Here is a 176,841-nt window from a genome sequence, read left to right as displayed (position 1 = left end):
CGCCGCTGCCCCGCCAGCCGCCGCACCGACCGCCGCCGCGCTCGCCGCTGTCGCGGCCGCCCCACCCGTCGCCGCCGCGCCGCGCCCGCCCGCCCAGGCGATCGACGGCCGCCGCGTCGCCCTCGTGATCGGCAATGGCGACTACACCCACGGCACGCCGCTGCGGAACCCGGCCAACGATGCGCGGCGCATGGCGGAGGTGCTGGAAGGCGCTGGCTTCGAGGTGGTGCTCGGCCTCGACCTCGACCGCCGCGGCATGGAGACGAAGATCCGCGAATTCGGCAACCGCCTCGAGGGCGGCCGCATCGGACTGTTCTTCTATGCCGGCCACGCCATGCAGGTCGCGGGCGAGAACTACCTGCTGCCGATCGACGCGATGCTGGAGCGCGAGCGCGACCTCGCCTTCGAGACGGTCTCGCTCGGCCAGGTGCTGCGCGCCATGGAGAGTTCGGCGGCGACGAACCTCGTCTTCCTGGACGCCTGCCGGGACAATCCGCTGACGCGCAGCTTCCAGCGCTCGCTCGGCACGCGTTCGGCCGCGGTGGGGCAGGGGCTGGCGCAGGTGCAGAGCGGGCTCGGCACCCTCGTCGCCTATGCGACGCAGCCGGGCAATGTCGCGCTGGACGGGCGGGATGCGAACAGCCCCTTCACCTCGGCCCTGGCGCAGCACCTGGCGACGCCCGGCGTCGACATCGCGATCGCCATGCGCCGCGTGCGGGAATCGGTCGTCGCGGCAACGGGCGGGCGGCAGGTGCCCTGGGATCATTCGTCGCTGACGGGGGATGTGGTGCTGGTGGGCGCGCCGGCCGCGGCGCCCGCGCCGGTCGCCTCCGCCGCGCCGGCGGCCGAACCCGCGGGTGGCGTCGTGCGCGGCGGCGCGGACCGGGAGGTGGTGTTCTGGCAATCCGCCCTCGCCGGCGGCCGACCGGCCGATTTCGAGGCTTATCTCCAGGCCTATCCGGACGGGACCTTCGCGCCGCTGGCGCGCAGCCGCCTCGGCCGCTGAACCGGTTCGTGGCTCACGATCGGTTGCCTGCGGTAACGTTCAGCGCATAACCTCTCCGTGATTCCTTCACGGAACGGGACTGTCGCCCAGAAGGGGGACCTGCCCATGCTGCGACGCACCACGCTGCTGCTTCCCGCTCTCCTGCTCGCGCCGGGGACCGCGCGCGCCTCCGTCTGGCTGGTGACGGAACGCGAGGCCGCGCTCGGCACCGCCGAGGACGCGCAGGGCACCCGCGCCGTCACGCGCGGGCCGGGCATCCGCTACGTCGCCCCGCGCCTGAACGCCGTTCCGGCCGGCCAGCCCTTCTGGCTGCGCATCGAGTTCAGCGGCCGCGGCGGCGCGGCGGTGAACCCGGCATCGGTGCGCGTGACGTTGCTGCGCGGCGGGCGGATCGACATCACCTCGCGCCTGCAGGGCTACATCACCGCGAGCGGCATCGACATCCCCGAGGCGCTGGCGCCCGCCGGCAAGCACGCCCTGCGGATCGAAGTGGCGGACGATCAGGGCCGGCAATCCGCCGCGGTGCTGGACGTCGATGTCCGCTGACGGCGGCATCCCCCCGCCGGACCTGTCCTGCCCGTTCTGCGCGGAGCCGATCCGCGCCGGCGCGGTGGTCTGCCGCCATTGCCGGCGCGACATCTCCATCCCGCTGCCGCTCATGCTCGCGCAGCGCGAGCAGAAGGCGGAGATCGAGCGACTGCGCGAGCAGGTGACCGAGCTGAGTGCGGCGCTCGCCCTGGTCGGCACGGCGGCGGCGCCCGCCGAGGCGCCGGCCGCGGCCGCGCGGCGCCGGGAGATGCCGTCCTGGCTCGCGCCGCTGTTCGGCTGGTGCCTCGCCCTCGCCCTGGTCGTCGGCGCGCACTGGCTGCTCGTGATCCGCACCGACGCCGCGGTCATCGTGCTGCGCGCCGCCTGCATCCTGCTGCCCTTCGCCGTCGCGGCGGGAACGCCGGGGCTCTGGCGCGTGCCGTCGGCGCCGCTCGCGGTGGCGGGGCTCGCGCTCGGCCTGGTGGCGGTCGGGCTGATGTCCTGGGTCGTGTCGGTGCATGACGACACGCCAATCGTGCCGACGACGCGGCGCGACCTGTTCGAGGCGCTGGAATTCGCCCTCAGCATCGGCCTGAGCTTCTTCGCCGGCGGCCTGGCGGCGAAGGCGCTGCGGCGGGAGCCGGAGGATCGCTCCCTCGCCGTCGCGCGCGCCTTGCGGGGCACGAGTGTCGAGCAAGTCGCCGCGCGGAGCACCGCGCTCAAGACGCTGACCGAGAACGCGACGCTGCTCGCGGCCTCGGCCGGGGCGCTCGCCACCGGCTTCCGGCGGCTGCTGGAATGACAAAGGGCGCGCCCTGACGGCGCGCCCCTCGCAGGCTCGATGCGCGAGACCCGGAGGCGAGGCCTCCGGGCGCCGCGGTCAGATCTCCTCGTCGCCGCCCCAGTCGCCGCCGCCATCGTCATAGGCGGCGGCGTCCTGCTGCTGGCCCCAGCCGCCCTGGTCGGCGGCGGCCTTCTCGCCACCCCAGCCCTCGGCCGCGGCCGGGTCGGTGAAGCTGGAGGGCGTGGCATCCGCCGCCGGCGTGGCGGCCTGCGCCGCGCCGCCAGAGCCGAGCGCACCCATCAGCATGTTGCCGAGCAGCATGCCGCCGGCGACGCCAGCCGCGGCCGCCGCGGCGGTGCCGAGGAAGCCCATGCCGCCACGGCCCTGCTGGCCCTGCAGCGCCTGCGGGTTGTAGCCGGCGGGGTACTGCGGCTGCGGGCGGGGCGGCATCGGCGGGGGCATCGGACCGGCCTGGCGGCCGCCGAACAGCCCGCCGAACATCCCGCCGCCGCCGGCGCGCGCCGCCGTGGCCTGGCCTTCGCGCCGCGCGTTCTCGACTTCCCATTCCAGCTGCTGGATGCGGTTCTGCGCTTCCACCAGCGCCGCTTCCTGCACGAAGGCGGTCTGGGTGATGCGATAGCGCGCCTCAGGGTGGCGGGTGAAAAGCTCCTGGATCAGGCGGTCCGCCTCCGGGTCCACCGGCGGCAGGTTGGGCCGCTGCGGGGCCGGGGCCGCGCCCCAGGGGCCGGTCGGCGCCTGCGCCACCGGCGTCGCGCCGCTGATCCGCTCAACGAAGGCGGTGATGATCCGCCGTTCCTCGTCCGTCATCCCTCAATCCTCTCCCGACATTGCGCGGGGGCGGATTCGCGCCCGCCCCACCGTCCGGCCGCGAATTGGCCCGGCGGCGGGGCGGTTTCAAGGCGGGCCGGTGTGACATTGCGTGACATGAAATGAATCACTGGGGATCAACCGTTGCGGTGGCAGATTTCGACCGCCCGAGCCATGCGAGGAGGATCCATGAGCGGCACGACATCCACGACCGGCGCCAATTTCGCGCCGCCGCCACAGGCCAACGGCATCACGGACCTGATCAACAACAGTTCGAACATGGGGCGGGAGGTGACGCAGACCATCGCCTCCACCACGCTCGAGCAAGGCCTTCGCGTCGCCGGCCGTGCCGGCGCTGGTACCGTTGCGGGCGCGCTGGTGCAGCCCGCCGTCTGGGTGCTGAGCGGCCGGCCGCCGCAGCCGGGCGATGTCGCGCTCTGGGGCGGAGGCGTCGTCGCCGGGATCGTCGCGGGCACGTTCGGCGCGGTCGCCTCGGCCGTGACGGGCGTGATCAAGGCGGCGGTCGAGGACCATGAGGACGGCATCATCGAGGCCGCCAAGGCGCGCGAGCCCGCGCGCTACCGGCCCTTCATCACCTCCGTCCGCAACTACGGCGCCTCCGGCCGCGGGATCGTCGCCATGACGATCGCCAATCATGGCGGCGTGACATGGCGCGTCGGCCCGGCGACCTGGGTCTACATCACCGACGCCATGGGCCGGCTGGTGTGCGACTACCGCCCGGTCTTCGCGCACGAGATCTACGGCCCGATCCTGCCGCTCCGCATCGTCGGCACGCGCGGCGGCGCGGTGCAGTACCAGTGGACAACCCGGCCGGGGAACATCCACGGCTGAGCGGGTTTACCCCGCGGCGTCGATGCGCGGCGGCAGCGACAGCCGCCGCCACTCGATCGCGGGGCAGCGATCCATCACCACCGCGATCCCGGCCGCGCGGGCGCGGGCCGCCGCCGCTTCGTCCACCACGCCAAGCTGCATCCAGACCGATCGCGCGCCGAGGCGGATCGCCTCCTCCACCACCGCGCCGGCCTCCGCGCTGCGGCGGAAGATGTCCACCATGTCGAGCGGTGCGGCATCCGCCAGCGTCGCGACGGACGGCACGCCATGCACGGGGCGCCCCGCCAATGCCGGGTTCACCGGCACGGCCGCGTAGCCGCGGTCGAGCAGGAAGCGGAACACGCCATCGCTCGGCCGGTCCGCCCGGTCGGAGGCGCCGACGACCGCGACCCGGCGCGTGGCGAGCAGCAGGGCGCGGATCGCGGCGTCGTCCATCGCGGTCAGAACTCCTCCAGCAGCCGCCCGCAGCCTTCCACCTTGTCCATGATCCCGTTGGCGCGCAGCGCGTGCCAGTAGGTGGCGGTGTTGATGGCGATGACCGGCTTGCCGAGCCACATCTCCGCCATCGCCGCCAGCTTCACCATCGACAGGTTCGTCCCCACCTGCACGATCGCGTCCACGTCGTCGCCGTCGATCTGCTTGATCGCGGCCACGCACTGCGCCGGCGTGACCTGCGCGATGCCTGTCCAGGAGCGGCATTGCAGTGCGATGTCGCGCACCACGCTGAAGCCCATGTCGCCGAAATAGCGCGCCACCTCGATGTTCATCGCCGGCCAGTAGGGCGAGAGGATCGCGAGCCGCTTCACCCCGCCGTAGGAATTCAGCGCCGCCGTGCACGAATGGCTGCCGACGGAGATGTCGAGGCCCGACACCTCCTTCACCTGCCCGATGAAGCGGTCGGCACCCTTCGCGCCGTCGAAGAAGGTGACCGCCGACATGCCCATCACCAGGTAGTCGGGATTGCACGTCATGACGGACTTCACCGCGTCCATCGTGTTCGCGCCGATCAGCTCCGCGCCCTTGCGGAAGGTCTCGTTGGAGACCGCGTCGGCGTTCGGCGTGAAGATGCGCGAATAGTGGTTCGTCACGCCCGCCGGGCGCATCATGTCGAAATCCGGCTGCACGACGGTGTTGGTCGAAGGGCCCATCACCCCGAAGAGCTTCCGCCAGCCCAGAATGTCCTTGCCCATCGCAGCCTCCGTCGCATCAGGTGCGCGGCAGCCTGCCACAGGCGCGGCGCCGCGCCAGCCCCGGCCGCTTGCCGGCACGGCGCGTGCAAGCAACATTGCCCGCAAGCAGAACCGACCGCTTTTCGCCGGAGACCTCGCCATGACCAGCATCCGCCGCCGCGTCCTCCTCGCCGCGCCCGCGCTGGCGCTGCCCGCGTCGGCGCGCGCGCAGGCGCCCTGGCCGGATCGGCCGATCCGCTGGATCAACCCCGGCCCCGCGGGCGGCGCGGGCGACGTGCTGTCCCGCCTGGTGGGCGACAGGCTCGGCGCGCGGCTCGGCCAGACCGTGGTGGTGGAAAACCGGCCAGGCGCCGGCACCAATATCGGCATGACCGCGGTCGCGCGCAGCGCGCCGGATGGCTACACGGTCGGGCTGGCCTCCATCGCCTCCCACGCCGCCAACAAATGGCTGCACGCGAACATGCCCTTCGACCCGGAGAAGGATTTCGCCGCGGTCGGCATGATCGCGCTGGTGCCCAACATCGTCGTCGTGCCGCCGCAGATCCCGCCGCGCGACCTGCAGGGCTTCATCGCCTGGGCCAAGGGGCTTGGACGGCCGCTCAACTTCGGCTCGGTCGGCATCGGTTCCTCCCAGCATCTTGCCGCGGCGCAGTTCGGCCAGATCACGGGCATCGAGATCATCCACGCGCCCTACAACCAGGCCGGGCAGATGAACACGGACCTGATCGAGGGGCGGCTCGACGTGCTGTTCCAATCCATCTCGGCCGTCAGCGGCATGGCGCAGGCCGGGCGGATGCGCCCGATCGCGGTGAGCGGGCCTGAGCGCGTGCCCGCCTTCCCCGACCTGCCGACGATGCGCGAACAGGGCGTGGACGTGACCACCACGGGCTGGTTCGGCCTCGCCGCGCCGGCGGGTGTGCCGGAGCCGATCCTCGCGCGGCTGGACGAGGCGCTGGCGGCCTGCATGGAAGAAGCTGACCTGCGCCAGCGCATCGTCGCCGGCGGATCCGTGCCGCGCATGATGCGCCGCGCGGAATTCGCGCGCTTCATGGCCGAGCAGAGCGAGCGCATGGGGGCGATCATCCGCGCGACAGGGGCGCGGGCAGGGTAGCGAAGGGCCGGGGAGGGGAATCCTCCCCGCGCTGTCGGCGGCGCGCTGCCGGCGCGGCGGTCAGGCGGCCGTGGCGAAGGCGGCGCGAAGGGCGAGGCCGACCGGGACCATGCCGGGGATGACCTCCCGCGTGAACAGGCCCAGCGTCGCGAGGAAGCCGGGCAGCTCGGTGGGTGCGTCAGGCGCTGGGCCGAGGGCGGCGATCAGGCCGGGCGCCTCGGCCTCGGCCGCCGCGACCGCGGCATCCCGCGCCCGTGCCAGCGCGCCATCGGCGAACAGCGGCGCGAGCGTTTCGGGCAGCGCCGTGAGCACCTCCGGCCAATGCGCGAGGTGCAGGTACAGGCTCGGCATCACCGCAGGGTCGGAAAGGCCGTGGCGTGCGGCGAGCGCGCGCGCTGCGGCCGCCAGCACGGGCGGCAACCCGCCGAGCCGCGGCAGCGGCGGCGGTGCGGGGAGCATCGCGCCAACCGACGCGGCCGCGCCCTGTGCGCCCGGCGCGACGCCCTCCGCGCGGCGGCGGATCGCCGTCAGCACCGCGAGGTTCGTCAGGTTGCCGCGGTTGTAGGTCGCGACCAGCGCGGCGAGGTCCGCCGGCACCGCGGCGCGCGGCATGCCGGGGATCGGCACGCGCCGCGCGATCCTGTCCCGCGCGCCGGCCGCGGCGCCGGTCTCGAGGCACGGCCCCGCCTGCGCCCAGAGCCAGTCCAGCACGCCGGGCAGCGTGGCCGCATGCCGCCAGATCAGGTTCACCTGCGCCACGCCGACACCGGCGCGCAGGCCCGCATAGATGGCGGCGTCGCCGGGTGTGGCCTCCGCCTCGCGGATCTCGGCCAGGCTCACCGCGGCGCGGTCCAGGCGGCCTCGAGCTCCGCTCGGGTCATCAGGTCCGCGTATTTCTGGCCCATGTCGAAGAGGTTCGCCTCATGCGGCGCGATGGCGCGGTCGCCGACGCAATCCGTCACGCAGATGGTGCGGAAGTTGTTCTGCATCGAATCCACCACCGTCGCGCGCACGCAGCCCGAGGTGGTGCAGCCCGCGACCAGCACCGTGTCCACCCGGCGGAAGGCGAGCCAGCCGGCGAGGTTGGTGTCGAAGAAGGCCGATGCGCCCTGCTTGCGGACGACCAGCTCACCCGGCAGCGGCGTCAGTTCCTGCACGATCTGCGACAGCGGGCTGGCCTCCGTCAGCTTGCGCAGGCTCGGCGCCTTCAGCGTGAAGACGCCGGCATCCGACCCGTCATCGGCGTAGACGACGCGGGTATGCGCCACCGGCCAGCGCTGCCGGCGCGCGAAGTCGAGAAGCCGCACCGTCTGTTCGATGGCGGGGGCGATGTTGCCGCCGCCGAAATGCTCGGGGTCGGAAAAGCCGACCACGAAATCCACGATCACCAGCGCCGGCGCCTGGCCGAAGCCGGCGCGGTTGCCCATGCCCTGGCGGTGGTAGATGTCGGCTTCGGGATGTCCGCTCATGGTGCATGTCCCTCAAACGGCGGGCGCGGCCCATCCGGGCCGCTTGCCTTCGCGCCATGGGCTGTTGCGTCGGGAGGCGTGGTCGGGCTGGGCGCGGTCGCGCGTTGCGCTCGCGGCGCGAGGCTGAGGCTTGCGCCGAGGATTCGGCTTCGGGTCACGCCACCTGCTCCAGGTCGCGCAGCGACTGGATCATCGAGGTGCGCAGCAGGAAGGCCCGGTGCTTGCCCGGATCGGCGGCGGTGGCGCGCAGCTCGTCGTGATAGGCGCGCCGCACCTCTGGGTCGCGCTGGTTCAGGATCTGGCGGTTGCGCATCGTCGTCGCCTGCACCGTCTCGAGCGCGACCTTCCGTCGCTGGCGCGAATAGCGTTCCATCAGCGCGGGGTCGCCGCCGCGCCAGACCTCGGCGAGCTTGCCCGCCAGGTTGAAGGCGTCGTGCACGCCGCCATTCATGCCCATGCCGCCGAGCGGGTTGTTGATGTGCGCGGCATCGCCGGCGATGAAGCAGCGGCCTTTCGCGTAGGTGTCGGCGACGCGCTCATGCACGCGATAGGCGGTGCGGTGGCGCAGCTCGTAGCCGGACGGGTTCGGCACCACGGCCTGCAGCCGTTCCTCGATCCGCGCCGGGTCCATCATGCGCGCCTCGCTCTCCCCCGGATCGGTCGGGAACAGCACGCGCCAGAGCGAGGCCGTGCGCAGCAGCACGAACCATTCCTCGGGGTCGGAGATGTAGGCGATGTTCGACAGGTCCGCGATCGCCTCGTGGAAGGGGAAGGTGGTCGAGAGCGTGAGGAAGATCTCGGGTATGGTGATGCCGTCGAAGCCGATGCCGAGCGCCTTGCGCACGGCGGACGACGCGCCGTCCGCGCCCACGAGGTAGCGCCCGCGCAGCCTCTCCCGCGTCCCGTCCGGGCGTTCCACCGTCAGCGTCACGCCGTCGGCATCCTGCGCCACGTCCACCGCCTTCGCGTCGTACAGGAAGGTGACGTCCGGGTTGCTGCCCAGCCGGTCGCGCAGCATGCGCGTCAGCCGCCACTGCTCGCATTGCAGCCGGTAGGGGTGCTTGGTGTCGTCCTTCAGCATGCCGAGGTCGAAGGTCGCGATCACGCCCTGGTGGCGGTCGCGGAACTGCCAGGTGGGGCAGACCAGGCCCTGCGCGATCATCGCCTCCACCACGCCGAAGCGTTCCAGCATGTCGAGCGTCGGCGGATGGAAGGTGGAAGCCCGCAGGTCGTCAGGCAGGTCACGCGCCTGCTCGACGATGGTCACTGGAATGCCTTCCTCCGCCAGCGCGGCGGCGGCGACCAGGCCCGCCGGGCCCGCGCCGGCGATCAGGACACGGTTGTCTGTCATGGCCCCATTGCAGCGCGCGCGGCGGGCCGCGGCAAGGCCGCTTGATGCGGGGCCGGGCGGCGGCATCTATGGGGCATGCACATCCCCTTCCTCGACCGTTCGCCGCGCGTGGCCCTGGTCCGGCTTTCGGGACTGATCGCCGCCCGGCCCGACCCGCTGTCCGGCGGGCTGAACGATGCCGGCATCGGCCCGCTGCTCGACCGCGCCTTCGCGCTCGGCCGGCTTTCGGCGGTCATGCTCGTGGTGAACTCGCCGGGCGGCTCGCCGGTGCAATCCTCCCTGATCGCCCGGCGCATCCGGCGGCTGGCGGAGGAGAAGAAGGTGCCGACCATCGCGGTGGTCGAGGATGCCGCGGCCTCCGGCGGCTACTGGATCGCCGCGGCGGCGGACGAGATCGTGGCGGACCCGGCCTCCATCCTGGGGTCCATCGGGGTGATCAGCGCCGGCTTCGGCTTCGACCAGGCGATCGCGCGGCTCGGCATCGCGCGGCGGCTTCGCACGGCGGGGTCGGAAAAATCCTTCCTCGACCCCTTCGCGCCGGAGCGTGCGGAGGATGTGGCGCGGCTCGAGGAACTGCTCGCCACGCTGCACGAGGAGTTCAAGGCCTGGATCCGTGCCCGGCGCGGGGCGAAGCTGAAGGCGCCGGAGGAATCGTTGTTCACCGGCCGCTTCTGGACGGGGCGGGAAGCGGTGGGTCTGGGCCTTGCGGACGCGCTCGGCGATGCGGAGGGCGAGGCGCGGCGCCGCTTCGGGGAGAAGGTCCGCATCATCCGCCTCGGCCAGCGACGCCGCCCCTTCCCCTGGCGCCTGATCCCCGGCGCGCGGGAGGGCGTGGAGGCGCTGGCGCACGTCGCCGAGGAACGCGCGGCCTGGGCGCGGCTCGGGCTCTAGCCCTCCGCCGCCTTGGCCGGAACGCGGGAGAAGAACCACGCCGTGACGGCGGGCGGCAGCGCACCCGCGAAGCGCGCCATGGCGTAGGTGGGCCAGGGATAGGCCACGCGGACCCGCCCGCGCGCGATGCCCGACAGCGTCCGCCGCGCCGCTTCCTCCGCATCCATCAGGAAGGGCATCGGGAACGCGTTGCGCGCCGTCATCGGCGTCCGGACGTATCCGGGGCAGATGGCGTGCAGGCGGATGCCGCGCCGCCGCTCGCTCGCGTCGAGCGCTTCCGCCCAGCGCTGCACCGCCGCCTTGCTGGCGCAATAGGCCGGCGCGCCGGGGGCTGCGACGAAGGCGGCGAGCGAGGCGATCACCGCGACCCGCCCGCGCACCCCGTCCGCGCCCGGCGCCTGGCGCGCCATGGCCTCGATCGCCGGCAGGGCGGTGTTCAGCACGCCGGTCAGGTTGGTCTCGAAGATCCGCGCCGCCTGCGCCGCCGGTTCCGTATCCCCGCCCGTGCCGGCCGAGATGCCGGCATTGGCGATGACCAGGTCGAGCCGCCCTGCTTGCGCGATCCAGCGCGCCATCGCCGGCGCGTCCCGCACATCCACCGCTGCCGGGCGCACATCGGCGCCCTTCGCGCGGCAGGCCGCCGCCGCTTCCTCCAGCCGCGTCGCGTCGCGGCCGGAAAGATGCAGCACCGCGCCCGGCCGCGCGCAGGCCTCGGCCAGGGCGCGGCCCAGGCCGGAGGAGGCGCCGGTGATCAGCACATGGTCCCAGGCGGCTTGCATCCCGACCCTCCGCGGGGGAGAAGCGCGCATGTCCGCCGCCCCCCTCTCCTCCATGACCGGCTTCGCCCGAGAGGGCGGCACGCTGGCCGACGGTTCCTCCTTCGTCTGGGAAGTGCGCAGCGTCAACGGCCGCGGCCTCGACGTGCGCCTGCGCCTGCCCAACGGCTTCGACGCGTTGGAGACGCCGCTGAAGGAAGCCGCCGCGCGGCTGCTCAAGCGCGGCAATGTCAGCGCGACGCTGACCCTGAAGCGGGAGGATCGGAGCGCGGCGCGCCTGACGCCGGACCCGGAGGCGCTGGAACAGGCGCTGCGCATCGCGCTCGACCTCGCCGCGCGGATCCCCGGCGCGCCGGCCCCGCGCGCCGAGGCGCTGCTGACGCTGCCCGGCGTGCTGCGCGCCGAGGCGCGCGAACCGGACGAGGCGGAGGAAGAAGGCAAGCGCGCCGCCATCGCCGCCGCCTTCGCCCGCGCGCTGGACGGTCTCGTCGAATCCCGCCGTGCGGAGGGGTCGAAGCTCGCCGAGATTCTCGGCGTATTGCTGGATGAGGTCGTGGCGCTGCGCGACCTCGCCGCCAAGGAAGCGTCCGACCAGCCGGCGCTGCACCTGGCCCGGCTGCGCGAAAGCCTCGCCGCGCTGCTGGAAGGCGAGCGCCGCGTGCCGGAGGAACGGCTCGCGCAGGAGGTCGCGATGCTCGCGACCAAGTCCGACGTGCGGGAGGAGCTCGACCGCCTGTCCGCCCATATCGCCGAGGCGCGGCGGCTGCTGGCGAGCGGGGAGGCGATCGGCCGCAAGCTCGATTTCCTGACGCAGGAATTCGTCCGCGAGGCGAACACGCTGTGCAGCAAATCCTCCTCGATCCCGCTGACGCGCATCGGGCTCGAGATGAAGGCGGCGATCGAGCGGCTGAAGGAGCAGTCGGCGAATGTCGAATGAGGGCATCGCGCGGCGCGGGCTCTGCCTCGTGCTCGCGGCGGCGCCGGGGGCGGGCAAGACCTCCGTCTCCCGCGCGCTGCTGGAGACGGAGCCCGACCTGTCGCTCTCCGTCAGCGCCACCACGCGCCCGCCGCGCCCGGGGGAGCAGGAGGGCGTCCATTACTTCTTCAGGACGCCCGAGCAGTTCGACGCGATGGCGGCGCAGGGCGAGTTCCTGGAGCACGCCCGCTTCCTCGGCCGCGCCTACGGCACGCCGCGCGCGCCGGTGGAAGCGGCCCTCGGCGCGGGGCGCGACGTGTTGTTCGACATCGAATGGCAGGGCCATCGCCAGATGAAGGCGGCGATGGCCGAGGACGTGGTCGGCGTCTTCCTCCTCCCGCCCTCCCTGCCGGACCTGGAAAAGCGGCTGCGCGGCCGTGGCCAGGACAGCGAGGTCGAGATCGCCCGCCGCATGGCCGCGGCGCGGGAGGAGATCACCCACTGGGACGAGTTCGACCATGTGGTGGTGAACCGCGACTTCGCCGCGACGGTCGCGCAGGTGCGCGCCATCCTGCATGCGGCGCGGACGGAACGGCGCCGCCAGCCCGGCATGGCCGGCTTCATCGCCGGGCTGCTCGCCGGCTGAGCGCGTGGGCGTCATCCTCGGCATCGTCGCGCCGGTCTTCGTCATCGTCGCCATGGGCTGGGCGGCGGCGGCGTGGAAATGGATGGACCAGGCCGGCTTCCGCGCGCTGATCGCCTTCACCTTCTCGATCGCCTCGCCCGCGCTGCTGTTCGCAGGCGGCACCTCCGGCAGCACGCGGGGCGGGCTCGCGGCGATCCTGTTCTTCGTCGCGGCCCTGATCGTCTATGGCTTCGTGCTCTGGCTCGGCACGCGGCGGCTGCGGCTGCCGCTCGCGGATTCCGGTCTGCTCGCGCTGAACTGCACCTTCGGCAACACGGTGATGATGGGCATCCCGCTCGTCGCCGCGGCCTATGGCCAGGCCGGCCTTGCCGTGCTGCTTGCGCTGATCGCGCTGCATTCCATGGTGCTGCTTTCCCTCGGCACCATCGTCGCGGAGATCGGGCTGAATGCGCACGCACCTGTCGGACGCATCCTGCGCGCGACGGTCGCGGGCGTGGTGCGCAACCCGATCGTGATGGCGGTGCTCGCGGCGCTGGTCTGGAGCAGCCTGGCGCTGCCGGTCCCGGATGCGATGCGGCGCGTGCTGGAATTGCTCGGCGCGGCGAGCCCGCCGCTGGCGCTGTTCTGCCTCGGCGGGTCGCTCGCGACGTTCCGGCTCGGCGGCGCGATGGCGGAGGTCGCCTGGGCGGTGGTGCTCAAGCTGGCCGCCATGCCGCTGCTGGTCTGGGGGTTGTGCGCACTGTTCGGCCTGGGGCCGCTGGAGACCGCGGTCGCGGTCACGACCGCGGCGCTGCCGACCGGTGCGAACGCCTTCATGCTCGCCCGTCGCTACGAGGTCGGCGCGGAGCGGTCAGGTGCTACGGTGCTCGTCTCGACGGTGATCTCGGTGGTGACGCTGGCGGGCGTGCTGGCCTGGTTCAGGCCCTAGCGCTTCCGCCGCGGGCCAGGACCGCGCGCGCCAGCGCGTCGAATTCCGCGACGCTCAGAGTTTCCGCCCGCCGCGCGCCGTCGATGCCCGCGGCGGCCAGCAGCCCCTCGGCATCGCCGAGCGACTTCAGCGCTCCGCGCAGCATCTTGCGCCGCTGGCCGAAAGCGGCCGCCGTGGTGCGTTCCATCGCCGCGAACAGGGCCGGGCCGGGGTCCTCCGCATGCGGCGTGAAGCCGACCACGGCCGACCACACCTTGGGCGGCGGGCTGAAGGCGCCGGGCGGCAGGCGCAGCAGCATGGTGCAGCGGCAGCGCCATTGGGCGAGGACGGACAGCCGCCCATAGGCCTCGGTATCCGGCGCGGCGCAGATGCGCTCGGCGACTTCCTGCTGGAACATCAGCGCCATGCCTTCCAGCGCCGCGGCGCCGCGCAGCCAGCCGACCAGCAGCGGGGAGGCGACGTTGTAGGGCAGGTTGGCGACGATCCGGCGCGGCGCGGGCAGCAGCGCGGCCGGGTCCGCCTTCAGCGCATCGCCCTCGATGACGCGAAGCCGGCCGGGATGCGCGGCCGCGAGCTCGGCCAGCGCCGCGACCGCGCGGCGGTCGAGTTCGAGCGCCACCACCTCCGCCGCCGGTGTCGCGAGCAGCGCGCGGGTCAGCCCCCCCGGGCCCGGGCCCACTTCCAGCACATGCCGCCCGGACAGGTCGCCGGCGAGTGCCGCGATGCGCGCGCAGACGGCGGGGTCGAGCAGGAAATGCTGGCCAAGCGACTTGCGCGCATCGAGGCCGTGCCGCGCGACGGTCTCGCGCAGGCTCGGCAGGTCGGGCGTGGTCACCTCAGCCGCGGCGCGGCGGCGTCTGCCCGGCGGCCGGCGCCGGCGCATCGGTGCCGGTGCGGATCTCGATCTGCGCGCGCCGCTGCAGGTCGCGAAGCACCTGGCGGGAGATCAGCTCGACGCGCTCGCGCAGCAGCCGCTCGCGCGCCTGCTCGGGCGTGACCTCGGCCATGTTCCGGGTCTCCCGCGCGCAGACGGCCATGATCATCACGCCGTCCGGGGTGATGATGGGCTGGGACGGGCGGCCGATCGGCAGGTTGGTGAGCAGGTCGCGCAGTTCCGGCGGCGTGACGGTCTCGAGCCGGATCTGGCCCGGATCGGCCGGGCGGGGGCCGCCGCGCGCGGCCGCCTCCACCGCGTCGCAGCCGCGCCCGGTTTCGGAGATCTGCTGCGCGCGCTCCACCTGCCGGATCTGCTGCGCCGTGGGGGCGGCAGGGTTCAGCGCGCCCTCGAAGGGCAGGAAGGCCTGGCGCATGGTCAGCATCGTCGCCATGTCGCGGCCGGCGATGCGCTTCTGGCGCAGCGTCACGATGACGAAGCCGCCCGCGACGCGAATCGGGTTGGAGACCGCACCCTCGGGCATCTGGCGCACCACGGCGGCGACTTCAGGGTCGAGGCGGCCGGCCTCGACCCAGCCGAGGTCGCCGCCGAGCAGCGCCGTCTGCGCCTGGCTGAACTGCGTCGCGACCATCGGGAACGGCGCGCCCTGGCGCAGGCGGGAGATGATCTCGTCCGTGAAGCGCCGGACCTCCCCATCCTGACCGGGGTTGCTCACCGGCAGGAAGATCTCGGAGACGAGGAATTCCGGCTGGCCCTGGCGCGCGCGGGCGGCGGCGAGTACCTCGTTCACCTCGGCGTCGCCGATATTCGCCTGGGCGCCGAGCTGGGCGCGCAGCAGCCGGTTCCAGCCGACCTGCGCGCGGATCTGGTCATAGAGCACGCGGGGGTCGATGCCGGCGCGTTGCAGGTTGGCGCGCAGCCCGCCCGGCGGGAGGCCGTTGCGGTTTTCGATGTCGCCGACCGTGGTGGCGATGTCCTGGTCCGTGACGGGGATGCGCCGGCGCGCGACTTCCTGCGTGCGCAGCCTTTCATCGACCAGCAGGCGGAGGATCTGGTCATTGGCGCGGCCGCCGACGTCGCCCGACATGCCGGCCGACAGCGCGAGCAGGCGGCGGCGGCTTTCCACCTCAGCCAGCGTCACGACATCGCCGTTCACCACGGCGGCGACGCGGTTCACGCGGCCGGCCTGCGCGGCCGCGTCGGGCGCCAGGGGAAGGCCGCCGATCAGCAGCGCGGCGACGAGCGCCGGGAGGCGGCGGAAGGGGCGGGCGCGGCGCGGCGTCGTATCGGTCATGGCGGCCCTTTTCTAGGCTCTGGGCGCGGCCGGTGCCAGTCCGCCGTCAGATGGCGCGGAAGCCGACATCGCCCACGGTCTTGAGGCCGATCCGGAACAGCAGGATCGTGCTGGCGGGATACAGGTCGCTGGTCCCCGCGATCTCGGCGAAGCGCTTGAGGAAGCGCGCCTCGAACAGGAAGCATTCATCCTCGTAGGCGGCCGAGGCGCTGATGACGACCGGCCGTTCCTGTTCGAGATCGTAGCGCCCGAAGGCGGAGAAGCGCCAATTGCCGAATTGCTGCGTGACGCCGAGTGCGACCTCGTCGCGGTTGCGCACCGGCGTCAGGTAGGGGACGGCCGGCGTGTAGAGGTAGCCCGCGGTCAGCGTCGTGCGGGAGGACAGGCTCACCGAGGCGGAGAGGTCGAGGAAGCGCGGATCCCCGCCCTGCTGGTCGAAACGCCCGCGGCCCATGAATTCGAGCCATGGCGTGGGCGCGAGACGCGCCCGGCCGACCCAGTCCGACGCCCGGTTCTCGAGCCCGCTGCCGGCGTAGAAGGGCCCGCCGTCGCGCTGCATGCGGTAGGACGCGCCGGCGAGCCCCTCGAGCAGCCCGCCATTCGGGAAATGCCAGGCGCCGCGCAGCGCGTAGTCGATGCGCGTGCCGCCTTCCTGCCTGTCCCGTCCGTTGAAACGGTTGAGCGAGAAGAGATTCGCGTCGGTGAACTCGAAATCGATGCTGTCCTCGTTCGGGATGTCCGATTGCCGCCCGGTCACGGGGCCGGTCACCATCTGCACGCGTGGCTCGATGACCTGGTGGCCGTATGCGCCGGCGCGGCGGATGAAGGGCATGCGCCAGTCGAGCCCCGCCCGGACATTCGCCACCGTCGCCTGGCCGGCGTCGCGCCCCGTGGCGAAGTTCGGCGCGTCGTTGAGGTCGGTGTAGTTGTAGGCGACGAGGTCCGACTGGGCGCGCAGCGTCCACAGCCCGCCCATCCGGTCCGTCGCCGGCAGGGCGTAGCCCAGGCGGATAGCGGCGCGCTGCGTGTCCGTGCCGCGATCGCGGAAGGTCGCGAAGTTCCAGGTGTCGGCGGTGAAGGTGCCGCCGAGCGAATCGACCGGCGCGCGCCAGTCCCAGTAGATGTTCGGTCCGACGACGGGGATGAGGCTGTTGTCGTCGGTCGACCGCAGGCCCTGGAAGGCGCGCGCGTCGATCCGCGCGTAGCTGTCAGCCCCCCAGAAGCCTTCGGTGAAGACGTTGCTGTCGAGCAGCCGCCGCGCGCCATAGCGGTAGACGCGAAGATACTCCTCGGAGGAGGCGCGGTTGAGGCTGAAGCCCGCGCGCCAGGTGTCGTCGATGGCAAAGCGGCCGCGGGAGAAGATATGCCCGGCCCATCCCTCGGGCGTGCTGGAAGTGCCGTCGAGGTAGCCGACGGAGCCCTCGGCCTCGATCTCGCCGAAGTTGAAGCGGCGGCGGTATTCGAGGCCGATATTGGGCGCCGCGCTGGTCGCGAATTGCGGGCGCAGCACAAGTTCCTGGCTCTCGTCGATCGCCCAGTAGTAGGGCACCTCAATGAAGCCGCCGAGGAAGTCGGTGACCCCGAAGGTCGGGCTGAGGAAGCCCGACTGGCGCGGCACCGAGCCGGCAGGGTGCTGGAGGTACGGCGTCCAGAACATCGGCACGCCGCCGAATTCCACCACCGCGTCGCGGTAGCGCGCCTGGCGCGCCTCGTTGTCCAGCGTCGCGGTGCGCGCGCGCAGCTGCCAGATGGGCGGTGCGAGCGGGTCGCGCTCGCAAGGGTCGCAGGAGGAATAGACGACGCGCGAGAGGTCGAAGAAATTGCCGTCCGTGCGCCGCGCGCCGGCCGCGGCGACGCGACCGTTCTGCGCGAGCAGGCCGCGCAGCCCCTCGATCACGCCGTCGCGGAACTGGTTCTGCAGCACGACGCTGTCGGCGAAGACGACCTGGCCGTCCGCCTCGATCAGCTGGACGTTGCCGCGCGCGGTGGCAACGCCGGTGTTGCGGTCGTAGGTGAATTCGTCGGCGCGCAGCACGCGGTTGCCCTGCCAGGCCTCGACCCTGCCGCGCGCGACGACGAGGGCGCGATTCTGGTCGTACTCCACCTCCTCCGCCGTGAAGGTGACGGGGTCGTTCTCGCTTGGCGGGGCGGCGCCGGGCGGCTGGGCGGCGGGGGCGCCCTGGCCGGGCATGACGGGCGCGATCGCGGCCGGCGCGGCGATGGGCGGCTGCGCGGTGGCCTGGGCATGCGCGCCGCTCGCCCCGAACAGGAGGAGCAGGGGCAGCAGGCCGGCGGTGGCGGTCACGTGGCGCATGCCGGTCAGCCATCCTCCAGGTGGAGCAGAAGCGCGGTCGCGAGCAGGAAGCCCGAACCCGCCGGCGCCCAGGCGGCGAATATCACGGGAAGCGTCCCCGCCTCGCCGAATTCGCCCGTCACCTTGTCGATGACGAACAGGGCGAAGCCCGCGGCGACGCCGCCGGCGATCATCTGCCCGACGCCGCCGCGGCGCGACGATCGCATGGAAAAGCCGGCCGCGAGCAACGCCATCGCCGCGGCGAGCAGCGGCAGAGCGAGCAGCGAGTGGAAGTGCAGCCTGTGCCGTACAGCCGAGAAGCCCGCCGCCTCCAGCACCTGGATGAAGTCCGGCAGCGCCCAGAAGGACAGCGTGTCCGGGCTTGCGAAGGATTCCTGGATGCGGTCCGGTGTCAGGTCCGTTGGCAGTTCGAGTCGCCGCGTGGGCGCCGGCAGGCGGTCATTGCCGAAGGCCACCGCCTGCGCCACCACCCAGCGGCCGGGCTCGAGCACGGCGAAGGGCGCCTCGACGCGCTGCAGCGGGCGGTCCTCGGCCGAAAGGCGCCAGACCGTCACCTCGTCCAGGCGGAAGGCTTCCCCCTGCCGCAGGTCGCGCACCGCGACGGGCCGGCCCGACAGGATGGCGACGCCGCGCGGATCGAGCGCCGCATCCGCCTGGCGCAGCCAGAGCCGGCCGCCGGCCAGCGCCGTGATGCCGCCGGTGTTGCGCAGGTATTGCTGGTCGAGCCGCTCGGCCCGCGCGAACATCGCCGACGACAGCGGCGAGACCATCGTCGTCGCGATCCCGCCGAGCACCACCGCCACGACGACGGGCCCGGTCAGGAAGCCCCAGGCCGAGACACCCGCCGCGCGCGCGACCACCAGTTCGGACGACCGCGTCAGCCGCCAGAAGGCCGCGATGCCGCCGAGCAGGATGGCGAAGGGCAGGATCTGCATCGCGACGAAGGGCAGGCGGAGGGCCGCGATCTGCGTGACCAGCGCGAAGGTCGCATCCTGCCGCGTCGCTGCGCGGCGCAGCAATTCGATCAGGTCGAACAGCGCGACAAGGCCCGCGAGCGCGGCCAGCATCGCCATCGTCATGGTCGCGAAGCGGCGCGAGACATAGAGTGTGAGGGTGCGCGCGAAGGTCATGGCGCGGCCGGCATGGGCGGCGCCTGGCGCGGCCAGCCCGGCGCGCCGCCGATCCACCAGGCGGCGACGAAGCCCGGCAGCAGCGCCTGCACCCAGATCAGCGGGATCCACGCATTGTCGCGTGCGGCGAGGTTGCCGCCCGTCAGGCCGAAGGCGAGCAGCGCGACCACGATGCCGATGCCCACCGCGATGCGCAGCCCGCCGCCGTGGCGGCGGAACTCCCCGGTCAGCGCCACGGCGAGTCCCACCAGCGCGAAGGACAGCGTGGTCAGCGGCCCCGCCATTCGCTGGTGCGCCTCGGCGCGGTAGCGGCGGATCTCGCGGTCCCGCAGCCCCTCCGCGGGGTCGGGGCTCAGGAGCTCGGCGATGGAGCGTTCGCGCGAATCGCGCGATCGCGACTCCTCCCCCCGCGTCGCGCGGGCGAGGTCGACGCTGTTCTCGGTGAAGGAGAGCAGGTTGAGCCGCAGCGGCGGCGTCCCAGCCGGCGCGTTGGCGGGCGCCTGCTCGACCTGCTGCCGCACGCCGTTCAGCAGCGTCACACGCGGGCCGGATGCCGTCGTCGTGATGCGGCCCTGCTCGGCGAGGATCGTGACCGGCGCGCCATCCTCGCGCTGGTCATGCAACAGGATGCCGCGCAGCGTGCCGTCCGGGTCGCGGTAGCGCGCATAGACCGTCAGGTCGTTGCCGACCTGGGAGAAGACGCCTTCCTGCAGCAGGACGCCGACCAGCTGGTTGCGGATCTCGAACTGCCACTCGCGGAAGGCGGTGTGGCTGACGGGCACGAGCCAGACATTGAGCAACACGCAGATGCCGGTCGCGATCAGCGCCAGCAGCGCGGCGGGCCGCGCCAGCACCCATTGCGACAGCCCGGCGGCGCGCATCACCACCAGTTCGCGGTCGGATGCCAGCCGGACGTACAGGAACAGCACCACGATGAAGCTCGTGATCGGCAGGATGACCGCGAAGAAGGAGGGCAGCATCAGGCTCGTCAGCTTGATGAAGACGAGCAGCGAGAGGCCCCGGTCGAGCACCAGCTCGATGAAGCGGAGCGACTGCGTCAGCCATACGAGCGCCGCCAGCCCGACCGTGACGGCGAGCAGGGCGACGGCGAGCTGTCGGAAGATGTAACGGTCGATCCGGGTCATCACGGCGCCGGCAAACTAGAGGTTTGCGGCCGGGCCAGGAAGCCTTCGCCGTCCCGTTCCGTTGCGAAGGCGGATCAGGGCAGGACCTTGCCGGGGTTCATCAGGCCCGCGGGGTCGAGCGCGGCCTTGATGCGCCGCATCGCATCCAGCTCCGCGCCGCCGCGCCAGGCCTCCATCATGTCGGTCTTGAGCCGGCCGATTCCGTGCTCGGCGGAGAAGGAGCCGTCGAGGTCGCGCACCACCTCGTTCACCGTGTCCATGATGTCATGGCTGCGGGCGAGGAAGGCGTCCGGGTCCATGCCCACCGGCTGCTCGAGGTTCATGTGGATGTTGCCGTCGCCCATATGGCCGAAGGGCACGGGGCGGATCCCCGGGATCAGCGACTCGCAGGCCGCCGAGGCGCGCCGGATCAGTTCCGGCACCTTCGAGACCGGGACGGACACGTCGTTCTTGACCGAAGCGCCTTCCTTGCGCTGCGCCTCGGGGTGTTCCTCGCGGATGCGCCAGATGGCGGCGCGGCGCGCCTCGCTGCCGCCGATCACCGCGTCCATGACCTCGCCCGCCTCCATCGCCGCGCCGAGCACCTGTTCGGCCAGCCCCTGCAGGTCGGCATCCGCGCGGGTCGAGGCGAGGTCGACGAGGATGTAGTGGTCGGCGCGCTCGGCCAGCGGCAGGCTCACGCCGGGGATGTGCTTTAGCGCGAAGTCGACGCCGAGGCCCGACATGTACTCGAAGGCGCGGATCGCGGTCTCGTCCGCCTCGCGGAAGCGGCGGAAGACGGACAGCGCGGCATCCTCGTCGGCCACCGAGCAGAACAGCACCTCGTTCGCCCGCGGGCGGGCGAACAGGCGCAGCGTCGCCGCGGTGATGATGCCGAGCGTGCCTTCCGCGCCCACGAACAGATGCCGCAGCGCGTAGCCGGTATTGTCCTTGCGCAGGCGGCGCAGCCCGTTCCAGACCTGCCCGTCGGGCAGCACCACTTCCAGGCCGAGCATCAGTTCGCGGGCATTGCCGTAGCGCACCGTGGTGTTGCCGCCGGCGTTGGTCGACAGGATGCCGCCGATCATCGCCGTGCCTTCCCCGCCGAAGGACAGCGGGAAAAGGCAGTTGCACTCGGCCGCGGCATCCTGCGCGACCTTCACCACCACGCCCGCCTCCGCGGTCATGGTCATGTCGAGCGGGTCGACATCCCGGATGCGGTTCATGCGCGCGAGGGACAGGACGACGGAGCGGCCGTTGCCTTCCGGCGTGGCACCCCCGACCATCGACGTATTGCCGCCCTGGGGCACGATGGCGATGCCGGCCTCGCCGCAGATGCGCACGCAGTCGGCGACCTGCTGCGTGTTCGCCGGGCGCAGCACCGCGAGCGCGGCGCCGCGGTACAGCCCGCGCCAGTCGGACAGGGCGGGCGCGATGTCAGCCGGGTCGGTGAGCAGGCCGGCGGGGCCGAGCAGGGTGGCGAGGGCGGCGGGCAGGGCAGGGTTGGTCATGGCGGGCCGATGTGCCGCGCAAGCGGAGCCCCGGTCAATCTCACCCCTTGCCGGTCATGCGCGCGAACACCTGCCGGTCGCGGTTTTCCTGCATCAGCATGTTCAGGCTCGGGAAGTTGGCGAAGCCTAGGCCCTGTGGCGGGCCGCCTTCCGGGTCGGGCTCGATCCTGCCGTAGGGCTCGGAGGCGAGCTTCTCCCACTTCCCGGCGGGCTTCTTCGCCTCGATGGTGACGACCGTCGCCTTCAGCAACATGCGCACGATCGCCTCCTTCGGCGAGGACGGCTTGGTCAGCGAGGGGTTGCCCGCGATCATCGTCCAGCCATTCGCAAGCGCCCAGGCGGTCAGCGCGTCCTTGTCCATCATGGCCGTGTCCTTCGCATGTCCCAGCCTTCTGCGCGTGCGGCAGCGCGCGCGCAAGGCATTCAGCGCGTCTCGTCCGGGCCCGGCTTCAGCCCGTAGCGTTCCACCAGCGCCCAGACATGGCGCGGGATCATGTTGCGCATCATGCCCGGCTTCTGCCGGCGCAGGTGCAGCACCGTCTCGATCGCCTTCATCTCGAGCCGCGCGCGGGCGAATTCCAGCCCGCGCGGGCCGATCCGCGGCTGCAGCCAGGCGACGATCGGCCGCGCCCAGTTCGGCATGCGCCGCAGCGGCAGCCCGCCCGCGGCGCGTTCGGTGTTGGCCATGAACCCCTTCACCGCCGCGGTGCGCCGGCCGGCGTCGCGCGGGGTCTCCACCGCCACCTCCTCGCCGAGCAGGGAGAGAAGCGTCTCCCCCTTCGCGTTGCGCACGATCAGCCATTGCGCGCCGGTGCCGGCCATGTAGCCGACCGTGATGTCCGCCAGCGCGTTGGTGTAGTCGACGCAGGTGCGGCAGGTGAGCGGGAAGAAGTCGCCGGGCAGGTCCGACAGCGGGAGCATCAGGAAGGGGATCTCGCGCCTGCGGCCATCCTCGTGCCGGATCTCGACATGGTAGTCGGCGCGGAATTCCAGGTAGGTCACGGTCGCCGGCGTCGGGTCCACCAGCGCGAGGAACTTGTGGAAATTCTCCGTCGTTGTGTTGTCCGAACACGGCGTGCCGATGACGAAGACCTCCTCGAAGCCGAGGCGTTCTTCCAGCGCCCGCAGCGCATAGACCTGGCAGGGGATGCCGATGATGGCGATGCGCCTGTGCCCGGCCGCGGCGGCCGGTTCCAGAAGCGCCAGCAGCGGCGCGTAGCCCATGCGCATGCCGCGGCAGGCGGCCATGCCCTCGGGCTTCGTCACCAGCACGGGGACGGGCTTCCACCGATCCTCCGGATCCGGCGCCATGGTCAGCACGGCGGTCACCGCGCCGGACTCCAGCAGGCGTTCCGCGATGCGGGTGGTGATGCCGGTCCATTGCGCGCCCTCCGCCGGGGCGCGCAGCGCGGCGCGGACCATGCGGCGGAAGGGGCCGAAATGCGTCTCGTCCGGGCGGGCGGGGTCGCGGGCGCGGCCATGCACGCGCGCTTCCAGCGCCGCGTAATCGGGCTTTATGAACTGGCAGGCCGCCCCGCAGGCCTTCGCATCCGCCATGCGGGAGACGCCGCAATCGGTGCAGAGGCCCCGTGGCGCGGGTTCGCGCAGCGGCGGCGCCTCGACGCTCACAGGAAGGCCAGCCCGACCAGCGCGCCGGCGCCGAGCACCCAGAGCGGCGAGAAATCCGTCCGCCAGACGAAGACCGCGGAGGCGGCCGTGAGCAGGACCGGCAGCCACCCCGTCGACGTGCCCTGCGCAAGGATGAGGCCGGAGGCGGCGATCAGCCCGACCGCGATCGGCACCAGCCCGCGTTCCACCACCCGCAGCCAGAAGCGCCCCGACAGGCGCGTCCGCAGGCGCGAGAAGCCGAAGGCCATGACCGAGGTCGGCAGCGTCATCGCGAGCACCGCCGTCAGCATGCCGCCGATGCCGCCCACGTGCCAGCCGAACAGCCCGACGACCAGCACGTTCGGCCCCGGCGCCGCCTGGGCCAGGGCGAAGCGCCGCGCGAAATCGGCATCGCTCATCCAGCCATGCACCTCGACCACCAGGCGGTGCATCTCGGGCAGCACGGCGATGCCGCCGCCCACCGAGACGAGCGAGATCGCCCCGAAGCCCCAGACGAGCTGCCAGAAGACCGTCGCGGTCATTTCGCCGAGAGCGCCCGCCACGCGGCCAGGATGCCGAAGGGCGCGAGCCCCAGCACCACCCAGGGCAGCGGCACGCGCAGCACGCCCGCCGCCAGCAGCGCGCACAGCCCGACGGCCAGCAAGGTGGGCGGCGGCTTCAGCTTCTGCGTCATCTTCGCCGCCGTGCCGATCACCATGCCGGCGGCGGCGGCGGCAACGCCGGCCAGCACGGCCTTGACCACCGGCACCTCGCCATAGGCGTCGTAGAACATGGCAAGGCCGGCGAGCAGGACCAGCGGGCCGCCGAACATCGCCCCGGGGGCGGCGATGGCGCCCGCCGTGCCGTGGAAGCGGTCCCCCACCATGATGGCGGCGTTGAGCGCGTTCGGCCCGGGCAGCACCTGCCCAAGGCCGAGCGTCTCGGCATATTCCTGGTCGGTCAGCCAGCGCTTTTCCTCGACCAGCACGCGGCGTGCCCAGGCATTGATGCCGCCGAAGCCGATCAGCCCGATCTTGCCGTAGGTGAGGAAGAGGTCGGGCAGCGTCGGAACCGGGCGTGGCGCGGAGTCGGTCATTGCCGCCAGGGGACCGCGCCCCGGGGCCGCGATCAACCCCCGCGCGCCTTCCCTTCCGCGATCCGGTTGAATAACTGTCCTGTCGCCGCCGGGCGGAGACCCGGCCCAGAGGAAGGCCATCCGCCATGACCCCCCGCCGGACGATGCTCGCTGCCCTGCCTGCCCTCGCGGCCCTGCCGGCCGCGGCGCAGGAGGCACCCTTCCCGAACCGCCCGATCCGCATCCTGCTGGCCTTCGCCCCGGGCGGCGGCACGGACCTGATCGCGCGCACGCTGGCCACGCCGATGCAGGGCATCCTCGGCCAGCCGGTGGTGGTGGAGAACCGCCCGGGCGCCGGCGGCAACATCGCGACCGAGGCCGCGGCCTCCGCCCGGCCGGACGGCTACACGCTGCTGATGGGCAACCATGGCCCGATGAGCGTGAACGTCTCCTTGTTCCGCAACATGCGCATCGATCCGGAACGCGCGCTTGAGCCGATCGGCCTCGTCGCCGACGCGCCGCTCGTCGTCGTGGTCGGGCCGAAGTCGCGCGCCCAGACCCTGCAGGAGCTCCTTGCCGAGATCCGCGCCGGGGGCGGCCAGGTGACCTATGGCAGCGCTTCCAACGGCTCGGCCAGCCACCTGGCCGCGGCGCTGATGCTGCAGATGGCGGGGCTGCAGGCGGAACACGTGCCCTTCCGCGGCGCGGGGCCCGCGCTGACCGACGTGGTCGCGGGGCACCTGCACTTCATGATCACGACGCTGCCCTCGGTGGTCGGCCTCATCAGCGGCGGGCAGGTGCGGCCGATCGCCGTGACCGGCGAGAGCCGCATCGCCGTGCTGCCCAACGTGCCGACCGTCGCGGACACCATCCCCGGCTACAAGGCGACCGCCTGGTACGGGCTGCTCGCGCCGCGTGGCACGCCGGCCCCGATCCGGGCCCGGCTGTTCGAGGCGATGCGCCAGGCGCTGTCCGACCCCGAGGTGATCCGCCGCCTGCGCGACGAGGGCGCCGAGCCTTCCAACCTCGACGGCGAGGGCTTCGCCCGGCTGATCCGCTGGGAGCGGGAACGCTGGGCCGCGGTCATCCGCCAGGCGAACATGACCGTCGACTGACCGCGAGGGCCGGCGCTAGCCTTCGCCGGCCTGCCCGTTCAGACGCTGCATCGTGCCGGCCAGGGCTTCGATCCGCCGCGTGGTCTCGCCGACCAGGGTGTCGATTTCCTGCGCCGCGTCGCGCGCCCGGGCGGCGAGTCCCTTGACCTCCTGCGCCACCACCGAGAAGCCCCGCCCGGCCTCGCCCGCGCGTGCGGCCTCGATGGTCGCGTTCAGCGCCAGCAGGTTGGTCTGGCCGGCGATGCCCTGGATGGTCGCGCTGATCTGGCCGATCCGCCGCGAACTCTCGACCGCGTCCGCGACGGCGACTTCCGTTTCCTGCACGGCCTCCCGGCGTACCGAGACATCGACGCCGCACATCAGGATGCTCTCCGCGCTGCCGTCGAAGCGCCGCTGGCAGGAGAAGATCGCGTCGAGCCAGCGCCTGGCGCCGGTCCCGTCGGGGAAGGCGACCTCGCGGCGCACGGCCTCTCCCGCTGAGACGCGGCGGAGCGCATCCGCGGGCAGGATGTCGGACAGCGGCAGCGAGGCGCCGTCGATCGGCGCGCCCGCCATGGTCCATTCCGCGATCACGTTGGTGGCCGAGATCGTGCGGATCTTGCTGTCGAACTTCAGGGATGCCTGCTTGGTCTCGGTGACGTTCGCCTGGATCGAGATGTAGCGCTCGATGACGCCCGCGTCGTTGCGGACCGGGTTGATCGCGAGGCTTACCCAATAGGGCGAGCCGTCCTTGTGGTAGTTCAGGATCTCGACATAGCTCGGCACGCCGTCGCGAAGCGATTCCCGGATCCGCTCGACCGTCGCGGCCTCGGTCAGCGGGCCCTGCAGGAAGTCGCCCGGCTTGCGGCCGATCACCTCGGCCGCGGCGTAGCCGGTCATGCGCTCGAAGCCGCGGTTGACGTATTCGATGCGGCGCTGCGCGTCGGTGATGATGACGGAGTTGTCCGTCTCGTCGGCCACCAGCGAGAGCAGCTTGAACTGCTCGCGCTGCCGCACCTCCGCATCCACGTTGCGGATGAAGGCGGTGTAGACCTGGTTGCCGTTGGACAGGCGGATGCGGCTGAGCGAGAGGCTGCCCCAGACCGAGCTGCCGTCCTTGCGCGGCACCCGGACCTCGCGGGAGGTGCCGACGATCCTGTCCTGGCCGGTCTCGCGGTGGCGGTTGACGAAGCCGTCGTGGTGTCCCTGCATCGCCGCCGGGACCAGCATCTTGACGTTGTGGCCGATCACCTCGTCGCGCGCGTAGCCCCACAGGCGCTCGGCCGCGGCGTTGAAGAAGGTGACGTTGTTCCGCTCGTCGATGCAGACGACCGCGTCGAGCGCCTGCTCCAGCGTCTGGTTGATCGTCTCCTGCGCGTTCCGTTCGGCGGTCACGTCGCGCACGAAGGCGGTATAGCCGTGCTCGCCGCCCGGCAGCTCGACCTTCGAGAGGGAGAGCGAGACCCAGATGACCGCGCCGTCGCGCCTTTCGAGCTGGACGGCACGGGAGGTGCCGACGATCTTGTTCTCGCCGGTGCGGCGGTGATGGTCGACGAAGCCATCGTGCCGCGACTGCATCGCGCGCGGCACGAGCATCGAGACGTTCCTGCCGAGCACCTCGGCGCTCGACCAGCCCCAGAGCCGCTCGGCCGCGGGGTTCATGTAGACGACGTGGTTGCGGCCATCGATCGTGACGACGGCGTCCACGACCTGGTCGAGCAGGGCCCGGAGCTCCGGCGCGACGGCTGGGGTGCCTGGCGCCGGGGCGACCGATTGTTCATCGGAATGCCGGCGATCCTCGCGCTTCCAGAACATGCCGCTGCTCCACCCGTGGGTTCACTATTTCGTGAGTATGCGGGGTGGGCGTGAATCATTCGTATCGTCTGAAGGACGGGCCGTGCGGCCCGTCCCCCGGCGTCGTCTCAAACCTTCCGCACGTTCCACATCAGCGGCACCGGGCTCGGCAGGATGTCCTGCACGTTCCGGCGGAAGGCGGTCGGCTGCCACATCTGGCCGATCGTGACATAGGGCACGACCTCGAAGGCGCGCTTCTGCATCTCGACGGCGATGCGCGTCTGTTCCGCCGGCGTGGCAGCCGAGAGGAACTGGTCGCGCAGCGCCTCGAGCCCGGGATCCGTCGGCCAGCCCGCCCAGGCATTGGCGCCGTGCGTGCGCAGCGGCGCGTGCAGCGCCGGGTTGGCGAGGTCCGGCCCCACCCACCAGGTGTGGAAGATGGACCAGCCGCCCTGCGCCGGCGCGTTGCGGTTGGCGCGCCGCGCCAGCACGCTGCCCCAGTCTGTCGCCACCAGCTCCACATTCATGCCCAGCCGGCGCAGCAGGTCCTGCGTCACCAGCGACTGCGCGTGGTTGGCCGGGATGTCGGTCGGGCTGATGATCACCACGGGTTCGTTGGCGTAGCCGGCTTCGCGCAGCATCTGCCGCGCGCGGTCGAGGTTGCCGCCGATCGCCTCGATGCCGTCATTGCTCGCCAGCGGCGTGCCGCAGGAGAAGAAGGCCTTGCATTCGCGGAAGTAGCGCTCGTTGCCGACCACCGCCTGCAGGTAGTCGCGCTGGTTCACCGCCATCTGCACGGCGCGGCGGATCGCCGGGTTGTTGAACGGCGCGTGCAGGTGGTTGAAGCGCAGCATCAGGATCGAGCCGACCGGGTCGATCTGCTCGAGCCGCACGTCGCGGGCGCGCTGGAGCAGCGGCAGCAGGTCGAAGGCCGGCTGCTCGTACCAGTCGACCTCGCCTGTCTGCAGGGCGGCCGCGGCGGTGGCGGGGTCGGGGATGATGCGCCATTCGACGCGCTCGACATGCACGCGCTTGCCGCCCGCGGCCGAGGAGGCGGGCTCGTTGCGCGGCACGTAGCCGGCGAAGCGCTCATAAACCGCCTGGCTGCCCGGCACCCACTGGTCGCGCAGGAAGCGGAATGGGCCGGACCCGATCGCCTCGGGCACCGGCGTGTTGGGGTCGAGGCTCGCATGCCGCTCATGCATGATGAACGGCACCTGGGAGGACAGCTTCCCGATCGCGTCGACCAGCAGCGGGAAGGGGCGGGAGAGCCGGATGCGGAAGGTCCGGTCGTCCACCACGCTCATCTCGGCGACCGCGGCCATCAGGGTCTGGCCGAAGCTGTCGCGCGCACCCCAGCGGCGCAGGCTCGGGATCACGTCCTGGGCGCGGACGGGCTCGTTGTCGTGGAAGCGCAGGCCTTCGCGCAGCCGGAAGGTCCAGACCAGGTCCGTGCCGGACCCTTCCCAGGATTCGACCATCTGCGGGCGGATGCGGAATTCGGCATCCGTCGCGAACAGCGTGTCGTAGACCATGTAGCCATGGTTGCGGACGATGTAGCCGGTGGTGCCCACCGGGTCGATCGAGGCCAGGTTGGAATGGGGGACGAAGCGCAGCACGTTGCGCGCGGCCCCCTGGGCCAGGGCGGGGCTGGCGAGGCCGGCCGGGACGGCGGCGGTGGCCCCGGCGGCGAGGATGGAACGGCGTGTCGGCATGGGTCTCGGGCCTCCTGACCTGTTGTGATTGAGCATCAAATGAGGCCGCGCCGGCGGTCGTTGCAAGCGCCCGCCGCCGCCGGCCCTTGACCAGGGCGCCCCGGACCGCCTAGGCCCCGCGGCGCTTCCATGTTAAGCGCCGGGGCCCTCCCTTGGGGGCCGGGGCGCGAATCCGGCCGCATCGGGCGGATGGCAAAGGGAATCGGCCCGGGTACGGTCCCGGCAGAATGGAGAGAGTCACGCGATGAGCGAAACCGCCGAGAAGGTGAAGAAGATCGTCGTCGAGCACCTCGGCGTCGAGGAGGCGAAGGTCACGCCCGAAGCTTCCTTCATCGACGACCTGGGCGCCGACAGCCTCGACACGGTCGAACTCGTGATGGCCTTCGAGGAGGCCTTCGGCGTGGAGATCCCGGACGACGCGGCCGAGAAGATCACCACGGTGAAGGACGCGATCGAGTACATCGAGAAGCAGAAGGGCGAGTAACGCCCGCGTTGCTGGGGGAGGGGTAGAGCGCGTGTTCCAGAACGGTTTCTCGCCGCGACGCGTTGTCGTGACCGGCATGGGCATCGCCTGCCCGCTCGGCCTCGGTGTCGAGCATGTGTGGAAGCGGATGCTCGCGGGTGAATCCGGGATCCGCGCCATCCAGTCCTTCGACACGACGACCCTGCCCGCCAAGATCGCCGGCCAGATCCCGGTCGGCGTGAAGGCGGAAGGCGGCCTCGACATCAACGAATGGATCCCGATCAAGGACCAGAAGAAGATGGACCGCTTCATCCAGTTCGCGCTCGTCGCGGCGGAGGAAGCGGTGGCCGATTCCGGCTGGCGGCCGGAAGCGGAGGAGGCGCGCTGCCGCACCGGCGTGATGATCGGCTCGGGCATCGGCGGGCTCGAGACGATCCATGAGGCGGCGCAGCTCGCCGTGCAGGGCAAGTCGAAGCGTATCTCGCCCTTCTTCATCCCGTCGGCGCTGATCAACCTCGCCTCCGGCCAGGTCTCCATCAAGTACGGCTTCAAGGGGCCGAACCATTCCGTGGTGACGGCCTGCGCCACCGGCGTGCACGCGCTGGGCGACGCGGCGCGCCTGATCGCGCTGGGCGATGCCGATGTGATGGTCGCGGGCGGCGCGGAAGCGGCGGTCTGCGAACTCGGCGTCGCGGGCTTCTGCGCGGCGCGCGCGCTGTCCACCGGCTTCAACGACACGCCCACGGCGGCCTCCCGCCCCTGGGACGAGAACCGCGACGGCTTCGTGATGGGCGAGGGCGCGGGCGTCGTGGTGCTCGAGGAATACGAGCACGCCAAGGCGCGCGGCGCGAAGATCTACGCCGAGGTCATCGGCTACGGCATGTCGGGCGACGCCTACCACATCACCGCCCCGGCCGAGGGCCATGAAGGCGCCTTCCGCGCCATGAAGGCCGCGCTCGCCTCCGCCAACGTGACCCCGGCGGAGGTGCAGTACGTCAACGCGCACGGCACCTCGACGCCGCTCGGCGACGACCTGGAACTGGAAGCGGTGGAGCGGCTCTGGGGCGATGCAGCCAAGGGCCTCGCCATGTCGTCGACCAAGTCCGCGGTCGGCCACCTGCTGGGCGCGGCGGGCGCGGTGGAGGGAATCTTCTCCATCCTCGCGATCCGCGACAAGGTCGCCCCGCCGACGCTGAACCTGGAAAAGCCGTCGCGCGAAAGCGCGATCGACCGCGTCGCGATGCAGGCCCAGCCCCGGAAGATCGACGTCGCCCTGTCGAATTCCTTCGGCTTCGGCGGCACGAACGCCAGCATCGTCTTCCGCGCCGCCCCCTGACGCGCCGGGGCGCATGAGCGAGGCCGCGCCGCCGCCCGCGCCACGAAGGCGGCGGCGGCGCGGTGCTCTCGTTGCGCTCGCGGTCCTTCTGTCCCTCCTCGGTGCCGCCGCATGGGGCGCGCATGCCGCGTGGCGGGTCTTCACGGCGCCGGGTCCGCTCGCCGAAGCCGTGCAGATCGTCATCCCCCGCGGCGGGACCGAGCGCATCGCCGCGACGCTGCTCGAACGCGGCGTCATCCGGGACCCGCGCGCCTTCGCGGTCGCCGCCTGGCTGACCCGCGGCGACGGGCCGCTGCGCGCCGCTGAATTCGCCTTCCCCGCCGGCCTACCCTTGGCCGATGTGCTGCGCATCCTGCGCGAGGAGCGCCCGGTGCAGCGCCGCCTGACCATCCCCGAAGGCCTTACCGCCCACCAGATCCGCGCCCTGCTGGAACGCACCGAGGGGCTGACGGGGGAGATCCCCGCCTTCAGCGAGGGCGAGTTGCTGCCCGAGACCTACGCCTTCGAGTTCGGCGAGACGCGGGCCGCCATCATCCGCCGCGCCGATGCGGCGATGGAGCGCGCGCTCTCCGAGGCCTGGGCCGCGCGCGCGCCGGGCCTGCCGCTCGCCAGCCCGCGGGAGGCGCTGATCCTCGCCTCCATCGTCGAGCGCGAGACGGCGCGCGCCGAGGAACGCGGCAAGGTGGCCGGCGTCTTCGTCAACCGCCTCCGCCGCAACATGCCGCTGCAATCCGACCCGACCGTCGCCTATGCCGCGACCGGCGGCGCGCCGATGGACCGGCCGATCAGCCGCGCCGACCTCGACCGCGACCACCCCTTCAACACCTACCGCATCCGCGGCTTGCCGCCCGGGCCGATCGCGAGCCCGGGCCGCGCCGCGCTGACCGCCGCGACGCGGCCGGAGGCGACGGACTTCATCTTCTTCGTCGCCGACGGCAGCGGCGGGCACGCCTTCGCCCGTACGCTGGAAGAGCACAACCGCAACGTCGCCCGCTGGCGGGAGATCGAGCGCGGCGCTACGGCGCCGGCAGCACGGACTCCGTCCGCCCCATCAGGTAATAGGCCGTAAGCCCGATCCATTCGCGGAAGGCCCATTCGAACTGGCCGAGCCGTTCGGGGAAGGGCGCGTCGTACCAGGCCTGCCAGCTGTGTCCGGTGCGGTAGTTGACCGGCCAGGGGACGATCTCCCGCCAGCCCGCGGCGCGGAACACGCCCATCGAGCGCGGCATGTGCGAGGCCGAGGTGACCAGCAGCCAGACCTCCCCGGGCTTGGGCTGGATCAGCCGGTGCGTCAGCACGGCATTCTCATGCGTGTTGCGCGCGGCGTCCTCGTAGACCACGCGCTCGGGCGGGATGCCCATGGCGGTCCAGAGCTGGCGCGCGACATCGGCCTCGGTCGTGCCGCCATGGACGAAGGAGCCCTGGCCGCCGGTGAAGACCAGCCGCGCCTCCGGATGACGGCGCGCGAGGATCACGCCTTCCGTCATGCGTTCCGCCGCGCCGTTCAGGCTCGGGATGCCGCGCGCCTCGGTGATGTTCTGCTCGACCGCGCCGCCGAGCACGATGATGCCGTCCACGCGCGGGGGTGGCGGCGCGGGGCGGGCGAAGCGGTCCTCCAGCGGCAGCAGCATCCACTGGTTCACCGGCGTCGCCACGAGCATGGCGAAGAAGCCGAGGGAGAGCAGCACGAGCCACCGCCCGCCGCGCCGCCCGCGCCAGACCAGCGCGAGCCCCAGGAAGCCCAGGATCAGCGCGAAATGCCCCGGCCGGGCCGGGAACCAGAGGATCTTCGAGACCGCGAAGAGGATGTCGTTCATGGCGCGCGCGGCATAGCACGCCCGGCGCCGCGGCGCTGCTTGCGCGGTCGCAACGAAGCGGCATGATCGCCGGGTCGTTTCGGAACCGATGCATGGCCCAGGACACGCTGCTTGCCGACCTTGCCGCCCTCGGCCCCCCGCTCGGGCCGCGGCTGCAGAAGCTCTGCGATGCGGAGGACTGGACCGATCCGCGCTTCCTGATGGTGGTGCGCCGCGCGCTCGGTCGCCGCCCGCGCGTCCATCCGCGGCAATGGGAGATGGCGGCCGCCTTCCTCGCGCTGGCCGAAGCCGGCGTCCTGCGCCCGGATGCGCGCGGCATCGCCTTCGGCAGCGGGCGGGAACCCCTGACCTTCGCGGTCGCGTCCCGCGTCGCGCAGCTGACCGCGACCGACCTCTATGAGGCCGGCACGGCCTGGGACGTGGCGCGCACCAACGACCCGCTCGCCTTCGTGCTGGGATCGGCGCCGAAGGGCTTCGACGCGGCGCGGCTCGCCGTCCACCACATGGACATGCGGCAAGTCGGCTACCCGGATGCGTCCTTCGACTTCTGCTATTCGATCTCCGCCTTCGAGCATATCGGCGACGACCCGGACTTCGTGGCGCATCTGAAGGAGGTTCGGCGCGTCCTCAGGCCGGGGGGGCTCTATGCGCTGACGACGGAGGTGGTGCCCGGCGACACCTCCCGCCCGACGCGCGGCAACTACGCCTTCGCCGCGTCCCACCTGCTGCGGCTGTTCGAGGAAGCCGGGCTGCAGGCCGCGCCCGTCCTGCGCATGGCCTTGTCCGACTTCCACGAGAACAATCCCCGCCCGCTCGCCAGCGTGCTGCACGAGGACCCCGCCGATCCGCTCCTGCAGGGGCTGACGCTGCGCGAACTCGGCGGCACCGTCTCCGGGCCCGTGCTGTTCCTGCTGCGCGCGGCGGAAGGCACGCCAAGGCCGGTGACGGTGGACGGCCTGCCGCAGACGCGCCAGCGCGTGGAAGGCCAGCAGGCGCTGCTGCGGCGGATACGCTTCGGCGACTGGGTGCGCCTCAACCCCTTCGCGCAGCGCGCGGCGCGGGCGCGGCACGTGCTCGACCTCTGGGCGGACACGCCGGTGCCGGCCGGCGGCGAGCCGCTTCTCGCGACCGCCTTCGTGACGCCAGGGGAGGGGGTGCTGGAGGTCCAGCTTGTCCTCGTGCCCTCGCCCCGCCATGCGGGCGCGGCGACGGTCGCGGTGCAGGGCTTCCTGCGCGACCCGGCGGCCGAGGCGACGACGCGCATCGCCCATGCCGCGCAGGTCGAGATGAACGCCCCGCCCGGCGCGCCCGCGGTGCTGCGCTTCACGCTGGACGTCGCGCCGGGGGAGGCCTTCGCGCTCTTCGCCCATGCCACCGCGGGGGAGGCGCTGTTCGCGAGCGTGGACGTGCAGCTGCGTCGCCGCCCGCCGGGCCGCTGACGCGGCGGCGTCAGCCCGTCTCGCGCGCGATCGTCACCTCGCGGATCGCGAAGCTGCGGCGGCGGTGGTCGCCCGTCGCCGGCTCATGCTCGGCGAAGGTCGAGGAGCGCGGACCGATGAAGGAGACGGCCAGCGCGCCCCCGCGCGCGGCCATCAGCGCCGCGTCGATGCGGAAGGTCAGGCGGATGCCGGGCTCGGCGAGCTCGGCCTCGACCGGCAGGACCCGGCCGCCGGCGGTGACGCGGATCCGCGCCGCGTCGAAGCCCAGCGCCTCGACCACCTGGATCGAGATCCGCAGCGGCCCCGGGCTCGCCGAGGCGACGAGCAGGCGGGCGGCTTCGGCGCTCCACCAGTAGCGGGCCGAATCCTGCGGCGTGCCGACCCAGCCCTGCGGGTACCAGCCATCGAGGAAGGTGACGGCGGCATCGGCCTCGCGCACCAGCGTCCAGGGCATCGGGCCGGCGCCCTTGAGGCCGGCGAGCAGCGCGGCCGCGGCGCGCGCGACGTCCCGCTCGGCACGCCAGCGGTTCAGCCTTTCCTCCGCCTCCCGCCGCAGCACCAGGTCGGCGCCGAGGCGGGCGAGGAATTCGTCGCGCCGCAGCACGGCCTCGCAGGCCTCGACCTCGTCGCGGGAGGCCTTGCCCTCGTTCTGGCGGCCGACATCGAAGCAGGGCAGGCCGTAATGCTCGGACATGGCGGCGAGGCTTTCGCCCATCCGCTCCGTGACGCCGACGAAGTCGAAGCGGGACAGCGCGCTGACCGCGGCGGTGGGCGCTTCCTCGTCTCCCACCGGGCGCGGCTGGCCGAGCGCGATGTTGAGGTAGCGCGCCTGCGGATTGACCCCGTATTGCGGATAGGCGCGCAGGAAGTCGGCGATGCCGAGCGCCTTCGCCGGCGCGTGCATCGGCAGGTCCGGCATGTGCCTGAAATACAGGTAGTGCGAGGCGACGAGCCGCACCGGATGGCGGATGAAGGTGACGAGCCGCAGCCGCTCGAGCGGCAGCAGCCCGGCGAGGGAGACGCGCACATGCCCGTGCAGGAAGCTGGTGGTGTCGAGCCTTTCCCGCGCCGTCGCGAAATCCTCCCCCAGAAGGGTCAGCTGCGGCGGCGGGGGGAACACCTCCTGCACCGGCAGGAAGGCCAGCATGTGGGAGACGACGGTGTTACCGCCGGTCTTGGGGATGTGGATGAAGAAGATCGGGCGCCCCGGCGCCGCGCTGACGGACTCGCTCAGAAGGGGGACTCCCGCGCCACGAGGATGTTCTGCAGGCCGCCGGTGGTCTCGGCGAGCACGTTCCACTCGACCGGCGCGATGCCGCCATCCTCCCCGATCGTCCAGGCGGACAGGCCGAGGCCTTCGAGCAGCGCCACCACCTCCGGCGCCGGCATGCCGGACCCGCGCATCATCTGCGGGCCGAATTCCATCATGATCCTGACGCCGGGCGAGCGTTCGAGTAGCGCGCGCATGCCGCGCAGCGCCGGACCCTCATGGCCTTCCACGTCCATCTTCACGACGTCGACGCGGAATCCAGGGTCGGCGAGCAGCTCGTCGATCGGCATGAGCTCGCAATCGACCGCGCCCTTCGCCGACCCGGCCTCATCGTGCTGCGCCGCATTGCCGGTGAGCGACCCGCCGCCCGAATAGGCGTCGGTGAAGAACAGCCGCGCCACCCCGCGCCGGTCGGAGGCGGCGAGCCGGTGCACCTGTGTCCAGCCCGCGCAGCCATTGATGCGGATGGACAGGTCGACGAGATGCGCAAGCCGCGGGTTCGGCTCGAAGGCGTGCACCCGCCCGCCGGGGCCGGTCAGCCGCGCCGCGAGCATCGTGTAGACGCCGAGATTCGCGCCGAGGTCGAGCACCGTGTCGCCCGGCCGCACCAGCCTGCGGAACAGCGCCGTATAGGCCGGCTCCCACTGCCCGAGCGTGAGCAGGTGGATGCCGATGTCGAGGCTGCGCGTGTCGACCATCAGCCGCGTGCCGTCCTCGAGGAAGGTCACCGCGGTGTTGTCGCCGAGGTAGATCGTCTGGCTGTCCGTGACGCGGTTCATCCGCGGCGCGAAGTAGGAGATCGATTCCTCGAGCCGGATCGCCAGCCGGTCGAGCCGCTCCTCGATCGCGGCGAGCCGCCCGGCTATCCCGGGGGCCGCGTCCGCCTGCTGGTGATCGTCCATGCCTGCCGTGCCGAACATCGCGAAGGCGGAACGATAATCCGTCCCGGCCGCGCGGCCAACCCCGCGCGGGGGGCGTCAGGCCTCGGCGTAGGGGTTCTTGGTGCCGCGCAGCTGCAGGCGGATCGGCACGCCCGGCATGTCGAAGGCCTCGCGGAAGGCATTCACCAGGTAGCGGCGATAATCCTCCGGCAGGTCCTCGGCGCGCGTCCCGAAGATGGCGATGGTGGGCGGGCGCGCCTTCGGCATGGTGGCGTAGCGCAGCTTGATGCGCCGGCCCTCGACCGCCGGCGGCGGGTGGCGCGCCAGCGCGCCTTCGAACCAGCGGTTCAGCTCGCCCGTGCCGATGCGCCGGTTCCACAGCGCATGCGTCGCCCGCACCGCGGGCATCAGCTTGTCGACGCCGCGGCCGGTGCGGGCGGCGAGCGGCACCACGGCGATGCCCTTCAGCTGCGCGAGGGACGCCATCAGCACGTCGTCGAGCTTGCGCCGCGTCGCGGCCCGATCCTCGACCGCGTCCCATTTGTTGAAGGCGATGACGACGGCGCGCCCCTCGCGTTCGGCCAGCCGCGCGATGCGCAGGTCCTGCTCGTCCATGCCGAGCAGCGCGTCGACGACGAGGATGACGACCTCCGCCTCCTTCAGCGCGCCGAGCGTCGAGGCGACGGACATCTGCTCGAGCTTTTCCTCGATGCGCGCCTTCTTGCGCATCCCCGCCGTGTCCACGAGCCGGATGCGGCCCACGGCATCCTGCCACTGCACCGCGACGGAATCGCGCGTCAGCCCGGGTTCGGGGCCGGTGATCATCCGCTCCTCGCCGAGCAGCGCGTTGAGCAGCGTGGACTTGCCCGCATTCGGGCGGCCGACGATGGCAAGGCGGAGGGGACGGTCGGGATCGTCCTCGTCCCCCACGTCCTCCTCCTCGGGTGCCTCGCCGAGCGCCTCGGCCACCGCCTCGTGCAGCGAGCCGAGGCCCTCATTGTGCTCGGCGCTGACCGCGATCGGGTCGCCCAGGCCGAGCTCGTAGGCCTCCATCGCCGCCGCCGCGCCGCCGCGGCCTTCGGCCTTGTTCGCGATCAGCAGGACAGGCAGGTCGGCGCGGCGCAGCCAGGCGGCGAAGGCGCGGTCGGCCGGCGTCAGCCCCGCGCGCGCATCGACGACGAACAGCACGAGGTCCGCCGCGCGCAGCGCCGCCTCGGAACTCGCGCGCATCCGGCCGGCCACGGTGTCGGGCGGCGCTTCCTCGAGCCCCGCCGTATCCACCAGCAGCACGTCCCGCCCGCCGATGCGGCCCGGCACTTCCTTGCGGTCCCGGGTGACGCCCGGCGTGTCGTCGACGATCGCGATCTTCCGCTGCGCCAGGCGGTTGAACAGCGTGGACTTGCCGACATTCGGCCGGCCAAGGATCACGATTCGCGGGGTCATGGCGATGCGCGCGGCGCTAGCCGCCGGAGAGCGCGACGAGCGTCGCGTCCTCGGTCGCCGCCAGCAGCAGCCCGCCGGCCAGGGCCGGCTGCAGCAGCACGCCCGCCGGCATCGGCGTCCGTCCGGTGACGGCGCCGCTCGCCGGGTCGAGCGAGACAATCTCGTCGCGGCTCGTGCCGACCAGCAGTCGCCCGCCCGCCAGGACGGGGGAGGAGAGGCCGATGCGCTCGGCCGGCCGGCTGCCGCGCGGCGGCGGGCGCAGGGACGTCACCCAGCGCACCTGCCCGCTGTCGCGGCCGATCGCGGCCACCTGGCCCGCATCGTTGGTCACGAAGGCCCAGTCCCCGGCGATCCAGGCCGCCTCGGTCCCGCCGGTCTCCTGTTCCCAGAGACGGCGGCCGGAGCGCAGGTCGACGCAGATGGTCAGCCCGCCCATGCCGACGGCGATGACGCGCCCGCCGCCGATCGCGGGGTGCGCGCGCACGCTCGCGATGTCCGACAGCGCGCCGGTGCCCGCCGCGGCGAGGCTCTCGCTCCATTGCACGCGGCCGTCGGCCAGGCGGAGCGACAGCAACTCCCCGGAGGGGAAGCCCGCGACGACGGTGTCGTCCTCGACCGCCGGCGCGCCGAGGCCGAGCGGAATGGTCGTCACGGGAGTCGCCCGGTGCATCCAGGCGCGGGTGCCGTCTTCCGCCGAGAGGCAGACCAGGTGGCTCGCCACGGTCGGGACCAGCAGCCGCCCGCCGGCGACGGTCGGTGCGCCCCGCGCGGGCGCCGGCAGGTCGACGCGCCAGCGCACCTCGCCTGTCGCGGCATCGAGCGCCATCGCTTCCGACAGGCCGGTCGTGGCGAACAGCGTCTCGCCGGCCAGGGCGAGGCCCGCGCCCATCGCCCCGTCGCTGTCGCGCCGCCGGGCGGTGTCGCGCCGCCAGCGCCGGCTGCCGCTGCGCAGGTCGAAGGCCGAGACCTCCCCGAAGGCATCGGCGACGAAAACGAGTCCGTTGCCCGTGACCGGGCCGGCCGTCAGCCGGCGGCGATAGGCGCTGCCGCTGCCAAAGCCGCTCGACCAGGCGCGGCCGAGGCCGGGGCCGAAGGCGACATGCCCGCCGCTATGCGCCGCGTCGCCGCCGGCCATCGGCCACGCATCCCGCGGCGCCGGCGGCGGCAGCACCACCTGGGAGGTCGCGGCGGCGTTGTCCGCAGCGAGGCTCCGGTCGGGCATGTCCATCACGCTGCGCCGCTCGCCATCGAAGCGGACGCGGCGCTCGCCGAAGATGTCGTCCAGGGTCTCGCACCCGGCGAGAAGGCCGGCGGTGCCGAGCAGCGCGGCGCGGCGGGACAGGGCGCGCATCAGCCGGCGAGCCCCGCGGCGATCCGCTGGGCGCGGTCGCGGATGGCGCGCGGCGCCGTCACGTCCGCGGCCAGGGCCTCGAGCGCGCGGCGCGCCTCGTCGCGCTGGCCGGCGCGCAGCGCGACCAGGGCGGCGAGTTCGCGCGCCGAGGCACTCCAGGGTTCGTTCGGGCGGGCGAGCGGCGCAAGACGCGCGGCCAGCACCGCCGGGTCGCCGGCATCCAGCGCGCGCAGCGACCACATCAGCGAGGCGAGGTCGCGATAGAGCGGGTCCGTCGCCGCATCGTTCGCGACACGGTCATAGAGCGCGAGCGCCTGGTCGCGGCTGCCCGTCTCGGCGCGCAGCGCGGCGGCGCGCAGCAGGGCGATGGTGCGGTAGCCGGCGGGCGCCGTCGCGGCCATTTCCTCGAATCGGGCAGCGATGGCCGCCAGGTCCGCGCCCTCCTGCTCGGCGGCGCGATGGGCGGCGATGAAGGCGACCGCGGCGGCCTCGCGTTGCCGCGTCTCGTACCAGCGCCAGCCCTGCCAGCCCGCGACGCCCGCCACGACGAGCAGCAGCAGGCCAAGGATCGGCGTTCCGAAGCGCAGCCAGAACTGGCGGGCGCGTTCGGCGCGGAGATCCTCGTCGACCTCGTCGAAGATATCGGGCACGCGGGGCACCTCTGGTGGCGGGCCGACGGGCCCGGGGGCGGAAAGGGCGCGGACCATAGCCGCCCGTTGGCGGTGCGTTAAGCCCGTCCGGGGCTAGGATGCTCCCATGCGCGCGATCCATCTCCTTCTGGCCTTGGCCCTGCTGCCCGGCTGCCAGGCCATCGGTGCCCCCGGGGCGCCGCTCCTGGCCATCCCGGCGGCGGTGGAGGCCGTGTCGCTGCGCGCCTTCGGCCGCACCACGGGGGATTCCCTGGTCTCCCTCGTGACCGGGGAGGATTGCTCGATCGCCCGGATCGGCCGCGGGGAAGCCTATTGCGGCCGGGACGACGCCCCCGCGCCGCCGCCCATGTGCACGCGCAGCCTGGGTGCGGTGGATTGCTGGAACGTTCCACCCCCGGCCTATCCGGCCTATCGCGGCGTGGCGGACGGCCCGGCGACGCTGAACGAGGCGCAGGAGAACAACCGCATCGGCTGGGCCGGGCGAATCGGCCGCGCGGTGCAGGCCGCGGCCCAGCCGCCCGCGCCTGCCGTGCCCGCCGCGCCGGTGGTGGAACCCGCGCCCCCGGTCCAGGCCGCTTCGGCCGTCCAGGCGCAGCCGCTGCCCCAGCCGGCCGAACTGCCCGCGGTCGCGAACGATGCCGCGCGGCGTGCGCTTGCCGCGCCGACCTCAGCCGCCCGCGCGAACGACCGCGCCGTTCCGGACTTCGTCCGGCCCGCAGAGGGCAACGATTTCGGGCGCGACGTCCGCCGGCTTCTGGAGCCCTGACGGATCCTCCCCCGGCATCGCCGTGGCGCGCATCTGCGTCGCCACGATGCCCGGGTCGAAGAGGTTGGCGCGGATCGCGGTGCCCGCGACTTCCTGCGCCCAGGTCAGCACCAGGTGCTCCATCCCCGCCTTTGTCGCGCCATAGGCGCCCCAATAGGCCTTGGGCCGCGCGACGCGCCCCGTCGTCACGAACACCGCGCGGCCGGCAGGCGCGGCGCGCAGCGGCGGCTCGCAGGTGCGGATCAGCCGCCAGGTCGCGGTCAGGTTCACGCCGACCGTGTCCGCCCAGTCCTTCGGCGTGATGTGCGCGACGGGCGTGAGCGTGCCGAGCGCGCCGGCGTTGTGCACCAGGATGTCGAGCCGGCCGAAGCGCTCGACCACCGAGGGGCCGATCATGTCGATCTTGTCGGCCTGCTTCACCAGGTCGAGCGGCAGCAGGCTCGCGGGCTTGCCGCCGGCGGCGCGGATCGCGTCGTCGGTTTCCTCGAGCCCGCCCTGGGTGCGGGCGACGAGGACGCATTGCGCGCCGCGCCGCGCGAATTCCACGGCCACGGCCGCGCCGATGCCGCGCGAGGCGCCAGTGATGAGGGCGACGGTGCCGGTGAGGTCGGTCATGGGGGGTTCCGAAAAGAAAGGGCGGGGGAGGGGAACCTCCCCCGCTCCCCCTCCCTTCTTTGTCCGTTGGGGACTGATGCCCCTAGGTCGCAGAGAAGGTTGAGGGGGGCGCGGGGGGGAGAAGTTCGCTTCTCCCCCCGCCTACTGCCCTGCGGGCTGAAGCAGCGAAAGCTGCCGGTCCGAATTGTCCTGCCAGTCGGTCAGCGGGATCGCGTAGTCGCCGGTGAAGCAGGCGTCGCAGAATTCCGGCTTGGCCGGGTCCCGCGCCGGGCGGCCGAGCGCGCGATACAGGCCGTCGAGCGAGATGAAGGCCAGGCTGTCCACGCCGATGATGCGCGCCATCTCCGCCACGTCGTGCTGCGCGGCCATCAGTTGGGACCGCTCCGGCGTGTCGATGCCGTAGTAGCAGGAGTGCGTCGTGGGCGGGGAGGAGATGCGCATGTGCACCTCCTTCGCCCCGGCCTGGCGGACCATCTCGACGATCTTGCGGGAGGTGGTGCCGCGCACGATCGAATCATCGACCAGGATGACGCGCTTGCCTTCCAGGATCGGGCGGTTGGCCGAATGCTTCAGCTTCACCCCGAGGTGGCGGATCTGGTCCGTCGGCTCGATGAATGTGCGCCCGACATAGTGGTTGCGGATGATGCCGAGTTCGAAGGGGATGCCGGCTTCGGCCGCGTAGCCCATGGCGGCCGGCACGCCGGAATCGGGCACCGGCACCACCACATCGGCCGCGACGCCCGATTCGCGCGACAGTTCCGCGCCGATGCGCTTGCGCGTCTCGTAGACCGGCGTGCCCTCCATGACGGAGTCGGGACGGGCGAAGTAGATGTACTCGAAGATGCAGAAGCGGCCGGCATTGCGCCCGAAGGGCTTCACGCTGCGCACGCCTGAGTCGTCGATGATGACGACCTCGCCTGCCTCGATGTCGCGGACGAATTCCGCGCTGACGATATCCAGCGCGCAGGTCTCGGAGGCCAGCACGTGCCCCCCGTTGGCCAGCCGCCCGAGCACCAGCGGCCGCACGCCGAGCGGGTCCCGCGCGCCGATCAGCGCGCCGTTGTGCAGCGCCACCAGCGAATAGGCGCCCTGCACCTGCTTGAGCGCGTCGATCAGCCGGTCGAGCACGGTGGAATAGAGGCTGATGGCGATGAGGTGCACGAACACCTCGGAATCCGTCGTGCTCTGGAACAGGCAGCCGCGGCGGACCAGGGCGCGCTTGAGCGCGTAGGCATTCGTCAGGTTGCCGTTGTGCGCCACGGCGAAGCCGCCGAACTCGAAATCGGCATATAGCGGCTGCACGTTGCGCAGCGCCGTCTCGCCCGTCGTGGCGTAGCGGTTGTGGCCCACGGCGGCCGACCCGCGCAGGGAGGCGATGACCTTCGCCTCGCCGAAATTGTCGCCCACCAGGCCGAGGCCCTTATGCGCGTGGAACAGGCCCTTCTCGTCCAGCGTGACGATGCCCGCCGCCTCCTGCCCGCGATGCTGCAGCGCATGCAGGCCGAGCGCGGTCAGCGCCGCGGCATCGCCGCCGTTCCAGACGCCGAACACGCCGCATTCCTCATGCGGCTTGTCGTCGTCCCAGCCCATCGTGGCGTTCATGGCGGTCCTCAATTCGGGCTGCGCGCGGGGGGGCGCAGCAGGTCGTCGACGGTGGGCCCGGCGGCACCGGGGGGTTCGACGAGCCGGGGGCGATAGGGTTCCGGCACGTGGGCGATGGACCGCCGCGCCGCCTCGGCGATCAGCGGCAGGCTGCGCGCTTCCTTGACCGCGCCTGGCCATGCCTGGGTCTCGGGAGCGAACATCCCCGCGAGGATATAGGCAATCACCAGCAGCACCGCACCCCGTGCCGCACCGAAGACGAGGCCGAGCACGCGGTCGAGTCCGCCCAGCGCCGAATCCTGCACCCGGTCGGCGATCGCGTTGGTGACCAGCTTCAGGATCACGAGCAGCACGAGGAACACCGCGCCGGCGCCGACCGCGTCGGCCAGCATCGGCGGGTCCAGCCATTGGGAGGTGTAGGGCTGCAGATGGGGCCTCGCCAGGAAGGCCCCGCCTGCGGCGCCCGCCCAGGCGCCGAGGCTCAGCACTTCCCGCACCAGCCCGCGAAAGAAGGCGATGGCCGCCGAGATGACGACCACCGCCGCGAAGGCACCATCGACCCAGGTCATGGCCGCCCTGTAGCAGCGCCCCCCGCCGGCGTCACCCGCCCCCCCGGCGCGGCCGCACCGACTTTTCCGCAAAGCCCGCGACGAGGTCCGCGAGGTGCCCCGTCTCGGCCAGGGCGATGCCCTGCGGCGGGGCGGGGGCCTTGCCGCCGCGCGCCGGCCGGCGGGGCAGGGTGGCCGCCGTGAAGCCGAGCTTGGCCGCTTCCCGCAGCCTGGCCTCGGCCTGGGCAACCTGCCGGACCTCGCCCGACAGCCCGACCTCCCCGAAATAGACAGCGCCGGAATCGGTCGGCCGGTCCGTCGCGGCCGAGACGAGCGCCGCGGCGACGGCCAGGTCCGCGGCGGGTTCCGCGATGCGCAGCCCGCCGGCGATGTTGAGGTAGACGTCGTTCTGGCCGAGCGACATGCCGCAGCGCGCCTCCAGCACCGCGAGCAGCATCGACAGCCGCCCCGAATCCCACCCCACCACCTGCCGGCGCGGGGAGCCGCCGGAGGAAGGGGAGAGCAGCGCCTGCACCTCGACCAGCACGGGCCGCGTGCCCTCGATGCCCGCGAAGACCGCGCTGCCCGAGACATTGCCCCGCCGTTCCGCGAGGAACAGCGCGGAGGGGTTGGCCACCTCGACCAGCCCCGTTCCCGTCATCTCGAAGACGCCGATCTCGTCCGTCGCGCCGAAGCGGTTCTTCACCGCGCGCAGGATGCGGAACTGGTGGCCGCGGTCGCCTTCGAAATAGAGCGTCGCGTCGACCATGTGCTCCAGCACGCGGGGCCCGGCGAGCGTGCCTTCCTTCGTCACATGCCCGACCAGCACGATGGCGAAGCCGCGCGCCTTGGCCAGCCGGATCAGTTCCGCCGCGCAGGCGCGCACCTGCGCCACCGTGCCCGGCGCGGATTCGAGCGCATCCAGCCAGACGGTCTGGATCGAATCGATCACGACCAGCGCCGCGTCGCGTTCCTGTTCGAGGCTCGCGACGATGTCGCGCAGCGCGGTCGCGGCGGCCAGCGCCATCGGGCTCTCGGTCAGCCCCAGCCGCGCGGCGCGCAGGCGGACCTGCTCGACCGCTTCCTCCCCGCTCACATACAGCACGCGGCGCCCCGCGGCGGCGACGCGCGCGGCCGCCTGCAGCAGGATCGTGGACTTGCCGATGCCGGGGTCGCCGCCGACCAGCACGGCCGAGGCCGGCACCAGCCCGCCGCCGAGCACGCGGTCGAGTTCCGCGATGCCGGTCGGGATGCGCGCGGGGGGTGCGCTTTCCCCCTTGAGCCCCACGAATTCCACGCGCCGCCCGCCGGCCGCCTTGGCGGCGGGCCCCGGGCCGCGCGGGGCGGGGGCTTCCTCGGCCAGCGAATTCCATTCGCCGCAGGCCTCGCAGCGCCCCTGCCATTTCGGGTGGGCGGCGCCGCAGGCCTGGCAGACGAAGCGGGTCTTGTCCTTGGCCATCGCTCGATCAGGTCCCATCCGGCTGGCAGGTCGGCAAATGTCGGCGCTTCAGCATTCGTTCACCGGCATATGATCTCATTTCGCAATGAGATCACTCGTGAACCATCCGCTCGGCCTTGGCCGACGGACCCTGGCTGGCTTCGTTGCCATCACGCTGATGCCTGCGGCCGCGCGGGCAGCGGCGCCGGCCTGCGGCGGTTCCGGTTCCGGCCTCGGCATCCTGCGCATCCTGGCGGATGACCATGCCCGGGCCGGCGGCGCAAGCATCGATCTTCTGCCGAGCCTCGGCAGCGCGGGCGGGCTTGCGGCGCTGCGCGCGGGGCGGCTCGACCTCGCCATCGCCACCCAGCCGCCGCCAGCCACGATGCTGGCCGCGGGGTACCGGATGCGTCCGCTCGCCCGCACGCCGGTCGTCGTCGCCACCCATGCCGAGGCGGGCGTGCCGGCCCTGGCGGCGGAGGCGGCAGGCCGCCTTCTCGCCGGGAGCGACCGGGCCTGGCCCGGCGGCGCGGCCGTCCGGCCCATCCTGCGCGAACGGACGGAGCGGGAATGGGTCGCGCTGCGGGAAGGGCTTCCGCGGATCGCGCAGGTTCTCGGCGCGACCGGGCCGGGCGCCGGCCTCGTCGCGCTGAGCGCGCAGGAAAACCTCTCCGCCATCGCCGGGATCGCGGGCGCGATCGGCGTCACCACGCTCGGCCAGGTCGCGACGGACGCGGCGGCGGTGGCCGTCCCGTCGATCGACGGCGTCGCGCCGAGCCCGGATGCGCTCGCGGCCGGCGCCTGGCGACCGGCGCTCTCGCTGCACCTCGTCTGGCGGGATCCTGCCCCCGCCCCGATCGCCGCCTTCCTTGCCCATCTCGACGGCCCGTCGGCCGCCGGGCTGCTGGCACGCCATGCCTATATTCCCGTGGAGCCCACCGCGTGACGACCGACGCCAAGGACCATCGACGGCTGACGACCCGGCTGCACCGCAGCGTCGCGATCGCGGCGCGCACCATCGCGCTGCTGCTCGCGCTGCTGCCGCCGCTCGCCTTCCTCGGCGCCTCCGTCACGCGCATCCAGACCGAACTCGACGTCGAGCTCGAATACGTCTCCGCCGCGCTCGGCGCGCTCGCCGTGCGCAACCCGTCGCACTGGGCCTTCGAGGTCGAGCGCATCGCCGCCGTGATGCAGAAGGCCGAGCAGGACGACGAGGAGGAGGCACGGATCCTCCTCGACCGGCAGGGCGTGGTCATCCTGCGCAGCGGGGTCGAGCCCGGCTGGCCGACCGTCTCCGTCTCCGGCGACGTGCTCGCCTTCGGCGAACCGGTCGCGCGCCTGGTCATCGTCAAGTCGCTGCTCGAGCTGATCGAGGGCACGGCGCTGATCGGCCTTGTCAGCGGCCTGCTGTCGCTGCTCGGCTTCCTGGTCTTCCGGCGCCTGCCCGAGCGCCTGCTCGACGAGGCGATGCGGCAGGTGACGCATCTCGCGACGCATGATGCGCTGACCGGCCTCGCCAACCGGCCGGTGCTGATGGACCGGCTCGGCCTCGCGCTCGCCAATGCGCGGCGGGACGCGGACGATGCCGTCGCCCTGCTCTGCCTCGACCTCGACCGCTTTAAGGAGGTGAACGACACGCTCGGCCACGCGATGGGCGATGCGCTGCTCCGCGAGGTCGGCGCGCGGCTGCGTGCCGAGCTGCGCGACACCGACACGGTCGCGCGCCTGGGCGGCGACGAATTCGCCATCGTCCAGCCCGCGCCCAACCATCCCCACGCCGCGGAGGTGCTGGCGCAGCGCATCATCGATGCGCTCTCGCGGCCCTTCGACCTCGGGCCGCACCAGGTCGTGGTCGGCGTCACCGTGGGGATCGCGCTCGCGCGCGGGCGCAGCCATGCGGGGGCGGAGGCGCTGCTGGCCGATGCCGACACCGCGCTCTATTCCGCGAAGCGCGAGGGGCGCGGGATCTTCCGCTTCTTCGCCGAGGAGATGAACGTCGCGCTGCGCGAGCGCCGCGCGCTGGAAGCCGACCTGCGCAACGCGCTGAAGCGCGGGGAGTTCGCGCTGCACTACCAGCCGCAGGTCGCGCTCGACTCCGGCCGCTTGACGGGCGTCGAGGCGCTGCTGCGCTGGAACCAGCCGACGCGCGGCGCGGTGCGGCCGGACGCCTTCATCCCGCTGGCCGAGGAGATCGGCCTGCTGCCCGAGATCGGCGCCTGGGTGCTGCGCACCGCCTGCGCCGACGCGCTCCGCTGGGCGGATGTGAAGGTCGCGGTGAACGTCTCGGTGCACCAGATCCACGCCGGCGGCTTCGAGACGCTCGTCGCCCGGGCGCTGGCCGAGACCGGGCTCCCGGCCGAACGGCTCGAGATCGAGATCACCGAGGGCGTGCTGCTGACGCACACGGACGCGACGGTGCGCACGCTCGAGCAGATCCGCGCGCTCGGCGTCACGGTCGCGATGGACGATTTCGGCACGGGCTATTCCTCGCTCGGCTACCTCCAGCGCTTCCGCTTCGACAAGCTCAAGATCGACCGGTCCTTCGTCGCGAGCCTGCATGACGACCCGCGCGCCGCGGCGATCGTGGACGCGGTGCTCGGCATCACCCGCGCGCTCGGCGTCCGTGCCAATGCGGAAGGGGTGGAGACGCCGGAACAGGCCCGGATGCTGGCCGAGCGCGGCTGCGACGAGGCGCAGGGCTGGCTCTACGGCAGGCCCGTGCCGGCGAGCGCGATCGACACGCTTGTCGCGGAACGCCTGCCCGCCGTCGCGGCCGAATAGCGCGGTCAGCCCCGGCCGAGGAAGGCGAGCACGTCGCCCTCCGGGCGGACGCCTTCCACGTGCCTGCGGTGCCAGAGTGCCAGGAACAGCAGGTGCCAGGCGGCGAAGCCTTCGCGCTTGCCGGCGGCGGCGCGGAACAGGGGCAGGATGCGGTCGGGCTTCGCCACCTCCGCGACGCCCGGCTGCGCGGCGACCAGCGGCGCGAGCCGCTCGGCCTCCTGCGCGATCCAGGTGCCGACCGGCACGGTGAAGCCCTGCTTCCTGCGGAACGGCTCGCTCGCCGGGAAATGCCGCGCGAGCCATTGCCGCAGCAAGTACTTCCCCTGCCCGTCGCGCACCTTCAGCGCATCGGGCAGGCGGAAGGCGGCGGCCGCGATGCCGCGGTCGAGGAAGGGCGTGCGACCCTCGACGCCATGCGCCATCAGGCAGCGGTCGAGCTTGGTCAGCAGGTCGTTGGGCAGCCAGTCCGCGACGTCGAGCGCCTGCGCCGCCTGCAGCCGCGTCCGCCCCGGCGTGGCGGCGGCCGCGGCCGCCGCCTCGATCCCGTCTCGCCAGCCGCGCGGAGGCTGGCGCAGCACGTCCAGCCGGTCGAAGGCGCCATGCGCGCGCATGGCCTTGCCGCCCAGCCACCAGGGCTTCATGGCCGAGCGGTAGCGGCCATAGCCGCCGAAGATCTCGTCGCCGCCCTCGCCGGACAGCACGACCTTCACCTCCTCCCGCGCCCGCCGGGCGAGGAACCAGGTGGGGATGATGGCGTAGTCGGCCGCCGGGTCGTCCATGGCGGCGACGATCTCGGGCAGATGGCGCCAGGCCATCTCCCGCGTCACGTCGATGGTGACGTGGCGCGCGCCGGCTGCGGCGGCGGCGCGCGCGGCGGCCTCCCGCTCATCGGCCGCGCCTGGGATGTCGAAGCCGGCGGTGAAGGCGAGCACGCGGCGTTCGTTCAGCCGCGCCATCATCGCCAGCACGGCGGCGGAATCCGTCCCGCCCGAGAGGAACATGCCGTAGGGGACGTCGCTGCGCTGGTGGAGGTCGACGCTCTCGGCCAGCGCGGCGTCGAGGCGCGCGAGCGCCGCATCCTCCCCGATCTCCTCCGGCCCGCCTTCGGGCAGGGCCGCGCGGCGGCGGCGCTCGACGATCGCGCCGTCGGCGATCATCACCGTCTCGCCCGGGAGCAGGCGGGTGATGCCCTCGAAGATCGTCTCGGCGCCGGTGGTGAACTGGATCTGCAGCAGTTCCGCGAGCGACTGGCGCCGGATGCGTGGCGCGACGATCCCCGCCGCGATCAGCGCCGCGGGCTCCGAGGCGAAGGCGATGCCCGCCGCGGTTTCGGCAAGATAGAGCGGCTTGATGCCGAAGGGGTCGCGCGCTAGCACCACCTGCCGCGTCGCGCGGTCGTGGATGGCGATGGCGTACATGCCGCGCAGCGTCTCCGCGAAGCCGCCGCCGTCGCGGCGGAACAGGTGCAGCGGCGGCTCGCAATCCGACCCGGTCGCGCAGATGAGCGCGTTCTCCGTGCGCAATTCGCGGTAGTTGTAGACCTCCCCATTGCCGACGAGGGCCGCCGGCCCGGCAAACAGCGGTTGGTCGCCGGTCGTGAGGTCGATGATGGCGAGCCGCGTATGGGCGAGCGTGACATTGCCCGCGACATGGTGCCCATGCCCGTCCGGGCCGCGATGGGCGAGGGCGGCCGTCAGCGCCTCCAGCACCTTGGGCTCCGGCGCCATGCCCGGCTTGAGCGCGAGGCCCGCGATCCCGCACATCGCGTCAGGCCGCCCGCGCGGCGGGGGCGACGGCGGCGAGGAAGCCCCGCCAGCGCGCGACCACCGCGGCTTCCGCGAAATCCCGCGCGAAGGCCTCGCGGCCGGCCTGCGCGATTCGCGCGGCGCGCTGCGGGTCGGCCAGCAGCGCGCCCACGGCCTGGGCCAGGGCCGCGGCGTCCTCCGGCGGCACGAGCAGTCCGGTCTCGCCATCCTCGATCAGCTCGGACGGACCCTGCGCCGCGGCCGCGACGACCGGCCGCCCGGCGGACCAGGCTTCCAGCACGATGTTGCCGAGGGGCTCGTGGCGGGAGGAGCAGAGGAAGATGTCGCAGCCCGCCAGCAGAGCGCCCACGTCGCGCCGCCAGCCGAGGAAGGCAACGCGGTCGGCCACGCCCAGTTCGCGCGCGAGGGATTCGAGCGCCGCGCGCTCCGGCCCCTCCCCGGCGATGGACAGGTGCGCGCCGGGCAGCAGCGCGAGCGCGCGCAGCGCCACGTCGAAGCCCTTGTTGCGATGCAGCCGCCCCATGGCGAGCAGGCGTTGCGCCCCCGGCAGATGCGCGGGCGCGTTGCCCGCGAGGTCGTCCACGAAGTTCGGCAGGTGGTGGACCCGCGCCGCCGGCCAGCCCTGCGCGACGATCCAGCGCACGATGTCGCGCGTGTTGCCCGCCAGGTGGTCGCAGCGGCGGTAGTATTTGAGGTCGTAGTAGCCGCCGAGGCGCCCGACGAGCGTCCAGGGCCCCTTCGGCGCGAAGCGCGCGGCGCGGTTCATCCAGGCGACGACGACATCGGGCGCGAAGCCCGCGAGCGCGCGCTTCAGCCGCGGCCCGGTCAGGATGTCGAGCGCCCCGCCGAAGCCGAGTTCAACCGGGGCGAGGCCAGCTTCGCGCAGCCGCGCGGCGCGTTCGTCGTCGCGGCGGATCACCGGCAGCACATCCTCCCCCGCCGCATGCAGGCCGAGGCAGAGCCGCTCGAAGAACGCCTCGGCGCCGCCGTGCCGCGCGCCGGCCATCACCTGGGCGACCTTCATCCGCCGTGCTTCCCCGGCTCGAGCCGCGCCTTGAGGTAGGAGAGCAGCGGAAAGGCGCCGGTGCAGAAGGCGAGCAGGATGCCCCAGGCGCCTTCCCTGTAGCCCTTGCGCGAGACGTAGGACTTGAAGCCGCGCATGACGAAGCGCCGCAGGTTGTTCCCCAGCGAGCCGATGTTCCCGCTCGCGATCAGGTCCGCCGCCTTGGCCGAGGAATACTTGTCGAGCCGGCGCAGCATGTCGGAGATGTCGCGGTCGACGAGGTGGATGAGCGCGCCCTCGGCGATCCTCGGCCCTTCCTCGCCCGTCCAGTCGAGGCCCGGATGCACGCGCTGCGCGCGCCAGCGCTTGGCCCCCCGGCGGAAGAGCCGCGGGACGGAGGTGGTGCCGAAGGATCCCGCCCAACCATGGCGGATCAGCCTGTCGCCCACATAGTTGTCCACGGGCACCTGGTGCCAGGCGAAGGCGCTCGTCGCGATGGTCGCGCGCACGGCCTTCGCGAGCGCGGCGTCGACGCGCTCATCGGCATCGACTTCCAGGATCCAGTCGCCGGTGCAGGCGGCGATGCCGGTGTTGCGCCGATCCCCTTCCAGGTCCCAGGCGCCCTCGACGATGCGGGCGCCGGCCGCGCGGGCGATCTCCGCGCTGCGGTCCGTGCTGCGGTCGAGCACGACCACGACCTCGTCGGCGAAGGCGACGGAGGCGAGGCAGTCGGGCAGGCGGTCCTGCTCGTTGCGCGCGACGATGAGGGCAGACAGGCGCGCCCCGGTCACGCCACGGTCTCCCCGAGCGGCACCGGGTCGGGCCGGGCGAGCAGGGCGGATGCGGCCTCGGCGACGCGGGTGGCCGAAAGCGCGCCCATCGGCGCCGCGCCCGGCGGGCCCTTGGCCAGCACCGCCTGGGCGCGCAGGCCGACCGGGGCGTATTCGGCCGCCGGCGTCGGGCCGAACAGGCCGATGGTGGGCGTGCCCGTCGCGGCCGAGAGATGCATCAGCCCCGAATCATTGCCCACGAACAGCGCACAGCGGGCCAGCACGGCGGCGGCCTCCGGCAGCTCGAGCACGCCGAGCAGGTCCGCGGCCTCGGGCAACGCGGCCAGCACCGGCGCGGCCATGGCCCGTTCCTGTTCGCCCGGCCCGCCGAGAATGACGATGCGCGCGCCTTCCAGCGCGCCGCCAGGGCCGGTCAGCAGCCGCGCCAGCGTCACGAAGCGATCCGGCGGCCAGACCTTGCGGACCCAGTTCGCCGTCGGGCCGAGCGCGAGCCAGGGCGTGCCGGCCGGCAGCAGGGCCTCGGCCCGCGCGGCGTCCGCCGGTCCGAACCAGGCGACCGGGCGCGGTGCGGGGCTGACGCCGAGCGTCTCGGCCAGGTGCAGCAGGCGGTGGCCGGGCCGCCGCCCGCCGCGCATCACCGCCCGGCGCCCGGCCAGCAGCAGCCAGGCGATCGCCGAGCCGCGCAGGTCCACCACCAAGTCCCAGCGCCGCCCCGCGACCTGCGCCCAGAGCCCTAACCAATGCAGGCCGAAGCGCTTCTTCTCGATGGGAATGAGGCGTTCCAGCGCCGGCATGCGGCTGAACACGCCTTCGGCCACGCGGCCGCAGGCGATCGTGAACCGGGCCTCCGGATGGGCGCGCATCAGGTGGTCGAGCAGCCCGGTGGACAGCACGGCGTCGCCGATCCGGGTGGAGGTGATGAACAGGATGCGCACGCGTCGCGCTTACCACGGCCCGCGGGCGGGGGGGAGGTTGCGCCGGGCCTGCCGGCGGCACACCTGAAGGGGCATGAGTCTCGCGCATCTTCCCGACCGCGGCGTGCTGGAGGTGGCCGGCCCCGACCGCGCCGCCTTCCTGCAGGGCCTTGTCTCCAACGACATGACCCAGGCGGTGCCGGGCCAGGCGGTCTGGACCGCGCTGCTGACGCCGCAGGGCAAGTGGCTGGCCGACTTCTTCGTCTGTCCGACCGGGGAGGCCTTCCTGCTGGATGCCGAGCGGGCGCAGGTGGCGGACCTCGTCCAGCGGCTCGACCGGTTCCGGCTGCGGTCCAAGGTGACGCTGCGGGATGCATCGGAGGAATGGCATGTCCATGCCGCCTGGGGCGCGGCGCCGATGGGTGGCGACATGGCGCTGCCCGACCCTCGCCTGCCCGAGGCCGGCTGGCGCGTGCTGGCCCGCGCGCCGCTGCCCGCGGATGCGACCGCGGAGGCCTACGACCTGCACCGCCTCGCCCTTGGCCTGCCCGACGGGACGAAGGACCTGGAGCGGGAGAAGTCGGTGCTGCTGGAAGCGGGCTTCGACGAGTTGAACGGCGTCTCCTGGACCAAGGGTTGCTACATGGGCCAGGAACTGACGGCGCGCACGCGCTACCGGGGCCTGGTGAAGCGGCGCCTAGTGCCCGTCGCGGTCGAGGGACCGCTGCCGACGCGCGGCACGCCCGTGGCCGATGCCGCGGGCGCGGAGGCGGGCGAGATGCGCTCGGGCCGCGACGGGCAAGGCCTCGCGCTGCTGCGCATCGACGCCCTGGCCCGCGCGCCGTTCCGCTGCGGCGAGGCGTTGCTGACGCCGCGCATCCCGGCCTGGATGCGCCTGCCGGCGCGCGAGGACGCCTGATGGCCGAGGAGCATGGCCCCGGCGTGCGCATCCCGCCGCCCGTGCTGGTTGGCGGCATCCTCGTCGCGGCCTGGGTCCTGCACCGCTTCGTGCCGGTGCCGCTCGGCCCGCCGCTGGCGGAGTTCGGCGCGCTCGTGATCTTCGGCGCCTTCGCGCTGATCGGCTGGGCGCTGCTCCTGCTCGTCCGGGCCGGCAACGATCCGCGGCCCGACAGGCCGGACGAGGCGATGGTCGAGTCCGGGCCGTTCCGCTTCAGCCGCAATCCGATCTACCTCGGCCTGCTGCTCGCCCTGGCCGGTTTCGCGCTGCGCTGGGGGGACCTGTGGGGCTGGATCGCGGTGGTCGCGGCGCATCTCGCGCTCGACCGGCTGGTCGTGGCGAAGGAGGAAGCCTACCTCGCCGCCCGATTCGGCGATGCCTACGCCGCCTATCGCGGCCGCGTCCGGCGCTGGGTCTGATCTTCACTCCTGGTTGACCTTCCGCGGGCAGGATGCGCGCCCATGACCAGCGCGACCGCCCCCCGCACGGCCGCCCCGGCCGCGCCCTCGCCGGCCCAGCCCGCCACGCGCGCGCCGGCCACGCGCGCGCCGAAGCACCGGGACTTCAAGGAAACCCTGGCGCGCAGCACGCCGCCGGCCAGGCCCGGCCCTGCGCAGGCGGCGCGCCCCGCCCCGGTTGTGCAGCCCGCCGTGGCGCGCGGGCCCGCGCCCACGCCGACCCCGGCGGTCGCCGTCGCCACCGCCCCCGCCCCCGGCGCGATGCAGGCACCCGCGCTCCGCCCCTGGGAAGGGCTGTCCAACGCGGATTTCCGCCAGCGCATCGCCGAGGCCGAGCGCAGCGCCGAGCATGCGCGGGACGGCTACGGGCTGCGCAATGCGAGTTCAGGCGCGCTCGGGCGCTACCAGATCCTGCCGCTGGCGCTGCGGGACATCGGCTGGATGGATGCCTCCGGCGCCTGGACCGAGGCCGCGTCGCGCCACGGCGCGACGGATGAGGAGAGCTTCCTGGCGAACCCCGCGGCGCAGGAGGCGGCGATGTCCGCCTTCCTCGCGCGGCAGGAGACGATCCTGGACCGCAACGGCAGCCTGGCCGCCGCCGGCACCACCATCACCGGCCTCGACGGGCGGGAGATCCGGCTGACCGAGGGCGCGCTGGTCGCCGCGGCGCATCGGCGCGGCGGCGGCATGCTGGCCCGCTACCTCGCGCACCGGACGGAGACGCCCGACGCGCCGCTGACCCCGGCGCAACGCAGCGCCTTCGCGAGCATCGAGGCCCGGCTGCAGAGCTTCGGCGAGGTCGCCTATGCGAGCGAGCGGCCGGGCAACCGCATGATGGCGCGGCGCCCGGGCACGGCCGGGTAAGGCAACCCCCGACCGGCCGCGCAGGGCCGATCGCATGTCCTGCCCAGCAATCCGCGGATCCAGCGCGACGAAATCCGGTCGCGCCGGTTCAACATGATCGATAGCGCGGCAGGCCGGGCGCGCCCGCCTGCGCGCGCTCGCCTTCGATCAGCCGATCACGCCGTCCGGTCGCCCCCGCCGCCGGACAGCGCCGCCTGCGCCGCCGCCAGGCGCGCGACCGGCACGCGGTAGGGGGAGCAGGAGACGTAGTCGAGCCCGACGCTCTCGCAGAAATGGATCGAAGACGGGTCGCCGCCATGCTCGCCGCAGATGCCGAGCTTGATGTCGCCCTTCACGCGGCGGCCCTTCTCGGCCGCGATGCGCACCAGCGCGCCGACGCCGTCCGGGTCGATGGAGACGAAGGGGTCCTTCGGGAAGATGCCCTTCTCGACATAGAGCGGGAGGAACTTGCCCGCATCGTCGCGCGACAGGCCGAAGGTCGTCTGCGTCAGGTCGTTGGTGCCGAAGGAGAAGAAGTCGGCGGATTCCGCGATGGCGTCGGCGGTCAGCGCGGCGCGCGGCAGTTCGATCATCGTGCCGACGCTGTATTCGATGTGGTACCCGGTCTCCGCGAAGACCTCCTGCGCCACGCGATCCACCAGGGCGCGCGTGATCTCCAGTTCCCGCCGCGTGGCGACGAGGGGGATCATGATCTCCGGATGCGGCGCCTTGTGCGTTTCCTTGCCGATCGCGCAGGCGGCCTCGAAGATCGCGCGCGCCTGCATCTCGTAGATCTCGGGGTAGGAGATGCCGAGCCGGCAGCCGCGATGGCCGAGCATCGGGTTCGCCTCGGACAGGTCCTGAGCGCGCCGGCGCATCTCCTCGACATTCGCGCCGAGGGAGGATGCGACCTCGGCGATCTCGGAGTCGCTGTGCGGCAGGAATTCGTGCAGCGGCGGGTCGAGCAGGCGGATCGTCACCGGCAGCCCCGCCATGATGCGGAACAGGTCGACGAAATCCTGCCGCTGGAACGGCAGCAGGCGGGCGAGCGCGATGCGGCGCCCGGCCTCGGTCTCGGCCATGATCATCTGGCGCACGGCGCCGATGCGCTCGGGATCGAAGAACATGTGCTCGGTGCGGCAGAGCCCGATGCCTTCGGCGCCGAACTTGCGCGCCGTCTCGGCATCGAGCGGCGTCTCGGCATTGGCGCGCACCTTCAGCCGCCGCACCTTGTCCGCCCAGCCCATCAGCGTGGCGAAGTCGCCCGAGAGCTGGGGTTCGATCATGGCGACGGAGCCGACGAAGACCTCTCCCGTCCCGCCGTCGATCGTCACCACCTCTCCGCCGCGGATCTGCACCCCGCCGGAGGAGAGCACCTGGTTGTTGTAGTCGACCGAGACGGAGCCGCAGCCGGCGACGCAGGGCCGGCCCATGCCGCGGGCGACGACGGCGGCGTGGCTCGTCATGCCGCCGCGCGTGGTCAGGATGCCCTTGGCGGCGTGCATGCCGTGGATGTCCTCGGGGGAGGTCTCGATACGCACGAGGATGACGGATTCACCCTTCTGCGCGCGCGCCTCGGCCTCATCCGCGCTGAACACGACGATGCCGCACGCGGCACCCGGGGAGGCGGGCAGACCCTTGGCCAGCAGCTTGCGCGACGCCTTGGGGTCGAGCGTCGGGTGCAGCAGCTGGTCGAGCGCCGCGGGGTTCACGCGCTTGACCGCCTCGGTGTGGTCGATCAGGCCTTCCTGCGCCATGTCGACGGCGATCTTGAGCGAGGCGGCCGCGGTGCGCTTCCCGTTGCGGGTCTGCAGCATGTAGAGCTTGTTGCTCTGCACCGTGAACTCGATGTCCTGCATGTCGCGGTAGTGGCGCTCGAGCGTCTCGCGCACCTTGACCAGCTCGGCATAGGCGGCGGGCATGGCGACTTCCATGCTGCGCTCGTTCGGCTTGGCCTTGAGCTGCGCCATGGGCTGCGGGGTGCGGATGCCGGCGACGACGTCCTCCCCCTGCGCGTTGATCAGGTATTCGCCGTAGAAGATGTTCTCGCCGGTGGACGGGTCGCGCGTGAAGCAGACGCCCGTCGCGCAATCCTCGCCCATGTTGCCGAAGACCATCGCCTGCACGTTGACCGCCGTGCCCCATTCGGCCGGGATGTCGTGCAGCCGGCGATAGGTGACGGCGCGCTGGTTCTGCCACGACGAGAAGACGGCGCCGATCGCGCCCCAGAGCTGTTCCGCCGGGTCCTGCGGGAAGGGACGGCCGGTCACCTCGCGGACCATCTCCTTGTAGCCGTCGACCACGCGGTGCCATTCGGGGGCGGTGAGCTCGGTGTCCTCGATCTTGCCGGTATCGAGCTTCACATGCTCGATGATCTCCTCGAACCGGTGGTGATCCACGCCGAGCACGACGGAGCCGTACATCTGGATGAAGCGGCGATAGGAATCCCAGGCGAAGCGCGCGTCGCCCGAGGCGGTGACCAGGCCTTCGACCGTTGCGTCGTTCAGGCCGAGGTTCAGCACCGTGTCCATCATCCCCGGCATCGAGACGCGCGCGCCGGAGCGCACGGAGACGAGCAGCGGCCTGTGATGGTCCCCGAAGGTGGTGCCGACGGCGTCCTCGATGTGCTTGAGGCCCGCCTTCACCTGCGCTTCCAGCTCGCCCGGGTACTGGCGTTCATGCTGGTAGTACCAGGTGCAGACCTCGGTCGTGATGGTGAAGCCTGGCGGCACGGGCAGGCCGATCGAGGCCATCTCGGCCAGGTTCGCCCCCTTGCCGCCGAGCAGGTTGCGCATGTCGGCGCGGCCTTCGTTGCGGCCGGCGCCAAAGCTGTAGACCCACTGCGTCATCGGGGGACCCCTAGGCTTCGATCTTCGAGAAATCAGCCACCGCGTCCATCGTGGCGCGGAGGCGGGCGAGAAGTTTCAGGCGATTGCGGCGGAGTTCGGGCGCCGGATCGTTGACGATCACCTTGTCGAAGAAGGCATCGACCGGTGCGCGCAGCGTCGCCATCGCGTCCATCGCGCGCTCGAAATCCTCGGCGTCGAGGTCGAGGGCGATGCGCGCGGCGGCGGATTCGAGTGCGGCGGCCAGCGCCTCTTCCTCATGCGCCTTCAGCAGGTGCGCCTCGTACCCCGTGTCGAAGGCGTGGCCGTCGCGCTTTTCCTCGATGCGGAGGATGTTCGCGGCGCGGCGATGGGCGGCGAGGAGGTTCGCGCCGGCTTCGGATTCGACGAAGGCGCGGACGGAATCGGCACGGCGGAGCAGGCGGTTGAGGTCGTCGTCAGGCGCGGCGCCGAACACGGCGGTCACGACGTCGTGCCGCGCGCCATCCGCGCGCAGCTGCACGCGCAGGCGTTCGGCGATGAAGTCCATCATGCCCGCGGCGAAGGCGGCGACCATCGTCGGGTGGCGATGGCCCGGCGCGGGCGCCCAGCCGCCGGCCAGCTTCGCGCGTGCGACGTCCATGCCGAAATCGGGCGAGGCGGTGGTCCCGGTCGCATGCGGATAGCCGAAGAAGGCCTCCGCCAGCACATCCGCGAGCGGCAGCCGCAGCCCGTTTTCCCGCACGATCCGGATCACGCCCAGCGCCGCGCGCCGCAGCGCGAAGGGGTCGCCCGACCCGGTCGGGCGCTCGTCCACCGCGAAGAAGCCCGCCAGCTGGTCCAGCTTGTCCGCCAACGCCACCGCGACCGCGACCGGTTCCGACGGCACCTCGTCCCCCGCCCCGAGCGGGCGGTAATGCGCGGCGATCGCCTCGGCGACGCGCGGATCCTCGCCCTGCGCCAGCGCGTAGTAGCGCCCCATCACCCCCTGCAGTTCGGGGAACTCGCCCACCATGCCGGAGGCGAGGTCGGCCTTGGCGAGCCGTGCGGCGCGGGCCGCGAGATCGGGCGCCGCCCCGAGCTTCTCGGCGATGATCCGCGCCAGCCGCTCCAGCCGCGCCACGCGGTGCCCCTGCGTGCCCAGCTTCGCGTGGAACACCACGCTGTCGAGCTTCGGCAGGAAGGAATCGAGCGACTGCTTGCGGTCCAGGTCCCAGAAGAAGCGCGCATCGGACAGCCGCGCGCGCAGCACGCGTTCATTGCCCGCGACGATCGCCGCGCCGCCATCGGGGGCGGCGATGTTCGCCACCAGCGCGAAGCGCGGCGCGGCGGATCCGTCCGCGCGGCGCAGCGCGAAATAGCGCTGGTTCACGCGCATCGTCGTGCGCATCACCTCGGGCGGCAGGTCCATGAAGCCGTCGTCGATCCGCCCGAGCAGCGGCACGGGCCATTCGACCAGGCCCGCCACTTCCGCGACGAGCCCCTCGTCGGGCACGACGGACAGCCCCTCGGCCGCGGCGAGTGCCGCGATGCCGTCGCGGATCATCGTCGCGCGCTCTGCCGCGTCCAGCACGACGTGGCGCTCGCGCAGGCCCGCCGCGTAGTCGGCGAAGCCGCGCACGGCGAAGGCGCCGGGCGCCATGACGCGGTGGCCCTCGGTCTCGTTGCCCGAGGCGAGCCCGTGCCCGTCATCCTCCCCGGTGCGGAGGTCGAAGGGCACGACCTCCCCGTCCAGCACGCAGAGGATGCGCTTGAGCGGCCGCACCCAGGCCATGGCGGAGCTTCCGCCCCAGCGCATCGACTTGGGCCAGGGGAAGGCGCGGATGATGGCGGGGATGGCGGCCGCGACCAGCGCGCGGGCTTCCACCGTCTCGCCCGGCTTGGCCAGCACCCAGAACTGGCCTTCCTGCTTCAGCTGGTCGCGCGCGGCGCCGTGCTTGCGCAGGAAGCCGTCCAGCGCCTGGTCGGGCGCGCCGATGCGCGGGCCGCGCTCCTCCTTGCCTTCGGTGGTGACGCTGGCCTTCAGCGTGGCGGCCAGCGCGATGCGGCGCGGGCCGAAGGCGACGCGCGGCGTCCCGTCCAGCAGCGCGCCGCAGCGCTCGGCGAAAAGGCGCGAAAGGTCCTCCGCCGCGCGCGCCTGCATGCGCGCCGGGATTTCCTCGGAAAAGAGTTCGAGCAGCAGGTCAGGCACTAGATCGCAGCCTTCACGTCGGTGCGGGCGAAGTCATCGCCCTTGTAGAGCAGGGCCTCGTCGCGCGCCTTGGCGAGCGCATAGGCGAAGCAGTCGCCGAGGTTGAGCCCCGCCGGATGCCGCCCCTTGCCGTAGCGGCGCCAGGCCTCGCAGGCGAGGGCGGCGTGCTCGGCGGTGAAGGGCACGACCTCGACCGCCATCGACCGGAACAGCCGCTCGATCCGTGGGCGCACCGCCTCGCCGGCGCGGCCTTCGGCCACGATCCCGAGTTCGACCAGCGTCGGCGCCGCGATCGCGATGCGCTCGGCGCCCGTCAGGGCATCGCCGAAGGCCGCGGCCTCCGGCTCGCTCTGCAGGATGGCCAGCACGGCTGACGTATCGAGGATCACCGGGGCAGGCCGTTCTCGTCGTACAGGTCGCTGTGGTCGCTGCTGGTGCCGGGCGGAAACAGCTTCGACGCGTCTTCGGCGATCGCCATGATCTCGGCGAACATGCGCTGCTTCCGCTGGTCCCGCGCTGCCTTTTCCCGCACCAGCCGCTCATGCACCGCCTCGCGCACCGCGCCGGTCGCGGTGGTGCCGAGCAGCGCCGCGAGTTCCTTCGCCTCGGCGATCAGCGTCGCGTCCTTGATGTTCAGCTGGCCCACGGCACCCTCATGGTAGAAAGCGAGTGGTATATGGTAGAAAATGCCGTCGAAGGCAAGGTCACGCCGCTTCCCCGGCCAGCCAGGCGTCGCAGCAGCCCTTCGCCAGCGTGCGCACCCGGCCGATATAGGCGGCGCGTTCCGTCACGCTGATCGCCCCGCGCGCATCGAGCAGGTTGAAGCGGTGGCTCGCCTTGATGCACTGGTCATAGGCCGGAAGCGCGAGACCGCGCTCGAGAAGGGCTGCGCATTCGCGCTCCGCATCTTCGAAATGCCGGAACAGCATAGCGACGTCGGCATGCTCGAAATTGTGCGCGCTGTACTCGCGCTCGGCGCGGAGGAAGACCTCCCCATAGGTCACGCCATCGTCGTTGAAGGCGAGGTCGTAGACGTTCTCGACGCCCTGGATGTACATCGCCAGCCGTTCGAGCCCGTAGGTGAGTTCGGCGCTCGGGCGTTCACAGGCGATGCCGCCGACCTGCTGGAAATAGGTGAACTGCGTCACCTCCATCCCGTCGCACCAGACCTCCCAGCCCAGGCCCCAGGCGCCGAGCGTCGGGCTTTCCCAGTCATCCTCCACGAAGCGAATGTCGTGCAGCGCCGGATCGATGCCCAGCGCGCGGTAGCTCTCGATCAGCAGTGCCTGCGGATCGGGCGGGGAGGGCTTCAGGATCACCTGGTACTGGTAGTAGTGCTGCAGCCGGTTCGGATTTTCGCCGTAGCGGCCATCGGACGGGCGGCGGGACGGCTGCACATAGGCCGCCTTCCAGGGCTTCGGGCCCAGCGCGCGCAGGGTCGTCGCCGGGTGGAAGGTGCCTGCCCCCACTTCCATGTCGTAGGGCTGGAGGATCACGCAGCCCTGCGCCGACCAGAAGCGGTGCAGGCGCAGAATGATGTCCTGGAAGCTGGGGGGCTTGTCCGGCATGACGGGTCTGGCGCTGATGATGTGGCGCACCTATAGGCGCGAGACTCGGGCCCCGCAAGGAAACCGCCATGGATGCCGCCGCCCTGATCCGTGCCTATCTCGACGCCTTCAACCGCGGCGACCGCGCTGCGATGCTGGCGCTGCTGGCCGATGACGTGGCGCATGACGTGAACCAGGGCCCGAGGGAGGTCGGCCGCGACGCCTTCGCCGCCTTCCTGGCGCGGATGGACCGCTGCTACCGCGAACGACTCGAGGACATCGTCGTGATGTCGGAACCCGGCGGGACGCGCGCCGCGGCGGAATTCACCGTGCTTGGCGAGTACGTGGCGACCGACGAAGGCCTGCCGGAGGCACGCGGCCAGCGCTACGCGCTGCCCGCCGGCGCATTCTACGACATCCGCGACGGGCGCATCGCGCGGGTGACGATGTTCTACAACCTGCACGACTGGATCGCGCAGGTCAGCGCCGCGTCGTGACCAGCCAGACGGCGGCGAGCACCGTCACACCGCCCGCCAGCACCGGCCAGCCCGGCACTTCGCCCAGCCAGGCGGCGGCGATGATCGTCGCGAAGACCGGCTGCAGGTAGCCGACCATCGCCGCATCCGCCGCGCGCGCCCGCATCGTCAACCCGAGGAACATCGTCAGCGGCACCGCGGTGGCGAAGATCGCCAGGATCACCGCCACGACCCAGACCTGCGGCGGCTGGTCCAGCGCCACGGGCCCGTCGATGGCGAGCGCGGCGCTGCCCGAGACCAGCCCGGAAACCACTTGCTGGCCGAGCGCGAGGCCCGCGGCCGGCCCGCGCGGCCGCATCCGCACCCACACGGTGCTGAGCGCGTAGGAGAAGGTCGCGCCCAGGATCAGCAGCGCGCCGAAGCCCGTGCCGCCCTGCAGGCCGCCCGGCCCGATCACCATGGCGATGCCCGCGAAGCCCACCGCGACGCCCGCGAGCAGGCGCCGGGTCGGCTTCTCGCCCGGCAGCACCGCGCCGGCGAGCAGCGTGACGATGAGCGGCCCCGCCGCCTGCACCAGCGCTGCCGGCGCCGCCTCCATGTGTTGGAGCGCGAGGGGGATGAGCGTATTCGGGATCACGCCGCTCAGCGTCCCCAGCACGAGCGCCGCCAGCAGTACGCCGCGGCCGAGCCCGCCGAGTTCCCGCCGGAACCACAGGAAGGCGAAGACCGCCACCGCCGCCAGCGCGCCGCGCACGCCGGCCACCGCGAAGGGCGGCATATGCGCCGCGAGGTAGCGGATGAGCGGAAAGGCCGCCCCCCAGAGCGCCGCGATCACCAGCAGCCGCCCCCACAGCGCCGCGCCCGAGAGCGGCGCCGCGCCGGTCACGGGAAGCCGTCGAAGCGGCAGAACTCCGCCGCCGGCACGCGTTCGGTCACCAGCCCGTTCTCCGGCGCGGCCGGGTCCGCGTGGCCGAGCGCCATGCCGCAGACCACGACCTCCTCCTCCGGCAACGCCAGATGCGCGCGGATCGTCCGGTGATGCGGCGCGAAGGCCGCCTGCGGACAGGTGTCGAGCCCCATGCCGCGCGCCGCCGTCATCACGTTGCCCAGGAAGATGCCGTGGTCGAGCCAGGAGCCGATCTCGAGCCGCCGGTCGATGGTGAAGATCAGCCCGACCGGCGCGCCGAAGAATTCGAGGTTGCGCGCATGCTGGCGCTTCATCTTCTCGGTCTCTCCGCGCGCGATGCCGAGCAGCGCGTAGAGATCCCAGCCCACCTTCCGGCGGCGCGACAGGTAGGGTTCGAAGAAGGCGTCGGGGTAGTAGCGGTACTCCGCCTCGACCTTCGTGCCGGCCAGCGCCTCGGCGACCAGCGCGGCGGACAGCCGCCGCAGCGGTTCCCCGGCCAGCGCATGGGCGCGCCAGGGCTGCATGTTGGTCCCCGATGGCGCGCGGGCGGCGATGTCGAGGATGCGCTCGACCGTCGCGCGCGGCACCGGTTCGGGCAGGAAGGCGCGGATGGAGCGGCGGGCGGCGATGGCCGCCGCGACGGCCTCCGCGTTCACGCCCGCGCCGTGTCGGCGAAGGCGACCGGTGCGCCGACCGGTGCGCCGAGCACCTCGTCCTCCCGCATCACGACGTTGCCGCGCACGATGGTCATGGTCGGCCAGCCGGTGCAGCGATGCCCGGCGAAGGGCGTCCAGCCACACGGTGAGACGATCCACGAATCCTCGATGGTGCGCTGGCGCTTCATGTCCACCACCGTCACGTCCCCGTCGTAGCCGACCGCGAGCCGCCCCTTGGTCAGCGCGCCATAGACGCGCGCCGGCCCGGTGCCCATCAGGTCCGCCAGCCGCGGCAGGGACAGCCGCCCGGCGCTGACATGGTCGAGCATCAGCGGCACGATGGTCTGGATGCCGGTCAACCCCGCCGCGGTGTTGGGCCAGGGCCGTTCCTTCGCCTCGCGCGAATGCGGCGCGTGGTCGGACCCCACGCAGTCGACGCGCCCGTCGCGCACCGCGGCCCAGGCGGCTTCGAGGTGCCGCGCGTCGCGGATCGGCGGGTTCATCACCGCATAGCCCTTGAGGCGGTCATACGCCTCGTCCGTCTGCGTCAGGTGGTTGAGCAGCACCTCGCAGGTCGCGATGTCACGGAAGCCGCCCAGGTAGTCGAGTTCCTCCGCCGTCGAGACGTGCAGGATGTGCGCCGGGCGGTTGGTCCGCCGCGCGATCGCCATCAGCCGGCGCGTGCCCAGCATCGCCGTCTCGACATCGCGCCATTCCATGTGGTTGCGGTGCGGCATGCCGGGCGTGAACATCGGCTTGCGCGCCTGCAGCCGGTACTCGTCCTCGGAATGATAGCAGATGCGGCGGTGGCCGGACCGCATCACGGCTTCCAGGCTCGCATCGTCCTCGACCAGCATGTCGCCCGTGCTGCTGCCGGCGAACACCTTGATGGCGCAGACATTCGGCTGGTGTTCCAGCTCCGCCAGCGCGGCGATGTTCGTCTTGGTCGCGCCGACATAAAGCCCGACATCGCACCAGGCCGCGCCCGCGAGACCCGCCCGCTTGGCATCGAGCCGCACCGCATCGGTGATGGCGGGCGCGGTGTTCGGCATGTCGAACACCGTCGCGAGGCCGCCCAGCACGGCCGCCTTCGTCCCCGTCGCGATGGTCTCGACCTTGGGGTCGCCCGGGTCGCGCAGATGCACATGCGGGTCGATCAGGCCGGGCATCACGTGCAGGCCCTTGCAGTCCACCACCTGTGCCGCCTCGGCCATGCGCAGGTCGCCGATGGCGGCGATGCGGCCGCCGGCGATGGCGAGGTCCGCCGCCTCCACCCCCCAGGGCATCACCACCTGCCCGCCCTTCAGGATGAGATCGTACCGGTCCATGGCTTGTCCTCCGCGCAGTGGCGCCCCGTATCGTGCCAGCGGCGCGCAGCCTGTTTCGCACCGCGGGCGTGCGGAGGGAAGGCGGCGCGGCGTTTGCATTCACAGCGGTGCCCCAGCGGACGATGATGCGCCCCATGCCCGACCCCGACCCCGACGCCGACGCCCTGATCGACGCCCTCCTGCCGTCCACCGGCATTCCGATGGACCCGGCCTGGCGGCCGGCGGTGGCCGCCAACCTCCGGGTTGCCGCCGCCATCGCCAAGGCGCTGCGGGATTTCCCGCTGCCGGATTCCGTGGAACCCGCGCCCGTCTTCGAGCCTGGCCGATGAGTCTCGACGACCTGCTCGACCGGGACGCGGTCGGCATCGCGAGCGCCTTCCGGGCCGGCGAGGCCAGCGCGAGCGAAATCGCCGAGGCCGCGCTGGCGCGTATCGAAGAGCGCAACCCGTGGCTGAACGCCTTCACCGATGTGACGGCGGAGCGTGCCCGCGCCCGTGCCGCGGCGCTGGACGCTGCGCGCGCCCGGGGCGAGGCGCTGCCCCCGCTCGCCGCCGCGCCGGTCGCCGCCAAGAACCTGTTCGACCTGGCGGGCATCGTCACCCGCGCGGGGTCGCGCATCAACCGCGACCAACGGCCGGCCACGGCCGACGCGACCGCCGTCGCGCGGCTGGAGGCAGCAGGCGGGGTGACGCTCGGCGCGCTCAACATGGGCGAATACGCCTACGACTTCACCGGCGAGAACGCGCATGACGGCCCGTCCCGCAACCCACGCAACACGTTGCGCATGACGGGCGGGTCCTCCGGCGGGTCGGGTGGCGCGGTGGCAGGCGGGCTCGCGGCGATCGCGCTGGGGTCGGACACGAACGGCTCGATCCGCGTGCCCTCGGCATTCTGCGGCACCTTCGGGCTGAAGCCGACCTATGGGCGGCTGTCGCGCGCGGGTGCCTTCCCCTTCGTCGCCTCGCTCGACCATGTGGGGCCGCTCGCACGTTCGGTTCGCGACCTCGCAGCCTGCTACGACGCGCTGCTCGGCCCCGATCCGGCCGACCCGGCCTGCACGCGGCGTGCGGCCGAGCCGATCGGGCAGGGCTTCGAGGAGGGCATCGAGGAGCTGCGCATCGCCCGGCTCGGCGGCTGGTTCGCGCAGCACCGCATGGAGGAAAGCGACAGGGCGCTCGACATGGTGGCGGGCGCGCTGGGCGCGACCGCAAGGGCGACGATGCCGAAGGCCGAGCTCGCCCGTGGCGCCGCCTTCCTCATCACCATGGCGGAGGCCGCGGAGCTCCATCAGTCGCGGCTGCGCGCGCGGGCGGCCGATTTCGACCCCGCCGTGCGCGACCGGCTGATCGCCGGCAGCCTCCTTCCGGCCGCCTGGGTGCAGGCGGCGCAGCGCTTCCGCCGCTGGTTCGCCGCCGAGGTCGAGGAGCTGTTCCACTACCACGACATCCTGCTCGCGCCTTCGACACCGATGCCGGCGCCGATGATCGGCACGCAGGAGGTGACGCTGGACGGGGTGACCATGCCGCTGCGGCCCAATATCGGGTTGTACACCCAGCCCATCTCCTTCATCGGCCTGCCGGTGGCCGCCGTGCCGGTCTGGCCAAGTACCGCGCTGCCGATGGGCGTGCAGGTGATCGCGCCAGCCTGGCGGGAGGACCTCGCGCTGCGCGTCGCCCGCGCGCTCGAAGCCTCAGGCATGGCCTGGGCCCCCGTCGCCTCTCTGGAGGACTGAGCATGCAGATCGACATTCCGGAGGTGAAGGCTGAGGTCGAGGCCGTCTTCGCCCGCTACGAGACGGCGCTGGTGAACAACGACGTGCCGGTGCTCGACGAGCTCTTCTGGGAGAGCCCGCAGACGGTGCGCTTCGGCGCGGGGGAAAACCTGTTCGGCGCGGCGGAGATCGCCGCCTTTCGCGCAGGGCGATCGCCCAAGGGGCTGGCGCGGGAGATCCTGCGCACCTCCATCACGACCTATGGGCGGGATTTCGCCACCGCCTCCATCACCTTCCGGCGCGAAGGCTCGGCCCGGATCGGGCGGCAGCAGCAGAGCTGGGTGCGCTTCCCCGAGGGCTGGCGGGTGGTCGCGGCGCATGTGAGCCTGATGGACGCGCCGGCCGGCTGAGCCGCGCCCATTCGCGCGTCAGCCTGCCGCTTCGTTGTGCGGTGACGGCGATGATTGCTGACCGGCGCGGCGGGGCTATCTTTTGCCCATGCCCGCGCCCCGCACGCTTGCCGACCTCGAAGCCGACATCGCCCGCGACCTGGAGCTGACCGCGCATCCGCGCGCGCCCTGGCTGCAACCCAAGACATCGGGCGGGCAACCGGTGCTGGACTGCCTGGTCGTCGGCGGCGGGCAATGCGGCGTCGCGGTCGCCTTCGCGCTGAAGCGCGACAAGGTGGACAACATCCTGGTGCTGGACCGCGCGCCGGAAGGGCGCGAGGGGCCCTGGGTGACCTATGCGCGGATGCACAACCTCAGGTCCTGGAAGGACCAGACGGGGCCGGACCTGCGCATCCCGTCGCTGACCTACCAGGCCTGGCACGAGGCCCAGTTCGGCGCGGATCATTTTGCCGCCATGCGTTGGATCCCGAAGGAATACTGGAACGACTACCTGCTCTGGTTCCGTCGCGTCACCGGCATCCCCGTGCGCAACGGCGTCAGCGCGGGGCGCATCGGGCCGGCACGCACGGATGACGGGCTGCCCTGCCTGTCGGTCGAGACCAGCGACGGCACCATCTTCGCCCGCAAGGTGGTGCTCGCCACCGGCCAGGACGGCTTCGGCGAATGGTGGATGCCGGACTTCGTGAAGGCTTTGCCGCGCGCCCTGCGCGCCCATGCGGCGGAGGAGATCGACTTCGCCGCGCTGCGGGGCAAGGTGGTGGCGGTGCTCGGCGCCGGCGCCTCGGCCTTCGACAACGCCGCGGTGGCGCTCGAAGCCGGGGCGCGCGAGGTGCACCTGTTCTGCCGGCGCGCGGAGCCGATGGTGATCCAGCCCTATCGCTGGCTGACCTTCGCCGGCTTCATCCGGCACCTGCACGAGATGCCGGACGAATGGCGCTGGCGCTTCATGTCCATGATCCTCGGCCTGCGGGAGGGCTTTCCCCAGGACACCTACAACCGCGTCAACGCCTTTCCGAACTTCACCATGCATGTCGGCCGGTCCTGGACCGGGGCGCGCGCCGAAGGCGGGCGGGCGGTGCTCGAGACCGCGCGCGGGGATTTCGCGGCGGATTACGCGATCTGCGGGACGGGCGTGCGGATGGATGCCGCGCTGGTGCCGGAACTGGCGGGCTGCGCCGACAACATCGCGCTGTGGTCCGACCGCTACGCACCGCCGGCGGAGGAAGCGAATGATCGCCTGTCGGCCTTCCCCTACCTTGCGCCCGACTACGCCTTCGAGGAACGGCGGCCTGGCGAGACGCCCTGGATCCGCGACATCCATTTCTTCGGCATCGGCACGAGCATGTCCTTCGGCCCGGCCGGATCCTCGATCAACGCCATGACGATCGCGGTGCCGAGGATCGCGGCCGGCGTGACGCGCGGCCTGTTCGCGGCGGACCTGCCGCGCCTGTATGCCGACCTGCGTGCCTACGACCTGAAGCAGGTGGAACTCGACCCGACGCGCATCGCCGCCGAGTAGCGCCGCATGCATTTAGCCCGAGGCGGACGCCTCGGGCCTGGAGCGCAAGGCGCGACCGCGCCCAACCCGTCAGCCGCGCCGGGCGCAGCAGTCCACGGCGCGAAGGCAAGGCGGCCGGATGGCCGCCGCCCGCCGTCTGAGGGCACACATAAAGCGGCCCGAGGCGGACGCCTCGGGCCTGGAGCGCAAGGCGCGACCGCGCCCAGACCGTCAGTCGTTGTCAGCGCATCAGTGCACGGCGCGAAGGCAAGGCGGCCGGATGGCCGCCGCCCGCCGTCTGAGGGCCAATCAAAACGTCCAGGTGAGGGAGGCGATGAAGCGTCCGTCGCAGATCTTCAGCCCGCCGCATTCGCGCTGGCTGATGTCCGTCCCGTAGTAGCCGGCGGAGGCGGAGAAACCGTAGGCGATCGGGATCGTGGCATAGGCGCTGTAAGCGAAGTAATCCGGCGCGCCGAAGCGGGCGTTGCGCTCGATCCACTGGTAGCCGACGCGGCCCGACAGGACGATGTCGAGCACCGGAAGCTTCACGTCGACGCCGCCCTCGAGCCAGTAACCGTCGCCCGAGCGGCCGAAGAAGTTCGGGGAATAGGCGGCGGTGCCGACGAAGGTGACGGGGTCGAGCTCGTATTTCAGCTTCAGCATGGCCTCCATGAAGGAGAGCTCCTGCTGGCCCGTCTGTCGGTCGTAACCTGGGTAGGTGTAGCCGATACCGCTGATGTCGAAGGTGAAGCTGCTGATGGTCCGGCGGTAGCCGGCGATGAGGTCGACTTCCTGCCGCGCATCCGTGCCGACGAAGGTCGCCGTGCTCGCGAAGGCGCCGACATACAGGCCGGTCTCGTGGGAGAGCTCGACCGAGCCCTGCGCGGCCGGGCGGTTGCGCGTCTGGCTGATGTTGCGGAAGACGTAGTCGGTCGTACCGATGGCCGACCCGGTAATCGTGAAGCCGGCGCCGAGGTCCACCTGGGCGGCGGCAGGCGCTGAGATCAGGCCTAGTCCGAGGGCGAGGGCTGCAAGTCGCTTGAGCATGGCGCGCGATCCGCTCCTGTTCGGGGCCGGGGCGCCGACCCGGCTGGCGCCCCTCATCCCGCGATGCAGCAAATCCCGTGCCGCGAACCTGTCACATATGGGTATTCATGTCGGAAGCGGCATGGTTCGCTTGCGCCAGGCCGAGGCCTGCACCGCCGAGGACTTCACATGCACAAGGACCGGGCGATCGGTGACCGCGAAGGCATCCGCCAGGACCTGATCGATCTCCGCCTCAGCCTCGATGCGGAAGGCGGCGCAGCCGAAGGACTTGGCCCAGGCGACGAAGTCAGGGTTCACCAGCCGTGTCGCCTGGTCGTAGGGGCGGCCAGGATAGCGCCCTTCATGGTGCATGCCGATCGTGCCGTAGCCGCTGTTGTCCGACAGGATCACGACGGGCGCCACGCCTTCGCGTACCGCGGTCGCGATCTCGTTGCCCGTCATCAGGATGCCGCCATCGCCCACGAAGGCGACCGCCCGCTTGTCCGTCCGCCGCAGCGCGGCGGCCACCGCCATAGGCACCGCCGCCCCCATCGCGCCCACGTTCGACGACAAGAACATGTGCGTCTGCCGGAACGGGAAGTAGCGATGGAGGAAGGAGGAAAAGTTGCCGGCATCCGACGTCACCGCCGCATCGTCCGGGATGTGCCGCGCCATGGCGGCGCAGACGGCGCCGAAATTCACGCCATCCTCCATCCGGTCCCATTCGGGCGCGAGCAGCGAGCGATGGATCGTGTTCAGCCCCTTCACCCAGCCGCGCCGCGCCTCGCTGGCCTCCGGCGCGTTGCGCGCGAGCAGGCCGCGGATGACGGCGTGCGGGTCGGCCGCGATCGGCAGGTCGACGCGCCAGACGCGGCCGATCTCGTTCGCGTCGGGCCAGACCTGCACGAGCGGCAGCTGCGGGTCGGGCGCGGCGGGGAAGGTGTAGGACTGGCTGATCGAATCCGACAGCCGCTCGCCCAGGCAGATCATGAGGTCCGCCTTCTTCATCTCGTCCAGCAGCACCTTGGGCACGCGGATGCCCATGTAGCCGCCGTAGTTCGGGTGGTGCGCGTCGAACAGATGCGGGCGGCGATGCGTCGGGCTGATGGGCAGCGACCAAGCTTCCGCGAGTCGGTTGAGGTCGGCGAGCGCCGCATCGCCGCAGGCCGCGAGCGCGCCGCCCACCAGCACGAGCGGACGCTCGGCCGCGGCCAGCATCTCCGCCAGCCGATCGAGGTCCTCCGCGCGGGGCCCCGGCTTCGGCCGGGTGCGCGGCGCGACGACGGCGCCCTCGGCGGGCTCGTCGAAGATGTCCTCGGGCAGGATCACGGCGACGGGCCCGGGCGTGCCGGATTCGGCGAGGTGGAAGGCGCGCGCGATCACCTCGCTCGCCTGGATGGGCTGGATCACCTCGAAGACGCCCTTGGTCACGTCCGACAGCAGGCGGGAATAGTTCTGTTCCTGCAGCGCGAGGCGGCCAACATCCTTGCGCTCGACATGGCCGATCAGGATCACCATCGGCGTCGCGTCGTGATAGGCGGTGTGCAGCGAGATCATCGCGTTCGTCACGCCGGGCCCGCGGGAGACGAGCGCCACGCCCGCGCGCCCGTCGCGCATGCGGCCATCGGCCGCGGCCATGAAGCCCGCGCCGCCTTCGTGCCGGCAGACGATGAGGCGGATGCGCGGGAACTCGGTCAACGCGTCGGTCAGGCCGAGATAGGATTCGCCCGGCACGCAGTAGATGAGATCCACATCATGCGCGACGAGGCTTTCGGCAAGGATGCGGCCGACGGTGCGGGTCATGTCTCTGTCCTCATTGCGGGCGGAGCCCCGCGGCGCGGACCAGCGGGGCGAAGGAATCGAGTTCGTCGCGGATGAAGGCCGTGTAGCCTTCGGGCGTGGTGTCGGGCGGCGCGCCGCCCAACTCCTCCAGCCGCGCGCGCGTCGCGGCGTCGCGCAGCACGGCGCGGATCTCCGTGGCGAGCCGCGCGGTGACGGCAGGCGGCAGGCCCGCGGGGCCCGAGATGCCGAACCAGGCGTAGGAGACGACGTCGAGCCCACCTTCCCGCAGCGTCGGCAGGTCCGGGAAGGCGGGCGCGCGTTCGGCGCCGCTCACCGCCAGGGCGCGCAGCGCGCCGGCGCGCACATGCGGCCCGGCGGAGGGCAGGCTGTCGAGCATGGCCGGAACGATGCCCGCGATGAGGTCGGTCAGCGCCGGGCCGGCGCCTCGATAGGGGATGCTCTCCGTCCGGACGCCGAGCGCCATGGCGAGCCTGACGCCGGCGAGGTGGGAGGAGGTGCCGATGCCCGCGACGGCGAAGCGCACCTCCCCGGCCGTCCGGGCGGCGGCGGCGAAGTCGGCGAGGCTGCGCACGGGGCTCGCGGGATTGACCAGCAGCACGGAAGGCGATCGCGCGATCATCGCGACATGCGTGAAGTCCGCCAGCGCATCGTACCCGATCGTCGGGTAGAGCGCGGGCGAGACTCCATGCGAGGTGGAGGAGGAGACGACCAGCGTGTGCCCGTCCGGCTCCGCGCGCGCGACCTGCTGGGCGCCGAGCGTCGCGCCGGCGCCGGGGCGGTTCTCCACCACGACCGGCTGGCCGATCCGTGCCGCCAGGCGCTCGGCGACGATGCGGCCGACCACGTCGGTCGTCCCGCCGGGCGCGAAGGGGACGACGAGGCGCACGGGGCGCGCGGGCCAGGCGGCCTGCGCGCGCGCCGGACCGGCCGCCAGCGAAGCCACGGCCAGCGCAAGGGCGCGGCGCGGCAGCATCACTCGATGGACACGCCGGCGCGGCGCACGACGGGGGCCCAGCGTTCGTGGTCGCCGCGCACGAAGGCGGCGAAGGCGGCGGGGCTCTCGCTCGGCTCCACGTCGATGCCGCCATCCTCGAGCTTCCGGCGGATCTCGGGATCGGCGATCGTCGCGCCCAGCGCGGCGTGCAGGCGCGCGACCCGGTCGGGCGGCGTGCCGCCGGTGGCGAGCAGCGCGTACCAGGTCGCGGCCTGGATGTCGGGGAAGCCGGCCTCGCCTGTGGTCGGCAGGTCGGGGATGGCGGCGTTGCGCCGGGTGCCCGCGATGGCCAGCGGCCGCACGTTGCCCGCGGCGATCTGCGGCTGCATGGGCGCGAGCGCATTGGTGAAGACCTGGATGCGCCCGGCGACGACGTCGTTCATGGCCGGGCCGGTGCCGCGATAGGGCACATGCTCCATCTCGACGCCCAGCACCTGGGTGATCAGCGCGCCGGCCGCATGCCCCGTGCTGCCGACGCCGGGGGAGGCGTAGTTCAGCGGCGGGCTCGCGGTGCGCGCGATGGCCTGGAGCTCGCGAAGGTTCGTCGCGCGGACCGAGGGATGGACGACGATGACATTGGCGCCGCTGCCGATCATGCCGATCGGCGCGAAGGCGGTCGCCGGGTCGTAGGGCAAGCGGCGGCGGACAAGCTGGTTGATGGTCAGGCTGCCCGACCCGCCGAGCAGCATGGTGTAGCCATCCGGCGTCGCCTTCGCGACGACCTCGGCGCCGAGCGCGCCGCCCGCGCCGCCGCGGTTCTCGATCACGATGGGCTGGCCGAGCCGTGCCGCCATGCCGTCGGAGACGAGGCGCCCGACGATGTCGTTCGTACCGCCCGGGGGCCAGGGGATGACGAAGCGGATCGGCCTGTCGGGAAAGGCCTGTGCCAGCGCGGGCGCCGGCAGGGCCGCGGCCAGGGCCAGCAACGCACGGCGCGTTGCCCGCAACTTGGTCATGGATCGGTTCCTCCGTGGCGCGCAGGGTGGCCGCGCCACGGAAGGGTGTCCAGGGGCCGGGTCAGCCCTTCCGGCGGGCTTCCCATTCGGCGAGCGTGATCCGCGGGATCTCGACGCGGTCCGTGGTGCGCGCGTACCAGCCGCGGCCGTGCATGCGGCCGATGAGCTCGAGCCTGGGCGTGTCGAGGTAGAACTTCTCCGCATCCAGCACGCAATCGTCGCGCACGTATTGCGCCACGACGCGGCCGAGCACGATGGTGTGCCGGCCGGCCGGGACGAACTGGAAGATCTCGCATTCCAGCGCCACCGGGCTTTCGGCGATGCGCGGCACCTTCACGCGCATCGACGGCGCGGTGGTCAGCCCCGCCTCGGCGATCTCGTTCACGCCGGGGGGGAAGTCCACGGCGGTGACGTTCATCGCCTCGGCATTCGCGGCCGAGACCAGGTTCACGACGAACTGGCCGGTCGCCTCGATATTGGCGAGCGTGTCCTTCGCCGCGCCAGGGGCGCGCGGACCGCACCCGATGCCGACCACGACCGGGTTGTCGGAGAAGGCGTTGAAGAAGGAGTAGGGCGCGGCGTTGACGCGCCCTTCCCGGTCCTGGCTGACCACCCAGGCGACCGGGCGCGGCACGACCGAGGCGACGACGAGCTTGTAGGCCTGGTCGTGCGGGATCTGCGTGAAGTCGAAATGCATCGGGCGGGTCCTTGCGTCAGGCGGCGCGGTGGGGCGGGTTCTGCCCCTTGATCAACAGCGCTTCCAGGTTCTCGATGCAGCGCGCGCCCATCGCGTCGCGCGTCTCGATGGTGGCCGAACCGAGATGCGGCAGCAGCGCCACGTTCTCGAGCCCGAAATAGCCCGGATGGACCTTCGGCTCGCCATCGTAGACATCGAGGCCGGCGGCGCGGATGTGGCCGGAGGCGAGGGCCGCGACCAGCGCCTCGTCGTCCACCGAGGGGCCGCGGCCGGTGTTCACCACCAGCGCGCCCTTCTTCATCTTGGCCAGCCGCGCCGCGTTGAGCCACTTCCGCGTGCCCTCGCCGCCGGGGACGTGCATCGAGAGAACGTCGATGGCGCCGAGGAAGGCATCTTCGGTCGGGTGGAAGGTGGCACCCTTCTCGAGCTCCGGCGGCAGGCGCTGCACGTCGTGGTAGTGGATCTCCATCTGCATGCCGCGCGCCATGTCGGCGAGCTGGCGGCCGATGCGGCCGAAGCCGAGCACGCCGAGCTTCTTGTCCTGCAGCGTCACGCCCATGAGCTGCGTCGGCGCCCAGCCTTCCCACTTGCCGGCGCGGACCATGCGCTCGCCTTCCCCGGCGCGGCGCGCAGCCATCAGCATCAGGGTGAAGGCGCATTCGGCGGTGGCGAAGGAGAGCACCTCCGGCGTGTGCGTCACGGCGATGCCGCGCGCCTTGCAGGCGTCGAGCGCGATATGGTCCACGCCGACCGAGAAGGTGGTCACGATCTTCACGCTCGCCGGCAGGGCGGCGATGGTCTCGGCGTTCATCGGGTCGCCCGCGGCGCAGAGCACGCCGGCCGCGCCCGCCTCGGTCGCCCGGCGCGCGATCTCGGCGCCCGAGCGGAACCAGGGCTCGTCATTCGGGTTCAGCCGCGCGTCGAACAGGGCGGCGAGCCGCGCCTCCACGCCATCGGGCAGCTTGCGGGTGACAAGGAGGACCGGCTTGGCCATGGAACGCTTCCTGCATGGTTCTGTTGAGCTTGCCCGCGCATAGCGCGCCCCGCCCCGTCTTGCCAGGGGGCGGGGGAGGGGGCAGGGTCCGCGCGGTTCCACGGCAACGCATAGGGAATGGTCAGGATGGATCTCGGTCTGAAGGGCAAGCGCGCGCTGGTCATGGGCGGGGCCAAGGGGCTCGGGCGGTCGATCGCCGATGCGCTGGCCGCCGAGGGCACGGTGCTGACGATCAGCGGCCGCGACGTGCCGGCGATGGAGAAGGCCGCCGCCGACCTCAAGGCGCTGGGCGCGCCGGCCGTCACGGTCGTGCAGGCCGACGTGTCGAGCGGCGAGGAGATGGACAAGCTCGCCGATGCCGCCGTGAAGGCCATGGGCGGGGTGGACATCCTGGTGCTGAACCACGGTGGGCCGCCGGTCTGCACCGCCTCCGACATGAAGGAAGCGGACCTGGTCAAGTGGTTCCAGAACATCGTCGTCTCGCCGATCCGGATCACCATGCGGCTGATGCCGGCGATGCGGGCGCAGAAGTACGGACGCGTGATCGTCGTCGGCTCGTCCGGCATGCAGCACCCGATCCCGACGCTGGCGCTGTCCAACACGCTGCGTGCCTCCATCTGGGCGTGGCTCAAGACGCTCTCGGCCGAGGTCGCGGCGGATGGCGTGACGATGAACATCCTCGCGCCGGGTTCGATCCGCACCGACCGCATCACGCAGACCGCCGCGGTGCGCGCCGAGAAGGCGGGCACGAGCGTGGACGAGGAGATCGCGAAGGCGGGCCGCGAGGTGCCGGCCGGGCGCGTGGGCGAGCCGTCCGAATACGGCCCGATGGGTGCCTTCCTCGCCGGCGCGACGGGCGCCTACATCACCGGCACGATGGTCCGCGTGGATGGCGGCCGCGTGCGGAGCATGTTCTGACCCGCGCATGGGCGCCGGCCCACCGGCGCCCTTCTTGCCACGCTGACGATTGAAAGGCGCCGGGATGCTGCCCAACCTCACCCCCGACACGGATCTGGCCGCCGAACTCTTTGCCGGGCTCAGGGCCGGCAGCACGGATGGCGAGGGCGTGACGCGGGAAGCCTATGGTCCCGGCGAACGCATGGCGCATGCGCTGGTGCGCGCGGCGGCCGACCGGCTCGGCCTGGAAAGCACGGTCGATGTCGCGGGCAACCTGTACATGACGCTGCCCGGCGCCGATCGCGCGGCGAAGCGGATCGTCATCGGCAGCCACCTCGACAGCGTGCGCCAGGGCGGCAACTACGACGGCGCGGCTGGCGTTCTGGCTGGCATGGCGGCCGTCGCGGGCATGAAGCGCGCGGGCTTCGTCCCCGGGCGCGACATCACCGTCATGGCGATCCGGGCGGAGGAGGCGGGCGCCTGGTTCCCCGTCTCCTATCCCGGCAGCCGCATGGCGCTCGGCCTGCTGAAGCCCGACGGGCTCGAGATCCGGCGCCAAGACTCAGGTCGGACCCTGGCCGAGCACATGAAGGAAGAAGGCTTCGATCCGAACGCCGTCGCGCGCGGCGAACACGCGATCGGCGCGCACAACGTCGCCGCCTTTCTCGAACTGCATATCGAGCAGGGGCCGGTGCTGGAGACGGAGCAGGTGCCCATCGGCATCGTCACCGGCATCCCCGGCAGCCGGCGCCTGCGCCAGGCGCGGGTGGTCGGCGAGTACAACCATTCCGGCGCGACGCCGCGCAAGTACCGACGCGATGCCGCGGCCGCGCTGGCGGAGCTCGTGCACCGGATGGACGAGGAATGGTGCCGGCTGGATGCGATGGGCCATGCGCTGGTGTGCACCTTCTGCACCATGGCGACGACGGCGGAAGCCGGCTTCACCAAGATCGCGGGGGAGGCGACCTTCTCCCTTGATGTCCGCAGCGTGAGCCCGCACGCCTGCGACCTGATGTTCGAGGCGATGCACCGCTTCATGGCCGATATCGAGGCGCGCCGCGGGGTGCGCTTCGAGCGCGGGCCCGAGACCGGCAGCCGCGCCGCCATCATGGATGAGGGCATCCGCGCGGGACTCGCGCGCGCGGCGGATGCGCTCGGCATCCGGCACATCCCGATCGCCTCGGGCGCCGGGCACGACGCGGCCGCCTTCGCCGAGGCCAAGGTTCCGTCCAGCATGCTGTTCGTCCGCAACCAGAACGGCAGCCACAATCCGAAGGAAGACATGCGCATGGAAGATTTTGCGGCGGCCTGCGCCGTTGTGCAGCGCTGGGCGGCGGAGATGGCGCAGTGACGGCTCGGCTTGCGGTCGACATCGGCGGGACCTTCACCGACCTCGCCATCGAGAAGGACGGGCAGCGCTGGACCACGAAGGTGCTGACCACCCCCTCCGCGCCCGAGAAGGGCGTGCTGGAGGGTGTCGCGCAGGTTCTCGCCAAGGCTGGCATGGCGCCTGGCGACCTTTCGCTGGTCATCCACGGCACCACGCTCGCGACCAACGCGATCATCGAGCGCAAGGGCGCGAAGACGGCGCTGCTGACGACCGAGGGGTTCCGTGACGTGCTCGCGCTGGCCAACGAGGCGCGCTACGACCAGTACGACCTCAACATCGACCTCCCGCAGCCGCTGGTGCGCCGCCGCTGGCGCGTCGCGGTGCCGGAGCGGCTGGACAATACCGGCAAGGTGCTCGTGCCGCTCGACGAGGCCGCGGTGCGGGCGCAGGTGGAATTCCTCAAGGGCGAGGGGATCGAAAGCCTCGCCATCGGCTTCCTCCATGCCTTCGTGAACCCGGCGCACGAACAGCGCGCGGCCGCCATCGTGCGGGAGATGTGGCCGGGACTGCCGGTCTCGCTTTCCTCAGACGTCTCGCCCGAGATGCGCGAGTGGGAGCGGTTCAGCACGACGGTCGCGAACGCCTATGTGCAGCCGCTGATGGCGACCTATCTCGGCCGGCTGGAGACCGGGCTGCGCGCGGCGGGCGTTGCCTGCCCGCTGTTCCTGATGCTGTCGGGCGGCGGGCTCACCACGATCGAGACCGCGTCGCGCTTCCCCATCCGCCTGGTTGAATCCGGCCCGGCCGGCGGGGCGATCTTCTCCGCCTTCGTCGCCAAGCAGCGCGGCTTCTCCAAGGTGCTGTCCTTCGACATGGGCGGGACGACGGCGAAGGTCTGCCTGATCGACGATTTCCGCCCGCAGGCGTCGCGCACCTTCGAGGTCGCGCGCGTCGGCCGCTTCAAGAAGGGATCAGGGCTGCCGCTGCGCATCCCCGTGATCGAGATGGTGGAGATCGGCGCCGGCGGCGGGTCCATCGCGCAGGTGGACAGCATGGGCCGCATCCAGGTCGGGCCGGAATCCGCCGGCGCCGATCCCGGTCCGGCCTGCTACGGGCGCGGCGGGACGCATCCGGCGGTGACGGATGCGAACCTCGCCCTTGGCCGCTACGAGCCGTCGCTGTTCGCCGGCGGGTCCCTGCCGCTGAAGCCGGAACTTTCGCGCGATGCGCTTGCCGCGCATGTCGGGGGCAAGCTCGGCCTGTCGGCCGACATGGCCGGGCTCGGCGTGGTCGAGATGGTGGACGAGAACATGGCGAATGCCGCCCGCGTCCACGCCATCGAGAGCGGCAAGGGATATGAGGGCCGCATCGTCATCGCCTTCGGCGGCGGCGGTCCTGTGCATGGCTATCGCGTCTGCGAGAAGGTTGGCGTGAAGCGCATGCTCGTGCCGTCGGGCGCGGGTGTCGGCAGCGCAATCGGCTTCCTGCGCGCGCCGGTGGCGTATGAGGTGGTGAAGTCGCTCTACCAGCGCTTCGGCACCTTCGACCTTGGGGCGGTGAACGGGCTGCTCGCCTCGATGTCGGCCGAGGCGACGAAGGTCGTCTCGGAAGGCGCCTTCGGCATGCCGGTCGAGGAAACACGCATCGCCTACATGCGGTATGTCGGCCAGGGGCACGAGATCTCGGTCCCGCTGCCGCCGCGCGCGCTGACGGCCCAGGACGTGGCCGAGATCCGCGCGCTGTACGACAGCGAGTACACCCGCTTCTACGACCGGCCGGTGCCGGGATCGGATGTGGAGATCCTGTCCTTCGCCGTCACGGTCCGCACGGTGGAGGCGCATGTCGAACCCGCCGCGCCGGTCGCAGACGCGCCGGCACCCAAGCCGATCCGCGTGCAGATGGTGCGCGACACGGCGACGGGCGAGGTAGCCGAATGGCCCGTCTATGACCGCGACCAGATGGTGCCGGGGGCGACCGTGCCCGGCCCCGCCATCGTGGCGGAGGCGGAGACGAGCACGCTGGTGGGACCTGGCTGGACCTGCCGGATGGATGGGCTTGGATATCTCGACCTGGCGCAGGAGGCCGCGTGATGAGCAAGGAAACCGGAGCCCTCGCGCAGATCCAGCGCCAGATCCAGTGGAACCGCCTGATCGCGGTGGTCGAGGAACAGGCGCAGACCATGATCCGCACCGCCTTCAGCACCACGGTGCGCGAGGCGGGCGATCTCTCCGCGGGCATCTTCGACCTCGAGGGGCGGATGCTGGCGCAGGCCGTGACCGGGACGCCCGGGCACGTGAATTCGATGGCGGAATCGGTCGCGCACTTCCTCAGGAAGTTCCCCGCGCACACGATGAACCCGGGCGATCACTACATCACCAACGATCCCTGGCTCGCGACCGGGCACCTGCATGACCTCACCGTCGTCACGCCGGCCTTCCGTCGCGGCAAGATCGTTGGGCTCTTCGCCAACACCGCGCACATCATCGATATCGGCGGCCTCGGCATGGGGCCGGAAGGGCGGAGCGTCTTCGAGGAAGGCCTGTATATCCCGATCGTGAAGTGCTTCGATCGCAACGCACCGAACGAGACCTTCTTCGACTTCATCCGCGCGGGGTCGCGCACGCCTGTCGAGCTCGAAGGCGACATCTACTCCCTGTGCGCCTGCAACGACGCGGGGGCGAAGCGGCTCGTCGAGATGATGGACGAGTTCGCGATGGAGAGCCTCGACGACCTCGCCCACTACATCTTCGAGGCAAGCACGCGCGCGACGCTGGCCGAGATCGCCAAGCTGCCGCGCGGCACCTATCGCAGCGAGATCAAGTCCGACGGCTACGAATCGCCCGTCACCATGAAGGCCGCCATGACGATCCATGATGATCGGATCGTGGTGGATTTCGCCGGCACCTCCGGCCTGTCGAACCGAGGCATCAACGTGCCCCCGGCCTATTGCCGGGCCTATGCCTGCTTCGGGATCAAGTGCGTGGTCGCACCCGAGGTCCCGAACAACTGGGCGTCGCTGATGCCCTTCCAGATGGAGATCCCGGAAGGCTGCATCCTGAACGCACCGCGGCCCTATCCGGTCAGCGTGCGCCATGTCGTGGGCCAGTTGATCCCCGACCTGATGATGGGCTGCCTGCACCATGCGATCCCGCATCGCGTGAATGCTGAAGGCTCCTCCGCCTTGTGGAACCCGCCGCTGCGTGGCGGCAGCCAGGTCTCCGGCCAGGCGGCGGAGACCGAGGATTTCGAGATCATCACCTTCAATTCCGGCGGCACCGGCGCGCGGCCGGGCAAGGACGGGCTCGACGGCACGGCCTTCCCTTCGGGCGTGCGCACCATGCCGGTGGAGGCGACGGAGAACGTCGCGCCGGTGATCTTCTGGCAGAAGCAGCTGCGCCCGGATTCCGCGGGCCCGGGCCGCACCCGCGGCGGCTTCGGCCAGGTGATGGAGATCGGTGCCAAGGGGGACGCGGAATTCGCGGTCAACGCCATCTTCGACCGCGTCGCCAATCCGCCGAAGGGGCGCGATGGCGGCGGGGAGGGCGCGGCCGGCTGGGTCGGGCTCAACGACCCGAACGGGACGGTGCTGCGCACCAAGGGCTTCCAGATCATCCCGAAGGGGCGCCGGTTGCTGCTGAAGCTCCCCGGGGGTGGCGGCATGGGGGATCCGAAGGCTCGTGATCCGGCGCTTGTGCGGCGCGACGTGGAGGATGGGTTGGTCTCGCCTTCCGCCGCGCGCGACATCTATGGAAATGGCGACTGACGCAGAAAGAGGCGAATGTTGGCGTGGCGTCCCACGTTGTGGGACGCGCTGGGCGCGTTATAGACCACTCGGGGTTGCATTAAAAAAAGTTAACTCAATGCCCGCTGCGTGGTGAATCGCGGCTTCGTGAGGTGAAGGTGCCGGACCCCCCAATCCGGACCTTCACGCCCATGGCAACCATCATCGGTACGAGCGGCGCTGACACGATTACCAACGCATTGGCCTCGCCCGGTGTCGTTGGCGGGCCATCGACCGCGATTGCCGATTCGATCTCGGGTGGTGATGGTGCCGACTTGCTTTTCGGCTTCAGCGGAAACGATACGATTATCGGCGGCGGCGCAGCGGATACGCTGGATGGCGGCGCCGGGACCGACAGCCTTGTGGGCGGTGCGGACAACGACGTCTACGTCGTGGACTCGCAGTCCGATGTGATTGTCGAGGACCCCTCGGGTGGGCTGGACACAGTTCGCGCGGCGGGTGGCACGTCCTATGTCCTGGCGGACAACTTGGAAGTGCTTGTGCTGTCCGGCGCGGCAGTACTGAACGGCACGGGCAATGCCGAGAACAACACGGTGCTCGGCAATGCGAACGCAAATTCGCTCAACGGCGGCGGCGGCGTCGATACGCTCGTTGGTGGTGACGGCGCGGACACGCTGAATGGCGGAGCGGATACTCTGTCGGACTCGCTGGTCGGTGGCCTTGCGGACGATTCCTACATCATCGATGGCGCCGCGCCGGATCTGATTGTTGAGAACGTCGGCGGCGGCCTGGACCGCGTCATGGTGATGTCCGGTGTGAGCTACACGCTGGCCGACCAGGTCGAGAACTTGCTGCTGACCGGCACCGGTGTCCTGAACGGAACGGGTAACGGGCTGGCGAACCGTATCACTGGCAATGGCGACGCCAATTCGCTGATCGGTGCGGCGGGGCTGGACACGCTTGAAGGTGGCAACGGCGCGGACACGCTGCTGGGCGGCGACGACGCGGACAGCCTGTTCGGCGGCGCCGGCATTGATTTGCTGGACGGTGGTGCGGGCGTTGACACGCTGGTCGGTGGCGAGGGTGGCGATAGCCTGACGGGCGGTGCCGGCATCGACCGCTTCATCATCACGGCCGATCCTGCTGCGGATACGATTGCTGACCTCGGTCAGGGCGGTGCTGACGTGCTGCTCGTGGCAACCGGGGCGCGGGTGGAGGCGACGGTCAGTTCGGCAGGCTGGACGGCGACGGCGGGGACGATCAACGCCGGCACCGCGACGCTGACGACGAACGGCTTTGCGGTGAACCTGGCGGCGGCAACCGGCACGTCGGGCTGGACGGTGGCGAATTCAGGCGGCGCGACGACGATCATCGGTTCGGCTCGGGCGGATTCATTGGTCGGTGGGGTGGGGCTCGATACACTTATCGGTGGTGACGGCGCGGACACGCTGAATGGCGGGGCGGATGCGCTGTCGGATTCGCTGGTCGGAGGCCTTGCGGACGATACCTACATCATCGATGGCGCCGCGCCGGATCTGATTGTTGAGAGCGTCGGCGGCGGCTTGGACCGCGTCATGGTGATGTCCGGCGCGAGCTACACGCTGTCCGACCAGGTCGAGAACCTGTTGCTGACCGGCGCCGGTGTGCTGAACGGAACGGGCAACGCGCTGTCGAACCGTATCACTGGCAATGGCGACGCCAATTCGCTGATCGGCGCGGCGGGGCTGGACACGCTGGAAGGCGGCAACGGCGCAGACACGCTGCTGGGCGGCGACGACGCGGACAGCCTGTTCGGCGGCGCCGGCATTGATTTGCTGGACGGTGGTGCGGGCGTTGACACGCTGGTCGGTGGCGAGGGTGGCGATAGCCTGACGGGCGGTGCCGGCATCGACCGCTTCATCATCACGGCCGATCCTGCTGCGGATACGATTGCTGACCTCGGTCAGGGCGGTGCTGACGTGCTGCTCGTGGCAACCGGGGCGCGGGTGGAGGCGACGGTCAGTTCGGCAGGCTGGACGGCGACGGCGGGGACGATCAACGCCGGCACCGCGACGCTGACGACGAACGGCTCAGCAGTGAACCTGGCCGTGGCGACAGGCGTGTCCGGCTGGACGGTGGCGAATTCGGGCGGCGCGACGACGATCATCGGCTCGACGCGCGGTGATTCGCTGGTGGGCGGCACGGGCGCGGACACGCTGTTCGGTTGGGTCGGCGATGACACGCTGGTGGGCGGCGTTGGGACTGATCGCCTGGCTGGTGGCGTCGGAAACGACCTTTACGACGTAGATGGGCAGGCGGATGTCGTGCTCGAAGCCGCGGGCAGCGGAATCGACACGGTACGGGTCGCCGGGGGCACGTCCTATCAGCTTGGCGCCGAACTCGAGAACCTTGAGCTGATCGGTCCAGGCCTGCTTAGCGGGACCGGCAACGCGCTTGCCAACCGCATCGTCGGCAACGCGAACGCCAACACTCTTACCGGCGGAGCGGGCGACGATACGCTGGAGGGTGGCCTCGACACCGTGTCCGACACGCTGATCGGGGGGCTCGGCGCTGATCGCTACCTGATCGAGGCCGGGTTCGACGTCGTCGTCGAGGACAGCGTCGCCGGCAGTGGCGTCGATATCGTACAGATCGGTAGCGTGCGCGCCGGGGTGACCAGCTACACGCTGGCCGAGAATGCCGAAGTGCTTCTGCTCAACGGCCTGATCGCGGGAGGCGTCGGAAATAGCCTCGCCAACCGGATCATCGGTGGTGCGGACGCAAACTCCATCGCCGGCCAGGACGGCAACGACACGCTGGAAGGTGGCACGGGCGTCGACACGCTCGATGGCGGCCTTGGCAACGACACGCTGATCGGTGGCAACAACAACGACACGCTGATCGGTGGGGCGGGCATCGACCGCTTCGTTGCCGATGCGGCCGTCGACTCGATACAGGACCTCGGGACCGGCGGCGCGGATGTGCTTGTCGTCGCTACCGGAGCGACAGCCCAGGCGACGGTCACGGCCGCCTGGACGGCGACGGCTGCGACGAGCAATTTCGGCACTGCCACGCTGACGACGAACGGCTTTGCGGTGAACGTGGCTGCGGCGACGGGTACATCGGGCTGGACGGTCGCGAATACGGGCGGCGCGACGACGATCATCGGCTCGACGCGCGGTGATTCGCTGGAGAGCGGCACGGCAGCGGACGTGCTCTACGGCTGGGTCGGCAATGACACGCTGGTGGGTGGCGCTGACGCCGTTGCCGATACCCTGCACGGTGGGCTCGGAAACGACCGTTACGTGATCCGGGCTGGCGATCGTACCTTCGAGGCGCTTGACGCAGGCATCGACACGCTGGAGGCCAGCGGGCCTGGTGCCTTCACGCTCGAACCGAATGTCGAGGTTCTGCACCTCACGGGCACGGATACGGCGTCGGTTGACGGGAACGTCCTGTCGAACCTGATGCTGGGCAATAGCCGGGCCAACACGCTCAATGGCTTCGACGGCAACGACACGCTCGTTGGCGGCGGCGGCGATGACGCGCTGGAAGGGGGCGCGGGAATCGACTCCATGTCTGTGGATGCCGGGATGGACGCGGTCATCGGTATCGGCATCGGCGGCGCCGACGTGCTGGATATCGCCGTGGGTGCGACGGCCAACGGAAACCTTGGGGCGGCATGGGCCGCGACCGGGCGCACCAGCAACAACGGCACTGCCAATCTCACGACCAACGGCTTCGCCCTGAACCTGGCGATGGCGACCGGAACGAATGGCTGGAAGGTCGTCAATACGGGCGCCGCGACGTCGCTGTTTGGTTCGTCGTTTGACGACACGTTCAGCGGCGGGAGTGGCAACGATACGCTGGTCGGCGGCGTGGGTGTCGATAGCCTTGGCGGCGGCGGCGGCAGCGACCTCTACATCATCGATGGCGAGGCCGACGCGATCTTCGGCGAGGCGGCCGACACCGCGGGCGGCATCGACCGCGTCATCGTGTCGAACATCACCACCTACACACTCGCCGACAATGTCGAGATCCTCGTGCTCGGCACGGGCGTTGAGGACGGCATCGGCAACGACGACACCAACACGATCATCGGCAACGCGCTCGACAACTCGCTCTTTGGTGGCGGCGCCGATGACTCCCTCCTGGGCGGCGCCGGCAACGACGTGCTCAATGGCGGGACGGGTGCCGATACGCTTGTGGGAAGCATCGGGGATGACCACTACGTCGTTGACGCGCCAACCGATCGCGTCGTCGAGGCGCTGGCCGCTGGCAGCGATACGGTGCAGGCCACCGCGTCCGGCATCTACACTCTCGCGGACAATGTCGAGACGCTGCTGCTTGACGCGTCCGCCACCGGAAATGGCAATGCCCTCTCGAACCTGATCCGCGGCAGCGCCGGGGATGACATCATCGATGGCAAGGCGGGCAACGACACGCTGATCAGCGGCGGCGGGAATGATGCGCTGACCGGTGGCCTGGGCCTGGATCGCTTCGAGGTGACCGCAGGTACGGGCAACACCATCACCGACCTGGCGCTGGGCGGGGCCGAGGTGCTCGACGTGGCGGCTGGCGCCGCGGTCGACGCCACCTTGGCGGCTGCCTGGGCAGCTACCAATGCCACCAGCAACAGGGGCGTCGCACGGCTCGTGACCAATGGCTTCGCCGTCAACCTCGCGGCGGTCGATGGTGGCCAGGGCTGGCGCGTCGAGAACCTCGCAAGCACCGCCGTCACGCTGACCGGGTCGCTGTACGATGACACGCTGGTGGGCGGCGGCGGCAACGACACGCTGATCGGCGGCGCGGGCGTGGATTCCCTCGTCGGCGGCGGCGGCAACGACCTCTATCGCGTCGTCTATGGCGAAGGCGACGTGGTGGTCGAACTGCCCGGCAGCGGCACCGACCGGGTGGAGCTCTCCGGGGTCCAGGGTTTCTCCGACCCGGCCTATCTGCTTGCCGCCGATGTCGAGGAACTCGTTCTGCTCGGCGATGTGCGCGACGCGACGGGCAACGGCCTCGCCAACAGGATCACCGGCAACGCGGAGGCCAACCTCCTGCGCGGGGATGTCGAGGGCGACACGCTCGCCGGCGCCGATACGCTGCTGGGCGCTGCCGGGCTCGATACGCTTCGTGGCCTTGGCGGCAACGATCTGCTGCTTGGCGGAGACGATGCCGACCTTATCGAGGGCGGCGAGGGCAACGACACGCTGCTCGGCGATGCCGGCAACGACACCTTGGTCGGCGGCGTGGGCGGCGACAGCCTGGTGGGCGGGCTGGGCCTCGACTGGCTCGACTACCGCGCGGACACGCTGGGTGTGTCCATCAACCTCACGCTGGGCGCGGCGGCCTTGGGCGATGCGCAGGGCGATACCGTCAGCGGCTTCGAAGCCGTGATCGGTGGCAGCGGCAACGATACCATCGTCGGCCGCAACGATGTCGGCGAGACGCTCGTGGGCGGTGCCGGCGCCGACAATCTATCGGGCGGCGGCGGCATCGACTGGCTCGACTACAGCACGGATGCGGCCGGCGTCACGGTGAACCTCGGCAGTGGCTCGGTTAGTGGCGGGGATGCCGCCGGCGACACCATCGCCGGCTTCGAAGCGCTGCGTGGCGGTACGGGCAACGACAGCCTGGCCGGGAGCATCGTTGCGAATACGCTGCTCGGTGGCGCCGGCGCCGATACGCTGGACGGCGGCGTGGGGACCGACAGCCTCGTCGGCGGCTTGGGCGACGATGTCTATATCGTCGAGTCGACGGCCGATGTCGTGCAGGAGGACGGCGGGGCTGGCACCGATACGGTGCGGGTGACCGGCGGGACCGCCTATGCGCTGGGCGCGAATCTCGAAGTTCTGGAATTGGCGGGCGCCACGCTGCTCAACGGGGCCGGTAACGCGCTGTCGAACCGCATTGTCGGGAATATGCTGGCGAACACGCTGTTCGGCGCCGACGGCGACGATACCATCCTTGGTGGCGACGCCGCAGATACGCTGCTCGGCAGCGTTGGGGCCGACAATCTGCTGGGTGAGGGCGGCGATGACCGCCTCGATGGCGGCGTGGGGAACGACACGCTGGTCGGCGGCCTCGGGAACGATGTCTATATCGTCGACAGCACCGCCGATCGGGTCGATGAGGAAGCGGGCCTCGGCAGCGGCATCGACACGGTGCAGGCCGTTGCGGGCACCGCGCACATCCTGTCGGCCGATGTCGAGGTGCTGGTTCTGGCCGGCGCCGCCGTGCTGCACGGCACGGGCAACGGCTCCGACAACCTGATCATTGGCAATGCCGCCGCCAACTCGCTCGACGGCGGCGCCGGCGCCGACACGCTCATTGGTGGCGACGGGGCGGATACGTTGGTCGGCAGTGGCGACTCGGCCGTCGACAGCCTCGTCGGCGGGTTAGCCAACGATGTTTACGTCATCGACGGCGCGGCGCCCGACACGGTTGTCGAGGCCGCCGGCGGTGGTACCGACACGGTGCGGCTTGTGGCGGGCGGTTCCTACACGCTCGTGAACGATGTCGAGATCCTCGTGCTCGCGGGCACGGCGGCCCAGGACGGGGTCGGGAATCTTCTGGGCAACCGCATCACCGGCAACGACTTCGCCAATTCCATCTCCGGCGAAGCCGGTGCCGACGTGCTCGAAGGTGGTATCGGCAACGACACCTTGTCCGGAGGTTCCGGCGGGGACATCCTCATCGGCGGTGCGGGAGCCGACAGCCTTGCCGGGGGCACGGAAAACGATCTCTTCCGGCTGCTGAGCCTGGCGGACAGCCCCGTCGCTGGTCCGGCGGACACTATCGCCGGTGCGGACACCATCGCGGACTTCCAGGATCCGGCCGGCATTGGCGTCGCCGACGTGATCGACCTTTCGGCGATCGATGCGAATGACCTGGCTATCGGCAACCAGGCCTTCTCCTTCGTCGGGACTGCGGCCTTCACCAGCGGCGTGCGCGGCCAGTTGCGCTATGACTCGGTTCCCGGCGGTGAGTACCGCATCGCGGGCGATGTGAACGGCGACGCGACGGCGGATTTCGTCCTCGTCGTCATCTCCACGGCGTCCGGCCCCGAATCCGACTGGTTCATCCTCTGACGCGCGCCGGCGGGGTCATCCCCCGCCGCGCCGTCAGGCGATCTGCAGTTCCTGGAGCGCCTGCTCCAGCTCCTGGAAGGTCGGCATGTAGCCGCTCGGCACCAGCTTGCGGCCGGTCTCGACCGCGACCTGCGGCGCGTTGCCGTGCAGGTGCGCCACGATCACCGCCTTGATCACGTCGTAGTAGCGCGCCTCCTCCTCGACCACGCCCTTCAGCCGCGTCGCCATCGGGCCGACGATGCCGTAGGCGAGGAACACGCCAAGGAAGGTGCCGACCAGCGCGCCGCCGATCATCTTGCCGAGCACCGCGGGCGGCTCGCTGATCGAGGCCATGGTCTTGATGACGCCGAGCACCGCCGCGACGATGCCGAGCGCCGGCAGCGCGTCCGCCATGCTCTGCAGGGCATGCGACGCGTGCAGCTCCTCCTCCCGCAGCTTCTTCAGCTCGCGGCCCATCACGTCCTCGATCTGGTGCGGGTCGTCGGCGTTCATGCCGACCATGCGGAGGTAGTCGCAGATCATCATCACCGCATGATGGTCGGCGGCGATCTTGGGGAACTTCTGGAAGGCCGCGCTCTCCTCCGGCTTCTCGATATGCGGCTCGAGCGCCATCGGCCCCTTCGTCTGCGCCAGGCGGACCAGGTAATAGAGAAGCGAGAGCATCTCCATGTAGTCCTGCTTGTGGAACCGGGCGCCCTTCATGAGCTTCCCGACGCCGCCGAGCGTGTGCTTCACGTCATGCATCGAGTTCGATGACAGGAAGGCGCCCACGGCCGCGCCGCCGATCATCATCATCTCGAAGGGCAGCGCCTTGATGATGATATCGAACTTGCCGCCGGCGAGCAGGTAGCCGCCGAACACCATGACGAGCAGGACGACGATGCCGAGGATCGTGTTCACGGGCGCATCTCCGGCGTGCCCGCCGGTCGGTCGGGGACCTGGCGGAGAAGGGTGATGGATACGCGGCGGTTCGCCGCTGCCGCGGTGTCGTTCGGCAGGAGCGGGTCGCGGTCCGCGCGCCCGCTGACCGAGCGGATGCGCGATTCCGACAGGCCGGCCTCGACCAGCAGCCGGCGCGTCATGTTCGCGCGGTCGGCCGACAGGTCCCAGTTGCTGCGCGCCGTGCCGCCGCCGCGAAACGGGGTGCTGTCCGTATGGCCGGCGATGTCGATTGGATTGGGCAGGCGGGCCGTCGCCTGCGCGATCCGCGCGAGCAGCGCGCGGGCACGTTCGTTCGGCCCTGCGCCGCCGAGCGCGAACATCGGCAGGCCTTCGGCGTCGACGAGCTGGATGCGCAGCCCTTCCGGCGTGTGCTCGACCAGCAGCTGGCGCCCGAGGTCGGCGAGCGCCGGATCGGCCGCGATGGTCTCGCGCAGCTGCTGCGCGGTCTGTTCGAAGGCCTCGCGTTCCCGCCTTGCGAGTTCCTGGCGCAACTGCTCCTCGCCGAGTGCCTGGGCCCGCGCCTCGGCAGCCTGCTGTGCGGCCTGCTGGGCCGCCTGGTCGGCCGCCGGGTTGTCGGCGGGGCCGGGCCGCGGCCGCTCGGGGCCGGCAAGGGCGCCGGGCGGCGTCGCGGCGGTCAGCCGGGGATCCTCGGCCTCCTCGCGGCCTTCCGGGCCCTCGCGGCGCGTCATGCGACGGGCCGGCGTCTCGGAATCGTCTTCCTCGATGTCGAGCACGACCGGCTGCTGGCCCGGCTGGACCTGGATCGCGCCCTGGGTGGATGTCTGGTTGCCGTCCTCGTTCGGCGTGCGGCCGCCGAAGGGCTGCCCGGACCCCGAGACCGAGCGGGCGAGCAGGTTGGTCGGCGCGAAATAGTCGGCCAGCCCCCTCCGCTGCTCCTCGGTGGTCGCGTTCAGCAGCCACATGAGGAGGAAGAAGGCCATCATTGCCGTCACGAAGTCGGCGTAGGCGACCTTCCACGCGCCACCATGGTGGCCGTGGTCGCCTGCTTCCTCGCGCTTGATGACGATGGTCCCGCCACCGCCGGAGCCTTTTGCCTTGCCGGACATGGCCGCAACTTGCCGCGCAGGTGCTGACTATTTCGCTAATCCGCACCGCATCGCGGCGCCGCGTGACATGGACCGGGCCCTATGGTTTGGTCGGGGCGGATGGACCTCCCGCACCCGAGCATCGCCGGCGCGCCGCCGCCGGTCACGATTCGCCGCCCCGCGCGGCCGACCATGCCGCTCGTCTTCGCCTCCCCCCATTCGGGCCAGGCCTACCCGCCGGAGCTGCTGGCCGAGGCGCGGCTCGCCCCGCTCGCGCTGCGGCGGAGCGAGGATTCCTTCGTCGACGAGCTCTTCGCCACCGCGCCCGACCTTGGCGCGCCCCTGCTCGCGGCGACGTTTCCGCGCGTCTGGTGCGACGTGAACCGGGAGGCGTGGGAACTCGACCCCACCATGTTCGACGGCCCGCTGCCCCCCTGGGTGAACACGACGAGCCCGCGGGTCGGCGCGGGTCTGGGCACCATCGCGCGCATCGTCGCGACGGGGGAGACGGTCTATCGGCGCCGCCTGACCTTCGCCGAGGCCGAAGCCCGCATCCGCGCCTGCTGGGAGCCCTACCACGCCGCGCTCGGCGAACTGATCGCCGAGACGAAGGCGCGCTTCGGCGTCTGCCTGCTGATCGACTGCCATTCCATGCCGGCCCACCCCGCGCAGTCGGCCAATCCGCCCGACTTCGTGCTGGGCGACGCGCACGGCACCGCCTGCGCGCCGCAGGCGACGCGCCTCGTGGAGGAGGTCCTGCTGGGCCTGGGCTACCGCGTGCGGCGGAACGACCCCTATGCGGGCGGCTACGTCACGCGCCACTACGGTCGCCCGCGGGAAGGCACCCACGCGCTCCAGGTGGAGATCGCCCGCGCGCTGTACATGGACGAGTCCCGCATCGAACCGGCGCCCGGCCTGCCCGCGCTGGCGCGAGACCTGCAGGCCCTGATCGAGCGCCTGGCCGGGACCGACTGGACCTTCCTGCGCGCGTGATGCGCTGCAACATGGTGGGGGAAGGTTTTCTCCACCATGCCCGAAAAAAAGAAAGGCGGTGCCCGAAGGCACCGCCAAGTTTAGGGAGGAAACGTCCAAGAAAGACAGCGGACGGCTAGGCCGGGCCGCTGCCTGCCTAGAAATAGAAGCCCGGCGCCCCCTCCGCAAGGTTTTTTTGCAGCGCAGCATAAATGGCGCAGTGCAGCATGCCCGAGCATGTTTGTTGCGCGGAAGGGGCGTTCGGCGACAATTGGCACGCGCCTTGCGGTTCGGGCGCCATGCGTGCCCGTCTCCTGGCCCTGCTCGCCCTTCTCCTCGCGCCCGCGCCGGCGCTCGGCACCCCCTCGACCGCCGGGGATGCCGGCCTGGTCTGTCGCGCCGCGATCGCCCTTGCGGAACGGGAAGCGGGCATTCCCGCGGGTCTCCTCCAGGCGATCGGCCGCGTTGAATCCGGCCGGCGCGATCCCGCCACCGGCCAGTTCGCCCCCTGGCCCTGGACGATCAACGCCGAAGGGCGCGGCATGTATTTCCCGACGCGGGAGGCAGCGATTGCCGAGGTGCGGCAACTCCAGGCCCGCGGCGTCCGGGTGATCGATGTCGGCTGCATGCAGGTGAACCTGCATTTCCACCCGAACGCCTTCCCGTCCCTCGAGCAGGCCTTCGACCCCGTGACGAATGCCCGATACGCCGCGCAGTTCCTCACGACCCTGCATGGCGCGGCGAATGACTGGGCGCGCGCGGCCGGGCACTACCATTCGCATACGCCGGAGCGGGCCGAGCCCTACCGCGCGCGCGTCCTCGCCGCCTGGGCGCAGGAACAGGGCCGCCCGCCGGGCGATCCCGCGGCCGGGGCGGCCGCCTTGGCGCGCCTCGCCGCCGCACCCGCCGGCGGCCCGCTCAGCCTGACCAACCGGGCGGACCGGGCGCAGGTGATCCCGCTCGCCGCGGGCGCCGGCGGCGCCGAGGGGCGCGGGCGGGGCCTCGATGCCTATCGTTCCGCGCCGATCATGGTGGTCGGGCAGGCGGTCGCGGTGCCGCGGCCCGCCGTCGCCGCGGCGCCCGCCGCCGCGGCCACGCCTGCCCCGGCGCGCATGGCCTTCGCCGCCGCGCCGCCGGGCGCTGCCACGCCGGGCGCCGGCACCTTGCCGATCTCGCCGAGCCGCCCGAGCCCGCTCGCCTTCTTCCGCCGCCCGGGCTGAGGCGCCTCAGGCCGCGAATTCGGCCCGGATCGCCGCCGTGTGCTGGCCGAGCGACGGGACCGCACCGAAGGGCCGCACCCCGTCCGACAGGCGCGCGGGCGGCAGGGCGACAGGCACCGGGCCCTTTTCCGTCTGCACCGGCGCGCGGCGCAGCGCCGGGTGCTTCTGCAGCCCGCCGCAATCGTTGACGAAGCCGTAGGCGGTGTTGGCGCGGCGGAGCTTCGCCGCGCATTCCTCCCGCGTCAGCCCCGCGAACATCTTCGCGATATGCGCATCGACCATCGGCCGGTGCGCGACGCGGTCGTTGTTCACGGTGAAGCCGGGCGTCTTCGGCAGGTCGGGCTCATCCAGGAAATGCGCGCAGAAGGACGCCCATTCGCGCTCGTTCTGGATCGCGATCAGCACATCGTGCCCGTCCTTCGTCTGGAAGGCGCCGTAGGGGCAGATGGAGGGATGCGCGAGGCCGATGCGCGGCGGATTCTTCCCCGTGCCCTCGTATTGCAGCAGGGGGACGGTCATCCAGTCCGCCATGCCGTCGAACAGGCTGACCGCGATGCCCTTGCCCTGGCCGGTCATCGACCGGCTGAGCAGCGCTTCCAGCACCGCGGCATAGGCATGCATGCCGCAGGCGATGTCGCAGGCCGAGACGCCGACGCGCCCGGGCCCTTCCGCCCGGCCGGTGATGTAGGCGAGGCCGGATTCCGCCTGCACCAGCAGGTCGTAGGCCTTCATCGTCGCGTAGTCGCCCTCGTCGCCATAGCCCGAGATGTCGACCGTGATCAGGCGCGGGTGGCGTGCGCGCAGCTCGGCGCTGCCGAAGCCCGCGCGCTGCATCGCGCCCGGCGCGAGGTTCTGGATGAAGACATCCGCCCTGGCGATCAGCCGTTCCAGCAGCGCCTTGTCCTCGGGCGCCTTGATGTCGAGGCAGACGCTTTCCTTCCCCCGGTTCAGCCAGACGAAGTAGGAGGACAGCCCGTTCGCCACCGTGTCGTAGCCGCGCGCGAAATCGCCTTCGGGGCGCTCGATCTTGATCACCCGTGCGCCGGCATCGGCGAGGCGGGAGGCGCAGTAGGGCGCCGCGACCGCCTGGTCCATGGCGACGACGAGAAGCCCTTCGAGGGGGCGGGATCCGCTCATGCGTGGGTCTCCGGCGGTCTGGCGATGACCCGCTCGCGCGCCGCGAGCAGGTCGAGGATGGCGAGGACGCGGTGTTCGAGTTCCGCGCCTTCGCGGTAGTCGGCAGGCACGGCGCAGTGGACGCGGCCTTCGTCGATCAGGCGGCGGGTATGGCCGGCGCGGCGCGCGTCGCCCGCCGGATGGACGGCGATCGCATGCCCGCCCTGTTCCTTCACCAGGCGGAAGCAGGGGATGTCGGTCTCGCCGTCGCCGATGAAGATGATGTTGCTGAACGGCACCGGCCGTTCGTCCGGGCGCCGATAGGCGTTCACCGCGAGGTCGTCGGTGATGTCGAGCGCGCCCTTGTTGATGCGGAACAGGTACTGGGTCTTGGTCGTGTAGTTCACCGCGATGGCCGGGCCGATCGCGACATCCGACCCGTCGTAGAGGAAGCCCGAGGCGAAGACCGCGCGGAAATGCCGGCGGATCGCGGTGCCCTCGATCAGCTCGCGCAGGCCGGATGAGATGACGTAGTGGTCGAGTGCGATGCCGCGGTCCGCCGCGGCGCGCCCGATCCGGTCGAACCAGGTCTCGACGCCCGGAAACAGCGAGATGCCGCCGCCCTGCGCGATCCAGTCGGCCTTGCGCACCGGCAGGTGCTTGAACCGCGCCCATTCGAGCATGCGGTGCATGTAGGTGAGGATGCGGTCGCCCTGCTGGGCGACCGCGAGCTCGTTCGATTCCGCCCAGAACTGCGACGGCTCGATGCCGAGCTGCGGCAGGAAGACGTGTTCCTGCATGTTGCCCGGCGCGAGCGTGCCGTCGAAATCATACGCGATCGCGACGGGCGCGCCGGCCATGCTCAGTAGCTCCGCGGCATCCCCAGCACATGCTCGCCGATGTAGGACAGCACGAGGTTCGTGCTGATCGGGGCCACCTGGTACAGCCGCGCCTCGCGGAACTTGCGTTCCACGTCGTATTCCTCGGCGAAGCCGAAGCCGCCATGGGTCTGCACGCAGGCTTCCGCCGCGGCCCAGGCAGCATCGGCGCCGAGCATCTTGCCCATGTTCGCCTCCTCCCCGCAGGGCAGGCCGGCCTCGAACTTCTCCAGGCCCTTCTGGATCAGCGCTTCGGCCGCGCGCATCTGGGCGTAGGCCTTGGCGATCGGGAACTGCACGCCCTGGTTCTGGCCGATCGGGCGGCCGAACAGCACGCGCTGCTTGGAATACTCCACCGACTTCTCGATGAACCACTTCGCGTCGCCGATGCTCTCGCTGGCGATCAGCAGGCGCTCGGCGTTCATGCCGTCGAGGATGTAGCGGAAGCCCTTGCCCTCGACGCCCACGAGGTTCTCGGCCGGAACCTCCATGTTGTCGAAGAACACCTCGCAGGAATTGTGGTTCATCATCGTCCGGATCGGACGGATGGTCAGGCCGTTGCCGAGCGCGGCCTTCATGTCGACGATGAAGGTGGACAGCCCCTCGGTGCGCTTGGCGACCTGGTCCTTGGGCGTGGTGCGCGCCAGTAGCAGCATCAGGTCGGAATGCTCGGCGCGGGACGTCCAGATCTTCTGGCCGTTGACGATGTACTTGTCGCCTTCCCGCCGGGCGAAGGTGCGCAAGGACGTCGTGTCGGTGCCGCTGGTGGGTTCCGTCACGCCGAAGGCCTGCAGGCGGAGTTCGCCGGTCGCGATCTTCGGCAGGTAGCGCGCCTTCTGGTCCGCGTTCCCGTGCCGCAGGATCGTCCCCATGATGTACATCTGGGCGTGGCAGGCGGCCGCGTTGCAGCCCGAGGCGTGGATCTCCTCGAGGATCGCCGCGGCGGCCGAGAGCGGCAGGCCCGAGCCGCCATATTCCTCGGGGATCAGCGCGCCGAGCCAGCCGGCTTCCGTCAGCGCCTTCACGAATTCCGTCGGATAGCCGCGCCGCGCATCGAGTTCGCGCCAGTATTCCCCGGGGAAGCGGGTGCAGAGCTTGCGCACCTCCTCCCGGATCTCGGCGTGGGCGTCCTGTGGCATCGGCATATCCATGGGTGTTCTCTCCCGTTCGGCGAGGGATTAGGCCCCGCTTGCGAGGCTGGCAAGGCGGTCAGGCGGCGAGCCCGAGCGCGGCCTGGAACCGCCCGCGCAGGACGGCCCCGTCGCGCGACGGCAGGACCCGCGGCGCCTCGGCGGGATCGACCGCGACCACGGCGACGCGCGGCGCCGCGCCGGGCGTGGCGATGGTCGCGGCCAAGGCCTCGACCCCCGCCGCATCCGCGACGCGCCACGCCTGCTGGATGCCGCAGCCGCGCGCCACGGCGGCAAGGTCCGTCCCCAGGCCCGCATGGCTGCGCTGCCCGCCCGTCTCGCCGTAGAGCCCGTTGTCGAGGACCACGACGGTCAGGTTCGGTGGCGCCTGCACCGCGATCGTCGCGAACGCCCCAAGGCCCATGAGCTGCTCGCCGTCTCCGGTCACGACCATGACCGGCCTGTCGGGCTGCGCGAGCGCCAGGCCCAGCCCCACCAGCGCCGCGCCGCCCATCGCGCCCCAGAGATAGAAGTTGCGCGGGTCGTCCCCGGCCGCCGCCACGTCGTATGTGGCGGCGCCGAGGCCGGTCACCACGAGCGCCTCGCCGCGATCCTTGAGCAGCCGCGCCACCACGTCCCGCCTGTCCAGCATCGTCATCTCCTCAAAAGACCTTGGCGCCGATCAGGCGCTGGCTCAGCAGCACCGCGACCGCGCTGCCGCCCTCGAAGACCATCCGCGCCGCGGCGGCGACCGTCTCGCCGACCTCATCGGGCCGATCCGCCCGGCGCACCTGGACGTCCATCAGGCCGAAGGCGGCCTCCGTCCTCGATCCCATCGGTACCTGCCACGGATTGAACTCGCCCCACTCGCCCCGCATCGTGACCAGCGCGAGCAAGGGAAAGGCGCAGCTCTTCACCAGCGAGAGCATGTTCACGCAGTTGCCGACCCCGGAAGACTGCATGAGCAACGCGCCGCGCTGCCCACCGAGCGCCGCGCCGGCAAGGACGGCCACGCCCTCCTCCTCCGTCGTCAGGGGGATGGCCCGCATCGCGGCATCCGCATGGATGGCGCGGATCAACCGGGCATGGCCGCCGTCCGGGACGTAGGCGACCTGCCTGACGTCCCACCGGCGCAACTCCGCGAAGATCGCATCGGGCCAGGCGAGCGCCTCGGCTGCAACCGCACCATCCATGGAACACTCCCCCGCATCTCGGATGGCCCCTTGTGCCGCGGGGTTTGCCTTCGCGAAATTCGCAAATGGCGATACTATCAATCGCAATTTGCGAAGGCATTCGCCATGGATCTTCGCCAACTCCGGACCTTCCGCGAAATCGCCGAAGCCGGCTCCCTCAGCCGTGCGGCCGACCGGCTGCGCATCGCCCAGCCCGCCCTGTCACGCCAGATCCGCCTGCTGGAGGCCGAGGCCGGCCTCGCGCTCTTCACGCGGCATGGCCGCGGCATGGACCTGACCGAGGCCGGGCGGGAACTTCTCGCCCGCGTCGCCGGCCCCATGCGGCAGTTGGAACGGGCCGTCGTCGAGGTCCGGGCCCTCGCCGGTACCGTGGCCGGACAGGTCGCCCTCGGCATGATGCCGACCGTGGCGGCGGTGCTCGCCGGACCGCTCGCCCGGCGCGTCGCCGCGCGCCATCCCGAGGTCTCGCTCCGCGTCGTCGAGGGATACACCGGCCATCTGGTCGAATGGCTCCAGCGCGGCGCCACCGATGCGACGCTGCTCTACGGGCCCGCGACGGATTTCCACCTGCCGGTGGAACCGCTCTTCGCCGAGCCGCTGGTGCTGGTTGGGCCTCCCGGCAGCGGGCTCCGGGCGGAGGTGCCGGTCACGCTGGCGGATGCCGCCCGGCACCCCTTGGTGCTGCCGAGCCGTCCGCACGGCCTGCGCGCCATCGTCGAAGCGGCGGCCGGTCGCGCGCGCCTGGCCCTCAGCCTCCGGCACGAGGCCGATTCCTTCCTCGTCCTGAAGGACCTCGTCGAATGCGGCCTGGGCTTCGCGATCCTGCCCCGCTCCGCGATCCGGCGGGAGGAGGCGGAAGGACGCCTGCTCGTGGCCCCGATCCATCGTCCCGTCGTGCGCCGCCAGGTGGTGCTGGCGCGTCCGCCGGACCGCTCGCCCGGACGCGCGACGCGGGCGGTGCTCGACCTGCTGCTCGAGGAGGTCCGCGCCAGGGCGCATGACGGCGCCTGGCAGGTGTCGACAGAAGGCCGCTGACCAAGCGACGCTTGTTGTTTGCGAGAAGATCGTTCATTTTATTCTACCATGAGTAGATATGGACGAATGCTCTCCGTCCTGGGCTGCTTGGCCGCGTCGCCGGTCGCGGCGCAGACACGCACCGTCGTCGTGCCGGCGGGGGACGCCGTCGTCATCGCCCCGCGCAGCCAACCCCCACCGCGCGCCACGCTTGCCCCGCCGCCCCGCACCGCCACGCCGCGGCCGCGATCGGAACCGGTGGCGGAGACGCTGGCCGGGCCGTCGCCGCTCGCCGGCCTGGCGCTGGCCGGCGCGGCGGGCCTTGCCGCCGCGCTCGGCGGCGGGGGCGGACGGGGCGGGGGCGGCGCGCCATCCCGCACGCGCTGACCGCTTCCGCGGTCTTGCGTGGCGCCGCCGCCCGGCCCAGGGTCGCGCGCATCGCCACCATCGGGATCGCCCGCGCATGCTGCCGCCGAACGACCAGCTCACCCTCTGCTTCGCCCATGTTGCCTACCGCTTCGGCGACCGCTTCGCCGCACGCAACACCGGCATCCGCTTCGTGGAGGTGCGCGACCGCGCGGCGCTGGACGCCGCGATCGGCGGCTGCGACGTGCTGGTCTGCTCCGGCCTGTGGCGCAACGACCTTCCCGCCGTTTCGCCGCGGCTGAAATTCGTCCAGTCCGCCAGCGCCGGCACCGACCAGTACGACCGCGAGGTGTTCCGCGCCCACGGGATGCGGCTGGCGAGCGGGCAGGGCGTGAACGCCAACGCCGTGTCGGAACACGCGATCGCGCTGATGCTGGCGCTGCTGCGCCGCATCCCCGAAGCGCGCGACAACCAGGCCAAGCGCGTCTGGCGCGGGATGATGGGCGACTTCGCGAAGCGCGAGGACGAGGCTGGCGGCAAGACCGCGGTCGTGGTCGGCCTGGGCCGCATCGGCGGGCGCATCGCGCGGCTGTGCAAGGCGCTCGGCATGAAGGTGGTGGGCGTGCGGCAGAACGTGGCCGGCGGCGCCGAGGGCGCGGACGAGGTGCATTCCTTCCGCGACCTCAATGCCGTGCTGCCGCGCGCGGATTTCCTGATCCTCGCCTGCCCGCTGACCGACGACACGCGGGGTCTCGTGAATGCCGCAGCACTCGCCGCGCTGAAGCCGACCGCGCAGGTGATCAACGTCGCGCGCGGCCGCGTCGTGGATGAACCCGCGATCATCGCGGCGCTGCAGGAAGGCCGCATCGCCGGTGCCGCGCTGGACGTGACGGCCGATGAGCCGCTGCCGGCCGAAAGCCCGCTCTGGGCGATGCCGAACGTGCTCGTCACCCCGCATACCGGCGGCGAGACGCACATGTACGAGGACAATGTCCTCGACTTCATGATGGAGAACATCGCGCGCCTGCAGCGGGGCGAGGCCGCGCTGGTCAACCAGATCGTCTGAGGAGGCACGCCATGGCCAATCGCGAAGGCGCGCTTGCCCGCGCCGCATCCTTCTTCGACGGGGGCGGCTTCAAGGCGCTGCTGTCCGACCTCGTCGCCATTCCCTCGACCGCGCAGGAGGAAGGGCGGGAGGCGGATCTCGACCGCTACCTGAACGGCGCCATCCGGCCCTGGCTGGAACGGCTCGGCTTCCAGGTGCAGGTGCGGCCCAACCCGCTGCCGGGCTTCGGGCCGATCCTGACCGGCATCCGCATCGAGGATCCGTCCCGCCCGACCGTGCTGCTGTATGGGCATGGCGACACGGTGCGCGGGCTCGAGGACCAGTGGCGCCAGGGGCTCGAGCCCTGGCGGCTGATCGAGGAGGATGGCCGCTGGTACGGCCGCGGCACCGCCGACAACAAGGGCCAGCACGCGCTGAACATCGCCGCGCTCGAAGCCGTGCTGGCCGAACGCGGCGGGAAGCTGGGCTTCAACGTCAAGATCGTGCTGGAGATGGCGGAGGAGCGGGGCTCGAAGGGCCTCAAGGAGTTCGTCGCGGCCCATGCCGATGAGCTCGCCGCCGACGTGCTGATCGCGAGCGACGGCCCGCGCGTCGAGCCCGCCATCCCGACCATCGCGACCGGCACGCGCGGCACCTTCCATTTCGACCTGGTGCTGAAGCTGCGGCCCGGCGGGGTGCATTCCGGCCATTGGGGCGGCCTGACGCGCGATCCGGCGATCCTGCTCGCGCATGCGCTGACGACCATGATGGACCGCAACGGCCGCGTGCTGGTGCGCGGCATCCTGCCGCCATCGCTGCCGAACTCGGTGCGCGCGGTGCTCGATGGCTGCCCGGTGGGCGGCGGCGATGGCGCGGCGACGATCGATGCCGGCTGGGGCGAGCCCGGCCTGAGCAGCGCGGAGAAGATCTACGGCTGGAACAGCCTGATCGTGCTGGCGATGACCTCCGGCCGGCCGGAGAACCCTGTCAACGCCGTGGCACCCGATGCGCGGGCGCATTGCCAGATCCGCTACACGGTGGACAGCGACCCCGCGACCTTTGGCGCGGCGGTGCGCGCGCATCTGGACGCGCATGGCTTCCAGGAGATCGCGGTCGAGAACGACTTCGTCCGCATGGCGGCGTCGCGCACCGACCCGGACCATCCCTGGGTGCGCTGGGCGCAGGCGAGCATGGCGCGGTCGCTCGGCAAGCGGGTGCAGATCATCCCGAATTCCTCGGGCGGGTTGCCGGGCGACGTCTTCGTCGACCACCTGCACGTCCCGCTGGTCTGGGTGCCGCACAGCTACAATGGCTGCAAGCAGCACGGGCCGGACGAGCATTTCCTGATCGCCCCGGCGCGCGAGGGCATCCTTGCCTTCGCCGGGATGTGGTGGGACCTCGGCGAGGCGGGGACGCCCGCTGGATAAGCGGGGCGTTACTTTTCCTCACCCCGGCGGCGCGGGGGGGCAATGGCGCTGTTACATTGCGGGCGCATGGTTCGATGGTCGGCGGCATTGGTCCGCCCGAGCATGAGGACGCAGAAGATGCGCAAGACGACGATCGCGGCGCTGGCCGTCGCACTGACCGCGGGCGGCATGGGCCTCGCGCTGGCCCAGCCCGCCCCGGGCGGCCCCGGCCCTGCCCCCGGTCCCGGCCCGGGCATGATGCGCGGCGATGGCCCCGGCTATCATCACGGGCGACACCATGGCCATCACGGCGGCGGCGGCTTCGCGGCGGGCGAGGCCTTCGGCCGCGCCGACGCGAACAATGATGGCCGCGTCACGCGCGAGGAGGGCCTGGCCTGGCTGCAGGCCCGCTTCGCGGAGATGGACGCGAACCGCGACGGCGGCGTCACGCTCGAGGAGATCCGTGCCTACTACGAGGCGCGCCGCCCCGAAGGCCGCCGTGCGCCGCCCGAGCAGATGCGGGCGCGGATGGAGGAGCGGGTCGGGACCATGATCCGCTTCATGGATGCCAATGGCGACGGCCGGGTCAGCTTCGACGAGTTGCGCCCGATGGCCGAGGCAGCCTTCCGCGCGGCCGACCGGAACGCCGATGGCGCGCTGTCCCGCGAGGAGGTGCAGCATCGTGGCCGCGAAGGTCGCCGTGGCCCGCCGCCGGGTGCCCCCGGCGCGCCCGCGACGCCCGGCGCCCCTGCCCAGCCGCAGCGCTGAGCCTGACGATCCCGGCCCGGGGGATGCCTCGGGCCGGGCGCGCAAAGCGCGATCGCGCCCATCCCGACATCAACGCCCCACGCGCCAGCACATGGCGCCAATCCAGGCCGCGCGAATGTGCGGCGCCCGGCGTCTGAAGGATCGATGGAAATGGTGGGCGCGACAGGGATTGAACCTGTGACCCTTCGCGTGTGAAGCGAATGCTCTACCGCTGAGCTACGCGCCCGACCAGGGAGCGGCGAAATACGTGGCGCCGTCCCCCCCTGTCAAGCCGCGCCCTTGCTTCGCCGTCCGCCCGGCCCATTCTCCGAAGCGTGAGACTGCGCGCCGCCATCATCGCCCTTGCAAGCCTCGCCGCTGTGGCGGCGATTTCGGGCGCGCGCGCCAATCCGATCGACGCCGACTACGCCGTCAGCCAGGCGGGGATTCCCGTCATGGACATCCGCATCAGCTTCGACGTCACGGGCGAGCGCTATCGCCTGACGAGCCTGGCCCGTGCCCGCGGCCTGGGCCGCCTGTTCCTGCCGCGCGAGCAGGTGGCGGAAGCCGAGGGCGGCCTGGCGGGGCGGGAGGTGCGGCCGCTGCGCTACCGGACCGAAGGCGAATGGCGCGGGATGCCGCGGCGCACGCTGCTGGACTACATCGACCGCACGCCGAGGCTGACCGTCCTGGAACCGCCGGAAGGCCCGGACCGCGTGCCGGTGAGGCCGGAGGAGCGGGAGGGCACGATCGACGCCCTCTCGGCGCTCGTGCTGCTGGCGCGGGACGCGGCGGCGACAGGGCGCTGCGACCTGTCGGGCGCGGTGTTCGACGGGCGGCGGCGGCTCGAATGGCAGTCCCGCACCATCGGCACGGCGCGCCCGCCGGTGCCGGGCTTCCGCGGCGACGCGCTGCGCTGCGCGCTCGAAAGCCGGCTCGTCGCCGGGTTCCGAGTTGGCGACGACCCGGCGCGGGCGGGCCAGCCGCGGCGGGCGGAAGCCTGGCTCGCCGTGCTCGGCGCGGGCCAGCCGCCCTTGCCGCTGCGCGTCGAATTCCCCTCGACCTTCCTCGGCGCCTTCCGGATGGACCTGGTGCGCCTCGGCCCCTCAGCCCCGTAGCGCGGCGGCCAGGCGCGGCAGGTCGGACGGCGCGGCGGCGATCGGCGCGCCCTCGGCCATCTCATGCGGGCCATAGCCCCAGGCGGCGAAGATGCAGGGCAGGCCTGCGCCGGCCGCCGCGCGCACGTCGTTGCGGTGGTCGCCCACCATCACGGCCGCGCCGGGCTTACCGCCGGCTGCCGCGATGGTCGCGAGCAGATGCCCCGGGTCGGGCTTGCGGACGGGAAAGCTGTCGCCCCCGCCGATCGCCGCGAAGCGCCCGCCCAGGCCAAGCGAGGCGAGCAGCGCGCGCGCCGGTCCCTCCGGCTTGTTGGTGCAGACGGCGAAGCGCCAGCCAGCCTCGGCGAGGCTGTCCATGGCGGGCGCGATGCCGGGGAAGGGCGCGGTCAGGCGCGCCTGGCTGATGTCCTCATCGGCGAGGAACACATCGAGCGCCGCCGCCTCGAAGGCCTGCCCGCGCCCGCCGAAGGCGCGTTCGAGCAGCACGCGCGCGCCGTCCCCGATCATCGCCTTGACCGCCGGCAGGTCGTAGGGCGCGAGCCCGCGGGCGACGAGCACGCGGTTCAGCGCGGCGTGGATGTCGGGCGCGCTGTCCACCAGCGTGCCATCCAGATCGAAGACGAGAAGCCGTTCCATACGCCGCGGGTAGGCGAGGCCGGGTGCCCGCGCAAGCCGTGCCGCGTTCATACTTCGTCAATGTCTCGGGCGGCAGTCTCGTGCCATGAGCGAAACGCTTGCTGCCCCTGCCGAGCCCAGGCTGGACGACATCGACCCCGCCTTCGTCGCGCGTTTCCTGGCGGGCATGCCGCCTGACCTCGCCGCGCGCTTCGATGCGCGGATGCTGTTCGCCGTGCAGCAGCGGATCGGGCCTTGGAACGGCGTGGAGCGCAGGCGCGGTGCGCATCTTCGCCTGCGCCTGCCCTGGGGTGCATGGCGTCTGAGCCTGGTGCGGGAGCGATCCGACCATCGCGCGGTCCTGCCCGTGCGGAGCGCGATCGCCGGCGCGGCCGCGGGCGCGGTCGGCGCCGTGGCGGCCATCCTGGCGCTGGTCTGAGGGCATTCCGACATATCCGGCAAAGCAGTGTGACCCCGCCGGGGTGGACGCGGCACGCCTACTCGCGTTACCCGAAGGAATGTCCGACGCTGCAGCCATCATCCTCGCCGCGGGTCTCGGGACCCGCATGCGCTCCACCCGGCCCAAGGTGATGCATCCGCTCGCCGGGCGTCCGATGATCCGCCATCTGCTCTCGGCCTGCGAGGCGCGCTTCGGCCGCATCGTCGTGGTTGTCGGACCGGACATGCCGGATCTCGAGAAGACCGTCGCGCCGCACGGCGTCGCGGTGCAGCGGGAAAGGCTCGGAACCGGGCATGCGGCGCTGCAGGCCGCGCCGATGCTGGGCGGGCACGACGGCGACGTCGCCGTGCTGTACGGCGACAACCCGCTGGTCTCGGAGGCGACGATCGGCCGGCTGCTCGCCGCGCGGGCCGAGGCGGACCTCGTGCTGCTCGCGATGCGCCCCGCCGACCCGGGCCGCTATGGCCGCGTCGTGACGAGCGCGGACGGGATGGTCGAGCGCATCGTCGAATGGGCCGATGCGGATGAGGCGGAGCGCGCGATCGGCCTGTGCAACGCCGGCGTGGTCTGCGCGCGCGGGCCGGACCTGGTGCGCTGGCTTTCCGCGGTGAAGAACGACAACGCGAAGGGCGAATACTACCTGACCGATGTGGTCGCGCTGGCCCGCGCCGAGGGCAAGCGCGTGCGTGCCGTCGAGGCGCCGGAGGCCGAGCTGCGGGGGATCAATTCCCGCGCCGAGCTCGCGGCGGCCGAGGCCGTGCTGCAGGGCCAGCTGCGCGCCGCGGCGCTCGATGCGGGCGTGACGATGCAGGCGCCGGAGACGGTCTTCCTCGCGCACGACACGCGCCTTTCGCCCGACGTCGTGCTGGAACCGCACATCGTCTTCGGCCCCGGCGTGAGCGTCGAGGAAGGCGTGGTGATCCGCGCCTTCAGCCACCTGGAAGGCTGCGTCGTGAAGCGCGAAGCGGTCATCGGCCCTTATGCGCGGTTGCGCCCCGGGACGGTGATCGAGCCGCGCGCGCATGTCGGCAATTTCGTCGAGCTGAAGGCCACCACGCTTGGGCCGGGGGCGAAGGCGAACCACCTGAGCTACCTCGGCGACGCGACCATCGGCGCTGGGGCGAACATCGGCGCGGGCACGATCACCTGCAACTACGACGGCGTGAACAAGCACCGCACCGAGATCGGCGAGGGTGCCTTCATCGGCAGCGACACGGCGCTGGTCGCGCCCGTGAAGGTGGGGGCGCGCGCGCTGGTGGGCGCGGGCAGCGTCATCACAGCGGACGTGCCCGACGATGCGCTGGCGATCGCGCGCGGGCAGCAGGCGATCAAGCCCGGGCGCGGATTCAAGGGGAAGGGGAAGTAGCCCTATGTGCGGAATTGTCGGCGTCGTCGGACGCGAGGCGGCGGCGCCGCGCATCCTGGAGGCGCTGAGGCGCCTGGAGTACCGCGGCTACGACAGCGCCGGAATCGCGACGCTGGTCGAAGGCCGGATCGAGCGGCGCCGCGCGGAGGGCAAGCTCAACAACCTCGCCACCGTGCTCGACGCTAATCCGCTGCCTGGCACGACTGGCATCGGCCACACGCGCTGGGCGACGCATGGCGCGCCGACCGAGCGCAACGCGCATCCGCACGGCACGGCCCGCGTCAGCGTCGTGCACAACGGCATCATCGAGAACCACGCCGAGCTGCGCGCGGAGCTCGAGGCGAAGGGCCATGTCTTCGAGACGGAGACGGACACCGAGACCTTTGCGCGACTGGTCGACCAGCACTTGATCGAGGGCATGGCGCCCGAGCAGGCGGCCTCCGTCGCGCTGAAGCGCGCGCACGGCGCCTATGCGCTGGCCATGGTCTTCACCGGCCATCCCCGCATGCTGATCTGCGCGCGCCAAGGCGCGCCGCTCGCGGTGGGCTTCGGGGATGGCGAGATGTTCGTCGGCTCGGACGCGCTCGCCCTCGCGCCGCTGACGCGCCGCATCGCCTATCTCGACGAAGGCGACTGGGCTGTCGTGGACGGGGACGGCGCGCGCTTCTTCGACGTGGCGGACCGGCCGGTGCAGCGGGAGATCCGCCTCACCTCCGTCTCCGGCGCGGCGACGGGCAAGGGCAATTACCGCCACTTCATGGAAAAGGAACTGCACGAGCATCCGGTGGTGCTCGGCGACACGCTGACGCAGTACCTCGACCCGCGCACGCGCAGCGTCTCGCTTCCTCCGCTGCCCTTCGACCCGGCCAAGGTGCCGCGCATCACCATCACCGCCTGCGGCAGCGCCTTCCTCGCGGGGCTCGTCGGGCGCTATTGGATCGAGCAGCTCGCGCGCATTCCGGTCGATGCCGACGTGGCGAGCGAGTTCCGCTACCGCGAACCGCCGCTCGCGCCGGGCGGCGCGGCCGTCCTGGTCAGCCAGTCGGGCGAGACGGCGGACACCATGGCCGCGCTCCGCCTGCTGCAGGAGCACGGGCAGAAGGTGCTCTCCGTCGTGAACGTGCCGGAGAGCAGCATGGCGCGGGAGAGCGACGGCGCCGTGCTGACGGTCGCGGGGCCGGAGATCGGCGTCGCCTCCACCAAGGCCTTCACGGCGCAGCTTGCTGTGCTGGCCTGCCTTGCCATCGGCTTCGGCCGCGCGCGCGGGACGATCAGCGAGTCCGACGAATCCCGCCTGACCGCCGCGCTGATGGAATTGCCAGGCAACGCCGCTGCGGTGCTGGAGCAGGATGGCGAGATCCGCGCCATGGCAGCCGAGGTCGCCAAGGCGCGCGACGTGCTGTTCCTCGGCCGCGGCACGCTCTACCCGATCGCGATGGAAGGGGCGCTGAAGCTCAAGGAGATCTCCTACATCCACGCCGAGGGTTACGCGGCCGGCGAGATGAAGCACGGGCCGATCGCGCTGATCGATTCCGCGGTGCCGGTCATCTCGCTCTGCCCCTCCGGCCCGATGTTCGAGAAGACGGCGTCGAACCTGCAGGAAGCGGCGGCCCGCGGGGGGCGCATCATGGCCTTCACCGACGACCTCGGCGCCGAACGGCTGAAGGCCTTCGCGGAGCGGGTCGTGGTGCTGCCGCGCGTCGGCGCCTTCTCCGCGCCCATCCTGCACGCCATCCCCGTGCAGCTGCTCGCCTACCATGTCGCGGTGCTGAAGGGGACGGACGTGGATCAGCCGCGGAATCTCGCCAAGAGCGTGACGGTCGAATAGCGACGCATTGACAGGTCCACGTCGCTTCGGAAGGGTTGCGGGACACCGCGCCCGCCGGAGAGACGCGTGACCTTCCTGCCCGTCGAGCCGCTGCGTCCTGACGCGCCACAGCGGCGCATCGCCTACGACCCCGCCCGCCCGCTGCTGCGCCCCTTCGCGCCGGCGCGCGCGCTGTTTCGCGCCGGCGCTTACTCCCCGCGCGACGTCCTCGAGGCCCGCATCGCGACGATCGAGGCCGATGAGCCTGCCATCGCTGCCTTCGTCACGCGGGACCTCGCCGCCGCCCGGCGCGCCGCCGACGCATCCACCGCGCGCTGGCGCGACGGCCGGCCATTCTCGCCCATCGACGGCATGCCCGTGGTGGTCAAGGACATGATCGAGACGGCGGACCTGCCGACCCAGATGAACAACCCGATCTTCGCGGGCTGGCAGGCGCGGCGCGACGCGGCCGGGGTGCTTGCCCTGCGTGAGGCCGGCGCCGTCATCCTCGGCAAGACGGTGACGACGGAATTCGCCTGCGGGAATTCCGGCCCGACGCGCAATCCCTATGACACGACCCGCACGCCGGGTGGATCCTCGAGCGGGTCGGCCGCCGCGGTTGGCGCGGGCATGGCGGCGCTCGGCCTCGGCACCCAGACCCATGCCTCCACGATCCGGCCTGCCGGCTATTGCGGCGCCTATGCGCTGAAGGCGAGCTTCGGCGCGCTGCCGGTGGGCGGCCTCGCGCCGCTCGCACCCACGCTCGACCATCTCGGCATCATCGGCGCGAGCCTCGAGGATGTCTGGGCGGGGGCGATGGCGATCGCGCGGCGCGCCGGCGGCACGCCGCCGCATCCGGGACTGATGGGGCCGGAGGAGGCGCCCGCGCCACGGATGCCCCGTGCGCTCGTGCGGCTTGGCACGCTCGGCTGGGCCGAGACGCCCGATGGTTCGCGCGCGGCCTTCGAGGCCGCGGTCACGCGGCTGGCGCGCGCCGGCGTGCGCATCCTGGATGCCTCGAATGACGCCGAGGTTGCCGCCTTGGAGGCGCTGCTCGCCAACATCGCCGATTGGGCGACCGACCTGCTCGCCTGGGAGGCACGCTGGCCGCTCGCCGCCTATCGCGCGCATGGCGCCGGGATGGTCGGCGAACGGATCCAGGACCTGCTGGCGCGGGGCGCGGCGATGGATGCCGCGCGCTACCGCGCGGCGCTCGCGGCGCGGGAGAGGCTGCGCGCGGCGGTCGCCGCATTCGCGCCGCGCGCGGACGGCTTCGTCCTGCTGTGTTCGAGCGGGCCGGCGATCGCCGACCATGCCTTCACCGGCTCGCGCAACTTCGCCATGCCCTGGACGCTGGTGGGTGGGCCGGCCTTCGCGCTGCCCCTGCTGGCCGACGGCGACCTGCCGCTTGGCCTGCAACTTGCTGGCTTCACGGATCGGGACGCGGATGCCTGCGCCGTTGCGGGCTGGCTGCGCGACACCCTGCTGCCGGAGAGAGACGAGAGATGACGAACCGCCGCCACCTGATCGCCGCCCTGCCCGCGCTGCTGGCCGCGCCGGCGCTGCGCGCGCAGCCGGCCTTCCCGACGCGGACGATCCGCCTTCTGGTGGGCTTCGCGCCGGGCGGGACGACCGATGTCGCGGCACGGCTTCTTGCGCCGCGGCTGCAGGCGGCGCTCGGACAGTCGGTGGTCGTCGAGAACCGGCCAGGCGCGGGTGGCAACATCGCGACAGAGGCGGCCGTGCGCTCGCCCGCGGACGGGCACACGCTGCTGCTGGGCACGATCGGCGGGCTCGCGGTGAATCCGACGCTGTATGGCAACCTGCCCTTCGACCCTCAGAACGACCTGACCGCCATCACGCGCGTCGCGATGATCGTGAACGTGCTTGCCGTTCCGTCCGACCGGCCGTGGCGCAGCGTGGCGGAGGTGGTCGCGGCATCGCGCGTCAATTCGCTGACCTTCGGCACCTCCGGCGTCGGCGGCGCGGGGCATCTGGCCGGGGAGCAGTTCAACGCCATCGCCGGCGTGCGGAACACGCATGTGCCCTATCGCGGCGGCGGTCCGCTGATCGCCGACCTGATCACCGGCAAGATGGACATCGCCTTCACGCCCTTTTCCGGCGCCCGGCCGCATGCCGAATCCGGACGCGTGCGGATGCTGGCGGTGACGACGGCGGCGCGCAGCCCGCTCGCCCCCGAACTGCCGCCGATGGCCGAGACGCCGGGTCTCGCCGGCTTCGACATGGCGGATTGGTCGACGCTGATGGCGCCCCGCGGCCTGCCGGCGCCGATCGTCGCGATCCTGAACCGCGCGGCGACGACCGCTTTGGCCGAGCCCGAGGTGGTGCAGGCGCTCGCCCAGCGCGGCATCCAGGCGACGCCATCCTCCCCCGAGGACTGCGCCGCCTTCATCCGGAGCGAAGCGGCCAAATGGGCGCCGGTGGTGCGTGCCTCAGGCGCGACACCGGACTAGGCGCGCCTCCGGCGCGACGCCTGACCGAGCGCGCCTAGTCCTCGAAGATCGCGACCGCGCGCGTCCACCCCGCCGAACCCCGGTGCACCTTCACCGGGAAGCAGGAGATCATGAAGCCATGGGGCGGCAGCGCCTCGAGGTTGTTGAGCTTCTCCATGTGGCAATAGGCGGTCTCGCGCCCGGCGCGATGGCCTTCCCAGATGAGCCCGACATCGCCGGTCTCGGCGACCTTCTTCTTCGTCAGGGAGAAGGGCGCATCCCATGACCAGCCATCGGTGCCGGTGACGCGCACCCCCTGGTCGATCAGCCAGAGCGTCGCCGCCTTGCCCATGCCGCAGCCGGTGTGGATGTAGTCGTCCTGCCCGTAGCGGCTGCCCGCGCGCGTGTTCACCACCACGATCTCGAGCGGCTTCAGCACATGGCCGATGCGCGCGAGCTCCTTCTGCACATCCTCGGGCGTGGCGACGTAGCCGTCGGGCAGGTGGCGGAAATCGAGCTTCACGCCAGGCTGGAAGCACCAGTCGAGCGGCACCTCGTCGATGCGCCACGATGGTTCACCGCCCGGCACGCTGCGCTCGTTCATCCGCGAGAAGAAGTGATAGGGCGCGTCGAGATGCGTACCGTTATGCGTGCTGATCGTCACGCGCTCCACCGCGGCGTACTCGCCTTCCGGAAGCTGCGAGACGTCGATACCGAATTCCTTCGCCATGCCGGGCGCGGTCATGTGGTGATCGAGATACTCGATCTGCGGCAGCATGTGCGGCGGATCGCTCGCGATGCCGGCCATGAGGGGGGAGGAGATGTCGACGATGCGGCGCGGCATGGGGTTCACTCCGTGGGCCAGGCTGGGGCGGGGGCGATGACGGCGCGGCATTCGCCGAAGCCGATCGGGACAGCGCCCGGCGCTTCCGCGCGGGCGGTGAAGATCACCTCGTCGCCGTCCTGCAGCCAGCGGCGCGTCTCGCCGTTGGGCAGCGCGACGGGGCCGGTCAGGCCGATCTCGGCGAGGCAGGCGCGCCCCGTGTCCTCGGGGCCGGACACGGTGCCGCTGCCGAGCAGGTCACCCGGCAGCAGGTTGCAGCCATTGGATGCGTGATGCGCGACCATCTGCGCCGCCGTCCAGTACATGCCCGCGAACTGCGCGTCCGTCAGCGTGGCGGGCGCCGCGCCGTCCGCGCGCATGCGCGGCGTCAGGATCGCGGCCTTCATCCGGATGGCGAGCGCGCCGTGGCTGCGGTTCCACGGGCTGTCGAGATAGGGCAGGGCCGGCGGGTCCTGCACCGGCGGCGGCACCTCGAACGGGGCCAGCGCCTCGGACGTGATGATCCAGGGGGAGACGCTGGTGGACAGGCTCTTCGCCAGGAAGGGGCCGAGCGGCGGCATTTCCCAGCGCTGGATGTCGCGCGCCGACCAGTCGTTCAGCAGCCCATAGCCGAAGATGCGGTCGGGCGCGCGCGCCATCGGGACCGGCGTGCCGAGCGCGTTCTCCCCCGCGATCCAGACCGCGAGCTCGAGCTCGTAGTCGAGCGCCTCGGTAGGCCCGAAATGCATCGTGCCGTCCTGGCGCTGCCACTGGCCGTTCGGGCGCGCGACCGCCTCGCCCGAGACGCGCACCGACGATGCGCGCGAATGGTAGGCGACCGGCAGCTGCCGGAAGGCCTGCGGCAGCGGGTTCTTCGGATCCCGCCGCACGCCAAGCCGCGCGCAATGGTCGTAGGAGGCCATGAAGTCCGAGAAATTCGCGACCGCGGCGGGCAGCCGCATGCGTGCCTGGGGCATCGGCACCAGGATGCGGTCCGCAAGCGTCTGCGCTGAGGCGCCGACGGCGAGCAGCGCGGAGACCTGCCGCCGCAGCGCCGCTGATGCCTGGCGCCCGATCGCCATCAGTCGGTTCAGCGTCGGCGCGCAGGCTGCCTCCGCCGCCTCGCCGGCGATCAGCCCGGCCTCCCGCGCCGCGCGCAGGTCCAGCACCGCGTCGCCGATCGCGATGCCGCCGCGCGCGGCTTCGCCGGGACGGTCGAAGATGCCGATCGGCAGGTTCTGGATGGGGAAGTCGGCCCCGGGCGCATTGGCCGAGGCCACCCAGCTGCGCAGCGCGGGATCATGTGTCGCGTCGCGACCGGCCATCGGCATTTCCTCCTGGAGTTGCGCCGATCATGCCCGCGCATCCGTCCGGCGCAAGGCCGCGAGGCTGACACGCGCCCCCGCCGCGCCTATCTTCCCGGCAGCAAAGAGGAGGGACCGCCATGCTCGACGCCGTCGCGAAAATGCCGCTGAAGGACCCCGACCTGTTCCGCCAGGCCAATTGCATCGGCGGCGCCTGGGTGCAGGCCGACAGCGGCAAGGTCATCGCCGTGCGCAACCCCGCGACCGGCGAGGTGATCGGCAACGTGCCCGCCATGGGCCAGGCCGAGACGCGCCGCGCCATCGATGCCGCGAACGCCGCATGGCCCGCCTGGCGCGCCATGCTGGCGAAGGACCGCGCCGCGATCCTGCATCGTCTCGCGCGGCTGATGCACGAGAATGCCGACGACCTCGCCGCCATCATGACCGCCGAGCAGGGCAAGCCGCTGGCCGAAGCGAAGGGGGAGGTCGTCTATTCTGCGAGCTTCATCGAGTGGTTCGCCGATGAAGGCCGCCGCGTCTATGGCGAAACCATCCCGCAGAACGCCAAGGGCCGGCGCATCCTGGTCACCAAGGAACCGATCGGCGTCTTCGCCGCCATCACGCCCTGGAACTTTCCCAGCGCGATGATCACCCGCAAGGCCGGCCCCGGCTGGGCCGCGGGCTGCACCGGCGTGATCCGCCCGGCATCGCAGACGCCCTTCAGCGCGCTCGCGATCGCCGTGCTCGCCGAGCGGGCCGGCATGCCGGCCGGGGTTTGCAACGTCATCACCGGGCCCTCCGGCGAGACGGGCAAGGAACTGACGGCCAACCCGATCATCCGCAAGCTGTCCTTCACGGGTTCGACCGAGGTCGGGCGCGTGCTGCTTGCGCAATGCGCGGCGACGATCAAGAAGACCTCGATGGAACTGGGCGGCAACGCGCCCTTCATCGTGTTCGACGACGCGGATCTCGACCAGGCGGTGCTTGGCGCGATGGCGTCCAAGTACCGCAACACCGGCCAGACCTGCGTCTGCGCCAACCGCATCCTGGTGCAGGAAGGGGTCTACGATGCCTTCGCGCAGAAGCTGAAGGCAGCGGTCGAGGAGCTGAAGGTCGGCCCCGGCATGGAGCCCGGCGTGACTCAGGGCCCGCTGATCAACGCCGACGCTGTGGCGAAGGTGGAGGAGCACATCGCCGACGCGCTGGCGCAGGGGGCGAGCATCCTCACCGGCGGCAAGCGCCACGCGCGCGGCGGCAATTTCTTCGAACCGACGATCCTGGCCAACGTGCCCCGCGCGGCGAAGATCTTCGGGGAGGAGACCTTCGGGCCGGTCGCGCCGCTGTTCCGCTTCAAGACCGAGGAGGAAGCCATCCGCCTTGCGAACGATACGGAATTCGGCCTCGCGGCCTATTTCTACGCGCGCGACGTCGGCCGCATCTTCCGCGTCGCGGAGGCGCTGGAATACGGCATCATCGGCATCAACGAGGGCATCATCTCGACGGCCGAGGCGCCCTTCGGCGGCTTCAAGCAGTCCGGCCTCGGCCGCGAAGGCTCGAGCCACGGCATCGAGGAGTATCTCGAGATGAAGTATCTCGCCCTCGGCGGCATCGGTACCTGAGTCGAACCCGGGGGGCCGCGAGGCCCCCCGAAGCTTTGCGGAGCGTTCCATGGCCTACGACTTCGATCTTTTCGTCATCGGCGGCGGTTCCGGCGGCGTGCGCTGCGGGCGCATCGCGGCGGGCCATGGCGCGCGCGTGGCCGTGGCCGAGGAGCGCTTCTGGGGCGGCACCTGCGTCAATGTCGGCTGCGTGCCCAAGAAGATCATGGTGAATGCCGCCGAATACGGCGCCTGGGCCGAGGAGGCCGCCGCCTTCGGCTGGGACATGAAGGCCACCGGCCATGACTGGGCGAAGCTTGCCGCCGCGCGCGATGCCGAGGTCGCGCGGCTGTCGGGCATCTATGGCCGCCTGCTCGCCGGCGCGGGCGTCACCTCCTTCGATGCGCGGGCGACCTTCCTCGACGCACACACCCTCGATGTCGGCGGCAAGCGCGTCACGGCCGAGCGCATCGTGATCGCCACCGGCGGCACGCCGACGCGCCTGCCGATCCCCGGGGCGGAGCTCGGCCTCGTCTCGGATGACCTGTTCACGCTGAAGACGCTGCCGAAGCGCGCCATCGTGATCGGCGCGGGCTACATCGCCGTCGAATTCGCGACCATCCTGAACGGCCTCGGCGCGGAGGTGGATCTGCTCTACCGCGCCCCCCTGCCGCTCCGCGGCTTCGACGAGGATGTCCGCGCCGCGGCGGCGGAGGCGCTCGCGGCGAACGGCATCCGGCTCAACCCCGACGTGACGCCGACGCGCATCGCGAAGGTGGGGGAGGGGCTGATGGTCTCCCTGTCGAACGGCTTCATGAGGGAGGCCGACGCGGTGTTCTTCTGCACCGGCCGCGGGCCGAACACCGCGGGCCTCGGGCTGGAGAAGGCCGGCGTCGCCGTCACCTCGGCCGGCGCTATCACGGTGGACGAAGACCACCGCACGAGCCAGCCCCACATCCACGCCATCGGCGACGTGATCGACCGGGTGAACCTGACGCCGATGGCAACCGCGGTGGGCCATGCGCTGGCCGATACGCTGTACGGCAACAACCCGCGCCGTGCGTCCTATGAGAACGTGCCCACCGCCGTCTTCATGTCGCCGCCGATCGGCACGGTCGGGCTGACGGAGGCCGAGGCCGCCGCGCGGGGCCCGGTCGATGTCTATGTCACGCGCTTCACCCCGATGCGGCACACGATCAGCGGGCGGCAGGGCCGCAAGACGCTGATGAAGCTGGTGGTCTGCCAGCGCACGCAGAAAGTCCTCGGCGCGCATATGCTGGGGGAGGATGCGGCCGAGATCATGCAGGGCATCGGCATCGCCGTGGTGATGGGCGCGACCAAGCAGGATTTCGACCGCACCATCGGCATCCATCCGACGGCGGCGGAGGAGTTCGTGACGCTGCGCACGCGCACCCGCGTCGCCGGCGTGCAGGCCGCGGCGCAGTAGATGGCGCCGGCCGCGCGGCTGATCGTCCTGTTCGCGGCGGCCGGCCATTTCGCCCACCATGTGCTGACCGGGATCTTCCTAACCCTCGCCATCGTGCTCGAGCGGGTGTGGGAGAAGCCGTATGCGGAGGTCATCACGCTCTGGACCCTGGGCGCGATGCTGATCGGCCTCGGTGCGCCGGCGGCGGGCTGGCTCGCGGACCGCTTCGGCCATGCGCGGATGATGGCGGTCTTCTACCTCGGCATCGGTGCGTCTTCCGTCGCGGCGGGGCTGGTGGCCAGCCCGTCCGGCATGGCGACGGCGCTGGCTGCCATCGGCCTGTTCGGAGCGCTCTACCACCCGGTCGGCATGGCCTGGGTCTCGATGGCCGCGCCGGTCGAGCTTCGCGGGCGGGTCATGGGATGGCTCGGCATCGCCGGGTCCTTCGGCGTGGCGCTGGCGGCGGCGATCACGGGCGGCCTGGTCGTGCTTGCCGGCTGGCGCGCGGCGCTGATCGTGCCCGGCGTGCTGACCGTCGCGGGCGGCGTCATGCTGGTCACGGCGATCCTGGCCGGGCGTGTCGCGACGACGGCCCCCGCGCGCACGGCACAGGCGATGGGCGCGGAGCCCGACAGCCGCGCGCCGCTCGGCGTGCTGGTCGTGCTCGCCGTGACCTTCACCCTCGGCTCCATCGTCTACCAGGCGTTCCAGACCGCGCTGCCGAAGTGGCTGAGCGACACGCTCGCGCTCGATGCGGGGGAGGCGGCGCAACTCGGCCTCGTCGTCGGCGCGACCTTGCTGCTCGGCAGCGTCGGCCAGCTTGTCGGCGGCAGGTTGGCGGACCGGCTGCCCTTCAAATGGCTCTATGTCGCGACCTTCGTGCTGAAGCTGGTGCCGCTGGCGCTGGCGGGGCTGGTCGGCGGGCCTGGCGCGGTGCTGGCGGCGGCCGTCATCGGCTTCACCTTCGACATGTCGGCGCCGGTCGAGAACCTCCTGCTCGCGCGCTATTCCTCGGGTCGGCGGCGTGGCCTGGCCTTCGGGATGAAGTTCGCCATGGGCTTCGCGGCGGCGCCGATCGGGGTGAACCTGGTCGCCTGGACCTATGCCGACGGGGCCTCGGGCGCGCCGATCCTGTTCGCGATCCTCGCGGTGCTGACGGCGGCGATGCTCGCCGCGGCGCTGCTGCTGCCGCGCGAGCAAGCGGCGCGGCCGCGGGGGCTGGCGCCGGCGGAGTGAGGCGATGGCGTCGGAGTTCCTGTCGATCTGGCTCGAGGATGCCACGCTGCGCGGGCTCGATGCGTCCTTTGCGGAGGTGCGCCCGGAGGTGCCGAAAGTCATCGCGGCGATCTTCACCATCGGCAAGGATCATCCCGGCTGGGCGGCGGCTGCGGTGCATCCCGACGACGCCGATGCGGGCGCCGTCCAGGGTTCGCCGGTCCGCGTGACGAACATCGTCCAGGCCGGCATGCTCATGGGATCCATCGCCATCGATGTCGCGGCGACCGCGGGACCGGTGACGAAGGTAGAGATGACGCAGCTTCGGGGCCTTCCGCAGGGCGTGCGCGCAAAGTCCTTCGACGAGGCGCGCGACAAGACGCTCGGCCGCCTGCTGCATGAGTTGCATCATGTTCACGAGGTGTGGCGGCAAGGCCGGACATGGTTCGGGCGGAACGTCGCCGATGTCCTGTACGATGAGGCGTTTCGCCGTGACGGGTACGGCAACGTCTACGAGAAGCGCGCCTTTGCCTTCGAGAATGACTGGATCGCGACGCATCGCGGCGCGATCCGCGCTTGTGCCTATGACCACCTGCTGCCAATCGCCATGATCGAGCGGTTCGCGCCGCGCGCGCGTCCGGAGTGACAGGTCCGCCTTAGCCCAGCCCGTTCACCCGCGCCTCGAACCCCCGGAACAGCGCGACCGCCTCGGCATCGAAGAAGGGCATGATCTGGCTGACGAAGACACCGGCCGTGCCGCGTCCGAAATCGATCCAGCAATAGGTGTTCGCGAGCCCCGCCCAGGCGAGCGAACCCTTGGACCGCCCCTGGGGCGTCGTCGCGCGGTTGACGAGATGCGTCAGGCTCCAGCCGCAGGGCAGGCCGGGGAAGAAGTCGACATCGTTCGTCGCGGCGGGGGCTGCCGAAACCATGGGCGTGACGGAGAGCGGGGCGATCTGGTCCCGCGCCATCTCGGCGAGCGTTTCCGGCTTCAGGAAGCGCTCGCGACCGAACCGCCCGCCATTCAGCAGCATCCGCGCGAAGCGCAGATAGTCGCGCGCGGTCGAATACAGCCCACCGCCGCCCATCTCGAATTCCGGGTCCTGCACGACCTCGAAATCGGTCGGGGCCAACGTGCCGTCCGGCGCGCGCGCGTGCACGGCGGCACGCCGCGCGCGCATCTCGTCGCTCAGCCGGAACGCCGTATCGGCCATGCCGAGCGGTGCGAAGAGGGTCCGCGCGACATGCGCGCCGAGGCTCTCCCCGCTCGCCGCCTCCACCATCTTTCCCGCCCAGTCGATGCCGATCCCGTAGGTCCAGCCCTCCCCGGGGTCGAACAGCAGCGGCAGGCCAAGCGCGGCGTTGCGGCAGGTGGTGACGGCGGGCGTGCCGGTCGCCTTGCGGAAGCGCCCGATCGCCGGGCTCCACATGTCGTAGGCGAAACCGGATGTGTGGGTCAGGAGGTGGCGCAGCGTGACCGCGCGCCTGGGTGGGCGGGTGCGGGGCGTGCCGTCCTCGGCGAAGCCTTCGAGGACCCGGACGTCCGCCAGGCCGGCCACCGCATCCGATGCCGGCGCATCGAGCGACAGGCGCCCCTGCTCAACCAGGCGCATCGCGGCGGTCGCGGTCACCGCCTTGGTCATGGAGGCGATCCAGGCGACGGTGTCCGCGCCCATCGGCTCCGGGGCGCCGAGGCGGCGCAGGCCATAACCCGCGGCGAAGCCTTCCTCCTCCCGCCCGCCGAGCGCCACGGCGACGCCGGGCACCTTCCCGGCCTGCACGGCCCCCTGCATCAGGATCCCGATCGCATCCGACACGCCCATGCCGCGCCTCCCCCGCCCATTTGCCCCGCCAGCATCGCATGGCCCCGGTGCTTCCCCCATCCCGGGCGGGACGGCTATGGTGTGCGATCTTCTTGGAGGAGAGTGCCAGACAATGACCGCGCGAGGCTGGAGCCCCGATAGCTGGCGGGCGATGCCGATCCGGCAGGTGCCGGAATATCCCGACCAGGCGGCGCTTGCCGCGATGGAAGGGAAGATCGCGCGATTTCCCCCGCTTGTTTTTGCAGGCGAGGCCCGGCGCCTCCGGGCGGCGCTCGCACGCGCCGGCGATGGCGAGGCCTTCGTCCTGCAGGGCGGGGATTGCGCCGAAAGCTTCTCCGACTTCACCGCCAACGTCATCCGCGACACCTTCCGCGTGCTGCTTCAGATGGCGGTGGTGCTGACCTTCGGCGGGCAGGTGCCTGTGGTGAAGCTCGGCCGCATGGCCGGGCAGTTCGCAAAGCCGCGGTCTTCGGACACCGAGACGCGCGAGGGCGTCGCCCTGCCCTCCTATCGCGGGGACATCGTCAACGGGCCCGACTTCACGGCCGAGGCCCGCATCCCCGACCCGGCGCGCATGGAATTCGCCTACATGCAGTCGGCCGGCACGATGAACCTGCTGCGCGCCTTCGCGACCGGCGGCTATGCCGACCTGCACCACGTGCATCGCTGGAACCTGGGCTTCGTTGCCCGCAGCCCGCTGGCCGAGCGCTATGCGGACCTCGCGACGCGCATCGACCAGACGCTGAACTTCATGCAGGCCTGCGGCATGTCCGACCTGCCGCAGGTGCGCGAGACCGACTTCTACACGAGCCACGAAAGCCTGCTGCTGCCCTACGAGCAGGCGCTGACGCGCATCGATTCCACCACGGGCGACGCCTATGCCTGTTCCGCCCATTTCCTCTGGATCGGCGATCGCACGCGCCAGCCGGACGGGGCGCATGTGGAATTCCTGCGCGGCGTGAAGAACCCGATCGGCATGAAGGTCGGCCCGAGCATGGACGCGGGCGAACTCGTCCGCCTCACCGAGATCCTGAACCCCGCGAACGAGAAGGGGCGCCTGACCCTCATCTCGCGTATGGGGGCGGACAAGGTGGAGGCGAAGCTGCCGGCGCTCGTGCGCGCGGTGCGCGATGCCGGGCGCAACGTCACCTGGCTGTGCGACCCGATGCACGGCAACACCACCACCGTCGGCGGCTACAAGACGCGCGCCTTCGACGCGATCCTCGAGGAAGTGCGCCGCTTCTTCGACGTGCACGAGGCCGAGGGCACGGTCGCCGGCGGCGTGCATGTGGAGATGACGGGGCAGGAGGTGACGGAGTGCCTCGGCGGCGCGCATCGCCTGTCGGAGGCCGATCTGTCGGCCAACTACGCCACGACCTGCGATCCGCGGCTGAATGCCGAGCAGTCGCTCGAACTCGCCTTCCTGATCGCCGAGGAACTGAAGGCGCGCAAGGCCGCCGTTCAATCCGCCCCGGCGCAGGCGGCGCAGTGAACAAGCCGCCCGCGCTGGGCGCAGGCGCGCTCGGCGACGCGCTCGCCACCGGCGTGCCGAAGCGGGGCGGACCCGCTTCGGCCCCTGCCGACACGACGGATGCGGCGATCAGCGCGCGTACCGACAGCTATTTCAACCGCACCAAGGCGATCGTCGCCCGCTTCGGCGATGCGCGCGTGACCTATGCGGTGTTTCTCCGGCGGCCCGTCGTCTCGGCGCCGCGGCTGATGCTCGACTGGCTTCGCGCCGTCGCCGCGGCGCGCGGCACGGAGATCAAGATCGAGGTGATGCACGAGGAGGGGCATTGGGTCGGCGCGGGCGACCCGCTGCTCTATATCACCGGCTCCTTCGTCGCGCTGTCGGACCTCGAGACGATCCTGCTGCAGAAGCTGGGCGCGGCCTGCGTCGCCGCGCACAACGCCTACCAGATGTGCCTGGAACTTCCCCAGGTCGCGTTCCTGGCCATGGAGGCCCGGCACTGCGCCGGTGCCGAGATGCAGGAGATGATGGCCTATGCCGCCTCGGTCGGCAGTCGCGCGGCGCAGCGCGAAGGGGCCAAGGGCTTCATCGGCAATGCGAACGACGCGACCGCGCATTGGTTCGGCCAGTCGTCCGGCTACGGCACGATGCCGCATGCGCTGATCGGCTACGCCGGCACGACGGTGCGCGCGGCGGAAATGTTCCACGAGACCTTCCCCGACCAGGCGCTGACGGTGCTGGTCGACTTCTTCGGGCGCGAGGTCACGGATGGCGTCGCGGTCGCGCGCCGCTTCCCGGAACTCGCGGCGGCCGGACGGCTCGCGGTGCGGCTCGACACCCATGGCGGGCGGTTCCTCGAGGGGCTCGACCCGGCGGAATCCTACGCCGTCCTGGAACGCCACGCGCCGGGCGCGATTCGCCGCTACCGCAGCGAGACCGAACTCCGCCATCTGGTCGGCACCGGCGTGTCCGCCGCCGCCGTGTGGAAGATGCGGGAAGCGCTGGACCAGGCCGGTTTCCCGAAGGTGCGCATCGTCGCATCGTCGGGCTTCGGCGTCGGAAAGTGCCGCGTGATGGCCGAGGCGAAGGCCCCGATCGACGTGGTCGGCACCGGCTCCTTCATCCCGGACGCCTGGAACGAGACCTACGCCACGGCCGACATCGTCGAATATGACGGCGTGCCGCGCGTGAAGGTCGGGCGTGAATTCCTCCTGCGGCATGGAGAGGCGCGGAAGAAGAACGGCGGCCACGGGTGAGCGATGCGGCCGCGGCGCGCGAACGCCGCATCGGCTGGGCATGCGCCATGATGCTGCTGGCGGTATGGGCCAGCTTCCACCTCGTCTCCCGGCACGTCGCGCGGGAATCGCTGACGCCGTGGGACATCGCCGCCCTGCGCTATGGCGGGGCCTTCCTTTGCGTGCTGCCCTTCCTGGCCCTGCGCGGGCTGCCGCGCATCGCCCCGGGTCGGCTGCCAGCGGTGCTGGTTTTCGCGGGCTTCGGCTTCCCCCTTCTTGCCTATGCGGGCTTCGCCCTCGCGCCTGCCGCCCACGGCGCCACGATCATGGCCGCCGGCCTGCCCGCCGTGACGGCGTTGCTCGGCCTCGCGACCGGTATGGGCCGGCTCGCCGCCAGGCAATGGCTCGGCATCCTCGGGATCGTGCTCGGCAGCCTGGCGCTCGCGGTGGTTGGCGGCGGGGCGGAAACCGGGGCCTGGCGCGGGGACCTGCTGTTCCTGGCCGCCGTCTCCTCCTGGGCGGTCTATACGCTGCTGGTCCAGCGCTGGGCGCTGCCGGCGATCGACACGACACTGGCTATCGGCCTGCTGGCGGCGCCGATCTACCTGCCCATTTGGTGGCTGATTCTTCCCTCGGGGCTTGCCGAGGCATCCTGGGGCGCGATCCTCGGGCAGGCGGCCTTCCAGGGAGTCGGCGCCGCGGTGGTGGCGGGCATCCTCTACACGCGCTCGGTCGCGGCGCTTGGGCCGACGATCACGACCATGATCGGGGCGGCGGTGCCAGGCATCGTTGCCGCCGCCGCCTGGCCCCTGCTGGGGGAGACGCTGGCGCCGGCCGGCATGCTCGCCGTGCTCGCTGTTTCGGCCGGCCTGGTGCTCGGCATGGGCCGCGCGCGTTGACCCCCACCCCCGGCATACCTAGGTTCCGCCAATCATGGCCGACACGCTGAAGATCGCGCTCGCGCAGATCAACACCACACATGTGGGTGCGCTGACCGCGAATGCGGACCGCATCCGCGCCGCGCGGGCTGAGGCGGCGCGCCTCGGCGCCGACCTGCTCGTCACGCCGGAATTCTCGGTGGGCGGCTACCTGCCCGAGGATCTGGTCCGCAAGCCCGCCTATGTGCACGCCTGCGCCGAGGTGATCGCCGCGCTGGCCGCCGAGACCGCGGATGGCGGCCCCGGCGTGATCCTGGGCGGCCCCTGGCAGGATGGGGAGAAACTGCACAACGCGGCCTTCCTGCTGGAAGGCGGCCGCATTGCCGCCCGGCGCGCCAAGCACGAACTGCCGAATTACGGCGTGTTCGACGAGAAGCGCGTCTTCGACCCCGGCCCCGCACCCGGCCCCATCGTCTTCCGCGGCTTCCGCATCGGCCTGATGGTCTGCGAGGATTGGTGGCTGCCGACCGTCGCCGAGACGCTCTGCGAGACCGGCGCCGAGATCCTGCTCTCGATCAACGGGTCGCCCTTCGAGGTCGACAAGCACGAGCGACAGCGCCTGCCGCTCGCCGTGACGCGCGTGGTCGAGACCGGCCTGCCCTTCGTCTTCCTGGGACAGGTCGGCGGGCAGGACGAAATCGTCTTCGACGGCGCCTCCTTCGTGCTGAACCCGGATCGCTCCCTTGCGCACCTGATGCCGAGCTTCGGCGAGGAGGTGCGGCTGACCGAATGGCACCGGGAGGGCGAAAGGCTGGTCTGCGCGCAGGGCGCGGTCGTGCCGCCGCCGGACCGGCTCGGGCAGATCTACGCCGCGATGGTGCTGGGCCTGGCCGACTATGTCGGCAAGAACGGCTTTCCCGGCGTGGTGCTGGGTCTGTCCGGCGGGATCGATTCCGCGCTGTCCGCCGCGGTCGCGGTCGATGCGCTGGGGCCGGACCGCGTGCGCGCGGTGATGATGCCGTCCCCGTATACCAGCGGCGACAGCCTGGAGGACGCGGCGGAATGCGCCCGCCTCCTCGGCATCCGCTACGACACGATCGGGATCGGGCCCGCGATGGAGGCCTTCGGCGCCATGCTCGCGCCGGCCTTCGGCAACCGCCCGCCCGACATCACGGAGGAGAACATCCAGTCGCGCATCCGCGGCGTGACGCTGATGGCGCTGTCGAACAAGTTCGGCGAGATGCTTCTGACCACCGGCAACAAGAGCGAGATGTCGACCGGCTACGCGACCATCTACGGCGACATGGCGGGTGGCTATTCCGTGCTGAAGGACGTCTACAAGACGACCGTCTTCGCGCTCTGCCGCTGGCGCAACGCGCATGTGCCGGCTGGTGCGCGCGGGCCCGCGGGCCCGGTGATGCCGGAGCGCGTCATCACCAAGCCGCCCTCGGCGGAGTTGCGTCCGGACCAGAAGGACCAGGACAGCCTGCCGCCCTACGAGGTGCTGGACGCCATCCTGGAAGGGCTGGTCGAGGGCGAGAAGTCGGTCGATGCCCTGGTCGAAGAAGGCCATGACCGCGCGCTCGTGCTGCGCGTGTGGCGGTTGCTCGACCGCGCCGAGTACAAGCGACGGCAGGCGCCGCCGGGCGTCAAGATCACGGCGCGTGCCTTCGGCCGGGACCGGCGGTACCCGATCACCAACGGCTTCACGGCGCTGGTGCGATGAGCGACGAGTTCGAGGCCGAGGTTTTCCCGCGCGGGGAATTCGGCGTGCAGATCATGGACCTGTCCGGCGCCAACGGGTCGGACCCGGTCGAGACGGTCACCGGTTTCATCACCATCGAGCACGCCAACGCCTTCGCCCGCCGCTATGTGCGTGATTCCGTCGAGCGCTGCCGCGCCCCGGGCATGGATGCGAAGGCGGTGCTCGATGCGTGGTTCGCCTTCGGCGAGGATGCCGAGGTGCTCGGCGCCGGCGACGATGCCTGGGTCAGCCGCGCTGAGTTGAAGGACTTTGCCGACACGCCGGTACGCGATGCCGAGGAACGCAACTGGCGCGTTCTCGACCCGCGCCGCGACGAGGACGATGATGACGACGAGGACGCCCCATGAGCACCTTCCAGGTGCTGTGTGGCGACTTCGCCCACTACCAGGACCCCGACGAGGAATGGAGCGTGGACGGCTTCCGCACGGCGGAGGCGGCAGCGGAATACGCCCGCCGCTTCGTGCGCGACCAGGTCGAGCATCTGCGCTCCGAGTATGACGACCCCGAGGCGCTGCGCAGCGCCTTCATGATGTTCGGCGAGTACGCGATCGCGCCCGGCTTCGAGCTGAAGTCCTGGCTCGACCACTGCATCGCCAACCCGGCCGCGCGCAAGGCCGACACCGACTACCAGGCGCTCGATCCCAACCGATGAAACTCCGCTTCGCGCCGTCGCCCACCGGCCTCCTGCATGTCGGCAATGCCCGTGTCGCGCTCGCCAACTGGCTGCATGCCCGCAGGCATGGCGGCGACTTCCTGCTTCGCTTGGACGACACCGATCTCGAACGCTCGAAGCCGGAATTCGCGGCGGCGATCGAGGAGGATCTCCGCTGGCTCGGCCTGGACTGGGATGGGCGCGTCGCGCAGTCCGAGCGGCTGGACCGCTACGCGGCGGCGGCCGAGCAGCTGAAGGCCTCCGGCCGCCTATACCCTTGCTTCGAGACCGAGGACGAACTCACCTTCAAGCGCGAACGCCGCCGCCGTGAAGGCCGCCCGCCGGTCTATGACCGCGAAGCGCTGCGCATGACGCAGGAGCAGATCGACCGCGCCATCGCCAACGGCAAGCTGCCCTATTGGCGCTTCCGTCTTTCCACCCGCTCGGTCGGCTGGACGGATCTGGTGCTCGGCCCGCGCAGCGTGAAGTTGCCGGCCATTTCCGACCCCGTGCTGATCCGCGCGGACGGGTCGCCGCTCTATACCTTCACCTCGGTGGTGGACGACCTCGAGATGGGGATCACGCATGTGATCCGAGGCGAGGACCATGTCACCAACACCGGCATCCAGCTCGATCTCTATGAGGCGCTGGGCGGCGATCCCGCGCGGCTCGCCTTCGGCCACCTGCCGCTGTTGACGGATGAGACGGGCGGCGCGCTGTCCAAACGCCTCGGCTCCGTGTCGCTGCGCCACCTGCGCAAGGACGGGATCGAGCCGGCCGCGCTCGCAGGCTACCTTGCCGCGCTCGGCTCCTCGGCCGATCCGGTGCCGGGCCTGCCGGCGGAACTCGCGGCGGGGTTCGACATCACCCGCTCGTCCCACGCCACCGCGCGCTTCGACACGCGGCAGCTGCTCGCGCTGAACCGGCGCGTGCTGCACGGCGCGGCCTTCGACGCCGTGCGCGAGCGGCTGCCAGAGGGGGCGGACGAAGCCTTCTGGCTGGCCGTGCGCGGCAATCTCGACCTGCTGCGGGAAGCACGGCCCTGGCTCGACGTGGTCCGCGGCAGCATCGTGCCGCCGGTGCAGGAGGGGGAGCACGCGTTCCTCAAGGCGGCCCTCGCCGCCCTGCCGCCGGAACCCTGGGATGCTGGCACCTGGCCCGCCTGGACCGGCGCGCTGAAGGACGGCACCGGGCGCAAGGGCAAGGCGCTGTTCCTGCCGCTGCGCCTTGCCTTGACGGGGGAGGAGCACGGCCCCGACCTCACCACGCTTCTGCCGCTGATCGGGCGCGAGCGGGCGGCCTTCCGGCTGCGGCTTTCGGCCGGCGCTTGAACCGGCGCGCCGAAAGGCGCAAAAGACAAGTCATGTCTGCGTCCAGGCCTCGCGCGACCGCGCTCTGTCGCTGAACCGCTCCTCCGGGGAAGCCGTTTCCCCGCGCGCCTGACCGCGACCCCAGCCCGCCGGACCGCCATGACCGACCTTCTCCTCCACGACAGCGCGGCGCGCACGAAGCGCCGCTTCGTCCCGATCGATCCGACCCATGTGCGGATGTATGTGTGCGGGCCGACGGTCTACGACCTCGCGCATCTTGGGAATGCCCGGCCCGTCGTGGTGTTCGACGTGCTGGCGCGGCTGTTGCGCCGGCTCTACCCGAAGGTGACCTACGTCCGGAACATCACGGATGTGGACGACAAGATCAACGCGCGGAGCCGCGAGAGTGGCGAGCCGATCGCGGCCATCACCGCCCGCACCACCGCCGATTTCCATCGCGACATGGCCGCGCTCGGCGCATTGCCGCCGGATGTCGAGCCGCGCGCGACCGGCCACATCGCCGAGATGGTCGCGCTGATCCAGCGGCTGATCGCCAATGGCCACGCCTATGCGGCGGATGGGCACGTGCTGTTCAGCGTGTCGTCCTTCGCCGAGTACGGGCGGCTTTCGGGCCGCAGCCCGGACGAACTGCTCGCCGGCGCGCGCGTTGACGTCGCGCCCTACAAGCGCGATGCCGGCGACTTCGTGCTGTGGAAGCCCTCCGACGCGGAAACGCCAGGATGGGACAGCCCCTGGGGGCGCGGGCGGCCTGGCTGGCACATTGAATGCTCGGCCATGTCCTGGAAGCATCTGGGCGAGGAATTCGATATCCATGGCGGCGGGCACGACCTGATCTTCCCGCACCATGAGAACGAGGTCGCGCAATCCGTCTGCGCCTTCCCCGGCCATGCCTTCGCGCATTACTGGATGCACAACGGCATGCTGCTCGTGGATGGCGAGAAGATGTCGAAGTCGCTCGGCAATTTCCGCACCGTGCGCGACATCCTGGCCGAGGGCGCCTGGGCGGGGGAGGCGTTCCGCCTGCTGCTGTTGCGTACGCATTACCGCGCCGCGCTCGACTTCACGATGGACGGGTTGGGGGAGGCGAAGGCCGAGCTCGACGACCACTATGCGATGCTCTCCCGCGCCCCCGCCGCGCCAGGCGGGCCGCTGGCCGGGAAACTGGCCGAATGGGTGATCGCGCCGCTGCTCGATGACATCAACACGCCGCTGGCCCTCGGCCGGTTGCGGGACCTGCGCACGCTCGAGAATGCGGTGACCGTCGGCGGATCGCCCGCGGTCGTGCTGGAACGGACCGGCCTGTCCGAACCGCCCGCGCCCGGCGTTGCGGCGGCCGCGTTCCGGGAGGCGGCGTCGATCCTCGGCATCGCGACCGGCGATCCCGCGGCCTGGCGGCAGGGTGGCGAGGACGCCAGCGCGATCGAAGCCGCCATCGCCGCGCGCCTCGCGGCCCGCGCGTCGCGGAACTTCGGCGAGGCCGATCGTATCCGCGACGAGTTGAAGGCGCAGGGCATCCTGCTGGAAGATGGGCCGGGTGGGACGACCTGGCGTCGCGCTTGACCTTGCCACCATGGGAAGCGCCAGCATCCCGACCGGTCCTGACAAGCCGGGAGACACCACCATGACCCGCCTCGCGCTCGCCTTCCTCGCCGTGCTGATCGTGGCGCCTGCCGCCGCGCAACAAGGCCACCAGGGCCATGGTGCGCCCGCGCGCGGCGCGCAGGAGGCGGCCTCGACGCGTGAATTCCGCGCCGCGAACGACCGCATGCATCGCGACATGGCGATCCGCTTCAGCGGTGACGCCGACCGCGACTTCGCCGCCGGCATGATCCCGCACCACCAGGGTGCCATCGACATGGCGCGCGTGGTGCTGCGCCACGGACGCGACCCCGAGATGCGCGCCATGGCCGAGTCCATCATCCGTGCACAGGAAGCCGAGATCGCGCAGCTGCGCGCCTTCCTCGCGCGAAGCCAGCCGCGATGACCGGTGGGCGCAAGGAGGGCAGGGCGCGGCTCACCGCGCCCGACGGCGAGACGCCCGTCATCGTCCTGGTGCGCCCGCAGATGGCACGCAACATCGGCAGCACCGCGCGCGCCATGGCCAATGGAGGGCTGTTTCACCTGCGCATCGTCGCGCCGCGCGACGGGTGGCCGCAGCCCGATGCCTATCCCGCGGCCTCAGGCGCCGATGTCATCCTCGATCATGCGCAGGTCTTCGACAGCGTCGCGGCGGCGGTCGCCGATTGCCACCGCGTGATGGCCACCTGCCCGCGGCCGCGCCACGTCGTCATGCCGGTCCGCACTGCACGCGCGGCGGCGGAGGATCTGCGCGACATCGCCGGGCGCGGCCTGCGGTCCGCCGTGCTGTTCGGGCCAGAGCGCGCGGGCCTCGAGAACGACGACGTGGCCTGTGCCGATACGCTGGTCCGCTATCCGTTGAACCCGGAGCACATGTCGCTCAACCTCGCCCAGGCGGTGATGATCCTGGCCTATGAATGGTGGACGGCAGCCGAGGCGACGCCGCCGCGCGCGCTGATGACGAACGAGACGCGCATCGCCACCAAAGGCGAACTGGAGACCTTCCTCGGACGGCTGGTGGCGGAACTGGACGCGAGCGGATTCCTCGACCATGCCGAGAAGCGCCCTGGCATGGTGCGCAACCTGCGCCACTGGTTCCAGCGCGGGGAGGTGACGGAGCAGGAACTCCGCACCCTCCACGGCGTGGTGACGGAACTGTCGCGCGGCCGGATGCGGCGCGGAAGGCCGGACGTGGCGCCGCCCTGGGGCTGATCCTACCGCGCGCGCTCGATACAGAAATCGACGACATCGGCCAGCGCCCGCTTTTCGGCACCGTCCGGAAAGCCCGCCAGCGCTGCGAGCGCCTGGTCGCCATAGGCCCGCGCACGTCCGATCGTGTCGGCAAGGCCGCGGTGGCGGGCGATCAGCGCCTGCGCCTGGGCGAGGTCGCCGTCTGACTGGTCCCGATCCTCGAGCGTGCGGCGCCAGAACGCGCGCTCCGCATCGTCGCCGCGCGCGAAGGCGAGCAGTACGGGCAGCGTGATCTTGCCCTCGCGGAAATCGTCGCCGACGGTCTTGCCCAGCGCTTCCTGGTCGGCGCTGTAGTCGAGCGCATCGTCCACCAGCTGGAAGGCGACGCCGAGCGCCATGCCGAATTCCCGGAGCGCCGCCTGCGCTGCCGGCGGCTGGCCGGCCACGACGGCGCCGACTTCCGTTGCCGCGGCGAAGAGCGCCGCGGTCTTGCCTTCGATCACCGCGAGGTACTGCGCCTCGGTCGTCGTGGTGTCGTTCTGCGTCATCAACTGCAGAACCTCGCCCTCGGCGATCGTGGCGGACGCTTCGGACAGGATTCGCAGCACCTCGAGCGACCCGTCCGTCACCATCAATTGGAAAGCGCGGGAGAACAGGAAGTCGCCGACGAGCACCGAGGGCTTGTTGCCGAACAGGGCGTTGGCCGAGGCCTGGCCGCGGCGAAGTGCGCTCTCGTCGACGACGTCGTCATGCAGAAGGGTCGCGGTGTGGATGAACTCGACGCAGGCGGCGAGGCCGACGTGCCGATCCCCGCGATACCCGCACATGCGCGCGGCGGCGAGCGTGAGCAGCGGGCGCAGGCGCTTGCCGCCCGCGGCGACGATGTGGGCCGCGAGTTGCGGGATCAGCGCGACGTCGCTCTGCATCCGCTCGACGATGACGCGGTTGCAGGCTTCGAGGTCGTCGCGCAGAAGCGCGATCAATTTGGTCAGCGCGTCTTCGCCCCGCGCGGCCGGCGGGGCGACGCGTGGCGATGCTGTTGCGCTCACCCTTGCTCTGCTCCTGGTGCGGGCGGCACCATAGGCGCCGCCCGCCGGGGCGGCAAGCGGCGGAAAATCAAGGGAAATGGACTTGCGATGCGCATTGTCGCCACCACGACGGATCCGGTCAGGCTGAGTTTCCTCCGTGCCTTGCTTGCCGACGCCGGCATCGAGACGATCGTGCTCGACGCCCATATCAGTGCGGTGGAAGGCGGCATCGGCGCCTTCCCGCGGCGCCTCGCCGTGGCGACGGATGACGAGGCGCGGGCGCTGGCCGTCCTTGTGGAGGCCGGCGAGGCCATGGCGTGAGCGAGACGACCGAGGATCAGCTGCTCGGCGGTCGCGTCCGCCTGCGCCAGCCGCGGGAGGGATTTCGCGCGGGCCTGGACGCCGTGATGCTCGCGGCCTTCGTCCCGGCGCGATCCGGCGAGCGGGTGCTGGAAGCGGGATGCGGAAGCGGCGCCGCCTTTCTTTGCCTCGCGGCACGCGTTCCAGGGCTGGATGTCGCGGCAGTGGAGCGAGAGCCCAGCATGGCGGCGCTCGCGCGGGCCAATGCCGCTGCGAATGGCGTGACCGCGCGGGTGGAAGACGGGGACGTCGCTGACCCTGCCATGGCCCGGTCGCTTGGGCCCTTCCACCACGCCTTGGCGAATCCGCCGTTCTGGCCTGGTGGCACGCCACCGCCCGGGGCGATCCGCCGCGCCGCGACACATGAATCCGATGCCGGGCTCGATGCCTGGGCCTCGTTCCTGGCGGCCGGCCTGAAGCGGGGCGGCACGGCATCCATGATCCTGCCCGCGGCGCGCTTCGATGCCGGCATCGCCGCACTGCGCGGGGCGGGCATGGGCGCAACGCTGCTGTTGCCGCTCGTGCCGCGGGATGGGATGGAAGCGAAACGAGTCCTGTTGCGCGGGCGCAAGGGGGCGAAGGGCCCGGCGCGGATCTTGCCGCCCCTGGCGTTGCACCTTGCCGACGGGACCTTCACGCTGGCCGTCGAGGACGTGCTCCGGGGTGCCGCTCCGCTCGGGCCGGGCTGACGCCGCCCGCGCTGACCTACTGGTCCTTCACTTCCGGATGGCGGAGGAGCCAGAGTCGCTCATGCGCGGCGACAAGGCTCTCGAGGTTCTTGCGTCTGTTGGAATCCGGCGCGGTTGGCCGGCGCGTCAGCATCATTTCGAGAATCCGGAGCAGATCCTCCGCCACCTCGAAATCACCCTGGTCGCAGGCGTGGTGGAACGCGATGAGGATCTTGTCCGACAGACGTCGGGTATGGCGCGGCGTAGCGCCGCCGCCACGACCACCTTCGGCGCCCTGCGCGCCATCTGAATCCTCGAAAGACATCAAGCCTGCCCCTTCGTCGTTCCGCCGTCGCGCCCTTCGGGGGGCTTCGGACACGCGGCACGGAGAACATAGCCATTGCCGCCCGGTTGCGGAACCCCGCGTCTCATAAAGCGCGCAGTTGCGCAGCCACGGCGCCGGCAATCGCCTCGGGTGTGGTCTCGGGCCGGAAGAGACTTCTCACGCGACCATCCGGGCCGATGAAATAGATGAAGGACGAGTGGTCCATCAGGTAGTCGCCCATGTCACGCGGGCGGACCTTGGCGTAGTACACGCGATAGGCGCGGGCGGCCTGGGCGATCTGCTCCGGCGTGCCGGTCAGGCCCACCATGCGCGGATGGAATCGGGACACGTAGTCGGCGAGCGCCGCCTGCGTGTCGCGCTCGGGGTCGATGGTGATGAAGACCGGCGTCACGCGCTCGCCCGCGGGGCCCATCGCATCCAAGGCCGCGGCGATCGTGCCCAGTTCGGTCGGGCAGACATCCGGGCAGTAGGCGTAGCCGAAATACAGCAGCACGGCGCGCCCCGCGAAGTCGCGGTCGGTCACGGTGCGGCCGGTGTGATCGACGAGGGTGAAGGGCCCGCCAAGCGCCACGCCCTGCGCCAGCTGGATGCCGCCGGCGGATGGCGCCGGCATCTCCATGCCGGTCAGCGCGGCGATGCGGCGGAGGAACGCGTCGGCGATGGGCTCATTGGGCGAGCGCCCAAGCCAGGCGAACGCCCAGAGCCCGCCAAGGAGAAGTGCGAGGACAAGTGAAGCGATGCGGACGACGCGGATCATGCGCGGCTGATACGCACCGCGGCGCGGGGCGCGCAAGGGCGCCCCGCGTAACGCTCAGTGACGGACGCCTTCGATCGCGCCTTCCGGTTGGGGCGTGGAGAAGACGCTGTCCGCGAAGGCCTCTTCCCAGGTCCCGGCGGTGCTCGCCTTGGAGTATTCCGTGGCGCGATTTTCGAAGAAGTTGGTGTGCTCGACCGCGTTCAGCATTTCGTCGAGCCAGGGCAGCGGGTTCTTCTCGATGTTGTAGAGGGGGTCGAGGCCGAGCTGCTGCAGGCGACGGTCGGCGATGAAGCGGATGTACTTCTTCGTCGCCTCGGCATCGAGGCCCTGTACGCCGCCGAGCTCGAAGGCGAGGTCGATGAAGGCGTCTTCATGGTCCACGATGGTGGCGCAGATGAGGTAGAGGTCGCGCCGGAACTCCTCGGTCCAGATCTCCGGATTCTCCTGCACGAAGGTGCGGAACAGCCGGATGACGGACAAGCAGTGCAGCGTCTCGTCGCGCACGGACCAGGACACGATCTGCCCCATGCCCTTCATCTTGTTGAAGCGCGGGAAATTCATGAGGATCGCGAAAGACGCGAAGAGCTGCAGGCCTTCTGTAAAGGCGCCGAACGCGGCGAGCGTCTTGGCGATCTCGGTCTTGCTCTCGACCGAGAAGGTCTGCATGTAGTCGTACTTGTCCTTCATCTCCTTGTACTTGAGGAAGGCCGTGTACTCGATCTCCGGCATGCCGATGGTGTCGAGCAGGTGGGAGTACGCCGCGATATGCACCGTCTCGATGTTCGAGAAGGCGCTCAGCATCATCAGCACTTCCGTCGGCTTGAACACCTGCGAATAGTGCTTCATGTAGCAGTTGTTCACCTCGACATCCGCCTGGGTGAAGAAGCGGAAGATCTGCGTCAGCAGGTTCCGCTCGGATTCTGTGAGATTCTTTTGCCAGTCCTTCACATCGTCCGCGAGCGGCACTTCCTCCGGCAGCCAATGGATTCGCTGCTGGGTCAGCCAGGCGTCATAGGCCCAGGGATACCGGAAGGGCTTGTAGACCGGGTTCGAGGTGAGCAGATCGAACTTCACAGGCAGTTCGTCGGTCGCGATCCCATCGGCCATCTGAGCCATCCCCCGCTGATGCTGTGATGCCGCTTCTACCAGAACTGGTGTCGTCGGCAATCGTTCGCCGCAACATCTGGTGGGAGGCCGCCGCACCGCAAGGCTATCCCATCGACTCGCGCAGCCTCGTCAATGCGACATCAGGACCGGGACGGTCATCTGCCGCAGCAGGGTGCGCGTGACGCCACCGAGGACGAATTCGCGCAGTCGGGAGTGGCCATAGGCCCCGACCACGAGGAGGTCCGCCGACATGTCGGAGGCATGGTTCAGCAGCAGGTCGGCATCGGGCACATCCGGTGCCAAGCGGTGTTCGACGGTCACGGAAAGCCCATGGCGGGCGAGATGCAGCGCGATGTCGGCGCCCGGTTCCTCGCCATGGCCGGCGATGCCCCCTTCGGGGTTGGCGGCAAGGACGCAGGTCGTGGTGGCCCCGGCGATCATGGGCAGGGCGTCGTTGACCGCCCGGGCGGCTTCGCGGCTCGCATTCCAGCCGACCAGAACGCGGGTCCCGACCGAGACGAAGCGGCCGGCATAGGGCACGACCAGAACCGGGCGCCCGGCGCCGAAGAGCACGTCGCCGACCATTCCCGCGGTGCCCGGCGCGGCCGTCTCCGGGTCCTCCTGCCCGATGATGGCGAGGTCGGCGTAGCGGGCATGGAGCGCGATTTCCTCGCGCAGCATGCCCTCGGCCAACCGCCACTCCCCGCGCACCCCATCACGCGTGGCGCGCTCGCGAAAGACGGCCTCGACCCGCCGCGCATCCTCGATCGCCGCGGTGCGCATCTCCTCCATCAGCCCCCCGAGCGCCGCCCCGCCGCCGGCATCGGCCATAGCGACCATTGGGAAGGCGACGTCGACGACGAAAAGGGCCGTGAGATGGGCATCGTGTCGCCGCGCGAGGTCCATCGCGAGGTCGAGGCGCTGCGCCGATTGCGCGCTGGCGTCGAGGTGAACGAGCAGGTCCCGGTATGGCATCGAATCCTCCAGCGCCCGGCCCCGGGCCGTGGCGTCGGACGCGAGGATTCCGCGCTGTGCCGGCGATGGCGTTGATCCGGCGCAATCTGCGCCGGCCATCATTCTATTCGGCGCGGATGCCGAGGGCGCGGACCTCCGGCTCCCAGTAGTCGATCTCCTCCCGCACATACTGGGCGAAGCGGGCGGGCGTGTAGCCGCGCATCGCGGGGGTGCCCATGTCCTCGAAGCGGCCGGCGATGGCGGGGTCGGCCAAGGCCAGGTCCGTCGCCGCCGCCATGCGGGCGACGATCGCCTCGGGCGTCCCGGCTGGGGCGAAGAAGCCGTACCAGGAATAGGCCTTGTAGTCCGGGATGCCGGCCTCGGCCGCCGTCGGCACGTCGGGCAGCAGGGAGGATCGGCGATCGGTGGCGACGAAGACCACCCGCGCCTGCCCCCCTTCATGCATGCCCTTGAGGAGCGAGGGGATATCCGAGCAGAACTGGATCTCCCCGGCGGTCAGGGCGGTGAAGACCTGCCCGCCGCCCCGATAGGGCACGTGGACCGCCTGCGTGTTCGTGCGGATGCAGAAGGTGGCCGAGGCGATGTGCCCGGAGGTGCCGATGCCCGATGAGCCATACTGGAAGCGCCCCGGCGCGGCGCGCAGGGCGGCGACGAACTCCGTCGCGGTGCGCGGCGCGAAGTTGCGCGTGGTGATGGCGAGCGCGATCGGGACGAAGACCGTGGGGGCGATCGCTACCAGATCGCGCCTGGCGTCGAACGGAACGGGCGAGGGAAGGCCGCGGGCAAGCGCGATCGGCGACAGGGTCGAGAGCACGAAGACCTCCCCGTTGGGCGGCTGCTTCGCGACGTAGTCCGTGCCGACGACCCCGCCCGCGCCGGGCCGGTTCTCGATCACCACGGGCTGGCCGAGGATATCGGCCAGCTTCGGGGCGAGGAGCCGGGTCGTGATGTCGGTGCCGCCGCCGGTGCCGAAGGGCACGACGATGCGCACCGGACGGGTCGGCCAGGGTGCCTGGGCGAGGGCCGGAGCCGGCAGCAGGCTCGCGGCAAGCAGTACGCGGCGGGTTGGGCGAAGGGTCATGGGCGCGGCTCCAGGCGGTATGCGGGGAAGCGTGCCGTGGATCGGGCCTGTGGAAAAGTCTGGCCTTGCGCCGGATCGCGGCAGCACCCTTATGAACGAAACGGGAACACGTAATCTCCTGTAACGTCTCGCTGGTCCTTGGCAAGAGGTTCCTGCGGCACCCGATCTGGTGGTGACAACAGTGTTGCAAGACTACATCTTGTGGCGGAGCGGGGTTCCGCGCCTAAATGCGCTCGCGGGACGGGAGTCTCGTGGCCCGTGGGGGGGCCGTTCTACCGGGGGGGTTATCCGTGTTCGACGCTGTGCAGCTTGAGGGCCATGGGCAGGTCCGTGTCGATCGCTCGCGCGATGCGTTGCTGACCGATTTCGGGAAGGCAACGCTGGACGACCGCTATCTCCTGCCAGGCGAATCCTACCAGGATCTCTTCGCGCGGGTCGCGAGCGCCTATGGCGACGACGCAGCCCATGCGCAGCGGATCTACGACTACATCTCGCGCCTGTGGTTCATGCCGGCGACGCCGGTGCTGTCCAATGGCGGCACGACGCGCGGCCTTCCGATCTCCTGCTTCCTCAACGAGGCGTCGGACAGCCTCGACGGCATCGTCGGCCTGTGGAACGAGAATGTCTGGCTCGCGGCGAAGGGCGGCGGCATCGGCTCCTACTGGGGCAATCTGCGCGGCATCGGCGAGAAGGTCGGCCGGAACGGCAAGACCTCCGGCGTCATTCCCTTCATCCGCGTCATGGACAGCCTGACGCTCGCCATCTCCCAGGGCTCGCTGCGCCGCGGCTCGGCCGCCTGCTACCTGCCGGTAAACCATCCCGAGATCGAGGAATTCCTCGAGATGCGTCGCCCGACCGGCGGCGACCCGAACCGCAAGGCGCTGAACCTCCACCACGGCGTGCTGATCCCCGACGCCTTCATGCGCGCGGTCGAGGCCGACGAGGAATGGGCCCTGGTGTCCCCGAAGGACGGGGCGCTGATGAAGAAGGTCTCGGCCCGCAGCCTTTGGATCCGCATCCTGACGGCACGCATCGAGACCGGCGAGCCCTACATCATCTATTCCGACCACGTGAACCGCGCGCGGCCGGAGCACCACAAACTCGCGGGGCTGGAGGTGAAGACCTCCAATCTCTGCTCGGAGATTACGCTGCCGACGGGCATCGACCAGCATGGCGAGGAGCGGACGGCGGTCTGCTGCCTCTCCTCGCTCAACTGCGAGACCTGGTTCGAGTGGCACAAGGAACCGCAGTTCATTCCCGATGTGATGCGGTTCCTCGACAACGTGCTGCAGTCCTTCATCGACACCGCACCCGATTCCATGGCGCGTGCGAAGTACAGCGCGATGCGGGAACGCTCCGTCGGCCTCGGCGTGATGGGCTTCCACTCCTTCCTGCAGAAGATGAACGTCCCCTTCGAGTCCGTCGTCGCGAAGGTGTGGAACAAGAAGATGTTCAAGCACGTCCGCGAGCAGGCGGACGCGGCGTCCCGCCTGCTGGCGGAGGAGCGCGGACCGTGCCCGGACGCGGCCGAGTACGGCTTCATGGAGCGCTTCTCGAACAAGATCGCGATCGCGCCGACGGCCTCGATCAGCATCATCTGCGGCGGCGCGAGCCCCGGAATCGAGCCGATCGCGGCGAATGTCTACAACCACAAGACGCTGTCCGGCTCCTTCATCGTGCGCAACCCGTACCTTCAGAAGGTGCTGGCCAAGCACGGGCGCGACGACGACGAGACCTGGACGACGATCACCGTCACCAAGGGATCGGTCCAGCACCTGGACTTCCTGACAGAGCACGAGAAGGCGATCTTCAAGACGGCCTTCGAACTCGACCAGCGCTGGGTCGTGGAGCATGCGGCCGACCGCACGCCCTATATCTGCCAGTCGCAGTCGGTGAACATCTTCCTGCCCGCCAACGTCCACAAGCGCGACCTGCACCAGATCCACATGAGCGCGTGGAAGAAGGGCGTGAAGTCGCTCTACTACTGCCGCTCGCTGTCGATCCAGCGCGCCGACACGATCAGCGAGAAGGTCGTGGGGCAGGGCGACATCATGGCGGCGCATGTTCCGATGGAGCGCGAGGCGACACTGCCTCTCGCCGCCGCACAGCCTTCCGGCAACGCGAACAACTACGAGGAATGCCTCGCCTGCCAGTAGCGCCGCCGCGAGGCGGGCATGTCCGGACTGCCCGCCACGCAACTGCGTGACGCTTCGTAATCGAAGGCCCATCGGACACCCGTCCGGTGGGTCTTTCGTCTTACGCGACCGTGCAGGCAGGCCGTGCCCCGATACGGAACGATCCAAGGGGCCGTCTTTCGCGCGACCCAGACTGAGAGCCGACCCCATCAGGTTTCCCATACGACGGCGTCGAAGCGGCCATAGGGCGCTTGCGGGCGACGCGCCCCGCCCCTAATCGATCGCCGAAGGGAACGGGAAGCGACAATGGATGACGCAATGACCGGCGAAGGCGCGATTGCGCATGCTGAACGGCTCGATCGCCTGGCGGAGGTCGCGGTCAAGGTCGGGCTCGGCCTCGCGCCCGGACAGGAACTCGTGATGACCGCCTCGGTCGAGGCCCTCGACCTGGCCCGGCGCATCACCGAGCACGCCTACCGTGCCGGTGCGCGCCTCGTGACCACGCTGCTCGCTGACGACCAGGCCGCGCTGGCGCGCTACCGGTTTGCACCCGACGAGAGCTTCGACTCCGCGCCAGGCTGGCTGTTCGACGGCATGGCTGCTGCCTTCCGGGGCGGCGCCGCGCGGCTCGCCATCGTCGGCGAGGATCCGTCGCTTCTCGCGGGCCAGGATCCCGACAAGATCGCTCGCGCGAATCGTGCCAGGTCGCGGGCCTATCGTCCGGCGCTCGACCTGATTTCCACCTCCACCATCAACTGGGCGCTCGTCGCGGCGGCAACACCGGCCTGGGCCAGGGCTGTCTTTCCCGACACGCCCGAGGACGTGGCAATGGCCCGGCTGTGGGATGCGATCTTCGCAGCGTCCCGTATCGATGCGGCCGACCCGGTGGCGGCATGGGCGGCGCACAATGCCGGCCTGATGGCGCGGCGGAACATGCTGAACGAACGGCGCTACGCGGCGTTGCACTTCCGCGGTCCCGGCACCGACCTGCGTGTCGGCCTCGCCGATGGTCACGCCTGGATGGGCGGGCTGACCACGGCGAAGAACGGACTGACCGGCAATCCCAACATCCCGACCGAGGAAGTCTTCACGACACCCCACGCCGCTCGGACCGAAGGTGTCGTCGCCGCGACCAAGCCGCTGGCCTATCAGGGGACCCTGATCCGCGACATCCGTGTGCGATTCGAGGGCGGCGTGATCGTCGACGCCGAGGCCAGCACGGGCGCCGAGGTCCTGCGGCGCATGATCGGCACCGATGAAGGCGCGCGGCGTCTTGGCGAAGTCGCGCTCGTGCCGGATTCCAATCCGATCTCCCGCAGCGGCGTATTGTTCCTCAACACGCTGTTCGACGAGAACGCGGCGAGCCACATCGCGCTTGGCCAGGCCTATTCCAAATGCTTCACCGACAAGGATTTGTCGGATGAGGCGCTTGCTGCGCGCGGCGCGAACCGCAGCCTGATCCATGTCGACTGGATGATCGGATCGGCCGAGACGGATGTGGATGGAATCGCTGCGGACGGAGCGGCCGAACCGCTGATGCGCCGGGGTGAATGGGTGCGCTAGACGCAGCGGCGTCCGGGCGCGACAGTTCGGCCCATGCCCGGATCACTGTCTCGGCGTCTTGACGCCGCCATCGCCGCGCTGCCGCGTGCCTATCCTGGTCCCGGCGGTGCTGTCGCCGTGCTGCGGCACGGGCAGATCCTCGCCCGCCATGCCTGGGGCTGGGCCAACGCAGAGCGGCGCATACCCTTCACGCCGCACACCCTGTTCCGGATGTGCTCCATCACCAAGCAGTTCACCTGCGCGGCGTTGCTCGACGCGGTGCCCGACCCGTCCGAGCTCGACGCCGCGCTGAAGGCGCGCTTGCCGCTGCTCGAAGGGCCCGTGCCGGGCGTCGTGCATCTCTGCCACAACCAGTCGGGGCTCAGGGATTATTGGGCCGTCGCGATGCTACACGGTTCGCCGGTGGAGGCGCCCTTCGGCACGGATGAGGCGCAGGCCGTCATGTCCGGCACGCGCACGCTGCACTTCGCGCCCGGCACGCGATACTCCTACGCGAACCAGAATTTCCGCCTGCTGTCCGACCTGCTGGAGGAGCGCAAAGGCGCGACCTTCGCCGATATCCTGCGCCGTCGCATCTTCGCGCGTGTCGGCATGGAGACCGCCTTCCTCGCGGCCGATACCCGCGCCATGCCGGACGGGACGGAGGGTTATGAGGGAAGCCAGGCGAACGGCGTCCGCGCCGCCGAGAACCGGATCCTCTGGACCGGCGATGCCGGGCTCGGCGCATCGCTCGACGACATGATCGCCTGGGAACGGCACATCGATGCCATGCGCGACGACGCGCAGTCGCTGCCGGGCAGGCTCGCCGCGCCTGTCTCCTTCGCGAATGGCGTGCCGGCGAGCTATGGATTCGGCCTAGCGCGCGGCACGGAATTCGACAGGGCCATCTTCGGACATGGTGGCGCGCTGAGGGGCTGGCGCAGCCATCGGCTGTATGTGCCTGCGGAACGGGTTTCGATCGTCGTCATGTTCAATCACCTGTCCGACGCACACGCCGCCGCGCTCGACCTGCTCGCCGCCGTGCTGGACGCGTCGCGTCCGACGCCGATCGACGACCTGCCGACACCGCCATGGCTCGGCACGTGGCGGGAACCGCAGACCGGGTTGGCTGTGCGCGTCGACAGCGCCGGGCCCGGGCGTGTCCGCCTGCGCTACGGCCATGTGGCGGAGCGGCTCGACATCCGGCGCGACGGGTCGGCCGGCAATGGCCGCACATTGCTCCGCTCTGAGGCCGGCGGCCTGAGCATGGCGCGTCCGCAGGAGAACCAGGCCAGCACGCTCGTTCCGTGGTCGGGCGAAGCGCGACCGGACATCGCCGGTCGCTATCGCTGCGCGGAACTCGGTGCGGAACTCGAGGTTGCCGAAGCGGGTGGCGCCATCTACGGCGCGTTCCAGGGCATGCTGGGACGCGGCCGGATGGAGCTGCTCGAACCGATCGGCCAGGATCTGTGGACGCTGCCATGCCCGCGGGCCTTGGACCACACGCCCCCGGGGGATTGGACGCTCGCCTTCCGCCGCGCGACGGATGGACGGATCGCGGATGTCGAGGTCGGCTGCTGGCTCGCCCGCCGCCTGACCTACGCGAAAGTTGCCGCATGATGGGCAACCTTGCCGACCTGGTTCAGGCCCTTGAGGCCGTCGCGGCCGCCGGAACGCTGGCGGGCCAGCCCGATGCGACCTTCCGCGCGCTGGAAGCGGCGACCCGTGCCGCCATCGGCCACCGCCTGTTCACCGTGATGCGGCACGATCCCGCGGCGGGCCGAAACCGCCGGGTCTTCACGAGCGATCCCGCCGCCTATCCGGTCTCGGGCCACAAGCCGGTCGACTGGGCGCACCCCTGGGCGCAGCGCGTCTTGCGGCAGGGCGAGCCCTGGATCGGGCGGAGCGCGGCCGACATCGCCTGGGCCTATCCCGACCATGAGCGCATCGCGGCGATGGGACTCGCCAGTGCCATGAACCTGCCGGTCCGCTGGAACGGCGCCGTGCTTGGCACGGTCAACCTGCTGCATGCGGAAGGACATTTCGCGGAGGAGAGTGCCGTTCGCGGCATGTTGTTCGCCGCTCTTGCCGTGCCGGCCATGCTCGCTATCGATGGCCCCTGATCAGCCGGAGGTCGCCATGACACGCATCGCTCGCCGCCACCTGCTCGCGACACCCGCCCTTCTGGCCGCCGCGCCGGCCTTGGGGCAGGGGGCGTTCACGCGGCCCGTCCGCCTCATTGTCCCCTGGGCACCTGGCGGCACGACCGACATCCTCGCGCGCATCGTCGCCGAACCGCTCGCCACGGCGCTGGGTCAGCCCGTGCTCGTGGAGAATCGTTCCGGCGCGAGCGGAAATGTCGGGTCCGACCTGGTCGCCAAGGCCGCGCCCGACGGCCACACCCTGTTGTTCGGGTCGATGTCCACGCATGCGATGAACCACGCCCTCATGCGCAGCATGCCATTCGACGGGGTCGCCGACTTCACGCCGCTCGCGATGCTGGGCTTCGCCGTCAACACCATGGTGATCCATCCATCGGTGCCGGCGCAGAGCGTGCCCGAATTCATCGCCCATGCCCGGGCGAACCCGGAGAAGGTGGCCTACGCCTCCGCCGGTCCCGGCTCGACCAACCATCTCTGCGCCGCGTTGTTCGAGAGCATGACCGGCATCCGGATGGTCCATGTTCCCTATCGCGGCGGACAGCCGGCGGTGACGGACACGGTCGCCGGGCAGACCCAGCTTCTGTTCAGCGCCGCGACCCAGACCATGCCGCATGTCGATGGCGGCCGCCTTCGCCTGATCGGCGTGACGGAGGCCGCGCGCTGGAGCCGCCAGCCATCCATCCCCACCGTCGGAGAGGCCGTGCCGGGCTACGAGATGGCCGTCTGGTACGGCGCCTTCGGCCCGAAGGGCATGGACCCGGCGCTCCAGCGTCGCCTCAACGCCGATCTCAACCGCATCATGGAGCTTCCAGCGGTCAAGGACCGGCTTGCCGGGATGGGCGTGGAGATGGCCGTCGAGAGCACGGACGCCTTCGGTCGCCGCCTTGTCGCCGATGCTGAGAAGTGGGGCGCGTTGATCCGGCGCCTCGGCATCGAGGCGTCCTGAGCCCGTCTGGACGCTGCCGGCCCGGGGCTCCATCCTCCGCGCCCTGATACGGGGGAGACGCCGATGGACGCGCCGCTGAAGGTCGAGATCGAGGATGGGATCGCCCTCCTCACCATGAACCGGGCGGAGTCGCGCAACCCGCTCGATCCGGAGATGCAGGACGCGCTGCTCGACACCTTGTCGGAGCTGGATGCGGGCCAGGAGGTCCGCGTCGCCATCCTGACCGGCGCGGGCACCGCCTTTTGTGCTGGCGGCAATGTCCGCCGGATGGGCGAGGCGGCGAGCGGCCCCAAGGAACGCACGCCGGCCCAGGCGCGCGGATATTATCGCTGGGGCATCCAGCGCATCCCGCGCCTGCTCGAGCAGCTCGAAATGCCGGTGATCGCGGCGGTGAACGGCCCGGCCATGGGTGCTGGGCTCGATCTCACCTGCATGTGCGACCTACGCATCGCCGCCGAGAGCGCGCGCTTCGCGGAGTCCTTCGTCAAGCTCGGCATTATCCCCGGCGATGGCGGCGCCTGGCTGCTGCCGCGGATCGTCGGCTTCGCCCGCGCATCCGAGATGGCGCTGACGGGAGATTCCCTCACCGCGCAGGAAGCCCTGGCGGCGGGGCTCGTCTCCCGCGTCGTGCCCGATGCCGAGTTGATCCCGGCGGCGAGGGCCCTTGCCGCCCGCATCGCCGCCAATCCACCGCAGGCCGTGCGCATGGCCCGACGCCTGCTGCGGGAGGCGTGGAACAACCGGCTCGACACGGTGCTCGAGATGTCGTCCGCCATGCAGGCCGTGGCGCACACCACGGACGACCACAAGGAGGCGCTCGCGGCGATGCGGGAAAAGCGCAAGCCGACTTACAAGGGCGCCTGAAATGGCCTTCGCGCCCGGGCTGCTCGCCGGACGCCGCGCGCTGGTGACCGGCGGTGGCACGGGCCTTGGTCGCAGCATCGGCAAGCGTTTCCTCGAACTCGGCGCGTCGCTCGCCATCTGCGGGCGGCGAGCTGCGGTGCTCGAGGGGACCGCGGAGGCTTTCCGCGCGGAGATCCCGGGCGCGCAGGTTACGACCCACCCCTGCGACATCCGCAATGCCTCCGCCGTCGAGGCGATGCTGGACGATGTCTGGCGCGATGGTGCGGCGGATATCCTGGTGAACAACGCGGCGGCGAATTTTCTCGCGCAGACGCACCGCCTGTCGTCACGCGCGATCGACGCGGTGCTCGGCACGACGCTGCATGGGGCGGCCTATTGCACGATCGGCTGCGGACGGCGGTGGATCGATGCGGGCGAGCCTGGCGTCGTGCTGTCGATCCTGACGCTTTCTGCGCTGCAGGGCGGTGCCTTCACCGCGCCTTCCGCCATGGCGAAGGCCGGACTGCTCGCGATGACCCAGAGCCTCGCCGTCGAGTGGGGGCCGCGCGGCATCCGGCTGGTGGCGATCGCACCTGGGACCTTCCCGACCGAGGCCGCGCTCGCCCGGCTGCGTCCGGGCGGTGTCGAGCATGGCGGCGTGCCGCTGCGGCGCGCGGGGCGGCACGATGAACTCACCGATCTCGCCGCCTTCCTGGTCTCGGACCATGGCGGCTACATCACGGGCGAATGCGTCGTTGCGGATGGCGGGCGGCGGTTGCTTGGCGGTGCGCGCGCCGGCGCGCAGGAGATGCTGGACTGGACCGACGAGGAATGGGCCGCGCAGCGGGCGCGCACGCCCGCGCGCTGAGGAGGACATGGCGATGGCCTTCGCCGAGATCGCCTATGACGTCACGGACGCGATCGCGACCATCACGCTGAACCGTCCGCAGAAGCGCAACGCCTGGTCGCCGGAAACCGAGGCCGAGGTGCGCGAGGCCCTCGGCCTTGCTGCCGACGATGCGTCCGTGCGCGTCATCATCCTGACGGGGGCGGGCGGCACCTTCTGCGTCGGCGCCGACGTGACCGGCATTGCGGGCCGCAAGCCGGACCGGCCGCGCTTCGCGGGCGTCACGCCTCCGCCGGGCGGGCCACCACCCGCTGAGGATCTGTCGCGCCGCTATTCCTACATCCTGAACATCGGAAAGCCGGTGATCGCCGCGATCAATGGCGCGGTCGCGGGCGTCGGGCTCGCGGTCACGTTGTACTGCGACCTGCGATTCATGGTGGCTGGCGCGCGGCTCGCCTGCGCCTTCCCGCGGAGAGGACTGATCGCAGAACACGGGTCCGCCTGGCTGCTGCCGCGCCTGATCGGACCCATGAACGCAGCCGATCTCCTTCTGTCCGGCAGGACCGTGACGGCGGAGGAGGCGGCGTCCATGGGCCTCGTGCGCGTGCTGCCGAGCGAGGGATTTCTTCCCGCCGTGCGGGCCTATGCCGCCGAGATTGCGGAGAACTGCTCGCCGCGGTCGCTCCGCATCATCCGCCGCCAGCTTGCGCTCGCGCCCTTGCAGACGCTGTCGGAGGCGATCGAAATGGCCGAGCAGGAACAGGCGGCGACGATCGGCACCGAGGACCGGCGGGAAGGCGCAACCGCGTTCCTGGAGAAGCGCCGCCCCAACTTCACCGGTCGCTGAAGCGCGGACCCAGGCCGCCGGCCGCGCGGGCCGCTTCGCGTTCCGCCTCGTCCATCCCCAGGATGCCGCCGAGCACCTCGGCCTCGTGCTGGTTGAGGAAGGGGCTCGCCTCGAAGGGCGGCGGCGGCGCGTCCTCGATGCGCAGCGGCGTCGCGGGCAGCACGACGCGGCCGACCTCCGGGTGATCGACCCAGCGGAGCATGCCGCGCTCATGCATCCCGGGGTCGTTCAGCACTTCCTCGAGCGTCCGGACCGGGGCTGCCGGGACGCCATGCTCGCGCGTCAGGGCTTCGAGTTGCGCCCGCGTATGGGCCGAGGTCCAGGCAGTGACGAGCCGATCAACCTCCTCCATGTGCTTCACGCGATCCGGGTTGCTGCGGAAGCGGGCGTCACCGACCAGTGCCTCCTGCCCCATGGCGCGGAGCAGGCGGTCCCAATGGCCTTCGGTGACGACGATGATCGCGATCCACCCGTCCGAGGCCGGGTAGACATTGTAGGGCGCCATGGCGAGGCCGGCATGGCTGTTGCCCGTGCGCGGCGGCACATCCTTCAGCATGCCGCCGAAATGCATTCCGAGCGCGGAGGCCAGCGTCGAATAGGCGGCATCCTGCATCGCCACCTCGACGAAGGCGCCCTTGCCGCTGCGTTCGCGCGCGAACAGTGCCGTCATGATCGCGCCGTAGAGATGCGTGCCGCCGAGAAAGTCGCAGACGGTCGGACCGGCCTTGGTGGGCGGGCCGTCCGGGTAGCCGGTGGTGTGCATGATACCAACCGCGGCCTGGACCGTGAGGTCCATCGCCAGCCGATCCTTGTCCGGCCCCGTCTGGCCGTAGCCGGATCCGGCCGCGTAGATCAGGCGCGGATTGCGCGCGCGCAGTGCGGCGTGACCGAGCCCGAGCCGATCCATCACGCCGGGCGAAAAATTCTCGATGACGACATCGGCCCGGTCGACCAGCCGCAGGAACACGTCGCGGCCTGCCGGCGTCTTGAGGTCGAGCGAAAGGCCCTTCTTGTTCGAATTCAGCATCGCCATCGGCACTGAGCCGCCGGCGACCATGGCGCGGCGACGCAACGGCTCCCCCGTCGGCGGCTCGACCTTGATGACGGTCGCGCCTGCCATGGCCATCAGGAAGCCCGCATAGGGCGCCTGGTAGATGTGCCCGAGGTCGAGGACAAGGATGCCCTCGAGCGGCCGCGCCACGGCTTCAGACCTTTCCGCCCAGGATTCGCCGGCCGATGGCGCTGCGGTGCACCTCGGACGGGCCTTCATAGACGCGCATCAGGCGTACCTGCTGGTGCATCAGCTGCAGCGGGAGTTCCTTGGTGACGCCCATCGCGCCCCAGGTCTGCATCGCGTTGTCGAGTACGCTCTGCGCCATTTCCGTCGCGCGCACCTTCAGGATGGAGGCCTCCATGCGGACATCCGCGCCCGCGTCGAGCTTCGCGGCGAGGTCCTGCACCATGAGCCGGCAGGCATGCATCTCCATCGCGGCGTCCGCCGCGAACCACTGGATCGCCTGACGGTCGGCAAGGCGCACGCCCCAGGTCACGCGGTTCTGTGCCTGCTCGGTCATCATCTCGAGTGCCCGTCGCGCCATGCCGACGCAGCGCGCACCCATCTGCATCCGGCGCACGTTCAGCCGCAGCTGCATCGGCGCATAGCCGCGGCCGAGCTCGCCGAGCACGTTCTCATGCGGCACGCGGCAATCCTCGAAGACCAGCTCGTAGGTGCGGCGGCCCCCGAGCATCGGGATCTCGCGCTCGATGACGAAGCCGGGCGTGCCCTTTTCGACGATGAAGGCGGTGATGCCGTCCTGGCGCTTGCCGTCCCCGGTGCGCGCCATGAGGATGATGAAGTCTGCGCGTGGGACGTTGGAGACCCAGATCTTGCGTCCGTTGATGACCCAATCGTCGCCGTCGCGCACGGCGCGCGTCGTCATGCCCGCGGGATCGCCGCCGGCGCCGGGCTCGCTGATCGCCATGGCCGAGCGCTGCTCGCCGCGCGCGTAGGGGTCGAGGTACTTCGCCCGCTGCATCGGGCTCGCCACCGAGAGCATCATGTGCAGGTTCGGGCTGTCGGGCGGGATGGTGAAGGGCACGCAGGCGCGCGCCATCTCCTCCTCGGCCGCCGCGAGCGAGATCAGCGGCAGGTTGGCGCCGCCGAACTCCTCCGGCACGTCGAGGCCCCAGAGGCCGAGCTCCTGGCAGCGCGCCAGCAGCTTCGCCTCCTCCTCCTCGCTCAGCTTGAAGCCGCCGCCGGTCGCTTCCCGCTTCAGCACCGCGGGCTCGAGCGGCATGAGGTCGCGTTCCACGAACTTCGCCACCAGATCCTGCAGCATGCGGGTTTCCTCGCTGGTGGCGAGGGTCTGGTTGTGGTCCATGATGCGATCCTCCGGTCTTGGGGATACCCACCACCCGTGGCGGGCGGCGTCAAGCAGGTCTGCGTCAGCGCATGTAGCGCCAGCGGAACCGGTCGCCCTGGGCCTCGACGCGACCTACCGACGGGTTCGGGAAATGGATGGGCAACACCCGCGTGTCCGTGTCCGCCACCGAACCGAAGAAGCGCCGGCGGCTGGTTTCGGCCTCGGCCGGATCCCAGCAGAAGACCGTCGACCAGTCCGGCTGGTGCACCTGCAGCGCGTGATGCATCAGGTCGCCCGTAATGACCGCGTGCTGGCCACCGCTGCGGATATGCACGCAGCAATGGCAGGGCGAGTGGCCGGGTGTCGGCTCCAGCGTGATGCGATCGTCGAGCTGGAAATCATCATCCACCAGCAGGGCCTGGCCGGCGGCGACGACCGGTTCGCAGTTGAAGCGGAAGACGTTGCCGCCCCCGCCCGGGCGCTCGACCGCGGCCTTGGTCGTTTCCTCCCATGCGGCATATTCGCGCTTGTGGAAGACATACTTCGCGCGTGGGAACGTCGGGACCCAGCGACCGTCCCGCAGCACCGTGTTCCAGCCGGAGTGGTCGATGTGGAGATGGGTGCAAAGGACGTAGTCGATGTCCTCGAAGGCCAGGCCCTCCGCCCTCAGGCCATCGAGCCAGGGCTGCTTCGGGAAGTCCATGGGCGCGGGATAGCCCTTGTCCTCACCTGTGCAGGTATCGACCAGGATGGTGTGGTGCGGCGTGCGCACGACATAGGTCTGGTACGTGATCACCATCTTGCCGGAGGCTGCGTCGAAGGTCTCGGGCTCGACCTCCTTCAGCCGCTCGGCCAGCAGGCCGGGCGCGGCCGCGGCCTTGGGGAACATCGCCTCCGGCGCGCGCCAGGGGCCGTCGCGCTCGATGATGCTGGTGATGGTGACGTCGCCGATGGTGAGTTTGCGCATGGAGGCTCCGTTCAGGTCGGGGTGGTCATTCGGGGCGGATACCGGCGGTGGCGGCAACGCGCTGCCATGTCGGCACATCCTCGGCGAGGCGCGCGGCAAGGACGCCGGGCGCGCTCATCTGCGGTTCCGCGCCGAGCCGTTCGAAGCGTGACCGGAAATCCGGATCGGTGCGCAGCGCGGCGAGTTCGGCCGACAGGCGATCAAGGATCGGTGCCGGCAGGCCCTTGGGCGCGGCGATGGCGAACCAGTTCGGCGCGATGTAGCCGGGCACGGCCTCCGTGGCCGTGGGGACGTCCGGCAGCGCCGGGATGGGCCGCGCCGTCGTCACGGCAAGGATGCGCGCGCGACCTTCCCGCGCATGAGACAAGGTCTCCACGGTGCTGGCGAAGACGAGGTCGATATCGCGGGAATAGAGCGCGTTCATCGCCTGTGCTGCGCCACGATAGGGCACGTGCACGATGTCGATCCGCGCGGTCGCCGCCAGCATGGCGCCCGAGAGATGATTCGATGAGCCGATCCCGGACGTGCCGTAGGTGACCGTGCCGGGTTTCGCGCGCGCCTCCTCGACCAGCGCCTGCAGGGATGCGAAGCGGTGGTCCGCGCGGACGACGATGGTCGTCGCGATCTCCGCCACCAGCGAGACGGGCGCGAGATCGGTGCGCGGGTCGAAACCGAGATTGGCGTAGATCGCCGGCAGGATCGCCAGCGAGGACGAGGTCAGCACGAAGGTGTAGCCGTCCGGCGGCGACTGGACGACGCCACGCAGCCCGATCGACCCGCCGGCGCCGGTCCGGTTCTCGATGATGAAGGGCTGGCCGAGCCTGTCGCGAAGCCTCTCGCCGATCAGCCGTCCGACCGTGTCGATCGGACCTCCGGCGGCGAACGGGATCACGAGGCGGATCGGGCGGCTTGGCCAGGCATCCTGCGCACGCGCGACGCACGGCATGCCGAAGCCAACGCCAAGCGCGGCGAGTTGGCGTCGGCGCACGTCACTCCCTCCAGGAGGGGTCGATGGCGTCGATCCGGCGCAGCAATCCTTGCCACTCGAGCGGGCCGTAGCGACGGGAGGCGCCGGGTGCATACATGGCGCAGGACTTCGCCACCACTTCGGGGCTCGGGATCTCGAGCTCGGTATTGCAGGCCATCGCCTGCAGCTGCGCCTGGCATGCGCGTTCCAGGCCCCACATGGCGATGAAGGCTTCCGGCATGCTCTCGCCCACCGTCAGCAGGCCATGGTTGCGCAGGATGCAGTAGTTGAGGCTGCCGAGGGAGGTCGCCAGCGCATCCCGCTCCGCCGGGTCGCGCTCGGGGCCACGGAAGTCGTGGTAGGCGATCCGGCCATGGAAGCGCGTCGCCGTCTGCGTCAGCGGCAGGAGCCCGCACTTCAACGCGCTGACCGCCATGCCCGCGATGGTGTGGGTGTGCATCGCCGCCATGACGTCGGCGCGAGCGCGATACAGCGCGCTGTGGATCGTGAACCCCGCCGGGTGCAGCCCATAGGGCAGATCGGGGCGATAGAGGATCTCGCCCTCCATGCTCACCTTGAGCAGCGAGGAGGCGGTGATCTCCCCGAAGAAGAGCCCGTTCGGGTTGATCAGGAAGTGGTTGGGGCTGTCGGGCACGCGCGCGCTGATGTGCGTATAGATCATGTCCGACATGCCGAAGTGCTCGCAGAGCCGGTAGCAGGCCGCGAGGTCGAGCCGCGCATGCCATTCCGCCTCGCTCACCGAGCCACGGATCGGTGCGATCTTGAGTGGTCCGATGGTGGTCATGGGTCCCTCCGCGCCGCCTCTTGGAACGGCGGCTTCCGGGGAACGATCCGACGGACGCCCCCAACGCGCAAGACTAGGGTCAGCGGGCGCGGGCTTCCCTGCGGGCGATCCACGTCGTCGCGGCGAAGATGACCGCCGCGCCGGCGAAGGTCGTCGTGGCGGGCACTTCCGCGAAGACGACCCAGCCGAGGAAGGACGCCCAGACCATGTCAATGAACTTGACCGGTTGGGTGGCCGACATGTCGGTCAGCCGGAACGCCTCTGTCAGGCACCAGTGCCCGGCGCTGCCGAGCAGCCCGGTCAATAGGAACCAACCCCATTGCCCGGCGGTCGGCCAGGTCCAGCCCGCGAGTGCGAAGGGCAGCGTGAAGACGGATACGGTGATGGCCTGCCAGGCGACGATCACTTCCGGCCGGTCGCGCCGCGTGAGGGCCTTGGTGATCAGGAACGACGCCGCGAATAGCGGCGCGGAGGCGAGCATGACGAGCGTCCAGGTACCGCCGCCCGTGCCGGTGAATTGCGGCGCGACCACGATGCCGACGCCGACGAAACCGAAGGCCGCGGCGATCCAGCGCGCGCGCACCATCGGTTCCCCGAGGAACAGAACGGCGCCCGCCATGATGAAGATGGGCCCCGTGAAGCCTATCGCCGTCATGTCCGCCAGCGGGACATGTGGCAGGGCCCAGAACCACATCAACAGCCCGGCGGTGTGCACCAGCCCGCGCCAGCCCTGTCCCTTGAGGTCGTGCGGCCGCCATGCCGCGAGCCCCGTGCGCATCATGAATGGCAGCAGGACCACGAGGCCGGCAAGATACCTGAGGAATTGCGTCTGGAATGGGTCGAGGTCCTGCGCGAGGCTGCGGGCGATGGTGTTCAGCAGGCAGAAGAGAAAACCGGCCAGCGCCATGAAGCCCATGCCGCGCAGCGTCGCGGACCGTGTCGGGCGCTGCCCGCCACCCGTCACGAGGTGCCGCCGTCGCGCGCGAGGATCCGCGATAGGGCGGCATTGAACGCGTCGGCAGCTTCATAGGCCACCCAGTGGCCTGCGCCCGGGATGGTCGAGGTCCGCGCGCCCTGACGCATCTCCCTCACCAGATCGATCCGAAGGCCGACATGCGGGCGGGCGATGGCGTCCTGTTCGCCGTAGATCGCGCCGAGTGGTGCACGGCCGCGCAGGATCGCCTGGCGGAGGGAGTCGGTCCCTGCCCAGCCGCGGCTCTTGAAGCGGGCACGCCGCGTGTGGAGGTCCTGCATCGCGAGCGCCACCTCGTCGATCCGTGACGCATCGGCGATCATGAGCGCCGCGAGATTGTGCCGGTTCGCGGCCTCGCGCTCCGCGCCCTCCAGGGCGCGGACCTTCACGAGTTCGGTGGGGCTGCGCGGGAAGCCAAGCGCGCCCGCGCCGACGATCGTGAGGGAAACGCAGCGGTCTGTGTCGATCGCGGCGAGGTGGCCGGCGCACAGGGCCCCGAAGGAAAAGCCGACAAGATCGTATCCGCTCTGGGGCAGGATCTGGCCGAGGCCAGCCCGCAGGATCTCCGCGATGCTTTCGGGCGAGGCTGGCATCGGCGGCATGTCGCTGTCGCCAAGGCCAGGCAGATCGGGGCAGATGACCCGGCGCGTCGCCGCGAAGAACGGGATGTTCCTGGCCCAATGCCGCCAGGACCCCGAGCCGCCGTGCAGCAGGACGAGCGGCCGGCCCGAGCCCCAGGCGCGCCAGACCATGGCGCCGTCACCACAGGCGGTCTCAGTGACGCGAGCCTCCGCGGCGATGACGCGCAAATCCGCGTGGGGTTCTTCGCGCGCATCATTCGCACGCCACACGCCTTCGATCATTCTGCCCGGAACTCCCATGCCGTCCGGCAGCATCCTAGTCGTCGTCCGGGGACGGTCCACCCGTCTCCGCCGCGATGATCAGGCCGCGCCAGCCGTCTGCAGCGGTGCGGCGGCCGCGACGCTCTCGACCCCAAGGCGCTGCTCCAGGGCCGGCAGCGTGGCGCGAGCAATGGAAATGACCTCCGCCTGGAGGTCCGGCGAGGGATCGCCGCCGCTCGCGGCGCGTTGCAGCGCGAGTGCACTGTCTGCGAGCCGTGTCGCCCCGAGCGTGCGCGCTGCGCCCACCAGACGATGCGCCGCGTGCTGCACATGCCCGGCATCTGCCTTCTCGGCCTGCGACGCATTCGTCAGCAGAGACAGGGCGCGTCGCACTTCCCCGACGAATTCGGCCAGGATTCCGTGCGCCGCATGGCCCAGCTCGCGCTCGAGGACGTCGAGCGCGGTGCCGTCGAGATACGGGGGCGCGGGCTCGGGCATGGGTGGATCCTCGGCAATGCGGCGCGCCGGAAGGCGTCGCAGAAGACCAAGCAGCGCAGCCCGGTCGAGCGGCTTCGAAAGATGCGCGTCCATGCCCGCGCGCCGTGTCGCCTCGACCTGCTCCGGCAGGGCGGACGCGGTCAGCGCGATGACGGGAACGTCGCGGGCCGGCGCGTCGAGGGAGCGAATGCGTCGCGTGGTTTCGAACCCGTCCATGCCGGGCATCTGAAGGTCCATCAGGACAGCGTCGAACGCGCCGCGGGCGAGGGCGGAGATGGCGGCCGCGCCATCCGGTGAGGTTTCCACCCTGTGCCCGGCGCTTTCCAGCATTGCCTGGGCGATCTGGCGGTTCGCCGCGACGTCGTCGACGACAAGCAGGCGCAGCGAAGCGCCGTCCTGCGCGTCCTGCGCCGTGATTGCCGGCGGGCTGTCGTCCTCAGGCAGGGGCAACGATGTCTCCTGAAGGGGGATCTCGACCCAGAACAAGGCGCCACCGGCGGCCGGCGCCTCGCAGCCGATCCTGCCGCCCATGAGCGCAGCGAGCCGCGCGGAGATGGCGAGGCCAAGACCCGTACCCTGAGGTTCCGCGGAGGTCTGCGGGGCCAGCTGGACGAAATCCTCGAACAGCAGATGGCGCTTGTCGGCCGGCACGCCGGGCCCGGTATCCTGCACCTCGATCCGGAGCAGCCCTTCCTCCGGCCGCCGGACTCGAAGGTCCACACGGCCGCCGGGCGGCGTGAACTTCACCGCATTCGACAGGAGGTTCAGCAGGAGCTGGCGTACGCGCGTGGGGTCGAGCTCCGCGGCCTCCGGCAGCGCAGGATCCACGTCCTGGTGGAAGGACAGCGCCTTGCGCGCGACCTCCGGCGCCAGCAGCGTCGCGCAGCCATCGAGCAGCGGCTGGAGCGCGACGGGACGCGGCGCGAGGTCGAGGCGGCCGGCTTCGATCTTCGACAGGTCGAGGAGGCCGTTCACCAGGTCGAGCAGATGGCGCCCGGCCTCGTGCAGAGTCTTCACCTGCTCGCGCTGTTCCGGCTGCAGCCTGGGATCCTGCAGGAGCACCTGCGCGAAGCCGAGCACGCCGTTGAGCGGCGTGCGAAGCTCATGCGACACGCGGGCGAGGAAGCGGCTCTTCGCCTCGCCCGCGGCCGCGGCGGCATCGCGTGCGGTGGCAAGCTCGTGCATTGCGCGCTTGAGCGCCGTGATGTCGGTCCGGATGCCGACCGTGCCGCCATCGGGCGTGCGCCGTTCCGTGATCAGGACCCAGCGCCCGTCGGGAAGCAGCCGCTCCATCGGCGGCTGGTCCCCCAGGTGGAAGGCCTTGCTCTCGGTGACGAAGGCCTCGATGTCTCCACCCGCCTGCGGATACTGCCCGCGCTTCGCGCCTTCGCGCATGATGTCTTCGAAGCGTGCCCCGGGCTGAATGAACGGCGCGCTGATCTTGTAGAAGTCGCGGTACCGGCCGTTGCAGGCGGTCAGGCGGTCGTCGGCGTCGAACATGACGAAGCCGTCCGACATCGATTCTAGCGCGTTCTCCAGCGTCAGCCGCGCGCGGGCGCGCTCGGCCTCCGCCTTGTCGCGCTGGCGCAGGATCACCATCAGCGCGAGGGCGACCCCGATGATGACGATGCCGAGGATGCTGGAGACGGTGAAGGCGCGAACCCTGTCGCGGTACCAACTGGACAGGGCGGCATCGACCTCGAATGTCGTGGTGATGAACAGCGTCGGATACAGCGTGGGCCGGACCGAGGCGAAGACGGAGCGGCCGGAGAAGCGGCTGGTGGTCAGCGTCGCCCGCGAGTTGGTCGCCAACTGCCGCGCCGGTGGCTCGATCCGCTGGCCGATGCGGGTCTCGTCATGTGGAACCGAGGTCAGGAGCACGCCGTCGTCGCGCTCGAGCGTCGTGCGCACGCCGTCCGGCTCGCCGGCGGCGGAGAGCAGGGCGCGAACGGAAGGAACGGGAACTTCCGCGACGGCAAGGACCGGCCCGATGCCCACGACGGTCACGTTGCGCGCGAAAAACAGCGTCCATTCGCCGGTCGAGGGATTTTGCACCGGCCCGCCGATCGACACGCCGCCGCCCCGTTCCGCCAGTTCCGAGAATCCGGTCTCGACCGGCAGGGGCAGCCGGCGGCGCCGGGACACCGGCAGGGCCGTCGCGACGGGAAGTCCGTTGGGGCCGAGCAGCAGGATGTCGCGATAGGTGAAGTTCTGGTTGTTGAACTGGCGCAGGACGCGGTTCAGCACGGCGATGTCCATGCGCCCGTCCTGGGCGAAATGGGCCAGCAGTGCGGGCAGGCCCGCGAGCATGGCATCCACCTGCACGAAGGCCCGGTTGATGGAGGCTTCCGTCGCCAGCCCGATGCGCTCGACGGTCTCCTCCGCCGCGCGGATCTGCGCTTCCCTCGCCCGGCCGATGATCATCAGCGTGGCCGCGGTCTGCGCGAGCAGCAGGACCATGGCGCCGATGAAGATGGAGCGACGAAGGAAGAGCGTGTTCTGCATCGTCAGTCGAGGCGGGCGGTGACGCCGAGTTCTGGCGCGAGGCGCGTGTTCCAGGCGTCGACGCAGGGCTCGCCGCAGCGCCGGACCCATCCCGGGAGCACGGTTTCCGTCAGCAGTCGCAGGCGGCGCTGCTGGTCCGCCGGGGTGACGGGAACCACCGTCATCGTTCCGCGGCGTCCCGAGGCACAGGCCGGCTGGCCCGAATTGCAGGCGACGCCCTCACCGGTCTCGACTTCGGCGGCTTCCCAGATCTGGCGCTCAAGCCCGGCGAGTTCCTGCCTGATCATCGCGCGCGCCCAATCCGGCAACGCATTCCAGGCAGCACGGTTCGCCCCGAAGACGGAAAGGCCCCAGGTGACGGCCATGCCGTGCATGTGCGTCGTGATCTCATGCAGCCCGATTGCATTCGCAGAGAGGGTTCCCGTCACGGCGCATTCGACGACGCCCGACCGCATGGCGGCAAGCGTCTCGCCGAAGGGTATCACCACGGGCGTTGCGCCGAGCGCGGCAAACATCTCGGATTGCCCGACGGACGATGTGCGGATCCGGCGGCCGGCTAGGTCCGAAAGTCCCGCGAATGCATTGCGGCAGAAGATGACCTGCGCGGGATAGGTGTAGACCGCCAGCAGTTCCACATCGTAACGTTCGGCGAGCACGGCCTCGAGGTGAGGGCGGTAGAGGCCAACGGTCCGCCGGAGGGCCGCCATGTCGGGATTCACCGTCGGCAGGTCGACCGCGTTGAACTCGGGCTCGTCGGCGCTGACCACCGCAAGCAGTGCGGTGCCGAAGGGCACGACGCCGAGCCGCATCAACGCGAGCATTTCCTGCGCGCGGATGCCGCTGCGGTCGAAGGGAGCGATTTCGGCCTGGATCCGATTGCCCGAGACCTCCGGCAGGCGCCGGCGCCAGAACGGCTCCTCGTAGCGAACGTATTGGCTTACGTCCGCGAGGCCGCCGACAATCTTGATGCGTATGGGCGCCTCGGGGCTCGGCTGCGCCACGACGCTCGGGCTGCCCATCAACCCGAGCGCGCAAATCGTCCAAATTGCCAGGTGCCTCAAGGCCCCTCCAACCACTCCTGCCTCCTGCGGGTATTTGTGAAGGCGTCTTGCTACCTTTACGCGAACTGTCTCACGCTCACCATTAAGAAACTTTGTCCGGCCCGACCCTGCCCTGGGGGGCCAACCGCCGATGGGACACAGCCGACATGACGATGCCCGCCCGCCGAACCGCCATTGCAAGCCACCGCGGCGGGGCGTTTCTCTGGCCCGAGAACGGGCTTGTCGCCTTTCGTGCAACCGCCGGCCTCGCGCTCGAGCAGGCAGAGTGTGACGTCCACGCCTCCTCGGACGGGGAGGCGGTGGTCATCCACGACGCCACCCTCGAACGGACCACGGAGGGGCGTGGGCGGGTCGCCGCCAGGACGGCCGACGAACTCCGACGGTTGCGCCTGCGGGGCGGCGGCGGAGAGACGGTGCCTTTGCTGTCCGACATGCTGGCGACGCTGGCCGGCTCCGATGTCGCGCCGCGCGTCGAGATCAAGGATGATGGCTCAGGGCAGCCCTATCCGGGGCTCGTTAACCGGGTTCTGGCCGAGCTGGACCGGGCGGGCATGCGCCGGCAGGCCTGGATCATCGGTTTCGATGCGCCGACCATGGCCGACGCGGTGGCGCTCGGCGGCCTGGCTGGCGTCGCCTGGCTGCTGGAATCGGCCACGCTCCGGGCGCTCGGCGTGCGCGGCGCCGTGGCCGTCGCGACCTCCTACGGCTTTCCCGAGATCGGCGTGCATGAATCGGTGCTCGACGCCGAGATCTGCGGCGTCCTTCGCGCGGCTGGGCTCGGCATATCGGTGTGGGGCGCGAATCACGCGCCGTCGATCCGGCGGATGCTCGGTCTTGGCATCGACCTCCTGGCAACGGACGATCCGCCGCTCGCGATCGAACTGCGCGGTTGACGAGGCGCGTATCCGGGTTGCAACGGCGGGGGGCCTCCACCTAACCTCGACTCAAGAAGAAGCATGGGGGGCGCGCCAATTGAGTGCCGAGACGGCCGTTCTCGAGGTGGAGCGCGTCAGCCTGCGCTTCGGCGGCGTTCGTGCCCTGACCGAAGTGTCCTTTGCCGTGCAGCGCGGCGAGATCTTCTCGATCATCGGACCGAACGGCGCGGGCAAGACCTCCATGGTCAACTGCATCTCCGGTCGCTACCGGCCGACCGAGGGACGAATCCTGTTCGAGGGACGCGACGTCACGCCGCTGCGCCCCAATCGGCGCGCGGCGCTCGGGATCGGGCGGACCTTCCAGAACCTCGCGCTCTTCGGTCACATGACGGTGCTCGACAACATCATGGTCGGCCGGCACCACCTCCTGCGCGCGGGCTTCGTTCGCGGCATGGCCTATTGGTTCGGTGGTGCGCAGCGCGAGGAGCTCGCGCATCGGCGTGAGGTGGAGGAGATCATCGATTTCCTCGAGATCCAGCATGTCCGCAAGGCGATCGCCGGAACCCTCTCCTACGGTTTGCGCAAGCGGGTGGAACTGGCGCGCGCCGTGGCGCTGAAGCCGAGCCTGATCCTGCTCGACGAGCCCATGGCCGGCATGAACCTCGAGGAGAAGGAGGACATGGCCCGCTTCATCATCGACCTGAATCAGGAATGGGGCATGACGGTCCTGATGATCGAGCACGACATGGGCGTGGTCATGGATATCAGCCACCGCGTCATGGTGCTCGATTTCGGCCGCAAGATCGCCGAGGGGTTGCCGGAACAGGTCATGGCCCACCCGCAGGTCCGAAGCGCCTATCTCGGCGAGGCGGATGCGGCGGTGAGCCCCGCGGAGATCGACGGGTGAACGGGCTGAAGGACACCTTGCCGCACCTGCTCGCGCAGAATGCTGCGCTGCATGGCGGCGATGTGGCGCTGCGGGAGAAGCAGTTCGGTATCTGGCGGAGTTTCACCTGGGCCGAGTACCACACGCGCACGCGCCTGCTCGCACTTGGCCTGCAGCGCCTCGGCATCCAGGCGGGCGAGGTGGTCGCGCTGATCGGCGACAATCGGCCGGATTGGGTGATGGGAGAAATCGCGGCGCACGCCCTTGGCTGCCGAACCCTCGGCGTGTACCGCGACGCGCTGGAGGACGAGGTCGCCTATCTGCTGTCCCATGCCGGCGCCAGCGTGGTGTTCGCGGAGGATGAGGAGCAGGTCGACAAACTCCTCTCCGCCGCTGACCGCCTGCCGGGTCTGCGGCACATCGTCTTCAGCGATCCGCGCGGCATGCGAAAGCTCGATGATCCGCGCCTGATCTCCATTGATGTGCTGATCAAGCTTGGCGCCAACGAGGATCCAGCCAATTACGACGCGCTGCTCGCGGCGATGGACCCGGAGGCGGTGGCGATTCTGTGCACCACCTCGGGGACCACGGCGCGGCCCAAGCTCGCCATGCTGACCTCCGGCGCGCTCGTCAGGCATTGCCGGACCTATCTCGATGCGGATCCGAAGGGGCCCGGGGATGAGTACGTCTCGGTCCTGCCGCTGCCCTGGATCATGGAACAGATGTACGTCCTCGGCTGGGGCCTGATCGCCCGGATGAAGGTGAACTTCGTCGAGGAACCCGAGACGATGATGGCCGACTTCCGGGAGATCGCGCCGACCTTCGTGCTGTTCGCCCCGCGGGTATGGGAAGGGATTGCCGCCGAGGTGCGGGCGAAGGTGATGGATGCCTCCCCGTTCAAGCAGCGGGCCTTTTCGGCCGGTATGCGGATGGGGCTGGCCGCGCTCGAACGCGGGGGACGTTCCATGGTCGCCGATGCCCTGCTGTTCCGGGCTTTGCGTGACCGGCTGGGCTTTACCCGCCTGACATCGGCGGCGACCGGCGGTGCTGCGCTCGGCCCCGACACCTTCCGCTTCTTCCAGGCGCTCGGCGTGCCGCTTCGCCAGATCTACGGCCAGACAGAACTTCTCGGGGCTTATACGACCCACCGGCCCGATGCGGTTGACTTCGATACCGTCGGCGTTCCCTTCGGCAAGGAGATCGACATCCGGATCGACCAGCCCGATGCGAATGGCGTCGGAGAACTCGTCACGCGCCATCCCAACATGTTCGTCGGCTACCTTGGCGTCGAGGAGAACCCGGACCTGCGCGATGGCTGGCTGCACACCGGCGATGCAGGCTACTTCAACGAGGATGGGCAACTGGTCGTCATCGACCGCGTCAAGGACATCGCGACGACGAGCGTTGGCGATCGCTTCTCCCCGCAATTCATCGAGAACAAGCTGAAGTTCAGCCCCTTCGTGGCGGAGGCCGTTGTCCTCGGCCATGAGCGCCCGCACCTCGCCGCGATCATCTGCATCCGCTTCCCCATCGTCAGCAAATGGGCCGAGCAGAAGCGGATCGCCTTCACCACCTATTCGGATCTTTCGGCCAGGCCCGAGGTGATTGCCAAGATCCGGGAGGAAGTGGGCAAGGTGAACGCTTCCCTGCCGCCCGCGCAGCGTGTCCGCGAGTTTGTCCTGCTCTACAAGGAGCTCGACGCGGATGACGAGGAATTGACGCGCACGCGCAAGGTCAGGCGCGGCGTCATCAATGCCAAGTATGGCGCGATCATTGACGCGATCTATGCCGGCGACGACGCCATCCCGATCGACACCACCATCGCGTTCCAGGACGGCACGAAGCAGCGGATCCGCACCGTTCTGCCTGTGGCTCGCATGGAAGCGCGGCCGGCGCATTCCGCGCCGGCCCTCGCGGAGAACGCCTGAATGGAATGGACCCTGCTGTTCCAGCTCGTGCTGAACGGTCTCGTCGTCGGCGCGCTCTATGGCGTCGTCGCGATGTCCTTCGTCCTGATCTACAAGGCGTCGCAGGTCGTGAACTTCGCGCAGGGCGAGTTCCTGCTGGTCGGCGCCTGGGCGTGCTGGTGGCTGCTGACGAACTGGCAATTGCCCTTCTGGGCGGGCTTCCTGCTGACGCTGGCCTTCATGACGGTGTTCGGCGTGCTTCTCCAGATCATCGTCCTGCGGCCACTGATCGGCGAACCGGTGATCAGCGTCATCATGGCGACGGTCGGTCTTTCGATCTTCTTCCAGGCCTTGGTGAAGTGGATGTTCGGCGTCTTCGCGCAGCCCTTCCCGCCTATCTTCTCGGTCGAACGCGTCAGCCTCCTCGGCCTCGAGGTCCAATCGGTCTATGTCGCAAGCCTCGGCGTCTCCGCTTTCATCATGCTCGGCTTCTGGTGGTTCTTCACCTATTCGAAGCATGGGCTCGCCATGCGGGCGACTGCCTTCGACCAGCAGGTCGCGCAGTCCCTCGGCGTATCCGTCCCGCGGGTGTTCGCGATGTCCTGGGCGATCTCGGCGGTCGTTTCGGCCGTTGCGGGCGTGGTGGTGGGTGTCGTGAACGGCGTTTCCTCGGCCCTGTCCTTCTACGGGATCAAGGTATTCCCGGCGGTCATCGTGGGCGGGCTCGATTCTATCGTGGGCGCCGTGCTCGGCGGATTGATCGTAGGCGTGCTCGAGAACGTGGCGCAGTACGTCGATGCGCAGTGGCTGAACTGGGGAAACATGTACCAGATCGCGCCGTTCTACGCGCTGATCCTGATCCTGCTGATCAAGCCCTACGGGCTTTTCGGCACGCGCAACATCGAGCGGGTCTGAGCGCGCGATGACCTCGATGACGCCGGCGGGCGACTTCCGCTCCTCCTATCGGGCCGATACGACGATCTTCCCGACGCGAGGGTCGCGCTTCGCCATGCTTGCCGGGCTTGCGCTGCTTTGCGCTGCGCCGCTTGTCTTCGGACGCTACGAACTCGGCTTGCTGATCGCCATCGGCTACAGCGCCATCGCCGCCCTTGGCCTCAACATCCTGGTCGGCTTCACCGGCCAGATATCCATCGGACATGCGGCATTCTTCGGCTTCGGGGCCTTCGCCTCGGCGCTGCTTGTCGAGTGGCATGTCCCGGTTCCACTCGCGATCTGGGGCGCGGGAATCATGACCGCGCTGGTCGGTCTGGTCTTCGGCGCCCCTGCCGCGCGACTCAAGGGCCTGTATCTCGCGATTGCAACGCTCGCCGCGCAGTTCATCCTGGAGGACTTCTTCGCGCGTGCGCGCTGGTTCTCGGGCGGTGTCGCCGGGCGCGTCACGGAGCCCTATGAGCTGTTCGGGTTCCGCTTCGACCGTGAGGAAACCTACTTCTACATCGTCCTCGCACATGTGGTCGTGCTGTTCGTCGCCGCGGCCAACCTGATGCGTACCAGGGACGGGCGGGCGCTGGTCGCGGTTCGCGACCACTATCTCTCGGCCGAGATGATGGGCATCAACCTCGCCTACTACAGGACGCTCTCCTTCGGCATAGCGTCCTTCTACGCCGGCGTCGGCGGCGCGCTCTACGCGCACTACCTGCTGTTCGTCAGCGTCGAGGCCTTCAACATCCTCTACTCGATCCAGTTCCTGGCCATGATCATCATCGGCGGGCTTGGGTCGGTCATGGGCAGCCTGATGGGGGCGGCCTTCATGGTGCTGCTGCCCGAGATCGTGCAGTCCGGAGCAGACCTGCTTGCCGGCGGAGCGATCGACAGGGTGCTGCGGCTCGGCGCCTCTATCTCCTTCCTGCGGGAGATGGCGATCGGCGCGGCCATCATCCTTTTCCTCATCTTCGAGCCTGATGGGCTCGTCCATCGCTGGAAAATGATCAAGGCCTATTGGAAACTCTACCCGTTCTCGCATTGAGGCCGGCCAACGGCCCGCAAACAACCAGGAGGAAATGTGCCATGAGGCTTCCGCTGCCACTTCTCGCCGGAGCGCTCCTTGCCACCGGACAGGCTTTCGCCCAAGCGCCGATCCCGGTTGGCCAACTGATGGACAATTCCGGCGCGACCTCGGATGTCGGCGTGCCGTATGGCCAGGGCGTGGCCGATACGCTTGCCTGGGTGAACCAGATGCGCGGCGGCGTTGCGGGGCGCCGGCTTGCGGTGTCGGGCTTCGACTATGGCTATCAGGCGCCGCGCGCCGTTAGCCAGTACCAGTCCTGGGCGCAGCGGGAACGCGTGGTCGCCATCCAGGGCTGGGGCACCGCCGATACCGAGGCGCTGGTCCGCTTCGTCACGCGCGATCGCATCCCCTATATCTCCGCATCCTACTCGGCGGCGCTGACAGACGCCGCCGGCACGTCCCGCCGGCAGGGCGTCGAGGCAGCGCCTTACAACTTCTTCTACGGTCCTTCCTACTCAGACGCGCTGCGCGCGATGCTGCAATGGGCCGCGGAGGACTGGCGTACCCGCGGCCAGCAGGGACGGCCGCGCTATGTCCACATGGGCGCCAACCACCCCTACCCCAACAGCCCGAAGGAGGCGGGCGAGGCGCTCGCGCGTGAACTCGGCTTCGAGGTTCTGCCCGCCATCCAGTTCGCGCTGACGCCAGGCGACTACACGGCGCAGTGCCTGACCTTGCGCAACCAGGGCGCCAACTACGCCTATCTCGGCAATACTGCGGGATCCAACATCTCGGTGCTACGGGCCTGCCAGACGGTGGGCGTGCAGGTGCAGTTCCTCGGAAATGTCTGGGGGATGGACGAGAACGCGATGAAGGCCGCCGGAACCGCTGCGGATGGCGTGGTCTTCCCGGTTCGTACCGGCGCGGTCTGGGGCGGTACCGGTGCCGGCATGGACACTGTCCGCGCGATCAGCCGCGTCTCGGACCAAGCAGGCACGGCCTATCGCCCCGTTCACTACTTGGCTGGGGTCTGCGGTGCCATGCTGATGGTCGAGGCCATGGAAAGCGCGGCTGCGAACGGAGGCCAGGTGACCGGCGAGCGGATCCGCGACGGCTTCTACGCACGGCGCGACTGGGTGCCGAATGGCTTCCAGGGCGTCTGCAATCCATCCAACTTCAGCACCCAGGACCATCGCGGCACGCTGCGCGTCGCGCTTTACCGGGCACGCGTCACCGGAAGCACGGCCCAGGGAACGGTGCAGGAACTGATGGCGGCCGGCACCATGGCGCTGCAGCCGGTGGCGACGATCGACCTGCAACGCCGTGCCGACTGGCTCGGCTGGTAGGCATGGAAGGGACCTCGCAGCCTGCCGCCGCGGCGATCGCGGCGGCGCCACCCCTCCTCGAGGTGAACAACATCGAGGTGGTCTACAGCGAGGTCATCCTCGTGCTGCGCGGCCTCTCGCTCTCGGTGCCCAAGGGCAGCATCGTCGCGCTGCTCGGTGCGAACGGCGCCGGAAAGTCAACGACGCTGAAGGCCATCTCCGGCCTTCTCAAGACGGAAGAAGGGTCGGTCACGCGCGGCGAGGTCCGCTTCGACGGGGAACGGCTGAACGGGATCGATCCGCACCAGATCGTGCGTAAGGGCATCTTCCAGGTCATGGAGGGCCGGCGGATCATCTCCGACATGACCTGTGTCGAGAACCTCCGTCTGGGCGCCTTCACGCGGTCGGACCCAGGGGTCCGGCGCGACATCGACATGGTGTTCGAGTATTTCCCGCGCCTGCGTGAACGCACGGGCCTCGCCGGCTACCTGTCGGGAGGAGAGCAGCAGATGCTCGCGATCGGGCGCGCGCTGATGGCGCGCCCGCGGCTGATCCTCATGGACGAACCATCCATGGGCCTTTCGCCGCTGCTGGTGCAGGAGGTCTTCGGGATCATCCGGAAGCTCAACCGCGATCTCGGCATCACGATCCTTCTGGTCGAGCAGAATGCGCGCATGGCACTCTCCGTCGCCTCCTATGGCTACATCATGGAGCAGGGCAAGGTGGTGCTCGATGGCGAGGCCGCCGCGCTCGCCGAGAATGAGGATGTGAAGGAATTCTATCTCGGCGGCCACGGCGCCGATCGGAAGTCCTTCCGCAACCTGAAATCCTACAAGCGCCGCAAGCGCTGGCTCTGACCCCGAGGTCGCCCATGCCGTCCAACCAGATCCCCACACTCGATTTCGGCCTCGGCGACGAGGTCGACATGCTGCGCGACAGCGTGCGCTCCTTCGCCGCCGAGCGGATCGCGCCGATCGCCGCCGAGATCGACCGTACTGACGAGTTCCCGCGCCACCTCTGGCCAGAGATGGGGGCGCTCGGGCTGCATGGGATCACGGTCGAGGAGGAATATGGCGGCGCGAACATGGGGTATGTCGCGCATTGCGTCGCGATGGAGGAAGTGAGCCGCGCCTCGGCTTCCGTCGGCCTTTCCTACGGCGCGCATTCCAATCTCTGCGTGAACCAGATCCGGCGCTGCGGCACGGCGGAGCAGAAACGCCGCTACCTGCCGAAGCTCATCTCCGGCGAGCATCTCGGTGCCTTGGCGATGAGCGAGCCGGGCGCGGGCAGCGACGTCGTGTCCATGAAGCTCCGGGCCGAGAAGCGTGGCGACCGCTACGTTCTCAACGGCACCAAGATGTGGATCACCAACGCCCACTACGCCGAGACGATCGTCGTCTATGCCAAGACGGATCCCTCGGCCGGTGCCAAGGGCATCACCGCCTTCATCGTCGAGCGCGACTTCAAGGGATTCAGGCCGGCGCAGAAGCTCGACAAGCTGGGCATGCGCGGCTCCCCCACCAGCGAACTCGTCTTCGAGGAGTGCGAGGTGCCGGCGGAGAACGTGCTGGGCGAGGTGGGCGGCGGCGTGCGCGTGTTGATGTCCGGCCTCGACTACGAACGTGCCGTGCTGGCCGCCGGCCCGCTTGGTATTCTGCAGGCCTGCCTCGACCTCGTCGTGCCCTATGTCCATGAGAGGAAGCAGTTCGGCCAGCCGATCGGGGAATTCCAGCTGATCCAGGCCAAGCTCGCCGACATGTACACGATGCTCAGCGCCTGCCGCGCCTATGTCTACGCCGTGGCGCGGGCCTGCGACCAGGGCAGGACGACGCGGAAGGACGCGGCGGGCGCGATCCTGTTCGCCGCGGAGGCCGCGACGAAGGCGGCGCTCGACGCGATCCAGATCCTCGGCGGCAACGGCTACATCAACGACAACGCCACGGGCCGCCTGCTGCGCGATGCGAAGCTCTACGAGATCGGCGCAGGCACCAGCGAGATCCGCCGCATGCTGATCGGCCGCGAACTGTTCCGGGAGACCGCGTGAGTCACATCCTCTCCTCCTCCGTGCTGCCCCGCTCGGAAAGCTTCCGGGCGAATGCCGAGCGGATGCATGCGCTGCTCGACCGCTTGCGCGGCGAAGTCGCGACTGCCGCGGCTGGCGGACCGGACGCTGCGCGGCAGAAGCACCTCTCGCGTGGGAAGCTACTGCCGCGCCAGCGGGTGGAGAGGCTGATCGACCAGGGGGCGCCGTTCCTGGAGCTTTCGCCCCTCGCTGCGCATGGGATGCATGGCGGCGAGGTCCCGGGGGCGGGAATCATCACCGGCATCGGGCGCGTCGCGGGCCGCGAATGCGTCATCGTCGCGAACGACGCGACGGTGAAGGGCGGCACCTATTTCCCGGTCACGGTGAAGAAGCACCTGCGCGCGCAGGAGATCGCCTGGCAGAATCGACTGCCATGCCTCTATCTTGTTGATTCAGGCGGGGCGAACCTGCCGAACCAGGATGAGATCTTCCCTGACCGGGAGCATTTCGGCCGGATCTTCTACAATCAGGCGCGGATGTCGGCGGCCGGCATCCCGCAGGTCGCCGCCGTCATGGGGTCCTGCACGGCGGGTGGGGCCTATGTGCCGGCCATGTGCGACGAGGCGGTGATCGTGCGGGAGCAGGGCACGATCTTCCTCGGCGGCCCGCCGCTCGTGAAGGCCGCGACGGGGGAGATCGTGAGCGCGGAGGATCTCGGCGGCGCGGATGTCCATACGCGGCTGTCGGGCGTCGCGGACCATTTTGCCACGGACGACATGCATGCGCTCGGCCTGCTCCGTCGGATCGTCGGCAATCTTGGTCGCCGGCAGGCGGCCACGGGCGATCCGCCGGCGCCGCCGCGCTTCGATCCCACGGAACTGCACGGCATCGTCCCACCGGATCTCCGCACGCCGGTCGATGCGCGGGAGATCATCGCCCGCATCGTCGACGGGTCGGAACTGGACGAGTTCAAGCACCGCTATGGGACCACGCTGGTCTGCGGTTTCGCGCGCATCTGGGGCATGCAGATCGGCATCCTCGCGAACAACGGGATTCTCTTCTCGGAATCCGCGCTCAAGGGCGCGCATTTCGTCGAGCTGTGCTGCCAGCGCGGCATTCCCCTGCTGTTCCTCCAGAACATCGCCGGCTTCATGGTGGGACGGAAATACGAAGCCGGCGGCATCGCAAAGGATGGCGCCAAGCTCGTCACCGCGGTCGCCTGCGCCAATGTGCCCAAGGTCACCGTCATCACCGGCGGATCCTTCGGCGCCGGCAACTACGGCATGTGCGGCCGGGCCTATTCGCCGCGCTTTCTCTTCACCTGGCCCAATTCGCGCATTTCCGTCATGGGTGGCGAACAGGCGGCGAGTGTCCTTGCCACGCTCCGGCGCGACGCCCATGCCACGCGCGGGGAGGAGTGGAGCGCCGAGGCCGAGGAGGCCTTCAAGGCGCCGATCCGGGAGAAATACGAGCGGGAGGGCGATCCCTACTACGCCACCGCGCGCCTGTGGGACGACGGCATCATCGATCCGGCCGATACGCGCGACGTGCTCGGTCTCGCCTTCAGCGCCGCGCTCAATGCGCCGATCGAGGAGACGCGCTTCGGCGTGTTCCGCATGTGAGCGCGATGTTTGGAAGCCTCCTCGTCGCCAATCGTGGAGAGATCGCCTGCCGCATCATGCGCACGGCGCAGCGCATGGGCATCCGCTGCATCGCCGTGTTCAGCGAGGCGGATGCCGGCGCGCTCCATGTCCAACTGGCGGACGAGGCGCACCCGATCGGACCTGCCGCGGCCCGCGACTCCTACCTGCGCATCGACCGCATCCTGGCCGTCGCGAAGGCAGCCGGGGCAGAGGCGATCCATCCGGGCTACGGCTTCCTGTCGGAGAATGCCGATTTCGCCGAAGCCTGTGAGGAAGCGGGGCTCATCTTCGTCGGCCCGCCGACGGCGGCGATCCGGGCCATGGGCAGCAAGGCCGAATCGAAGGCGCTGATGGTCGCGGCGGGCGTGCCCGTGGTGCCTGGCTATCATGGCGAGGATCAGTCCGAGGAACGGCTGGCCATCGAGGCCGCCGGCATCGGCTTCCCCGTTCTCATCAAGGCGAGCGCCGGTGGTGGCGGCAAGGGCATGCGCCCCGTGCACAGCGCGGCGGATTTCCTGGACGAGTTGGCCGGCGCGCGGCGGGAGGCCAAGGCGGCCTTCGGCGATGACCGTGTGCTGCTCGAACGCTACCTGCAGCGGCCGCGGCATGTGGAGGTTCAAGTCTTCGCGGACCGCCATGGCCGCGCCATTCATCTGCACACGCGCGATTGTTCCGTGCAGCGCCGTCACCAGAAGGTGCTGGAGGAAGCGCCGGCGCCCGATCTTTCGCCGGGCCTTCGCGCGCGGCTGCATGAGGCCGCGGTCGCCGCGGCCCGCGCCGTGGGCTACGTGAACGCCGGCACGGTCGAGTTCATCGTGGAGGGCGAGGACGCCTTCTTCATGGAGATGAACACGCGCCTCCAGGTCGAGCACCCGGTCACCGAGATGGTGACCGGCCTGGACCTCGTGGAATGGCAGTTGCGCGTCGCCGCCGGCGAGCCCTTGCCGTTTGACGAACCGCCGGAGGCCGACGGTCACGCGGTCGAGGTCCGACTCTATGCGGAGGACCCCGCTGCTGGGTTCCGCCCTTCCGTCGGCGTGCTGCGCCGCTTCGTCGGGCCGGGTAGGGCGCCGGGCGTGCGGATGGACACCGGCGTGCGCAGCGATGATGCGATCACGCCGCACTACGACCCGATGATCGCGAAGATCATGGCGCATGGGCCTGACCGCGAGACGGCGCTGCGGCGCCTGTCGGCAGCACTCGCCGATACGCAGCTTGGCGGGTTGACGACGAACCTCGCCTTCCTGCGCCGCCTTGTCGCCCATCCGGCGATGGTCGCGGCGGATCTCGACACCGGCTTCATCGCGCGGCACGAGGCCGCCCTGATCCCGCCGCCGGTCGAAACGCCGCCGGCTGCGCTTGCCGCCTTTGCGGCGGTCTATCTCGAACGCCTTCGCTTGCGTGACGAAGGCGCAGGGCCGTGGGATCGGCGTCGTGGGTTCCGCCTGTTCGGTGCGTCGGAGGAGGTGCTGTCGCTTCGCGATGCGGTGCGCGTGCGCCAATTGCTGGTGCGACGCCGGCGCGGCGCGATGGAGGTCGTGGTCGATGATGGCCCGCCGATCGCGGTCCAGGCCGATCTCTCGGCCGATCTTCGGGCCTCGGTCGACGGCACATGGCACCGCGTGCCCTTCACGCTCGACGATGGCGTGGTGTCCCTGACTTTCGAGGGCGTGGACCACACGCTTGAACTTCTCGACCCCTATGCCCCGCGTGGCGGGGAAGCCGCAGCCGAAGGGCGCCTGTCCGCACCTATCCCGGGGCGCGTCGTGCAGATGCTTGTCGCGGTCGGGGATCGCGTCGCCCGCGGCCAGGTCGTCGCGATCCTGGAGGCGATGAAGACGGAACTTCGCATCGCCGCGCCGGCGGATGGCATCGTCGCGCATCTCGGCTGCGCCGCGGGCGACAGCATCGAGGAGGGGACGGAGATCGTCACCCTCGCGCCGCCGGACGGGGACGCAGCGCTTCCCTGATGGGATTGCGCAGCAGCAGGCCGGCGCCGCGCAGCGCTGCGCCGAGGTGGATCGCCGCCGGCATTGCGGCATAGGCGGCCGGCAGCGGCAGCAGCCTTAGCAGGGCGGCCAGGGCCTCGCTGCGCGCTCCGCGCTGGGCCATGGCGCAGGCGAGCAGCAGCGCGGCTTCGTCAGGATTCACGCGTGGGCAGAGCGGCGCGCAGGCTTGGATCGGCGCGACGCGGAGCAGGGCGTCGAGCGGCGTCGCTGCCACCGCCGCATCCTCGGCAGCCAGCAGTAGGCGCAGCGCCGGCAGTGGCGCCTCGGCTGCCCGCCAGACGCGGAGCCCGTCGAGCATCAGGCGTTCGGGCGCGGGCAGGGCGGCGGCCTCCGCGCCGGTCCAGGGCCAAACGGGCAATCCGCGCGTCGACATGCGGCCTCCTCTCGCTGCGTACGGATTTTTTATCGCAAATGAGAATTAGTCGCAAGTAAGCGGCGTTCAGTGGAAGTCTCGGCTTGCCGGCATCCGCACCCTGGTGCGGGGATCGTCGCGCGGATTGGGCCGGCGCACCTCGTCGGCACGCGCCATCGCGCCTTCCCAGCGCGCCTCCTCCATCAGGTGCAGCCCGTCCAGCAGGTCGGAGCGGTCCGCGACACGCGCGACCAGCAGGTGAATGATCGGCACCTCCGATTTCTCGTGCCGCTCCACGCGCCCTTCCGCGACGATCAGCCGCGCCGAGACGACCGCCGCGCGGAAGCGCTCCGCGATATCGGGGTACATGACCAGGTTGGCGATGCCGTGCTCGTCCTCCACGGTGAAGAAGACGACGCCCTTCGCGCTGCCCGGCCGTTGCCGCACCAGCACGAGACCGGGCAGGCGCAGCCGCCGCCCCTGCGGCGCACGGGCCAGCGCGCGCGTATCCGCAAGCCCCATGTCGTCGAGCCGCGGTCGCAGCAGCGCCATCGGATGGGCGCGCAGCGTCAGCCCCGTGCCGGCATAGTCCAGCACCGTCTGTTCCCCCGCCGTGGCGCGCGGCAGGCGCGGCGCGGCTTCCCGTCCCTCGGCGGCCGCCAATGGCGGCGCCGGCGTGGAAAGCGCCGCCGCATCCCACAGTGCCTCGCGGCGATCCCGCCCCAGGCCGCGGAAGGCATCGGCCTTCGCCAGCGCCTCCAGCGCAGCGCGATCGAGCCGCGCCCGCTGCGCGAGGTCCGCGAGGGAGGCAAAGGGCGCCTCCGCCCGCGCGGCCTCGATGCGCCGCCCGGCCTCCTCCCCCAGGCCCGAGACCAGCCGCAGGCCGAGCCGCAGCGCCAGCCCTTCCGCGCTGCGCGGATCGGGCTCCAGCGTGCAGTCCCAGTCGCTCGCCGTGACATCCGCCGCGCGCACCGCGACGCGATGCGCCTTCGCATCCCGCACGATCTGCGCCGGGGCGTAGAAGCCCATGGGCTGGCTGTTGAGCAGCGCCGCCGCGAAGACCGCGGGATGATGGCACTTCACCCAGGCGCTTGCGTAGACGAGCAGGGCGAAGGACATGGCGTGGCTTTCCGGGAAGCCGTAGGTGCCGAAGCCCTCGATCTGGTGGAAGCAGCGTTCGGCGAAATCCTGCGTATAGCCGCGGCGTGTCATGCCGCCGACGAACTTCTCCCGGAACTGCATCACCTTGCCTTCGGCGCGGAACGTCGCCATGGCGCGGCGCAGCGCATCCGCCTCGGTCGGGCTGAACTTCGCCGCGACGATGGCGATGCGCATCGCCTGTTCCTGGAACAGTGGCACGCCGAAGGTGTGCCGCAGCACCTGGGCGAGTTCGTCCGGCGGGCCGTGCTCCGGCGACGGGCCGGGCAACTCCACGGTCTCCTCCCCCGATCGACGGCGCAGATAGGGGTGCACCATGTCGCCCTGGATCGGCCCCGGCCGCACGATCGCGACCTGCACCACCAGGTCGTAGAAGGTCTTCGGACGCAGGCGCGGCAGCATGTTCATCTGCGCCCGGCTTTCCACCTGGAAGACGCCGATCGCGTCGGCCTTTCGCAGCATGGCGTAGACGCGCGGATCCTCGGGCTGCAGGTCCTCGAGCGCGGGGCGCCTTCCGTGGTGCATCCCGATCAGGTCGAAGGCGCGCCGGAGGCAGGACAGCATGCCGAGGCCGAGCACATCGACCTTCAGGATGCGCAGCGCCTCGATGTCGTCCTTGTCCCATTCGAGCGTGGTGCGGTCCTCCATGGCCGCCCGCGTCACCACCGCGTGTTCCACCAGCGGGCCCTTGGTGATGACGAAGCCGCCGACATGAGTCGCGAGGTGGCGGGGGAAATCCTGGATCTCGTCCGCCAGTTCGATCGCGAGCGCGAGCCGCGGGTCGCCCTCCGCATCCAGGCCGCGCTCGGCCGCGACATCGGCCATGTCCCGGTCGCCACGCGGGCTCCAGGAGGCGCGGGCGAGGCCCGCCGTCACATCCTCCGTCAGGCCGAGCGCCTTGCCGACCTCCCGGATCGCGCTGCGCGGGCGGTAGCGGATCAGCGTCGCGCAGATCGCCGCGCGGCGGCGCCCGTAGCGCTCGTAGATGTGCTGGATCACCTCCTCTCGCCGCTCATGCTCGAAATCCACGTCGATGTCGGGCGGCTCGTCACGCGCGGCGGAGATGAAGCGCTCGAACAGCAGGTCGTGCGTGTCGACATCCGCCGCGGTGATGCCGAGCACGTAGCAGATGGCCGAATTGGCCGCCGAGCCGCGCCCCTGGCAGAGGATGCCCTTCGAGCGCGCGAAGCGGACGATCTCGTCCACCGTCAGGAAGTAGGGCGCGTAGCCGAGCTCCCGGATCAGCACCATCTCATGCGCGATCAGCCTGCGCAGCTTGGCCGAGGGGCCGTCCGGCCAGCGCCGCGCCAGCGCCTCCGCCACCCGCTTCTCGAGCGTCTCCTGTGCCGTCAGCCCGGGCTCGAGGATTTCCTCCGGATACTCGTAGCGCAGCTGGTCGAGGGAGAAGGCGCAGGCCCCGACGACGCGCAGCGTGTTGTCGACCGCCTCCTCATGCCCGGCAAAGAGGCGCCGCATCTCCGCCTCCGGCTTCAGATGCGCCTCGGCATTCGGCAGGGCGGCGAAGCCGAGCGTATCGACCGTGGTGCCGAGCCGGATCGCCGCCAGCACATCGGCCAGCCGGCGCCGCGTCGGGACATGGAAGCGGACCGCACCGGCGGCGAGCAGAGGCAGGCCGAGCCCAGCCAAGGCATCGAGCCGCCTGCGGTCATCCCCGCCATGCCGATGCGCGACCGCGAGAAAGAGCGGCAGCACCAGATCCCGCTGCAGCGCCGCGCGGTCGCGCCGCAACCCTTCGCCGAAATCCGCGCCCGGCCTTTCCGGCGCCACCCGCGCCAGCGCCGAGCCCTTCGCCCCCGCCACAAGCGCATCCCGCCCGATGCGGCATTCGCCCTTGGGCGCGGCGAGCCGCGCTTCGGACAGCATCCGCGTCAGGCGCCCCCATGCGGCGCGGTCGGAAGGCCAGGCGAGGTAGTCCGATCCATCCTCCAGTGTAAGCCGCACGCCGGGCAGGAAGCGCAGCCCTTCCGCCTTGGCCGCCACATGGGCGCGCACCACGCCGGCGAAGGAATTGCGGTCCGCCACGCCCACCGCCGCATGGCCCAGCGCCTTCGCCATGCGCACGATCTCATGCGGATGCGACGCGCCTTCGAGGAAGGAGAAGTTCGTCGTCGCGCCGAGCTCGGCATATCCCGTCACGGCAGGTGCCCGTGCAGCACCCAGCGCGGCTCCTCCCCCGGTTCCGCCAACCCGCCCCGGCAGACCCAGAGCCGCGCGCCCGAGGCCAGTTCCACCCGGTAGTAGTCGCGCAGCTTTCGCCCCGTCCGGTCGCGCCACCATTCCGGCTCGACCCGCTCCGGCCCTTCGGCCCGCACCACCCGATGCGCCTGACGCCCGATCCGGAGCAGGGACGGGGGCGCATCCGGCAGCAGCGCCACGGCACTTATATAAAGTGGGCGGTGCAGCAACCGCACCGGACGGTGCCGGGCCGCCCAGCCCTCCGGCACCGAGACCGCCTCGAAGGCGCCGACGCGCTGCACCGCCCGTTCCGGCCAGTGGGACGCGCGCGGCGCCAGGCGCCAGACCGACAGGCGCTGCGACAGCCGGTCGAGCAGTTGCGCCAGATCCTCCCGTCGCGCCGTGCGGCCGCTCTGGGTGAGGGAGTCCTGCGCGCTGCCCATCGGGTCGGTCGCCAGGGCGGCGAGCGCCAGTCGCTCGAAGCCGCAATCGGGGGCCAGGATTTCGAGTTTCCCGTGGAACAACCGCGCCAGATGCGCCGGATCGCGGGCGGGCAGGCCGGTGCCGATCGCGATCTCTTGCACCTCCCCGTCCACCCGCTCCGCCCGCAACATCAACCGCCGAGCGCCGCGGCCGGCCTGCGCCAGGGCGTGGCAGAGATCGGCCAGCAGGCCGTCGAGCGCCGCCTCGATCCCTTCCCGCGTCACCACCGGATCGGCGAAGTCCCGCGCCACTGCCATCTCCGGCGGCGGCCGGATGGGGGAGATGGGGCGCTCCGCCACACCGAGCGCCTCGTCCAGCGCCCGCGCCAGGCCTGACCCGAAGCGTCGCACCAGCCCTGCCCGAGGTTGCTCCGCCAGGCTGCCGACATCCCGCAGGCCCAGCCCGTGCAGCGCGGCGACTAGTGCCGGCGCCAGCCGCAGGGCCGCGAGCGACAACGGCGCGACCGCAGCTGCCTCTTGCCCCGGGGGTATCATGCCGCCAGCCCCGGCGCGCACCAGCGCCAGCGCCGTGCCCGCCCGTCCCGCCACCGCTCCGCGCGCCGTCAGTCCGCGCCCGCGCAGCCGGCCGAGCACTTCCTCGAACAGCGCGGCTTCCCCGCCGAACAGGTGCTCGACGCCGGTGATGTCGAGCAGCAGCCCGTCCTCACCCGCCACCCCCACCAGCGGCGTGAAACGCATCGCCCAGAGCGCGAGTCGCTCCAGCGCCCGCGCATCGCCGGCAGGATCCTCCGGCACCAAATCCACGCCGGGCAGGATCGCCTGCGCATCGGCAAGCGCCTGGCCCGGGTGCAGCCCGGCGGCCTCGGCCTCGGCCGAGATCGAGAGCACCTCCCGCCGCGATCCACGCTGTCCCCAGATGGCGACCGGCCCGGATCGGCGCAGCCGTTCGACCGGCAGGCGCGGCAGGAGAAGGGCGAGGATGCGGCGCGACGCGTGGAGCGTTCCAGGGGGCGCTGCCCCCTGGACCCCCGCCGGGGAGGCGGCGGCCTCCCCGGACCACGCGGCGTTTGGGTCAAGAAGAGTGAGAGGCGCGATGCTCCCGTCCCGATCGCGGGCGTCTCGTGCCCCTTCTTTTCCCCAACTCGATGGAATCGAGGGTCCGGGAGGCTTTTGCCTCCCGGCGGGGGGACCGGGGGGCTGGCCCCCCGGGTGCCCCACCCGCGGCGGCCCGCAGCAGCGCCGCCTCATGCGCGCTTCCGGGGCACTGCGGCCGTGCCGGCCTCGTCCTCGGTCACCAGCCTGTCCCCGTGCCAGGCGGCGCGCCAGCCCGCGGGACGACCGCCGCGGCAGCGCAGAAGATCGAGGCTCCAGGCCGGGTCGCCCAGCGCGTGGGGGCTCCGGCTGTCGGAGGGTGCGGCGCCGATGCGCCAGCGGGTGAGGGCGGCTGTCGGGGCGGCGTTGTCCTCGTCCGGGCGGAGCAGCAGGCCGAGCACGCCTCCCGCCTCGGCGGCGAGTTGCAGGCGTCGAGCGGCCGTCAGGTCGAGCGCGCCCGTCACCAGCAGGGCAGCGCCCACGGCAGGGCAGCGCAGGGTTTCCTCCATGGCCCAGAGTGCGTCCTGCGGCCGGGTGGCGCGGACCAGCACGAGCGCGGCGGGGGAGAGGCCGAAGCGGGCGAGGCCCGGCGGCCAGGCGTCCGGCTCCGGCGCGATCCAGAGCACCGTGCCGCCGGCCCGGGCCAGGGCCAGGGCCGCGAAGCCGGCGGCGGCGCCGGGTTCCGCGGCGAGGATCTCATGCAGGGCGGCGCGGGGCAGGCCGCCCCAGGGCAGGGCGGCATCGATGGCGGGACAGAGGGGGATGGCGTCCTCCCCTCGCGCGGTCAGGGCTCCGGCCGCGCCGGCGCGTTCCATGCGCGCGATGCGGGCGCGCAGGGCCGCGATCAGGGCTGGGCGGTCGAGCGGAGGAGGGGCGGGGTCGGGTTCGGTCATGGCCTGGGGGAAGGGCCGCTGATGTTCGCTTTATGTTCTTATGCCGGATGCCCCAAGGTCAAGGAGCGCGGATGCTTTGGCTCATCCAGCCCCGTTCAGGGCCAATGGTTTCTGTTCGCAAACCCTTCTGGAGAAACGCTTTCCTGCCCCTTGTCCCGCCGGCTGCGCCGCCCGACCATCATCAGCCGGAACGCAAGGAACGGCAGACCATGGACGCAGTCCCGCCCCCCGCCAGCGGCATCGTCGACGGCTTCGAGGGGGCGGTCGGCAATACGCCGCTGATCCGACTCCGCCGCGCGAGCGAGGCCACGGGCTGCGAGATCCTCGGCAAGGCCGAGTTCATGAACCCGGGCGGATCGGTGAAGGACCGGGCGGGGCTCGGCATCATCCTCGACGCCGAGCGGCGCGGCCTGCTGACGCCCGGCAAGCCGGGCACGATCGTGGAAGGCACCGCGGGCAACACCGGCATCGGCATCACCCTCGTCGCCAATGCCCGCGGCTATCGCAGCGTGATCGTGGTGCCGGAGACGCAGAGCCGCGAGAAGATCGACTTCCTGCGCATGATCGGCGCCGATCTGCGCCTGGTGCCGGCGAAGCCCTTCTCCGACCCGGGCAACTACGTCCATGTCAGCCGGCGGTTGGCCGAGGAGATGGGCGCCGTCCACGCCAACCAGTTCGACAACATCGCGAACCGCGCCGCGCATGAGGCGACGACGGGCCCGGAGATCTGGACGCAGACCGATGGGCATGTCGATGCCTTCACCTGCGCCTGCGGCACCGGCGGCACCCTTGCCGGCGTCGCGCGGGCGCTCAAGGCGCGCAAGCAGGGTGTGCGCATCGTGCTCGCCGACCCGATGGGCAGCGCGCTTTATTCCTGGGTGAAGACCGGCACCCTGAAGGCCGAGGGCAATTCCATCACCGAGGGCATCGGACAGGCCGCACGCGTGCCCGGCAATCTCGAGCCCGACCGCGCGCTGATCGACGATGCCGTGCAGGTGACGGACGAGGAGGCGCTCGAGCAGGTCTTCGACCTGCAGATCCATGAGGGGATCTCGCTCGGCGGGTCCGCCGGCATCAATGTCGCCGCCGCCATCAAGGTGGCGAAGGCGCTCGGGCCCGGGCACCGGGTGGCGACAATTCTCTGCGACGGCGGCGCGCGCTACCAGTCGAAGCTGTTCAACCCGGAATTCCTGCGCGGCAAGGGCCTGCCCGTGCCGCCCTGGCTGGCCTGACCCGCGAGGCTCCTCCCATGGAAGCGATCGAACTCGCTCGCGCCATCCGCAGCCGCGACCCGGCCCGGCCATCCTGGCCGGAGGCGATCCTCTGCTATGCTGGGCTTCATGCGGTGCTGTGGCATCGCCTTGCGCACGCCTTGTGGCGTGCGGGGATGAAGGGCCTCGCGCGCTTCGTCTCCCACATCGGGCGCTTCCTGACCGGCATCGAGATCCATCCCGGCGCCCGGATCGGCCGGCGACTCTTCATCGATCACGGCATGGGCGTGGTCATCGGCGAGACGGCGGAGATCGGCGACGACGTGCTGATCTATCACGGCGTCACGCTCGGCGGCCTGTCGGGCCAGCCCGGCAAGCGGCACCCGACCATCGGCAACGGCGTCGCGATCGGCGCGGGGGCGCAGGTGCTCGGCCCGATCGTGGTCGGGGAGGGGGCGCGGATCGGCGCGAATGCCGTGGTGACGAAGGAGGTGCCGCCGCATTGCACCGTGGTCGGCATCCCGGCGCGGCCGCCGGCCGGGTCCATCTGTGCCGATCCGACGGTCGGCTATGGCCTGACCCATCCGGAAGATGACCCCGTGGGCGAGCAACTGGCCGCGATGCGCGCGGAACTGGCTGCGCTGCGCGCGCGCGTGGCCGAGTTGGAGCGGCAGCCCGAGACAACGCGCTGACCCGGCGCATATGAAAAAAGGCCGGCACCTTTCGGGTGCCGGCCTTTCTGCGAAGGGGCGGGCCTTCAGCGCCGCGGCGGCGTCAGGTCCCAAGGGGCGCGGGTGGCTTCCCGCATCGCATCGGTCCGGCTGATGCCGATGTCCGACAGCATGCGGTCATCCATCTCGGCGAGATGGCGACGGCTTTCGACGGCGTGGAGGACACGGCGCAGCCAATCGAGCCAGGTCGTGCCGCGCACCGCGGCATTCCGGATGGTCCGGGTGGTGGAAAGGCTGCGGCTGGTCATGGGGCGGTCCTCCTTGTGGCGCCTGAGCCAGGACCATGGCAGCGGGCGCAGCATCAGAAAAACGAAATCTCTTGACGATTATCATCAGCATCCTTGATCTCTCAGGCCGGAGGGCACACCCATGCTGGCCATTCCCCCGGGCCTCGACCCCGACCTGCTTCGCTCCTTCGTCCTGATCGCCGAAGGCGGATCCTTCACCCGTGCGGCCAATGCCGTCGGGCGAACCCAGTCCGCGGTTTCCATGCAGATCCGGCGGCTCGAGGAGGCGCTTGGCCAGCCGCTGCTGCTGCGCGGGCCGCGCGGGGTGGAGACGACGCCGCACGGCGCGTGGCTTCTGGAGCGGGCGCGCCGGCTGCTCGCCATGCATGACGAGATCGTGGCGACCTTCCGCACGCCGGCGGTCGCCGGCAATGTCCGGCTCGGCACGCCCGATGACTACGCGCTGCGCTGGCTGCCGGGGATTCTCGCCCGCTTCGCCGAAGTCCATCCGGCGGTCGAGGTCGAGGTGACCTGCGCGCCATCAAACGAACTCGTCGAACGGTTGGAGCGGGATGAGATCGACCTGACGCTGCTCTCGGCGGGCAACGAGAAGTCGGGGATGGTCGGCCAGCCGCTCTGGCGTGCAGGCCTGCGTTGGATCGGGTCCAGTGCCCATGCGGCGCATCGCCGGGCACCGATCCCGCTTGCCACCGCGCAGCCGCGCTGCGTCTGGCACCACGCCGCGGTGCAGGCACTGGATGAGGCCCGCCGCCCGTGGCGCGTCGCTTACCGGAGCACATCCCAGGCGGGGACGCTCGCGCCCGCGCTGGCCGGTCTTGCGGTCACGGTCGGCCTGCCCGGCCCCCTTCCGCCCGGGCTGCGCTTCCTCGGTGCGGAGGATGGCATGCCGCCGCTGCCGGATTTCTCCATCGCGCTCTTCACCGGACGTGCGGGCGGTCCCGTGGTTGAAACCCTGGCAGAGGCGATCCGCGCCGGCTTTGCCGAGGCGGCGGTGACCCAGGCTTGAGCCGCCACGGCCGGCATGTCATGTCCGCGCATGCCGCGCGGCCGGTATCGGCATGCCGGAGAAGGGGGAGCCATGAATCGTTCCACGCCTACCGCGTTCATGGCTGGCGGGACTTCCGCGAAGGAACCGGTCTTTCCCTCTGCGCCTGAAGCTTTGGCGCGCAGGCGCGGCGGCGGGGCTTCCGTCGTGGAGACAAGGCGATTCGGCTGGGTGATGCGCGTCGCCCGCATGACGGCGGGCTCCTGAGATGGAGGAGGCCGCGCGTTTCGCGGCGATGATGGAGGAGGGCGCCGCGCTCAGGCGCCGCCTCGCAAGCGAAGCGGCGGGGACGCTGATCGCCGTCGTCGATGCCTGCGAGACGGCGATCCGGGCTGGCGGCCGCCTGTTCTTTTGCGGCAATGGCGGCAGCGCCGCGGATGCGCAGCATCTAGCGACGGAGTTGCTGGTGCGGCTGCGCTCCAGTGTCGAGCGCCCCTCCTGGCCCGCGATCGCGCTGACGCTGGACCCGACGGCGCTGACGGCGGGCGGGAACGACTATGGGTTCGAGGAGGTGTTCGCGCGGCCGCTCTCGGGTCTGGGGCGCGCCGGCGACGTGCTGTTCGGGATCACGACGAGTGGCAAGTCACCGAATGTGTTGCGTGCGCTTGAAACTGCGCGCGGCATGGGCATCGCGACCGTCGGGCTGCTCGGAGGAGATGGCGGGCCGGCACGCGCGCTCTGCGACCACGCGCTTGTCGTGCCGAGCTCGGTGACGGCGCGCATCCAGGAAGCGCACATCGCCTTGGGCCATGCCGTGATGGAGTTGCTCGAGGATCGGCTGGTGCGGTCATGACGGTGCTGGTGACCGGCGCGGCCGGCTTCATCGGCATGCATGTCGCCGAGGCGCTGCTTGCGCGCGGGAACCGCGTGATCGGCCTCGACAACCCGAACCCCTACTATGCCCCGCGCTGAAGGGTGCACGCCTGGCGCGGCTTGAATCGCGAGGCGGCCTCACTTTCCTGCCGATCGATGTGGCCGATCGTGCGGCGATGCTGCCCTTGGCCGAGCGTTATCCCGAGGTGACGCGCATCGTGCACCTGGCTGCGCAGCCTGGCGTGCGCCATTCGCTGGTCGATCCCTTCGCCTATGTCGAAGCGAATGTGATGGGGCATCTCGTCGTGCTGGAGATGGCGCGCCGGATGCAGCGGCTCGAGCACCTCGTCTACGCGTCGTCGTCGTCGGTCTATGGCGCGAATCGCCAATTGCCCTTCGCTGAGGCCGACCGGGTGGACCATCCGGTGTCGCTCTACGCGGCGACGAAGCGCGCGGCGGAGCTGATGAGCGAATCGCACGCGCACCTGTTCGGCCTGCCGCAGACCGGCCTGCGCTTCTTCACGGTCTATGGGCCCTGGGGACGGCCGGACATGGCGCCATGGATGTTCGCGGAGGCGATCCTCGCGGGCCGGCCGATCACGCTCTACGAGGGTGGGCGGCTCAAGCGGGACTTCACCTTCGTGGAGGACATCGTCGCCGGGGTCCTTGGCTGTCTAGATCGGCCGGCGCCCGCGCGCGTGCCGCGGATCTTCAACATCGGGAACCATCGCAGCGAGGAAGTCCGGCGCTTCGTGGCGGTGCTGGAGGACGCGCTGGGGCGCAAGGCAACGATTCTGGACGCGCCGCGCCCGGCGACGGATGTGGAGGAAACCTTCGCGGATATCTCGGCGATTGCTGCGCTGTGCGGCTTTGCGCCGCGGACGCCGATCGAACAGGGCGTGCCGCGTTTTGCGGAATGGTATCTCTCCTGGCGAAGGGGGGTTGACCGGGGTGTCGAAGGCGCATAGAAGCCCGTCCACGCCGCTGATGGCGGGGGCTTGACCCGGGTGGACGGTTCCACTAAGTTCCTTGCCCCGCCACAAGCGGTGTTTTGCCAAACTGGCATCTGTAGCCTCACCTGAGGTTGCTCGGGCTGGTTTGGTATTGTTCTTTGACAATTGTATCGGTTTTGGAAGTGTTTTGAGTATGATCTTAGCGATCCTTGAGTGGGTGGCTTGGATTGGCTTTT

The 176,841-nt window shown here is 70.9% G+C and carries 159 protein-coding genes, 1 tRNA gene and 1 pseudogene; 82 read left to right on the top strand and 79 right to left on the bottom strand.

Features of this window, described 5'->3' with window-relative positions:
- The 3 genes from J5Y09_RS11340 to J5Y09_RS11330 form a co-directional block, all read left to right on the top strand.
- On the top strand, window positions 1-1,006 hold a 1,006-nt coding region (locus J5Y09_RS11340; RefSeq protein WP_209351860.1), incomplete at its 5' end, for a caspase family protein.
- 105 nt (window positions 1,007-1,111) lie between these two features.
- Entirely contained in the window at window positions 1,112-1,552 is a 441-nt protein-coding gene (locus J5Y09_RS11335; RefSeq protein ID WP_209351859.1) for a hypothetical protein, read from the top strand.
- Complete coding sequence (locus J5Y09_RS11330) at window positions 1,542-2,336, top strand: hypothetical protein (RefSeq protein WP_209351858.1); 795 nt, start codon at window positions 1,542-1,544, stop codon at window positions 2,334-2,336. The genes J5Y09_RS11335 and J5Y09_RS11330 overlap by 11 nt, the downstream gene beginning before the upstream one ends.
- Window positions 2,337-2,414: 78 nt before the next feature.
- On the opposite strand, the gene J5Y09_RS11325 is transcribed toward J5Y09_RS11330, so the two are convergent.
- Window positions 2,415-3,146 (bottom strand): DUF2076 domain-containing protein, encoded by a 732-nt coding sequence (locus J5Y09_RS11325; protein ID WP_209351857.1) that lies wholly within the window; start codon window positions 3,144-3,146, stop codon window positions 2,415-2,417.
- A gap of 189 nt (window positions 3,147-3,335) precedes the next feature.
- Here J5Y09_RS11325 and J5Y09_RS11320 point away from each other — a divergent pair, with 189 nt between their 5' ends.
- On the top strand, window positions 3,336-3,998 hold the full coding sequence (locus tag J5Y09_RS11320) for a hypothetical protein (protein WP_209351856.1): 663 nt from the start codon (window positions 3,336-3,338) through the stop codon (window positions 3,996-3,998).
- A 6-nt stretch (window positions 3,999-4,004) separates the two neighbouring features.
- On the opposite strand, the gene J5Y09_RS11315 is transcribed toward J5Y09_RS11320, so the two are convergent.
- Window positions 4,005-4,433 (bottom strand): CoA-binding protein, encoded by a 429-nt coding sequence (locus J5Y09_RS11315; RefSeq protein ID WP_209351855.1) that lies wholly within the window; start codon window positions 4,431-4,433, stop codon window positions 4,005-4,007.
- A gap of 5 nt (window positions 4,434-4,438) precedes the next feature.
- The gene (locus J5Y09_RS11310) at window positions 4,439-5,188 is read right to left on the bottom strand and encodes a maleate cis-trans isomerase family protein (RefSeq protein ID WP_209351854.1); all 750 of its coding nucleotides are present in this window, start codon (window positions 5,186-5,188) and stop codon (window positions 4,439-4,441) included.
- 139 nt (window positions 5,189-5,327) lie between these two features.
- Between J5Y09_RS11310 and J5Y09_RS11305 the strand changes: the two genes are divergently transcribed.
- Window positions 5,328-6,299 (top strand): Bug family tripartite tricarboxylate transporter substrate binding protein, encoded by a 972-nt coding sequence (locus J5Y09_RS11305; protein ID WP_209351853.1) that lies wholly within the window; start codon window positions 5,328-5,330, stop codon window positions 6,297-6,299.
- A gap of 60 nt (window positions 6,300-6,359) precedes the next feature.
- On the opposite strand, the gene J5Y09_RS11300 is transcribed toward J5Y09_RS11305, so the two are convergent.
- From J5Y09_RS11300 to J5Y09_RS11290, 3 genes are all read right to left on the bottom strand, one after another.
- A complete protein-coding gene (locus tag J5Y09_RS11300) occupies window positions 6,360-7,139 on the bottom strand; it encodes a hypothetical protein (RefSeq protein WP_209351852.1) in 780 nt (259 codons plus the stop codon).
- Window positions 7,136-7,768, bottom strand: coding sequence for an isochorismatase family protein (locus J5Y09_RS11295; RefSeq protein WP_209351851.1), 633 nt, complete (start codon window positions 7,766-7,768; stop codon window positions 7,136-7,138). The genes J5Y09_RS11300 and J5Y09_RS11295 overlap by 4 nt, the downstream gene beginning before the upstream one ends.
- A gap of 154 nt (window positions 7,769-7,922) precedes the next feature.
- Window positions 7,923-9,119 carry an FAD-dependent oxidoreductase gene (locus J5Y09_RS11290; protein WP_209351850.1) on the bottom strand — a complete coding sequence of 399 codons (1,197 nt, stop codon included), beginning with the start codon at window positions 9,117-9,119 and terminating at the stop codon, window positions 7,923-7,925.
- A 75-nt stretch (window positions 9,120-9,194) separates the two neighbouring features.
- Between J5Y09_RS11290 and J5Y09_RS11285 the strand changes: the two genes are divergently transcribed.
- The gene (locus J5Y09_RS11285) at window positions 9,195-10,010 is read left to right on the top strand and encodes a S49 family peptidase (RefSeq protein ID WP_209351849.1); all 816 of its coding nucleotides are present in this window, start codon (window positions 9,195-9,197) and stop codon (window positions 10,008-10,010) included.
- Here J5Y09_RS11285 and J5Y09_RS11280 read toward each other — a convergent pair.
- Complete coding sequence (locus tag J5Y09_RS11280; protein ID WP_209351848.1) at window positions 10,007-10,789, bottom strand: SDR family NAD(P)-dependent oxidoreductase; 783 nt, start codon at window positions 10,787-10,789, stop codon at window positions 10,007-10,009. The two genes, J5Y09_RS11285 and J5Y09_RS11280, sit on opposite strands and share 4 nt — an antisense overlap.
- Before the next feature lie 28 nt (window positions 10,790-10,817).
- On the opposite strand from J5Y09_RS11280, the gene J5Y09_RS11275 reads away from it, so the two are divergent.
- From J5Y09_RS11275 to J5Y09_RS11265, 3 genes are read left to right on the top strand one after another with little or no spacing between them, the layout of a single operon-like run.
- Window positions 10,818-11,723, top strand: a complete 906-nt coding sequence (locus J5Y09_RS11275) for a YicC/YloC family endoribonuclease (RefSeq protein WP_245217037.1) — start codon at window positions 10,818-10,820, stop codon at window positions 11,721-11,723.
- A complete protein-coding gene (gene gmk, locus J5Y09_RS11270) occupies window positions 11,713-12,348 on the top strand; it encodes a guanylate kinase (RefSeq protein ID WP_209351847.1) in 636 nt (211 codons plus the stop codon). Before J5Y09_RS11275 ends, gmk begins: the two co-directional genes overlap by 11 nt.
- A gap of 4 nt (window positions 12,349-12,352) precedes the next feature.
- Entirely contained in the window at window positions 12,353-13,276 is a 924-nt protein-coding gene (locus J5Y09_RS11265) for an AEC family transporter (protein WP_209351846.1), read from the top strand.
- Here the strand turns inward: J5Y09_RS11265 and rsmA are convergent.
- The 10 genes from rsmA to J5Y09_RS11215 all read right to left on the bottom strand — a co-directional run bounded on the left by rsmA (window position 13,266) and on the right by J5Y09_RS11215 (window position 24,248).
- Window positions 13,266-14,111 carry a 16S rRNA (adenine(1518)-N(6)/adenine(1519)-N(6))-dimethyltransferase RsmA gene (gene rsmA, locus J5Y09_RS11260; RefSeq protein WP_342451457.1) on the bottom strand — a complete coding sequence of 282 codons (846 nt, stop codon included), beginning with the start codon at window positions 14,109-14,111 and terminating at the stop codon, window positions 13,266-13,268. The two genes, J5Y09_RS11265 and rsmA, sit on opposite strands and share 11 nt — an antisense overlap.
- Before the next feature lies 1 nt (window position 14,112).
- Complete coding sequence (locus J5Y09_RS11255; protein WP_209351844.1) at window positions 14,113-15,465, bottom strand: peptidylprolyl isomerase; 1,353 nt, start codon at window positions 15,463-15,465, stop codon at window positions 14,113-14,115.
- 46 nt (window positions 15,466-15,511) lie between these two features.
- Window positions 15,512-17,779: an LPS-assembly protein LptD gene (locus tag J5Y09_RS11250; protein WP_245217036.1), complete on the bottom strand. Its 2,268-nt coding sequence runs from the start codon at window positions 17,777-17,779 to the stop codon at window positions 15,512-15,514.
- 5 nt (window positions 17,780-17,784) lie between these two features.
- The gene (gene lptG, locus J5Y09_RS11245) at window positions 17,785-18,909 is read right to left on the bottom strand and encodes an LPS export ABC transporter permease LptG (RefSeq protein WP_209351843.1); all 1,125 of its coding nucleotides are present in this window, start codon (window positions 18,907-18,909) and stop codon (window positions 17,785-17,787) included.
- Window positions 18,906-20,054, bottom strand: a complete 1,149-nt coding sequence (gene lptF, locus J5Y09_RS11240) for an LPS export ABC transporter permease LptF (protein WP_209351842.1) — start codon at window positions 20,052-20,054, stop codon at window positions 18,906-18,908. The genes lptG and lptF overlap by 4 nt, the downstream gene beginning before the upstream one ends.
- A 74-nt stretch (window positions 20,055-20,128) precedes the next feature.
- Window positions 20,129-21,544, bottom strand: a complete 1,416-nt coding sequence (locus J5Y09_RS11235) for an FAD-binding oxidoreductase (protein WP_209351841.1) — start codon at window positions 21,542-21,544, stop codon at window positions 20,129-20,131.
- A gap of 40 nt (window positions 21,545-21,584) precedes the next feature.
- Window positions 21,585-21,908 carry a hypothetical protein gene (locus J5Y09_RS11230; protein WP_245217035.1) on the bottom strand — a complete coding sequence of 108 codons (324 nt, stop codon included), beginning with the start codon at window positions 21,906-21,908 and terminating at the stop codon, window positions 21,585-21,587.
- Window positions 21,909-21,967: 59 nt separating this feature from the next.
- Window positions 21,968-23,173 (bottom strand): Coenzyme F420 hydrogenase/dehydrogenase, beta subunit C-terminal domain, encoded by a 1,206-nt coding sequence (locus J5Y09_RS11225; protein ID WP_342451456.1) that lies wholly within the window; start codon window positions 23,171-23,173, stop codon window positions 21,968-21,970.
- Entirely contained in the window at window positions 23,170-23,694 is a 525-nt protein-coding gene (locus J5Y09_RS11220; RefSeq protein WP_209351840.1) for a chromate transporter, read from the bottom strand. Before J5Y09_RS11220 ends, J5Y09_RS11225 begins: the two co-directional genes overlap by 4 nt.
- On the bottom strand, window positions 23,691-24,248 hold the full coding sequence (locus tag J5Y09_RS11215; protein ID WP_209351839.1) for a chromate transporter: 558 nt from the start codon (window positions 24,246-24,248) through the stop codon (window positions 23,691-23,693). The genes J5Y09_RS11220 and J5Y09_RS11215 overlap by 4 nt, the downstream gene beginning before the upstream one ends.
- Window positions 24,249-24,373: 125 nt before the next feature.
- On the opposite strand from J5Y09_RS11215, the gene J5Y09_RS11210 reads away from it, so the two are divergent.
- Window positions 24,374-25,342, top strand: coding sequence for a Bug family tripartite tricarboxylate transporter substrate binding protein (locus tag J5Y09_RS11210; RefSeq protein ID WP_209351838.1), 969 nt, complete (start codon window positions 24,374-24,376; stop codon window positions 25,340-25,342).
- A 15-nt stretch (window positions 25,343-25,357) separates the two neighbouring features.
- On the opposite strand, the gene J5Y09_RS11205 is transcribed toward J5Y09_RS11210, so the two are convergent.
- Window positions 25,358-27,136, bottom strand: coding sequence for a PAS domain S-box protein (locus tag J5Y09_RS11205; RefSeq protein WP_209351837.1), 1,779 nt, complete (start codon window positions 27,134-27,136; stop codon window positions 25,358-25,360).
- A gap of 107 nt (window positions 27,137-27,243) precedes the next feature.
- Entirely contained in the window at window positions 27,244-28,830 is a 1,587-nt protein-coding gene (locus J5Y09_RS11200; protein ID WP_209351836.1) for an ABC transporter substrate-binding protein, read from the bottom strand.
- Window positions 28,831-29,074: 244 nt separating this feature from the next.
- On the opposite strand from J5Y09_RS11200, the gene J5Y09_RS11195 reads away from it, so the two are divergent.
- From J5Y09_RS11195 to mltG, 3 genes are all read left to right on the top strand, one after another.
- Window positions 29,075-29,314 (top strand): acyl carrier protein, encoded by a 240-nt coding sequence (locus tag J5Y09_RS11195; protein ID WP_198375448.1) that lies wholly within the window; start codon window positions 29,075-29,077, stop codon window positions 29,312-29,314.
- A 31-nt stretch (window positions 29,315-29,345) separates the two neighbouring features.
- Complete coding sequence (gene fabF, locus J5Y09_RS11190) at window positions 29,346-30,629, top strand: beta-ketoacyl-ACP synthase II (RefSeq protein WP_209351835.1); 1,284 nt, start codon at window positions 29,346-29,348, stop codon at window positions 30,627-30,629.
- A gap of 169 nt (window positions 30,630-30,798) precedes the next feature.
- Window positions 30,799-31,698 carry an endolytic transglycosylase MltG gene (gene mltG, locus J5Y09_RS11185; protein WP_342451455.1) on the top strand — a complete coding sequence of 300 codons (900 nt, stop codon included), beginning with the start codon at window positions 30,799-30,801 and terminating at the stop codon, window positions 31,696-31,698.
- Here mltG and J5Y09_RS11180 read toward each other — a convergent pair.
- Window positions 31,646-32,446, bottom strand: a complete 801-nt coding sequence (locus J5Y09_RS11180; protein ID WP_209351833.1) for a YdcF family protein — start codon at window positions 32,444-32,446, stop codon at window positions 31,646-31,648. The two genes, mltG and J5Y09_RS11180, sit on opposite strands and share 53 nt — an antisense overlap.
- A 92-nt stretch (window positions 32,447-32,538) precedes the next feature.
- Between J5Y09_RS11180 and J5Y09_RS11175 the strand changes: the two genes are divergently transcribed.
- Entirely contained in the window at window positions 32,539-33,885 is a 1,347-nt protein-coding gene (locus J5Y09_RS11175; RefSeq protein ID WP_209351832.1) for a class I SAM-dependent methyltransferase, read from the top strand.
- A gap of 10 nt (window positions 33,886-33,895) precedes the next feature.
- Here the strand turns inward: J5Y09_RS11175 and J5Y09_RS11170 are convergent, their stop codons facing one another.
- The 5 genes from J5Y09_RS11170 to J5Y09_RS11150 all read right to left on the bottom strand — a co-directional run bounded on the left by J5Y09_RS11170 (window position 33,896) and on the right by J5Y09_RS11150 (window position 39,480).
- Window positions 33,896-35,032: a hypothetical protein gene (locus tag J5Y09_RS11170; RefSeq protein WP_209351831.1), complete on the bottom strand. Its 1,137-nt coding sequence runs from the start codon at window positions 35,030-35,032 to the stop codon at window positions 33,896-33,898.
- 83 nt (window positions 35,033-35,115) lie between these two features.
- The gene (locus tag J5Y09_RS11165; RefSeq protein WP_209351830.1) at window positions 35,116-36,057 is read right to left on the bottom strand and encodes an FkbM family methyltransferase; all 942 of its coding nucleotides are present in this window, start codon (window positions 36,055-36,057) and stop codon (window positions 35,116-35,118) included.
- 75 nt (window positions 36,058-36,132) lie between these two features.
- Entirely contained in the window at window positions 36,133-37,479 is a 1,347-nt protein-coding gene (der, locus tag J5Y09_RS11160; protein WP_209351829.1) for a ribosome biogenesis GTPase Der, read from the bottom strand.
- Between the two features lie 16 nt (window positions 37,480-37,495).
- Window positions 37,496-38,830, bottom strand: coding sequence for a PQQ-like beta-propeller repeat protein (locus J5Y09_RS11155; protein WP_209351828.1), 1,335 nt, complete (start codon window positions 38,828-38,830; stop codon window positions 37,496-37,498).
- Window positions 38,830-39,480 (bottom strand): tetratricopeptide repeat protein, encoded by a 651-nt coding sequence (locus J5Y09_RS11150; RefSeq protein ID WP_209351827.1) that lies wholly within the window; start codon window positions 39,478-39,480, stop codon window positions 38,830-38,832. Before J5Y09_RS11150 ends, J5Y09_RS11155 begins: the two co-directional genes overlap by 1 nt.
- Window positions 39,481-39,586: 106 nt before the next feature.
- Between J5Y09_RS11150 and J5Y09_RS11145 the strand changes: the two genes are divergently transcribed.
- The gene (locus J5Y09_RS11145) at window positions 39,587-40,246 is read left to right on the top strand and encodes a hypothetical protein (RefSeq protein ID WP_209351826.1); all 660 of its coding nucleotides are present in this window, start codon (window positions 39,587-39,589) and stop codon (window positions 40,244-40,246) included.
- On the opposite strand, the gene J5Y09_RS11140 is transcribed toward J5Y09_RS11145, so the two are convergent.
- From J5Y09_RS11140 to radA, 4 genes are all read right to left on the bottom strand, one after another.
- Window positions 40,148-40,861, bottom strand: a complete 714-nt coding sequence (locus J5Y09_RS11140; protein WP_209351825.1) for an SDR family NAD(P)-dependent oxidoreductase — start codon at window positions 40,859-40,861, stop codon at window positions 40,148-40,150. The two genes, J5Y09_RS11145 and J5Y09_RS11140, sit on opposite strands and share 99 nt — an antisense overlap.
- A 141-nt stretch (window positions 40,862-41,002) precedes the next feature.
- Window positions 41,003-42,463 (bottom strand): amidophosphoribosyltransferase, encoded by a 1,461-nt coding sequence (gene purF / locus J5Y09_RS11135; protein WP_209351824.1) that lies wholly within the window; start codon window positions 42,461-42,463, stop codon window positions 41,003-41,005.
- Window positions 42,464-42,471: 8 nt separating this feature from the next.
- Entirely contained in the window at window positions 42,472-43,032 is a 561-nt protein-coding gene (locus J5Y09_RS11130; RefSeq protein WP_209351823.1) for a CvpA family protein, read from the bottom strand.
- 31 nt (window positions 43,033-43,063) lie between these two features.
- Window positions 43,064-44,470 carry a DNA repair protein RadA gene (gene radA / locus J5Y09_RS11125; RefSeq protein WP_209351822.1) on the bottom strand — a complete coding sequence of 469 codons (1,407 nt, stop codon included), beginning with the start codon at window positions 44,468-44,470 and terminating at the stop codon, window positions 43,064-43,066.
- Window positions 44,471-44,567: 97 nt separating this feature from the next.
- Here radA and J5Y09_RS11120 point away from each other — a divergent pair, with 97 nt between their 5' ends.
- The gene (locus J5Y09_RS11120) at window positions 44,568-45,395 is read left to right on the top strand and encodes a substrate-binding domain-containing protein (RefSeq protein ID WP_209351821.1); all 828 of its coding nucleotides are present in this window, start codon (window positions 44,568-44,570) and stop codon (window positions 45,393-45,395) included.
- Entirely contained in the window at window positions 45,392-47,230 is a 1,839-nt protein-coding gene (locus J5Y09_RS11115; protein WP_209351820.1) for a putative bifunctional diguanylate cyclase/phosphodiesterase, read from the top strand. The genes J5Y09_RS11120 and J5Y09_RS11115 overlap by 4 nt, the downstream gene beginning before the upstream one ends.
- Before the next feature lie 5 nt (window positions 47,231-47,235).
- On the opposite strand, the gene asnB is transcribed toward J5Y09_RS11115, so the two are convergent.
- From asnB to J5Y09_RS11095, 4 genes are read right to left on the bottom strand one after another with little or no spacing between them, the layout of a single operon-like run.
- Window positions 47,236-48,993, bottom strand: a complete 1,758-nt coding sequence (asnB, locus tag J5Y09_RS11110) for an asparagine synthase (glutamine-hydrolyzing) (protein ID WP_209351819.1) — start codon at window positions 48,991-48,993, stop codon at window positions 47,236-47,238.
- 4 nt (window positions 48,994-48,997) lie between these two features.
- Window positions 48,998-50,020 carry a glycosyltransferase gene (locus J5Y09_RS11105; RefSeq protein WP_209351818.1) on the bottom strand — a complete coding sequence of 341 codons (1,023 nt, stop codon included), beginning with the start codon at window positions 50,018-50,020 and terminating at the stop codon, window positions 48,998-49,000.
- Window positions 50,017-50,790, bottom strand: a complete 774-nt coding sequence (locus tag J5Y09_RS11100) for a glycosyltransferase family 2 protein (RefSeq protein WP_209351817.1) — start codon at window positions 50,788-50,790, stop codon at window positions 50,017-50,019. Before J5Y09_RS11100 ends, J5Y09_RS11105 begins: the two co-directional genes overlap by 4 nt.
- The gene (locus J5Y09_RS11095) at window positions 50,787-51,725 is read right to left on the bottom strand and encodes a glycosyltransferase family 9 protein (protein WP_209351816.1); all 939 of its coding nucleotides are present in this window, start codon (window positions 51,723-51,725) and stop codon (window positions 50,787-50,789) included. The genes J5Y09_RS11100 and J5Y09_RS11095 overlap by 4 nt, the downstream gene beginning before the upstream one ends.
- 73 nt (window positions 51,726-51,798) lie before the next feature.
- On the opposite strand from J5Y09_RS11095, the gene ygfZ reads away from it, so the two are divergent.
- Genes ygfZ through J5Y09_RS11080 form a run of 3 tightly spaced genes read left to right on the top strand, consistent with a single transcriptional unit; the run spans window position 51,799 to window position 53,984 of the window.
- Window positions 51,799-52,623, top strand: a complete 825-nt coding sequence (gene ygfZ, locus J5Y09_RS11090) for a CAF17-like 4Fe-4S cluster assembly/insertion protein YgfZ (protein ID WP_209351815.1) — start codon at window positions 51,799-51,801, stop codon at window positions 52,621-52,623.
- Window positions 52,623-53,081: a methyltransferase family protein gene (locus tag J5Y09_RS11085; RefSeq protein WP_209351814.1), complete on the top strand. Its 459-nt coding sequence runs from the start codon at window positions 52,623-52,625 to the stop codon at window positions 53,079-53,081. Before ygfZ ends, J5Y09_RS11085 begins: the two co-directional genes overlap by 1 nt.
- 42 nt (window positions 53,082-53,123) lie before the next feature.
- Complete coding sequence (locus J5Y09_RS11080; protein ID WP_209351813.1) at window positions 53,124-53,984, top strand: hypothetical protein; 861 nt, start codon at window positions 53,124-53,126, stop codon at window positions 53,982-53,984.
- A gap of 155 nt (window positions 53,985-54,139) precedes the next feature.
- Here the strand turns inward: J5Y09_RS11080 and ppdK are convergent, their stop codons facing one another.
- The 5 genes from ppdK to J5Y09_RS11055 are packed head-to-tail and all read right to left on the bottom strand — an operon-like array spanning window position 54,140 to window position 60,547.
- Entirely contained in the window at window positions 54,140-56,812 is a 2,673-nt protein-coding gene (ppdK, locus tag J5Y09_RS11075; protein ID WP_209351812.1) for a pyruvate, phosphate dikinase, read from the bottom strand.
- 10 nt (window positions 56,813-56,822) lie between these two features.
- Window positions 56,823-58,979: a glycine--tRNA ligase subunit beta gene (gene glyS, locus J5Y09_RS11070; RefSeq protein ID WP_209351811.1), complete on the bottom strand. Its 2,157-nt coding sequence runs from the start codon at window positions 58,977-58,979 to the stop codon at window positions 56,823-56,825.
- The gene (locus J5Y09_RS11065) at window positions 58,979-59,368 is read right to left on the bottom strand and encodes a type II toxin-antitoxin system VapC family toxin (protein WP_209351810.1); all 390 of its coding nucleotides are present in this window, start codon (window positions 59,366-59,368) and stop codon (window positions 58,979-58,981) included. The genes glyS and J5Y09_RS11065 overlap by 1 nt, the downstream gene beginning before the upstream one ends.
- A complete protein-coding gene (locus tag J5Y09_RS11060) occupies window positions 59,365-59,625 on the bottom strand; it encodes a type II toxin-antitoxin system VapB family antitoxin (RefSeq protein WP_209351809.1) in 261 nt (86 codons plus the stop codon). Before J5Y09_RS11060 ends, J5Y09_RS11065 begins: the two co-directional genes overlap by 4 nt.
- Window positions 59,626-59,683: 58 nt before the next feature.
- Window positions 59,684-60,547 carry a glycine--tRNA ligase subunit alpha gene (locus tag J5Y09_RS11055; protein ID WP_209351808.1) on the bottom strand — a complete coding sequence of 288 codons (864 nt, stop codon included), beginning with the start codon at window positions 60,545-60,547 and terminating at the stop codon, window positions 59,684-59,686.
- Window positions 60,548-60,615: 68 nt separating this feature from the next.
- Between J5Y09_RS11055 and J5Y09_RS11050 the strand changes: the two genes are divergently transcribed.
- Complete coding sequence (locus tag J5Y09_RS11050) at window positions 60,616-61,023, top strand: ketosteroid isomerase-related protein (RefSeq protein WP_209351807.1); 408 nt, start codon at window positions 60,616-60,618, stop codon at window positions 61,021-61,023.
- Here J5Y09_RS11050 and J5Y09_RS11045 read toward each other — a convergent pair.
- From J5Y09_RS11045 to J5Y09_RS11035, 3 genes are read right to left on the bottom strand one after another with little or no spacing between them, the layout of a single operon-like run.
- Complete coding sequence (locus J5Y09_RS11045) at window positions 61,007-61,888, bottom strand: DMT family transporter (protein WP_209351806.1); 882 nt, start codon at window positions 61,886-61,888, stop codon at window positions 61,007-61,009. The genes J5Y09_RS11050 and J5Y09_RS11045 overlap by 17 nt on opposite strands.
- Window positions 61,885-62,565: a nitroreductase gene (locus J5Y09_RS11040; protein WP_209351805.1), complete on the bottom strand. Its 681-nt coding sequence runs from the start codon at window positions 62,563-62,565 to the stop codon at window positions 61,885-61,887. Before J5Y09_RS11040 ends, J5Y09_RS11045 begins: the two co-directional genes overlap by 4 nt.
- Complete coding sequence (locus J5Y09_RS11035) at window positions 62,562-63,893, bottom strand: dihydroorotase (RefSeq protein ID WP_209351804.1); 1,332 nt, start codon at window positions 63,891-63,893, stop codon at window positions 62,562-62,564. Before J5Y09_RS11035 ends, J5Y09_RS11040 begins: the two co-directional genes overlap by 4 nt.
- A gap of 134 nt (window positions 63,894-64,027) precedes the next feature.
- Here J5Y09_RS11035 and J5Y09_RS11030 point away from each other — a divergent pair, with 134 nt between their 5' ends.
- The 4 genes from J5Y09_RS11030 to J5Y09_RS11015 all read left to right on the top strand — a co-directional run bounded on the left by J5Y09_RS11030 (window position 64,028) and on the right by J5Y09_RS11015 (window position 67,533).
- A complete protein-coding gene (locus J5Y09_RS11030; RefSeq protein ID WP_209351803.1) occupies window positions 64,028-64,222 on the top strand; it encodes a DUF4089 domain-containing protein in 195 nt (64 codons plus the stop codon).
- Window positions 64,219-65,625 (top strand): AtzE family amidohydrolase, encoded by a 1,407-nt coding sequence (locus J5Y09_RS11025; RefSeq protein WP_209351802.1) that lies wholly within the window; start codon window positions 64,219-64,221, stop codon window positions 65,623-65,625. Before J5Y09_RS11030 ends, J5Y09_RS11025 begins: the two co-directional genes overlap by 4 nt.
- Window positions 65,626-65,627: 2 nt before the next feature.
- Window positions 65,628-66,014 (top strand): oxalurate catabolism protein HpxZ, encoded by a 387-nt coding sequence (hpxZ, locus tag J5Y09_RS11020; protein WP_209351801.1) that lies wholly within the window; start codon window positions 65,628-65,630, stop codon window positions 66,012-66,014.
- 88 nt (window positions 66,015-66,102) lie between these two features.
- On the top strand, window positions 66,103-67,533 hold the full coding sequence (locus J5Y09_RS11015; protein WP_209351800.1) for an NAD(P)-binding domain-containing protein: 1,431 nt from the start codon (window positions 66,103-66,105) through the stop codon (window positions 67,531-67,533).
- Window positions 67,534-67,821: 288 nt separating this feature from the next.
- Here J5Y09_RS11015 and J5Y09_RS11010 read toward each other — a convergent pair whose 3' ends face one another.
- The 6 genes from J5Y09_RS11010 to J5Y09_RS10985 form a co-directional block, all read right to left on the bottom strand.
- The gene (locus tag J5Y09_RS11010) at window positions 67,822-68,559 is read right to left on the bottom strand and encodes a TorF family putative porin (RefSeq protein WP_209351799.1); all 738 of its coding nucleotides are present in this window, start codon (window positions 68,557-68,559) and stop codon (window positions 67,822-67,824) included.
- 105 nt (window positions 68,560-68,664) lie between these two features.
- Window positions 68,665-70,341 (bottom strand): thiamine pyrophosphate-dependent enzyme, encoded by a 1,677-nt coding sequence (locus J5Y09_RS11005; protein ID WP_209351798.1) that lies wholly within the window; start codon window positions 70,339-70,341, stop codon window positions 68,665-68,667.
- Window positions 70,342-70,351: 10 nt separating this feature from the next.
- Entirely contained in the window at window positions 70,352-71,314 is a 963-nt protein-coding gene (locus tag J5Y09_RS11000) for a Bug family tripartite tricarboxylate transporter substrate binding protein (RefSeq protein WP_209351797.1), read from the bottom strand.
- Window positions 71,314-72,291 (bottom strand): Bug family tripartite tricarboxylate transporter substrate binding protein, encoded by a 978-nt coding sequence (locus J5Y09_RS10995; protein WP_209351796.1) that lies wholly within the window; start codon window positions 72,289-72,291, stop codon window positions 71,314-71,316. The genes J5Y09_RS11000 and J5Y09_RS10995 overlap by 1 nt, the downstream gene beginning before the upstream one ends.
- 61 nt (window positions 72,292-72,352) lie before the next feature.
- A complete protein-coding gene (locus tag J5Y09_RS10990) occupies window positions 72,353-72,988 on the bottom strand; it encodes a flavin reductase family protein (protein ID WP_209351795.1) in 636 nt (211 codons plus the stop codon).
- A 16-nt stretch (window positions 72,989-73,004) separates the two neighbouring features.
- Window positions 73,005-73,982, bottom strand: a complete 978-nt coding sequence (locus J5Y09_RS10985; protein WP_209351794.1) for a 2-hydroxyacid dehydrogenase — start codon at window positions 73,980-73,982, stop codon at window positions 73,005-73,007.
- A 126-nt stretch (window positions 73,983-74,108) separates the two neighbouring features.
- On the opposite strand from J5Y09_RS10985, the gene J5Y09_RS10980 reads away from it, so the two are divergent.
- The 5 genes from J5Y09_RS10980 (at window position 74,109) to J5Y09_RS24605 (ending at window position 87,024) form a co-directional block, all read left to right on the top strand.
- Window positions 74,109-74,900 carry an SDR family oxidoreductase gene (locus J5Y09_RS10980; RefSeq protein ID WP_209351793.1) on the top strand — a complete coding sequence of 264 codons (792 nt, stop codon included), beginning with the start codon at window positions 74,109-74,111 and terminating at the stop codon, window positions 74,898-74,900.
- 64 nt (window positions 74,901-74,964) lie between these two features.
- Entirely contained in the window at window positions 74,965-76,230 is a 1,266-nt protein-coding gene (locus J5Y09_RS10975; RefSeq protein ID WP_209351792.1) for a Zn-dependent hydrolase, read from the top strand.
- A complete protein-coding gene (locus J5Y09_RS10970; protein ID WP_209351791.1) occupies window positions 76,227-78,299 on the top strand; it encodes a hydantoinase/oxoprolinase family protein in 2,073 nt (690 codons plus the stop codon). Before J5Y09_RS10975 ends, J5Y09_RS10970 begins: the two co-directional genes overlap by 4 nt.
- Window positions 78,299-79,972, top strand: a complete 1,674-nt coding sequence (locus J5Y09_RS10965) for a hydantoinase B/oxoprolinase family protein (RefSeq protein WP_209351790.1) — start codon at window positions 78,299-78,301, stop codon at window positions 79,970-79,972. Before J5Y09_RS10970 ends, J5Y09_RS10965 begins: the two co-directional genes overlap by 1 nt.
- Window positions 79,973-80,142: 170 nt before the next feature.
- Window positions 80,143-87,024, top strand: a complete 6,882-nt coding sequence (locus J5Y09_RS24605) for a calcium-binding protein (RefSeq protein WP_280845468.1) — start codon at window positions 80,143-80,145, stop codon at window positions 87,022-87,024.
- A gap of 33 nt (window positions 87,025-87,057) precedes the next feature.
- On the opposite strand, the gene motA is transcribed toward J5Y09_RS24605, so the two are convergent.
- Window positions 87,058-87,924, bottom strand: a complete 867-nt coding sequence (gene motA, locus J5Y09_RS10910; RefSeq protein WP_209351789.1) for a flagellar motor stator protein MotA — start codon at window positions 87,922-87,924, stop codon at window positions 87,058-87,060.
- Window positions 87,921-89,033, bottom strand: a complete 1,113-nt coding sequence (locus J5Y09_RS10905) for a flagellar motor protein MotB (RefSeq protein WP_209351788.1) — start codon at window positions 89,031-89,033, stop codon at window positions 87,921-87,923. The genes motA and J5Y09_RS10905 overlap by 4 nt, the downstream gene beginning before the upstream one ends.
- A 99-nt stretch (window positions 89,034-89,132) precedes the next feature.
- On the opposite strand from J5Y09_RS10905, the gene J5Y09_RS10900 reads away from it, so the two are divergent.
- Both J5Y09_RS10900 and J5Y09_RS10895 read left to right on the top strand, forming a co-directional pair.
- The gene (locus J5Y09_RS10900) at window positions 89,133-90,005 is read left to right on the top strand and encodes an N-formylglutamate amidohydrolase (RefSeq protein ID WP_209351787.1); all 873 of its coding nucleotides are present in this window, start codon (window positions 89,133-89,135) and stop codon (window positions 90,003-90,005) included.
- Window positions 90,006-90,283: 278 nt separating this feature from the next.
- Window positions 90,284-91,204 (top strand): transglycosylase SLT domain-containing protein, encoded by a 921-nt coding sequence (locus J5Y09_RS10895; protein WP_209351786.1) that lies wholly within the window; start codon window positions 90,284-90,286, stop codon window positions 91,202-91,204.
- 6 nt (window positions 91,205-91,210) lie between these two features.
- Here the strand turns inward: J5Y09_RS10895 and J5Y09_RS10890 are convergent, their stop codons facing one another.
- The 5 genes from J5Y09_RS10890 to J5Y09_RS10870 all read right to left on the bottom strand — a co-directional run bounded on the left by J5Y09_RS10890 (window position 91,211) and on the right by J5Y09_RS10870 (window position 95,641).
- Window positions 91,211-92,341 carry a CaiB/BaiF CoA transferase family protein gene (locus J5Y09_RS10890; RefSeq protein ID WP_209351785.1) on the bottom strand — a complete coding sequence of 377 codons (1,131 nt, stop codon included), beginning with the start codon at window positions 92,339-92,341 and terminating at the stop codon, window positions 91,211-91,213.
- A complete protein-coding gene (locus J5Y09_RS10885; RefSeq protein WP_209351784.1) occupies window positions 92,338-93,180 on the bottom strand; it encodes an HAD family hydrolase in 843 nt (280 codons plus the stop codon). The genes J5Y09_RS10890 and J5Y09_RS10885 overlap by 4 nt, the downstream gene beginning before the upstream one ends.
- 2 nt (window positions 93,181-93,182) lie before the next feature.
- On the bottom strand, window positions 93,183-94,337 hold the full coding sequence (locus J5Y09_RS10880; RefSeq protein ID WP_209351783.1) for an acyl-CoA dehydrogenase family protein: 1,155 nt from the start codon (window positions 94,335-94,337) through the stop codon (window positions 93,183-93,185).
- A 70-nt stretch (window positions 94,338-94,407) separates the two neighbouring features.
- Complete coding sequence (locus J5Y09_RS10875; protein WP_245217033.1) at window positions 94,408-94,980, bottom strand: thiamine pyrophosphate-dependent enzyme; 573 nt, start codon at window positions 94,978-94,980, stop codon at window positions 94,408-94,410.
- Between the two features lie 10 nt (window positions 94,981-94,990).
- Window positions 94,991-95,641 (bottom strand): thiamine pyrophosphate-binding protein, encoded by a 651-nt coding sequence (locus J5Y09_RS10870; protein ID WP_245217032.1) that lies wholly within the window; start codon window positions 95,639-95,641, stop codon window positions 94,991-94,993.
- On the opposite strand from J5Y09_RS10870, the gene J5Y09_RS10865 reads away from it, so the two are divergent.
- The 5 genes from J5Y09_RS10865 (at window position 95,627) to J5Y09_RS10845 (ending at window position 100,120) form a co-directional block, all read left to right on the top strand.
- The gene (locus J5Y09_RS10865) at window positions 95,627-96,556 is read left to right on the top strand and encodes a LysR family transcriptional regulator (RefSeq protein ID WP_209351781.1); all 930 of its coding nucleotides are present in this window, start codon (window positions 95,627-95,629) and stop codon (window positions 96,554-96,556) included. The genes J5Y09_RS10870 and J5Y09_RS10865 overlap by 15 nt on opposite strands.
- 66 nt (window positions 96,557-96,622) lie before the next feature.
- The gene (locus tag J5Y09_RS10860) at window positions 96,623-96,922 is read left to right on the top strand and encodes a hypothetical protein (RefSeq protein WP_209351780.1); all 300 of its coding nucleotides are present in this window, start codon (window positions 96,623-96,625) and stop codon (window positions 96,920-96,922) included.
- 76 nt (window positions 96,923-96,998) lie between these two features.
- Window positions 96,999-97,967, top strand: a complete 969-nt coding sequence (locus J5Y09_RS10855; RefSeq protein ID WP_209351779.1) for a D-2-hydroxyacid dehydrogenase — start codon at window positions 96,999-97,001, stop codon at window positions 97,965-97,967.
- Between the two features lie 11 nt (window positions 97,968-97,978).
- The gene (locus tag J5Y09_RS10850) at window positions 97,979-99,373 is read left to right on the top strand and encodes a M20 family metallopeptidase (RefSeq protein WP_209351778.1); all 1,395 of its coding nucleotides are present in this window, start codon (window positions 97,979-97,981) and stop codon (window positions 99,371-99,373) included.
- A 117-nt stretch (window positions 99,374-99,490) separates the two neighbouring features.
- Window positions 99,491-100,120 carry an EF-hand domain-containing protein gene (locus J5Y09_RS10845; RefSeq protein WP_209351777.1) on the top strand — a complete coding sequence of 210 codons (630 nt, stop codon included), beginning with the start codon at window positions 99,491-99,493 and terminating at the stop codon, window positions 100,118-100,120.
- Between the two features lie 151 nt (window positions 100,121-100,271).
- On the opposite strand, the gene J5Y09_RS10840 is transcribed toward J5Y09_RS10845, so the two are convergent.
- A tRNA-Val gene (locus tag J5Y09_RS10840) sits at window positions 100,272-100,346 on the bottom strand.
- A gap of 88 nt (window positions 100,347-100,434) precedes the next feature.
- Here J5Y09_RS10840 and J5Y09_RS10835 point away from each other — a divergent pair.
- Entirely contained in the window at window positions 100,435-101,217 is a 783-nt protein-coding gene (locus J5Y09_RS10835) for a DUF3108 domain-containing protein (RefSeq protein WP_209351776.1), read from the top strand.
- Here the strand turns inward: J5Y09_RS10835 and J5Y09_RS10830 are convergent.
- On the bottom strand, window positions 101,206-101,904 hold the full coding sequence (locus tag J5Y09_RS10830; protein ID WP_245217031.1) for an HAD family hydrolase: 699 nt from the start codon (window positions 101,902-101,904) through the stop codon (window positions 101,206-101,208). The two genes, J5Y09_RS10835 and J5Y09_RS10830, sit on opposite strands and share 12 nt — an antisense overlap.
- 34 nt (window positions 101,905-101,938) lie before the next feature.
- Here J5Y09_RS10830 and J5Y09_RS10825 point away from each other — a divergent pair, with 34 nt between their 5' ends.
- From J5Y09_RS10825 to J5Y09_RS10805, 5 genes are all read left to right on the top strand, one after another.
- Window positions 101,939-102,271 carry a hypothetical protein gene (locus tag J5Y09_RS10825; protein WP_209351775.1) on the top strand — a complete coding sequence of 111 codons (333 nt, stop codon included), beginning with the start codon at window positions 101,939-101,941 and terminating at the stop codon, window positions 102,269-102,271.
- A 79-nt stretch (window positions 102,272-102,350) separates the two neighbouring features.
- Window positions 102,351-103,658, top strand: coding sequence for a bifunctional UDP-N-acetylglucosamine diphosphorylase/glucosamine-1-phosphate N-acetyltransferase GlmU (gene glmU / locus J5Y09_RS10820; protein ID WP_209351774.1), 1,308 nt, complete (start codon window positions 102,351-102,353; stop codon window positions 103,656-103,658).
- 4 nt (window positions 103,659-103,662) lie between these two features.
- Window positions 103,663-105,486 carry a glutamine--fructose-6-phosphate transaminase (isomerizing) gene (gene glmS, locus J5Y09_RS10815; protein ID WP_209351773.1) on the top strand — a complete coding sequence of 608 codons (1,824 nt, stop codon included), beginning with the start codon at window positions 103,663-103,665 and terminating at the stop codon, window positions 105,484-105,486.
- A gap of 66 nt (window positions 105,487-105,552) precedes the next feature.
- The gene (locus tag J5Y09_RS10810) at window positions 105,553-106,974 is read left to right on the top strand and encodes an amidase family protein (protein WP_209351772.1); all 1,422 of its coding nucleotides are present in this window, start codon (window positions 105,553-105,555) and stop codon (window positions 106,972-106,974) included.
- Window positions 106,971-107,939 carry a Bug family tripartite tricarboxylate transporter substrate binding protein gene (locus J5Y09_RS10805; protein ID WP_209351771.1) on the top strand — a complete coding sequence of 323 codons (969 nt, stop codon included), beginning with the start codon at window positions 106,971-106,973 and terminating at the stop codon, window positions 107,937-107,939. The genes J5Y09_RS10810 and J5Y09_RS10805 overlap by 4 nt, the downstream gene beginning before the upstream one ends.
- A 34-nt stretch (window positions 107,940-107,973) precedes the next feature.
- On the opposite strand, the gene J5Y09_RS10800 is transcribed toward J5Y09_RS10805, so the two are convergent.
- Both J5Y09_RS10800 and fahA read right to left on the bottom strand, forming a co-directional pair.
- Window positions 107,974-108,762, bottom strand: coding sequence for a cyclase family protein (locus tag J5Y09_RS10800; protein ID WP_209351770.1), 789 nt, complete (start codon window positions 108,760-108,762; stop codon window positions 107,974-107,976).
- A gap of 5 nt (window positions 108,763-108,767) precedes the next feature.
- Window positions 108,768-110,066, bottom strand: coding sequence for a fumarylacetoacetase (gene fahA / locus J5Y09_RS10795; RefSeq protein WP_245217030.1), 1,299 nt, complete (start codon window positions 110,064-110,066; stop codon window positions 108,768-108,770).
- Window positions 110,067-110,185: 119 nt separating this feature from the next.
- Between fahA and J5Y09_RS10790 the strand changes: the two genes are divergently transcribed.
- The 4 genes from J5Y09_RS10790 to J5Y09_RS10775 all read left to right on the top strand — a co-directional run bounded on the left by J5Y09_RS10790 (window position 110,186) and on the right by J5Y09_RS10775 (window position 114,930).
- Complete coding sequence (locus J5Y09_RS10790) at window positions 110,186-111,664, top strand: NAD-dependent succinate-semialdehyde dehydrogenase (RefSeq protein WP_245217029.1); 1,479 nt, start codon at window positions 110,186-110,188, stop codon at window positions 111,662-111,664.
- Window positions 111,665-111,713: 49 nt separating this feature from the next.
- Entirely contained in the window at window positions 111,714-113,090 is a 1,377-nt protein-coding gene (gorA, locus tag J5Y09_RS10785; protein ID WP_209351768.1) for a glutathione-disulfide reductase, read from the top strand.
- Window positions 113,091-114,305 (top strand): MFS transporter, encoded by a 1,215-nt coding sequence (locus tag J5Y09_RS10780; RefSeq protein ID WP_209351767.1) that lies wholly within the window; start codon window positions 113,091-113,093, stop codon window positions 114,303-114,305. It begins immediately after the preceding gene.
- A 76-nt stretch (window positions 114,306-114,381) separates the two neighbouring features.
- Window positions 114,382-114,930 (top strand): hypothetical protein, encoded by a 549-nt coding sequence (locus tag J5Y09_RS10775; RefSeq protein WP_209351766.1) that lies wholly within the window; start codon window positions 114,382-114,384, stop codon window positions 114,928-114,930.
- 10 nt (window positions 114,931-114,940) lie between these two features.
- Here the strand turns inward: J5Y09_RS10775 and J5Y09_RS10770 are convergent, their stop codons facing one another.
- Window positions 114,941-116,107: a serine hydrolase domain-containing protein gene (locus J5Y09_RS10770; protein WP_209351765.1), complete on the bottom strand. Its 1,167-nt coding sequence runs from the start codon at window positions 116,105-116,107 to the stop codon at window positions 114,941-114,943.
- 112 nt (window positions 116,108-116,219) lie between these two features.
- Between J5Y09_RS10770 and J5Y09_RS10765 the strand changes: the two genes are divergently transcribed.
- From J5Y09_RS10765 to J5Y09_RS10720, 10 genes are all read left to right on the top strand, one after another.
- Entirely contained in the window at window positions 116,220-117,599 is a 1,380-nt protein-coding gene (locus J5Y09_RS10765; RefSeq protein WP_209351764.1) for a class II 3-deoxy-7-phosphoheptulonate synthase, read from the top strand.
- 53 nt (window positions 117,600-117,652) lie between these two features.
- The gene (locus J5Y09_RS10760) at window positions 117,653-118,834 is read left to right on the top strand and encodes a beta/alpha barrel domain-containing protein (RefSeq protein WP_209351868.1); all 1,182 of its coding nucleotides are present in this window, start codon (window positions 117,653-117,655) and stop codon (window positions 118,832-118,834) included.
- Window positions 118,831-119,712, top strand: coding sequence for a DMT family transporter (locus J5Y09_RS10755; RefSeq protein ID WP_209351763.1), 882 nt, complete (start codon window positions 118,831-118,833; stop codon window positions 119,710-119,712). Before J5Y09_RS10760 ends, J5Y09_RS10755 begins: the two co-directional genes overlap by 4 nt.
- A 34-nt stretch (window positions 119,713-119,746) precedes the next feature.
- Window positions 119,747-121,417 carry an NAD+ synthase gene (locus tag J5Y09_RS10750; RefSeq protein ID WP_209351762.1) on the top strand — a complete coding sequence of 557 codons (1,671 nt, stop codon included), beginning with the start codon at window positions 119,747-119,749 and terminating at the stop codon, window positions 121,415-121,417.
- Window positions 121,414-121,803: a hypothetical protein gene (locus J5Y09_RS10745; protein ID WP_209351761.1), complete on the top strand. Its 390-nt coding sequence runs from the start codon at window positions 121,414-121,416 to the stop codon at window positions 121,801-121,803. Before J5Y09_RS10750 ends, J5Y09_RS10745 begins: the two co-directional genes overlap by 4 nt.
- On the top strand, window positions 121,800-122,108 hold the full coding sequence (locus J5Y09_RS10740; RefSeq protein WP_209351760.1) for a hypothetical protein: 309 nt from the start codon (window positions 121,800-121,802) through the stop codon (window positions 122,106-122,108). The genes J5Y09_RS10745 and J5Y09_RS10740 overlap by 4 nt, the downstream gene beginning before the upstream one ends.
- Entirely contained in the window at window positions 122,105-123,439 is a 1,335-nt protein-coding gene (gltX, locus tag J5Y09_RS10735) for a glutamate--tRNA ligase (protein ID WP_209351759.1), read from the top strand. The genes J5Y09_RS10740 and gltX overlap by 4 nt, the downstream gene beginning before the upstream one ends.
- Before the next feature lie 138 nt (window positions 123,440-123,577).
- On the top strand, window positions 123,578-124,999 hold the full coding sequence (cysS, locus tag J5Y09_RS10730; protein ID WP_209351758.1) for a cysteine--tRNA ligase: 1,422 nt from the start codon (window positions 123,578-123,580) through the stop codon (window positions 124,997-124,999).
- 61 nt (window positions 125,000-125,060) lie between these two features.
- Window positions 125,061-125,423: a CopM family metallochaperone gene (gene copM / locus J5Y09_RS10725; RefSeq protein WP_209351757.1), complete on the top strand. Its 363-nt coding sequence runs from the start codon at window positions 125,061-125,063 to the stop codon at window positions 125,421-125,423.
- Window positions 125,420-126,229 carry an RNA methyltransferase gene (locus J5Y09_RS10720; RefSeq protein ID WP_209351756.1) on the top strand — a complete coding sequence of 270 codons (810 nt, stop codon included), beginning with the start codon at window positions 125,420-125,422 and terminating at the stop codon, window positions 126,227-126,229. Before copM ends, J5Y09_RS10720 begins: the two co-directional genes overlap by 4 nt.
- 2 nt (window positions 126,230-126,231) lie before the next feature.
- On the opposite strand, the gene J5Y09_RS10715 is transcribed toward J5Y09_RS10720, so the two are convergent.
- Window positions 126,232-127,443, bottom strand: a complete 1,212-nt coding sequence (locus tag J5Y09_RS10715) for a polyprenyl synthetase family protein (RefSeq protein ID WP_209351755.1) — start codon at window positions 127,441-127,443, stop codon at window positions 126,232-126,234.
- On the opposite strand from J5Y09_RS10715, the gene J5Y09_RS10710 reads away from it, so the two are divergent.
- Window positions 127,345-127,557, top strand: a complete 213-nt coding sequence (locus tag J5Y09_RS10710) for a putative signal transducing protein (protein ID WP_209351754.1) — start codon at window positions 127,345-127,347, stop codon at window positions 127,555-127,557. The two genes, J5Y09_RS10715 and J5Y09_RS10710, sit on opposite strands and share 99 nt — an antisense overlap.
- Window positions 127,554-128,285: a tRNA1(Val) (adenine(37)-N6)-methyltransferase gene (locus J5Y09_RS10705; RefSeq protein WP_342451454.1), complete on the top strand. Its 732-nt coding sequence runs from the start codon at window positions 127,554-127,556 to the stop codon at window positions 128,283-128,285. Before J5Y09_RS10710 ends, J5Y09_RS10705 begins: the two co-directional genes overlap by 4 nt.
- A 16-nt stretch (window positions 128,286-128,301) precedes the next feature.
- Here J5Y09_RS10705 and J5Y09_RS10700 read toward each other — a convergent pair whose 3' ends face one another.
- The 5 genes from J5Y09_RS10700 to J5Y09_RS10680 all read right to left on the bottom strand — a co-directional run bounded on the left by J5Y09_RS10700 (window position 128,302) and on the right by J5Y09_RS10680 (window position 132,530).
- Complete coding sequence (locus tag J5Y09_RS10700; protein ID WP_209351753.1) at window positions 128,302-128,589, bottom strand: hypothetical protein; 288 nt, start codon at window positions 128,587-128,589, stop codon at window positions 128,302-128,304.
- Between the two features lie 103 nt (window positions 128,590-128,692).
- Window positions 128,693-129,367, bottom strand: a complete 675-nt coding sequence (locus J5Y09_RS10695; protein ID WP_209351752.1) for an SCO family protein — start codon at window positions 129,365-129,367, stop codon at window positions 128,693-128,695.
- Between the two features lie 54 nt (window positions 129,368-129,421).
- Complete coding sequence (locus J5Y09_RS10690; RefSeq protein WP_209351751.1) at window positions 129,422-130,474, bottom strand: ribonucleotide-diphosphate reductase subunit beta; 1,053 nt, start codon at window positions 130,472-130,474, stop codon at window positions 129,422-129,424.
- Between the two features lie 129 nt (window positions 130,475-130,603).
- Entirely contained in the window at window positions 130,604-131,449 is an 846-nt protein-coding gene (locus J5Y09_RS10685; RefSeq protein ID WP_209351750.1) for a universal stress protein, read from the bottom strand.
- A gap of 103 nt (window positions 131,450-131,552) precedes the next feature.
- Entirely contained in the window at window positions 131,553-132,530 is a 978-nt protein-coding gene (locus tag J5Y09_RS10680) for a Bug family tripartite tricarboxylate transporter substrate binding protein (RefSeq protein WP_209351749.1), read from the bottom strand.
- Between the two features lie 290 nt (window positions 132,531-132,820).
- Here J5Y09_RS10680 and J5Y09_RS10675 point away from each other — a divergent pair, with 290 nt between their 5' ends.
- The 8 genes from J5Y09_RS10675 (at window position 132,821) to J5Y09_RS10640 (ending at window position 141,852) form a co-directional block, all read left to right on the top strand.
- A complete protein-coding gene (locus tag J5Y09_RS10675) occupies window positions 132,821-134,686 on the top strand; it encodes a ribonucleoside-diphosphate reductase subunit alpha (protein WP_209351748.1) in 1,866 nt (621 codons plus the stop codon).
- Window positions 134,687-134,983: 297 nt separating this feature from the next.
- On the top strand, window positions 134,984-136,228 hold the full coding sequence (locus J5Y09_RS10670) for an aminopeptidase (protein ID WP_209351747.1): 1,245 nt from the start codon (window positions 134,984-134,986) through the stop codon (window positions 136,226-136,228).
- A 33-nt stretch (window positions 136,229-136,261) separates the two neighbouring features.
- Window positions 136,262-137,827 (top strand): D-aminopeptidase, encoded by a 1,566-nt coding sequence (locus tag J5Y09_RS10665; protein ID WP_209351746.1) that lies wholly within the window; start codon window positions 136,262-136,264, stop codon window positions 137,825-137,827.
- Window positions 137,824-138,330, top strand: coding sequence for a GAF domain-containing protein (locus J5Y09_RS10660; RefSeq protein ID WP_209351745.1), 507 nt, complete (start codon window positions 137,824-137,826; stop codon window positions 138,328-138,330). Before J5Y09_RS10665 ends, J5Y09_RS10660 begins: the two co-directional genes overlap by 4 nt.
- Window positions 138,331-138,346: 16 nt before the next feature.
- Complete coding sequence (locus tag J5Y09_RS10655) at window positions 138,347-139,315, top strand: Bug family tripartite tricarboxylate transporter substrate binding protein (RefSeq protein ID WP_209351744.1); 969 nt, start codon at window positions 138,347-138,349, stop codon at window positions 139,313-139,315.
- 63 nt (window positions 139,316-139,378) lie between these two features.
- Entirely contained in the window at window positions 139,379-140,179 is an 801-nt protein-coding gene (locus tag J5Y09_RS10650; protein WP_209351743.1) for a crotonase/enoyl-CoA hydratase family protein, read from the top strand.
- Between the two features lies 1 nt (window position 140,180).
- The gene (locus tag J5Y09_RS10645) at window positions 140,181-141,026 is read left to right on the top strand and encodes an SDR family oxidoreductase (RefSeq protein ID WP_209351742.1); all 846 of its coding nucleotides are present in this window, start codon (window positions 140,181-140,183) and stop codon (window positions 141,024-141,026) included.
- Between the two features lie 7 nt (window positions 141,027-141,033).
- Entirely contained in the window at window positions 141,034-141,852 is an 819-nt protein-coding gene (locus tag J5Y09_RS10640) for an enoyl-CoA hydratase-related protein (protein ID WP_245217027.1), read from the top strand.
- Here the strand turns inward: J5Y09_RS10640 and J5Y09_RS10635 are convergent.
- The 9 genes from J5Y09_RS10635 to J5Y09_RS10595 all read right to left on the bottom strand — a co-directional run bounded on the left by J5Y09_RS10635 (window position 141,839) and on the right by J5Y09_RS10595 (window position 152,833).
- Entirely contained in the window at window positions 141,839-143,053 is a 1,215-nt protein-coding gene (locus J5Y09_RS10635) for a CaiB/BaiF CoA transferase family protein (protein ID WP_342451453.1), read from the bottom strand. The two genes, J5Y09_RS10640 and J5Y09_RS10635, sit on opposite strands and share 14 nt — an antisense overlap.
- A 4-nt stretch (window positions 143,054-143,057) precedes the next feature.
- Window positions 143,058-144,233: an acyl-CoA dehydrogenase family protein gene (locus tag J5Y09_RS10630; protein ID WP_209351740.1), complete on the bottom strand. Its 1,176-nt coding sequence runs from the start codon at window positions 144,231-144,233 to the stop codon at window positions 143,058-143,060.
- A 64-nt stretch (window positions 144,234-144,297) separates the two neighbouring features.
- Window positions 144,298-145,182, bottom strand: coding sequence for an MBL fold metallo-hydrolase (locus J5Y09_RS10625; RefSeq protein WP_209351739.1), 885 nt, complete (start codon window positions 145,180-145,182; stop codon window positions 144,298-144,300).
- A gap of 25 nt (window positions 145,183-145,207) precedes the next feature.
- Entirely contained in the window at window positions 145,208-146,170 is a 963-nt protein-coding gene (locus J5Y09_RS10620) for a Bug family tripartite tricarboxylate transporter substrate binding protein (protein ID WP_209351738.1), read from the bottom strand.
- 1 nt (window position 146,171) lies between these two features.
- On the bottom strand, window positions 146,172-146,954 hold the full coding sequence (locus J5Y09_RS10615; RefSeq protein WP_209351737.1) for a class II aldolase/adducin family protein: 783 nt from the start codon (window positions 146,952-146,954) through the stop codon (window positions 146,172-146,174).
- A gap of 79 nt (window positions 146,955-147,033) precedes the next feature.
- Window positions 147,034-147,918, bottom strand: coding sequence for a DMT family transporter (locus J5Y09_RS10610; protein WP_342451452.1), 885 nt, complete (start codon window positions 147,916-147,918; stop codon window positions 147,034-147,036).
- Window positions 147,915-148,790 carry an alpha/beta fold hydrolase gene (locus J5Y09_RS10605; protein WP_209351736.1) on the bottom strand — a complete coding sequence of 292 codons (876 nt, stop codon included), beginning with the start codon at window positions 148,788-148,790 and terminating at the stop codon, window positions 147,915-147,917. The genes J5Y09_RS10610 and J5Y09_RS10605 overlap by 4 nt, the downstream gene beginning before the upstream one ends.
- Before the next feature lie 78 nt (window positions 148,791-148,868).
- Window positions 148,869-151,772, bottom strand: a complete 2,904-nt coding sequence (locus J5Y09_RS10600) for an ATP-binding protein (RefSeq protein ID WP_209351735.1) — start codon at window positions 151,770-151,772, stop codon at window positions 148,869-148,871.
- A gap of 2 nt (window positions 151,773-151,774) precedes the next feature.
- Window positions 151,775-152,833 (bottom strand): TRAP transporter substrate-binding protein, encoded by a 1,059-nt coding sequence (locus J5Y09_RS10595; RefSeq protein ID WP_245217026.1) that lies wholly within the window; start codon window positions 152,831-152,833, stop codon window positions 151,775-151,777.
- 146 nt (window positions 152,834-152,979) lie between these two features.
- Between J5Y09_RS10595 and J5Y09_RS10590 the strand changes: the two genes are divergently transcribed.
- The 10 genes from J5Y09_RS10590 (at window position 152,980) to J5Y09_RS10545 (ending at window position 165,431) form a co-directional block, all read left to right on the top strand.
- Window positions 152,980-153,726, top strand: a complete 747-nt coding sequence (locus J5Y09_RS10590; RefSeq protein WP_245217025.1) for a glycerophosphodiester phosphodiesterase — start codon at window positions 152,980-152,982, stop codon at window positions 153,724-153,726.
- Window positions 153,668-154,615, top strand: a complete 948-nt coding sequence (locus tag J5Y09_RS10585) for an ABC transporter ATP-binding protein (RefSeq protein ID WP_432761236.1) — start codon at window positions 153,668-153,670, stop codon at window positions 154,613-154,615. Before J5Y09_RS10590 ends, J5Y09_RS10585 begins: the two co-directional genes overlap by 59 nt.
- Window positions 154,612-156,522, top strand: a complete 1,911-nt coding sequence (locus tag J5Y09_RS10580; protein WP_209351734.1) for an AMP-binding protein — start codon at window positions 154,612-154,614, stop codon at window positions 156,520-156,522. Before J5Y09_RS10585 ends, J5Y09_RS10580 begins: the two co-directional genes overlap by 4 nt.
- Complete coding sequence (locus J5Y09_RS10575) at window positions 156,523-157,416, top strand: branched-chain amino acid ABC transporter permease (protein WP_209351733.1); 894 nt, start codon at window positions 156,523-156,525, stop codon at window positions 157,414-157,416.
- 7 nt (window positions 157,417-157,423) lie between these two features.
- The gene (locus tag J5Y09_RS10570; RefSeq protein ID WP_209351732.1) at window positions 157,424-158,488 is read left to right on the top strand and encodes a branched-chain amino acid ABC transporter permease; all 1,065 of its coding nucleotides are present in this window, start codon (window positions 157,424-157,426) and stop codon (window positions 158,486-158,488) included.
- Window positions 158,489-158,529: 41 nt separating this feature from the next.
- On the top strand, window positions 158,530-159,816 hold the full coding sequence (locus tag J5Y09_RS10565; protein ID WP_209351731.1) for an ABC transporter substrate-binding protein: 1,287 nt from the start codon (window positions 158,530-158,532) through the stop codon (window positions 159,814-159,816).
- Window positions 159,817-159,818: 2 nt separating this feature from the next.
- Window positions 159,819-160,652, top strand: coding sequence for an ABC transporter ATP-binding protein (locus J5Y09_RS10560; RefSeq protein ID WP_209351730.1), 834 nt, complete (start codon window positions 159,819-159,821; stop codon window positions 160,650-160,652).
- Between the two features lie 14 nt (window positions 160,653-160,666).
- Window positions 160,667-161,839 (top strand): isovaleryl-CoA dehydrogenase, encoded by a 1,173-nt coding sequence (locus J5Y09_RS10555; protein ID WP_209351729.1) that lies wholly within the window; start codon window positions 160,667-160,669, stop codon window positions 161,837-161,839.
- A gap of 62 nt (window positions 161,840-161,901) precedes the next feature.
- The gene (locus J5Y09_RS10550; RefSeq protein WP_209351861.1) at window positions 161,902-163,440 is read left to right on the top strand and encodes a carboxyl transferase domain-containing protein; all 1,539 of its coding nucleotides are present in this window, start codon (window positions 161,902-161,904) and stop codon (window positions 163,438-163,440) included.
- A 5-nt stretch (window positions 163,441-163,445) separates the two neighbouring features.
- Window positions 163,446-165,431 carry an acetyl/propionyl/methylcrotonyl-CoA carboxylase subunit alpha gene (locus J5Y09_RS10545; RefSeq protein ID WP_209351728.1) on the top strand — a complete coding sequence of 662 codons (1,986 nt, stop codon included), beginning with the start codon at window positions 163,446-163,448 and terminating at the stop codon, window positions 165,429-165,431.
- On the opposite strand, the gene J5Y09_RS10540 is transcribed toward J5Y09_RS10545, so the two are convergent.
- The 4 genes from J5Y09_RS10540 to J5Y09_RS10530 all read right to left on the bottom strand — a co-directional run bounded on the left by J5Y09_RS10540 (window position 165,391) and on the right by J5Y09_RS10530 (window position 171,604).
- Window positions 165,391-165,843: a hypothetical protein gene (locus tag J5Y09_RS10540; RefSeq protein WP_209351727.1), complete on the bottom strand. Its 453-nt coding sequence runs from the start codon at window positions 165,841-165,843 to the stop codon at window positions 165,391-165,393. The two genes, J5Y09_RS10545 and J5Y09_RS10540, sit on opposite strands and share 41 nt — an antisense overlap.
- A gap of 66 nt (window positions 165,844-165,909) precedes the next feature.
- The gene (locus tag J5Y09_RS10535; protein WP_342451451.1) at window positions 165,910-169,137 is read right to left on the bottom strand and encodes an error-prone DNA polymerase; all 3,228 of its coding nucleotides are present in this window, start codon (window positions 169,135-169,137) and stop codon (window positions 165,910-165,912) included.
- Window positions 169,134-170,867, bottom strand: a complete 1,734-nt coding sequence (locus J5Y09_RS24315) for a Y-family DNA polymerase (RefSeq protein ID WP_245217024.1) — start codon at window positions 170,865-170,867, stop codon at window positions 169,134-169,136. The genes J5Y09_RS10535 and J5Y09_RS24315 overlap by 4 nt, the downstream gene beginning before the upstream one ends.
- Window positions 170,864-171,604 carry an ImuA family protein gene (locus J5Y09_RS10530; protein WP_209351725.1) on the bottom strand — a complete coding sequence of 247 codons (741 nt, stop codon included), beginning with the start codon at window positions 171,602-171,604 and terminating at the stop codon, window positions 170,864-170,866. The genes J5Y09_RS24315 and J5Y09_RS10530 overlap by 4 nt, the downstream gene beginning before the upstream one ends.
- A gap of 209 nt (window positions 171,605-171,813) precedes the next feature.
- Between J5Y09_RS10530 and J5Y09_RS10525 the strand changes: the two genes are divergently transcribed.
- Together J5Y09_RS10525 and cysE are read left to right on the top strand one after the other, a co-directional pair.
- Window positions 171,814-172,836, top strand: coding sequence for a cysteine synthase A (locus J5Y09_RS10525; RefSeq protein ID WP_209351724.1), 1,023 nt, complete (start codon window positions 171,814-171,816; stop codon window positions 172,834-172,836).
- Between the two features lie 17 nt (window positions 172,837-172,853).
- Complete coding sequence (cysE, locus tag J5Y09_RS10520; protein WP_209351723.1) at window positions 172,854-173,507, top strand: serine O-acetyltransferase; 654 nt, start codon at window positions 172,854-172,856, stop codon at window positions 173,505-173,507.
- 65 nt (window positions 173,508-173,572) lie between these two features.
- Here cysE and J5Y09_RS10515 read toward each other — a convergent pair whose 3' ends face one another.
- On the bottom strand, window positions 173,573-173,794 hold the full coding sequence (locus tag J5Y09_RS10515) for a DUF1127 domain-containing protein (protein WP_209351722.1): 222 nt from the start codon (window positions 173,792-173,794) through the stop codon (window positions 173,573-173,575).
- 121 nt (window positions 173,795-173,915) lie between these two features.
- Here J5Y09_RS10515 and J5Y09_RS10510 point away from each other — a divergent pair, with 121 nt between their 5' ends.
- The 3 genes and pseudogenes from J5Y09_RS10510 to J5Y09_RS10500 all read left to right on the top strand — a co-directional run bounded on the left by J5Y09_RS10510 (window position 173,916) and on the right by J5Y09_RS10500 (window position 176,620).
- Entirely contained in the window at window positions 173,916-174,800 is an 885-nt protein-coding gene (locus tag J5Y09_RS10510) for a LysR substrate-binding domain-containing protein (protein ID WP_209351721.1), read from the top strand.
- A 247-nt stretch (window positions 174,801-175,047) separates the two neighbouring features.
- Complete coding sequence (locus J5Y09_RS10505) at window positions 175,048-175,632, top strand: D-sedoheptulose-7-phosphate isomerase (protein ID WP_209351720.1); 585 nt, start codon at window positions 175,048-175,050, stop codon at window positions 175,630-175,632.
- Window positions 175,629-176,620, top strand: a pseudogene (locus tag J5Y09_RS10500) (NAD-dependent epimerase/dehydratase family protein). Before J5Y09_RS10505 ends, J5Y09_RS10500 begins: the two are co-directional and overlap by 4 nt.
- Window positions 176,621-176,841 lie beyond the last annotated feature (221 nt).

Source organism: Roseomonas nitratireducens, assembly GCF_017813355.1.
Taxonomy (GTDB): Bacteria; Pseudomonadota; Alphaproteobacteria; order Acetobacterales; family Acetobacteraceae; genus Neoroseomonas; species Neoroseomonas nitratireducens.
Note: the sequence above shows the minus strand (reverse complement) of the source record. Positions and strands in the feature narration are given on the sequence as shown.

Coding starts and splice junctions, on each gene's coding strand:
- J5Y09_RS11335 (WP_209351859.1), top strand. CDS start 1,112: ATGCTGCGACGCACCACGCTGCTGCTTCCCGCTCTCCTGCTCGCGCCG.
- J5Y09_RS11330 (WP_209351858.1), top strand. CDS start 1,542: ATGTCCGCTGACGGCGGCATCCCCCCGCCGGACCTGTCCTGCCCGTTC.
- J5Y09_RS11325 (WP_209351857.1), bottom strand. CDS start 3,146: ATGACGGACGAGGAACGGCGGATCATCACCGCCTTCGTTGAGCGGATC.
- J5Y09_RS11320 (WP_209351856.1), top strand. CDS start 3,336: ATGAGCGGCACGACATCCACGACCGGCGCCAATTTCGCGCCGCCGCCA.
- J5Y09_RS11315 (WP_209351855.1), bottom strand. CDS start 4,433: ATGGACGACGCCGCGATCCGCGCCCTGCTGCTCGCCACGCGCCGGGTC.
- J5Y09_RS11310 (WP_209351854.1), bottom strand. CDS start 5,188: ATGGGCAAGGACATTCTGGGCTGGCGGAAGCTCTTCGGGGTGATGGGC.
- J5Y09_RS11305 (WP_209351853.1), top strand. CDS start 5,328: ATGACCAGCATCCGCCGCCGCGTCCTCCTCGCCGCGCCCGCGCTGGCG.
- J5Y09_RS11295 (WP_209351851.1), bottom strand. CDS start 7,768: ATGAGCGGACATCCCGAAGCCGACATCTACCACCGCCAGGGCATGGGC.
- J5Y09_RS11290 (WP_209351850.1), bottom strand. CDS start 9,119: ATGACAGACAACCGTGTCCTGATCGCCGGCGCGGGCCCGGCGGGCCTG.
- J5Y09_RS11285 (WP_209351849.1), top strand. CDS start 9,195: ATGCACATCCCCTTCCTCGACCGTTCGCCGCGCGTGGCCCTGGTCCGG.
- J5Y09_RS11280 (WP_209351848.1), bottom strand. CDS start 10,789: ATGCAAGCCGCCTGGGACCATGTGCTGATCACCGGCGCCTCCTCCGGC.
- J5Y09_RS11275 (WP_245217037.1), top strand. CDS start 10,818: ATGTCCGCCGCCCCCCTCTCCTCCATGACCGGCTTCGCCCGAGAGGGC.
- gmk (WP_209351847.1), top strand. CDS start 11,713: ATGTCGAATGAGGGCATCGCGCGGCGCGGGCTCTGCCTCGTGCTCGCG.
- J5Y09_RS11255 (WP_209351844.1), bottom strand. CDS start 15,465: ATGACCGATACGACGCCGCGCCGCGCCCGCCCCTTCCGCCGCCTCCCG.
- J5Y09_RS11250 (WP_245217036.1), bottom strand. CDS start 17,779: ATGCGCCACGTGACCGCCACCGCCGGCCTGCTGCCCCTGCTCCTCCTG.
- lptG (WP_209351843.1), bottom strand. CDS start 18,909: ATGACCTTCGCGCGCACCCTCACACTCTATGTCTCGCGCCGCTTCGCG.
- lptF (WP_209351842.1), bottom strand. CDS start 20,054: ATGACCCGGATCGACCGTTACATCTTCCGACAGCTCGCCGTCGCCCTG.
- J5Y09_RS11235 (WP_209351841.1), bottom strand. CDS start 21,544: ATGACCAACCCTGCCCTGCCCGCCGCCCTCGCCACCCTGCTCGGCCCC.
- J5Y09_RS11230 (WP_245217035.1), bottom strand. CDS start 21,908: ATGATGGACAAGGACGCGCTGACCGCCTGGGCGCTTGCGAATGGCTGG.
- J5Y09_RS11220 (WP_209351840.1), bottom strand. CDS start 23,694: ATGACCGCGACGGTCTTCTGGCAGCTCGTCTGGGGCTTCGGGGCGATC.
- J5Y09_RS11215 (WP_209351839.1), bottom strand. CDS start 24,248: ATGACCGACTCCGCGCCACGCCCGGTTCCGACGCTGCCCGACCTCTTC.
- J5Y09_RS11210 (WP_209351838.1), top strand. CDS start 24,374: ATGACCCCCCGCCGGACGATGCTCGCTGCCCTGCCTGCCCTCGCGGCC.
- J5Y09_RS11205 (WP_209351837.1), bottom strand. CDS start 27,136: ATGTTCTGGAAGCGCGAGGATCGCCGGCATTCCGATGAACAATCGGTC.
- J5Y09_RS11200 (WP_209351836.1), bottom strand. CDS start 28,830: ATGCCGACACGCCGTTCCATCCTCGCCGCCGGGGCCACCGCCGCCGTC.
- J5Y09_RS11195 (WP_198375448.1), top strand. CDS start 29,075: ATGAGCGAAACCGCCGAGAAGGTGAAGAAGATCGTCGTCGAGCACCTC.
- J5Y09_RS11180 (WP_209351833.1), bottom strand. CDS start 32,446: ATGAACGACATCCTCTTCGCGGTCTCGAAGATCCTCTGGTTCCCGGCC.
- J5Y09_RS11175 (WP_209351832.1), top strand. CDS start 32,539: ATGGCCCAGGACACGCTGCTTGCCGACCTTGCCGCCCTCGGCCCCCCG.
- J5Y09_RS11170 (WP_209351831.1), bottom strand. CDS start 35,032: ATGCTGGCCTTCCTGCCGGTGCAGGAGGTGTTCCCCCCGCCGCCGCAG.
- J5Y09_RS11165 (WP_209351830.1), bottom strand. CDS start 36,057: ATGGACGATCACCAGCAGGCGGACGCGGCCCCCGGGATAGCCGGGCGG.
- der (WP_209351829.1), bottom strand. CDS start 37,479: ATGACCCCGCGAATCGTGATCCTTGGCCGGCCGAATGTCGGCAAGTCC.
- J5Y09_RS11155 (WP_209351828.1), bottom strand. CDS start 38,830: ATGCGCGCCCTGTCCCGCCGCGCCGCGCTGCTCGGCACCGCCGGCCTT.
- J5Y09_RS11145 (WP_209351826.1), top strand. CDS start 39,587: ATGCGCGCGATCCATCTCCTTCTGGCCTTGGCCCTGCTGCCCGGCTGC.
- J5Y09_RS11140 (WP_209351825.1), bottom strand. CDS start 40,861: ATGACCGACCTCACCGGCACCGTCGCCCTCATCACTGGCGCCTCGCGC.
- purF (WP_209351824.1), bottom strand. CDS start 42,463: ATGAACGCCACGATGGGCTGGGACGACGACAAGCCGCATGAGGAATGC.
- J5Y09_RS11130 (WP_209351823.1), bottom strand. CDS start 43,032: ATGACCTGGGTCGATGGTGCCTTCGCGGCGGTGGTCGTCATCTCGGCG.
- radA (WP_209351822.1), bottom strand. CDS start 44,470: ATGGCCAAGGACAAGACCCGCTTCGTCTGCCAGGCCTGCGGCGCCGCC.
- asnB (WP_209351819.1), bottom strand. CDS start 48,993: ATGTGCGGGATCGCGGGCCTCGCGCTCAAGCCGGGCATGGCGCCGGAG.
- J5Y09_RS11105 (WP_209351818.1), bottom strand. CDS start 50,020: ATGAAGGTCGCCCAGGTGATGGCCGGCGCGCGGCACGGCGGCGCCGAG.
- ygfZ (WP_209351815.1), top strand. CDS start 51,799: ATGAGTCTCGCGCATCTTCCCGACCGCGGCGTGCTGGAGGTGGCCGGC.
- J5Y09_RS11085 (WP_209351814.1), top strand. CDS start 52,623: ATGGCCGAGGAGCATGGCCCCGGCGTGCGCATCCCGCCGCCCGTGCTG.
- J5Y09_RS11080 (WP_209351813.1), top strand. CDS start 53,124: ATGACCAGCGCGACCGCCCCCCGCACGGCCGCCCCGGCCGCGCCCTCG.
- ppdK (WP_209351812.1), bottom strand. CDS start 56,812: ATGACGCAGTGGGTCTACAGCTTTGGCGCCGGCCGCAACGAAGGCCGC.
- J5Y09_RS11055 (WP_209351808.1), bottom strand. CDS start 60,547: ATGCCGGACAAGCCCCCCAGCTTCCAGGACATCATTCTGCGCCTGCAC.
- J5Y09_RS11050 (WP_209351807.1), top strand. CDS start 60,616: ATGGATGCCGCCGCCCTGATCCGTGCCTATCTCGACGCCTTCAACCGC.
- J5Y09_RS11035 (WP_209351804.1), bottom strand. CDS start 63,893: ATGGACCGGTACGATCTCATCCTGAAGGGCGGGCAGGTGGTGATGCCC.
- J5Y09_RS11030 (WP_209351803.1), top strand. CDS start 64,028: ATGCCCGACCCCGACCCCGACGCCGACGCCCTGATCGACGCCCTCCTG.
- J5Y09_RS11025 (WP_209351802.1), top strand. CDS start 64,219: ATGAGTCTCGACGACCTGCTCGACCGGGACGCGGTCGGCATCGCGAGC.
- hpxZ (WP_209351801.1), top strand. CDS start 65,628: ATGCAGATCGACATTCCGGAGGTGAAGGCTGAGGTCGAGGCCGTCTTC.
- J5Y09_RS11015 (WP_209351800.1), top strand. CDS start 66,103: ATGCCCGCGCCCCGCACGCTTGCCGACCTCGAAGCCGACATCGCCCGC.
- J5Y09_RS11010 (WP_209351799.1), bottom strand. CDS start 68,559: ATGCTCAAGCGACTTGCAGCCCTCGCCCTCGGACTAGGCCTGATCTCA.
- J5Y09_RS11005 (WP_209351798.1), bottom strand. CDS start 70,341: ATGACCCGCACCGTCGGCCGCATCCTTGCCGAAAGCCTCGTCGCGCAT.
- J5Y09_RS11000 (WP_209351797.1), bottom strand. CDS start 71,314: ATGCTGCCGCGCCGCGCCCTTGCGCTGGCCGTGGCTTCGCTGGCGGCC.
- J5Y09_RS10995 (WP_209351796.1), bottom strand. CDS start 72,291: ATGACCAAGTTGCGGGCAACGCGCCGTGCGTTGCTGGCCCTGGCCGCG.
- J5Y09_RS10990 (WP_209351795.1), bottom strand. CDS start 72,988: ATGCATTTCGACTTCACGCAGATCCCGCACGACCAGGCCTACAAGCTC.
- J5Y09_RS10985 (WP_209351794.1), bottom strand. CDS start 73,982: ATGGCCAAGCCGGTCCTCCTTGTCACCCGCAAGCTGCCCGATGGCGTG.
- J5Y09_RS10980 (WP_209351793.1), top strand. CDS start 74,109: ATGGATCTCGGTCTGAAGGGCAAGCGCGCGCTGGTCATGGGCGGGGCC.
- J5Y09_RS10975 (WP_209351792.1), top strand. CDS start 74,965: ATGCTGCCCAACCTCACCCCCGACACGGATCTGGCCGCCGAACTCTTT.
- J5Y09_RS10965 (WP_209351790.1), top strand. CDS start 78,299: ATGAGCAAGGAAACCGGAGCCCTCGCGCAGATCCAGCGCCAGATCCAG.
- J5Y09_RS24605 (WP_280845468.1), top strand. CDS start 80,143: ATGGCAACCATCATCGGTACGAGCGGCGCTGACACGATTACCAACGCA.
- J5Y09_RS10905 (WP_209351788.1), bottom strand. CDS start 89,033: ATGTCCGGCAAGGCAAAAGGCTCCGGCGGTGGCGGGACCATCGTCATC.
- J5Y09_RS10900 (WP_209351787.1), top strand. CDS start 89,133: ATGGACCTCCCGCACCCGAGCATCGCCGGCGCGCCGCCGCCGGTCACG.
- J5Y09_RS10895 (WP_209351786.1), top strand. CDS start 90,284: ATGCGTGCCCGTCTCCTGGCCCTGCTCGCCCTTCTCCTCGCGCCCGCG.
- J5Y09_RS10890 (WP_209351785.1), bottom strand. CDS start 92,341: ATGAGCGGATCCCGCCCCCTCGAAGGGCTTCTCGTCGTCGCCATGGAC.
- J5Y09_RS10885 (WP_209351784.1), bottom strand. CDS start 93,180: ATGGCCGGCGCGCCCGTCGCGATCGCGTATGATTTCGACGGCACGCTC.
- J5Y09_RS10880 (WP_209351783.1), bottom strand. CDS start 94,337: ATGCCACAGGACGCCCACGCCGAGATCCGGGAGGAGGTGCGCAAGCTC.
- J5Y09_RS10875 (WP_245217033.1), bottom strand. CDS start 94,980: ATGCTGGACAGGCGGGACGTGGTGGCGCGGCTGCTCAAGGATCGCGGC.
- J5Y09_RS10865 (WP_209351781.1), top strand. CDS start 95,627: ATGGATCTTCGCCAACTCCGGACCTTCCGCGAAATCGCCGAAGCCGGC.
- J5Y09_RS10860 (WP_209351780.1), top strand. CDS start 96,623: ATGCTCTCCGTCCTGGGCTGCTTGGCCGCGTCGCCGGTCGCGGCGCAG.
- J5Y09_RS10855 (WP_209351779.1), top strand. CDS start 96,999: ATGCTGCCGCCGAACGACCAGCTCACCCTCTGCTTCGCCCATGTTGCC.
- J5Y09_RS10850 (WP_209351778.1), top strand. CDS start 97,979: ATGGCCAATCGCGAAGGCGCGCTTGCCCGCGCCGCATCCTTCTTCGAC.
- J5Y09_RS10845 (WP_209351777.1), top strand. CDS start 99,491: ATGCGCAAGACGACGATCGCGGCGCTGGCCGTCGCACTGACCGCGGGC.
- J5Y09_RS10830 (WP_245217031.1), bottom strand. CDS start 101,904: ATGAACGCGGCACGGCTTGCGCGGGCACCCGGCCTCGCCTACCCGCGG.
- J5Y09_RS10825 (WP_209351775.1), top strand. CDS start 101,939: ATGAGCGAAACGCTTGCTGCCCCTGCCGAGCCCAGGCTGGACGACATC.
- glmU (WP_209351774.1), top strand. CDS start 102,351: ATGTCCGACGCTGCAGCCATCATCCTCGCCGCGGGTCTCGGGACCCGC.
- glmS (WP_209351773.1), top strand. CDS start 103,663: ATGTGCGGAATTGTCGGCGTCGTCGGACGCGAGGCGGCGGCGCCGCGC.
- J5Y09_RS10805 (WP_209351771.1), top strand. CDS start 106,971: ATGACGAACCGCCGCCACCTGATCGCCGCCCTGCCCGCGCTGCTGGCC.
- J5Y09_RS10800 (WP_209351770.1), bottom strand. CDS start 108,762: ATGCCGCGCCGCATCGTCGACATCTCCTCCCCCCTCATGGCCGGCATC.
- fahA (WP_245217030.1), bottom strand. CDS start 110,066: ATGGCCGGTCGCGACGCGACACATGATCCCGCGCTGCGCAGCTGGGTG.
- J5Y09_RS10790 (WP_245217029.1), top strand. CDS start 110,186: ATGCTCGACGCCGTCGCGAAAATGCCGCTGAAGGACCCCGACCTGTTC.
- gorA (WP_209351768.1), top strand. CDS start 111,714: ATGGCCTACGACTTCGATCTTTTCGTCATCGGCGGCGGTTCCGGCGGC.
- J5Y09_RS10780 (WP_209351767.1), top strand. CDS start 113,091: ATGGCGCCGGCCGCGCGGCTGATCGTCCTGTTCGCGGCGGCCGGCCAT.
- J5Y09_RS10770 (WP_209351765.1), bottom strand. CDS start 116,107: ATGGGCGTGTCGGATGCGATCGGGATCCTGATGCAGGGGGCCGTGCAG.
- J5Y09_RS10765 (WP_209351764.1), top strand. CDS start 116,220: ATGACCGCGCGAGGCTGGAGCCCCGATAGCTGGCGGGCGATGCCGATC.
- J5Y09_RS10750 (WP_209351762.1), top strand. CDS start 119,747: ATGGCCGACACGCTGAAGATCGCGCTCGCGCAGATCAACACCACACAT.
- J5Y09_RS10745 (WP_209351761.1), top strand. CDS start 121,414: ATGAGCGACGAGTTCGAGGCCGAGGTTTTCCCGCGCGGGGAATTCGGC.
- J5Y09_RS10740 (WP_209351760.1), top strand. CDS start 121,800: ATGAGCACCTTCCAGGTGCTGTGTGGCGACTTCGCCCACTACCAGGAC.
- gltX (WP_209351759.1), top strand. CDS start 122,105: ATGAAACTCCGCTTCGCGCCGTCGCCCACCGGCCTCCTGCATGTCGGC.
- cysS (WP_209351758.1), top strand. CDS start 123,578: ATGACCGACCTTCTCCTCCACGACAGCGCGGCGCGCACGAAGCGCCGC.
- copM (WP_209351757.1), top strand. CDS start 125,061: ATGACCCGCCTCGCGCTCGCCTTCCTCGCCGTGCTGATCGTGGCGCCT.
- J5Y09_RS10720 (WP_209351756.1), top strand. CDS start 125,420: ATGACCGGTGGGCGCAAGGAGGGCAGGGCGCGGCTCACCGCGCCCGAC.
- J5Y09_RS10710 (WP_209351754.1), top strand. CDS start 127,345: ATGCGCATTGTCGCCACCACGACGGATCCGGTCAGGCTGAGTTTCCTC.
- J5Y09_RS10715 (WP_209351755.1), bottom strand. CDS start 127,443: ATGGGCGTCGAGCACGATCGTCTCGATGCCGGCGTCGGCAAGCAAGGC.
- J5Y09_RS10700 (WP_209351753.1), bottom strand. CDS start 128,589: ATGTCTTTCGAGGATTCAGATGGCGCGCAGGGCGCCGAAGGTGGTCGT.
- J5Y09_RS10695 (WP_209351752.1), bottom strand. CDS start 129,367: ATGATCCGCGTCGTCCGCATCGCTTCACTTGTCCTCGCACTTCTCCTT.
- J5Y09_RS10690 (WP_209351751.1), bottom strand. CDS start 130,474: ATGGCCGATGGGATCGCGACCGACGAACTGCCTGTGAAGTTCGATCTG.
- J5Y09_RS10685 (WP_209351750.1), bottom strand. CDS start 131,449: ATGCCATACCGGGACCTGCTCGTTCACCTCGACGCCAGCGCGCAATCG.
- J5Y09_RS10680 (WP_209351749.1), bottom strand. CDS start 132,530: ATGACCCTTCGCCCAACCCGCCGCGTACTGCTTGCCGCGAGCCTGCTG.
- J5Y09_RS10670 (WP_209351747.1), top strand. CDS start 134,984: ATGACCGGCGAAGGCGCGATTGCGCATGCTGAACGGCTCGATCGCCTG.
- J5Y09_RS10665 (WP_209351746.1), top strand. CDS start 136,262: ATGCCCGGATCACTGTCTCGGCGTCTTGACGCCGCCATCGCCGCGCTG.
- J5Y09_RS10660 (WP_209351745.1), top strand. CDS start 137,824: ATGATGGGCAACCTTGCCGACCTGGTTCAGGCCCTTGAGGCCGTCGCG.
- J5Y09_RS10655 (WP_209351744.1), top strand. CDS start 138,347: ATGACACGCATCGCTCGCCGCCACCTGCTCGCGACACCCGCCCTTCTG.
- J5Y09_RS10650 (WP_209351743.1), top strand. CDS start 139,379: ATGGACGCGCCGCTGAAGGTCGAGATCGAGGATGGGATCGCCCTCCTC.
- J5Y09_RS10645 (WP_209351742.1), top strand. CDS start 140,181: ATGGCCTTCGCGCCCGGGCTGCTCGCCGGACGCCGCGCGCTGGTGACC.
- J5Y09_RS10640 (WP_245217027.1), top strand. CDS start 141,034: ATGGCGATGGCCTTCGCCGAGATCGCCTATGACGTCACGGACGCGATC.
- J5Y09_RS10630 (WP_209351740.1), bottom strand. CDS start 144,233: ATGGACCACAACCAGACCCTCGCCACCAGCGAGGAAACCCGCATGCTG.
- J5Y09_RS10625 (WP_209351739.1), bottom strand. CDS start 145,182: ATGCGCAAACTCACCATCGGCGACGTCACCATCACCAGCATCATCGAG.
- J5Y09_RS10615 (WP_209351737.1), bottom strand. CDS start 146,954: ATGACCACCATCGGACCACTCAAGATCGCACCGATCCGTGGCTCGGTG.
- J5Y09_RS10605 (WP_209351736.1), bottom strand. CDS start 148,790: ATGATCGAAGGCGTGTGGCGTGCGAATGATGCGCGCGAAGAACCCCAC.
- J5Y09_RS10600 (WP_209351735.1), bottom strand. CDS start 151,772: ATGCAGAACACGCTCTTCCTTCGTCGCTCCATCTTCATCGGCGCCATG.
- J5Y09_RS10590 (WP_245217025.1), top strand. CDS start 152,980: ATGACGATGCCCGCCCGCCGAACCGCCATTGCAAGCCACCGCGGCGGG.
- J5Y09_RS10575 (WP_209351733.1), top strand. CDS start 156,523: ATGGAATGGACCCTGCTGTTCCAGCTCGTGCTGAACGGTCTCGTCGTC.
- J5Y09_RS10570 (WP_209351732.1), top strand. CDS start 157,424: ATGACCTCGATGACGCCGGCGGGCGACTTCCGCTCCTCCTATCGGGCC.
- J5Y09_RS10565 (WP_209351731.1), top strand. CDS start 158,530: ATGAGGCTTCCGCTGCCACTTCTCGCCGGAGCGCTCCTTGCCACCGGA.
- J5Y09_RS10560 (WP_209351730.1), top strand. CDS start 159,819: ATGGAAGGGACCTCGCAGCCTGCCGCCGCGGCGATCGCGGCGGCGCCA.
- J5Y09_RS10555 (WP_209351729.1), top strand. CDS start 160,667: ATGCCGTCCAACCAGATCCCCACACTCGATTTCGGCCTCGGCGACGAG.
- J5Y09_RS10550 (WP_209351861.1), top strand. CDS start 161,902: ATGCATGCGCTGCTCGACCGCTTGCGCGGCGAAGTCGCGACTGCCGCG.
- J5Y09_RS10545 (WP_209351728.1), top strand. CDS start 163,446: ATGTTTGGAAGCCTCCTCGTCGCCAATCGTGGAGAGATCGCCTGCCGC.
- J5Y09_RS10540 (WP_209351727.1), bottom strand. CDS start 165,843: ATGTCGACGCGCGGATTGCCCGTTTGGCCCTGGACCGGCGCGGAGGCC.
- J5Y09_RS24315 (WP_245217024.1), bottom strand. CDS start 170,867: ATGAGGCGGCGCTGCTGCGGGCCGCCGCGGGTGGGGCACCCGGGGGGC.
- J5Y09_RS10530 (WP_209351725.1), bottom strand. CDS start 171,604: ATGACCGAACCCGACCCCGCCCCTCCTCCGCTCGACCGCCCAGCCCTG.
- J5Y09_RS10525 (WP_209351724.1), top strand. CDS start 171,814: ATGGACGCAGTCCCGCCCCCCGCCAGCGGCATCGTCGACGGCTTCGAG.
- cysE (WP_209351723.1), top strand. CDS start 172,854: ATGGAAGCGATCGAACTCGCTCGCGCCATCCGCAGCCGCGACCCGGCC.
- J5Y09_RS10515 (WP_209351722.1), bottom strand. CDS start 173,794: ATGACCAGCCGCAGCCTTTCCACCACCCGGACCATCCGGAATGCCGCG.
- J5Y09_RS10510 (WP_209351721.1), top strand. CDS start 173,916: ATGCTGGCCATTCCCCCGGGCCTCGACCCCGACCTGCTTCGCTCCTTC.
- J5Y09_RS10505 (WP_209351720.1), top strand. CDS start 175,048: ATGGAGGAGGCCGCGCGTTTCGCGGCGATGATGGAGGAGGGCGCCGCG.